Annotated in this window: 218 protein-coding genes, 1 tRNA gene and 1 pseudogene (2 of these 220 cut by a window edge); 100 read left to right on the plus strand and 120 right to left on the minus strand. The window is 57.3% G+C overall.

The annotated features are described in order from the left end of the window. Positions 1-718, minus strand: the 5' portion of a protein-coding gene (locus tag H1Y61_RS06140; protein WP_174111552.1) for a multidrug effflux MFS transporter. The gene continues 488 nt to the left of window position 1, outside the view; 718 of the gene's 1,206 nt are visible here — the first part of the coding sequence; the start codon lies at positions 716-718; the stop codon falls past the left edge of the window. Between the two features lie 324 nt (positions 719-1,042). Between H1Y61_RS06140 and H1Y61_RS06145 the strand changes: the two genes are divergently transcribed. After that, a complete protein-coding gene (locus H1Y61_RS06145) occupies positions 1,043-1,669 on the plus strand; it encodes a TetR/AcrR family transcriptional regulator (protein WP_174111551.1) in 627 nt (208 codons plus the stop codon). A gap of 27 nt (positions 1,670-1,696) precedes the next feature. On the opposite strand, the gene H1Y61_RS06150 is transcribed toward H1Y61_RS06145, so the two are convergent. Continuing rightward, complete coding sequence (locus H1Y61_RS06150) at positions 1,697-1,867, minus strand: hypothetical protein (protein ID WP_174111550.1); 171 nt, start codon at positions 1,865-1,867, stop codon at positions 1,697-1,699. Between the two features lie 64 nt (positions 1,868-1,931). Here H1Y61_RS06150 and H1Y61_RS06155 point away from each other — a divergent pair, with 64 nt between their 5' ends. From H1Y61_RS06155 to minE, 9 genes are all read left to right on the plus strand, one after another. Beyond that, the gene (locus H1Y61_RS06155) at positions 1,932-2,834 is read left to right on the plus strand and encodes a branched-chain amino acid ABC transporter permease (protein ID WP_015916937.1); all 903 of its coding nucleotides are present in this window, start codon (positions 1,932-1,934) and stop codon (positions 2,832-2,834) included. A gap of 4 nt (positions 2,835-2,838) precedes the next feature. Further along, positions 2,839-4,224, plus strand: a complete 1,386-nt coding sequence (gene livM, locus H1Y61_RS06160) for a high-affinity branched-chain amino acid ABC transporter permease LivM (RefSeq protein WP_180574029.1) — start codon at positions 2,839-2,841, stop codon at positions 4,222-4,224. Next, positions 4,224-5,099 (plus strand): ABC transporter ATP-binding protein, encoded by an 876-nt coding sequence (locus tag H1Y61_RS06165; protein WP_071207383.1) that lies wholly within the window; start codon positions 4,224-4,226, stop codon positions 5,097-5,099. Before livM ends, H1Y61_RS06165 begins: the two co-directional genes overlap by 1 nt. Further along, entirely contained in the window at positions 5,099-5,827 is a 729-nt protein-coding gene (locus H1Y61_RS06170) for an ABC transporter ATP-binding protein (RefSeq protein WP_041697011.1), read from the plus strand. The genes H1Y61_RS06165 and H1Y61_RS06170 overlap by 1 nt, the downstream gene beginning before the upstream one ends. A gap of 54 nt (positions 5,828-5,881) precedes the next feature. Continuing rightward, entirely contained in the window at positions 5,882-6,235 is a 354-nt protein-coding gene (locus H1Y61_RS06175) for a DUF6867 family protein (protein ID WP_015916933.1), read from the plus strand. A 134-nt stretch (positions 6,236-6,369) separates the two neighbouring features. Next, positions 6,370-7,485, plus strand: coding sequence for a branched-chain amino acid ABC transporter substrate-binding protein (locus tag H1Y61_RS06180; protein ID WP_180574030.1), 1,116 nt, complete (start codon positions 6,370-6,372; stop codon positions 7,483-7,485). A 228-nt stretch (positions 7,486-7,713) separates the two neighbouring features. Further along, a complete protein-coding gene (minC, locus tag H1Y61_RS06185) occupies positions 7,714-8,514 on the plus strand; it encodes a septum site-determining protein MinC (RefSeq protein ID WP_180574031.1) in 801 nt (266 codons plus the stop codon). Between the two features lie 132 nt (positions 8,515-8,646). Next, a complete protein-coding gene (minD, locus tag H1Y61_RS06190) occupies positions 8,647-9,462 on the plus strand; it encodes a septum site-determining protein MinD (protein ID WP_015916930.1) in 816 nt (271 codons plus the stop codon). Further along, positions 9,459-9,719 carry a cell division topological specificity factor MinE gene (gene minE, locus H1Y61_RS06195; RefSeq protein WP_060718144.1) on the plus strand — a complete coding sequence of 87 codons (261 nt, stop codon included), beginning with the start codon at positions 9,459-9,461 and terminating at the stop codon, positions 9,717-9,719. Before minD ends, minE begins: the two co-directional genes overlap by 4 nt. A 99-nt stretch (positions 9,720-9,818) precedes the next feature. On the opposite strand, the gene H1Y61_RS06200 is transcribed toward minE, so the two are convergent. Then, complete coding sequence (locus tag H1Y61_RS06200; RefSeq protein ID WP_180574032.1) at positions 9,819-10,307, minus strand: hypothetical protein; 489 nt, start codon at positions 10,305-10,307, stop codon at positions 9,819-9,821. Beyond that, entirely contained in the window at positions 10,291-11,406 is a 1,116-nt protein-coding gene (locus H1Y61_RS06205) for a DUF262 domain-containing protein (RefSeq protein ID WP_180574033.1), read from the minus strand. The genes H1Y61_RS06200 and H1Y61_RS06205 overlap by 17 nt, the downstream gene beginning before the upstream one ends. Before the next feature lie 198 nt (positions 11,407-11,604). Between H1Y61_RS06205 and H1Y61_RS06210 the strand changes: the two genes are divergently transcribed. The 3 genes from H1Y61_RS06210 to H1Y61_RS06220 all read left to right on the plus strand — a co-directional run bounded on the left by H1Y61_RS06210 (position 11,605) and on the right by H1Y61_RS06220 (position 13,085). After that, positions 11,605-11,862: an AbrB/MazE/SpoVT family DNA-binding domain-containing protein gene (locus H1Y61_RS06210; protein WP_180574034.1), complete on the plus strand. Its 258-nt coding sequence runs from the start codon at positions 11,605-11,607 to the stop codon at positions 11,860-11,862. Continuing rightward, positions 11,862-12,194 (plus strand): type II toxin-antitoxin system PemK/MazF family toxin, encoded by a 333-nt coding sequence (locus H1Y61_RS06215; RefSeq protein ID WP_180574035.1) that lies wholly within the window; start codon positions 11,862-11,864, stop codon positions 12,192-12,194. The genes H1Y61_RS06210 and H1Y61_RS06215 overlap by 1 nt, the downstream gene beginning before the upstream one ends. 405 nt (positions 12,195-12,599) lie before the next feature. Further along, complete coding sequence (locus tag H1Y61_RS06220) at positions 12,600-13,085, plus strand: protein kinase (protein ID WP_180574036.1); 486 nt, start codon at positions 12,600-12,602, stop codon at positions 13,083-13,085. Positions 13,086-13,394: 309 nt separating this feature from the next. On the opposite strand, the gene H1Y61_RS06225 is transcribed toward H1Y61_RS06220, so the two are convergent. The 5 genes from H1Y61_RS06225 to H1Y61_RS06245 all read right to left on the minus strand — a co-directional run bounded on the left by H1Y61_RS06225 (position 13,395) and on the right by H1Y61_RS06245 (position 19,461). Then, positions 13,395-13,928, minus strand: a complete 534-nt coding sequence (locus H1Y61_RS06225; RefSeq protein WP_180574037.1) for an AAA family ATPase — start codon at positions 13,926-13,928, stop codon at positions 13,395-13,397. Positions 13,929-14,018: 90 nt separating this feature from the next. Continuing rightward, the gene (locus H1Y61_RS06230) at positions 14,019-14,636 is read right to left on the minus strand and encodes a hypothetical protein (RefSeq protein ID WP_174111543.1); all 618 of its coding nucleotides are present in this window, start codon (positions 14,634-14,636) and stop codon (positions 14,019-14,021) included. Positions 14,637-14,648: 12 nt separating this feature from the next. After that, on the minus strand, positions 14,649-14,933 hold the full coding sequence (locus H1Y61_RS06235) for a hypothetical protein (protein ID WP_180574038.1): 285 nt from the start codon (positions 14,931-14,933) through the stop codon (positions 14,649-14,651). Positions 14,934-14,994: 61 nt separating this feature from the next. Then, a complete protein-coding gene (locus H1Y61_RS06240) occupies positions 14,995-15,933 on the minus strand; it encodes a response regulator (RefSeq protein ID WP_180574039.1) in 939 nt (312 codons plus the stop codon). A 150-nt stretch (positions 15,934-16,083) separates the two neighbouring features. Continuing rightward, positions 16,084-19,461 carry a hybrid sensor histidine kinase/response regulator gene (locus H1Y61_RS06245; protein WP_180574040.1) on the minus strand — a complete coding sequence of 1,126 codons (3,378 nt, stop codon included), beginning with the start codon at positions 19,459-19,461 and terminating at the stop codon, positions 16,084-16,086. A 297-nt stretch (positions 19,462-19,758) separates the two neighbouring features. Here H1Y61_RS06245 and H1Y61_RS06250 point away from each other — a divergent pair, with 297 nt between their 5' ends. Continuing rightward, positions 19,759-20,589, plus strand: coding sequence for an ornithine lipid ester-linked acyl 2-hydroxylase OlsC (locus H1Y61_RS06250; RefSeq protein ID WP_087728935.1), 831 nt, complete (start codon positions 19,759-19,761; stop codon positions 20,587-20,589). A 94-nt stretch (positions 20,590-20,683) separates the two neighbouring features. Here H1Y61_RS06250 and H1Y61_RS06255 read toward each other — a convergent pair whose 3' ends face one another. After that, a complete protein-coding gene (locus tag H1Y61_RS06255) occupies positions 20,684-23,242 on the minus strand; it encodes an HWE histidine kinase domain-containing protein (RefSeq protein ID WP_180574041.1) in 2,559 nt (852 codons plus the stop codon). Beyond that, positions 23,220-23,801 (minus strand): biliverdin-producing heme oxygenase, encoded by a 582-nt coding sequence (locus tag H1Y61_RS06260; RefSeq protein ID WP_180574042.1) that lies wholly within the window; start codon positions 23,799-23,801, stop codon positions 23,220-23,222. Before H1Y61_RS06260 ends, H1Y61_RS06255 begins: the two co-directional genes overlap by 23 nt. Before the next feature lie 283 nt (positions 23,802-24,084). Between H1Y61_RS06260 and urtA the strand changes: the two genes are divergently transcribed. The 15 genes from urtA (at position 24,085) to H1Y61_RS06335 (ending at position 37,687) form a co-directional block, all read left to right on the plus strand. Then, a complete protein-coding gene (urtA, locus tag H1Y61_RS06265) occupies positions 24,085-25,374 on the plus strand; it encodes an urea ABC transporter substrate-binding protein (RefSeq protein ID WP_180574043.1) in 1,290 nt (429 codons plus the stop codon). 86 nt (positions 25,375-25,460) lie between these two features. Next, positions 25,461-27,089 carry an urea ABC transporter permease subunit UrtB gene (gene urtB / locus H1Y61_RS06270; RefSeq protein WP_409363960.1) on the plus strand — a complete coding sequence of 543 codons (1,629 nt, stop codon included), beginning with the start codon at positions 25,461-25,463 and terminating at the stop codon, positions 27,087-27,089. Further along, positions 27,086-28,246: an urea ABC transporter permease subunit UrtC gene (urtC, locus tag H1Y61_RS06275; RefSeq protein WP_180574044.1), complete on the plus strand. Its 1,161-nt coding sequence runs from the start codon at positions 27,086-27,088 to the stop codon at positions 28,244-28,246. The genes urtB and urtC overlap by 4 nt, the downstream gene beginning before the upstream one ends. A 3-nt stretch (positions 28,247-28,249) precedes the next feature. Continuing rightward, positions 28,250-29,005, plus strand: a complete 756-nt coding sequence (gene urtD, locus H1Y61_RS06280; RefSeq protein WP_180574045.1) for an urea ABC transporter ATP-binding protein UrtD — start codon at positions 28,250-28,252, stop codon at positions 29,003-29,005. 10 nt (positions 29,006-29,015) lie between these two features. Beyond that, the gene (gene urtE, locus H1Y61_RS06285) at positions 29,016-29,711 is read left to right on the plus strand and encodes an urea ABC transporter ATP-binding subunit UrtE (RefSeq protein WP_015916914.1); all 696 of its coding nucleotides are present in this window, start codon (positions 29,016-29,018) and stop codon (positions 29,709-29,711) included. Positions 29,712-29,912: 201 nt separating this feature from the next. Then, the gene (locus H1Y61_RS06290; protein ID WP_180574046.1) at positions 29,913-31,274 is read left to right on the plus strand and encodes a CE1 family esterase; all 1,362 of its coding nucleotides are present in this window, start codon (positions 29,913-29,915) and stop codon (positions 31,272-31,274) included. 150 nt (positions 31,275-31,424) lie between these two features. Continuing rightward, positions 31,425-32,423, plus strand: a complete 999-nt coding sequence (locus H1Y61_RS06295; protein ID WP_180574047.1) for a CE1 family esterase — start codon at positions 31,425-31,427, stop codon at positions 32,421-32,423. Positions 32,424-32,427: 4 nt separating this feature from the next. Beyond that, positions 32,428-33,264 carry an urease accessory protein UreD gene (locus H1Y61_RS06300; protein WP_180574048.1) on the plus strand — a complete coding sequence of 279 codons (837 nt, stop codon included), beginning with the start codon at positions 32,428-32,430 and terminating at the stop codon, positions 33,262-33,264. Positions 33,265-33,287: 23 nt separating this feature from the next. Further along, positions 33,288-33,590: an urease subunit gamma gene (locus tag H1Y61_RS06305; protein ID WP_015916910.1), complete on the plus strand. Its 303-nt coding sequence runs from the start codon at positions 33,288-33,290 to the stop codon at positions 33,588-33,590. Between the two features lie 4 nt (positions 33,591-33,594). Beyond that, positions 33,595-33,849, plus strand: a complete 255-nt coding sequence (locus H1Y61_RS06310; protein WP_180574049.1) for a DUF1272 domain-containing protein — start codon at positions 33,595-33,597, stop codon at positions 33,847-33,849. A gap of 94 nt (positions 33,850-33,943) precedes the next feature. Next, positions 33,944-34,249 carry an urease subunit beta gene (locus H1Y61_RS06315; RefSeq protein ID WP_015916908.1) on the plus strand — a complete coding sequence of 102 codons (306 nt, stop codon included), beginning with the start codon at positions 33,944-33,946 and terminating at the stop codon, positions 34,247-34,249. Next, positions 34,246-34,656 carry a lysozyme inhibitor LprI family protein gene (locus H1Y61_RS06320; protein ID WP_180574050.1) on the plus strand — a complete coding sequence of 137 codons (411 nt, stop codon included), beginning with the start codon at positions 34,246-34,248 and terminating at the stop codon, positions 34,654-34,656. Before H1Y61_RS06315 ends, H1Y61_RS06320 begins: the two co-directional genes overlap by 4 nt. 15 nt (positions 34,657-34,671) lie before the next feature. After that, positions 34,672-35,316: a Urease operon accessory protein gene (locus tag H1Y61_RS06325; RefSeq protein ID WP_180574051.1), complete on the plus strand. Its 645-nt coding sequence runs from the start codon at positions 34,672-34,674 to the stop codon at positions 35,314-35,316. A 2-nt stretch (positions 35,317-35,318) separates the two neighbouring features. Continuing rightward, positions 35,319-37,031: an urease subunit alpha gene (gene ureC, locus H1Y61_RS06330; RefSeq protein WP_180574052.1), complete on the plus strand. Its 1,713-nt coding sequence runs from the start codon at positions 35,319-35,321 to the stop codon at positions 37,029-37,031. Positions 37,032-37,144: 113 nt separating this feature from the next. Next, positions 37,145-37,687 carry a hypothetical protein gene (locus H1Y61_RS06335; RefSeq protein ID WP_180574053.1) on the plus strand — a complete coding sequence of 181 codons (543 nt, stop codon included), beginning with the start codon at positions 37,145-37,147 and terminating at the stop codon, positions 37,685-37,687. Between the two features lie 113 nt (positions 37,688-37,800). Here the strand turns inward: H1Y61_RS06335 and H1Y61_RS06340 are convergent, their stop codons facing one another. Then, on the minus strand, positions 37,801-39,084 hold the full coding sequence (locus H1Y61_RS06340) for a glycosyltransferase family 4 protein (RefSeq protein ID WP_180574054.1): 1,284 nt from the start codon (positions 39,082-39,084) through the stop codon (positions 37,801-37,803). 594 nt (positions 39,085-39,678) lie between these two features. Here H1Y61_RS06340 and H1Y61_RS06345 point away from each other — a divergent pair. The 6 genes from H1Y61_RS06345 (at position 39,679) to aidB (ending at position 44,208) form a co-directional block, all read left to right on the plus strand. Next, the gene (locus H1Y61_RS06345) at positions 39,679-40,218 is read left to right on the plus strand and encodes a peroxiredoxin (RefSeq protein ID WP_174111525.1); all 540 of its coding nucleotides are present in this window, start codon (positions 39,679-39,681) and stop codon (positions 40,216-40,218) included. 338 nt (positions 40,219-40,556) lie between these two features. Further along, a complete protein-coding gene (locus H1Y61_RS06350; RefSeq protein WP_180574055.1) occupies positions 40,557-41,375 on the plus strand; it encodes a GGDEF domain-containing protein in 819 nt (272 codons plus the stop codon). 197 nt (positions 41,376-41,572) lie between these two features. Beyond that, a complete protein-coding gene (gene ureE, locus H1Y61_RS06355) occupies positions 41,573-42,034 on the plus strand; it encodes an urease accessory protein UreE (protein WP_180574056.1) in 462 nt (153 codons plus the stop codon). A gap of 6 nt (positions 42,035-42,040) precedes the next feature. Continuing rightward, positions 42,041-42,733: an urease accessory protein UreF gene (locus H1Y61_RS06360; protein WP_180574057.1), complete on the plus strand. Its 693-nt coding sequence runs from the start codon at positions 42,041-42,043 to the stop codon at positions 42,731-42,733. A gap of 43 nt (positions 42,734-42,776) precedes the next feature. Beyond that, positions 42,777-43,388, plus strand: a complete 612-nt coding sequence (ureG, locus tag H1Y61_RS06365) for an urease accessory protein UreG (RefSeq protein WP_180574058.1) — start codon at positions 42,777-42,779, stop codon at positions 43,386-43,388. A 1-nt stretch (position 43,389) separates the two neighbouring features. Beyond that, on the plus strand, positions 43,390-44,208 hold the full coding sequence (aidB, locus tag H1Y61_RS06370) for an AidB family quorum-quenching N-acyl homoserine lactonase (RefSeq protein WP_180574059.1): 819 nt from the start codon (positions 43,390-43,392) through the stop codon (positions 44,206-44,208). Between the two features lie 171 nt (positions 44,209-44,379). Here the strand turns inward: aidB and H1Y61_RS06375 are convergent, their stop codons facing one another. From H1Y61_RS06375 to H1Y61_RS06425, 11 genes are all read right to left on the minus strand, one after another. Then, complete coding sequence (locus H1Y61_RS06375; RefSeq protein ID WP_041696996.1) at positions 44,380-45,069, minus strand: Crp/Fnr family transcriptional regulator; 690 nt, start codon at positions 45,067-45,069, stop codon at positions 44,380-44,382. Between the two features lie 369 nt (positions 45,070-45,438). After that, positions 45,439-48,744: an efflux RND transporter permease subunit gene (locus tag H1Y61_RS06380; protein ID WP_180574060.1), complete on the minus strand. Its 3,306-nt coding sequence runs from the start codon at positions 48,742-48,744 to the stop codon at positions 45,439-45,441. 12 nt (positions 48,745-48,756) lie between these two features. After that, a complete protein-coding gene (locus H1Y61_RS06385) occupies positions 48,757-49,986 on the minus strand; it encodes an efflux RND transporter periplasmic adaptor subunit (protein WP_235680846.1) in 1,230 nt (409 codons plus the stop codon). Positions 49,987-50,539: 553 nt separating this feature from the next. Continuing rightward, entirely contained in the window at positions 50,540-51,532 is a 993-nt protein-coding gene (locus tag H1Y61_RS06390; protein WP_180574061.1) for an ABC transporter substrate-binding protein, read from the minus strand. Positions 51,533-51,561: 29 nt separating this feature from the next. Further along, positions 51,562-52,431, minus strand: coding sequence for an ABC transporter permease (locus H1Y61_RS06395; protein ID WP_180574062.1), 870 nt, complete (start codon positions 52,429-52,431; stop codon positions 51,562-51,564). Continuing rightward, on the minus strand, positions 52,428-53,294 hold the full coding sequence (locus tag H1Y61_RS06400; RefSeq protein ID WP_060718112.1) for an ABC transporter permease: 867 nt from the start codon (positions 53,292-53,294) through the stop codon (positions 52,428-52,430). The genes H1Y61_RS06395 and H1Y61_RS06400 overlap by 4 nt, the downstream gene beginning before the upstream one ends. After that, positions 53,284-54,075 carry an ABC transporter ATP-binding protein gene (locus tag H1Y61_RS06405; RefSeq protein WP_015916890.1) on the minus strand — a complete coding sequence of 264 codons (792 nt, stop codon included), beginning with the start codon at positions 54,073-54,075 and terminating at the stop codon, positions 53,284-53,286. Before H1Y61_RS06405 ends, H1Y61_RS06400 begins: the two co-directional genes overlap by 11 nt. Before the next feature lie 16 nt (positions 54,076-54,091). After that, positions 54,092-54,613: a hypothetical protein gene (locus H1Y61_RS06410; protein WP_180574063.1), complete on the minus strand. Its 522-nt coding sequence runs from the start codon at positions 54,611-54,613 to the stop codon at positions 54,092-54,094. A 2-nt stretch (positions 54,614-54,615) separates the two neighbouring features. Further along, complete coding sequence (gene hydA, locus H1Y61_RS06415; RefSeq protein ID WP_180574064.1) at positions 54,616-56,070, minus strand: dihydropyrimidinase; 1,455 nt, start codon at positions 56,068-56,070, stop codon at positions 54,616-54,618. 219 nt (positions 56,071-56,289) lie between these two features. Beyond that, entirely contained in the window at positions 56,290-56,781 is a 492-nt protein-coding gene (locus tag H1Y61_RS06420; protein WP_180574428.1) for an endonuclease domain-containing protein, read from the minus strand. Between the two features lie 44 nt (positions 56,782-56,825). Beyond that, the gene (locus H1Y61_RS06425) at positions 56,826-58,079 is read right to left on the minus strand and encodes a Zn-dependent hydrolase (protein WP_180574065.1); all 1,254 of its coding nucleotides are present in this window, start codon (positions 58,077-58,079) and stop codon (positions 56,826-56,828) included. Positions 58,080-58,378: 299 nt separating this feature from the next. Here H1Y61_RS06425 and H1Y61_RS06430 point away from each other — a divergent pair, with 299 nt between their 5' ends. Then, the gene (locus H1Y61_RS06430; protein ID WP_180574066.1) at positions 58,379-59,020 is read left to right on the plus strand and encodes a TetR family transcriptional regulator C-terminal domain-containing protein; all 642 of its coding nucleotides are present in this window, start codon (positions 58,379-58,381) and stop codon (positions 59,018-59,020) included. Positions 59,021-59,033: 13 nt separating this feature from the next. On the opposite strand, the gene H1Y61_RS06435 is transcribed toward H1Y61_RS06430, so the two are convergent. From H1Y61_RS06435 to H1Y61_RS06450, 4 genes are all read right to left on the minus strand, one after another. Continuing rightward, the gene (locus tag H1Y61_RS06435) at positions 59,034-59,987 is read right to left on the minus strand and encodes a DMT family transporter (RefSeq protein WP_180574067.1); all 954 of its coding nucleotides are present in this window, start codon (positions 59,985-59,987) and stop codon (positions 59,034-59,036) included. A 125-nt stretch (positions 59,988-60,112) separates the two neighbouring features. Beyond that, the gene (locus H1Y61_RS06440) at positions 60,113-62,845 is read right to left on the minus strand and encodes a putative bifunctional diguanylate cyclase/phosphodiesterase (RefSeq protein WP_180574068.1); all 2,733 of its coding nucleotides are present in this window, start codon (positions 62,843-62,845) and stop codon (positions 60,113-60,115) included. 953 nt (positions 62,846-63,798) lie between these two features. After that, entirely contained in the window at positions 63,799-65,112 is a 1,314-nt protein-coding gene (preA, locus tag H1Y61_RS06445) for an NAD-dependent dihydropyrimidine dehydrogenase subunit PreA (RefSeq protein WP_180574069.1), read from the minus strand. 17 nt (positions 65,113-65,129) lie between these two features. Then, positions 65,130-66,491, minus strand: a complete 1,362-nt coding sequence (locus tag H1Y61_RS06450; RefSeq protein WP_180574070.1) for an NAD(P)-dependent oxidoreductase — start codon at positions 66,489-66,491, stop codon at positions 65,130-65,132. 289 nt (positions 66,492-66,780) lie between these two features. On the opposite strand from H1Y61_RS06450, the gene H1Y61_RS06455 reads away from it, so the two are divergent. After that, entirely contained in the window at positions 66,781-67,185 is a 405-nt protein-coding gene (locus tag H1Y61_RS06455) for a DUF2325 domain-containing protein (RefSeq protein WP_015916881.1), read from the plus strand. 11 nt (positions 67,186-67,196) lie between these two features. Further along, a complete protein-coding gene (locus H1Y61_RS06460) occupies positions 67,197-67,475 on the plus strand; it encodes a hypothetical protein (RefSeq protein ID WP_180574071.1) in 279 nt (92 codons plus the stop codon). On the opposite strand, the gene H1Y61_RS06465 is transcribed toward H1Y61_RS06460, so the two are convergent. From H1Y61_RS06465 to H1Y61_RS06480, 4 genes are all read right to left on the minus strand, one after another. Next, entirely contained in the window at positions 67,476-67,841 is a 366-nt protein-coding gene (locus H1Y61_RS06465) for a DUF423 domain-containing protein (RefSeq protein ID WP_180574072.1), read from the minus strand. A gap of 4 nt (positions 67,842-67,845) precedes the next feature. Further along, positions 67,846-68,238: a group II truncated hemoglobin gene (locus tag H1Y61_RS06470; protein ID WP_174083252.1), complete on the minus strand. Its 393-nt coding sequence runs from the start codon at positions 68,236-68,238 to the stop codon at positions 67,846-67,848. Positions 68,239-68,634: 396 nt separating this feature from the next. Further along, the gene (locus H1Y61_RS06475; protein WP_180574073.1) at positions 68,635-68,877 is read right to left on the minus strand and encodes a hypothetical protein; all 243 of its coding nucleotides are present in this window, start codon (positions 68,875-68,877) and stop codon (positions 68,635-68,637) included. A gap of 199 nt (positions 68,878-69,076) precedes the next feature. Then, positions 69,077-69,718 (minus strand): hypothetical protein, encoded by a 642-nt coding sequence (locus tag H1Y61_RS06480; RefSeq protein ID WP_041696989.1) that lies wholly within the window; start codon positions 69,716-69,718, stop codon positions 69,077-69,079. 337 nt (positions 69,719-70,055) lie between these two features. Between H1Y61_RS06480 and H1Y61_RS06485 the strand changes: the two genes are divergently transcribed. Continuing rightward, on the plus strand, positions 70,056-70,622 hold the full coding sequence (locus tag H1Y61_RS06485) for a recombinase family protein (RefSeq protein WP_156537023.1): 567 nt from the start codon (positions 70,056-70,058) through the stop codon (positions 70,620-70,622). A 79-nt stretch (positions 70,623-70,701) separates the two neighbouring features. Here H1Y61_RS06485 and H1Y61_RS06490 read toward each other — a convergent pair whose 3' ends face one another. Then, positions 70,702-71,646 (minus strand): alpha/beta hydrolase family protein, encoded by a 945-nt coding sequence (locus tag H1Y61_RS06490; protein ID WP_235680882.1) that lies wholly within the window; start codon positions 71,644-71,646, stop codon positions 70,702-70,704. Positions 71,647-71,904: 258 nt separating this feature from the next. Here H1Y61_RS06490 and H1Y61_RS06495 point away from each other — a divergent pair, with 258 nt between their 5' ends. The 4 genes from H1Y61_RS06495 to H1Y61_RS06510 are packed head-to-tail and all read left to right on the plus strand — an operon-like array spanning position 71,905 to position 75,555. Next, positions 71,905-72,315 carry a hypothetical protein gene (locus tag H1Y61_RS06495; RefSeq protein WP_180574074.1) on the plus strand — a complete coding sequence of 137 codons (411 nt, stop codon included), beginning with the start codon at positions 71,905-71,907 and terminating at the stop codon, positions 72,313-72,315. Between the two features lie 44 nt (positions 72,316-72,359). Continuing rightward, positions 72,360-73,769: a circularly permuted type 2 ATP-grasp protein gene (locus H1Y61_RS06500; RefSeq protein WP_174111501.1), complete on the plus strand. Its 1,410-nt coding sequence runs from the start codon at positions 72,360-72,362 to the stop codon at positions 73,767-73,769. A gap of 5 nt (positions 73,770-73,774) precedes the next feature. Then, complete coding sequence (locus H1Y61_RS06505) at positions 73,775-74,716, plus strand: alpha-E domain-containing protein (protein WP_041698170.1); 942 nt, start codon at positions 73,775-73,777, stop codon at positions 74,714-74,716. 14 nt (positions 74,717-74,730) lie between these two features. Beyond that, entirely contained in the window at positions 74,731-75,555 is an 825-nt protein-coding gene (locus H1Y61_RS06510) for a transglutaminase family protein (RefSeq protein WP_180574075.1), read from the plus strand. Between the two features lie 120 nt (positions 75,556-75,675). Here H1Y61_RS06510 and H1Y61_RS06515 read toward each other — a convergent pair whose 3' ends face one another. Further along, positions 75,676-76,551 (minus strand): LysR family transcriptional regulator, encoded by an 876-nt coding sequence (locus tag H1Y61_RS06515; RefSeq protein WP_180574076.1) that lies wholly within the window; start codon positions 76,549-76,551, stop codon positions 75,676-75,678. A 182-nt stretch (positions 76,552-76,733) separates the two neighbouring features. Here H1Y61_RS06515 and H1Y61_RS06520 point away from each other — a divergent pair, with 182 nt between their 5' ends. Both H1Y61_RS06520 and H1Y61_RS06525 read left to right on the plus strand, forming a co-directional pair. Then, the gene (locus tag H1Y61_RS06520) at positions 76,734-77,696 is read left to right on the plus strand and encodes a quinone oxidoreductase family protein (RefSeq protein WP_180574077.1); all 963 of its coding nucleotides are present in this window, start codon (positions 76,734-76,736) and stop codon (positions 77,694-77,696) included. A gap of 90 nt (positions 77,697-77,786) precedes the next feature. After that, complete coding sequence (locus H1Y61_RS06525; protein WP_174111497.1) at positions 77,787-78,254, plus strand: hypothetical protein; 468 nt, start codon at positions 77,787-77,789, stop codon at positions 78,252-78,254. Between the two features lie 137 nt (positions 78,255-78,391). Here the strand turns inward: H1Y61_RS06525 and H1Y61_RS06530 are convergent, their stop codons facing one another. Then, the gene (locus tag H1Y61_RS06530) at positions 78,392-78,865 is read right to left on the minus strand and encodes a MarR family winged helix-turn-helix transcriptional regulator (RefSeq protein ID WP_174111496.1); all 474 of its coding nucleotides are present in this window, start codon (positions 78,863-78,865) and stop codon (positions 78,392-78,394) included. Positions 78,866-79,159: 294 nt separating this feature from the next. Here H1Y61_RS06530 and H1Y61_RS06535 point away from each other — a divergent pair. Both H1Y61_RS06535 and H1Y61_RS06540 read left to right on the plus strand, forming a co-directional pair. Further along, positions 79,160-79,236: transfer RNA gene (locus tag H1Y61_RS06535), tRNA-Arg, on the plus strand. Between the two features lie 143 nt (positions 79,237-79,379). Continuing rightward, on the plus strand, positions 79,380-80,702 hold the full coding sequence (locus H1Y61_RS06540) for a tyrosine-type recombinase/integrase (protein WP_180574078.1): 1,323 nt from the start codon (positions 79,380-79,382) through the stop codon (positions 80,700-80,702). Here H1Y61_RS06540 and H1Y61_RS06545 read toward each other — a convergent pair. The 5 genes from H1Y61_RS06545 to H1Y61_RS06565 form a co-directional block, all read right to left on the minus strand. After that, positions 80,666-80,890, minus strand: coding sequence for a hypothetical protein (locus H1Y61_RS06545; RefSeq protein ID WP_180574079.1), 225 nt, complete (start codon positions 80,888-80,890; stop codon positions 80,666-80,668). The two genes, H1Y61_RS06540 and H1Y61_RS06545, sit on opposite strands and share 37 nt — an antisense overlap. Before the next feature lie 71 nt (positions 80,891-80,961). After that, on the minus strand, positions 80,962-81,402 hold the full coding sequence (locus H1Y61_RS06550) for a hypothetical protein (protein WP_180574080.1): 441 nt from the start codon (positions 81,400-81,402) through the stop codon (positions 80,962-80,964). Next, positions 81,395-81,571, minus strand: coding sequence for a hypothetical protein (locus tag H1Y61_RS06555; RefSeq protein ID WP_156535453.1), 177 nt, complete (start codon positions 81,569-81,571; stop codon positions 81,395-81,397). The genes H1Y61_RS06550 and H1Y61_RS06555 overlap by 8 nt, the downstream gene beginning before the upstream one ends. Before the next feature lie 99 nt (positions 81,572-81,670). Further along, the gene (locus H1Y61_RS06560) at positions 81,671-81,853 is read right to left on the minus strand and encodes a hypothetical protein (protein WP_180574081.1); all 183 of its coding nucleotides are present in this window, start codon (positions 81,851-81,853) and stop codon (positions 81,671-81,673) included. Positions 81,854-82,334: 481 nt separating this feature from the next. Next, positions 82,335-82,682 (minus strand): helix-turn-helix domain-containing protein, encoded by a 348-nt coding sequence (locus H1Y61_RS06565; RefSeq protein WP_156534144.1) that lies wholly within the window; start codon positions 82,680-82,682, stop codon positions 82,335-82,337. Between the two features lie 94 nt (positions 82,683-82,776). On the opposite strand from H1Y61_RS06565, the gene H1Y61_RS27075 reads away from it, so the two are divergent. The 9 genes from H1Y61_RS27075 (at position 82,777) to H1Y61_RS06610 (ending at position 89,079) form a co-directional block, all read left to right on the plus strand. Beyond that, positions 82,777-83,007 (plus strand): helix-turn-helix domain-containing protein, encoded by a 231-nt coding sequence (locus tag H1Y61_RS27075; RefSeq protein ID WP_180574082.1) that lies wholly within the window; start codon positions 82,777-82,779, stop codon positions 83,005-83,007. Positions 83,008-83,222: 215 nt separating this feature from the next. Further along, positions 83,223-83,720, plus strand: coding sequence for a hypothetical protein (locus tag H1Y61_RS06575; protein ID WP_180574083.1), 498 nt, complete (start codon positions 83,223-83,225; stop codon positions 83,718-83,720). Next, the gene (locus H1Y61_RS06580) at positions 83,717-83,953 is read left to right on the plus strand and encodes a hypothetical protein (RefSeq protein WP_180574084.1); all 237 of its coding nucleotides are present in this window, start codon (positions 83,717-83,719) and stop codon (positions 83,951-83,953) included. Before H1Y61_RS06575 ends, H1Y61_RS06580 begins: the two co-directional genes overlap by 4 nt. Further along, positions 83,953-85,566, plus strand: a complete 1,614-nt coding sequence (locus H1Y61_RS06585; RefSeq protein ID WP_180574085.1) for an MT-A70 family methyltransferase — start codon at positions 83,953-83,955, stop codon at positions 85,564-85,566. Before H1Y61_RS06580 ends, H1Y61_RS06585 begins: the two co-directional genes overlap by 1 nt. Then, positions 85,563-86,129 carry a hypothetical protein gene (locus H1Y61_RS06590; RefSeq protein ID WP_180574086.1) on the plus strand — a complete coding sequence of 189 codons (567 nt, stop codon included), beginning with the start codon at positions 85,563-85,565 and terminating at the stop codon, positions 86,127-86,129. The genes H1Y61_RS06585 and H1Y61_RS06590 overlap by 4 nt, the downstream gene beginning before the upstream one ends. Next, entirely contained in the window at positions 86,126-86,767 is a 642-nt protein-coding gene (locus tag H1Y61_RS06595; RefSeq protein ID WP_180574087.1) for a hypothetical protein, read from the plus strand. Before H1Y61_RS06590 ends, H1Y61_RS06595 begins: the two co-directional genes overlap by 4 nt. Beyond that, a complete protein-coding gene (locus H1Y61_RS06600; RefSeq protein WP_180574088.1) occupies positions 86,764-87,057 on the plus strand; it encodes a hypothetical protein in 294 nt (97 codons plus the stop codon). Before H1Y61_RS06595 ends, H1Y61_RS06600 begins: the two co-directional genes overlap by 4 nt. Continuing rightward, positions 87,054-88,436, plus strand: coding sequence for a helix-turn-helix domain-containing protein (locus H1Y61_RS06605; protein WP_180574089.1), 1,383 nt, complete (start codon positions 87,054-87,056; stop codon positions 88,434-88,436). Before H1Y61_RS06600 ends, H1Y61_RS06605 begins: the two co-directional genes overlap by 4 nt. Then, on the plus strand, positions 88,423-89,079 hold the full coding sequence (locus H1Y61_RS06610; protein WP_180574090.1) for a transcription termination/antitermination NusG family protein: 657 nt from the start codon (positions 88,423-88,425) through the stop codon (positions 89,077-89,079). The genes H1Y61_RS06605 and H1Y61_RS06610 overlap by 14 nt, the downstream gene beginning before the upstream one ends. A gap of 235 nt (positions 89,080-89,314) precedes the next feature. Here H1Y61_RS06610 and H1Y61_RS06615 read toward each other — a convergent pair whose 3' ends face one another. The 9 genes from H1Y61_RS06615 to H1Y61_RS06655 all read right to left on the minus strand — a co-directional run bounded on the left by H1Y61_RS06615 (position 89,315) and on the right by H1Y61_RS06655 (position 101,490). Further along, on the minus strand, positions 89,315-90,226 hold the full coding sequence (locus H1Y61_RS06615) for a hypothetical protein (protein ID WP_235680847.1): 912 nt from the start codon (positions 90,224-90,226) through the stop codon (positions 89,315-89,317). A gap of 89 nt (positions 90,227-90,315) precedes the next feature. Continuing rightward, positions 90,316-90,762, minus strand: a complete 447-nt coding sequence (locus tag H1Y61_RS06620) for a hypothetical protein (RefSeq protein ID WP_180574091.1) — start codon at positions 90,760-90,762, stop codon at positions 90,316-90,318. Between the two features lie 356 nt (positions 90,763-91,118). Beyond that, positions 91,119-91,502, minus strand: a complete 384-nt coding sequence (locus H1Y61_RS06625; protein WP_180574092.1) for a hypothetical protein — start codon at positions 91,500-91,502, stop codon at positions 91,119-91,121. Beyond that, positions 91,503-96,059: an RHS repeat-associated core domain-containing protein gene (locus H1Y61_RS06630; RefSeq protein WP_180574093.1), complete on the minus strand. Its 4,557-nt coding sequence runs from the start codon at positions 96,057-96,059 to the stop codon at positions 91,503-91,505. It lies immediately after the preceding gene. 41 nt (positions 96,060-96,100) lie between these two features. Further along, the gene (locus tag H1Y61_RS06635; RefSeq protein ID WP_180574094.1) at positions 96,101-96,628 is read right to left on the minus strand and encodes a hypothetical protein; all 528 of its coding nucleotides are present in this window, start codon (positions 96,626-96,628) and stop codon (positions 96,101-96,103) included. Next, positions 96,601-97,185 carry a PAAR-like domain-containing protein gene (locus H1Y61_RS06640; protein WP_180574095.1) on the minus strand — a complete coding sequence of 195 codons (585 nt, stop codon included), beginning with the start codon at positions 97,183-97,185 and terminating at the stop codon, positions 96,601-96,603. Before H1Y61_RS06640 ends, H1Y61_RS06635 begins: the two co-directional genes overlap by 28 nt. Then, the gene (locus H1Y61_RS06645; protein ID WP_180574096.1) at positions 97,182-98,342 is read right to left on the minus strand and encodes a DUF2169 family type VI secretion system accessory protein; all 1,161 of its coding nucleotides are present in this window, start codon (positions 98,340-98,342) and stop codon (positions 97,182-97,184) included. Before H1Y61_RS06645 ends, H1Y61_RS06640 begins: the two co-directional genes overlap by 4 nt. Before the next feature lie 11 nt (positions 98,343-98,353). After that, positions 98,354-100,759 (minus strand): type VI secretion system tip protein TssI/VgrG, encoded by a 2,406-nt coding sequence (gene tssI, locus H1Y61_RS06650; RefSeq protein ID WP_180574097.1) that lies wholly within the window; start codon positions 100,757-100,759, stop codon positions 98,354-98,356. Between the two features lie 593 nt (positions 100,760-101,352). Then, complete coding sequence (locus H1Y61_RS06655) at positions 101,353-101,490, minus strand: hypothetical protein (RefSeq protein ID WP_235680848.1); 138 nt, start codon at positions 101,488-101,490, stop codon at positions 101,353-101,355. 230 nt (positions 101,491-101,720) lie between these two features. Between H1Y61_RS06655 and H1Y61_RS06660 the strand changes: the two genes are divergently transcribed. The 7 genes and pseudogenes from H1Y61_RS06660 (at position 101,721) to H1Y61_RS06690 (ending at position 109,895) form a co-directional block, all read left to right on the plus strand. Further along, positions 101,721-102,539: an IS5 family transposase gene (locus H1Y61_RS06660; protein WP_180574098.1), complete on the plus strand. Its 819-nt coding sequence runs from the start codon at positions 101,721-101,723 to the stop codon at positions 102,537-102,539. Positions 102,540-102,594: 55 nt separating this feature from the next. Next, positions 102,595-103,682: pseudogene (locus H1Y61_RS06665) on the plus strand (RHE_PE00001 family protein). An 89-nt stretch (positions 103,683-103,771) separates the two neighbouring features. Next, the gene (locus H1Y61_RS06670) at positions 103,772-104,752 is read left to right on the plus strand and encodes a DUF4365 domain-containing protein (protein ID WP_235680849.1); all 981 of its coding nucleotides are present in this window, start codon (positions 103,772-103,774) and stop codon (positions 104,750-104,752) included. A 260-nt stretch (positions 104,753-105,012) separates the two neighbouring features. Continuing rightward, positions 105,013-106,044 carry a DNA cytosine methyltransferase gene (locus H1Y61_RS06675; protein ID WP_235680850.1) on the plus strand — a complete coding sequence of 344 codons (1,032 nt, stop codon included), beginning with the start codon at positions 105,013-105,015 and terminating at the stop codon, positions 106,042-106,044. A gap of 1 nt (position 106,045) precedes the next feature. Beyond that, positions 106,046-107,116, plus strand: coding sequence for an HD domain-containing protein (locus H1Y61_RS06680; protein ID WP_180574101.1), 1,071 nt, complete (start codon positions 106,046-106,048; stop codon positions 107,114-107,116). After that, complete coding sequence (locus H1Y61_RS06685) at positions 107,113-108,954, plus strand: ORC-CDC6 family AAA ATPase (protein ID WP_180574102.1); 1,842 nt, start codon at positions 107,113-107,115, stop codon at positions 108,952-108,954. Before H1Y61_RS06680 ends, H1Y61_RS06685 begins: the two co-directional genes overlap by 4 nt. Then, positions 108,951-109,895: a hypothetical protein gene (locus H1Y61_RS06690; protein WP_180574103.1), complete on the plus strand. Its 945-nt coding sequence runs from the start codon at positions 108,951-108,953 to the stop codon at positions 109,893-109,895. Before H1Y61_RS06685 ends, H1Y61_RS06690 begins: the two co-directional genes overlap by 4 nt. An 8-nt stretch (positions 109,896-109,903) precedes the next feature. On the opposite strand, the gene thyX is transcribed toward H1Y61_RS06690, so the two are convergent. The 6 genes from thyX to H1Y61_RS06720 all read right to left on the minus strand — a co-directional run bounded on the left by thyX (position 109,904) and on the right by H1Y61_RS06720 (position 116,959). Continuing rightward, a complete protein-coding gene (gene thyX / locus H1Y61_RS06695) occupies positions 109,904-110,854 on the minus strand; it encodes an FAD-dependent thymidylate synthase (protein WP_180574104.1) in 951 nt (316 codons plus the stop codon). A gap of 300 nt (positions 110,855-111,154) precedes the next feature. Then, positions 111,155-111,685 carry a DUF3800 domain-containing protein gene (locus H1Y61_RS06700; protein WP_180574105.1) on the minus strand — a complete coding sequence of 177 codons (531 nt, stop codon included), beginning with the start codon at positions 111,683-111,685 and terminating at the stop codon, positions 111,155-111,157. A gap of 125 nt (positions 111,686-111,810) precedes the next feature. Continuing rightward, a protein-coding gene (locus tag H1Y61_RS06705; RefSeq protein WP_235680674.1) for an IS3 family transposase occupies positions 111,811-112,985 on the minus strand; the annotation gives its coding sequence in 2 pieces (ribosomal slippage) (positions 111,811-112,709 and positions 112,709-112,985; 1,176 coding nt in all). A gap of 21 nt (positions 112,986-113,006) precedes the next feature. Beyond that, positions 113,007-113,480 (minus strand): hypothetical protein, encoded by a 474-nt coding sequence (locus tag H1Y61_RS06710; RefSeq protein ID WP_180574106.1) that lies wholly within the window; start codon positions 113,478-113,480, stop codon positions 113,007-113,009. Positions 113,481-114,018: 538 nt separating this feature from the next. Further along, positions 114,019-114,579 (minus strand): GNAT family N-acetyltransferase, encoded by a 561-nt coding sequence (locus tag H1Y61_RS06715; RefSeq protein ID WP_180574431.1) that lies wholly within the window; start codon positions 114,577-114,579, stop codon positions 114,019-114,021. Between the two features lie 22 nt (positions 114,580-114,601). Next, positions 114,602-116,959, minus strand: a complete 2,358-nt coding sequence (locus tag H1Y61_RS06720) for an Orn/Lys/Arg family decarboxylase (RefSeq protein WP_015916838.1) — start codon at positions 116,957-116,959, stop codon at positions 114,602-114,604. 443 nt (positions 116,960-117,402) lie between these two features. On the opposite strand from H1Y61_RS06720, the gene H1Y61_RS06725 reads away from it, so the two are divergent. Together H1Y61_RS06725 and H1Y61_RS06730 are read left to right on the plus strand one after the other, a co-directional pair. Beyond that, complete coding sequence (locus H1Y61_RS06725; protein ID WP_409363972.1) at positions 117,403-118,281, plus strand: 3'-5' exonuclease; 879 nt, start codon at positions 117,403-117,405, stop codon at positions 118,279-118,281. Between the two features lie 171 nt (positions 118,282-118,452). After that, complete coding sequence (locus H1Y61_RS06730) at positions 118,453-118,599, plus strand: DUF1127 domain-containing protein (protein ID WP_180574108.1); 147 nt, start codon at positions 118,453-118,455, stop codon at positions 118,597-118,599. A gap of 323 nt (positions 118,600-118,922) precedes the next feature. On the opposite strand, the gene dinB is transcribed toward H1Y61_RS06730, so the two are convergent. From dinB to H1Y61_RS06745, 3 genes are all read right to left on the minus strand, one after another. Then, positions 118,923-120,017: a DNA polymerase IV gene (gene dinB, locus H1Y61_RS06735; protein WP_180574432.1), complete on the minus strand. Its 1,095-nt coding sequence runs from the start codon at positions 120,015-120,017 to the stop codon at positions 118,923-118,925. Between the two features lie 622 nt (positions 120,018-120,639). Continuing rightward, positions 120,640-121,041: an ester cyclase gene (locus tag H1Y61_RS06740; protein WP_174111483.1), complete on the minus strand. Its 402-nt coding sequence runs from the start codon at positions 121,039-121,041 to the stop codon at positions 120,640-120,642. 20 nt (positions 121,042-121,061) lie between these two features. Further along, a complete protein-coding gene (locus H1Y61_RS06745) occupies positions 121,062-121,661 on the minus strand; it encodes a nitroreductase family protein (protein WP_174111482.1) in 600 nt (199 codons plus the stop codon). Positions 121,662-121,784: 123 nt separating this feature from the next. Here H1Y61_RS06745 and H1Y61_RS06750 point away from each other — a divergent pair, with 123 nt between their 5' ends. The 3 genes from H1Y61_RS06750 to H1Y61_RS06760 all read left to right on the plus strand — a co-directional run bounded on the left by H1Y61_RS06750 (position 121,785) and on the right by H1Y61_RS06760 (position 126,164). Beyond that, on the plus strand, positions 121,785-122,165 hold the full coding sequence (locus H1Y61_RS06750) for a winged helix-turn-helix transcriptional regulator (RefSeq protein WP_180574433.1): 381 nt from the start codon (positions 121,785-121,787) through the stop codon (positions 122,163-122,165). Positions 122,166-122,648: 483 nt separating this feature from the next. Further along, complete coding sequence (locus H1Y61_RS06755; RefSeq protein WP_180574109.1) at positions 122,649-123,785, plus strand: aminotransferase class V-fold PLP-dependent enzyme; 1,137 nt, start codon at positions 122,649-122,651, stop codon at positions 123,783-123,785. A gap of 156 nt (positions 123,786-123,941) precedes the next feature. Continuing rightward, the gene (locus H1Y61_RS06760) at positions 123,942-126,164 is read left to right on the plus strand and encodes a GMC family oxidoreductase (protein WP_180574110.1); all 2,223 of its coding nucleotides are present in this window, start codon (positions 123,942-123,944) and stop codon (positions 126,162-126,164) included. A 169-nt stretch (positions 126,165-126,333) separates the two neighbouring features. Here the strand turns inward: H1Y61_RS06760 and H1Y61_RS06765 are convergent, their stop codons facing one another. Next, positions 126,334-127,743: a DEAD/DEAH box helicase gene (locus tag H1Y61_RS06765; protein WP_180574111.1), complete on the minus strand. Its 1,410-nt coding sequence runs from the start codon at positions 127,741-127,743 to the stop codon at positions 126,334-126,336. Positions 127,744-128,100: 357 nt separating this feature from the next. Beyond that, positions 128,101-128,424 (minus strand): hypothetical protein, encoded by a 324-nt coding sequence (locus H1Y61_RS06770; RefSeq protein ID WP_180574112.1) that lies wholly within the window; start codon positions 128,422-128,424, stop codon positions 128,101-128,103. Between the two features lie 407 nt (positions 128,425-128,831). Between H1Y61_RS06770 and H1Y61_RS06775 the strand changes: the two genes are divergently transcribed. Beyond that, a complete protein-coding gene (locus H1Y61_RS06775; RefSeq protein ID WP_180574113.1) occupies positions 128,832-132,662 on the plus strand; it encodes a PAS-domain containing protein in 3,831 nt (1,276 codons plus the stop codon). A gap of 38 nt (positions 132,663-132,700) precedes the next feature. Here H1Y61_RS06775 and mnmD read toward each other — a convergent pair whose 3' ends face one another. Next, on the minus strand, positions 132,701-133,444 hold the full coding sequence (gene mnmD, locus H1Y61_RS06780) for a tRNA (5-methylaminomethyl-2-thiouridine)(34)-methyltransferase MnmD (protein ID WP_180574114.1): 744 nt from the start codon (positions 133,442-133,444) through the stop codon (positions 132,701-132,703). On the opposite strand from mnmD, the gene H1Y61_RS06785 reads away from it, so the two are divergent. The 3 genes from H1Y61_RS06785 to puuE all read left to right on the plus strand — a co-directional run bounded on the left by H1Y61_RS06785 (position 133,443) and on the right by puuE (position 136,807). Continuing rightward, positions 133,443-134,696, plus strand: a complete 1,254-nt coding sequence (locus H1Y61_RS06785) for an NAD(P)/FAD-dependent oxidoreductase (protein WP_180574115.1) — start codon at positions 133,443-133,445, stop codon at positions 134,694-134,696. The genes mnmD and H1Y61_RS06785 overlap by 2 nt on opposite strands. Positions 134,697-135,097: 401 nt before the next feature. Beyond that, positions 135,098-135,805, plus strand: coding sequence for a DUF1045 domain-containing protein (locus H1Y61_RS06790; RefSeq protein ID WP_180574116.1), 708 nt, complete (start codon positions 135,098-135,100; stop codon positions 135,803-135,805). 81 nt (positions 135,806-135,886) lie between these two features. After that, positions 135,887-136,807 carry an allantoinase PuuE gene (gene puuE, locus H1Y61_RS06795; protein ID WP_180574117.1) on the plus strand — a complete coding sequence of 307 codons (921 nt, stop codon included), beginning with the start codon at positions 135,887-135,889 and terminating at the stop codon, positions 136,805-136,807. A gap of 105 nt (positions 136,808-136,912) precedes the next feature. Here puuE and H1Y61_RS06800 read toward each other — a convergent pair whose 3' ends face one another. After that, the gene (locus tag H1Y61_RS06800; protein ID WP_180574118.1) at positions 136,913-138,793 is read right to left on the minus strand and encodes a sensor domain-containing diguanylate cyclase; all 1,881 of its coding nucleotides are present in this window, start codon (positions 138,791-138,793) and stop codon (positions 136,913-136,915) included. A gap of 590 nt (positions 138,794-139,383) precedes the next feature. Between H1Y61_RS06800 and H1Y61_RS06805 the strand changes: the two genes are divergently transcribed. Then, a complete protein-coding gene (locus H1Y61_RS06805; protein ID WP_174111473.1) occupies positions 139,384-139,551 on the plus strand; it encodes a CsbD family protein in 168 nt (55 codons plus the stop codon). 183 nt (positions 139,552-139,734) lie between these two features. Then, positions 139,735-140,259 carry a DUF992 domain-containing protein gene (locus H1Y61_RS06810; protein ID WP_180574119.1) on the plus strand — a complete coding sequence of 175 codons (525 nt, stop codon included), beginning with the start codon at positions 139,735-139,737 and terminating at the stop codon, positions 140,257-140,259. Between the two features lie 133 nt (positions 140,260-140,392). Here the strand turns inward: H1Y61_RS06810 and H1Y61_RS06815 are convergent, their stop codons facing one another. Beyond that, the gene (locus H1Y61_RS06815; protein WP_071203741.1) at positions 140,393-141,439 is read right to left on the minus strand and encodes an NAD(P)-dependent alcohol dehydrogenase; all 1,047 of its coding nucleotides are present in this window, start codon (positions 141,437-141,439) and stop codon (positions 140,393-140,395) included. A 223-nt stretch (positions 141,440-141,662) separates the two neighbouring features. Here H1Y61_RS06815 and uraD point away from each other — a divergent pair, with 223 nt between their 5' ends. The 9 genes from uraD (at position 141,663) to H1Y61_RS06860 (ending at position 153,191) form a co-directional block, all read left to right on the plus strand. Next, the gene (gene uraD, locus H1Y61_RS06820; RefSeq protein ID WP_174111470.1) at positions 141,663-142,172 is read left to right on the plus strand and encodes a 2-oxo-4-hydroxy-4-carboxy-5-ureidoimidazoline decarboxylase; all 510 of its coding nucleotides are present in this window, start codon (positions 141,663-141,665) and stop codon (positions 142,170-142,172) included. A gap of 161 nt (positions 142,173-142,333) precedes the next feature. Next, on the plus strand, positions 142,334-142,768 hold the full coding sequence (locus tag H1Y61_RS27155; RefSeq protein WP_429923830.1) for a hypothetical protein: 435 nt from the start codon (positions 142,334-142,336) through the stop codon (positions 142,766-142,768). Positions 142,769-142,957: 189 nt separating this feature from the next. Further along, complete coding sequence (locus H1Y61_RS06830; RefSeq protein WP_174111469.1) at positions 142,958-143,992, plus strand: glutamine synthetase beta-grasp domain-containing protein; 1,035 nt, start codon at positions 142,958-142,960, stop codon at positions 143,990-143,992. A gap of 1,190 nt (positions 143,993-145,182) precedes the next feature. Further along, on the plus strand, positions 145,183-149,187 hold the full coding sequence (locus tag H1Y61_RS06835) for a non-ribosomal peptide synthetase (protein ID WP_180574121.1): 4,005 nt from the start codon (positions 145,183-145,185) through the stop codon (positions 149,185-149,187). A gap of 189 nt (positions 149,188-149,376) precedes the next feature. Next, positions 149,377-149,886 carry an ureidoglycolate lyase gene (locus tag H1Y61_RS06840; protein WP_180574122.1) on the plus strand — a complete coding sequence of 170 codons (510 nt, stop codon included), beginning with the start codon at positions 149,377-149,379 and terminating at the stop codon, positions 149,884-149,886. Beyond that, entirely contained in the window at positions 149,883-150,239 is a 357-nt protein-coding gene (gene uraH, locus H1Y61_RS06845) for a hydroxyisourate hydrolase (protein WP_180574123.1), read from the plus strand. The genes H1Y61_RS06840 and uraH overlap by 4 nt, the downstream gene beginning before the upstream one ends. Positions 150,240-150,242: 3 nt before the next feature. Next, the gene (locus H1Y61_RS06850) at positions 150,243-150,989 is read left to right on the plus strand and encodes a metallophosphoesterase family protein (RefSeq protein WP_180574124.1); all 747 of its coding nucleotides are present in this window, start codon (positions 150,243-150,245) and stop codon (positions 150,987-150,989) included. 99 nt (positions 150,990-151,088) lie between these two features. Further along, complete coding sequence (locus H1Y61_RS06855; RefSeq protein ID WP_060717790.1) at positions 151,089-151,754, plus strand: response regulator; 666 nt, start codon at positions 151,089-151,091, stop codon at positions 151,752-151,754. Positions 151,755-151,784: 30 nt separating this feature from the next. Then, positions 151,785-153,191, plus strand: a complete 1,407-nt coding sequence (locus H1Y61_RS06860; RefSeq protein ID WP_235680851.1) for a sensor histidine kinase — start codon at positions 151,785-151,787, stop codon at positions 153,189-153,191. Positions 153,192-153,211: 20 nt separating this feature from the next. Here H1Y61_RS06860 and H1Y61_RS06865 read toward each other — a convergent pair whose 3' ends face one another. The 3 genes from H1Y61_RS06865 to H1Y61_RS06875 form a co-directional block, all read right to left on the minus strand. Continuing rightward, the gene (locus H1Y61_RS06865) at positions 153,212-153,535 is read right to left on the minus strand and encodes a type II toxin-antitoxin system PemK/MazF family toxin (protein WP_180574126.1); all 324 of its coding nucleotides are present in this window, start codon (positions 153,533-153,535) and stop codon (positions 153,212-153,214) included. Beyond that, the gene (locus H1Y61_RS06870) at positions 153,532-153,756 is read right to left on the minus strand and encodes an antitoxin MazE family protein (protein WP_180574127.1); all 225 of its coding nucleotides are present in this window, start codon (positions 153,754-153,756) and stop codon (positions 153,532-153,534) included. Before H1Y61_RS06870 ends, H1Y61_RS06865 begins: the two co-directional genes overlap by 4 nt. 112 nt (positions 153,757-153,868) lie before the next feature. Beyond that, entirely contained in the window at positions 153,869-154,336 is a 468-nt protein-coding gene (locus H1Y61_RS06875) for an Lrp/AsnC family transcriptional regulator (RefSeq protein ID WP_174111462.1), read from the minus strand. A gap of 126 nt (positions 154,337-154,462) precedes the next feature. Between H1Y61_RS06875 and H1Y61_RS06880 the strand changes: the two genes are divergently transcribed. Then, on the plus strand, positions 154,463-155,692 hold the full coding sequence (locus H1Y61_RS06880; protein WP_180574128.1) for an argininosuccinate synthase: 1,230 nt from the start codon (positions 154,463-154,465) through the stop codon (positions 155,690-155,692). Positions 155,693-155,947: 255 nt separating this feature from the next. Here H1Y61_RS06880 and H1Y61_RS06885 read toward each other — a convergent pair whose 3' ends face one another. The 11 genes from H1Y61_RS06885 to H1Y61_RS06935 all read right to left on the minus strand — a co-directional run bounded on the left by H1Y61_RS06885 (position 155,948) and on the right by H1Y61_RS06935 (position 170,488). Beyond that, positions 155,948-156,835, minus strand: a complete 888-nt coding sequence (locus H1Y61_RS06885) for an ABC transporter permease (protein WP_180574129.1) — start codon at positions 156,833-156,835, stop codon at positions 155,948-155,950. A 13-nt stretch (positions 156,836-156,848) separates the two neighbouring features. After that, positions 156,849-157,667 carry an ABC transporter ATP-binding protein gene (locus H1Y61_RS06890; protein WP_015916803.1) on the minus strand — a complete coding sequence of 273 codons (819 nt, stop codon included), beginning with the start codon at positions 157,665-157,667 and terminating at the stop codon, positions 156,849-156,851. Positions 157,668-157,760: 93 nt separating this feature from the next. Beyond that, on the minus strand, positions 157,761-158,780 hold the full coding sequence (locus H1Y61_RS06895; protein ID WP_180574130.1) for an ABC transporter substrate-binding protein: 1,020 nt from the start codon (positions 158,778-158,780) through the stop codon (positions 157,761-157,763). 319 nt (positions 158,781-159,099) lie between these two features. Beyond that, positions 159,100-160,407, minus strand: a complete 1,308-nt coding sequence (gene guaD, locus H1Y61_RS06900) for a guanine deaminase (protein ID WP_180574131.1) — start codon at positions 160,405-160,407, stop codon at positions 159,100-159,102. Next, positions 160,407-161,639: a urate hydroxylase PuuD gene (gene puuD / locus H1Y61_RS06905; protein WP_156555023.1), complete on the minus strand. Its 1,233-nt coding sequence runs from the start codon at positions 161,637-161,639 to the stop codon at positions 160,407-160,409. Before puuD ends, guaD begins: the two co-directional genes overlap by 1 nt. 124 nt (positions 161,640-161,763) lie before the next feature. Continuing rightward, positions 161,764-162,681, minus strand: a complete 918-nt coding sequence (locus H1Y61_RS06910) for a LysR substrate-binding domain-containing protein (protein WP_180574132.1) — start codon at positions 162,679-162,681, stop codon at positions 161,764-161,766. A 344-nt stretch (positions 162,682-163,025) separates the two neighbouring features. Continuing rightward, on the minus strand, positions 163,026-164,762 hold the full coding sequence (locus tag H1Y61_RS06915; RefSeq protein ID WP_180574133.1) for a tetratricopeptide repeat-containing sulfotransferase family protein: 1,737 nt from the start codon (positions 164,760-164,762) through the stop codon (positions 163,026-163,028). Between the two features lie 63 nt (positions 164,763-164,825). Continuing rightward, positions 164,826-165,629 (minus strand): xanthine dehydrogenase accessory protein XdhC, encoded by an 804-nt coding sequence (gene xdhC / locus H1Y61_RS06920; protein WP_180574134.1) that lies wholly within the window; start codon positions 165,627-165,629, stop codon positions 164,826-164,828. Then, complete coding sequence (gene xdhB / locus H1Y61_RS06925) at positions 165,626-167,971, minus strand: xanthine dehydrogenase molybdopterin binding subunit (protein ID WP_180574135.1); 2,346 nt, start codon at positions 167,969-167,971, stop codon at positions 165,626-165,628. Before xdhB ends, xdhC begins: the two co-directional genes overlap by 4 nt. A gap of 243 nt (positions 167,972-168,214) precedes the next feature. Further along, a complete protein-coding gene (xdhA, locus tag H1Y61_RS06930) occupies positions 168,215-169,687 on the minus strand; it encodes a xanthine dehydrogenase small subunit (RefSeq protein WP_180574136.1) in 1,473 nt (490 codons plus the stop codon). 30 nt (positions 169,688-169,717) lie between these two features. Beyond that, complete coding sequence (locus H1Y61_RS06935) at positions 169,718-170,488, minus strand: 3-hydroxybutyrate dehydrogenase (protein ID WP_180574137.1); 771 nt, start codon at positions 170,486-170,488, stop codon at positions 169,718-169,720. A gap of 255 nt (positions 170,489-170,743) precedes the next feature. On the opposite strand from H1Y61_RS06935, the gene glpK reads away from it, so the two are divergent. The 3 genes from glpK (at position 170,744) to map (ending at position 174,256) form a co-directional block, all read left to right on the plus strand. Continuing rightward, a complete protein-coding gene (glpK, locus tag H1Y61_RS06940) occupies positions 170,744-172,237 on the plus strand; it encodes a glycerol kinase GlpK (RefSeq protein WP_174111450.1) in 1,494 nt (497 codons plus the stop codon). 171 nt (positions 172,238-172,408) lie between these two features. Then, the gene (locus H1Y61_RS06945) at positions 172,409-173,467 is read left to right on the plus strand and encodes an LLM class flavin-dependent oxidoreductase (protein ID WP_174111449.1); all 1,059 of its coding nucleotides are present in this window, start codon (positions 172,409-172,411) and stop codon (positions 173,465-173,467) included. Positions 173,468-173,506: 39 nt separating this feature from the next. Then, complete coding sequence (gene map, locus H1Y61_RS06950) at positions 173,507-174,256, plus strand: type I methionyl aminopeptidase (protein ID WP_156555036.1); 750 nt, start codon at positions 173,507-173,509, stop codon at positions 174,254-174,256. A gap of 48 nt (positions 174,257-174,304) precedes the next feature. Here the strand turns inward: map and H1Y61_RS06955 are convergent, their stop codons facing one another. After that, positions 174,305-174,535: a hypothetical protein gene (locus H1Y61_RS06955; protein ID WP_060719926.1), complete on the minus strand. Its 231-nt coding sequence runs from the start codon at positions 174,533-174,535 to the stop codon at positions 174,305-174,307. 198 nt (positions 174,536-174,733) lie between these two features. Between H1Y61_RS06955 and H1Y61_RS06960 the strand changes: the two genes are divergently transcribed. Further along, positions 174,734-175,945 carry a YbfB/YjiJ family MFS transporter gene (locus H1Y61_RS06960; protein ID WP_180574138.1) on the plus strand — a complete coding sequence of 404 codons (1,212 nt, stop codon included), beginning with the start codon at positions 174,734-174,736 and terminating at the stop codon, positions 175,943-175,945. Between the two features lie 169 nt (positions 175,946-176,114). Further along, on the plus strand, positions 176,115-177,392 hold the full coding sequence (gene sbmA / locus H1Y61_RS06965; RefSeq protein ID WP_180574434.1) for a peptide antibiotic transporter SbmA: 1,278 nt from the start codon (positions 176,115-176,117) through the stop codon (positions 177,390-177,392). Positions 177,393-177,424: 32 nt separating this feature from the next. Here sbmA and H1Y61_RS06970 read toward each other — a convergent pair whose 3' ends face one another. Then, complete coding sequence (locus H1Y61_RS06970; protein ID WP_180574435.1) at positions 177,425-178,396, minus strand: polysaccharide deacetylase family protein; 972 nt, start codon at positions 178,394-178,396, stop codon at positions 177,425-177,427. Between the two features lie 276 nt (positions 178,397-178,672). Between H1Y61_RS06970 and H1Y61_RS06975 the strand changes: the two genes are divergently transcribed. The 3 genes from H1Y61_RS06975 (at position 178,673) to der (ending at position 181,765) form a co-directional block, all read left to right on the plus strand. Continuing rightward, complete coding sequence (locus H1Y61_RS06975; protein ID WP_180574139.1) at positions 178,673-179,251, plus strand: NnrU family protein; 579 nt, start codon at positions 178,673-178,675, stop codon at positions 179,249-179,251. A 265-nt stretch (positions 179,252-179,516) separates the two neighbouring features. Further along, on the plus strand, positions 179,517-180,188 hold the full coding sequence (locus H1Y61_RS06980) for a tetratricopeptide repeat protein (RefSeq protein WP_070149034.1): 672 nt from the start codon (positions 179,517-179,519) through the stop codon (positions 180,186-180,188). A gap of 152 nt (positions 180,189-180,340) precedes the next feature. After that, positions 180,341-181,765, plus strand: coding sequence for a ribosome biogenesis GTPase Der (gene der / locus H1Y61_RS06985; RefSeq protein ID WP_180574140.1), 1,425 nt, complete (start codon positions 180,341-180,343; stop codon positions 181,763-181,765). 1 nt (position 181,766) lies between these two features. On the opposite strand, the gene H1Y61_RS06990 is transcribed toward der, so the two are convergent. Next, the gene (locus H1Y61_RS06990; RefSeq protein WP_180574141.1) at positions 181,767-182,834 is read right to left on the minus strand and encodes a glycosyltransferase family 4 protein; all 1,068 of its coding nucleotides are present in this window, start codon (positions 182,832-182,834) and stop codon (positions 181,767-181,769) included. Between the two features lie 276 nt (positions 182,835-183,110). Between H1Y61_RS06990 and bglA the strand changes: the two genes are divergently transcribed. Then, complete coding sequence (gene bglA, locus H1Y61_RS06995; protein ID WP_409363961.1) at positions 183,111-184,778, plus strand: beta-galactosidase BglA; 1,668 nt, start codon at positions 183,111-183,113, stop codon at positions 184,776-184,778. Positions 184,779-184,785: 7 nt separating this feature from the next. Here the strand turns inward: bglA and H1Y61_RS07000 are convergent, their stop codons facing one another. From H1Y61_RS07000 to choX, 15 genes are all read right to left on the minus strand, one after another. Further along, complete coding sequence (locus H1Y61_RS07000; RefSeq protein WP_015916781.1) at positions 184,786-185,052, minus strand: Txe/YoeB family addiction module toxin; 267 nt, start codon at positions 185,050-185,052, stop codon at positions 184,786-184,788. A 3-nt stretch (positions 185,053-185,055) separates the two neighbouring features. Beyond that, positions 185,056-185,319: a type II toxin-antitoxin system Phd/YefM family antitoxin gene (locus H1Y61_RS07005; protein ID WP_015916780.1), complete on the minus strand. Its 264-nt coding sequence runs from the start codon at positions 185,317-185,319 to the stop codon at positions 185,056-185,058. Between the two features lie 54 nt (positions 185,320-185,373). Further along, a complete protein-coding gene (ade, locus tag H1Y61_RS07010) occupies positions 185,374-187,068 on the minus strand; it encodes an adenine deaminase (RefSeq protein ID WP_180574142.1) in 1,695 nt (564 codons plus the stop codon). Between the two features lie 19 nt (positions 187,069-187,087). Beyond that, a complete protein-coding gene (locus H1Y61_RS07015; protein ID WP_180574143.1) occupies positions 187,088-187,750 on the minus strand; it encodes a chloramphenicol phosphotransferase CPT family protein in 663 nt (220 codons plus the stop codon). Continuing rightward, complete coding sequence (locus H1Y61_RS07020) at positions 187,747-188,616, minus strand: aldose 1-epimerase family protein (RefSeq protein ID WP_180574144.1); 870 nt, start codon at positions 188,614-188,616, stop codon at positions 187,747-187,749. Before H1Y61_RS07020 ends, H1Y61_RS07015 begins: the two co-directional genes overlap by 4 nt. A 179-nt stretch (positions 188,617-188,795) precedes the next feature. Continuing rightward, complete coding sequence (locus H1Y61_RS07025; RefSeq protein ID WP_180574145.1) at positions 188,796-189,902, minus strand: branched-chain amino acid ABC transporter substrate-binding protein; 1,107 nt, start codon at positions 189,900-189,902, stop codon at positions 188,796-188,798. Between the two features lie 227 nt (positions 189,903-190,129). Then, positions 190,130-190,297 (minus strand): hypothetical protein, encoded by a 168-nt coding sequence (locus H1Y61_RS07030; RefSeq protein WP_180574146.1) that lies wholly within the window; start codon positions 190,295-190,297, stop codon positions 190,130-190,132. Between the two features lie 88 nt (positions 190,298-190,385). Further along, entirely contained in the window at positions 190,386-191,081 is a 696-nt protein-coding gene (locus tag H1Y61_RS07035; protein WP_180574147.1) for a hypothetical protein, read from the minus strand. A gap of 108 nt (positions 191,082-191,189) precedes the next feature. Continuing rightward, entirely contained in the window at positions 191,190-191,354 is a 165-nt protein-coding gene (locus H1Y61_RS07040; RefSeq protein WP_180574148.1) for a hypothetical protein, read from the minus strand. Between the two features lie 284 nt (positions 191,355-191,638). Further along, positions 191,639-192,964 carry an omega-aminotransferase AptA gene (locus tag H1Y61_RS07045; RefSeq protein WP_180574149.1) on the minus strand — a complete coding sequence of 442 codons (1,326 nt, stop codon included), beginning with the start codon at positions 192,962-192,964 and terminating at the stop codon, positions 191,639-191,641. Positions 192,965-193,834: 870 nt separating this feature from the next. Next, positions 193,835-194,152, minus strand: coding sequence for an ArsR/SmtB family transcription factor (locus H1Y61_RS07050; protein WP_015916773.1), 318 nt, complete (start codon positions 194,150-194,152; stop codon positions 193,835-193,837). 137 nt (positions 194,153-194,289) lie between these two features. Further along, a complete protein-coding gene (locus H1Y61_RS07055; protein ID WP_180574150.1) occupies positions 194,290-195,021 on the minus strand; it encodes a HugZ family pyridoxamine 5'-phosphate oxidase in 732 nt (243 codons plus the stop codon). Positions 195,022-195,212: 191 nt separating this feature from the next. Further along, positions 195,213-196,256, minus strand: coding sequence for a choline ABC transporter ATP-binding protein (gene choV / locus H1Y61_RS07060; protein WP_180574151.1), 1,044 nt, complete (start codon positions 196,254-196,256; stop codon positions 195,213-195,215). Continuing rightward, positions 196,253-197,098 (minus strand): choline ABC transporter permease subunit, encoded by an 846-nt coding sequence (choW, locus tag H1Y61_RS07065; protein WP_180574152.1) that lies wholly within the window; start codon positions 197,096-197,098, stop codon positions 196,253-196,255. Before choW ends, choV begins: the two co-directional genes overlap by 4 nt. Positions 197,099-197,402: 304 nt before the next feature. Beyond that, positions 197,403-198,368, minus strand: a complete 966-nt coding sequence (gene choX / locus H1Y61_RS07070) for a choline ABC transporter substrate-binding protein (protein ID WP_409363974.1) — start codon at positions 198,366-198,368, stop codon at positions 197,403-197,405. Positions 198,369-198,724: 356 nt separating this feature from the next. On the opposite strand from choX, the gene H1Y61_RS07075 reads away from it, so the two are divergent. Then, entirely contained in the window at positions 198,725-199,321 is a 597-nt protein-coding gene (locus tag H1Y61_RS07075; RefSeq protein ID WP_180574154.1) for a thymidine kinase, read from the plus strand. A 172-nt stretch (positions 199,322-199,493) separates the two neighbouring features. Next, positions 199,494-200,603: a DUF2333 family protein gene (locus H1Y61_RS07080; protein ID WP_174111434.1), complete on the plus strand. Its 1,110-nt coding sequence runs from the start codon at positions 199,494-199,496 to the stop codon at positions 200,601-200,603. Positions 200,604-200,641: 38 nt separating this feature from the next. Here H1Y61_RS07080 and H1Y61_RS07085 read toward each other — a convergent pair whose 3' ends face one another. The 3 genes from H1Y61_RS07085 to H1Y61_RS07095 form a co-directional block, all read right to left on the minus strand. Further along, positions 200,642-201,091 carry a PAS domain-containing protein gene (locus H1Y61_RS07085; protein ID WP_174111433.1) on the minus strand — a complete coding sequence of 150 codons (450 nt, stop codon included), beginning with the start codon at positions 201,089-201,091 and terminating at the stop codon, positions 200,642-200,644. A gap of 39 nt (positions 201,092-201,130) precedes the next feature. Beyond that, positions 201,131-201,808 (minus strand): helix-turn-helix transcriptional regulator, encoded by a 678-nt coding sequence (locus H1Y61_RS07090; protein ID WP_174111432.1) that lies wholly within the window; start codon positions 201,806-201,808, stop codon positions 201,131-201,133. Between the two features lie 554 nt (positions 201,809-202,362). Beyond that, positions 202,363-202,620 carry a hypothetical protein gene (locus H1Y61_RS07095; protein WP_180574155.1) on the minus strand — a complete coding sequence of 86 codons (258 nt, stop codon included), beginning with the start codon at positions 202,618-202,620 and terminating at the stop codon, positions 202,363-202,365. A gap of 99 nt (positions 202,621-202,719) precedes the next feature. Here H1Y61_RS07095 and H1Y61_RS07100 point away from each other — a divergent pair, with 99 nt between their 5' ends. Both H1Y61_RS07100 and H1Y61_RS07105 read left to right on the plus strand, forming a co-directional pair. Then, the gene (locus tag H1Y61_RS07100) at positions 202,720-204,387 is read left to right on the plus strand and encodes a formate--tetrahydrofolate ligase (protein ID WP_180574156.1); all 1,668 of its coding nucleotides are present in this window, start codon (positions 202,720-202,722) and stop codon (positions 204,385-204,387) included. 223 nt (positions 204,388-204,610) lie between these two features. Next, positions 204,611-206,797, plus strand: a complete 2,187-nt coding sequence (locus H1Y61_RS07105) for a TonB-dependent hemoglobin/transferrin/lactoferrin family receptor (protein ID WP_180574157.1) — start codon at positions 204,611-204,613, stop codon at positions 206,795-206,797. A gap of 15 nt (positions 206,798-206,812) precedes the next feature. On the opposite strand, the gene H1Y61_RS07110 is transcribed toward H1Y61_RS07105, so the two are convergent. Both H1Y61_RS07110 and H1Y61_RS07115 read right to left on the minus strand, forming a co-directional pair. Next, positions 206,813-207,772 carry an extensin family protein gene (locus tag H1Y61_RS07110; RefSeq protein ID WP_180574158.1) on the minus strand — a complete coding sequence of 320 codons (960 nt, stop codon included), beginning with the start codon at positions 207,770-207,772 and terminating at the stop codon, positions 206,813-206,815. Positions 207,773-207,916: 144 nt separating this feature from the next. Further along, positions 207,917-209,368: a protein adenylyltransferase SelO gene (locus H1Y61_RS07115; protein WP_180574159.1), complete on the minus strand. Its 1,452-nt coding sequence runs from the start codon at positions 209,366-209,368 to the stop codon at positions 207,917-207,919. Between the two features lie 205 nt (positions 209,369-209,573). Here H1Y61_RS07115 and H1Y61_RS07120 point away from each other — a divergent pair, with 205 nt between their 5' ends. Together H1Y61_RS07120 and H1Y61_RS07125 are read left to right on the plus strand one after the other, a co-directional pair. Then, positions 209,574-210,146, plus strand: coding sequence for a HupE/UreJ family protein (locus H1Y61_RS07120; RefSeq protein ID WP_180574160.1), 573 nt, complete (start codon positions 209,574-209,576; stop codon positions 210,144-210,146). Between the two features lie 156 nt (positions 210,147-210,302). Continuing rightward, a complete protein-coding gene (locus tag H1Y61_RS07125; protein WP_174111425.1) occupies positions 210,303-211,133 on the plus strand; it encodes a DUF2076 domain-containing protein in 831 nt (276 codons plus the stop codon). Between the two features lie 150 nt (positions 211,134-211,283). Here the strand turns inward: H1Y61_RS07125 and H1Y61_RS07130 are convergent, their stop codons facing one another. From H1Y61_RS07130 to H1Y61_RS07195, 14 genes are all read right to left on the minus strand, one after another. After that, positions 211,284-212,336 (minus strand): hypothetical protein, encoded by a 1,053-nt coding sequence (locus H1Y61_RS07130; RefSeq protein ID WP_174111424.1) that lies wholly within the window; start codon positions 212,334-212,336, stop codon positions 211,284-211,286. A gap of 206 nt (positions 212,337-212,542) precedes the next feature. Beyond that, complete coding sequence (gene queF, locus H1Y61_RS07135; RefSeq protein WP_156615363.1) at positions 212,543-213,007, minus strand: preQ(1) synthase; 465 nt, start codon at positions 213,005-213,007, stop codon at positions 212,543-212,545. Beyond that, a complete protein-coding gene (locus H1Y61_RS07140; protein ID WP_180574161.1) occupies positions 213,004-213,921 on the minus strand; it encodes a cation diffusion facilitator family transporter in 918 nt (305 codons plus the stop codon). Before H1Y61_RS07140 ends, queF begins: the two co-directional genes overlap by 4 nt. A 199-nt stretch (positions 213,922-214,120) precedes the next feature. Beyond that, the gene (locus tag H1Y61_RS07145) at positions 214,121-214,627 is read right to left on the minus strand and encodes a GNAT family N-acetyltransferase (RefSeq protein WP_180574162.1); all 507 of its coding nucleotides are present in this window, start codon (positions 214,625-214,627) and stop codon (positions 214,121-214,123) included. After that, positions 214,624-216,813, minus strand: a complete 2,190-nt coding sequence (locus H1Y61_RS07150) for an anthranilate synthase (protein ID WP_180574163.1) — start codon at positions 216,811-216,813, stop codon at positions 214,624-214,626. The genes H1Y61_RS07145 and H1Y61_RS07150 overlap by 4 nt, the downstream gene beginning before the upstream one ends. A 301-nt stretch (positions 216,814-217,114) precedes the next feature. Further along, entirely contained in the window at positions 217,115-217,420 is a 306-nt protein-coding gene (locus H1Y61_RS07155) for a PAAR domain-containing protein (protein WP_156555082.1), read from the minus strand. 104 nt (positions 217,421-217,524) lie between these two features. Next, the gene (locus tag H1Y61_RS07160) at positions 217,525-217,977 is read right to left on the minus strand and encodes a hypothetical protein (protein WP_180574164.1); all 453 of its coding nucleotides are present in this window, start codon (positions 217,975-217,977) and stop codon (positions 217,525-217,527) included. 90 nt (positions 217,978-218,067) lie between these two features. Then, on the minus strand, positions 218,068-219,231 hold the full coding sequence (locus tag H1Y61_RS07165; RefSeq protein ID WP_180574165.1) for a hypothetical protein: 1,164 nt from the start codon (positions 219,229-219,231) through the stop codon (positions 218,068-218,070). A 10-nt stretch (positions 219,232-219,241) separates the two neighbouring features. Beyond that, a complete protein-coding gene (locus tag H1Y61_RS07170) occupies positions 219,242-219,892 on the minus strand; it encodes a hypothetical protein (protein WP_180574166.1) in 651 nt (216 codons plus the stop codon). A gap of 2 nt (positions 219,893-219,894) precedes the next feature. Next, the gene (gene tssI, locus H1Y61_RS07175) at positions 219,895-222,036 is read right to left on the minus strand and encodes a type VI secretion system tip protein TssI/VgrG (RefSeq protein ID WP_180574167.1); all 2,142 of its coding nucleotides are present in this window, start codon (positions 222,034-222,036) and stop codon (positions 219,895-219,897) included. Between the two features lie 218 nt (positions 222,037-222,254). Continuing rightward, positions 222,255-222,419, minus strand: coding sequence for a Stf0 family sulfotransferase (locus H1Y61_RS07180; RefSeq protein ID WP_180574168.1), 165 nt, complete (start codon positions 222,417-222,419; stop codon positions 222,255-222,257). Positions 222,420-222,513: 94 nt separating this feature from the next. Then, a complete protein-coding gene (locus H1Y61_RS07185) occupies positions 222,514-223,077 on the minus strand; it encodes a DUF1993 domain-containing protein (protein ID WP_180574169.1) in 564 nt (187 codons plus the stop codon). A gap of 131 nt (positions 223,078-223,208) precedes the next feature. Next, positions 223,209-223,643, minus strand: a complete 435-nt coding sequence (locus tag H1Y61_RS07190; protein WP_235680852.1) for a hypothetical protein — start codon at positions 223,641-223,643, stop codon at positions 223,209-223,211. 97 nt (positions 223,644-223,740) lie between these two features. Beyond that, positions 223,741-224,862, minus strand: coding sequence for a saccharopine dehydrogenase family protein (locus tag H1Y61_RS07195; protein WP_180574170.1), 1,122 nt, complete (start codon positions 224,860-224,862; stop codon positions 223,741-223,743). A 122-nt stretch (positions 224,863-224,984) separates the two neighbouring features. Between H1Y61_RS07195 and H1Y61_RS07200 the strand changes: the two genes are divergently transcribed. Further along, complete coding sequence (locus tag H1Y61_RS07200) at positions 224,985-225,416, plus strand: Lrp/AsnC family transcriptional regulator (RefSeq protein ID WP_041698142.1); 432 nt, start codon at positions 224,985-224,987, stop codon at positions 225,414-225,416. A 15-nt stretch (positions 225,417-225,431) separates the two neighbouring features. On the opposite strand, the gene H1Y61_RS07205 is transcribed toward H1Y61_RS07200, so the two are convergent. The 7 genes from H1Y61_RS07205 to H1Y61_RS07235 form a co-directional block, all read right to left on the minus strand. Then, complete coding sequence (locus tag H1Y61_RS07205) at positions 225,432-225,704, minus strand: Txe/YoeB family addiction module toxin (RefSeq protein WP_060719886.1); 273 nt, start codon at positions 225,702-225,704, stop codon at positions 225,432-225,434. 3 nt (positions 225,705-225,707) lie between these two features. Next, positions 225,708-225,980, minus strand: a complete 273-nt coding sequence (locus H1Y61_RS07210; protein WP_180574171.1) for a type II toxin-antitoxin system Phd/YefM family antitoxin — start codon at positions 225,978-225,980, stop codon at positions 225,708-225,710. A 140-nt stretch (positions 225,981-226,120) separates the two neighbouring features. Next, positions 226,121-227,827 carry a 2-isopropylmalate synthase gene (gene leuA, locus H1Y61_RS07215; protein WP_180574172.1) on the minus strand — a complete coding sequence of 569 codons (1,707 nt, stop codon included), beginning with the start codon at positions 227,825-227,827 and terminating at the stop codon, positions 226,121-226,123. Between the two features lie 348 nt (positions 227,828-228,175). Then, a complete protein-coding gene (locus tag H1Y61_RS07220; protein WP_180574173.1) occupies positions 228,176-229,360 on the minus strand; it encodes a benzoate/H(+) symporter BenE family transporter in 1,185 nt (394 codons plus the stop codon). 155 nt (positions 229,361-229,515) lie between these two features. Then, positions 229,516-229,965: a HEPN domain-containing protein gene (locus H1Y61_RS07225; protein WP_180574174.1), complete on the minus strand. Its 450-nt coding sequence runs from the start codon at positions 229,963-229,965 to the stop codon at positions 229,516-229,518. Continuing rightward, positions 229,955-230,314: a nucleotidyltransferase domain-containing protein gene (locus tag H1Y61_RS07230; protein WP_180574175.1), complete on the minus strand. Its 360-nt coding sequence runs from the start codon at positions 230,312-230,314 to the stop codon at positions 229,955-229,957. Before H1Y61_RS07230 ends, H1Y61_RS07225 begins: the two co-directional genes overlap by 11 nt. Before the next feature lie 204 nt (positions 230,315-230,518). Beyond that, positions 230,519-230,686, minus strand: the end of a protein-coding gene (locus H1Y61_RS07235) for an ATP-dependent Clp protease proteolytic subunit (protein ID WP_015916743.1). It continues 414 nt past the right edge of the window; only the last 168 of its 582 coding nucleotides appear in the window; its start codon lies beyond the right edge, outside the window; it ends in the stop codon at positions 230,519-230,521.

A 230,686-nucleotide genomic window follows, 5' to 3' on the forward strand; every position in this document is an offset into this window, starting at 1 on the left:
CCGTCATCAGCATGAATGACGACCCGGCGATATAGGCGAAGAACCCGCCCTGCACGAGCGCCATGGTGCCAGCATAGGGGATGAAATTGCGGCTGATCAGCAAGCCGCCATAGGTGATGAGGGCGCGGCTGGGCTTACTGGAAGCGCGGTCGGCCGGCAACCGGGTTTCGGGAAGCCAGAGCGCAACGACCACGAAGCACAGCGCCGCATAGCAGCCGAGCAATACAAAAATCATCTGCCAATTGGCTATTTTCAGAATGAGACTGCCGGCGAAGGGTGCGAGGATCGGGGCGACGCCGATGACCAGCATCACCATGGACATCAGCTTTGTGGCGGCAGGGCCGGTATGCGTGTCGCGGATGATGGCTGTTCCGATGACCATGCCAATCGAGCCGCCCACGCCCTGCATGAAGCGCCATACCAGCAATTGCTCGCCAGTCGTTGCGGTCAGGCAGCCGAACGAGGACAGGCAGAAGATCGCCAATGCCACATAAATTATCGGCTTACGGCCGGTTCTGTCGGAAATCGGTCCGTAGAACATTTGCCCGATGGTGAAGCCGGAAAAGAACGTCATGACGGACAACTGGATCGTCGCGGCTGTGGTCGATAAGCTCGTGGCCATCAGCGGCATGGCGCCCAGATACATATCTGTTGCAAGCGGCCCGATGGCACAGATCATGCCGATCGAGATGGCCAGGAAGAGGGTTTTTCGGTTCATTTTCAATTTCCTGAATCTGACCATGCCCGTCATACATCTTTGCCGCGCCGCACATGAACCACCATGCGCTTGCCTGACGCATTCGCGCATTTGAGATGCTGCATGATTTTTACCCTGAACCGCCGCGGTTCAGAAAATCATGCAGCAACTCGCCTTTGGTCTGTTGTTTGCGCAGTCGTCTAGACGTTTGAATCCCGCAGAATTGATCTTTTACCATTTCGGAAGGATAAATTATGCGGTAAGCATGGAAACGTTGTCGTTTCCTCCCGACGATCAGGAAACGCTTTCGTTTCCGTTTGTCAAGTCGAAAGTGTGAGAAGACCGATGTCCGAACAGCAGCGAGTGATCATGCGCCTGCCGGTCATGCCGGATGAGGAACGGCGTGAGCGTATTCTGAAAGCTGCCGAAGTGGTGTTTGACACTATGGGCTTTGGCGATGCGACCATGGAGGAGGTGGCGCGTCTGGCTGGCATGGCGAAAAAGACCGTCTACCGGTTCTTTCCCGATAAGCGCTGCTTGTTCACGGCGCTGATCCAGTCTCATGATCAGTTGCAGATCGAAATCGGCGGCCAGCGTGGGCAAACGGCGGACCCGCGTGAGAGAGTGCGGCTGGCGCTCGAGGCTTTGGCACGGTTCGTCCTGTCGCCACGCCAGATTCTGGTGACCCGGCTGATCATTGCCGAAGCGGGCAAGCATCCCGGCCTGACCCGGCAGTTTTACGAGGATTGTGTCGAGAATTTTCGAGCCTTTCTGGCGCAGGAACTGGATTTCCACGTTGCGGGCAGCGCATGCGAGGCGGTTGATCGCCGCGATATTGCCGACATCTTTGTCGGGGCGGTTCTGGGGCCGTTGCAGACGAAGGTTCTGATGTTCGGCAAGCAGGCAGAGGATCTTGACAGCGAGATCCGCATGCGTGTGGACCTGGCGCTGCGGCTGCTGATGCCTTCGTAAAAAACGACGAAACCATCCGCGTTTTTTTCATTCGGCAAGTTGGTCCGGAGTCATCTGCGCGCTTTTTGAGCGCAATTCCAGGTTTAATGCCGAATTTGTGCAAAAACTGCCGATATCTTGAGCAATTGACAGAAAAATACGCGCTGCAAAGCTTTTAGGCTTCACATTTTTGTCGAAACCGATATCAAATCCCTCCAACACGAAGAACCCGAATGGGACAACATATGGATGCTGCGCTTGATCGGCATCCGGGGGATAATGTATGGATTATTTCATCCAGCAGCTTATCAACGGGCTGACGCTTGGCTCGATTTATGGCCTGGTGGCGATTGGCTATACGATGGTCTACGGGATCGTCGGCATGATCAACTTTGCCCATGGCGATATCTTCATGCTCGGTGGTTTTGCGGCCTTGATTGTTTTTTTGCTTCTCACGACATTTTTTGCAGGCATTCCAGTGGCTTTGGCGCTGCTGATCATGTTGGTTGTATCAATGTTGATGACCGGTTTGTGGAACTGGACCATTGAGCGGGTCGCCTATCGACCCTTGCGCGGGTCCTTCCGGCTGGCGCCGCTGATTACGGCGATCGGCATGTCGATTGCGCTGTCCAACTTTATTCAGGTCGCGCAAGGCCCTCGCAACAAGCCAATTCCGGCGCTGGTCAATGACGTCTATCATTTCGGCGCCATCACGGTGTCGCTGAAGCAGATGATCATCGTTGCGGTAACGGCGGTGCTGCTGGCGGCCTTCTGGTATATTGTCAACAAGACGCCGCTTGGCCGGGCTCAGCGCGCCACCGAGCAGGACCGCAAGATGGCGGCCCTTTTGGGCGTCGATGTCGATAGAACCATTTCCGTCACCTTTGTGATGGGAGCGGCGCTGGCGGCGGTGGCTGGTACCATGTATCTGATGTATTACGGGGTTGCCTCTTTTACCGATGGCTTCATTCCCGGCGTCAAGGCCTTTACGGCGGCGGTTCTGGGCGGCATCGGCTCTTTGCCGGGCGCAGTCCTCGGCGGCTTGCTGATTGGTCTGATCGAATCCCTGTGGTCAGCCTATTTCACCATCGCCTACAAGGATGTCGCCACGTTCGGCATCCTGGCTTTTGTGCTGATTTTCAAACCGACCGGCATCCTGGGCCGTCCCGAAGTCGAGAAGGTCTGAGATCATGGCAAATGTGGACGTTTCTGTCGTCAAGGCGCAGCCCGGCCTGATGGCGCGGGCATTGAAAGAAGCCGTGTTCGCAGGCTTGCTGGCGCTCGGCCTGTTCGTGCTGTTCATCGGAATCAAGACCGACCAGGACATCAACAATGCCCTCGTCTGGTATACGCGCTGGGGTCTTCTATCTATTTTCGTGGCGATTGCCGCTGTTGGCCGGTTTGCCGTGGTCGCTGTCTTGCGCCCCTGGTCGACGGCGCGCAAGGCGCAGGCGTCTGCAAAGCCCGCCACTGACGCCCGCCCGTCTTTGTTCAAGACCCATTTCCTGAAGATCGCGCTTGTGGCGCTGATCCTCTATCCGCCGGTCATTCTCTTTCTGGTCGGCACGCAGGGTTCGCTGAAATATGTCGATAATTTCGGCATCCAGATCCTGATCTACGTCATGCTCGCCTGGGGATTGAACATCGTTGTCGGCCTGGCCGGGCTGCTCGATCTCGGCTATGTCGCCTTCTACGCGGTCGGGGCCTATTCCTACGCGCTGCTGTCGCAGCATTTTGGCCTGTCCTTCTGGCTGCTGCTGCCGATATCAGGCATTCTGGCCGCCTTCTGGGGCATCATACTCGGCTTTCCGGTGCTGCGTCTGCGGGGAGATTACCTCGCCATCGTCACGCTGGCCTTCGGGGAAATCATTCGGTTGGTGCTGATCAACTGGACGGATGTCACCCAGGGCACGTTCGGTGTATCGGGCATTCCCAAGGCGACGCTGTTCGGCATTCCCTTCGATGCCTCGGCACATGGCTTCGCCAAGACCTTCGGCCTGCCGATGTCGTCGGCCTATTACAAGATCTTCCTGTTCTATCTGGCGCTGGGGCTTTGCATGCTCACCGCCTATGTGACAATCCGGCTGCGGCGTATGCCGATTGGCCGGGCCTGGGAAGCGTTGCGCGAAGACGAGATCGCCTGCCGGTCGCTCGGTATCGACACGGTGAAGACCAAGCTGACGGCCTTTGCCATCGGTGCGATGTTTGGCGGTTTTGCCGGGTCGTTCTTTGCCGCCCGCCAAGGTTTTGTGTCGCCGGAAAGCTTCGTCTTCCTGGAATCGGCGGTTATTCTCGCCATCGTGGTTCTGGGTGGCATGGGGTCTCTGACCGGTATCGCAGTTGCGGCCATCGTCATGGTCGGTGGTACGGAGCTGCTGCGCGAGATGGAATTCCTGAAACATGTGTTCGGACCTGATTTTACCCCTGAACTGTATCGCATGCTGCTGTTCGGCATCGCCATGGTTGTCGTCATGCTGTTCAAGCCGCGCGGCTTTGTCGGCAGCAGAGAGCCGACGGCCTTCCTGAGGGAACGCAAGGCTGTCTCCGGCAGCTTTACCAAGGAGGGTCACGGCTGATGACCTCCGGGACGCAAATCATGAACAATGACCCAATTCTGACGGTCGAGCACCTGTCGATGAAATTCGGCGGCTTGATGGCCATCAACGACTTCTCTTTTGAAGCCCGGCGCGGTGAAATTACCGCGCTGATCGGCCCGAACGGAGCGGGCAAGACCACGGTGTTCAACTGCATTACCGGCTTCTACAAGCCGACAATGGGCATGGTCACCCTGCGCCAGAAGGCCGGCAAGGAATTCCTTTTGGAACGCCTGACGGATTTCGAGATCACCAAAAAGGCCAAGGTGGCCCGAACCTTCCAGAATATCCGGTTGTTTTCCGGCCTGACCGTGCTGGAAAACCTGCTGGTTGCCCAGCACAATGCGCTGATGAAGGCCTCCGGCTATACGGTGCTCGGTCTGCTTGGCTTGCCCGCCTACAAGAAGGCGGCGGCATTGTCGATCGACAAGGCGAGGTTCTGGTTGGAGCGCGCCGATTTGATCGAGCGGGCCGACGACCCGGCTGGCGATCTGCCTTATGGTGCGCAGCGGCGCCTCGAAATCGCCCGCGCAATGTGTACGGAACCGGAATTGCTTTGCCTGGATGAGCCAGCAGCCGGCCTCAATCCACGGGAATCCCTGGCGCTCAACACTTTGCTCAATGGTATCAGGGACGAAACCGGCACATCGATCATGCTGATCGAGCACGATATGTCGGTGGTCATGGAAATTTCCGACCATGTCGTGGTGCTGGAATATGGCCAGAAGATTTCCGATGGCACGCCTGACCACGTGAAAAACGATCCGAGGGTCATTGCGGCCTATCTCGGTGTCGAGGATGAAGAACTGGACGACGCGATTTCCGATGTGGAAGCCGTGGCCGGAGGCAAATTGTGATGACTGCTGAAGCTCTTTTGAAGGTTGAGGCCGTCGAGACCTATTACGGCAATATCCGCGCGCTTGGCGGTGTCAGCGTCGAGGTTAAAAAAGGCGAGATCGTCAGCCTGATCGGCGCCAATGGCGCCGGCAAATCGACGCTGATGATGACGATTTGCGGCAGCCCGCAGGCGCGGGCCGGCCGGGTGATTTTCGATGGCATGGACATTACCAAAATGCCTACCCATCTGATCGCGCGCCAGCGCATTGCCCAATCACCGGAAGGGCGGCGGATTTTTCCGCGCATGACAGTGATGGAAAACCTGCAAATGGGTGCCGGTCTCGACAATCTCAAATATTTCCAGGAGGACGTCGAGAAGATTTTCACGCTGTTTCCACGCCTGAAAGAGCGCCACGCCCAACGCGGCGGTACGCTTTCCGGCGGCGAGCAGCAGATGCTGTCCATTGGCCGGGCGCTGATGGCGCGGCCCAAACTGCTGTTGCTTGATGAACCATCGCTGGGGCTGGCACCCCTGATCGTCAAGGGGATTTTCGAGGCGATCAAGAAGCTCAACCAGGAAGAAGGGCTGACCGTGTTCCTCGTCGAGCAGAATGCGTTTGCAGCGCTGAAACTGTCCGACCGCGCCTATGTCATGGTCAACGGCCTGGTGACGATGAGCGGTTCCGGTCGGGAATTGCTGGCCGACCCTCAGGTGCGTGCTGCCTATCTCGAAGGCGGACGGCATTAATCGCCGTGCCGTGCTGATAAACTGCGGATAAAAAGACCCCGGAGGGGAAATGACATGCAGGGTTTGTTTTTCGATACGGATGACCAGGTGCGGATGGTGCTGCGTTTTCTCGTGGTGCTGCTCGGTTTTTGGACCGCGTGGCGCACCGGCAAGGCCGTTGCCGAAAACTGGGAAGGCTATGGCCGGGTGGTGATCTACACGCTGCTGCTGGCGCTGGTCATGCGTTTTCTCCATCATGCCCTGTTCGCAGGGCCGATGCTGGATCTCGGTCTTTACGCGATGGATTTTGTCGTTCTGCTGGTGTTTTCGATGGTTGGTTTCCGCCAGCGGCGCACCCGCCAGATGGCCGGTAACTACTACTGGCTGTATGAAAAAACTTCCCCACTTTCCTGGAAGAAGAAAGATTGACAGCACCGTCTTTCTCGCCTCTGATGGCCGGGGAAATTGCAATAATAAAGAGTGGAAAAGTTTTCCGGCGCAATCTAGGTGGGTGTTGCGCGGGGGATCGAAATAAGCCCGCCCTAAAAACTGGGAGTATCAGAATGAAGAAGTCGCTTCTTTCAGCCGTGGCGCTGACAGCCATGGTTGCCTTCAGCGGCACCGCCTGGGCTGACATCATCGTCGGTGTCGGCGGTCCCCTGACAGGCCCGAACGCTGCTTTCGGCGCACAGCTCCAGAAGGGTGCCGAACAGGCCGCTGCCGATATCAATGCAGCCGGCGGCATCAATGGCGAAAAGATCAAGATCGTGCTCGGCGACGACGTGTCGGATGCCAAGCAGGGCGTTTCCGTCGCCAACAAATTCGTTGCCGATGGCGTCAAATATGTGATCGGCCACTTCAACTCGGGCGTATCGATCCCGGCTTCGGACGTGTATGCCGAAAATGGCATTCTGCAGATCACGCCAGCCTCGACAAATCCCAAATTCACCGAGCGCGGCATGTGGAACACGTTCCGCACCTGCGGTCGTGATGACCAGCAGGGCGCGGTTGCCGGCAAGTACATTGCCGAAAAGTTCAAGGGCGTGAAGGTTGCCGTCATTCATGACAAGACCCCTTACGGTCAGGGCCTTGCCGACGAAACCAAGAAGGCCATGAATGGTCTGGGCGTCAAGGAAGTCATCTACGAAGGCATCACGCCCGGTGAGAAGGACTATTCGGCTCTGATCGCCAAGATGAAGGAAGCCGGCGTTGGCATCGTTTACTTTGGCGGCCTGCACACGGAAGCTGGCTTGATCCTGCGCCAGATGGCTGACCAGGGCGTCAAGGCGACACTGATGTCGGGCGACGGTATCACCTCCAACGAACTGGCCTCGATTGCTGGCGATGCCGTCAATGGCACGCTGATGACCTTCCCGCCGGATCCGCGTAACAACCCGAACGCCAAGGATGCGGTCAAAAAATTCCGCGACGCTGGCTTCGAGCCGGAAGCTTACACACTCTACTCCTACGCTGCCCTGCAGATCATTGCAGAGGCTGCCAAGGCTGCTGGTTCCACTGATTCCGAAAAGGTTGCTGAAACCATGAAGGCCAAGGGTCCGTTCACGACCGTTATCGGTTCGATCGGCTTTGACGCCAAGGGCGACATCACCCGTCCCGACTACGTGATGTACACTTGGAAGAAAGGCCCTGACGGCAAGTATTCCTACTTCGAAAACTGATTTCTGCTGACTTTGCCAGTGGAGACGAAAGCCCGGCCTTGCGCCGGGCTTTTTGCATTGCACGCTTCAGTGGTGTTTGCGCGCAACCGCAAAATTAATTTTCTAACGATTTGAATATTATAGCCAATTAGCATCATCAATATCGTTTGTCTTAACGGATTGAAGAGCCGCGTTAACCTTTTGTTAACCAAATCAGCCGTAAACCAAGTCAACGATTTGTTCATAAAGATGACTGAAGTGCTAACAGAACCCCGCTCAATCCGCATTAAAGGCCGTTCGTTTCTGGCGGTGGTACTGTCGCCGGACCTGCCAGTCGATAACTGGCTGGAAAGGCTGGACGATCTGGCCTCGCGCTCGGCTGGATTCTTCCTTGGCCGTCCAGTGGTTCTCGATGTGGCGGAACTGGCAATCAGCCGGGATGATCTGAAGGCCCTGATAGCCGAGCTGTCCAGCCGCAATGTCAGCATTATGGGCCTGGAAGGCGCGCGTCCTTCGATGGTGGAACGCGGCATGCCGCCGATCCTGAAGGGTGGCCGTCCGGTGTCCGATGTGGACGTGCCGAAGGCCGAGCCTGAATCACCACCAACCGACGAGAAGAAAAAGACTGGCAAAGCCGCCAAAGCCTCCGGCAAGAGTGACGAGATTGGGGAGACTGACTCTCCCCAGGCGGTGATTACCGCGCCGCAGGCCCGCTCCGTGGTGCAATCTTTGCTGCTGCGTGAACCGGTACGTTCCGGGCAATCGGTGATTTTCACCGAAGGCGATGTGACTGTGATCGGTTCGGTTGCCTCAGGCGCCGAAATCATTGCCGGTGGGTCGATTCATATCTACGGCGCCCTGCGGGGTCGGGCGATGGCAGGATCGGTTGGCAATGCATCGGCGCGGATTTTCTGTCGCAAGATGGAGGCCGAACTGCTGGCCATCGACGGGATCTACAAGATGGCCGAGGACATGCCGCCGGAATTGCTGGGCAAGCCCGTCCAGCTTTGGCTGGAAGACGATGTCATCAAGGCTGAAAAAATGGCCTGATGCTGGTTTGAACCGCGGGCAAGTCAGCTTGACGCCGACTCCGCTGGTTAAAGTTGACGTTTAATACGCTGGAAATTTGGTCCAGCGCGACCCGAAGCTTGTGCCGCGTGCGGCGAAAGACAGGAGAATGAAATGGGGAAGGTCATCGTTGTGACATCAGGCAAGGGCGGCGTCGGCAAGACGACGTCCACGGCTGCCCTTGGTGCGGCACTTGCCCAGCGCGGCGACAAGGTTGTCGTGATCGATTTTGATGTCGGTCTGCGCAATCTCGATCTGGTCATGGGCGCCGAGCGCCGGGTGGTCTACGATCTCGTCAATGTCATCCAGGGCGATGCCAAGCTGCCGCAGGCGCTGATCCGCGACAAGCGGGTCGATACGCTGTACCTGCTGCCGGCTTCGCAGACCCGCGACAAGGACAATCTGACGCCGGAAGGCGTGGAATGGGTGATTACCGAACTGAAAAAGCATTTTGACTGGGTGATCTGCGATAGCCCGGCCGGGATTGAACGCGGTGCGACGCTGGCCATGCGCCACGCCGATGTCGCTGTTGTCGTCACCAATCCAGAAGTGTCTTCGGTGCGCGATTCGGACCGGATCATCGGCCTGCTGGATTCAAAGACCCTGAAGGCCGAGCGCGGCGAGCGGATGGAAAAGCACCTGCTGCTGACCCGCTACGACGCCGTCCGCGCCCAGCGCGGCGATATGCTGAAGGTCGAGGACGTCTTGGAAATCCTCTCCATCCCGCTGCTCGGTATCATCCCGGAAAGCATGGACGTGCTGAAAGCCTCCAATATCGGTGCGCCGGTCACGCTGGCCGATGCCAAGAGCCTTCCCGCCCAGGCCTATTTCGAAGCCGCCCGCCGTCTGGCTGGTGAAGAAATTCCGGTCTCCATGCCCGAGGAAAAGCGCGGCCTGTTCGGCAAGATTTTCGCACGGAGGGCCGCATGAGCATCTTCAACCTGTTCCGCAAGCCAACCTCCGCGCCGATGGCGCGGGAACGGCTGCAAGTCCTGCTCGCCCACGAACGCGCCGCCCAAGGCTCCGACCTCGTCGCCATCCTGCGCGAGGAAATCCTGGCCGTGATTTCCAAACACGTCCAGGTCGATGCGGACAAGGTGCGCATCAAGGTGGACCGCGATGAGCATGTGTCGATCTTGGAGATCGACGTGGAAATTCCACGGGATGCCCAAGCGCTGGCGGCTTGATGGGGTAGGGCTGGCTGGGGTCGCTTGCCTGAAGCAGATATGAGATTTTTCAGCCGCAGAGTGAGAGCTTTGCGGCTGAAATATTATTCTTTATCATAATTAGTGTTTTAAAAAGTGATTACTAATGGCTGTAACCGCAGCCACATAAGTTGAATAAAAATTTTCTACCTTGGTGCGAGTTGCGGTTCTTGCGTTTGTGGTTTGGTGTGCGATCTTTTTCCTAATGCCTACCATATCTGATATTGTATGGCCCACAGAGCCTTCACTTTCCCACTCAGTTTCCAAGTGTTTTGAAAAATCCTTATCGAAATACGATACAAGTTCGATGATTTTTCCTCTGTCAGGATTTTGGAATGATTGACATAGCTTAGAAACGGCACCACTCATCGTTTTTTTGGATTGTTGATCTGAGTATGTAATCAGTATAGTTTTCAAGTTTTGCTCTAGACGGCCAGTTATCGCGACACATAAATACTCATATAACATGCTGGTGGCATCACCCGAGGCTGTTTCTGGTAGGTTTTTCACCGCTTTTATCTGGTTTTTTAGTCGGTCAAAATCAGCTCGAACATCAGGATGAATTGCCATTGTTAAATGCCTCAGATGCTATACGAAAGCGGGTTTTTATATTTTCATCGTCAGCAGTGCTGCTTGAGATTGATTTCAAGAACTCCTCATTTTTGACTAATAAGTCATAAGCCGATTTCAAAAGTTTAATGAAGTCAGATTCAGAATGTTGTTTCATTTCTTTAGCGGCTGCGACCATGAAGCAGTCCCAAAAAGCGGCGTTCAACGCCCGACCACCGGGACGGAATGGCTTCGGCCCCAAGCTAACAACAGTAAGCTTATTCAAGTTAACCCAGATATCTTTGAATATATCACTCCGTTCTGATGATATGTTTTTATTTTTACTCATAAAATTTGTTAAGAACGCCTTCATAGGGCGCTGATAATTTTCCCGATTCTCGTAGAACGATAAAAAGCGCAATACCATTTCGACATCTTTGAGTCTCATGCTTTTTACTCCAAATACGGAGCGCCAGTTTATATCTTCATTTAGTTCAAACAAAAGAGAATTGAATTGGCCGTGAGCCACGCACGTTCTTATCTCTTGAGGAGATAGCTTCATGCCTCCTGTATTTATGCGTTCGAAAACTTCGTAAACGCTATCCATGCTATCAGTTGGAGTATCTTGCTTAAATATAGTTGCATGAATGATCGCATCATCAAGTCGAAGCTTGTCATCTTCAGTCAGCTCTTCATATGAAAGATCATTCCACCTTGATTTCAATCCTGTAAGACGGAACTTCTTCTCGCCAAATGTTCCCGTATAAAATTTTTGAAGGGATTTTAGTCGCTGCTGCCCGTCAATGACTAAATGCTTGGGGCTTTCTTGCTCTTTGTAGAGAAATAGGCCGGGAACGGGGAGACCAAGAAGTAGAGACTCTATAAATCTTGATGCATCGTTCTGGCTCCAGACGTATTTACGTTGAAACGGCGGAATATAATATTGTTCGTTACTAATTCTTTTAACCAATCCCTCAACGTTGTGATCTACACCGTAGGAAGAAATTGAGTATAAGTTTCCAGACGAGCTTTCATCCTCTGGTTCAACTGTATCATCTACGTTTTGTATATCTTCAAGCTCTTCAATTATGCTCTGTTCTATTTCTTTATCAGTAGACATGCTAAAGCTCCTTCACATGGATTCCCTTTTAGCATTGCACGCGGAGCGCGCAAGGGCATTCCTACTTGTATCTTGACGGACGCGGTTATGTTCGTCCTCGCCTTACCAAGAGTGATGTGCTCAAAGTCCGCGTCGATCAACGTTGAAAAGTAATAATGGCCATGTTATATTAAAATATAACAAATTGGAGTTTCCCTCATGCATAAAGCTAATCTGCGCAAAGTCGGTGGTTCGGTGATGGTGGCTGTTCCGCCTGCGCTGTTGGATGTTTTGCATCTTAGTGCGGGGGCAACGGTGGCCATGGCGGTGGATAATGGTCGATTGGTGATCGAGCCGCAGGCGCGGCCTCGTTATACGCTGGAGGAATTGCTGTCTCAGTGCGATGGGTCGGCGGAAGTCTCTGCCGATGATCGGGAGTGGCTTGATGGCGGGCCTGTCGGTGGAGAGTTGATGTAATGGAGCGTGGCGATATCTGGTTGGTGTCGCTTGATCCCACATCCGGTCATGAACAACAGGGAACACGTCCGGTGCTGATTATCTCGCCCGGCGCGTTTAATCGATTGACCAAAACACCTGTGGTTCTGCCCATCTCCAGCGGCGGCAATTTTGCAAGGACGGCTGGTTTTGCTGTGTCGTTGAGCGGGGTTGGTTTACGCACCACGGGCGTCGTGCGCTGTGATCAGCCGCGTGCGCTTGATTTGGCCGCGCGAAGGGGCAAAAAGCTGGAATCGGTGCCAAGCGAGATTGTCGATGAGGTGTTGGCACGGCTGGCAACGATTCTTGGGTGAGGTGATGGCTGGCAAGCCAGGGGGGTAAACGCCACGCACAACGCCGCCAATTTCCCCTTTCAAAATCTCACCAATCCCCTCTTTTCCTCCCCACTCGTTATGCGCTAAGACAAGGGTGAGATCGGTTGTAACGAACCGGTCTTGGGGCGTCGTAACCCCGGTAAAAACGGTCAGTGTCGATCGTTAAAAAGACACCCCTCAGCCATAGGTTTGTGGCTGAGGCGGTGAACCGTGTCTATACGGTTCGCTCTCTACCATTCTCTATGGTCGGGGAGGCCTCGGCGCATGTCCAGAGCTTCGGCTTAAAGGTCGGGGCGGTCGTTTTTTTACCGGCTTACGAACTCCCCGATCACCAGAGACAGTTCTCTGGTGATCGCTCGTTTTCCAGCGTGGGAGGAGTGGACAATGGCGGATTATAATGTCTGGGCTGATCTTTTTGATACGTGGCAATCGACATCTGACTGGGTGAAAGCTCTTGTTATCGTTGTGCCGCCGGTTTTTGTGGCGACCGTGCTGGCGCTGATGCTGCGCTACAGGCAGAAGATCCGGGAAGATGGTCCAGTCCATTCCGGGGTCTACCATGTTTCGCCACCGCAGCAGTTCCAACCGAGACCGGAGGAGATGCCGGAGCCGGGCGACACGATGGACCATATGCTGCTCGACGCCGCCACCAATCTTCAACACCGGCTGGAGGATGCCCGCCGGGCGCTCAATCCCCAAGAGCGTTCCGCGGCCGACCTGGGCAAAGCCGAGATCCGGCAACAGATCACCCAGATCATCCTTGAGGAATATCACCGTGGGTCCGATCCGCAGGTTGCCCTTCGGCGCGGACGAGAGTTCCTCGCCAGCCAGCGAAATGTCCACAGCACCAATCCGGAGGCGAAAGAATAATACGAAGACTCATTGAACATGACTCTTCGTAGTTTGTTGACAGGCCCCGATCTCGGCATTTCGTCACCCTCGGGCCTGTCCCGAGGGTCTGCTGTTGTTGAATAAGGCGCTGACATTATTGGATTAAATTAACGTGGTTAGATGCCCGGCACAAGGCCGAGCATGACGTCGAGGAAAAATGCGGGGTTTGTCAGCATGTCAGAGACTTGGTATAAGTCCAGCTGGGAGAAAAGGATCTTGGTTGGCAGCGAAAACCGGTTCTAACCTTTCAGCCCAGTACTCTCGCGTTTGTCAGGTTCAGCGGCCCCATCAGCCTGCAAGCATTGCCAAGATAAATTCCACGCGCTCCACAACGCTCACCTTTGGCAACACAATCACCTCATATCCCAGCGCCGGATAGACTTCGAGCAGACGCTGATATTCTTCCTCTGCCGCAGCCAGATCATGCTGACGCTCCGCATCTTGCTGGTAAATGTCCGGCCAAGGCGGGGTGAGAAAAACGTGGGCGTGGTAGCGGTGCTGCTGCTTGAGCGCGTTCAATTGTGTCTCATCGGCCGTCGCAGCTTTCAGCGCGGCGGCGGCGTCGATCAGGCTGCGGTCGAAGAACACCCAGCCGGGGAGGGATGCCGCTCGTTCCCGGTCTTCCAGCGCCATGGCAATGGCACGGTGGGCGAAGGCGGCCAGGTCGATCCAGGGCAGGGCGGCGCCATCTCCAGCCTGTTCTGCCGCCACAATGCGTCGGCCGGGTTCTTCTATGGTGGCAAAGCCTTTTGCAGCCAAGGCTGAGAGCAAAGTGGACTTGCCGCCGCCAGAGCAGCCGGAGAGGATGACGAAACGGTTCATGGTGTGTCTTTTGGGTGTTGTTGGCGATAGAGGGGGTAAGCGACAAAAGCCGAGGCCTACCTCACTCCACCCGCAACACCGCCGCAGCCTTTACGCGGCAATGGTCGCAACCATACGGCGCAGTTCTGGCATAAGGTGCGGTTCGTCCGGCTCAATAATTTCAGACCGTATATCCATAACGATGGATTTTACCAACGCTGTTTTATTCAACGCGCTTCTTTTGATGAGTTCGTTAATCTCGTTGCTCGCACGCGGCGTTACTTTCATCGAAAGCCGTTTTCTTGGAGCATTGTGCCAGCTTTTCCATTCCGCACGATGAACATGCGCGTTTCTGCGAAGCTGCTCAATCCGTGAGTCATCACTGAGAGATCGGTGCACGAAGTAGGCGATCAGTTTTTTACGCAGCAGGACACCCGCATAAGGATCAATTCTATAGGCGGCAGCGTCGAGCATGTCGAGGAAGGGCGCATCAAGGATGAATTCCAGAGATACCGTTGTGCTGTCGCGCGCACTCTGGATAGCAGGTGTTGACTGCGGCGGGATTGCCACAACGGTGTGGCATTCGTCGCAGGTTGCCGCCATGATTTGTTTTGCCACTTCGCTGCCGCTTTCAAACGGCACGTCGTGATAGTTGAACGTGGTAGACACCAGCTTCCCGCACGTGTCACAGAGTGCCTTGCTCTTATCTCCTGCATACCAAAACTTCATGAGCACCTCCTCTTATTTATGGACACTGATGAATAGTGTGTCGGGGTCAAGAAAATAGAATTTTATATACCAGTCATCCCGCCTGAAAATATGGACTTCAACGGTGCTGACCCTGTGGTGTTGAGAACGTTGATGGTGGGTACCATTGCATCGCTCGATGATCTTGATCAGGTCTTCGCGCGAGATGTCGCCGGTCATCAAGGCATTCTTGACCTCAATGGTGCCACGGGCCTCGTGCTGATACGTACCCTCCTTCAGTGCTTTGATGACTGAATACTTGACATCCTTAAAATCCATCTCGTCTTCAATATACGAAAGTTCTCGTAAAAATCAATCAATATGGCTGGAAAATATCTTCTCACTCCACCCGCAACACCGCCGCCGCCTTTACCGCCGCTGACGCCCGGTTCTCCACGCCAAGCTTCACATAAATCTGCTCCAGATGCTTGTTCACCGTGCGAGCGGCGAGGCCGAGGATTTCGCCGATGTCGCGGTTGGGCTTGCCGCGGGCGATCCAGAGAAGGACTTCGGATTCGCGCTGGGTCAGGCCGAAGGCCTGGCGCAGGCGTTCGTCTTCGCGGTGCGGGTTGGCAGCGCTGAGGCGGAACAGGTATTCGTCGGCGGCCATGGCGCCGAGATAGGCGATTTGCAGGGCAGGATGGTTTTCGAGCGGCAAGGTCAGGGCGGCCTCGCGGGAGGCGGGGCTTGCGGCAGGTGTTGAGGCTGCACGGGCCTGCATCCAGTCGCCGATGGCCGTGATCACGGTATCCATCCCGTCTTCACGTCCGGTGGCGGTGGTAATCAGGCGGCTGGCCTGCGGAGTGGACCACAGCAGGCTGCCATCGGCGCGCAGGGCCAGCAGGTGGCGACCTGCGGCATCCAGCGCGACACGAGCGCTTTGGGCGGACCGGGCATTGGCGAGATGTACACGGATACGGGCGCGCAGCTCATCGATATTGATCGGCTTGGTCAGGTAATCGACGCCGCCGACCTCCAACGCATGCACCACATGTTCGGTTTCGCTAAGACCGGTCATGAAAATCACCGGCACCTGCGCCACCGCCGGATTGGCCTTGATTTGGCGGCAGGTCTCGAACCCATCCATGCCGGGCATCACAGCATCCAGCAGGATCAGGTCCGGGCTGATCCGCTCGACAATGCCCAGCGCCCCTTGGCCTGACGTGGCGATCAGCACGGAAAAGCCTGACTGTTCCAGCGCATCGGTTAGAAAACCCAGCGCTTCCGGGCTGTCATCGACAAGGAGGATGATGTCGCGGGGGGAGGTCGGTTCAGCCATGGTCTGTGATGTCCAAGGGGCGGAGAAAAAGAAAGCGGGCGGGAGGGCGGCGGCACTCCTCTTCTCCCCATCGGGTGGGGAGATCGGCTGGTGGATGTCTCGGCGCAAGACCGGCAATGGATTGGCGGTTGGGCGATGGCCTCTGCACGCTCATGCCGCGCCCTCCTGATAGCGATCAAGACAGGCGATCAGCCCGGCCATGTCGAAAGCCTGCACGAAGGGACGCAACTCCTCGGTGAAGGGCAGCATATCCGGTGTCTTGGCCAGTTCCTGCAATTTGTTTTCCAAGCCCCTGATATAGCCGATCTCGGCCAGTTTGCACAGGTCCTCGCGGTGGGCAAGGCCGGGATCGCGCGGCGTGCCTGCGGGCAAGGCGGGGGCGGGCGGGGCCATGTCTTCGGCATAGAGCCAACGCAGTTTCAGGTGGCGGGCCAGCTTGTCGCGCAGCATTTTCACGTCCACGGGCTTCGCGATAGCGTCGTTATGGCCGCCGGAGCCGGGTTCGCGCACCGCGCCATCGCCGATATTGGCCGACAGCATCAGGATCGGCGCGCTCTGGCCCGCATCGCGCAGCCGCTCGACCAATTGCCAGCCATTCATACCGGGCATGGAAATATCGACCAGAAACAGGTCGGGTTTGACACCTTCGATCAGCGCCAGACAATCTGGCCCGCCGGTGGCGGTCAGCACGATGAAGTCCAGGGGTGCCAGCGCCTCGCGCATCAGTTCGCGGTGGTCCTCATTGTCATCGACAACGACGATGGTGCGGCGCGGGCCGTCATAGGAAAGGATTTTGCGTTCCGCCTTGGGCGCGGTGCTGGGCCGGTCAACGGAAGACAGCATCAACCGTACCCGGAAGGTCGTGCCTTTGTCCGTTTCGCTCTCCACCGCAATTTCGCCGCCCAGCGTATTGGTCAGCAGCTTGGTGATGGTCAGGCCCAGCCCAAGCCCCGGCATCGGGCGGATCGTGTCGGCCTCGCCGCGCTGGAAGGGTTCATAGATCCGGCTCAGGTCTTTCTGCGCAATGCCGCGCCCGGTATCGGTCACGGTGAAGCTGGCGACCTGGCTGCGATAGGCGATATCGAATGTGACCGTGCCTTCATCGGTGAATTTGATGGCGTTGGACAGAAGGTTGACGAGAATCTGGCGCAGCCGTTTCTCGTCGGCGCGCACATATTGCGGCAGGTTCTTGGCGCGGGTGTGCGTGAAAGTCAGGCCCTTGGCCTCTGCCTGCGGGCGCAGCATATCTATAATCTGGTCGAGGAAATCATGGATATTCAGCTCGGCGGAAAACACTTGCAGCCGTCCGGCCTCGATCTTGGAAATGTCCAGCAGCCCGTCGATCAGCCCGGAGAGATGGTCGGCGGAGCGGCGGATCACCCGGATGGCGGATTGGCGCGGAGCCGGAATGGTATCGTCCTGCTCCAGCAATTGCGCATAGCCCATCACAGCGTTGAGCGGGGTGCGCAATTCATGGCTGAGGCCCACCACATAGCGGCTCTTGGCACGGTTGGCGGCTTCTGCCGTTTCCTTGGCGGTCTGAAGCGCGGCATCGGTTTTGCGATGCGCGGCGATTTCCTTCAACAGCAGGCTGTTCTGGCGGTAGGATTCTTCTTCCGCCACCAACCGGCTGTCATGGGCCAGCACGTAGAACCACGTGGCGATGCCGGCAATCACCGAAAACACGAAGAACACGATCAGCACCGTCGCATTGACCACCACTTCGGTCTCTGGCGAGGCGGCGGAGACCTGATGGGCAATCAGCGCTAAGATCGCGCCCACCAGCGAAATCGCCCCGATGCTGGTCATCGCATAGCGGCCAAGCCGGGTCGTCAGCTTTTCAATCACCGTGCTGGGCAGCACAGTGCGGGCAACGGTGCCCACTTGCGTGTTCAGCCGGGCCTTCGGTTTACACATGTCATGGCAGCGGCTATCCAGCGAGCAGCACAGCGAACAGATCGGCGCGGCATAGGCGGGACACCAGGCCATATCTTCAGGCTCGAACGGATGTTCGCAGATCGAACAGGTGATATGGCCAAGGGTTTTCCAGGCATGGCGCGGCTTGCGGGCCAGATAGAATTTGCCCTTGGTTCCCCAGGCGATCAGCGGCGAAATCAGAAAGGCGACCAGCGTCACGAAGGTCGAAAGCGAGGCCATTAACGGCCCGAACAGGCCGAAATGCGCCGCCAGCGCCAGGCCAGCCGAAATCAGCAGCGTGCCGCAGCCGACCGGGTTGATGTCATAGAGATGGGCACGCTTGAACTCAATGCCCGGTGGCGCAAGGCCCAGGCGTTTGTTAATGAACAGATCGGCGGAGATGGTGCACAGCCAGGCCATTGCGATGATTGAGAAGATCCCGAGGGTGGCTTCCAAAAGCCGGTAAATGCCAAGCTCCATCAACAGCAGCGCGATGCCGACATTGAACACCAGCCAGACCACCCTGCCTGGATGGCTGTGGGTGAGGCGGGAGAAGAAATTCGACCAGGCCAGCGACCCCGCATAGGCGTTCATCACGTTGATCTTCAACTGCGACACCACCACGAAGGCGACCATCAGCAGCATGGCCAGCGTCTGATTGGGCAGGATGTAGCCGAAGGCGGCCAGATACATATGGGCGGGATCGGCGGCCTCGCTCAGGCTGACACCGGTCGAGAGCGTCAGCACTGCGAGGAAGGAACCAGCCAAAAGCTTTGGCACGCCCAGCACCACCCAGCCGGCACCGGCCAGAAACACCATGAAACGGTGATGCAGCTTGCGCCCACCCTCCGGCGGCAAAAAGCGCAGAAAATCCACCTGCTCACCAATCTGTGGCATCAACGCCAGGATGACGGCGGAGGCGGCGCCAAAATCGGCGAGGTGAAACGGCGCAATGTTCTGCGTTCCGGCATTGGACTGGTGAATGCCTGCAAAGGCGCGCCAGAGGTCGAATTTTTCCCAGTCCTGAAAGGCGATGAACACGAAGGGCGCGATATTCAGCACGATCCAGATCGGCTGGGTGATGAGCTGGAATTTCGAGATCAGTTGGATGCCGTAGGTGACCAGCGGAATGACAACCACCGCTGAAATAATGTAGCCGATCGAGGGTGGAATGCCGAAGGCCAGCGCCAAGGCCCCGGTCATGATCGAGGCTTCGATGGCAAACAGCATGAAGGTGAAGCTGGCATAGATCAGCGAGGTCAGCGTCGAGCCGATATAGCCGAAGCCAGCACCTCTTGTCAGAAGATCGATATCGACGCCTTCGCGGATCGCATAACGGCTGATCGGCAGGCCAACCAGCAGCATCAGGACGGCGGCGACCAGAATGGCGAAAAACGCATTGGTGGTGCCGTAGGACAGCGTGATGGTGCCGCCAATCGCTTCCAGCGCCAGAAAGGAGATCGCGCCGATGGCAGTCTGGGAAATCCGGCTGGAGGAAAACCGGCGTGCACTTTTGGCGGTAAAGCGCAGCGCATAATCTTCCAGCGTCTGGTCGGCCACCCAGCGGTTATATTGGCGTCGGACGGGAATGATGCGTTGGCGTGCGGCCATGCCGGTATTCTGGCGCTTTCTGATGGGAAACAGGATGGATGGATACTGTCACGGCAAGCCGGGGGTTTTGCAAGGGCGCTTGACGATGTTCGCGCCGCTTCCTGCTGTTTTTCCATTGCGTAGGAAACTGGAATTGTGACAGTGCTTCGAGAAGATGCGGGGTGACAGGGTTGTGGCGGCTGGACGAAATCCGGTTTGCCTCTATTTTTCCATTTTTCGGGCGTTTGGGTTTTTTAACGCCTGCGCCGGTGTGATCGGCATCGCGATACGGAATTGTTGCATCAGAAAGTGATACCGATGGATATGCCAGCCTCTCAGCCTTCGACCGGTGTGGACAATGAACAGACCTTCGGCACATCAGGCATTCAGCCTATGGACCGGCCAAGCCGCATTACCCGGTTTTTTATGGGTATCGTCGCCTGGGCGGAAAAGCTGAATTTCAAATATGCCAAGCTTGGCAATCCGCCGGTCTATGACAATGCCACCTTTCCCTGGGTGGCGGAGGTGGAAAAGGCCTATCCGGCCATTCGCGCCGAGCTGGACCAGATCCTGCTGCGCCAGAGTGAACTGCCGAGCTTTCAGGATATTTCCACCGATGTGAAGACGATTTCCACGGATAATCGCTGGAAGACCTTCTTCCTGCTTGGTTTCGGCGTGAAGTCCGAGGCCAATATCAAGGCCTGCCCGCAAACCTGGAAAGCCATGCAGGCCATTCCCGGCCTGACCACGGTGATGTTTTCGATTTTCGAACCCGGCAAGCATCTGCCCGCCCATCGCGGCCCTTATAATGGCGTGCTGCGCCTGCATTTGGGGATGATCGTGCCGGAACCGCGCGACCAGATTGCCATCCGCGTCAAGGATCAGATCTGCCACTGGGAAGAGGGCAAGGTGCTGATCTTCGACGATGCCTACGAGCACGAAGCCTGGAACCACACCGACAAGACCCGCGTCGTGCTGTTCGTCGATTTCGCCAAACCGCTGAAATTCCCGGCCCGGCTGGTGAATTGGGCGCTGATGAACATGGCGATCTTCACGCCCTTCATCCGCGAGGGGCTCGACAACCACAATGAGTGGGAAAAGAAATTCTACGCCGAGGCGGAAAAGCTGCGCAACAGCACGGCTGGCTGACCGGCATCGTTTCGATACGCACGATATTTCGGGATATCCGCGAAAGCCTTTCAGGTTCTGATTGAACCAGACAGGCTTTCGCTTCTCTCTATTTTTAGCTGGTGGTGGCGTCCGGTTGGCGCAACAGGCTCAGCACCGCATCGGCCAGCGCCTCTCCATCATAGGGCTTGTTGATGATCGTGACGTCGCCGAAGGCTTCCGGAATGATCGACCGCTCGGCATAGCCGGTGGCAAACAGAAAGGGAATCCCCCGCTGGTGCAGCTCCTGGGCCACCGGCACGGAGGTATGATTACCAAGGTTGATGTCGAGCACGGCCACGGCAGGGGCTGTGACCTTGATTTGCGCCAGGGCTTCCGGCACGGAACCTGCTGTCATGACAGTGGTAAAGCCGGCATCGCCCAGCATCATTTCGGCATCCATCGCAATCAGCATCTGGTCTTCAACCAGCAGGATCGGCAGGGTTTTGTCGATATTGGCCATGGATCTGGTCTCTGTCTCCGGGGGCGGGGCGTGTGTGGTTTCCGGCTCGTGTCCGGAACCGGACAGGAAACGGGCAGGAAGCAAAAGATACGCGTTCAGGCCGTGTGGGTTATAATTCACGGTGCTCTTACCACCGAGATCATAGGGAATGCTACGGTCTATCAAGGCGGAGCCAAAGCCCCGGCGTGTCGGCGCGGTCACCGTTGGCCCGCCGCTTTCCGTCCACAGAATTTCACAATCTCCCTCTCCCGTCCAGCGCCAAGTCAAGTCAAGCGTGCCACCGGTGCGCGAAAGTGCTCCGTATTTCGCCGCATTGGTCGCAAGCTCGTGGACAACCAGGGCCGTGACGGCATAGGCGCGGCTGTCGAGGACCACCATCGGGCCACCAAGCGCGATGGCAGTACCCTCAGTGCGGTAGGGGCCAAGCTCGGCCTGTAGCAGTTCGCTCAACTGGCCGCTGCCGCTGCCGCGGATCACCTGGTCATGGGCATGGGACAGGGCGTGGACGCGGCCCTTCAGCGAGGTGACATAATCCCTCAGCTGATGTTCCGGCCGGGTCGGAACGCCGATCAGTGACTTGATCACCGCCAGAATATTCTTGACCCGGTGGTTCAATTCCTCATTCAGTACGCGTTGACGGATGTCGGCCTTGTTGCGCTCTTCCTGCATCAATTCGTTATGCCGGAGCACCACCTTGACGGTGACGGCGCGAATGGCTTCCGCGACCTCCCTGTCGTTTTCGCTCCAATGGTCCGATTGCTTTGTGACGGCTTCCTTCCAGATGGCGAAGCTTTTGCGGGGTGTCAGCCGGTCGCCCAGCGGCCCGATCTCATAAGATTTATCGGGATTGCCAGCCCAATTGAGGGTTTGCAGCCGTTCCTTGCGGAAAAACAACAGGTAATCTCGGGGAATTTCCGAGAGCGGCACGACCATAGCGCCGGACACCGTCTCATAATAGCTTTCGGCTCTGGGCAGAAATTGGGACAAGGCGTGACTGGCCCAGGTCTGTCCGTCTGCAATGCTGTTGACGAAGCGTATCAGCGGTTCGATTTCGGCAGGCGGCGGACAGGTGCCAATGGCCGTCCAGGTTCCGTTCATCCAAAGGCCCGCACCATCGCAGGGCACGAGGCTGCTGAATTCCGGCAGGCATTCGCCAAACAGCGCCTCAAGATTTTCGTGGTGGGAGGCAAGGTGCAGAAAGCGGTCCAGCGATTGGCGTGTGCCAGTGGCCAGGTCAAGCTTGTGTTTCTGCTTCAGGGCAAGCAGTGTCAGGGAGAAAAACTCGCCAAACAATTCGGCGGCGACCCGCTGCGCCATGGATAGGGTCTTTGCGCGGTAATGATGACAGGCGATCAGGCCCCAAAGTTCGCCATTCAACAGGATCGAGATCGACATCGACGCGCCGACCCCCATATTGCGCAGATATTCCAGATGAATGGGCGAAACGCTGCGCAAATGTGCAAAGGACAGGTCAAGCGGCTCACCGGAGGCATCCAGTTCCGGCTCGATTGCCACCTTGTGGCCGCTTGCATCGGAAATCACCCGGATGGAATTTTGCATATAGAGCTTGCGGGCCTGCTGTGGAATGTCGGATGCCGGGAAATATTGGCCAAGGAAGCTTTCCAGCTCCATCGACTTGGCCTCGCTCACCACCTTGCCGGAGCCATCATTGTCGAAGCGGTAGATCATCACCCGGTCATAGCCGAGCACCGCTCGCACCAGCCTGGCGGAGGTGCGGATCAGCTTGTCGATATGGTCGATGTCCTTGATCCGCCCGATCATTTCCCGCGCCAGCTGCAAAGGATCGCGTTCGCTCTTGGCTGGTTCCAGTTCAATGATCACAGTGGCGCGCTGGCGGTGGACACTCACGTTGAAAACCTGGCCGCAACTGAGGCGCAGATTGGGAAGCAGGGCGGGGCGTGAGGCTTCAGGTGCCGTCGCCAGAGCATTGCGCATGTCATGGGTGGCGTCGTCACCTAAAAGCACATGCACCTGTTCACCATTCACCGTGCCTTTGACGCCGAGCATCTCTCCGGCATTGGCGGAATGGCGCAGAACAACGGCCATTTCCGCATCGCAGGCCAGCAGGCAACCATGCGGCTGGATACTGCCGGGAATATGGATCGGTTCGCGGTCGCAATTGGTGAGATCAACGGTCTGCGTAGCAGGCATGCATGGGGCTTTCGAAGGCAGCGTAGGCATAAGCAAAGGTTGCATTGGCAAAGGCCACGAGCTTCCCTTCATCGAGATCCCGCAGTTCCTCCATAAGATGTAAAAACGTCGGCCAGCTCGAAAAGTTCCCAGCCTGGGCAAAAAGATGCGCCCCGCCATGAGTGGGACCGTAACCAAGCAGGGCGGCTCGTTTTGCCAGAAGCTTTGCGCCAAGCGCGGAGCCTTCCAGCACATAGAATAGGCCCAGCCAGTCTTCGGTCTTTTGTGGCTGGGGAACAGATGCCTGGCAACAGTCGTCTTCCAGATCAAGCGTCTTCAGGTCGGCCCGCAGCCCGTTGCCGATCATGACAGGCTTCCAGGTGCCCGGCCAACTGACAAAGGGTGCCCGCGGGGTCTGTTGGGCAATCATCTCTTCCAATGGCAGCCGAAAACGGGCCATTCCGAGCAAATAAGCGCGGTAGGCGGCAGGAGAGGAAAAATCGCCGATCACTGCATCGAGTTCGGCATGAGCATCGGCGGTCGCTTCCTTCAGAAGCCGTCGCCGGGGTGAAAAAGGCATGAATGACTTTCGAAACAGATTGCCGCCGCTCCACCATGCATCTGCTTATATGAGCGGTTTATGAGGATGCTCTCCATGAGATCCTTGTCAGGTAATAAGGTTCAAATTCTCTAGAAATCAAGTATCATAAACCCATGGCGGCAATTTTAGACGGCTAATCCCCTATTTTTGTGGGGGACAGCGCTGCCTTAGCCTGTGACCTACGTCAATTGACGTATACGATTTTGCAGCGCAGCAGCCGATAGTCCCCTCACTCCAGAATTCAAAAAGAGGGGAACCTGAAATGAACTTCAAGTCCAAACTGGCGAGCGCACTTGTCGGCGCCATGCTGTCCACTACCGCCTTCCACGGTGCGTTTGCCGCTGAAGATACGATCAAGGTCGGCATTCTGCACTCACTCTCCGGCACGATGGCGATTTCGGAAACGACGCTGAAGGACGCCATGTTGATGCTCATCGACGAGCAGAACAAGAAGGGTGGGGTTCTCGGCAAGAAGCTGGAGCCCGTTGTCGTCGATCCGGCCTCCAACTGGCCGCTGTTTGCCGAAAAGGCCCGCGAGCTGATTTCCAAGGACAAGGTTTCCGCCGTGTTCGGATGCTGGACCTCGGTGTCGCGTAAATCGGTTCTGCCGGTCTTCAAGGAACTGGATTCGGTGCTGTTCTACCCCGTGCAGTTCGAGGGTGAAGAAAGCGAACGCAACGTCTTCTACACCGGTGCCGCTCCCAACCAGCAGGCCATTCCCGCTGTCGATTACCTGATGGAGAACGAAGGCGTGCAGCGCTGGGTGCTTGAGGGCACCGACTATGTCTATCCGCGCACGACCAACAAGATCCTCGAAGCCTATCTTCTGTCCAAGGGCGTGAAGAGGGAAGACATCCTGGTCAACTACACGCCGTTCGGCTTCTCCGACTGGCAGACCGAAGTCGCCGCCATCAAGAAATTCGGCTCGGCCGGCAAGAAGGCTGCTGTTATCTCGACCGTCAATGGCGATGCCAACGTGCCGTTCTACAAGGAACTCGGCAACCAGGGCGTCAAGGCTGAAGACATTCCGGTCATGGCCTTCTCGGTCGGTGAAGAAGAACTGGCTGGTATCGACACCAAGCCGCTGGTTGGCCATCTCGCCGCCTGGAACTACTTCCAGTCCGTCGATACGCCGGTGAATGCCGAATTCATCAAGACCTGGCATGCCTTCACCAAGAACGACAAGCGCGTCACCAACGACCCGATGGAAGCCGCCTATATCGGCTTTAACATGTGGGTGAAGGCCGTCGAAAAGGCAGGCTCGGCTGAACCCGACAAGGTCATCGATGCGCTGGTTGGCGTTTCCGTGCCCAACCTCACCGGCGGCTACGCCACGATGATGCCGAGCCATTACATCACCAAGCCGGTGCTGATTGGCGAAGTCCAGGAAAATGGCCAGTTCGACATCGTCTCCCAGACACCGGAAGTGGTGGGCGACGAATGGTCGGATTTCCTCCCCGACAGCAAGGACCTGATCGCCGATTGGCGCCTGCCGATGAACTGCGGTAATTTCAACGTCAAGTCCGGCAAGTGCGGCGGCAAGGGCTCTTAATCTTCCCAGCCTGAAACTTGCTGCGGGTGCGCAAAGCATCCGCAGCTTTTTCTCCCTTGTCGGGAGCAATCGCAAGAGGGGCCGGTATGATACGATCCTGTTTGAACCATCTGTCGCATGTGCTGGCTGCCGGGCTGTTGCTGATGCTGGCCTTGACCCTTTCGGCCCGCGCCGAGGAAGACCCCGCTAGCCTGATCAAGGCGCTGGGGACTGCCAATTTCACCGATGCCGAAAAGATCGTCGGCGATCTCGGACGCACTGGCGATCTCAAAGTGGTTCCGACCCTGGAAGGCCTAAGCGGTGGCGATCTCTATCTGCGCAAGGCCGATGGCAATGTGTTCATCGCCAAGCCCGCCGGCAGCCAGCTGACGCTGATCGATCCGCTGACCGGTGCCGAGGTCGGCAAGGAAGCCAAGGGCGGGCTGGTGAAGATCAAGATCAATAACGGGTTGCGCCGCGCCATCCGCGCCGCACAAGGCGGGCTGACCCTGCTCAGTCCTGACCGCACGGTGCGGCTTGCCGCTGCCGATGCGCTGTTGAAGGCGCCCTCAGAAGACAATCTCGAATTGCTCGACACCGCCCTTGCCAAGGAGCAGGATGGCGCGGTGAAAACGCTGCTGGCCCAGGCCCGTGCTGTCTCGGTCATCACCTCCAATCATACGCTGGAGGAAAAACGCGCCGCCATTGCACTCATTCGCGCTGTGGGCGGCCAGGATGCGATTTCCATTCTCGGTAATGCTGCTGCGACCGTCGATCCGGCCCTGAAGGGTGATATCGATGCGGCCATCGCCAAGATCCAGAGCGATGTGGCGCTGTGGAATACCGCGCAGAACATCACCTATGGCATCTCGCTCGGCTCGGTGTTGCTGCTGGCGGCCATTGGCCTTGCCATCACCTTCGGGGTCATGGGCATTATCAATATGGCGCATGGCGAAATGGTCATGCTCGGTGCCTATTCAACTTTCATTGTCCAGCAGGCGATAAGGGCGAACGCGCCTGAGCTGTTTGACTGGTCGCTGGCCATTGCCCTGCCGGTCGCCTTCGCCGTCACCGGCATCTTCGGGTTGGTGATCGAACGCTGCGTCATCCGCTTTCTCTATGGCCGTCCACTGGAAACCCTGCTGGCCACCTGGGGCATTTCGCTGATGTTGCAGCAATTGGTGCGCACGCTGTTTGGCCCCACCAATCAGGAGGTTGCCAATCCATCCTGGATGTCCGGCTCGTTTGGGCTTGGTGGCTTGACCATCACCTGGAACCGGCTGTGGATATTGGTGTTTTCGCTGTCGGTCTTCTTCGCGCTGCTGATGCTGTTGAAGCGCTCCACCTTTGGCTTGCAGATGCGCGCCGTGACGCAAAACCGCCGGATGGCCTCTTCGATGGGTATTCGCACGCCCTGGGTGGATGCCTTCACGTTTGCCTTAGGGTCGGGCATTGCCGGCATGGCGGGCGTGGCGCTGTCCCAGATCGACAATGTGTCGCCCAATCTCGGCCAGACCTACATTATCGACAGTTTCATGGTCGTGGTGTTCGGCGGAGTCGGCAATCTCTGGGGGACGCTGGTGGGCGCGTTCTCTCTCGGCATTCTCAACAAGTTCCTTGAGCCCTATGCCGGTGCAGTGCTGGGCAAGATCCTGGTTCTGGTTCTCATCATCCTGTTCATCCAGAAGCGGCCTCGCGGTCTCTTCGCACTCAAGGGAAGGGCGGTGGAAGCATGATCACGGCATTTCTTCTGCGCTCGCTGGACGCCAAGATCCTCGTCGCCATCGCCATTCTCATCGCGCTCGCCATTCTGGTGCCGATCCTCAGTCTTGCCACCGCGCCCGACAGCGCGCTGCATATGCCGACCTATCTGGTGGCGCTGTTTGGCAAATACCTGACCTATGCCATGCTGGCCTTGGCGCTCGATCTGGTCTGGGGCTTTTGCGGCATTCTTTCGCTCGGTCACGGGGCGTTCTTCGCGCTCGGCGGCTATGCGATGGGCATGTATCTGATGCGCCAGATCGGCCCGCGTGGCACCTATGGTGATCCTATCCTGCCCGACTTCATGGTGTTTTTGAACTGGAAGGAACTGCCCTGGTTCTGGCACGGCTTCGACATGTTCTGGTTTGCCGCCCTGATGGTGCTGGTCGCGCCAGGCCTGCTTGCTTTCGTATTCGGCTGGTTTGCATTTCGTTCGCGGGTCAACGGCGTCTATCTGTCGATCATCACCCAAGCGATGACCTATGCGCTGCTGCTGGCCTTCTTCCGCAACGACATGGGTTTTGGCGGCAATAATGGCCTGACTGACTTCAAGGACATCCTCGGTTTCAACATCCAGGCGGATGGCACCCGTGCGGCGCTGTTTTCGCTCTCGGCACTGTTTCTGGCAGGCTCGCTGCTGCTGGTCTCGGCCATCGTTCGCTCCAAATACGGCAAGGTGCTGGTCGGCATCCGCGATGCCGAAAGCCGCACCCGCTTTCTGGGCTACCGGGTGGAAAACATGAAGCTGTTTGCCTTCGTGGTCTCGGCGATGATGGCGGGCGTGGCGGGCGCGCTCTATGTGCCGCAGGTCGGCATCATCAATCCCGGTGAGTTTTCACCGGCCAATTCCATCGAGGTGGTGATCTGGACCGCCGTCGGCGGGCGCGCCACGCTGATCGGCCCGATCATTGGCGCGGTGCTGGTCAATGGCGGCAAGACGATCTTTACCGGCCTGTTTCCCAATGCCTGGCTGTTTGCGCTGGGTGGGCTGTTTGTGGCCGTCACGCTGTTCCTGCCCAAGGGCATTGTCGGCACAGTCACCCAAAGCCTACTCCGGCGCAGGCAGGACAAGGCTGCGGCGGAAGCCGAAGCGTCCAGAACCTCTCATGGCAACCCTCAGGCGGCGGAGTAAGTTATGTCCGAAAAGACCACCAACAGCCTCCTCTATCTCAACGGGGTCAGCGTCTCCTTCGACGGGTTCCGGGCCTTGAACTCCCTGTCCTTCGTGGTCGAGCCGGGCGAGCTGCGCGCCATTATCGGCCCGAATGGCGCGGGCAAGACGACGATGATGGACATCATCACCGGCAAGACAAGGCCCGATAGCGGCGAGGTGTTTTTCGACGGCGGCAAGGTGGATCTCACCAAGCGTGACGAGGCCGACATCGCCCAGCTCGGCATTGGCCGCAAATTCCAAAAGCCGACGGTGTTTGAAAGCCATACGGTCTGGGACAATCTGGAACTGGCGCTGAACAAGCCGCGCGGGGTGTTTTCAACGCTGTTCTACCGGCTGACGCCCAAGGACCGCGAGCGGATCGACACCATTCTCGAAACCGTCCGGCTCACCGCCCGCAAAAACGATCTCGCTGCCAACCTGTCCCACGGCCAGAAGCAATGGTTGGAAATTGGTATGTTGCTGGCGCAGGAGCCGAAACTGCTGCTGGTCGATGAGCCGGTGGCGGGCATGACCGATGCCGAAACCGCCGAGACCGCCATTCTGCTGCGCGAAATTTCCAAGACCCGCTCGGTGGTGGTGGTGGAACACGATATGGGCTTCATCCGCGATCTCGGCGTCAAGGTGACATGCCTGGCCGAAGGCTCGGTGCTGGCCGAAGGCTCGATCGACTTCATCTCAAGCGATCCGCGGGTGATCGAAAATTATCTGGGGCGGTGAGGGTAAGAAGATGCTGACAGTTGAAAATCTCAATCTTCACTATGGTGCCGCCCAGGCGCTGCGCGGCGTGAATATCACCGCGCCGATGGGCAAGATTACCTGCGTGCTGGGTCGCAACGGGGTGGGTAAAAGCTCGCTTTTGCGCGCCGTGACCGGCCAGCATCCGGTGTCCGGCGGCACGATTGCCTTTGAAGGCACGGTGTTGAACGGCATGGCGCCATTCAATCGGGCGCGGCACGGGGTCGGCTATGTGCCGCAGGGGCGCGAGATCTTTCCGCTGTTATCGGTTAAGGAAAATCTGGAAACCGGCTTTGCGCCGCTGAAGCGCAAGGATCGGACGATCCCGGACGATATTTTCGCGCTGTTTCCTATTTTGCAGACCATGTTGTCGCGGCGCGGCGGTGATCTGTCCGGTGGCCAGCAGCAGCAATTGGCGATTGGCCGGGCCATGGTAACCCGCCCGAAAATCCTGGTGCTGGACGAGCCGACCGAGGGCATCCAGCCATCGATTATCAAGGATATCGGCCGGGCGATCCGCTACTTGCGGGATTCAACCGGTATGGCGATCCTGCTGGTCGAGCAATATCTCGACTTCTGCCGGGAGCTGGCCGACCATGTCTACATCATGGATCGGGGCGAAATCGTCCATGAAGGTGGCGCCGAAACGCTGGATACGGTCGAGGCCCGCCGGCATCTTACGGTCTAATGTCGCATTCAGGCATGGGATGCGGTGTCCGAGTTTGGAGCGTAATCTCTTGTTTTTAATGTGAAATTATCGGTTATATTCATAGTATATTCACGCTTTGTGTTTGACGCATGTCAGCCTTGATCATTTGTCATCAGGTTTCAGTTGAAGCCTGCGGAACATGTGGTATTTTCCGGCGAGTGCTAATAACAAGGCGACCTCATGACATTCGATGAACTGACTGGCCTGCGGCGGCCGGGTTTTTTCGCGCGCACATCTGCCCAGACTTTGTTGTGCCTGTTCACACTCGGCGTTGCCATGATGGTGCCGGGTGGTCTTGCTTACGCGGCGGGCGGCTGCGGCGTGACCGTCCGGGCCGGGTTACAGGACCTGACATTCACGTCCGGTGGCATTGAGCGTACGGCGGTCGCCTACATTCCCCAAGGCTATACCGGCAAGGCCAAGGTGCCTGTGGTGTTCGATCTGCACGGGTCCAACAGCTTTCCCCGCGATCAGCTGGGTCGTAGCCAATGGTCCGACGTGGCACGGGAAAACGGCTTCATCGTCATTGCTCCGCAGGGCGGGCTGAATGGCAAGGCGGAAGGCACCCATGCCTGGAATGTGCCGGGCGTGGTCCCCGTACCCGGCGTGACCGTACCGAATGCGACAGTTTCGCCAAATGCCACAGTTTCAAATGGGACTGTAACCAACGCGAGCCTGACAAGCCCGACCGCGGCAAGTGCATCTGTGTCGCCAGGCGCATCTGTCTCTACAGTAACCGAAGCCAAAGGGCCGGATGATGCCGCTTATCTCAGCGACACCGTGGCGCTGGTCAAGGCCAAGTTCTGTGTCGATCCCGACCGGATCTACGCATCCGGCTATTCGGGGGGCGGGCGGATGCTGTCGCAATATATCTGCAACGGTAATACCGATTTCTCGGCTGCCGGTTTCGTCATGAGCCTGCGGGCCGGGACGCCGCGCCAGGGCGTTGGCCCCGATCAGGGAAAATGGCTGCCCGATCCGCAAAGCTGCCGTCCGGGCCGTCCGGTGTCGATCATCGCCTTCTGGGGGCTGAAGGACAATACCAATCCCTATGCGGGCGGCGGCAGGCCCTATTGGCAATATGGTGGCGAAGCGGCACTCAATCGCTGGGCCGAGCTGGATGGCTGCCAGGGCGAACGCAAGATCGTCAAGGGGACGAAAATTTCCTCGGCGGAATTCGAGCGCTGCAAGGGCGGTGCCCGCATCCTGTCCTATACGATTGCCGACCAGACGCATGACTGGCCCGCGCAGACTATCGGCTTCTCACTGGCTGCTGCCAATTCCAAGGCAAAGGCCGTTGATGGCAAGAGCGTCGATGGCAAGAGCCAGGAAGACATGTATGCGGCCAAGCGGATGTGGGCTTTCTTCGACAGTGGCGATGGCCGTCTGATCGCCGACAATATCGCCAAAAATGCCTGTGCCGATGGCGCAAAACCGGCTGCTGGCGCAACGGCCTCTGTAAACCCTGCCTGCTCGGTGACAATGAAGGCCAAGGTCAAGCCGCAGGCGGTGGAAAGCCCGATGTCGGCGGACGCGCTGTAGTGCTCTGATCCAGACAGATGCCTTAGGTTCTGTCTGTCAGGTTCAATCTGACCCTGACAGACACTTGTCTGCGCATCCAGCATGTGCCAGATTTTTTCATTTTGCATCGTATCGGTCTTTTGCTACCGTGGCCCCGCTGCGGAGGACTATATGCAAAATATTGAAAATAAATGCGAAAAGCCCGTTCTGCGAAGAGTTGGCACTCTGTCCGGTGTGGCGATTGCGGCAGTCGTTTCCCTTCTGACGCTTTCGACCGGCTCCGCATCGGCAGCTGGTTGCGGTCAGCCCAGGGATGTGGGCCGTTATGATATGACACTGACCTCTGGCGGGCATGAGAGGGTGTTTTCCTATTTCATTCCCTCCAGCTATAGCGGCCAGGACAAGGTGCCTGTCGTGTTCGATTTCCACGGGTCCGACAGCAATGCCAATGAGCAACTGGACCGGAGCGAATGGGAGCGGGTGGCTGAGCGCGAAGGCTTTATCGCTGTCGCGCCGCAGGGGTCGATGCCCACCAAGCGGGCGGGCTATTTCGCCTGGAACGTGCCGGGCGTCGCCAAAGGCGAGGCCGATGAAGAGGCCTATATCCGCGATGTGATCAAGGCGGTCGAAGACAATTTCTGCGTCGATCCGGCGCGCTTTTATGCCACCGGCTATTCCGGCGGCGGGCGGATGGTGTCGCAATATCTTTGCGATGGAAACACCGATTTTGCCGCTGCCGGTCTGGTGGTCGGCCTGCGGGCCGGGCCGCCGAAGCGTGAAGGCGATGGTTTCGTGCCGGATACTGCGACCTGCAAACCTGCAAAACCGATGTCGCTGATTGCCTTTGCCGGGCTGGACGACAAGATCAACCCGATTGCCGGGCAGGGCCTGCCCTATTGGGGTTACGGCGCGGATGCCGCACTGCATCGCTGGGCGGAGCTGGACGGGTGCAAGGCTCCCACCGTGAAAACCGAGGGCCGGGTCGAAACCACCGATTATGCCCAATGTGCGGACGGCGCGCGCATCGCTTCCTACCGTTTGGCGGGAGCGGGCCATACATGGCCGGGCAGCACCGCATCGCTGAAGATCCAGAAGGTGATCGGCAAGGTTTCCTTCGATCTGAATGCCACTGATATGATGTGGGATTTCTTCTCGAAATCGAAGCGTTGAAGGCATGACCATACAGCCCGCCATACTGATCAAGCCGCAACGCGCCAAAGGAAGCGGACGGCTGGACACCAAGCTGTTTCAAGGCCGCAGCCGGTTGGAAACCTTCTTCCAGGAGGGCTGCGCCAAGATCCGTATTCCCGAAAGTTTCGATGGTCGGATGGAAGCGGTGCTGATCAATTCCTCCGGCGGGCTGACCGGCGGTGATCAACTCGATTGGGACTTTACCGTCGGTGATGGCACTCATCTGACCCTGACCACCCAGGCCTGCGAGAAAATCTACAAGGCTGCCGCCGATACGGCGTCGATCAGCAGCCGCATCACGGTCGGCGAGGGGGCGGCGGTCCATTGGCTGCCGCAGGAATCCATCCTGTTTGATCAGGCATCCCTGACCCGCAGGCTGGAGGTTGATCTGCATGAGACAGCGGAATTTCTCAGTGTCGAGGCCATTCTGCTGGGTCGCAAGGCGATGGGCGAGGCGATGCGTCAGGGTCTGGTGCGCGACCGCTGGCGCATCCGCCGCTCAGGGCGGCTCATTCATGCCGAAGATTTGGCGTTAACAGGCGATATTGCCGATCTCACCGCTGAAAAAGCGGTGCTGGGCGGCAGGGTCGCCTTTGCTACATTGCTGTATACGGGGCGAAACGCGGAGGCGCATATGGCGACGCTGCGCCGGTTGACGGACCGCCCATCTGATCTGGGCGATATCGGCATAAGCCTGTGGAATGACAAGCTGGTTGCCCGTTTTATCAGCAGCGATGGATTTTCCCTCAGAAAATTATTGGTTCCAGTGATTTCGGCCTTGCGCGATGGCGCGTCTGTGCCGAAAGTCTGGACCTTGTAACCGGCATTATCATCGGAGCACCCATGAATCTCAGCCCAAGAGAAAAAGACAAGCTTCTGATTTCCATGGCGGCCATGGTCGCCCGGCGCAGGCTGGAGCGCGGCGTCAAGCTGAACTATCCCGAGGCGATTGCGCTGATTTCCGATTTCGTCGTAGAAGGGGCTCGCGATGGCCGCGCCGTGTCCGAGTTAATGGAGGCGGGTGCGCATGTGATCACCCGCGACCAAGTGATGGACGGCATTGCCGAAATGATCCATGACGTGCAGGTCGAAGCGACCTTTCCCGATGGCACCAAGCTGGTGACCGTCCACGAACCGATCCGCTAACGCCATGCTGGAGCTTCGCCCCAACTGTGAATGCTGCGACCGCGATCTGCCGCCTGACAGCCGTGAGGCGATGATCTGTAGCTTCGAATGCACCTATTGCGCTGCCTGTGCTGAGGGCGTGCTGGCCGGAATCTGCCCCAATTGCGGCGGCGAACTGGTGCGCAGACCCATCCGCCCGGCGGGCAAGCTCGCCAACAATCCGCCATCCACCACGCGGGTTCTTAAGGCGGAAGGCTGCAAGCCCGGCCGAGCGGCTTGATCGGTGATCCATCCGGTCTTTCCGGATGTATTATTTCATGCATGGACAATGTGGTTTTCCGGCTCGCCGGGAACCGATGACGGGAGAGACAGTGATGAAACCGGGTGAAATCATTGCCGCGAGTGGCGAGATCGAGCTGAATGCCGGTCAGCCGACCGTGACGATTGAAGTGTCCAATACCGGCGACCGTCCGGTACAGGTGGGCAGTCATTATCATTTCTTCGAGACCAATGCGGGGCTGTCCTTCGACCGGGACAAGGTGCGCGGCATGCGGCTGGATATTCCGGCGGGGACTGCGGTGCGCTTTGAGCCGGGCCAGACGCGGGAAGTGACGCTGATCCCGCTGGCCGGTAAACGCGAGGTCTATGGCTTTCGCCAGAAGGTCATGGGGCCGCTATGACGCCTGTTTCGCGGCTGATCATGCTGGCAGGGTTTGGGGTAATGTCATCTATCCATGGTGTTCTGGCGCAAGCGCTGGATTGCAAGGACCCGAAAACCCAGAGCGATATGACGGCCTGCGCGATCAAGGATTTCGACGCGGCGGACAAGGCCATGAATGCCCAATGGAAAATCACCCGCAAGGTCTTCGTCGAGCAGGACGCAACGCTGGACGATGATCTCAAGGGGGCTGAAAAGGCCTTGCTGAAAGCCCAGCGCGCCTGGATCGATTACCGCGACGGTCAATGTGAGGCCCAGGGATTTTATGTCCGGGGTGGCACGATGGAGCCCATGGAGGTTGCCGCCTGCAAGGCGGAGGTGACGAAAACGCGAACCAAGGAATTGAAATCCTTGGCTGAAACTCGATAAGCGGATCGGACAGGCATGGATCGCAAGATCATGATCATTGGCAATGGCGAGGTTCCTCAGGAGGTTGCGGACGCCATTGATGCTGCCGATATGGTCATCCGCTTCAATGGTGCGCGCAATTTCGGCATGGCCGGACACCGAACCGACGTGATGGCGGTGTGCAATACCGGCCGTCCCGCCAAAGCCATGCTGGCCGATTGTGCCTGGCGCAACAGTCCGGCTGTCGATACCAGCGGTGCGATCTGGTCGGTGCGCGATCCCGCAAAATTCGAGGCGATGAAGCCGGATATTCTGGTGAATTTTCCCGAACTTGACGATCTGTTTGAGGATCAGACCGACAATTTTGCCGAATTTGCCCGCAGCAACGGCAAGGATCACGTCGTTTTGCCCGCCTTGGCCCATGAGGCTGCTGTCGCGGCATTGGACCCCTACGATCCCGGCCTCTATGTCACGCCGAGCAGCGGCCTGGTGGTGATGAGCCATGTTCTTCACGATCCGGCTTTTGCCGGAGATCGGATTTTCGTCGCTGGCTTTTCGCACACGGGTTGGGATGGCCATCCTTTTGCTGCGGAACGGCAAGTGATCGATGCACATATCGAGGCCGGGCGGCTGACGCGCCTCGGGCCTTCACCCTTATCTGTCCTGTCCCAAGGAGCCTGACCATGCCTTTCAAAATGTCCCGCGCCGCCTATGCCAGCATGTTCGGCCCCACGACCGGGGACAAAGTGCGGCTGGCTGATACTGAGCTGTTCATCGAGGTGGAAAAGGATTTCACCCATTACGGCGACGAAGTGAAATTCGGCGGCGGCAAGGTGATCCGCGATGGCATGGGGCAAAGCCAGGCGACGCGCGTGGACGGCGCGGTCGATACGGTCATCACCAATGCGCTGATCGTCGATCACTGGGGCATCGTCAAGGCGGATATCGGCTTGAAGGATGGCCGTATCGTGGCAATCGGCAAGGCGGGCAATCCCGATACTCAGCCGGGCGTCAATATCATTGTCGGCCCCGGCACGGAAGCGATTGCCGGGGAAGGCAAGATTGTCACGGCGGGCGGCATGGACAGCCATATCCATTTCATCTGCCCGCAGCAGATCGAGGAAGCGCTGATGAGCGGGCTGACCTGCATGTTGGGCGGCGGCACCGGCCCTGCGCATGGCACGCTTGCCACCACCTGCACACCCGGTCCCTGGCATATTGCCCGGATGATCGAGGCGGCGGATGCTTTCCCGATGAACCTGGCTTTTGCGGGCAAGGGCAACGCCTCGCTGCCCGGCGCGCTGGAGGAAATGGTGCTGGGCGGCGCCTGCGCCCTGAAACTGCATGAGGATTGGGGTACAACCCCCGGTGCCGTCGATTGCTGCCTCTCGGTGGCCGACGAATACGACGTGCAGGTTATGATCCATACCGATACGCTGAACGAAAGCGGTTTCGTCGAGGATTCCATCGGCGCTATCAAGGGCCGCACCATCCATGCCTTCCACACCGAAGGGGCAGGCGGCGGCCATGCGCCTGATATCATCAAGATCTGCGGCCAGCCGAATGTGATACCATCCTCTACCAATCCGACGCGGCCCTATACGATCAATACTCTGGCTGAGCATCTCGACATGCTGATGGTCTGCCATCACTTGAGCCCGTCGATCCCGGAAGACATCGCCTTTGCCGAAAGCCGTATCCGCAAGGAAACCATTGCGGCGGAAGACATTCTGCATGATATCGGCGCGTTTTCGATCATTTCGTCGGACAGCCAGGCCATGGGCCGGGTCGGCGAAGTGGCGATCCGTACCTGGCAGACGGCCGACAAGATGAAGCGCCAGCGCGGACGGCTGCCATCGGAAACCGGCGAAAACGACAATATGCGCGTCAAGCGCTACATCGCCAAATACACCATCAACCCGGCGATTGCCCATGGTCTCTCCCATGAAATCGGCTCGATTGAAATCGGCAAGCGCGCCGATCTGGTGATCTGGAACCCGGCGTTTTTCGGCGTCAAACCGGATATGGTGCTGCTTGGCGGATCGATTGCCGCCGCCCCGATGGGTGATCCCAACGCCTCAATCCCCACGCCGCAGCCGGTGCATTACCGGCATATGTTCGGCGCCTATGGCAAGGCCCGCACCAATTCCTCCGTCACCTTCGTGTCTCAGGCCTCGTTGGATGTAGGTCTGGCGGCGCGGCTCGGCGTTTCCAAGCAATTGCTGGCGGTAAAAAACACCCGCGGCGGCATTTCCAAGGCGTCGATGATCCACAACAGCCTGACACCGCATATCGAGGTCGATCCGGAAACCTACGAAGTGCGTGCCGACGGCGAATTGCTGACCTGCGAACCGGCCACTGTTTTGCCAATGGCACAGCGGTATTTCTTGTTTTGATGGGGGTTATACGATGGGTCATTGAAAATGACTCATCGTATTCCTTTTGCGATCTCTTTAAGGCGGGGACGCGTGAGCATGTCAGAGCCTTGGTATTATTGTGACTGGTGGTGATGTCTGAATCTGAAAATCAAGCCTTCTTGCGGGACAGTCTGCAAGTTCTTGTCGGTCTGTCTTTAAGCATTGCCCGCAATGCGGCAGATACGAAAGTTTTCCATTTTGGCTCCATTCGTCCAAGTCTATCAGCGCGGGGAAAGTCTGGAACTGTGGGATCACATGCGCTCCACATTCAATGTTCCTGGCGGATTGTCACGGAGAATGGGGTCGTGACAGGGTCCTCAGATCGTTTCATGGAGCCTGAGGAGGGTGCTCCTGTAAACGTCGAGGATCCTCAATTTGGTACGTTGCAATTCGTGCGGATTGCAGCCTTGCTGCAAGGTTACGACGAAGCCACAAAGTCCTTTGTAAATGCCACGGATCATCTCATTGTCCAGTCGGTAACATGCGACAGATATTGTGGAGCAGATCTTCAATTGTCAGGTGGTTATCGCCTGCAAATTTTCCCGGATGGTTCGCAGGCAGAGGACTGGCGTTTTATGGAGAATGAAGGACGGCACTTCGTTATCGAAGGCGGAAAAGCGAATGTGGTGGGCTGATAGCCCACCACTACTTTTCCTTAAATCTATTGGCATTGAAGAGGTGGCGACGCTTTAACGTCCACTCCCGTCGCCCTCTCTTAAAGGCAGGCAGCATCGCCGCTGAAACGGGTTCAGCCTGAAAACGGCTTTTGCATCAGCCCGGAGGAATTGTGGCCCGTCCGGTACTCATTCAAGGCTTCCACATAAAAATCGTCCCAGAATTCATTGGCATCCTTCGCCGAAAACATCGTCTTTGCAGTGCGATAGGCGGCTTGGCGCATGGCTTTGTAAGCATTCTGGTCGGCCATGGCGGCGACGACTTCGTTCAGGCTTTCTTCGGCCAGTCGCTCGATCTCGCGGGCATGAATCTCGGCAAATTCCGGCGTGCTGCGGTCGTCGGCAATATGCTTCCACTCACCGATATCGGTTGTCTCCATGTCGAGCAGAATGCCGTTTTGCCGGTGCTTGATGAATTCCGGCAGGGCGCCCTGTTTGGTGGCAATCACCGGCACGTAATTGGCCTCGGATTCAATCGCGCTGAAGCCGAATGTGTCGCAAAATGTTGTCAGCAGCGAGAAATGTGCGTTGCGCAGGATTTTGAGCACTTCGCTATTTGGAATGTTCTGGACATGGCGAACATTCGGCAGGCTCAACAATTTGCGGTAACGATCAAAGTAGCCGGGCACCAACGGGTCAGTCCAGGACATCGGTCCGACTTCCACGGTGGAGACGATATCGACTTCCAGCGGAATGCCGCGCTCCATGGCAAGTTCGGCCATGCGCACGCCAACGCAACCGCCCTTGCGGGCAAAGTGATTTCCGACGAAGACGACGCGGATCGGCCCCTGGTTTTCATCGTTGAACGTATCCGGTCGCTCTTCGATTTCCATATTTGGATAGCGCATGAACAGCTTCCTGTTCAGCGCCTCATAGGCAGGGTTATTTCTATGGGTCTTTTGAAAGATCCGCCGTGCATGTTCGGAAATCGCGCCGATCCCGAGACAGCGGTCGGAAATCAGACGCCGGGTCATGAAGGCATAAAGTGCTGAGGTCTCAATGCCGAAGCCGCGCGGCATATGGGATTCAAAAGAGATCATGAAAGGTGTCGCGCTCATCGGTATCCGGTTGAACGCATGGATGAGGTCGAACCGGCGCGGCGGAAATGGCGACAGGACCGTGATGCCTTCCAGCTTCGGCGATACGTAGTTCATCGGCACGAAATTGCGATTTTCGATCATGTGCCGGCTGTGGCGCGGTGAATTGAAGCGCCAGGGGTAACGGGTCGGTGCCAGCACCGACAAACGGATATTTCTGACGGATGGGTCCCGGTCAATGGCTTTGCCCACCGGACCATTGGTGTCTTCTACGACCGGCAATACGTGCCGGGTCATAGGCTGCTTTTTCGCATTCAACATCGTTTCCGTCTCCAACCCTACCCAATACCAAAAAAGATCTTCTGTCGGCGATTGGCATTCGAAAGCCTGTTTCGATGCCGAATTTTGTGCAAATTCTTAACAAATCGTTAAGGTCGAATATTTCCGGATTAAAATACGTAACAAAGTTTTTTGCAATGCTTCAAGATCTGTTTTGTCTGTTTTTTTATGTGATAATCGCCCTCTGTATCGACCATTGAATGTATAGATCTTAAATTAGGGCAATAATGTGCTATTATGAAGCTTTGTTAAAGTTGTGATCGGTTGCATACGTTGCTGTCGAGACAGCAGTGGCCAATGCATCGCGGTTGGTCTTCTATACAGCGCGCGCAATAGGCCGGTTTGCCCGGTTTGAGCTTTTTCCGCGTTAAAAGCGAAACTGGCTATCATTCTGCAATGCCGAATGGGTCCGCCATGCACTATGCGCATGTCAGGCATGCTTCGGCGTCCAGCATGCTGTTTTATGCTGCGCCGCACATGGTTATGCGGTAATCGAAGGGCTGATCCCGGTGGCCCGGTAAAAGGCCGCTTTTCATCATTTTTACGCTTCATCATGTCTATCAAAGGAGATCAGCGATGCTTATTGGCAGAAAAGTGCCCAGCGTCACGTTTCGTACCCGCGTTCGCGATGAAGAGGTCGGTGGCCCAAACCCCTTCCGTTGGCAAGATATGACCTCGGATGATTACTTCAAGGGCAAGAAAGTCGTGCTCTTTTCGCTTCCGGGTGCTTTCACTCCCACCTGCTCGACCTACCAACTGCCGGATTTCGAAAAGCTTTATAGCGAGTTCCAGTCTGCCGGCATTGACGACATCTACTGCATTTCGGTCAATGATGCTTTCGTTATGAATGCCTGGGGCAAGCAGCAGGGGCTGGCCAATGTCAAGCTCATTCCCGATGGCTCCGGTGAGTTCACCCGCAAGATGGGCATGCTGGTGTCCAAGGACAATCTCGGCTTCGGCATGCGCTCCTGGCGCTATGCGGCTATCATCAACGATGGCGTGGTGGAGCAGTGGTTCGAAGAAGAAGGCTATTCCGACAATTGCGATAGCGACCCTTATGGTGTGTCTTCGCCGCAGAATATCCTGGAAAAGCTGAAGGAAAAGCAGGCGGCTTAAGACGACGACTGCTTTTCAACACACCTTCGTAGGCGCGATTAAACACGTCTGCGAGACCAGAAAAACCCGGCTGTGTGCCGGGTTTTTTTGTTTCGGTGATGCGCGGGCCGCTGGTATTTCCGTTACAGCGCCGTCCATCCAACATGGCGCACTAAAGTTCGGTGTATCGCTTTATGCGGTAGCGCCCCTGCCTTTGCCCGGATGATCTGTTTTGGCTGTTCGTGTATTGAAATGATGCGGTGGCCCATACAATCAATCGTTAAAATTCTAGGTATTGATTTAGGAAACGACACACAAAACAGGCCTATCCCAGAGAAAAGCAGAGAAGGGGGCGGCAATTGATTCGAATATTGAACTGGCTTTCGCTGCGCCGAGGATTTGAAGATCTCTCGCAAAGGGGAAACATTTTCAGCTTTGTCATGCATCTGATGTTTTCGTCCGTTTCGCTTGCGCTTGGCTTTCAGATCGTTGCCCTGCCGTTCTGTTGGATGCTGGGTCTGATGCCGATGCCGATCATCGATGCGGTCAAGCTCAGCGTGGCGATGAGCTGGTTGTTGGGCAGTTTCGTGGCGACGATTACCGGTGTCTTCGTGGCGCGTGAAATCCGCAGTCTCGCCATCGCCAAGGCAAAATACGAGCATCTGAGCAGGATTGACGGTCTGTCCGGCCTGCTGAACCGGCGTGCCTTTTCGGAAGCGCTGGACCAGACGGAGGGGAACGCTTCGCTGGCCATCGCCGATCTCGATTGGTTCAAGTCTATCAACGATGCTTACGGCCACAGCGCCGGTGATTTCGTCATTCGGGCCGTGGCAGACATTCTGTGCCATTTCGCCAATGATCCGCATGTCACGGCCAGGCTTGGCGGCGAGGAATTCGGTTTGATCATCCAAGGCGACACGATCCAGCAGCGGTTTGAGCGGATCGACATGATCCGCCGCAGTATTTCCGACCTTCGGCTGCATTTCGACGGTCGGTTGATTTCGACATCCATATCGATCGGCGTTGCGGAAATTTCGCCGGAAAGGCGGCCGGAAGTGGTCTATGCGGCGGCCGACCGCGCGCTTTACCGTGCCAAGGCTAATGGCCGCAACTGTATCGTGCATGAAATGACCCATGGCCCGCAGCCGTTGAAGCAGGTTATCCAGGCCGTATCCTGAGCAGCTCGATCATTGCTTTGATATTTGCGATAACAACGGCACAGGCCCATTTGCCTGTTGCGCCCGGCCTTTGTTTTGCGCAAACTCGGCGTTCGCAATGGCTGGAGCCTCTCCCAAGGTTATCCGCCAAATCCGGTTTAGTGAATCGATATAAGCGTTGCGGAGCCATTGGCGATCCGCAGGGTCATGGAGTGCCGATGCTGCGTGTGATTTCTTATCTTCCGGCCTCAGATGCCCTTGATCCGGCGGTATCGACGGTTGTTCTGGCCCATGACATGCGCCACCTGCGTCGCAAACTGCTGCATCTAGCCGATGGCGAGATGGTGATGCTGGACCTGAAGGAAGCGGTACTTTTTGCCGATGGCGACCGTCTGGTGCTTGATAACGGCGACCAGATCGCGGTGAAGGCCGCCGATGAACGGCTCTACGCGATTGTGCCGCGCGACGGGCAGCATCTGCTGGAACTGGCCTGGCATCTTGGCAACCGTCATCTCCCTGCTCAGATCGAACTGGACCGCATCCTGATCGGCCGTGATCCGGTGATCCGCGCCATGCTGGAGGGCTTGGGCGCGACGGTCAGTGAGGTGGTGGAGCCGTTTCAGCCGGTGCGTGGCGCTTATCACAGCCATGGGTCACATGCCCATCACGCCCATTCCTGATCGACGATGACCATTGCTCTCGACACGCTCGGCCTGATCCGGCTGATGACATGGCTCTCGCCGGCCTTTCCTGTGGGCGGCTTTGCCTATTCGGGCGGGCTGGAAAAGGCGGTCGAGGATGGGTTGATCGATGGTGACGGCACCGCTATCGGGCGCCAAGAGGCGTTGCTGGCCTGGCTGACATCGCTGCTGGACCATGGCGCAGTTTGGAACGATGCGGTGCTTCTGGCTGAGGCCTGGCGGGTCTGGAATATGCCGCAGTTCCTAACCGAGGTGTCGGATCTGGCATTGGCGCTGGCCGGCTCTCGGGAGCGCTATCAGGAAACCACGGCACTTGGCGCGGCGTTTCGTGAAGCGGGCCGCGCCTGGGCGGACCCGCTTTCGGCTCTGTCGCCCGATCCAATCGCCTATCCGGTGGCGGTTGGGGCGGTCGGCGCCAGTCAGGGGATAGGTTGCGAAGCCGTGCTTGCCGCCTATTTGCACGCAGCCCTGTCGCAGCAGGTCTCGGCGGGTATTCGCCTCAGCCTGATCGGCCAGACCGGTGGCCTCGCCATTCTGTCGCGGCTCGAGGCGCCTGTGGCAAGCCTAGCTGCCCGGGCCGTCCAGTCGGGGTTGGACGATCTTGGCAGCGCCACGATTGCCGCAGACATCGTTTCGGCACGCCATGAAGGTCAATCTGTGCGACTGTTCCGGTCGTGATATCGCCAGCTTTAGAAGCTTGGATAAGAACAAGGGGAAAAGCATGAAATCGGCAAATGGTCCGTTGCGGGTCGGAATTGGTGGGCCGGTCGGCTCAGGCAAGACGGCACTGACGGAAAAGCTGTGCAAGGCGATGCGTGACCGCTATTCGGTGGCCGTCGTCACCAATGATATCTACACCCGTGAGGATGCCGACGCTTTGATCCGCATGCAAGCGCTGTCTTCTGACCGGGTGGTGGGCGTTGAGACCGGCGGCTGTCCGCATACGGCGATCCGGGAGGATGCGTCAATCAATCTCCAGGCGATTGCCTCACTGAATGAGCGCATTCCCGATCTCGACGTGATTTTCATCGAATCCGGTGGCGACAATCTGGCCGCGACCTTTTCGCCCGATCTGGCTGATGTGACGATCTATGTAATCTCGGTCTGTCAGGGCGAGGAAATTCCCCGCAAAGGCGGGCCAGGCATTACCCGCTCGGATCTACTGGTCATCAACAAGAAGGATCTGGCACCCTATGTCGAGGTGGATCTCGATGTGATGGATCGCGATGCGGCGCGTATGCGCGAGGCCCGTCCGCATGTGTTTTCCGACCTGAAGCGTGGCGAGGGCGTGGCCGACATCGTTCGCTTCCTTGAAAGCCATGGGGGCCTTTGACATGACGGAAATACGTCGTTTCGGGTGCTATGATGTGACGATCATGGTCGATGGTGTTTTTAGAGCGCCGATTGAACATCTGGATCACGCCAGCAGTGACGTGGTGCGAAATGCGGCGGTCGCGGCGTGGGAGGCACCCACCATTGATATGGACGTCAATTTCTTCGTGCTGTCGAGCGCTGACGGCATTACCCTGGTCGATGCGGGAACAGGCCCTTATTGGGGTCCTGAACTGGGGCTTGGAAGGGCTGCGCTGGAGAGGGCTGGAATAAGCCGCGCCGATGTGCGCCGGGTTCTCCTCACCCATTTGCATGGCGACCATGCGCTGGGCCTTTTTGACGACGCCGGACAATATTTTCCTCAAGCGGAAATCGTCGTCCCGCAAGCAGATCTGGCCTTTTTTACCAATGCCCCGCTGAAGGAGACCATCCCCGTCTATCGGCGTGGTGGCTTCGACATCGCTGCCCGCCTGCTGGAAATCTACCCCGATCGTGTGCGACCCGTCCTGGAAGGGCAAGTACGTCCTGGAATAGAGATGGTTTCCATGCACGGCCACACGCCTGGTCACTCCGGCTATCTGATTGGCGAGGGAGCGGAAAAGCTCGTGCTTTGGGGCGATCTTGTGCATGCGCCCAAACTTCAGCTTGATGACCCCGATTTCTGCTTCATCTACGACGCGGATGCCAGACAGGGCGCCGACAGCCGCCGGACCATCTTCACCCATGCAAGCGAAAAAGGCTGGACTGCCTCAGGCGGCCATGTTTCCGGTTTCGTGCGGGTGGAAAAAGCAGACAAGGGCTGGCATTTCGTCGCTGCCTGATCTTTGAGGAAGGTGGGAAAAGCGAAAGCGACAAAAGCGGATATATGCCCCGTTTTCCACTTGTCCCTTTCACCATTTTCGATCTTCAAAACCTGACATTATATCGGAAAGGCGACAGGAACAGATCTTTTGGAAAATCTCTCGCGACATCTTTCAGCGATACTATGCCTGTCAAATCTGTCGGAGTGTGTTGACATCGTTGATCTGGACCATCCGGCCGCGCACAGTGACGCCGCTGTGCCGCAGGGTGGAAAAGGCGCGTGACAGGGCTTCGGGTGCAAGGCCCAGCTTGCCGGCCAGCAGGCTTTTCTGGAAGGGCAGGCGGATCGACACGGCACCGCCGCTATTGGGGCAATTGTCGATCAGATATTGTGCTACGCGTTGCGGAGCGGTTTGCAGTCGGTCATTGGCGATGCAATCCATGGTGCTGCGCAGATAATTGGAAAGGCAGCGGATCACTGAACGGGCAATGTCGTTTTCCTGCTCTGCAAGCTGGCGTACTTTGGCGAGATCAAATCGCGCTACGGTCACATGCTCCGCCGCCTGGGCGTTATAGTGATAGGTATCGCCCATGGCCAACAGGCTTTCGGCAAAGGTATCACCACCGCCGCTGATGCGGATGTCGGCTTCGCGACCGTCCTTGTTCAGGCGATAGAGGCGGACATAGCCGGTCAGCACGCAATAGAAATAATCGGCAGGGTCGCCCTCGCGAAACAGAATATCGCGCGCCTCGAAGCTCAACACTGTCGCCAGTTCCAGCATCCGGTTTAAAGAACCCGGGCCGAGCGTGGCCATCAGGGGTGATTTTACCAGAATATTGCGATCGCGACTGTTCAAATTCAAAACCTTGTTCACGGCCAGACCGTCCTTTTCCTTCAGCCCTTGCGCAGCAGCGCCCGCCTGATAGCGGTATGGTTCATAAGGGGAATGGGTGGTCGCAACGGCTCGGTCTTGCGCGGGACATATAGCTGTTCCCATTGGTGCAAGACGGCGCCCTCTTTCCCACCATCGGCCCCCCGCCACTGGTCGATGGGGGTAATCTAATGGGAAAATCGCGCCAATGGTTTGATTTCGATCAATAGCCAATTACAATCACAGGTTTGCGTGATTGCAGCTCCGTTCAACGGATTAAGCAGGGGCGTCGGGTGGAAAACCGAACCCGGCACAAGGCCATACGCTATTGCTGCCGTATCGCCTTGTGGGATCTGTCATTTTCAATGGATTTTCGTATCAATCCCGTCCGAACGGTCCCGCTGAGAGGCGCCTTGGCGGATGGGCAGCACCTGCTTCCAGGCCATCCATGCGGGCTTCGAGCGTGGAGATCTGGGCCGAGGTCTGGTCGTGTAAATCGGTGAGGGTGGCGGTATCGAGCGGCTCTCGTTCCTGTTCCTTGGCGCCGACCAGCCTGCCGAAGACGACGCCCAGCAGGCGTGACAGATCGTCCATCACAAGGAAGAAGGAGGGGACGACGACAAGGCTCATCACCGTCGAGACGATGATGCCGCCGATCACGGCGATGGCCATGGGGGAGCGGAACGAGCCGCCTTCGCCAACGCCCAGCGCCGAGGGCAACATGCCCGCCGACATGGCTATCGACGTCATAATGATCGGTCTTGCACGCTTGCGGCCTGCCTCGACCATGGCTTCGACACGTTCCATGCCGTGGCGGCGCATTTCGATGGCAAAGTCGATCAGCAGGATGGCGTTTTTGGTGACGATCCCCATCAGCATCAGGATGCCGATCAGCACGGGCATGGACAGCGCGTTATGAGTAATGATCAACGCCACGGCCACGCCGCCGACGGCCAGCGGCAGCGACAGAAGGATGGTGAAAGGCTGGATGATGTCCTTGAACAGCAGGATCAGCACGATCAGCACCAGCAGCAGGCCCAGGATCATCGCGTTGACAAAGCTCGCCAGCATTTCTTTCTGGACCTTGGTGTCGCCGGTTTCCTTCAGATAGACGCTGGCGGGAATTTTGGCGGAGGCAACCGCCTGCTTGAAGGCTGCCGTCGCCGTATCGAGCGCCACGCCTTGCGGCAGGTCGGCGCCGATCGAGACCACGCGGTCGCGGTGATTGCGTTTGATCGAGCTGATGCCTTGGGTGTAATCGATATCGACCACGGTGGAGAGCGGCACCATGGAACCGGACGCAGACTTGATTTTCAGCGCCCTGATAGCACCAAGGTCGCGACGCTGGCCAAGCGCCGCTTGAACCCGGATCGGGATCAACCGGCCATCCAACGAGATTTTCGGCAATTGCGCGTCGATATCGCCGATGGTTGCGACGCGAAGGGTTTCGGAAACCTGCTGGGCGGTGATGCCCAATCTGGCCATTTCATCGGTTTTCGGACGGATCTGCAATTCCGGGCGCGGCAGCGAGCCATCGGCGCTAACATTGGCCAGCACTGGTACGGTGCGCAATTTCGCCTCCAGAATGCTGACTGCCTCGGTCAGATCCTCTTCGTTCTTGGAGAGGAAGTAGAATGCCATGTCGCGGGCACCGCGATCGTTCATCTTCTGGACGCGCATATCGGGAATGTCGTGCAGCTTGGCAAAGACCTGTTTTTCGATCTGCCATTGCGGGATCGTGCGGCCGACGACGGTCATTTTCGGCAGGTGAGGGCCGATCAGCGGCAGGCCGCCGATCAGTTTGTTGACCACGGTTTTGACCAGCGAATGCTCGATGCGGAAGAGTTGCAGGGTTACGGACGCCCGCCGCAGTTCCAGATCACCACTGGGCGAGGTGCCGCCCTGGACAAAGACCGATTGCACGCCGGCAAGCGGCTTCAAGGTCTCGGTGATCTGCCTGGCCCGGCTTTCGGTTTCATCCAGCGTGGCATTGGGCGGCAGTTCTATTGAAAGCGTGATACGCCCGGCATCTTCTGGCGGCAGGAAGCTGGTCGGAACCTGCATCAGCAGGCCGACAGATACCACCAGAAACACCAGTGCTGCCGCCAGTGTCAGATAGCGGCGATACCATGTGCTGGTGGTCGTCAGAACAAGCCGCGTATAGAGCCGCATGAAGCGGCCTTCCTGCCCTTCGTCCCCGTCATGGCCGTCTTCCGGCCGCATCAGATATGCGGCCATCATCGGGGTGATCAGTCGGGCGACCAGCAGCGAAAACAGCACGGAAAAGGCCACCGTCAGGCCGAACTGGATGAAATATTGACCGGGAATGCCGCCCATGAAGGACACGGGCACGAAGACGGCCACAATGGTGAAGGTGGTGGCGATGACGGCAAGGCCGATTTCGTCGGCTGCCTCGATGGCGGCCCGATAGGGCGTCTTGCCCATCTTGATATGGCGGGCGATGTTTTCGATTTCGACGATGGCGTCGTCCACCAGAATGCCGGTCGCCAGTGTCAGGGCGAGGAAGCTGACGAGATTGAGCGAAAAGCCCATCATCTCGAGGATCCAGAAGGTCGGTATGGCGGAAAGCGGTAGAGCAATGGCCGAAATAAGCGTTGCCCGCCAGTTTTTCAGGAACAGGAACACCACGATGACCGCCAGGATTGCCCCTTCCAGCAGGGTATCGATGGCGGCGGTGTAATTACCATAGGTAAAATAGACGAAATCGCTGATCAGGTTGATGCCGACATCAGGATTTTGGGCCCGCACCTCATCGAGGCTCTTGGCCACCAGTTCGGCGACGGCCACGTCGGAGGCCCCCTTGGAGCGGAACACCGAGAAGGACACCACCGGCTGGTTGTCGAACAGGGCGAAACTTTTCGGCTCCGTATAGCTGTCGATGATCCGGCCAAGATCGGCAAGCTTGACGAAGCGGTCCGAGGAAATGGCAATGGTGGTGGTGGCGAGCGCCTGGACATTACGGGTATCGCCCAGCACGCGGATCGCCTGTTCGGCGCCAGCCACCTGGCCCCGGCCCGAGCCGATATCGACATTGGTGCCGCGCAATTGCTTGTTGACGTCGGCGGCGGTAATGCCCAGTGCATTCAGCCGGTCCGGGTCCAGCTCGATACGGATCTCGCGGTCGGCACCGCCGATCCGGTCGATGCGGCCAATGCCTTTCTGGCCCTGGAGCGCGCGTTTGATTGTGTCATCGACGAACCAGGACAATTCTTCGAGCGTCATGTTCGGGGCGGAGACGGCAAAGGTCTGGATCGCCTGGCCCTCGACATCGACCTTGTTGACGATCGGCTCATCGACGCCAGCGGGCAGATCGTTGCGGATTCGATCCACCGCGTCCTTGACATCCTGAACGGCCTGCTGGGTGGGAATTTCAATGCGGAACACCACCGAGGTGACCGACACGCCGTCATTGACCTTGGACGAGATCTCATCGACGCCGTTGATCGAGGCGACCGCATCCTCGATTTCCTTGGTCACCTGCATTTCCAGTTCCGACGGCGACGCCCCGCTCTGGGTGACACTGATCGACACGACGGCCACATCGATATTCGGAAAGCGGGTAATGGGCAGGCTGTTAAAGGACTGGATGCCCAGCACCATCAGCAGGAAGAAGCCTAGCAGTGGTGCTATCGGATTGCGGATTGACCAGGCGGAGAAATTCATCGTCTTGCCTCGTCAGTTGGATATTGCGCCGGTCTGGCTCACGGTTTCAAGCACCGGCCTGACCTTGTCGCCATCACGCACGAAAGCGCCTGCTTTCAGCACCACCAAATCGCCCGGCTTGACGCCTGATGTCACCAGGATAAAGCCGTTTTCGATAATGCCGGTCTCGATTTTCACTTGGCGGACCACGCCGTTTTCCACGATGCGGGTAAAGCTCCCGGCCTTGCCGCTGTCGATGGCCGACAAGGGCAGGGCAATGCCTGAGGCGGATGTAATGGTAATCAAGGCGCTGGCATACATGCCTTGGCGGGCCGCATCGCTATCATCCAGCAAAATATGGACCTCGCCCAGCCTGGTCGTTGGGCTGATGGCGGGTGAGATCAGCCGCACATGGCCGCTGATCGGCGTTGCCTGTCCAGCAATGGCGATTTCGGCCGGTTGGCCTATTCGCATTTTTTGCATATCGCTTTCGGATACTTCGGCCACCAGCTCGATCTTGCTGTCGCGGATAATGGTGAACAGCGGCTGGCCGGAGCCGGCAGCAATGGCGCCGATGCGGGCATTGCGGGCGGTGATCAACCCGCCGAACGGCGCCTTGATATCGGTGCGGGCCAGTTTCAGGTTGAGATCGGCGACCTGGCTGATCACCACTTTCAATTCGGCCTCGGCAATGGCGATGGACTGGCGGGCGCTGTCCACCTTGTTGCGGGCATTGATGGCGGAGGTTTCGTATTGCTGGACCTGAGCGGTGGAAATCGTGCCGCCCGAGACCAGCGACTGGCCGCGCGCCAATTGCCGTTCCGCTTCGGCTGCGCTGGCCTGCGCATCGATCAACTGGATCTTGTACTGGGCAAGAGAGGCCTCGGCCTTGGCCTGGTTGGCGGCATACTGCGCCTTTTGCAGGATCAGGCTGTCGCCATCCAGCGTTGCCAGAACTTGACCGGCCTTCACCTTGTCGCCGACATCGGCCAGAAGATTGCGAATGGCTATTCCATCCACTTCAGGCTGGACGTAAATTTCCTCCACAGCCTTGACGCTTCCGGTGCCGATCACCTTGTCGGTCAGGCTCTGGGTGCTGGCTTTCGCAACGACGATGGCCGGGAGCTGGGCATCGGTGCTGGCTGCGGGCTCAGGAGATTGCGCGTTCGCAGACGGTATGAAACAGCCCTGGCTGACCGAAAGAAGCAGTGCCAGAACGAGGATGATTGGCCTGACGCCCGAAGTTCCAACCCGACTTTCCATCACCCCTGGTATCCTCCCAATGCCTGATTTATCACGCCGGATCGCGGCCTTGCGGACGAAGGCAGAGTGGGCGCGAGCCTTTTTCCCGGGGCGCGCTGTGACCAGGGACGATACGATTTCAAACATGTCTATTCAAATCCCTGGGGATCTATGGAAAACCCACAATACGCTAATATTATCGAAATGGCTTTAAATACAATGTCAGGTTTGCCGATCAACGGAAAACCCGGGTTTTTAATAGGGTTACGTTACGACAGGGGCCGTTGCAGCGCAATCCCGCCGCAGACAGAGCCGGTGCAGCGAAGAGGTTGCATTGTAATAATAGTTAAAGGAAAGCGCGTGGCTTCGACCTGATCGCGGATCGGCTTGTGTGGTAAACCCGGTTTTGCCCGCACGCGGTAGTCGGGCCTGTGCCAATATGAAAATCCCATGAAATGAAAGGGTTAGGGCAAGCTCAGCGCTGCCGCTCAGTCAGCCTCTGGGAACCCCGCCGCCAGGGAACGGGATGAGGACCCTGGCGGCGAATACACGATAAAATTGAAAGTTGGATCTGCTATTTCAGCGCGGCATCGGTAATTTCATGGGTATAGGCACCCACAGGTTCTTTGCTGATCACCGGATCAGAGCCGCCGCCGAGCAGGGTGGCCACGGTGCGCTTGTAATCGGCCTCGTCCAGTGCGCCCTTTGAGCCTTCGGTCAGCTTGGCCACTTCGCTCATCATCCGCTTCTGATGCTTTTCGGTCTGGGCTCCGGAGGCGTCGTTGTCCAGCACGATACCGGCTGCCTCGTCCGGGTTCTTTTCAGCCCATTTCCATCCCTTCATCGAGGCACGGACGAACTTGACCATCTTTTCCTTGAAGGCCGGATCTTTCAGCTTTGGCTCCAGCACATAAAGGCCGTCTTCCAGCGTGGCAACGCCTTCCTTCTCATAGGGGAAGGTGATCAGCTGATCTGGCTTGATGCCAGCATCGATGACCTGCCAATATTCATTATAGGTCATGGTGGAAATGCAAGCGGCCTGCTTTTGCAACAGCGGATCAACGTTAAAGCCCTGTTTCAGCACCTTCACGCCATCAGCACTGCCATCGGTTTTGATGCCCAGATGCGCCATCCATGACAGGAACGGGTATTCATTGCCGAAGAACCACACGCCCAGCGTCTTGCCCTTGAAATCGGCAGGCGTTTTGACACCGCTTTCCTTCAGACAGGTCAGCATCATGCCCGAATGCTTGAACGGCTGGGCGATATTGACCAGCGGCACGCCTTTTTCGCGGGTGGCAAGGGCTGATGGCAACCAATCGACAATCACATCGGCACCGCCACCGGCCAGCACTTGTGCGGGCGCAATGTCCGGGCCACCGGGCTTGATGTCGACGTCAAGGCCTTCTTCTTTGTAATAGCCCTTGTCTTTGGCCACGTAATATCCGGCAAACTGCGCCTGTGTGACCCATTTTAATTGCAGGGTCAGCTTGTCTGCCGCATGGGCCTGCACGGCCAGCATGGAAATGCCAGCAGTCATAAGCAGTGTGGTGATTTTGCTTTTCATGATCGTTCCCTCTCTTGTTATCTCATGTTTTATCGAGTCTGGCCACCACGGACAGACGGATGCCAGAAGGTGACGGCTTTTTCAGCCAGCGCCACCAAACCATAGAAAACCGAACCTGCCAGTGCCGCCACCGCAATTTCCGCCCAGACCATATCGACATTGCTGCGGCCCACCTCGGTGGAAATGCGAAAGCCCATGCCGACGATGGGGGTGCCGAAAAACTCGGCGACAATCGCCCCAATCAGCGCCAGCGTGGAATTGATTTTCAAGGCGTTGAAGATAAACGGCCATGCGGCGGGAAGCCGCAGCTTGATCAGCGTTTGCCACCAGCTGGCGGCATAGGTGCGCATCAAATCGCGCTCCATGGTGCTTGCCGCAGATAGGCCCTGCACGGTGTTTACCAGCATGGGGAAGAAGGTCATGATCACCACGACGGCGACTTTTGATGGCCAATCAAACCCGAACCACATCACCATGATCGGGGCCACGCCGACCACGGGCAGGGCCGAGACGAAATTGCCAATCGGCAACAGGCCTTGTTTCAGAAACGGTGAGCGATCAATCAGCACGGCCACGATAAAGCCAAGGCCGCAGCCTGCGACATAGCCTGTCAGCACCGATTTCAAAAACGTCTGCTGGAAATCGGCCCAGAGGATGGGCAGGGAGTGGATCAGCCGCGTCCAGATCATGCTGGGGGCGGGCAGCAGAATGGAGGGGATATCGAAGCCGCGCACCACGCATTCCCAGATCACCAGCAACGTGATGCCAAACAGCAGCGGAACAGTGATATTGGCGGCGCGCTGGGCGGGCAGGGCGGCAAAGCGCTGGCGCACCAGCCATTCATTCACACCCCATGTGACAAGCCAGAATATCAGCGCAAACAGCAGATACCCACTCATGCCCGCTCTCCCATACGTTTCAGAACCGCAGTGTGGGCAAGCCCGACGATAGCCACCAACAGCGCCGCCAACCCCGCCGCCATAAACAGCGCTGCCCAGATTTGCACCGTCTGACCATAGTAAGAGCCAGACAGCAGCCGTGCGCCAAGGCCCGCGACGGCTCCGGTTGGCAATTCCCCCACAATCGCACCCACCAGTGAGATGGCAATGGCCACTTTCAGCGAAGTGAACAGATAGGGCATGGCGGCGGGCATGCGCAGTTTCCAAAATGTCTGGGTGTTGCTGGCGTAATAGGTGCGCATCAGGTCGATCAGAATGGCGTCGGGACTGCGCAGGCCTTTGACCATGCCCACCACCACCGGAAAGAAGGACAGGTAGGTGGAAATCAGCGCTTTCGGCATCAGGCCTGAAATGCCGATGGCGTTCAGCACCACAATAATCATCGGGGCCACGGCAATGATGGGAATGGTCTGGCTGGCGATCACCCACGGCATCAGCGATTTATCGACGGCGCGATTATGCACAATGGCAATGGCCAGCAAAATGCCAAGGGCAGTGCCCATTCCAAAGCCCATGAGCGTGGCCGAAAGGGTGATCCATGCGTGATACACAAGGCTGCGCTTGGAGGTAATTGGCTTATCGATCACCGTATCCCACAGCTCGGCAATGATCTGGTGCGGGGCGGGAAGGACGGGGCGTTCCTGATTGAAGGTTTGCTCAATCACTTGCGCGGTGGTGATGGTTTCACCCGCTCTTGCTGCCTGATCGCGCACAAAGGGCGCGTTGAGAATGACCACGAAGACATGCCAGATGATCAATATGGCAAGGATGACGGTGAGGATGGGGAGAAGTCTATTCCTCATAACTATGCCCCGCCCGCAAACCTTCGCGCACACGATGGGCAATGGCCAGAAACTCCGGGCTTTCGCGAATATCCAGCGGTCGCTCCCGTGGCAGGGTCGATTCAATCACATCGGTCACGCGCCCGGGCCGGGGGCTCATCACCACGATTTTGGTGGAGAGATAAACCGCCTCTGGAATCGAGTGGGTGACAAAACAGATGGTCTTGTTGGTGCGATCCCAGAGTTTCAGCAATTGCTCGTTCAAATGATCGCGGACAATTTCATCCAGCGCGCCAAAGGGTTCATCCATCAACAACAGATCGGCATCAAAGGCCAGCGCGCGGGCAATAGAGGCGCGCTGCTGCATGCCGCCGGAGAGCTGCCAGGGGAATTTTTTGCCAAAGCCTGCGAGATTGACCAGTTCTAGTGTTTGCTCAATCCGCTTTTTCCTCTCATCCGGGCTATAGGCCATAATCTCCAGCGGCAGGGCAATGTTTTGCTCAATGGTGCGCCATGGATAGAGCGCTGCCGCCTGAAACACATAGCCGTAGGAACGTTCCTTGCGGGCATTCTCCGGCGTCATGCCATTGACGGTAATGGTGCCGGATGTGTGCTTTTCCAGATCAGCAATGACGCGCAAAAACGTGGTTTTGCCACAGCCGGATGGGCCGATGAAGGAAACGAAATCGCCCTTTTTTACCTCCAGATCCACGTTGGACAGCGCGTGTACTGGTCCATCATTGGTCTGGAAGGTGAGACAGAGGTCTTTGGCGGAGACGACGGAGTAGGGGGAGGCTGACATTACGATCTTCCATGTCTCATGATTTCACCTGAAGAGCGGGTTTGGATGGAGAGGCCTTCGGTCTCAGCCCCAGACGCCAGAAAACCGATCCGGCGACGGCACCGCTTGGGATCAATGCGGCACCTACGATCAGAGCCGGTAACATATAGTCGTTAAATCGGTTGCTTTCAGGATCAGGTGGTGACGTCGTCGGCATGATAAACAGCATGGTGAAAAATGCTGTCGATACTAGTGGGCACAACGCACCTAGAATAATAGAATTCCTATGCGTTGCGTTCCATGCAATTCCGATAAGGGAAATGCATATTAAAGTAAAAGGTGCGGCTATGATGAAGGATATTGGAAGACCATATCCAAGAAACATAAGAATTAATATAAATGAGCCGACTGATCCGTTTAAAAACGCATCGGTTGAGAATTTTGTTTCACTTGACGTCATCAAAGGTAAGAGAAATATTGGCAGCATGACGAGAGCGAAAACCATTAGCCCTGTGATTACAGCGCCCAGATAAGCCCTCACCATCCTGAGCTTGCTCATCCTCACACCCCGCTGGCCGGAATGCCCGTACGCTCGACTTTGCGCGGCGACACCAGTTCCTTCCACGTAGACAGCGCCTTGCTCACCGCCGGATAAGGCTCGCGCTTGACAAACTTGCCGTGGCCTTCCTGCGTTTTCACAGTGCTTTCCTCAATCGCCACCACACCACGGGTCAGGGTAAAGCGCGGCAGGCCAGTGACGGTTTTGCCCTCGAACACGTTGTAATCAATGGCCGATTGCTGGTTGTTGGCCGAGATTGTTTTGGAGCGTTTCGGGTCCCACACCACAATATCGGCATCGGCCCTCACAAGGATTGCGCCCTTCTTCGGATAGATATTGAGGATTTTGGCGATGTTGGTGGAAGTGACAGCCACGAATTCGTTCATGGTCAGGCGGCCCGTGGCCACGCCATAGGTCCACAGCATGGGCAGGCGATCTTCCAAGCCGCCGGTGCCATTGGGGATTTTGGTGAAATTGCCAACGCCAAACCGCTTTTGCTCGGTGGTAAAGGCGCAATGGTCGGTGGCAACGCAAGAGAGTGAGCCGGATTGCAGGCCAGCCCAGAGACTATCCTGATGCTGCTTGTTGCGGAACGGTGGCGACATCACCCGGCGGGCGGCGTGGTCCCAATCCTTGTCGAAATATTCGCTCTCATCCAGTGTCAGATGCTGAATCAGCGGCTCGCCATAGACGCGCATGCCCTTTTGCCGGGCGCGGCGGATGGCCTCATGGGCCTGCTCACAAGAGGTATGCACCACATAGAGCGGAACTCCCGCCATATCGGCCAGCATAATGGCGCGGTTGGTGGCTTCGCCCTCGACCTCGGCAGGGCGGGAATAGGCGTGCGCTTCCGGCCCATCATTGCCGTCAGCGAGTAGCTTGGCCGACATGGCTGCCACCACATCACCATTTTCGGCATGCACCAGCGGCAGCGCGCCCAGTTCGGCGCAGCGCGAGAAGGAGGCGAACATCTCATCATCATTCACCATCAAGGCCCCCTTATAGGCCATGAAGTGTTTGAATGTGTTGATGCCCTTGTCCTGCACAATGGTCTGCATCTCGTTGAAAATGCGCTCATCCCAGGAGGTGATGGCCATGTGGAAGGAATAATCGCAATTGGCGCGGGTGGATTTATTGTCCCAGCGGGTCAGCGCTTCCAGCAGCGATTGGCCGGGATCGGGCAGACAGAAATCCACCACCATGGTGGTGCCGCCAGCCAGACCCGCACGGGTGCCGCTTTCAAAATCATCGGCGGAATAGGTGCCCATGAACGGCATTTCCAGATGCACATGTGGATCAATGCCACCCGGCATGATGTAACAGCCGGAGGCATCCAGCACGGTATCGGCGGAAAGATCGGGGCCGATTTCGGTGATGATCCCGCCCTCGATTTTTACATCTGCCTTGTAGGTGAGATCGGCTGTGACGACGGTGCCGCCTTTGATGACTGTGCTCATGTGTGTTCACCCGTGTTTGTTCTCGTTGTCGTTTGGTGGCCTTCGGCCCCCCTCATCCGCCTGCCGACACCTTCTCCCCGCGGGGGAGAAGAGACCCGGACGCAGCCGCTTCGTCTATTGGAAAGCACAAAGGGCGCGGCACACTCCCTCTTCTCCCCAGCGGGGAGAAGGTGGCTCGAAGAGCCGGATGAGGGGGTGGCCGAAGGCCCCTAGGCTTGCTCATTCCTGTCCTCGTTTCCCCGGATAGAACCGTAATGTGCCACAACGCTCGGTGATCTTGCCTTCCAGAACGGCAAGGATTGTTTCAAGAACATCGCGTCTCTCCGAGAGAACCTCGCCGTTCCAAAACCGAAGCACATCATAACCCTGGTCATTCAGCCACGCTGTTCGCATCTCGTCTGAAGCGCTTTCGGCATGTTGGCATCCATCCAGTTCAACAATCAAGCAGCGTTCACGGCAAACGAAATCAGCAATATAGGCACCGAGAGGCACCTGACGTGAGAATTTATGACCGTTGAGCAACCTGTTGCGAAGATCGCCCCACAGTCGATATTCAGCATCGGTTTCATTCTGACGAAGCTGTCTTGCCTGTCCAGTTTTGCCGGGGCGGCGTTTGGTAATGTCCGTCATGCCTTCGGCCCCCTCATCCGCCTGCCGGCACCTTCTCCCCGCTGGGGAGAAGAGACCAAGACGCAGCCGACTCATCTTCATCTGATGTTGTTGTGTAGCGCAAAGGGTGCCGCACACTCCGTCTCTCACCCCACAACCTCCGCCGTTTCCAACACCGCATGCAACAACACGTCACACCCAGCACTCGCCCAATCCTTGGAAATCTCCTCGGCCTCATTATGCGAAAGCCCACCAACACACGGACACATAATCATCGTTGATGGAGCAACCCGTGCCGCCCAGCAGGCATCGTGGCCAGCGCCGGAAATGATGTTCATGTGGCTGTAACCCAACCGTTCAGCGGCATCGCGCACGCGGCCTACCAGCGTGGGATCGAAGGTAACGGGGTCGAAATGGCCGACGGCTTCCACCGAGCAGCCAACGCCCAGCGCTTCGCAAATCGTTGCGGCTTCGGCTTCAATCTTCGCCCGCATCCGGTCGAGTTTGTCTTGGGAGGGCGTGCGAATATCCACCGTGAACACCACCTTGCCCGGCAGCACATTGCGCGAGTTGGGTGAGAAGAACACTTGGCCGACGCCGCCAACAGCACCCGGCTGTTCGCTCATCGCCACATCCTGCACCATCTCGATAATCCGGCTCATGGCCAGACCAGCGTTGACGCGAAGGTTCATCGGGGTCGAGCCAGTATGAGCTTCACGGCCTGTCAGTGTAAATTCCAGCCACCACAGGCCCTGACAGTGGGTCACAACGCCAATCTGCTTGTTCTCGGCCTCCAGAATCGGCCCTTGCTCAATGTGATATTCGAAATAGGCGTGCATTTTGCGCGCACCCACCTCTTCCTCGCCCAGCCAGCCAATGCGCTTCAGCTCATCGCCATAGGTCTTGCCATCAGGGTCTTTGCGGGAATAGGCGTAATCCAGCGTATGCATGCCCGCAAATACGCCAGACGCCAGCATGGCCGGGGCAAAGCGCGCGCCTTCCTCATTGGCCCAGTTGGTCACAACAATCGGATGTTTGGTTTTAACGCCAAGGTCGTTCATCGAACGCACCACTTCCAGCGCGGCCAGCACGCCCAGCACGCCATCATATTTTCCGCCGGTGGGCTGGGTGTCGAGGTGGGAGCCGACATAGACGGGCAGGGCATCCGGGTCGGTGCCGGCGCGGGTGGCGAACATCGTGCCCATCTGGTCCACGCCCATGGTCATGCCTGCCGCTTCGCACCATGTCTGGAACAGGGCGCGGCCTTCGGCGTCTTCGTCGGTCAAGGTTTGGCGGTTGTTGCCGCCAGCAATGCCGGGGCCAATCTTGGCCATGTCCATCAGGCTGTCCCACAGCCGGTCAGCATTTACGCGCAGGTTCGCACCGGGGTGAGCCGTCATCTTATCAATCCTAATTTGTGCAGGGATTTCGATGCCCATCGAAAACCGCTGTTCCCATCATTTTTAGCTCTTGTTATTTTTGAGCCTTTGTTTCGGTCTCAACCATTGCCTTTCTCAGGGCAGTGATTGATATTTGACCGATTGGTAAACATTACAACTTCCGGCGTCGCACTCAAGCCGAAAAACGCGAAAAATTCGGTCAAAGCTTTCGCCCGGTTTTTGTGGCGCGTTTGCTGGCTTCCGGGGCAGGGTTGGAAGCAGCAAGGCGCAGGCAGGCATGGGGAAGACAGGGAGAGGGCATGGCAATAGCCAGGGCATCGAAGACGCAGAGGCGAACCCGGATACAGGAGGAAAAGGAGGAGGTCATCCTGCAAGCGGCGCTGGACGTGTTTTCCATGCGCGGCTTTCGCGGCTCGACCATCGACCAGATCGCCGAGGTGGCGGGCATGTCGAAACCCAATCTGCTCTATTATTTCCGCACTAAGGAGGCGATGCACCGGGTGCTGATGGACCGGCTGCTGGCCAATTGGCTTGAGCCGCTGCGCGCCTTTGATGCCGAGGGCGATCCGCAGGAGGAAATCCGCAGCTATATCCGCCGCAAGCTGGAAATGGCCCGTGATTTTCCGCGCGAAAGCCGGCTGTTTGCCAATGAAGTCCTCCAGGGCGCGCCCATTATCGAGGATGTGCTGAAAGGACCGCTGAAAGACCTGGTCGATGAGAAGGCCGAGGTGATCCGCAGTTGGATCATGGCGGGCAAACTTGCCGCCTGCGATCCCTATCACCTGATTTTTTCGATCTGGTCCACCACCCAGCATTACGCTGATTTCGACGTGCAGGTGCGTGCCGTGCTGGGTGCGGGGAGGGCGGAAGACGACCGGTTCGAAAATGCCGCGCGGTTTCTGGAAGGGCTTTTCCTGCGAGGTCTTCAGCCGGGAATGTGAAGGCGGGACGGGATCAGTCTGGCAGCATGGCCATAGCCAGAAGTCCGGCGGCGGTGATCAATGCTCCGGCAAACACTGCGATAGGCGCCCAGCCATGGCCCATGGCGCCTTCCAGCAGAATGATGAAGCTCGGCGTCAGGTAGCTATAGGCCAGCACCTTGGGGGCGGGCAGGCGCTGCGAGGCATATTGCAGCAGCAGGAAGGTGATCAGCGTCGTCACCACGGCCAGATAGAGCACCAGACCCCAGCCAAGCCAGGAGATCGAGGCGTAATCGAGGGCGATCAGCCGGGGCAGGCCTGGCACCAGAATGAAGGCCAGCGTCCCCACCGCCGACCACAGCATGAAGATCAGTGCCGGTTCGTTCTCGTTGAATTTGCGCAGCAGCGGTACGTAAATCGCATGGGCGGTGACCCCAACGAGGTAGATCAGTTCACCCTTACCGATGTCAAAATGGATCAGCGCCTGCACATCGCCGCGAAAAATCACCCAGATCGCGCCGATGGCGGCAATCACCAGGCTGACCATCACTCGGCCACGGGTTTTCTGGCGCATCAATAGCCAGGCGAAGCCTGCGCTCATCAGCGGCATCATCGTGAAGATCGCCCCGGTCGCCACAGGGGCGGTAAATTGCAGGGCGATGAACATGCTGATCATATAGGTCGCCATCAGCGCGCCGATAATCACGAAGCGGACCGGGCGACGCGGCGCTTTGAGCGGATAGCGCTTGACGCGGAAGCACAGGAACGCGGTCAGCGCGATGGTAACGATATAGCGCAGGGCCTGGACCGCAATCGGATCGATCATGTGGGTCGCCATGCCACCAAAGGAAAAGGAGGTGGCGAGCAATACGGCAAACAGCAGAACGGCCAGATGGGCTTTCAGTTTCTCGCGGCCACGGGCATGGCTGTTGTGCCTGTCTTTTATCTTGTCTTTTTCAGGCACAGGGGAAATCGTTGATGCTGTCACGGAATGATCTTTGTGCAATTATAGGTGGATGGCGGCCACGCATGTCACGCCAAGGCTTTCTATACGATGCAGGGCAAAGCGAGGCGACCCCTTTTCGTTCAAAAGTAAGGCATTTCAAAAAAGCATCAGAGCGCGATGGCATCCTGTTTGCGGTCGAGAGATCGGCGCTTCAAAAGCGCGAACAGGTCGTCGCCGTTCATGGGGCGGGCCAGGCCGTAGCCCTGCAAGGTATGACAGCCGAGATCCCGCAGAATGTCGGCGTGCTGCATGGTCTCCACACCTTCCGCGATGATTTCAATGCCAAGCGACCGACCGATTTCGACGATAGAGCCGATCAACCGTCGCTGTTGCTTGCTCTCGATGATCGGCTGGGTCAATTGCCTGTCGATTTTCAGCCGTCGGGGTGAGAGCTTCAAAAGGCTGAGGATCGAGGAATATCCGGTGCCGAAATCATCGATCTCGATATCGATGCCGAGGATTTTGATCTGGCTGATGGCGGTTGCCGCGGCTTCCGCCTTGTCGTCGAAAGAGATCGATTCCAGCAATTCGAAGGCAAGGCCGCCAGCGGGAAGCGGTGTATCGCGCAGATGGGCGACAAGCCCTTCGTCGAACAATCTCTGGGCAGAGATATTGACGGAGACATGCGGCGTATCCAGCCCATGCTCCTGCCAGCGCCGGGCCTCGGCAAGCGATTGTTCGAGAATGCTGTTGTCGATGGCGGCCACGACATTCAGGCTTTCGGCCACCGACAGGAAGGCAATCGGCGGCAACAGACCAAGCTGCGGATGTTGCCAGCGCGCGAGCGCCTCGACGCCAGTAATCTGCATGGTGTGCGCGTCAAATTGCGGCTGGAAATAGGGAATGAAATCGTGATCGGCCAGCGAGCGTAGAATGGCGTCGGCGGTGCGCTTGGTGGAAAGGGTCGCTTCCTTCAACGTGTCGGAAAAGAATTCCAGCCGGTTCTTGCCGCGCCGTTTTGCCTCGTAAAGCGCGATATCGGCATTGATCAATGCCTGTTCCAGATGCGGGTGGTGGTTGCAGGACTGGGCGATGCCGATGCTGGCGCTAACACGGCATTCCTGGCCCTCCCAATTGATCGGCTGGTTGATGGCATCAATCAGGGTTTCGCCAAGGATGCGGGCTGCGGCCTGGCTGCTCTCGTCGTGCTTGACCACCACGAATTCGTCGCCGCCGATGCGCGCGGCAAAATCGCCCGGCGACATATGGGCGTTGATCTGGCTGGCGGCATGGCGCAGCATGGCATCACCCGCCGCGTGGCCCAGCGTGTCATTGATCTCCTTGAACCGGTCGAGATCGATATGCAGCAGAGCGACAGATTTGCCGTTACCCCTGAGGCCTTCGATCTCTGCCAGATGCCGGTCGAGGAAGCGTCGGTTTGCAAGTCCGGTGAGGGGATCATGCAGGGACGTATGTTCCATGATCTGCCGGGCGTTTTCCAGTTCCTGGTTCTGGGCCTCGAGCGCGGTTTTGGCATCGTGCAGGGCTTCATGCAGTTTGACATCCGCGGTAATGTTCCAGTTCACGCCGACGATCTTCTTGCGAAAATCGGCATCGCGATAGATCGAGCCGAAGGAGCGGATATGGCGTATCTGGCCGCTGCGATCCAGAATACGGAACTCTGTCGAATAATTGGAGCCGGTGCGGATAGCTGAGGCCAGAGCGTGAGTGGCACTTTCCCGGTCCTCTGGATGGAGGCAGTTGCTCCAGTCTTCGCGAGTATCAATCGGACGGGCCGGATCACAGTCGTAAAGCTGGCGCATACGATTGTCCCAGGTCAGGGCCAGGCTACCGATATCCATTTCCCACACACCGATTTGCGAGGCGTCGAGCGCAATTTGCAATCTTTGCGACAGAGTGCGCAGTTCTCGCTCTTGCTCGTTAAGCTCGGCAATATTGGCCTGCCGTTCCATCAGCAGATGCGCGACCCACAGGAAAGGCGTGATGATCGTCAGCGCCAGGATGAACATTACCAGCTGGCGAAACCAGATTTCGTTGGCAGGTTGTTGCCAGCCACCCTTGGGCGCTGCCGCCAATATCCAGGTCTGTGCGCCGATACTGACCTCCATGCGCACTGCGCTGGCGCCGATCAATGCGGGATCGCCGAAAAACGCCGTGCTGACTGCGTTCTGCGTATCGGAACCGGCGTAAAGCGCGACATTCAGATCGAGGTCGTAGAGGCCACTTTCGCGAAACAGCCGCTCCACATCGACGGTGCCGCGCAGCAGGCCATGACTGAAGGGCTTATCCTGAGGGGACGTCTGGTCCGGCAAGTCCGGTGACGTGCTGGCCGGTTCGTTCAGGCTCGATGACGCGATGGGGTAAAAGATAACGAGACTATTGCCTGTTGTCGGCAGGTTCATCGGCTCTGTGATGACATAGATATTGCTGTTCTCGGCCTGGACGGCGGCTTTTTGCTCTTGCGGGTTGGTGGTAAAGTCATGCCCAACCTGGTTGAGAATGAACGGATAGGTCAGTCTTGTCCGCATGTCGTAGGAAAGACTGATTGAGCGCAACCGGACTGGCCTGGAGAAAAATCGCCGGCCAATGGCGGAAAACCGGGCCTGGCTCATGTCCGGCTCGGTTTCAAGTACGGCAAGCAGGCCCTGAAGCATCTTGATGTCAGCCTTGATATTGCCTTCCAGCCGGGCGCGGACGGGGCTGAGCTTGTCGGAAATCGCGGCCTTCCTGTCTTCCATATAGGCTTTGCGATTTTGACTTTCGATTGCAAAAATAGTGACGAAAACCGCAGTGCAAACAATCAAAGCGGGCCAGTAGAAGCTGGCAAGCTTCCTGACACGTCCCACAATGTTACCGGCCCAGGCAGAAATGATCATCATCAAACTCTTCAACGTGCAGATATATCGATGTTACGGTTCTGCTCTTTAGAGTCTGTCAGGCTCCTACGTCACCTGACGGACTTTCGATCTTGTTGTTTTCGCCTCGGATTTTTCCGAGAATCGATCTAAATTCCCGGTCAGATCCTGTCGCCCTTGGTAGAGCGTAAGATGCAGTATTCATTTCGAAGATTGAACCCAATCGCTTCACCCATTTTGGATGATCTGGATAGATCTCTCTTCTTATTCAAATATACTTATGCAGGCGTGATCATTTCAATGCAAAGTAATTCTCTAAAATTTCCTTTTTTGTGTAAAAAAAATTGATGCAGAAATTTATCCAATTCCCAATTGATCCCATTGATATTTATTGAATAAAAGAAAATTTCTAAAAAATTTAAATTTATGATTTTATTGAATTTCCTCTCAAATATTCTGGGTTTTTTGAGAGAAATTCTCCAATGATCCATAGATAAAAATAGGGTTGCATGCGATATAGTCGATGCATTGTATTGTCATGTTATCTGGATGAAGCGCGCTCCACGATAGGGGTGCAATGCGCTGCACGGATATTGTCGTCAAGCATGCGATAAAGTAACGACTGCATCAGTTCATGAAAAAATTGAGAATTCCTGAATTTTCTCACCAAGTTTCGCAGGTTTGTTTTTAGTTTTATATTTCTAATATTTAAAAAAAGAATGCAATTCACGCCGATCCCTATCATTTTTGTTCGTGACGCGTGGAATGCCCTTACGGTGAGGATGGGTAATCATCTTCGAGCTTTGGTATAAAATTTGCCAAGGGAAAGTGGTCACCGGGTTTCCCGAGATGACAAACAAAAAAACTGAGAATCTGTCTGGTTCAATCTGAACCCGAAAGACTCTCAGTTGCTGCCAATTTAAGGCTTTGAGATACTCACAAACGGAAATCCAACATCACGGCAATGACGGTTGGACTTATTCCGCTGCCTGCACCGCCATCGGATTATTGGGATGAGTTGTCCAGTTGGCATAGTTCGGATCAACCGGCTTGCCAGTGCGCTGGTCCAGCATGCCGGGCTCCAGCCCAACCATGGTGATGCAGTTTTCGACCGGACAGACATTGACGCAGAGATTGCAGCCGACGCATTCGTCTTCCATCACCTCGAACTTGCGCGCACCATCAACAATGCTGGTGATTGCCTGGTGGGACGTGTCCTCGCAGGCGATGTGACAGCGGCCACATTTGATGCAGGCATCCTGGTCGATCTGCGCCTTGGCGATATAGTTGAGGTTGAGATATTGCCAGTCGGTGACATTCGGTACGGCGCGGCCGCAGATGTCATCCAGCGATGCGTGGCCCTTGGCATCCATCCAGTCGGACAGGCCTGATATCATTTCCTCAACGATCTTGAAGCCGTAAGTCATGGCGGCGGTGCAGACCTGTACATTGCCAGCGCCGAGCGCCAGGAATTCCGCTGCATCGCGCCAGGTGGTGATGCCGCCAATGCCTGAGATCGGCAGGCCGTAGGTTTCCGGGGCGCGGGCGATTTCGGCCACCATGTTCAGCGCAATCGGCTTGACCGCCGGGCCGCAATAGCCGCCATGGCTGCCCTTGCCGCCAACGCTGGGGTTGGGGGCGAAGCTGTCGAGATCGACCGAGACGATGGAATTGATGGTGTTGATCAAGGAGACCGCATCGGTGCCGCCTGCCTTGGCGGCGCGGGCCGGTTTGCGGATGTCGGTGATATTCGGCGTCAGCTTGGTAATGACGGGCATGCGGCTATATTGCTTGCACCAGCGCACCACCATTTCGATATATTCCGGCACCTGACCGACGGCGGCCCCCATGCCGCGTTCCGACATGCCGTGCGGACAGCCGAAATTCAGCTCAATGCCGTCAGCCCCGGTTTCTTCAACCAGCGGCAGGATCGCCCTCCACTCTTCCTCCTCGCAGGGCACCATGATCGAGGCGATCAGGGCGCGGTCCGGCCAGTTCATCTTGACCATCTTCATTTCCTGAAGATTGACCTGCAAGGGCCGGTCGGTGATCAGCTCGATATTGTTGAGACCCAGCAGGCGGCGGTCCGCCCCCCAGATGGCCCCGTAGCGCGGACCATTGACATTGACGACCGGCGGCCCTTCCGAGCCGAGGGTTTTCCACACCACGCCGCCCCAGCCCGCCTTGAAGGCGCGCTCGACGTTGTAAGCCTTGTCGGTGGGTGGCGCAGAGGCCAGCCAAAAGGGGTTGGGTGATTTGATGCCGACGAAATTATTTCTGATATCAGCCATGGTTCAATCCCTCCGGCTCAGGCGACGGCGCTGACGCCGGAGGCGTTCGCAGCAAGCGTCAGGTTGATGCTTTCAGCCGCGTCGCGGCCCATGGCAACGGCAGAGACCGTCAGGTCCTGGCCGCCGAAGGCGCAGTCACCGCCCGCCCAGACACCGGCAAGCGAGGTGCGCCCTTCTGCATCCACGGCGATCTTGCCGCCCTGCATCGCTAGGCTTTCCTGGCCTTCCGGGTCGAGCTTCTGGCCGATGGCGACGAGGATCTGGTCGGCCTTGATCTCGGTGATGTGGCCGGTGCCCTTCATCAGCCCGTTTTCCAGATGGGTATATTCAAAGCTGATCGAGGCGACATGGCCGCCGTGATGGGCAACTTCTTTCGGCTGGAGCCAATGGCGGATCTGCACGCCCTTGGAGGCGGCAAGATCCTGCTCATAATCCGAGGCATTCATATGTTCCTTGCCCCGGCGGTAGCAGATGGTGACGTTTTCCGCACCCAGCAGCTTGGCCTGCACGCCCGCATCGATGGCGGTCATGCCGCCGCCAATGACGACGACATCGCGTCCAACCGGTACATCGCTTTTGGCGTCTGCCTGGCGAAGATGAGCAATGAACTCCACCGCATCCATCACGCCATTGCTGTCGGCGCCGGGAATGGTCAGCATGTTGACATTGCCAAGGCCGGTGCCGAGAAACACCGCATCGAACTTGGCCTTGAGGTCGGCGAGCGTGAAGTCGCGGCCCAGCATCTGGCCATGCAGCACGTCGATATTGCCGATGGACAGGATGTAATCCACTTCCGCCTGGGCAAAGCCCTCAGGGGTTTTGTAGGCGGCGATGCCATATTCGTTCAGCCCGCCTGCCTTGGGGCGGGTATCGTAGATGGTGACGGAATGGCCATGCATGGCCAGCCGATGCGCACAGGCCAGACCGGCTGGACCGGCACCGACCACGGCAATGGTCTTTCCGGTTGAGGCGGCGGCTGTGTAGAACTGGTGGCCATGTTCAATGGCCAGATCTGTCGCATAACGCTGCAAGCGACCGATTTCCACCGGGCGTTCTTCGGCTGTGTTGCGCACACAGGCCTCTTCGCAGAGCTGTTCGGTGGGACAGACGCGGGCGCACATGCCGCCAAGGATGTTCTGATCGAAAATCGTCTTGGCCGAGCCGGTCGGATTGCCCGTCGAGATCTGCCGGATGAACAGCGGAATGTCGATTGAGGTCGGACAGGCCGTCATGCAGGGCGCGTCATAACAGAAATAGCAGCGGTCAGAGGCGACAAGCGCTTCATGGTCGCCCAGGCGCGGATGCAGGTCGGAGAAGTTTTTCACATAATCGGCAGCGTCAAGCCGCCCGGCCTTCAGGCCCGGTTCCAGTTTTCGCATCGCAGTTCCCTCTTTTTTGTTCGAAGCGATTGGGAAAATCGTAACGCAGGATAAAAAATTTATCAAACGGTAAAAATTGGAATATGCCGCAATGCGGAAAATCGTTCAAATGACTGATATTCAAAGATTTTATCAAGTTTTTGATGCCGAACCTCGGCCGTCATGTCCTGCGATAAAACATGATGAAAATCCTCCACTATATACTTTACTCTTTTACTCATGTTTTGTAGGGTGGTTGCAACAGACACGAGGATGGCAAGACGCCGCCGCCATACACAGGAGACGGTCCATGGCAAAACACAATGCGCCGAAAAAGAAGAAGCAGACGGATAAGCGGGCTGTAACGGCTGCCCCGGTTGATGACAAAGGCGGCCAGGCAGATATCAAGAGCTTCCTCTATGTCGGCGGGCGCGATTGCCAGGTGGCGCATCTGCGCCAGATCGCCACGAATTTCGGCGCTGAACTGATCCATCACGATGGCGGATTGCGGGAAGCCGTTTCGCGCATCGACACTGTGCTGCCTTCAGTGGACTGCGTGTTCTGCCCGATCGACTGTATTAGCCATGATGCGTGTCTGCGGGTGAAGAGCGGCTGCAAGAAATTCGGCAAGACCTTCATCCCGCTGCGCAACGGCTCGAAATCCAGCCTGGAACGGGCGCTTCAGACGTTGAACGACCGCTCTGACAGCAATTAAGGGACAGATTTATGCATGACGGGAATGACGGCACCCTGATAATCGAGCTGCACAAGCTTGGCGATCAGGCGGGCGAGGGGCTGATTGGCGCGCTCTACGAGCGGCAGCAGGATGGCCGGGAACGGCAGGCGGCGATGGCTGACATTATCCGGCTGCCGGGCCTGCATGAGCGGCCCGTGTCGCGCACCCAGCATTTGGCTCATGGGTTGCGGCGGGAAGCCATTTCAGCCGAGGTCATCGATTTTCCGCCGCCGCAATGGCACCGCAACGCGGCGCGCCGCAGCAGCTGATCAGCTGCGCGGTAAAAACGCGCCGAGCGCCAGCAGCGCCCAACCCACCATCATCGCAATACCACCGGTCGGAGCCGCCATGGGAAACAGGCTCTGGCCAGTCCATTGCTTGACTGCCAGATCACCGGCAAACAGCAGCACGCCGAGGCCGATCACCAGGCCGGATAGCGTGGCGGTGCGAATCCTGTCACCAGCCAGATAAAGCCCCAGCAAGGCGGGGGCATGGGTGAGCGCAATCGAGGAGGCGGGGCCAAGCAGATTGCCAGCCCCCGTCACATGCGCCGCCGCTGCCGCCAGCCCGACGCCGCAGGCACCGAACAGGCCGGATAACACCAGCAGGAGAGGTCTCAATGCGCGCAGGCTCATGGCGCTATTCCTTGTTCTGCATATGATGGGCAAGCTTTTCGATGGGCGTCCAGATGATCTCGCGCAGCTTCTCGTGGGCAATGGTCTCGTCCATGGCGCGGCGAAAGCATAACAGCCATTCATCGCGCTCCTGTGGCCCGATCTCCGCCACAAAATGACGACGCCGCAACATGGGATGGCCGCGCTTTTGCATATAGACCGGCGGCCCGCCGAGATAGCCGGTGATATAATCGTAAAACTTCTCTTCGCTTTCGGTGAGATCAGCCGGATGAACAGCCCGGCAGCGCGCCGCTTCCGGCAGCGTGTCCATCAACTGGTAAAACCGGGCAACCAGCGCCTTCACCGTCGCATCGCCGCCGATCGCTTCATAAAGCGTGATGGTCTTCTCGTCACTCACATCCTGCCCTCGACTGTCATTGCCTCTTTTGCCGGGTTTGGCGGCGGGAGGCAACGGGTGAGGGGAGGATGTGGCGATGAGGCGCAGGGCTTGGCCGTTATCTGCTCGGGTGATAGAAATGGCGGCGTGTGTGCGTGGGTGACCGACGTTTGCAGAAAGCCGCCGCAAATATGGAGCGTCAGCACGGCGTTGGTCATAAAAAGGCATTTTCAGATTGGCATGATCCAATCTTTCTTCCGCATACCGGTGGTGGATGGCAAACGGTCGTTCTGTTACAGGCGGGGTTGTGTGATTCGGCGGCTATTACCGCCGAACCTTGCTCGGCCGGCACATCTACGAATGAGCGACTGGTTCGTCCGTACGCCTGTGGATCAGGCGCGGGCTGGTCCTCCTCGGCTATCCGACGATTGGGACATTGGTGATTTCCAAGATGTCCCCATTTCTCGAGACGATATACATGATATTGTCCTGCGGGTCGTCGATGATGATCGGCTCGAAGCCATTGGCTGTGATAGTGATGGATTCGGGAGAGATACCCGTTACGTAAGGGTCGAGGGCAACGGCTGCCGGTGCCGCAGCATTTGCAAAGGCATTGACGATGACATTGGCGAGACTGTCGTCTTTTTGGACATGGATCATAATGACTCCTGAGGAATAAGTGGCGGAGTGCGGACGCTTGCGTCCGGTGGGTTCCGGCATGAGTTGAAGCAGGGCAGTGAATATTTCGATCAACCGGCGGTCAGCACGCAGGGGTGGGGATGCTGACCGCCGAAGCTCAGCCGCAAAGGGTAACGCCTTGGTGGGAAGGCGTCGGCTCTGCGGCTCAACGTGTCTCAGATCACGCCTGGCCGAACAGGCCGTGGATCGGATCGTATTTCAGGGAGATTTCGGAGACGCTGCCGCCGAACTTGGCAATGCTGGGCGTGCCGGCGATCTCGGTGATGATCGTCTGGCTTTCGAATTCGGCCTGCAACCAGACGTAGACATAGGTGAAGGGCGTCATGCGGATCGACTGGGTGGCGAGCACGGTCTGGGCCGAGATCGGCTTACGCTCATGCAGCTTCCTGTTGACGAGAGCGTCCTGGGCAAGACCGAAGGTCAGGGCCGGATAGCGATCGAAATCCATGTTGTTGATTGCAGCATAGGTGCCGGTATTTACCGGCAGCGCGCTGCTGTTTTTTCGGAAGGGGGCGAAGATGTTGTTGTTGGTGAATTCGTAGTATCCGCCGTCGAGCGCTGGGTCTCTCGAGGCTTCGCTCAGCTTATTGATAGATACGCCATGTTCTACGCTGTCGGTCGAAGCATAGATCCAGTAATTCTCCTCCCATTCGATGGTCGTGACCTGAAAGGGGTCGATATCGACCCAAATCACGTTCGGAGCGCCATTGCCGACCGGCTTGGCAACCGCCACACGCTGGCCGGCTTCCTTGATGAGGCCCAAGACATCGGTGTCGAATTCGAGAGACAGGGAATATTTCATATTTTCCAGATCCTTAAGTTGGGGTCATGTGATGCTCTCGGACGTTTTCTCCGTCTCGAAAGCGTTCCCATTTGCAATCCGATACATAAAAAATACAACCCAGGGATATTTTAACATTATATACAACTAAATAGAGAATTGTTTGCGTTCTACTTGTAATGCTCAACTCTCCGCTGTTGCTTGCCAGAAAAAAAACACCAAAAATGAGCACTTTAAGGTCGTTTTTTAGGTTGAACGCGCTCTCTGGTTGTGATTAAAAGGGAACCATTATGATACACTTATTGTTGATCTCAACTTTGAGACTTTAAATTTCATCTATTATGAGTGTTTTTGACTGATGCGTATTGGTTATGCTCGCGTTTCCACCAGTGATCAGAATCTTGATCTTCAACTCTCGGCGTTGGCGCAGGTCGGATGTGAGAGGATTTTTTCGGATCAGGGGCTCTCCGGCGCCACGCGGCAAAGGCCGGGTTTGATGGAGGCGCTTGCTGCGCTCAAACCAGGCGATACGCTGGTGATCTGGCGCCTTGACCGATTGGGGCGCTCTTTGTCGCATCTGATCGAGATGGTCACGGAACTTGGAGAGCGGAAAATTGGCCTCTATTCCGTCAACGAATGTATCGATACGGCTTCAGCTGGCGGCGTTCTGATTTTCCACATCATGGGCGCCCTCGCACAGTTCGAGCGCAGTTTGATTTCCGAGCGAACGCGGGCGGGCATGTCAGCCGCGCGGCAGCGCGGCAGCGCCATAGGGCGGCCCGTCAAGCTGACGACGCAGGATGTGGAGGTGGCGCGTGGTGCCATTCATGGTGGATCTGTCACCGTCCAGGGAGCGGCGCGCGACATGGGCATCAGCCGCGCCACGCTCTATCGCGCACTTAGACGCAAGAGCGCCTTTCAGTGAAGGCGGATGTTGCGGGTTGAGCCCGCGGCACAATTTCCTCTTACACCGCTTCCGGTCTATAGACTTGCGCAACAGGCGCTCACGCCGCGACCTGATGGAAGAACTGCATGCTGGCTTCCACCGCATGGGGGATTTCGCTGGTGTGATTGCCTTCCACCTCTTGCGACGAGATGATGGCGTTGGCGGCCCTTGCACGCTTTATCAACAGGGCGGCATTATCCTCGAAGCTGGTTTCGGTTTCGGCATGCAGCAGTTTGACCGGGCATTTGAAGCTATGGGCATAGCAGACAGCACTGCGCACTTCGAATTCATGCGGGCGGCTGTCGTCGAAGCGAATGTCTTCTGGATAGCGATTGAAAAAACGGAAGGCATTCGGATTGCCTGATATCGGCACGCTGGCGCGGAAGCGGTGGGTGCTCATCGCGGCCAGCATGGCAAGCGTGCCACCAATGCTGTGACCGGCCAGAAATACCCGCTCGCGGTCAACGCCGGGCAGGTGGGAGAGCCGGTCGGCTGCCGCCAGCACGTCATCCACTTCGTCGTAAAAACCGGAAAAAATCCCCATCTGGCCGTTTTCACCGCGCATGGAGGGCATCATCACCACATAGCCAGCGTCCGCATAGCCTTTCAGCGGCTCCCACTGGCCAGCACCCATGGCATTGCCGCCATGCAAGAACAGCACGGCGGGCTTCAGTTTACGCTCGCGTTTATAGGTGGATACCCAGGCCGCCAGGGTCAGTTCACCGCCACGCCCTGAGCGGTAGAAAATCCGGTTGGCGCCCGCAGGTGCGGTCAAGGGCTCATATTTGTCGGGGGCGGGGCCTTTTTGCAGCAGCCGGGTGCGAAAGCGCTCGCGCATTTTCATATAGTCATGATGCAGTAGGCGCGGCTCAGCGGGAACGTCAAAAGCATGTGCGAAAGACGGTGCGGCCAGTGTGGCTGCAATGCCGCCAAGCAGTCCGCGCCGCGTCAGTATTGCTTGTTTGCCTAACGCGTCGTCATATCCCATGCCGAATTCCTTCATTACCATTTATGCCCCTGCCGTTTTCATCCATGCAATGCGCACCTGTCTTTTATATGTCGGACCTGTTACGCAAGTCTTCAAATTCCGCAGCGGCTATGACCTTAACAACCGTTTCTGAATGCATCCTGTCTGCGACATGCGCGGGATAGCGTATCGATGTTTCCAGAACACGATAGGTCGTGATTCGAATATTCCTGACGCTAGCGCATAAACGGTCAAACCGGAATCGGTTCAACACGACAATTATGTGCATCTACAATGGCAAATCAGCAATTCGGCTCTCTGGCTTGGTGGCGATGGCTTATCGTGTTTGTATACAGCTTTTTCGCCAAGACAACTTTTGTTGACCTGAAGATAGAGCAGCCGTTAGCCCGGAAAAGGGGCGGCATCACGGCATTCATCAAGCCTGATTTGAGGCGAGGGTGGCGCGCCAGCCCCTCTATCGTTTTCTCTGTTGCCGATGGTTTCAACATTCAGACATGGTGGTGGGGAAACCTGAAGGAGCTGCTTATAAATCTCGCAGTTGCATCGAATTTATGCGTGCTGTTGCCAGCGCCTAAAGCGAGGTTGGTCACAGCGCTGGCGAACGCCCAGTTTTTTGGCTGTTTTCGCGGGATTTTGGCGGATCGAAATATTTCATTCAAATTGAGCACGCTTCTTGCATTGTAAAAGGCACTGTATTCATATGGCTAAAACAAACGGGGATAGCGCCATTGGCATTTGATGAAATGATTACGGCGGACGGCAGCCCGCGCGGACCGTACCAGAAATATTTCGACTGGTATTCGAGCCAGGACCCCAAGCATCTGATCGCAAAATCGCGGGATGCGGAAACCATCTTCAGAAAGACCGGCATTACATTCGCCGTTTATGGTCACGAGGATTCCTCGGAAAAATTGATTCCCTTCGATCTCATTCCCCGGATCATTTCCGGCCAGGAATGGCGAAAGCTTGCCCAGGGTATCGAGCAGCGCGTGTTAGCGCTCAATGCCTTTCTGGACGACATCTATCATAAGCAGGAAATCATCAAGGCTGGCCGCATCCCCCGCGAGCTGATCGAGAACAATGTCGCCTTCCTGCCGGAAATGATCGGCTTCCGTCCGCCGGGTGGCGTTTATACCCATATCGTCGGCACCGACATCGTGCGCACCGGCGAGGGCGAATTCTATGTGCTGGAGGATAATGCCCGCACGCCGTCCGGTGTCAGCTATATGCTGGAAAACCGCGAAACCATGATGCAGATGTTTCCCGAACTGTTCCAGCTGAACAAGGTGCAACGGGTCGAGGACTATCCTTATCTGCTGCGCCAGTCGCTGGCTTCACTGGCACCCCCCGGCTGCAAAGGTAAGCCGCGCGTTGCGGTGCTGACGCCGGGCATCTACAATTCCGCCTATTACGAACATTCCTTCCTGGCCGACATGATGGGTGTGGAACTGGTGGAAGGCTCCGACCTGCGCGTCATCGACGGCAAGGTGAAGATGCGCACCACCCGTGGCTATGAAGCGATCGATGTGCTTTACCGCCGTGTCGATGACGATTTCCTCGATCCGCTGACCTTCCGCCCGGATTCGGCGCTGGGCGTGCCTGGCATTATGGATGTCTACCGCGCTGGCAATATCACCATCGCCAATGCGCCCGGCACCGGTATTTCCGACGATAAGGCGATCTATTCCTACATGCCTGAAATCGTCGAGTTTTATACGGGACGCAAGGCGATCCTGGAAAACGTGCCGACCTGGCGCTGTTCGGAAGCCGGTAGTCTGGCCTATGTGCTCGAACATCTGGAAGAACTGGTGGTCAAGGAAGTGCATGGCTCCGGCGGCTACGGCATGCTGGTCGGGCCGACCGCCAGCAAGAAGGAGCGGGCTCTGTTTGCCGAAAAGCTGAAGACCCGTCCCAGCAACTACATTGCCCAGCCGACCCTGTCGCTCTCGACCGTGCCGATTCTGGTCAACAAGGGCATCGCGCCCCGGCATGTCGATCTTCGTCCCTATGTGCTTGTCTCCGACAAGGTGCAGATCATTCCCGGCGGTTTGACCCGCGTGGCCCTGAAGCAGGGCTCGCTGGTGGTCAATTCCAGCCAGGGCGGCGGCACCAAGGATACATGGGTATTGGAGGACTGATGGTCATGCTGGGAAGAACTGCAAACGGCCTCTTCTGGATGTTCCGGTATATCGAGCGGGCTGAAAACATCGCACGTCTGGTGGATGCGGGGCTGCGCGTCTCGCTGACCCGGTCCGGTGCCACCGACGACGACTGGACTGGCGTGCTGCAAAGTGCCGACGTTCTGGATATTTTCCTGGAAGCGCATCCGAAAGTAACGGCGGCGGATGCCATCGACTTTCTGCTGCGCGACACGGCCAATCCGTCCAGCGTGATGTCCTGCATCGACAGCGCCCGCAACAATGCCCGCATGGTGCGCACCGCGCTGACCCGGGAAACCTGGGAAGCCACCAACGAATGCTGGATCGAGCTGAAACAGCTTCTGGCGCGCAAGCTGAAATCCGCCGACCTGCCGGAAACCATCGATACGGTGAAGCGGCGGGCCGGGCTGATCCGCGGTGCGTTCCACGGTTCCATGCTGCGCAATGAGATCTATAATTTTGCCCGGATCGGCACATTCATCGAGCGAGCAGATAATACCAGCCGCATCCTCGATGTGAAATATTATGTGCTGCTGCCCTCGATAAACCAGGTCGGTTCATCGCTGGACAATATCCAGTGGGAATCGATCCTGCGTTCGGTGTCGGCGCATCGGTCTTATCGCTGGGTCTATGACGGCGATTATCTTGCCGCCAATATTGCCGATTTCCTGATCCTCAATGGACAGATGCCACGGTCTCTGGCCTATTGCTATGAGAAGATCGTCAGTAATCTTGCCTATATCGGCAAGGAATATGGTGAGCGGCTGCCCGCCCATGAAACAGCCGACAGCATCCGTGCGTCGCTGCGCTCCAGCAATATTACCCGGATCATGGATCAGGGCCTGCACGAGTTTCTCGATAATTTCATTTCCCGCAACAACCGGTTGGGGCATGAGATTAACGAGGGCTACCGATTCTACAGTTGAGCGGGGCACAAGCGATGCGTCTGAAAATCAATCATGTGACGGAATATAGCTATGATGAGCCGGTGCAGTTCTCGCTCCAGCGGCTCAGGCTGACCCCGATCGAAAACCCTGGCCTGCACGTGCTGTCCTGGACGATCGTGGTGGATGGTGCCAATGTCGAGGCCGGGTTCAACGACCAGTTCGGCAATCATACTCATCTGGTGTCCTTTGAGGGGGATGCCAAATCCGTGCGGATCGTTGCATCGGGAGAGGTGAAGACCGAGGATCGCGCTGGTGTGTTCGGCGCCCATACCGGCTATGTGCCGCTTTGGCTTTATCTGCGCGATACGCCGCGCACCAAGGCCGGAAAGCTGGTGCGCGATCTGGTCAAAAGCCTGGCGGGCGACAACGAACTGGCCAGGATGCACGACCTGATGGCCCGTGTGCATGAACAGGTGCGCTATGAGACGGGGACGACCACCACCGAGACGAACGCCGAACAGGCGCTGGAGGCGGGGATCGGCGTGTGCCAGGATCATGCGCATATCATGATCTCGGCCGCCCGGCTGATGAACATGCCAGCCCGTTATATTTCCGGCTATCTGATGATGGAAGGGATCGAAGAGCAGACGGCAACCCATGCCTGGGCCGAAATACACCTTCCATCACTCGGCTGGGTCGGCTTCGATGCCGCCAATAATGTCTGCCCGGACGCCCGCTATGTGCGGCTTGCCTCTGGCCTGTCCTACGCCGACGCAGCACCAGTTTCCGGCATGCGCATCGGCCTGGCGGGGGAGGATATGTCCGTAACGGTCAGCGTCGCGGAAACCGGTCAAAGCCAGTCGCAGAGCCAGGGGTGAAGGCAGGAGTTGCCGCTGCTTGCGGTGGGAGACTTTCTTTGCAGCGCCGTCGTTTTATAAACGTGCGGCGCTGTAATACTTTAAGTCTGCTGGATAATTACCATTCCGTTTTCGAATGTCTCAAGCCTCTGATGCCTTTGGCAATTCGAGATCTTGCGTGGCGGTGAGTATGCCGATCAGGAAATCCAGCACGACCCGCACCCGTGGTGCGTGGCGAATATCGTCATGTACCACCATCCATAATTCGCGCCGTGGCGGCGTGAGCCGGCTCGGGCATTTCCTGAGACGGGTATCATTATATCCAAGATAGTCCGGCAACAGCGCCACGCCGAGGCCGGCGGCGGCCGCTTGAACCTGGCTCGCGGCATCACTGCATCGCAACGCAATGGTTCTCGACCCGATGTGCTGCATCAACCAGCTCTGTTGCGGCAAAATATCGTCCGCCTGAAGATAGGTGATAAATTCCCAGTCATCCTCCGCGATGTCATAGGTGTGGCTTGCGAAAAAGAAGAATGGGATATCGCGGAGTTTGCGGGTGACAAGTCCGTTCGAGAGTGGGCGCGACAATCGTAGTGCAATATCCGCTTCGCGCCGATTGAGATTTGCAAAATCCTTGTCACTCGACATCGTGATTTCGATTTCGGGGTACTGGCGATGCAGGGAAACTAGTTTCGGTGCCAGCAAGAGCGATGCCAGCCCGGGTGGCGCGGAAATATGCACAGCTCCCGCCAATGCTGCACCGCCGCCTGCTGCCGCCCGTTCCACGCTGGCCATTGCTTCTTCGACGGGTAGTCCCAGGGTCGCCAGTTCATGACCCTCTGCTGTCAGTCGGACTTCTCTCGCCAGCCGCTCCAGCAGCTTTATACCGAGTTCCACCTCCAATGCCGCAACCCTCCGGCCAACAGTGGTGTGATCGACGTGAAGCAGGCGTGCTGCCCGTGAGAAGCTACCCGTTTTGGCGAGGGTCAGGAAGCACCGATAATCATCCCAGTTCACTTGTGCGTTTCTCCACATGTACTGTGCGGAAATATGCACTATCACACATGAGCCTGCCAGATATACCAATGCACAAAGATGCAAATGCACCTCGCCTCGAGATGTCTGAAAATGGAATACCAAAATGCTTGGCAAGAAGCCTTGGTATGACAGCGAGGGTGCGACACACAGGGAGTGAGCCGATGACTTTGGTCATGGAATTTCAATATCCTGGCGCAGCGGATGTTTTGCAGCCGGTTTCGCGTGACATCGTCTCTCTCAAGTCAGGTGAAATTCGCCTGCGGCAGACGGTGGTCGGTGTCAATTATATCGACATCTATCACCGGAGCGGCGCCTATCCTTTGCCCTTGCCGGCGGTGCCGGGTGTGGAAGCCTTGGGCGTGGTTGAAGAGGTGGCCGATGACGTTACCGATTTCCAGGTTGGCGACCGGGTGGCCTATGCAGGATTGCCAGCTGGCAGCTATGCGGCCAGCAGGATCATTCCGGCCTTCATGGCGGTAAAGCCGCCTGCGGAGCTTGATGACGAGCTTCTCGGCGGATCGTTTCTGCGTGGATTGACCGCGCATATGCTGCTTGAAACCGTGGGCCATGTGTCGCCGGGGCAGGTGGTTCTGGTTCATGCTGCGGCCGGCGGGCTTGGCCTGATCCTGACGCAATGGGCGAAGAAGAAGGGCGCAAAAGTCATCGGCACCGTAGGATCGCAGGTAAAGGCCGATCTCGCGACACAACACGGCCTCGACCATGCTATCCTTTACAAACAAAGCGATTTTGTCGATGTGACGTTGGGACTGACGAAGGGCCGGGGCGTTGATCTGGTCATCGATGGTGTGGGTGGCGATACCCTTGCAGGAAGCCTGCGCGCCGTGCGTGTTTTCGGACTGGTGGCATCGATCGGGCAAACCGCAGGCGCCTTGCCACTCATCGATCCCATGAGCCTTGTCAATCGATCGCTCATTCGGGCGAGCATTATTTCTCTCCTTGCCGATCGGGATGCATACCGGCGAGCAGCTGAAGCGTGGTTCGAGGTGCTGAAAGCTGGCTTCAGCCTGCCGGAAGGCGCACGCTATTCCTTGGCGCAAGCGGCGCAGGCCCATGCCGACCTGGAGGAAGGACGAACCTCCGGCTCCGTCAGGCTGATTGTTTAGCTCATATCGCTGATGCCGTGCCGCTCTTGGAAACTAATTCCGGTTCTGTCCGTTGTGCTGTAGAGTTCTTGGCAAATCAGGACAGGCGCGATGTTGTTTGGACAATCGATCTTTCAATCCGTCGTCGAGCGGCTTTCCAACGAAGAGGCGGAAAAGGCCGAACGTGAGGGTGAGGTCAATCACTACCGCGTCTCTGGATTGAATACCGGCTTCGTTCAGGAAAACAGCCACGTGCCACAAGCCGCTGCGGCGTGGGCGCAAGAGCAATATCTCGAGCTGATGCCTGATGAAGAGCCTGTTTCCGAGGCAGAATTGGTCGAGGAGGAGGTGGCTCCCCCGGAAATGCCCGCTTACCTCGCGCGTCTTGCGCCGGAGGAAGTCGCGGAGGATCTGGGTATTGCTGATAATGACGAGACTTCAAGCTTGAAAGCGAAGCGGAGAGCGTTTGCGCAGCTCAATCACCCGGACCTGGTTCATCCGTTATTTGCGGATGCGGCTCATACCCGGATGACCATTGCCAATCAACTGATAGACCAGGCCCTGAAGACAAGATCTTGAAAACCCAACAGTCAGGGAAAAGCTCTTGTTTGTCGGGCCGGGTAGGCGATAGCTGAAATTTTCACGGAAAATGAAGCAGCCTTTCAATGCGATAACTCAGGTCCGGATATGAGTTCGGACCTGAGTCTGATTGACCATTACTCAGAAATCGACTTCAGCAATTCAATCAGTTGATCGCGTTTTTCCGATCCGCCAAGCCGGCCAATGAATTTTTCCTCATGCTCGCGCCACTTTGGCAAAAGCTCTTCGAGAAATGCCGAACCCTTGGACGTCAGGTGAAGAAAATAGACGCGGCGATCCGTATCCGAGCGACGGCGCTCAATAAGGCCCTTGTCTTCCAATCCATCGACGATTGCAACGAAATTGGCCCGCTGGATTGCCAGCGTCGAGGCGACGTCGCTTTGCTTCATTCCGGAATTACCGGCAATGATCGACAGAACGGAAAAATCAGCTGGCCGGATATCATGACCGCCGAGAACATCCTGAAAGTCCTGTAAAATGGCCAGTTGTGCGCGCCTGACGCGAAAGCCGAGTGAATAGGCTAGCCCGGAATAATCGACAACCCCTTGTCGAATGCCGGCGCCCTCACCAATAAAATGTTGATTGCTCATGCCCCTAGACTACAAACCTCCCGTGACCAATGCCCGATCCCACAATCCGGCATGTTCCGACTCTTAATAACGATCCATCTTTACCCTTCTTAACATAAGGGTACAAGATAATTCTTTAATTGAACGATTTCCCCCTGAAACAATATAGGGGTAAAACAGCTGTATCCGCAATTTCTTATTTTAGAGGTGCCTTTTTCGGCAGACAGGCTTCTGTGGATCGAACGCAAATTCACCATTGATGCGGCCACCAGACTAGGCTATGTACCGCTTCGCACCACAAGTGCTCATCTGAACGCACCCGTAGCTCAGCTGGATAGAGTGTTGGATTCCGATTCCAAAGGTCACAGGTTCGAATCCTGTCGGGTGCGCCACAAAATCTCATTTTAAATGATTGTCGTGGAAATTTTAATAAGTGAAATCAATTGCTTATGTGATGAGGCGCCGTTAGTCGTTGTCGATTGATCGGATTTTGCGTAACAAACTGCGCAACAATCTGGGAGACAATGGGTCTTGAATGGCGCGGAACAAATCAGCCTCTGATCGCATCACGCAGCGCGACGGAATTTTTTATTATGTTCGACGTGTGCCGATTGCTCTGGCTCACCTCGATGAAAGAGGCATTGTCCGGCTCAGTCTGCGCACGGATAGCTGGGTGGCGGCTGTGAATGCAGCGGTCGACGCGGAGCGGAACCTTGAGGCTCTTTGGGCGGCGCTGGCGAAGGGTGAAAGCCAGTCGGCCTGGGATCGATACAAGGCGGCGATCAGTCGAGCACAGCTTGAGGGTTTCGTTTATCGCTCGGCCGCAGAGCTGCACGACGGGCCGCTTGTGGATCTGGTAAAGCAATCAAAGGCGGTCGTCGGTCGCGGATCGGATAAGAGTGCGCGTCGAGCGCTGCTTGGGGCCGAGACGCCGCCGGCCGTAACGCTGTCTGATTTGTTCGCTGCCTATGAGCAGGTGACTGTGCCTGGTCAGGTGCAAAAGCGAGAAGATCAGAAGAGGCGGTGGAAGGTTGCGCGGGAACAGGCGTGGCGAGAGTTTGTCGATTGCGTGGGAGGGGAGATAGAATTTGCCGATCTAACTCGCATTCACTCTCGGAAATACAGGGATTGGCTCGCCGCTCGGGTCGTCGGTGGTCACATCACACCCGAAACCGCCAATAAGCACATGATGCTGGTGAGCAGCATCATTTCGACCATGGCGACGGAATACAGCCTGGATCTGCCATCACTTTTTTCCAAGCTGAAGTTGCAATCAATTCAGCGCCGCCGACCGTCGTTTACGCGCGAACATGTCGAAACGGTCCTGCTGGGGGCGGGGGCGCTGTCGGGACTGAATAAGACGGCGCGTATGGCTGTTTATCTTGCCGTGGAAACAGGCATGGGCGCGGAAGAGCTATGCGCCTTGCGGCAAGAAGATATCCGCCTGGATAGCCTTGTGCCGCATGTGCGTCTTACCCCGCGCACCGGGGCAACTTTGAAGACTGAATTTCGTGAGAGAACGATTCCGCTGGTTGGCGTGTCGCTACTGGCGGCAAAGCAGGTTCCGGCCGGGCTCGAACGGTACTTCGACAAAGCCGCCTCGATGTCGACCGCGATTAACAAATATCTGCGGAGCAAAGGGCTTTTGCCAACTGATAAGCACAGCTTGTATTCGCTGCGCCATAGCTTTCAGGACCGGTTAAATGAGGAGAAAGCGCCTGAGCGGATGCAGGCCGACTTGATGGGCCATGCGTTCAGCCGTGAGACCTATGGAGACGGGCATCCCGTCGCGCAGGTGCGCGATGTCCTCGCAGCCATGGCCTATCGTTTCGACCCGGCCGCGATTGACTTAGGCTGATTGGCGATCAATTGTCGCGCGCGGCTGATCGTGTCGCGGCGATTGACCCGCGCGGTGATTTCGTTGTCTAGGCGCTCGAAAAGCGGCGCGTAGATTGCCGCTTCTTCATGTTCGCCCTCGTTTTCGCAGGCGGCAATTGCCTCGGCAACGCCTTGGCGCGCGAGCAACAGATCCTCCATTGTGATCATGGAATAATCCCGCTCTGTGCGCGCTCGGTGATAGCTTGTTTGAACTTAGCGCGGCTCATTTTCCAAGCTCGCTAAATTCTTCGGCATCTTGCGAGGCTTGTGATCGTCTCATGCAGCCGCTCGTTTTCGGCTATGAGTGCGGCGATGCTTTCCCAGGCGGCAAAAGGGTCGCCCGGCTCGCCAACCTCGGCTGCGATTTTGAGCAGCTCGTCACGATAGCCGATGAGGCTGGCATATTTCCGAGAGAAATGCAGTACCATCCCGTTCAACCGCTCGATTTCGGCGTCACGGTCCTCGATGTCATCAAGGGCGATGGTCAATGCATTGGCTGTGGCGATGAACAGCATGGAGTTGTCGCATGCGCCTGCGAAGATCTTGGCGAGTGCCCGTTGTTTACCCGGAAGCCAGTTGGGCCAAATCTTCTCCTGGAGGATGGCGGCAATGGCGCGGGCCGGCTGGATTGCGTCTTCTCGGAGCGGGATTGCGCCCTTGATTGCTTCGGTCTCACGCATCCCGTTTTCCCTTGATAATGCGAATTGTCTCGATGAAGCCGGGCCGGGTGCGCAGAGCCTTTTGCTCTGCCTTAAGACTGTTGTCGGCTGTGGTGATTACGGTATGGCCATCGCGGAAGCGGACGCTGAAGAGCGGCTTGCGGGCTGTTTGTGGGGATTGGGTTGTCATGCCGGCACCTTCGGGTATTGGGCGGAATACGGCCTGGTCGCCTCATATGGAACGGGAGAAGGTGGCCGTCGGGCTACGTGGAAGAGCAAAATCAGATGTTCAGGCGACTTCGGTAAGACGGATACGCTCGGCGACGGCTGGCGCGTTGCGCAACTGGCTATCCTTGCAGATACCGGCGCTCAAAAGGTCATTCTCGGTCTGCGGGCCGCGCTCCTGATAGAGCTGAAACATCGTTTCGCGGTCACGCTTGTCTTCGGCGGTGACGGTGGACGTCTGCTGCATGATTTCCATCCTTGGCTTGAGGATGCGACGATCCTCTATTCGTTTGGTTGACGCCGCCGGATGGGTAGGGTTTGTGGGGGTGGGGGTGTCATCCGGCGGCGTCTTTCGGTATCCACCGGTGCGAGGTGGATGGTGGTAATGTTTCATATTATGCAACTTTCTGCAAGAGTAAAGTTTCATAAAGTGACACAATGGCGAGCTGAGCGAATGAAGCGCCTGTGTTGATGTAGGCGCGCAAAAGCCTTCTAGGTTGGATTTCGACCGAGAAGGCAATGAATAGATTGGGCTATTTGTTCACGCTGGTGAAAATTGCGAGATCATCAAAGATTATAGAGGACCACTTAAAAACTATCTATCCGAGATTTCTGGCGTGGACATTCTTCGGTCATCCGTGATGCATCTCGTTCTATCGGGAATGCCTAAGCCAAGCGAATTCGCAGCTACGCAAACTCCCTGTGCGGGAATTTATCCGCATGGTCACTTAAAATTTTGATTTACTTTGATTTTCCTGATCATCGAACATGATCTTGAGCATGGAAATAGCTTTTTCTTTCTGCTCTTCTGTCTTGTCTAAAAAGAACCTGGACAGCCAGTCATCATCAGGGTGACGAAACAGCCCGGAAACGTCAGTGCTGAAAAGCGCTGCGAGGCTCTCTAAGTATTCGGGGTTCGGCAATACGCCCTTAAACCATTTAGAAACGAGACCCTTATCAGCCCCAACCTCTCTCACGATGTCAACCTGCCTTAGATTACGCTTCTCCGCCCATTCCGGGATGAAGTGCAATCTGTGGGGCGTTTTGCCGCTGTGAATTTTTGAGATGTTGCTCATTGTGCAACAATATTCCTGTTGATGCAGCAAGGCGTTAGCTCCGTGTGACACAAATCTTCTTGCCTAAAGTGTCACTATGTGAAACTTTGGCGACATGGAGCACCCGATTGCAAAGTACCGACGTGAGAAAAACCTGACGCAAGATGCATTCGGGGAGCTCGTTGGCGCGACAAAAGGGATGGTTTCAAAATGGGAGGCGGGCAGAATTTTGCCTCGCCCTCATTCGATTGTTCGGATTGAAGACGTGACGGGCATGTCGGTGTCCGCAAGTGACATTGTCAGGACGTTCTACCATTTCTCTCAAGGGAACGAGGTCGCTCAATGATGATGCGCCCCTTTCTTCCATACGATTCGCGCTGGCTCTCCTCCCAGCTGCGCGCAGCCCGCACCAGGTTGTTTGGCGTCCGATCTGGTGCGGGCAAGTTTCGGTTTGCATGCGGTCCTCCCTGAGTATCTGACGGCCCATTTCTCACATTTTTGATCAATTCCCACCACGGGAAAAACGCCGGAGATTTCCCGGCGCGGGAAAGGTTTTGTCTTATGCACACAAGCGCTTGGTTTCATCGCATCAAAGCGGCGCAACGCGACCTGATTAGGCTGGTTGGCGGTATCGAACGGGCATCGGAGATCTCTTCGGTGTCTGCCAGCCATATCGGACGGATGAACAATCCGCGTGATACGGACCTGATGCCGATTTCGGTTGTCTATGCCCTGGAGAGCGAATGCGGGGTGCCGGTCGTGACCTCGGCCATGGCCGAGTTGAGCGGTCGCCGGTTGACCGATCCGGCGGGCGAACGCGCCGTAGAGCAGGGCGTTGTCGTTGCCTATTCGGAAATGGTGCGCCGGGCTGGCGATCTGATTTCCGGTGGCGCGGTGGCGATCTCCGACATGGTGGTGACACCTGCGGAAGCCACCAAGATGGACCGGGATGCGGCGGAATTGGAAGTCGGTCTTGCAGCACTTCGCAAGGCGCTGGCCGGTGTGAAGGCGAGGGGCGGCGATAAGCTTGGCCTGCGGATTGTGGGAGAGCAGCCATGATCGACGCAACCCTGACCCCACTGTTCGAGCGGCCCTTGAGTGCGCGGGCACGGGCCTTCCTGCGCAAGCTCAAAATCCATGGTGGTCAGCTGATTGTCCCTCATGGCCCTGACCGGCAGTTGGCGAATGACTGCCGTGCCTGCGGCTATGTGCTGATCCGCGAGGATCACAAGACGGTGCTGCTGACCGGTCTGGGTCAGGCCTATCTTGATCGTCTGATGAGGGCGAACTGATGGCCGGTTATGCGTCAGTCAAGTATCCCAAGCCCGGTTCCGCCGGGCTTTCCCTTATTCTCATAGCGATTCGCGACGGCGAGGTGGTCACCAAGGACGTGGCGCAAGTGATTGCCGCCAACAAGGTGGCAGCCGAAGGCTGCGGCTATCTGATCCGCGATCAGAAGGACGGCAATCGCTGGTATCCGACAGATCGGGCGCGTGAGATGCTGGTGGCGCTGAGCCTCAGTGACGTTGCACCGGTTATCCAGCCCAAAACCAAGGTGGCAACGGAACGGCGGATTGACAGCATCCGCGCCGAACACCGGCTGCGGACCCTGAATGAGACGACCGTTCTGGCGCTGATGGACAACATCCGCGACTACGGGCTGGAAACGCCGATCACCGTCTATGGCGATGTTGACGACGCTGAGGTGGATCTCGGCGCCGGCGGTCACCGCCTGGAGGCCTGCAAGCGGTTGGGGCTAGAGTTCATTCTGTGCTTCCACAAGCGGGGCGACGATCTCGACCGTCAGCTCTGCGAGATCGACGAGAACCTGATCAGGGCCGATCTGACGCCATCCGACCGGGCGCTGTTTCTGCATCGTCGCAAGGAAATCTATCTGGTCAAGTTTCCCGATACGGCGCGTGAGGCCAGTCTGAAGCGGGGCGATGTTTCCCCGTCTCGCCAAATTGGCGAAACGGGAAAGCGCTTCACCGCTGCCACGGCGCAAGCAACCGGGCAGAAAGAGCGCACCATTCAGCGCGATGTCGAGCGCGGAGAGAAGATTTCCCGCACGGCATTGCAGATGTTGCGCGGTACCCGGCACGACAAGGGTGTGACGCTCGATCAGTTGAAGCGGCTGGAAACAGCCGAGGCACAAGAGCGCTTTGCCCGCGATCTGATTGCCGCAGACAAGGCGGTGACGGCCGAATCCAAGGCGATCCGCACCACCAACCAAAAGCATAGCCGGGACATGCGGCTGCATCTGGTGAGCGCCATTGCCGAGCATGGCCGGCGCAAAGGTGGCGACGTGCCGCGTGGTGCCTATGCCATCGGCTATGCCGACCCACCGTGGCAGCAAGAGGCCTGGAGCGATGAGACCGGGCAAGACAAGGGCCTCAAATATCCCGCCATGCCGGTGGAGGAGATCAAGGCGCTTTGCGCAGGCGACAGATCGCCCTTCACCATGGATGCGCTGTTGTTCCTGTGGGTCACCGCCAACCGGTTGCCCGATGGGATCGACGTGCTGCGGGCCTGGGGTTTTGACTATGTCACCTGCATGGCCTGGGACAAGGTGCATATCGGCATGGGCCGCTGGGTGCGGGATCGCCATGAACTGCTGTTGATCGGCAAACGCGGCAAGGTCTCGCTGGCACCATTGCCCGGCACCCAGCCGGACAGCCTCTATGCCGAGGCAAAGACCGAGCATAGCCGCAAGCCTGTGTGGTTTGCCGAACAGATCGATCGGCTGTGGCCGCAACTGCCGAAACTAGAACTGTTTCAGCGCAAGGAAAGCCTTGCCGAGGGTGACGTGCGCCTTGCCGGCAAGTGGGACTTCTGGGGCTTTGAGGCCACGCAGTCCTCGGAGGCCACGCAGACCGCGCCGGTCTCGGAAGGGGGTGGCGCATGACGGCGGATGCCTTGCAAAGACGGCACAGGGAGGTCGCCACCGTAAACCGGCTTCGTGGATCGGCCGAGCGGCTGCAAAAGGACGCCTGGACGCTGGAAGCGACACGGGACGGCCTGCGCCTGATCGTCCAGCGGCCGGATGGTGAGCTGGCGCACATTGCCACCATCCACCGCAACGCCCTGCATGATGAGCGGGATTTGCTCTGCGGTGCCCTCGATCATCTGCGAATGTTTTTGCATCTGTTCGACCGCGCGGCGATTGCGGTGCGCGATTTGCGTCAAGAGCTGGAGGTGCAGAGCCATTCACCGGCGTTGGCCCGCAAGATGCCGAACCACTCGGCGCAAGCCTCCATTCTGCTGTCCCATGCTGCCTTCCACCGGTTTCTGAGCGAGACTGGCGGCGGGTGCGTGGTTGACGACAAAGACACTGCCGACGCGGCTCTGAAGGACCGCCTCGGCATCACCAGCAAAAAACAGATCAATGAGGATGACCGCGTCAGAGCGGCCTGGCTCTCGCTGTTTGGCGAGTACGAGGCGTGGCTGCGCAGCGGGGGTGAAGCATGACCAGTCGTGACTTTCCAGAGGTCTCTATTCCCTATGGCAAGCGCACCGCTAAGGCGATGCGGATCGCCTGCGGGTGCTGCGACGTCGTTTCCTATTTCCCGCATCACACCGGGATCATCGTCAAGCCGTCCCTCGCGGCAATCCAGCATTTCCAGACCAAAGGGTGGGTCGTTGGCAGCAGTCCGAAAGAGGACTTTTGCCCAAAACACGCCAACCCGTCCAAGCGCAAAGGAGCGATTATCATGGCCGAGAACACAGCACCGGTTGCGGACAAGCCGCGTGACATGAGCCGTGAGGATCGCGCCATCATCTTTGACAAGCTCAATGAGGTCTATGGCAAGGATGCCTATAAAGCGCCCTGGACAGACAGCATGGTTGCCAAGGATCTCGGTGTGCCGCGAGATTGGGTGTCGGTGACACGGGATGCGATGTTCGGCCCGGCCGGTTCCAATCCGCTGTTTGATGACTTTCTGCTCGAAAGCGCCCGGATGGAAAGCCAGTTCCGCACCTATGCCAGTGCTTGCGAAGCGGCAACACAGGCCGTGGACGCGCAGAAGGCGGCTCAGGCGGCGCTGTCCAAGCAGATGGACGCCTATCGCGCCCTGGCACGCAAGGTGGAGCGGGAGATTGGCCGATGACAGGGCTTCTTCCCATCGTTGAGCAGCTTTGCGATTGCCAGACGGACGCGGAGCGGGCCGACTGGCTGCTCAGGGTACCGCAGGGTGTCATTTACCGCGACAACGCCGCGATCCGCATGGTGTTGCGCACGGCGGGTTTCCTGATCGGCGTCGAATACATTGATGCCGAGTTGGCAGCGCTTAACTCCACCCGCACCGAGCAGGGCTGCTGGCGCGATAGCGTGTTGCTGTCCATCGGGGCGACCAGGGCGGCGCTGCTCGCTGTGGCGCGCAAAGGCGGTGGGCAGTGAGCGGCGAAGCGACAATCCGGCGCGGCGTACGCAATGCGCGCTATGCCGCCATTCCCAACCATGTGTTTGAAGATGCCAGGCTCTCCATGGAGGCCCGTTGGTTGCTGTCTTATCTGCTGTCGAAGCCCGACAATTGGACCGTGGTGATCGGGGACATCGTCCGCAAGGGCAATTGCGGGCGCGACAAGGCCCGCAAGATGATCGCGGAGCTGGTGGAGACAGGCTACGCGGAGCGGGAGCAGACCCGCGCCGATGGCAAGTTCGGCGCAACGGTTCTTGTCATCTTTGACGAGCCACGCCAGGCGGTCCCGGATGTCTCCGACGTCTCCGACGTCTCCGATAACACCGATGCCTCCGACAACGCCGACAACACTAATGCCTCTGGCATCGCCGATGCCTCTGGCGGCTCGGGCAACGCCGATGCCTCCGCCAAATCCGACGGTTCTGACGGTTCCGATGCGCCAACCAAAACTGTTGCATTTCTACCGCAGACTGAAACGCCGTCGCCGGCAAAACCGTCGCCGGTTTTACCGGCGCCGGTAAAATCGGCACCTAGTAATAACTTAGATCTAGCAAAGACTGACTCTTACCAAGGGGAGGGAGTTTGCGAACTGGTTTCGCAAGGCAATGCGGTTCTCGTTGTGGACGATAAGGCAGCCAAGCGCACTGAGCGAGCCCGGATCGGTCGGCAGTTTGACGCCTGGTACAAACTCTGGCCCAAGCCCGGCAGTCCCGAGTTTGCCCGCAATGCCTGGTTTGCGCTGTCGGCTGAGGAGCGGGACGCCTGCATTGAGCGAACACCAGCCTATCTCGCCTGGGCAAAGCGCGACGACCTGACAGCGCCCGCCGTTTACCTGAAAGCACGGGCTTGGACAGACCTGCCAGACCATCTGGCTGCCACCCAGGAGCCAGCACGCGTGGTCGCCAAGCCGTGCGGCAAGCTTTGGATGGGACGGCGACTGGAGGCTCTGCTGTCAGACCCGACCGGCCCGTTCTTCATCACGGCTTTCGATGAACGACGGATTGCCACCGGTGCGATCAGCCGGGAAGCGCTGATCTGGGAAAAGCGCCGGGAACACGGCTGGCCGTTGGTGGTCAAAATGCAAGACCGGGCCCTTCGTGGCGAACCGTTTGTGACCTCGGCGGATCTGTTGCCGCTGGTGGCCGACTTTGTCGGGGTCAAGCCGGACAGCGACCTGTTTGCCGCTTGGCACCGGCTCCATGAGCGGCGGGGATGGATGTTTATCGATGGTCGGTGCGAGTGGAATTACTTCCCGCCGGTGGACCCCGCAGAGCCCGATCTCGACGCGGCGGTCGAGGCCGCCCTTCAGCACTTCAAAATCAGCCTCAGCGAGGGACGCACCCATGATGCAGCATAACGGCAAACTTCTGAATAGCGTCTCGAACGATAGGCTTGCGAAGCTGACGGACGCCAAAGTCCTTGAGGTCAAGCGCCAACGCCAGATCGCCATGGCCAGGCGTGACCGCCCTGACTTCGACCAACTGGCCCGCTGGGTGGTGGCAAGCTGCAAGATCGGCATGGAACAGGTGATCCGCGATAGCCTTGGACAGCAGGAAATCGAATGCTGGTGCCCATGCGAGCGGCTGAGACTGCCACCCAGGCGCGGCAAGCCAGCGATCATCGTCCAGCGAGCATTATTCCGTGGCTACCTGTTCGTGCAGGTGATCCCGGACAATGAAGCCTATGTCGGTCTCATGCTGGCCTCCAAACTGCGGAGCCTGATGGGCAGGGATGGCAAGCCCTACCTGATGCCGGAACCCTTGATGCGACAGCTGCTCCTATCGGCCAAGACTGCGGAGAGGAAGCATATGGATGCGGGCGACGTTCCACCCATGCCGGATGTGCTGGGCAAGCAGGTGACGATCCGCTCAGGACCGTTTGCCGACTTCGTGGTGACGGTGCGCAAGGTGCTGTCCAAGCGTGGTCAGGTGGTGGTGGACGTGCCGCTGTTTGGCGGGATGAGTGAGATCACCATGGGCATTGATGCCATTGCGACCTGAGGTCATCGCTTGAGAGGTGAAGACCCCTCGGACGATGGTCAGATGGCCTCAATGTCCCCGGGGGGCAGGGGGGTGGGTTAGCCTTGAACCCGATCCGCCTCCCGCACCGGCGTCAGTCATTCGTGTGTAGCGAGTGGAAATTGGAGACAAAAAGCCACTCTTGGAGAGCAGGGAAACACAAGACCAAGGTGAATGTCGCAGTGCCAGGATGGGCAGCCTCGCTCAGAACCGGCGCTCATTCGCTGGCCGGTCTATCGCTCACGGTTTCTGGTTTTGCGATCTCTACAGGCACGAACAGTAGAACATTGAAACCGTCGTCCGGATCGTAGTGTGCCGGATCGAGCAGGATATGGCCATGGTTCTGCATGAACCAATGAGCGACATCGCGATTATAGAACGTCGTGATCAGCGCCATGATCCGGTCGCTCGCCATGGCAAGAGTTTCACCGGTCGACAGACGTTTTGTATTGAGTATGACCAATTTACGTTGGGCGGGAAAGCCGGCGTCGGAAACGTGGACTGAAAGTCTGCCCTCCTGGTAGCTTCTCACACGCACCCGGAGCCTAGGAGGGCGTAGGGCATCGAAATGAGCGTTTATTGCCTTCAGTCGTGCCTTAGCCTCGGTCTTGGTGATGCTGACTTCGGGCAAGACGTCGCTAACGGGCGCAAGCTGATCGCCGAAATGCTGCCGGGTCATCTCTTCCGAGTGTTCGGCATAAGCCAGGTGTTTGACCGGTAATTCCTCCAGCCATTTTCGGCGCAGTGCGATTGCCATGGCTTTTGCTTGCTCCTCACCATATTCGCGTACGGAGAACTTCTCGCGTTTGTGCTCTGTGCGGGTGAGGAGAGATGCTTCCCAAGCTTCGTCCTCTGCCAGTTCGACGTGGCGCACACCTGAAATGCCACTCTTGTTATTCTTGCGGAGCAGAACGGCCTGCTCATGATTGGTGGCAGGTGGCAGGACAGATATGGCCGCATCGCGATAGGCTTTCGCCTGATCGAAGCTTGCCTGCGGCGATCCGTAAATGCTGTCCTTGAACAGCCGCACGACCCGGATGCCGCGTCGCCTCAAATCCACCCACCAGCCGGCGCCGTGGTTCTCGTTATGCTCTTCGCGGAAGAGCGCGTAGGTATCAGCGTCGTCCAATGTGATTTGGCTACCTTGGTTGAGCTGGAAAGCCGTTTGCCGTTACAGCATATTCAACAAGGATGTCCAACAGTCAGTAACGCTTGCCTTCATCCTATGATTTCGCCGTCCATGTTGCTTCTATAGCTATCGCCTTGAGCTGAAATCTTTGTGCAGCGCATAAGTCCATCATTCGTCTTGCGCGCACCCTGAAACACATAAAAAGTTTCATCGTCCGCATCGAACCGCGTCACGAAAACCCCTGGTAGATTGTCGACAAAGGCCCAATCCGGTTCAAATCGCCACGACGGAGCAGGTCCCAAAGATTTGAACATAGGCATGATTTCCTGCTCAATCCAAGCGTCAATATCTGCGGGCTTCGTTTCGTTATAAGCCTCAAAAATCGTCGCCATGAACGAATCATCCAAATTCGAACAATATTTATCAAGAGTTGTGGAAAATTTAGACCGAAACCGCCCGTAGGGACTTTCCATTTCAGCTTTAATAGCCGCTCCCTTTGCTCTGAATTTCGCCCGAATTTCATCCGCTTTAGACATCACAGCCACCTACCAACTGTTTATACCACAGTTAATTTTGATTAGATCATACCTGGTATGTCGGAGTGGATCCATGGCTTCTTGACCCCAAGGTCTCGACGGGACGAGATTCCATTCGTTCAGCTGGCCGTAATCGTCTTTGGTGGGCTGGATCTTTTCACCTTTCGGGGCCCTGGCGACCTGCACCACACCGCCGGCGCTGCCAGCCGCTCGGCTTTGGCGCCGGCACAGTGGAACCGAAGGTCTCGTCAAAGGCCCGGCCATAGGGTGTCGGCTGATCGGCGATGCTAACGTAGGAAAAGGCGCCGGCTGATTGCGGGCTCCGTCATGTTTAAAATATTATAATTGTTATTTGCTCACCACCATTTCGGGAAGTTTAAAAAAAATTCTTTCAAATCCAATATTCCTGTTTCCGACATTTTATCAAAGTACCGAAATTCCTTCGGGGAAAAAAATCCTCCTTTTTTTATTTCTATTTTAATAAAAAAATCTCCATCTTTCTCGATTGAAATATCAAAATCATGATCCATAGATGACATAACAGCATTTTTATCATTTTTTAAATTAGCTATGAATTTATCTATATTTGTGTAGTCAAACCAAAAATTGAACTGGGAGGAAAAATTGAAATCCTTCCCATCAAAATGGAGCTTCACATTAAAACATAGTGATCCGAGATGGTCTTCGAATTCGAGAAGTTCAAAATTTAAATTTGAACAATCGTTTAATTGTATACCCATCTAGTACGCTCCATATGGTCTAGCATGCTTTAATACTGGTAGGTCCCCTGCCTGTCGTGCCGGAGAAAAAATGAGTTCCCAACCATCCACCTTGAGCATCTGATCCATTGGAATTCCGTTTTTCGCCGCATCGCTCACAGCCCCCCTTAGACTCCGTAGTTGCTGTTGCTGATACAGTTTTGAAGCTTCTTCACTCCAGCCAGAAGGTAACCTCTTTCGTTTCACCGCAATTGCGGCTGCATCGTCAACCATATGTTTAGTCGCATTTGGATGAACCCAAACTTTTTTTCCGTCCGGTAGAGACAATTCAAAGGATTTAGGGATGACTGATCCCTCAACTGGAGGCTGCGTTTCATTTATAAAGGACCAAACAGTCTGAGATAATCCCAACACATCGACCAGCGTATTCGGATTATTCACATACCCCTGCGGCCGATCTCCACCTGCAAGCCCGATCGGATCCGGTGAGGCATATTGCCCGGTCAACGGGTCATAATGCCGATGGCGGTTGTAGCAGAGGCCGGTCTCGGCATCCTCGTATTGCCCCGGAAACCGCCAGGGGCAGTGGAGTTCGTCCGGCGGGCGGTCGTGCTTGGGGAGGGCGGCAAGGGAGCCGAAGGTTTTGGTGGTGCGGACGGCACCCCAGACATGGTGGTCGGCGGCCCAGAGTAACGTCCCCTTGGCGTCGAACATTTCTTTTGGTGTGCCGAGGTGATCGCTGACGATCGCCAGCATCTCGCCGGAGGGGAGTTGCTTGGCCAGAAGCCGATGGCTGTCCTCCTCGAACTGCCAGTGGGTTGCCTCATTCCAGGCGATATGACCGTCAAGGAACAGCGGCGCTTCCGCCACCATATGATCGCCGTCCCAGAGATATGCCGTGCCCACATCGGGCAGATCGTGATCGCGCTCTTGGGCGTCAGATCCTGATCTTGATGGCCGCGGCACGCCATCGCCGCCGATAAGGCTTGGCCAGCGCAGGGCGGCTCTGTGGCGGTCTTTCTCGGCAAAGCGGTGGACTTTGGACACTCGACGGCCAAAGGGATCGTAGCGGAACAGCCACTCCTCGCCCTCCAGGGTGGTCACGCCCACCAGCCGGTCATGGGCATCCCAGCGATAGCGCCAGCGCTGTGGCCTGAAGCCGTCACGCTCGACCCGCCGCTCGATCAGGCGGCCGCAGTCGTCATGAGTGAGCTGAATCTTTTCGCCTTTGGGTCCCTTGGCGATCTGCACCACGCCGCCGGCGCTGCGCTGCCAGCCGCTTGGCTTGGGTGCAGGTACGGTGGAGCCGAAGGTCTCGTCAAAGGCCCGGCCATAGGGGGTAGGCTGTTCGGCAATCGTGACAGACGACGAGGCACCAGCCAGATTGCGGGCCTCGTCATAGTGATAGCGTTCCGAGCCAAAGGCGGCTTCAGAATCCGTCAGTTGGCCGTTGTCATCATAGGTGTATTGCCGTTTGCCCCACAGGCCATCGTCAATGCTGGTAGGGGCAAAGGCGCGGTCATATTCGTAGATGCGGTGGATATGTCCGGGCCTGGCGCGTGCCGAGCGTTCACCACCGCCGCCAGGGATGTTCCAGCCTAACCGCGAGACATCAAGGCCCCCCGCCACTGCGGGACCGGCTGCCTGGGCGGCAAGCTGGCCCGCCGCATCGAATCTCTGCAGCAGATGGAAGCCACCCATGCGGCGTTCGGTTTCACGGCCCAGCACATCGCGTTTGAAGGTGATCTCGGTGTCGCCTGCCACCATCTGCTCAACGGCGCCTAGCGGATCGCGGATATACTGGGCAAGAGAGCCGCCTGCGCCGGTGATCTCGCGCAGGATACGGTTGCCCATCGCATCGCGTCTGGATTTGATGCGCTTGCCGTTCAGGCTTTCGCCGATGATGCGGCCATTGCGGTCTCGCTCGAATTCCACAAGTGCGGCACTGTTCTCGGCACTGATCAGCAGGCCACGGGCATCGTACCAGAAGCGCGTGATATCTTCCGGCTCGCCTTTGGCGGTAAAGCCTTCGATCCGTTTGATCAGGCCGGATTTGTCATAGGCGTAGCGCAGCTTTGCGCCATCCGGCTTGACCGTTTCGGTAATCTGGCCTGCGGCATCGCGGGCGTAGCGCCAGACCCGGCCATCGAAATCCTCTTCGACCACGACCCGTCCGGCTGCATCCCGCTCAAAGCTATAGACACGGCCAACGGCATTGGTAACGGAGATGACCCGGCCTTCGATATCAGTGGCAAGTTTTAGCTCCCCACCCTTGGGATCGACGATGGCTTGCAACACACCGAAGGCACCGTAGCGATAGTGCCACATGCGCCCCTCGCCATCCGTTACTGTGGCAAGCTGGCCTGCACCATCAAACGAGCGCGTGACCTGCACACCATCGGCACGGATAACGGCGCTGACGGTACCAAAGCCACCCGCACCGGCCCGGTAGATGTGTTTGGTGACAGCACCCGTTGGGCCGATGGTTTCCACCAGACGGCCAAAGACATCGTAGACAAAGCGGCTGGTATTGCCTTTGACATCGGTAACCGAGGCCAGACGGTTATGCGCATCCCATGCCCGCCGCTCGATCGCGCCATTGGGGAAATGGGTTTCCACCACCCGGCCCCTGGCATCGCGCACCAATCGGGTCTCATGGCCTTCGGCGTCCTTCTCGCTGATGACATTGGCGTTGTCATCATGCTTGTAGGTCCGTTTGTTTCCGGCACCATCGATGGCAATCAGCAGTTCGCCATTGTCACCCCAGCCATAGACCGTAGAGCGGCCTTCCGGGTCGGTCAGTTCCTTGACATTGCCGTGGACGTCATAGCGCGTGCGGCTTTCATAGCCGTTCTGGTTCTTGGTCGAAATCCGAAAGCCGTGGCGATCATAGCCATGCGCCACCACGCCGCCCAGCGCATCGATTTCCGCAGTGACGTTTTCATGCTCGTCATAGCGGAAGGTCTGGGCTTGCGCCTCCACACCGCCGGGGAGATAATCGGTCTCGCCTTCGCGGTAATCAAACCGGTCATTGTTCCAGATGCCGTTGGTGCGGGTGTGCACCACCCGGCCATCGTCGTCATAGGTAAAATGGGTTTCGGACTGGCGTGTCAGGTTATTCCACGAGACAAGAAGGTCCCGGTCTCTTTCCCAGACGTAATGGACCGACATGCCGAAGGCGCAGGTGGCTTCCCGCATCCGTCCCTTGGCATCATAGGTGTAGCGCGCTAGTTCCAGCTCGGAGCCTTCAGTGCCGATCAGCGCGATGCGGGTGCGCTGGCCTTGCGCGTCATTGTCAAAAATCAGCGAAAGGCCATCCGGCCCCTCGATCTTTTCCAGCCAGCCAGCATCCGAGCGCAGGAAGGTCAGGCTGTTGCCATTGAGGTCATCGAGCTTTTCCAGCCGGTAGACATCGTCGTCATACTGCCTGAAGTGCTTGACGATGCCGCGATCCTTGAGCTCCAGCTGCTTCAGCCAAGGGGCTTTCAGCTCCAGATGCGGATAGGCGGCATTGATCGACGGGAGGAAATTGAAGGGTCGGTCGAAATCAATCGCTTTGCCATCGGCAGTGTGAAACAGCAGCTTGCCACGCGCCGGGTTGGAAAACACCTCGTCGACCATGGAAATCTGGCACGGCCCGAGCGGGGTGGTATAGCGAGCGGGCAGGGCGAGCTTGAGGCCCATATACCGTGCGCCGTCAAAGCCAAGCGTGCCGGGAATGAGGAAATCGCGCCAGGTCTCGAGGTACTCGCCGTTGGTGACAGACACGGGTTCGCCGACGACGGTTGCGCCAGAAGTCGCGGCATCGTCCGCTGCACGGACTGCCGGGGTGGTACCTTTTAAAGCGCCCGCACCGAATTCGAGCGCTTTACCAGCACCATAGCCGGCAACAGTGTCGCCGACCGGCTCTCCCCAATTTCCGTCACTAGCCTGCTTTGCCATATTGGGGAGGGCGAAGATAATAGCGTGGGCCGCGGATTTGCCGCGGTTTGCCAAATTATCGCCAGCCTCTTTTGCTAGCCGTTCACCCTCTTTTCGAAGCTCGGGATCATCCGATTGCATCAATTCCCCAGCAGCCCCTCCTTTTCCCAGATCGAGCAAAGTGTTTCCCAGACCCTTTGCAAGACCAACAGCACCATCGAAGAGACGCACTGGCGCAGTCGCAACGTTTTTTAGATTATCTTTGAAAGTGTATACCGGATAACCATTTTCGTATTTCTGGATGTCCGAATTCACCATGTTGAGACGGCCCTGCCGGGAAATAGTATTGCCCGTGTCGATGTATTCTGGGCCTGCCAGAGCCATAGCCATCCGCTCGGTTCGATCCGAGTATGCCTGATCAGTTTCGCTTTCGAGCTGTTTCTTCTCCTCATAAAGTCGCGCCAGGATTTCTTGTCTGAGCTTTTTATGAGCTTCGTCTTCGGCAGAGGTAGCACCAGCAACTACGCATGCCTTGCCATTGTCGTAATAAGTGCTCGTGTTTGTATGCGGAATGGCGCGCTCGTTCGTCTGCACGCCATTTTTATCGACATAGCTGCGTGTTGTCGGAACGTAATTTGTTTCACCGCCATCAGGCACGGCACACTCCAATCTTCAAAGATTGCATGCGTTTTGCAGTTTCAGGCACTCGGAAGCTCCGCTTCCCGACGAAGGAACTCTCCGCCCCATGGATAATCTTCCGGGTTGAGCAAGGCTTCGAATTCGATTCCGAAGGCTTCGCCACTCCGTGGAAAGACAGTTATGTTGTCCCGGTCGTCTTGAGGCAGGTTCCGCCACTCTTCACTGCCTTTCGGGATGCCAGGATGGAAGAACTCCTGCGATTGCGCGGTCCAGAACAGCAGCAATTGAGCACTGCCAAAATCAAGCCTCATATGGTCGGAATATTCAGCGATTGACTGAAGTCGATACGGTGCAAGAACTGCGAGATCATCGCTGCTGGAAATGTCGTAATCATAAAAAGTCAGGCGATCACCCGATGTAATGACCCATCGAGCCCTATCGATCATCATCGATGGCTTGTTACCCTCATGTTCGTGATAAAGGAGCAAACAGCTTCCATGCCCGCGCTCTATCGCCAGCCGGGCGGGCAAAGGTGCGCCCCAAAATTCCTGCAATATTTTCATTTGTTGAACATGTCCTTGGCGCATTCCAGTATCTCCTGGAATCCAAAGTTTTGACCGCCTATTTCCCGGTGAAGCATTTGCCTTTGGTCTTTTGTCAGTTTCAGCATCCTACAAACGGCATCAACCTGGGCATTCTGAGCTCGATTGTTCCCTGGTGTGCCGTCATTTGCGGCGAGTATGACCGGTGCCGGCTCTTGCGACTTCTCCGGCTCCACTGGCCCTGGATCAGGTCGGTTGATCCATGCCGGATCGCGATGGCTGACAGTCGCCCAACCCTCAGAAAATACGAAATGCGAGGCAACTTCGACATGGGCAGGACCAAGATAGCCCGGCACTTTGACGCCCTTCTTCGTGCCCGGCTCATGGCCCGTTGATTTGGCCGTGCGCGAATTCAGCTGAAAGTCAAACTTGCCATTGTTGCGTACTGTCGTCGAATGTCTGATTGCTGTGTCCAGAAAGGCGATTGAGGTATAGCCCACTTTCACCACATCCGATCCGACCGGTGTCCAGCAGACATCGGGTGTGGTCGAGACGATGACGTTGGACGCGCATTTGCGGGCAGAGATCTTTGCCATGGTCATAGAGCCATATCCTCCTTCGCTTCCATCTGTTGATCGATCGATGCGCGCGACAGCTTCCTGCGGTGGATGATTGCCTGTTCGAACAGGTCTGGCTCGAAATTCACCCGCCATGACAGGTAGATGCGCCAATCGCGCCGCCGGGGCGCGGCAATGTCGAGTAACACTGTATCAAGCACGAATTGTTCGCGCTCAATGGTTCCATCCTCCCGCACGAAATCAACCATCATCTGTTCACCGGGCAAGGCGAAGGCAAGCTCCTCAACTCCCGCTGTCAAACCCGTTACTACAATCTGCTCATGCCCTTGCAGATAAGGCTTGATGTGGAGATCCGGGTGAGCGGAATTATGATAGGCAAAGGAATAGTCTGCGGGCCATGCGGGCCAGACATTATCCTGCCAATCCTGATCATAGGTTCCGCCTAAGGGACGGCGTGGCAACCAGGCGGGCGGGATAGGCCCAAATCCTTGCGGACGGTAGTCTTTATAGGGTTCAGTTATCGGGTCATCCGGGGCTTCGATCTGGGGGGCGGCAACGGGCTTGGTGAGGTCGGTCCAGTCCTGGTTTATCTTGCCTCGCCCCAGCGGATTATAATGATCCGTGTCAAAAATCGGCGTGCCATCATCGTTGCTGCCCGTCGGAATTTCTCCGCCAAAGGCATATTCGTAGTGCAGAGGCACCGCCGCTATGGGGGCAGGCTCGGAAAGTTCCCAGCGATCAAACAGCTTGCGATGCTGCTGCCAATCGCTCGCTTCCCGATCCGTCAATCTGCGTTTCCATACGGGATTCCACTGACGCGGTCCGGTAACACGCAGTTGCTTTGAGAAAAGCTCTGTGGCCCCATCGCTGATCTTGATTCCGCAAAGCCACGCTGGCACGGGCTTGCCGACCGGAGCATGGGCAACGGCATTGACGATCAGATCTGTCGCTGGTTTGTTCGGAACGAGATCGGAGGGATGCCAGAGCGAGGTGACATTGACCTCGCCATGGCATTTGTCCGTAAACATCATCGGTGCCTGTTCTTCGGCTTCGACCAGATTGCCGGAGGCGTCGAATTCATAGGTGGCCTTAACAATCACGATACCGAATTCACGGTCCTGATTGTCGCGGCTATAATAGCGGAAATTCGGGAACGGGGTGAGGTTCGTCAGCTCCGGCATGACCCTTGACCTCAATTGTGGTCGATCATCGCCGAGGTCACCTGCACATGGCTATCCCCCTCGATATAGATCTTCACGCCCTTGAGCAGGATCGTGCCATCGTCCTTCATGATCAGGATGGACTTCGGCGGCTGTTCATTGCCGTCCTTGTCCTTGCCGCCACCGACCCCGATGAACAATTCCTTGCCGATCATCACATTCTTCGTATGGCCGACCGTCTCGTTGAACACCTGCCCAACGGTGACGACCTTGGCAACGCCGACCTGTTCGGTCTTGGCAACGCCAACGCTGGTATTCTGCATCCGGCTGACAAGCGTGTTGAAAATACCGCTGCCAAGCATGGAACTGACTTGCGCGCCAAGCTGGCTGCCGGAGGAGCGCATCGCATCCCCCGCATCCGTGCGCAATTCACTGACGGCGGCATTGTTGATGCCGGAGCGAACCGAATCCATCGACGATGCCATAGCGCCAAGCCCGCCAGCGCCCATCAGGCCGGCGTAGCTTGCGGCCGTGGAGAAGACGTCGGCGCCACTTCCGCTGGATGAAGAGGCTGCGGAACCCAGAGCAGCACCAGCCGCCTCGGCATTCTTATCAGCGGAGGAGGGGGTATCGGCTGCTGCAGAGGATGCCAGCGACATGGCCTGCTGCAGCAGGCCGGCACTCTTGCCTGCCAGTGTCGCCAGCAATCCGCCCGCAATCGCATTGACGGCATTGCCAACCCCGCCGACCACCATGTTCAACCCGCCGCCAACCTGCTGGCTCATGTTCGAGCCGACTTCCAGCGACTTGTTGGCGCCGACCGAATGAAGCGCATTGGCGTCGACACGGCTGGTCTGGTTGTTGAGAACCTTGAAGGTCTGATCCTTCTGGGCGTGGAGGAACATGTTCTCCTTGCCGTTTTCGTCCTCGAAGGTCATCTCGTTGAAGCCGCTGCCTTTGTGGGTGTTGGAGCGCAGCACCATGCGGGTCTTGTTGGCGGGCAGATCGTAGGGCACGGGATTGGCCGGATTGGGAACCACGCCGATCACCAGTGGCCGATCCGGATCGCCATCCACGAACGACACCATCACCTCCATGCCGATGCGGGGAATGACCTGCGCACCCCAACTGCCACCGCCCCAGGCCTGATTAACCCGCACCCAGCAGGTATCACTGCCATCCTTCTTTGCCTTGCGATCCCAGGGATACCAGAGCTTGATGCGCCCGTATTTGTCGGTGTGGATTTCTTCACCCGATGGCCCTGCGACGATCGCCACCTGCGCACCCTCGATGCGCGGACGCTTTGTGTCGCGATGCGGTGTCAGCGGAACGCGTGATGGAATGGCCTCAAACGCGTTGGCATATTCCATCTCATTGCTGGCCGTCTCATAGGAGCGGTCCACCACCCGATGCATGATGCGGGTAATCACATGCTCTTCGTATTTATGTTCGGGATGCGGCTCCTCATAGGGCGTGAACCGGCGTCCTGCTTCCAGAAAGCGCACATTGGACTGGCCCGTCACCCGCTCATGATCGGCTTCCGTCGCCTGCGTTCGAAAGGTCTCTGCCACTTCGGCTTCTTTGATATCGGAGATCCGAGCCGGATATTCGTAAAGCTCGCGCTGCTTGGCCCCCGGCATCTGGATCAGTGACGGCGTGACGTTCAGTGGCACAGTGCTCGGCGTCTCAAAATTCCAGTCCGCACCGGCACGCTGGCCGGGGACGTAGGAGAATTGCCGCATCCATTCGTTGATATGGTTGCGATCCGACGAGCCTTGGGCTAATCTGACTTTGTCGACACCTTCTGCCGCAGCCGATGGCTTGCTCCAGGCCACCTTGCTGTCGCTGACCTTCAGGCGGTGAACGCCGGTCTCATGTTCAAACCAGTAGAACAACCCGTCTTGCTCGAAGCGGCGCAGTAGGTAATCGAGATCCGTTTCATTCCATTGGACAGAAAACTCGCGCGACGGCGGCGTCTTGTGCAGAGGGGCGGATGCGGCGGCTGGAATGCCATGCTCGGAAAACAGTGTTTCCATCACCTGCATCGAGGTCATATTCTGCCAGATCCGGCAATCGGAGCGGCGCGACAACAGCCACAGTTGCGGACGGATGGTCAGGGTATAGGACCGCAATCCACGCGTCACCGGCGGTCCCTCGGACAGATTGGTCACCAGTCCATTGAACGGTCGGCGCACGCCATCCCCGTCCAGTTCGCCCTGACGGATTTCCAGGGAGATATCGACCAGTTTGCCGATCAGTTCTTCCGGCTTGACTGCCTCGCGCTTGGCGCGCACCGACAGGGTGATTTCGAACAGGCGATTGACGCCTTCATCCACCATCATGCTTTCCGGCAACAACTGGTCTTCGCCCAAGGACGACGAGACCTTCAGCACACGGCTTGCTTGAATGAAATCGGTGGATGACAGAACGTCGTCCATGGAATGCCCCCCATATAACGTCATCAAAAATCGTCAAAACAGCCCGGTGGCGCGAGCTCAATGTTTCAATCGCGCCATGCATGACGAGAATAGGCCAGCCTCCCAAAAGGTCAAGGTCTCGACGGTGGTTTTTGTTGATGCAGCGCGTATGGGTTGAATGTCTACCGATAGGTGTGGGTCAGACTGGAGACCGGATTGCGGATAATTTCCCAAGGATCAATCTGCCTCGGTCGATCTGTCGGCTCTGTAAGTGTTATTAATACGGTTCTCGAAATGGCAAGTGGCGCCGGCTTAGGCGCCCGAGGAGGCAGGGTGGTTTATGTTGCGTGTGTCAAATGCGAAGCGCCGGTTCCTGTCGGCGTTATATGCCCGCGTTGCGGGGCAAAGCAGCCGGAACCGCATGAGATACGCGTACAAAACAGGAGCATAGTCCTCGTCATAGCGCTATCGGTGGTGGTGGTCGTGCTTTACTCTGTACTGCATCAATATCTGCGCTAAGGGCTCCCGGCGGCTACAGGAAACTGGTGGCAGAGAGCCTAACCCGAAGCTGGATTTTCGACCAGGTTCTCCCAAGCAGCAGTCGTTCTCCGATCCTACCTTGCGAGAGGTGCAATCCGGATGGATGTCATGCTGTCCAAAATGATATGAAGATCGCGGATCATCGTGGTGGCGGTCAGGAAAGCATCGCGAACCTGATCATCGGCACGCCATCCTTTCTCAATGGAATTCACGCGGCCATTTCCAGTTTCTGTGCGGGCGTTATTGATCGGCTGGCAGCTAGCCCAAATTGTCCCCCTATGGAGATCGATAAGAGGTACTTATTGATGGTTAGAGGGCCAACCCGCAATCATACCATGTGAATAACCCTAAGTGTCTGTTCAAGAATGGCGGCCGTGTGCGGGGTTGAGTGAAGGGCGGCAATCAGATTCTTTGTATTTTGCGACAAATACGGAGAGATCGAATGGCCTGGACACCCTTCACCCGGCGTCACCATGACAGAAGCCGCATGCGCTACGCAAGCGATCTAACTGATCGTGAGTGGAGCCTGATCGAGCCCTTCATACCAAGGCAGCCTCGACTGGGCCGCAGACGCAAGACGTCGCTTCGGGCGGTGATGGATGCGATTTTCTATCTGCTTCAGTCGGGCTGCCAATGGGTATTGCTGCCGCATGATTTTCCGCCGAAGAGCACAGTCTATCATTATTTCAAGCGGTTCTGCCGGGATGGGACATGGCGTCGTATCCATGACGCGCTCTATTGCCGAACGCGACAGCTTGAGGGGCGCGAAGAGCAGCCATCATTTGCCATCATTGATAGCCAATCGGTGAAGACTGGCCCGGACGCACGTCTTGATATCGGTTATGACGCGGGCAAAAAAATTAAGGGCCGCAAGCGGCACATTCGGATCCATACCCTGGGCATGCTCCTGAAAGCCGAAGTCCATTCGGCGGGTATTCAAGATCGCGACGGAGCGGCACTCATTTTCGACAAGCTCGCCAACCGTTTTCCCTTTATCGAGAAAATCTGCGGCGATGGCGGCTATCAGGGTCCGAAGGTCGAAGAGGCAAGCCCAAGACCGATGGAAATCGTCAAGCGAAATCAGGCGGGGTTCCAGGTATTGCCGAAGCGCTGGATCGTTGAACGAACCCTCGCATGGCTTGACATCAACCGCCAGCTCGCCAAGGATTTTGAGCGCTTTTCAGCAACAAGCCTCGCCTTCATCCAGACCGCAATGATCAAGCTCATGGCCAGAAGGCTTGCTCGATATCCGCTTTATTGAACAGAATCTAATATTTATAAAAAGTTCTTATAAGAATTGGTTTGCTATAAAATCAATGGCTTACGATGTTTCGAAAATCAGCATGACGGCCCTGATAGAGCCTGTTTCGAGCGGGTGTCGAGCTGGCCCGGCTCGACGAGCGTATCGCCCACTCGCCGGTCGGCGCGGGCTGGATCGACGGCAAACTTGTTCACCTCGAAGACCTGATCCTCAACGACCACACCTGCGATATTCGCACACTCACCCACGAGCTGACGATCGCCCGCGACGTCTTGCGCACCCGCAGGCGGATCGCAGCCCAACTTCCGGGCTGGGCGTTGCTGGCCGATGGCATTCTGACGCTGCGAAAGACCTCGGAGATCTCGCCGGCTGACACGGACGAGGCGACGACCGCCGATGCCATCCGGTGCGGGGTCCCCGATTGATACGGAAGGCGAAGGGGAAGACGCGGACGTTGGCGAACTTTTCCCCGGCATCAACTATGCCGCCATCGATGCGGTGAACGCCCGATCAGAGGCGGCGATCGAGAATGCAACACGGTCCAGTCGTGCCAGCGGCCAAGAGAAAGATCCGATGATCTACGTCCTAGACTGGGACGGTGATGCACGGCTCGACGAATGGCGCGACGTGGTACGTCAGTTCGAAAATCTGCCGGCGGTGTTGCAGGCGATCGTCGCGGTTGACGCCTGGAACGAGCTTTCCGTTCTTCAGCACGCGCCATGGCTCGGCAGACTGTTGGCCGCGTCGATCGTACGCCGAGCCGGCATCACCACCGGCGCCCATCTGACCGCCATCAACCTTGGCTTGAAAACCATCCCCGTCGATCGCCGCCGGCATCGCGATCGGGAATCGCGGCTGCTTGCCATCGTTCATGGCCTGATCGCAGCCGCCGAGATCTGCATGAAGGAACATGTCAGGCTGGCTCTGGCGCGAAAAATGATGGAGCGGAGGCTAGAGGGGCGCCGGACGTCTTCGAAATTGCCGGAACTGGTCGAACTGGTGATGGCTAAGCCGTTGGTGTCTGCCGGGATGGTGGCGAAGATGCTCGAGGTGACCCAGCAGGCGGCGCGGTGGATCACTTTGGAACTCGGCCTCTGGGAGATGACGGGGAGTGGGAGGTTTCGGGCATGGGGAGTTGCTTAAAAGTAAGGATGCAACGGGACGTCGTAGTAACTCACCCAGAACCATTGAGAGAAAAGAAGATGGAACTACCTAAGGCCGGAAATACATATATGCAGGAGCGGCGCGGAATCGCAGCGGTCCAGTCCTATGCCGCCAGGGCCGGCCAGATTTGGCGTGAAACCGGGACAGGCGACGTCGGTATCGACGGGCAGATCGAGTTCGTCTCGCCGGAGGGACTGGTAAATGGAAGGACCGTCGCGGTCCAGGTAAAGGCCGGGCCCTCTTTCTTCAAGCATAGAAGTGAGCTTGGCTGGAAGTTTTATCCGGAGGGCAAGCACAAAACCTACTGGGAACAGTTCCCTTTGCCCGTTGTTCTGGTCCTTCACGACACCGATGTCGGCGCTAGCTACTGGATAGACGTGCGGCAATTCTTGCGGGTTCCGCGGCGTGAAGAACGCGCCTTCATTGAGGTTCCGGAAAAGAACCTCCTTGAGAAAACCGACCCGACCTTACTTTTCGAGAGCACCGGTGTGTTCAACGAGCCCTTCATCCCTGCGCTGGAAGACGTGCTCGACAAGCTCGTCACGACCACATCGGCAGAAGGCACATTCCCCCTCAGCTATTTCGATCTTTTCGTCCATGGACTGACGAAGATCTGCCGGAGCATCTATTACGGCATGGACGTCGTCTGCAACGCTGTCGAATACAATCTCGAAGCGCAAGGATCCGAGTTCGGCATGGGAATGGGATCGACGGAACACGAGTTCGCCTTCGGCTTCGTCAGATTCCTGCTGGCACAGAACCTCGCCGAGGTTGATTATTCTGATTGCCTCATCGACTGGGTGGACCGAGAAATGCAGCCGCATTTCGTCGCGCCTCTCACCTCCCGGGGACGGGCCCTTGTCGCACTAATCCACCGGGAAGAGAAGCGGCTGATCGCGAATGGCTCGGTGGTGCACGGTGGCGAGCTTCGTGTCGCTCAGGAAGCATTTTTCAAAATCGAAATACGGTCCTGCTTCGCGAGATTTCCAAGGATACGGGAGTTTCAAATCGCATCACGCCACGAGAAGACTGCCGACCGCGGTTCTTGAGCAGAACCCCCGGACAAGGGCAGGGGGATCGCTTTGGCCTTGAAAATTACATTTGTCGATCACCCAAGGCCGGTGCTGCTTTAATGCAACTTTGAGCATTCGCTGTTGTGTCGGAACCACATCTCCGATTGACGGGAGCGGTGCTCGCAAACTAGAACTGGACACGGGGGAATTCACAAGAATTCATTGTCGAAGCGGCCAGCGATAGAAACGTTTAGCGGGAAATGATTGGAATAGATTTATTCGCTGGCGGGGGCGGCATGACCATGGGCGCCAGGCTCTCGGGCATCGACGTCCGGGCGGCGGTGGAAAACCATCCTTCGGCCTGCCTGACATACGCGGCCAACCATCCCGGAGCGACAATGCTCGGAACAGACATCGCGAAGGTGGCCACGATCGATGTCGGTCCCCGGGATCAGCCCGTGGTACTGTTCGGCGGCCCGCCGTGCCAGGGATTTTCGACGTCGAACCAGCGGACCCGTCATGCCGACAATCCGAAGAACTGGCTCTTCCGGGAATTTCTGCGCATGGTCGAGACCCTCAAGCCTGAATGGGTGGTGTTCGAGAACGTCGCTGGCATACTCCAGACCGATGGCGGCCGTTTTGCCGAATCCTTCCGGGAGCAGCTCAAGGCGATGGGATACAGGATCGCGTTCGGCATCCTGAATGCAGCCGATTTCGGATGTCCGCAGCGACGCTCGCGCTACATCGTGATCGCCGCCCTGAATTCGGATCCCGAGCTTCCGACGCCTAGCCCCGATGTCGCGGTGCCCACCCTCTGGCAGGCGATCGGGGATCTTCCCCAGCTGGTCAACGGCGCCACCGTCGACGAGCTGGAGTACGGTGGCGCGCCGCTCTCGGAATACGCTCGACGCATGCGGTGGGACCTTGCGAAGTGCACCGGCCATCTTGTCAGCAGGAACGCGGACTCGATCGTGGCGCGATATGCCCATATTCCGCAGGGCGGAAACTGGCGGGACGTTCCCGGCCTGATGCGGGACCCTGTCACCGATCGGCGCCGTTACCACTCAGGAATCTACAAGCGGTTGGTGCAGGACGCACCATCCGTCGTCATTGGAAACTTTCGAAAGAACATGCTGATCCATCCCACTCAGGACCGAGGCCTCTCGGTCCGCGAAGCCGCTCGCCTCCAAAGCTTCCCGGATAGCTACGTCTTCCATGGATCGATAGGATTCCAACAGCAGCAGGTTGGCAATGCCGTGCCCCCAATCCTGGCGAAGGCCGTGTTCGACAAGGTGATGGAAATGTCCAGTCAAGCGGGAGGCCAATAACGTGCCCGAGCTGATTTCCGTAGATTCTGCTTTGGAACAATGGTTCAAGAAATCCTTGAAACGCGGCGCCAAGCTCCCCCGCCGCGGGGGCAAGTACTTCGAGCACTACACTTCCATCAAGCAGCGTCTAGCCGACAAGTACTACTCCGTCACCGGTGCCGCCCTGGCGCAGGAAGGCGATCGATATACGAGGCACGACATCGGGCATGTGGACGATGTCATCGAGACCGCGGGGCTGATGCTCGGCTTGGACTCCGACAGCTCAACGCCAGCCACCAAAAATCTGCAGGCCTACGAGGGCTTCGTCCTGCTTGTGGCCATCCTGCTGCACGATGCTGGAAACGCGATGCGCCGCCAGGGCCACGAGAGGAAGGCTGCCGAAATCTTGCGCGAGGTGGGCGAGGCAGTGGGATTGAGTGACATCGAACGCAGGATAATTTCTTCCATCGCACAGGCGCATGGCGGGGAAATGGAGGACGGCAGTAAGGACACGATCACAGGCCTCATGAGCGAGCCGATCCCAAACATCCAAGGCATCGAGGTTCATGCCTGGCGCCTTGCCGCCTTGCTCCGTTTTGCGGACGAACTGAGTGAAAATCACACCCGCGCCGACGAGGTCGCGATCGGGAACGCAGCGACGCCGCCTCTGTCGCTCCTAGCGAACTTGTATTGTCTCGTTATCAACAGAAGAGTCGATTTCAAAGGCAAGTCGGTGCATCTTTCGTTTACGATCGACAAACAGCTTCTTCCTCGCACGTTCAGCATCCCCGATGGAAATGGCGGAACGCGGGAGATTATGTTTATCGACTACATCGCCGAGCGATTGGAAAAATGCGAACGCGAGCGGCGCTATTGCAACCGCTTCCTGGCAGGGTTTGCAAGCTACGACCGTATCCGCGCAAAGCTGGTTATCATGGATGGCGATCGCGAGATCGACACTGTCGCGGTCGATCTCGAAGAGGTAGGCTATCCAGGGCTGTTGAAGAAGGTCAAGGATCTCCAGCCCAGATTTGATGCTTTCAAACTGCGCGATGAGCATTGCTTGACACCGCACCAGGAGCCAATCTCGTGAGCACAAACCCGTTCGGCGTGCAGAATCCGGAGCATGTGGATGCCGCATATATCGCTCGAAACTTCGTCGAGGTTCAGACCGACTTTCCTCGTCTTAAAGAGCACGGAAACACGTTTATCCATGGCGCGCGCGGGACCGGGAAGAGCATGCTGCTCCGCAGCCTTGAACCGCGGGTCATGATTCTTCAGGAGAAGGCCGATAAACTGAAAGATCTTCCCTTCGTTGCGGTTCACGTTCCTCTGCGAACCGCCGACTTCGGCGCTCCCGAGTTCAACCGATACAAGGGATATGCCGTCCACGCGATCGGCGAGCACCTTCTTGCCATGCACGTCGTACTGAGGGTGACACAGCTTCTCGACAGCTTCCACAATGAGATTTCACAAGCCTCAGCAGAGCGTTTTCGCGAAAGGTTCGAGGAGCTCTTTAGTGTAGCCGGAGGTTCTGTGGCCGAGGACGCGTCGTCGGAGCCGTTGCAAGGGGAAACTCCCTTCCAGCGCGTCGCGAACACATGCGAGAAGAACATCTTTGAGGTGCGCCAATTCCTCGTGAGGCAGTGGTTTCGTAATTCGGAGCCGGACTATGTCGGCGCTTTGGCAGGATTTCTAGATTTTCTTGTTCCTCTCTCACGCGAGGTCAAGCGCCTCGACGGGGTTCCAAGCGTTCCACTGTTCGTGATGTTGGACGACGCCGACAATCTCCCGATTCCGTTGCAGCGGGTGCTGAATTCCTGGGTGTCGACCAGAAGCACTGGCGACATATGCCTCAAGGTCACCACGCAGCTTGCCTACGCAACGATGCGCACGCTCGATAACCGCATTATTGAAAGCCCGCACGACTATGCGGAAGTGAACTTGACCGCGGTCTACACGGCGTCCTCAGACATATACAGCCGCCGCCTCCACGAGATAGTGACCAAGCGTCTTCAGAATTCGGGCATCCTTTCGACCGTCGACCAATTCTTCCCGCTGGACAAGGCGCAGGACGAGCGGCTGAGGGTCATCGCAGCCGAGATCACTGCGGAGCATATTGAGATGAATTTGTCGTCCGAGGTTCCGGTCGGCTCGGCTCGTAGTCGCGACGAGGTGAGGCGCTACACGGTGCCCCAATTCATGCGGGAAATTGCGGGATCTTCGAAATCGGCCCACACATATAGCTATGCAGGGTTCCGTTCTCTGGTCGACCTGTCGTCCGGCGTCGTACGCTGGTTTCTAGAACCGGCGAGCCGAATGTACGATAGGATGATAAGCGAGGGACTGGGGGACGGAACAGTCACCGAGATTCCAGTCAGCGTCCAGGACGCTGTCATCAAGGACTGGTCTGCTGAGTTCCTTGAGCCGCTGACTCGCCAAACGACGGAAATCTCCGATGCTCTGACTGATCTGAGCGAAGGAATCGAGAGTCTTCATGCCGACGGTCATGAAACCATACTCTACGAACAGCTTGGGAACCTGATAGAAGGACTGGGAAGATTGTTCCGAGGCAAGCTTCTCGATCAGAATGCGAGCGAGCAGCGGGTGTTCTCGGTCGTGCTGAGAGACCGGCCGAAGCCAGAGCTGGAGCGCGTCCTGAATCTTGGCGTCAGGCTGGGCTATCTGCAGAGATCCGACTATGCCGCAAAGGAGGCGCTGGGGGGAAGGCGACCGCGATATATTCTGGCGAGACGTCTTGGGCCGCACTACAAGCTCGACATTTCAGGATATGCCGCTCATCTGTCGATCATGTCGAAGGATCTGGAGCTGGCCATGCGAAGCCCGGGAGACTTTGTGAAGACCCGTCTGAAGCAGGACGGATCGGCTGACAGCCAGTTTTCGTTGGACCTTGATGGAGCCAGGTTTTGAGCATTCCGCTGACTGATCTTCCCGCGCGGCTTTGGACTAAATCCAGGCCGATTGTCGCACGAATGAGTTTTGAAGAACGGTCGGCTGTCGTAGCGCGCACCGCCCCGCCCGGTATGCTCCGCAAGGGCATTCTCTTCGCGTCTGAAGGCCGGAGCGATCTCGCAGAGGCGAGGTTGAGCGAGGTTAGGAGGCTGCATCCCAACCTCCGCGTCGTCGAGATTCGAACGAGCGACCCGCTCGGGACCGCTGAGGGGATCCACAAAGCGCTGAGCTCGATTAGCTTAGTGGATTCCGTGATCGACGTGACCGCGTTTCGCCGCGAGGAGCTTCTAATGCTCCTCGAAGCTCTCCGGGGCATCGACAGCTCGAAACGCCGGAACTGCGAACTGGTTTACGTGAGCGCGGGCGAGATGGCGGATCCGTTGTCAGGAAAGGTAACGCAGTGCCGATCGGTCGTCGGCTACGCTGGCGCCATGTGGCCATCACGTCCGACCCGGCTCGTGGTGCTTATGGGTTTCGAGATTCCGCGCGCACGCGCGATCATCGAGGCATTCGAGCCCAAATATTTGGTGCTGGGGCGAGGTAGGCGGTCGGAATCAATCAGTCATTCCCTTTCGGATAAGAACGACAGGTTCTTTAAGGAACTTGCCTCCAACTACGCCAACGTAGAGTCGACCTTTGAGTTCTCAGCCCGAGATCCGCTGGCCGTGGTGAAGGAGTTGGAGCGCTCGATCTCACAATCCGAGAAATCGAATGTCGTTCTCGCGCCTTTGCACACTAAACTGTCAACGATTGGAGTAGGCCTCTACGCCCAGGGTCACCGCGACGTCCAGGTGTGCTATGCTCAGGTAGGTGCATACAACGAAGAAACCTATTCGACCGTAGGAAGCTCCGCATATGTGCTATCGCTAACGCAGCTGTTCTCGCAGCGGGCCCCGTGATTGAAACCTCACAGTACCTTCAGCGAAGGTAGATTAAGGGCCCCACTTAGTTCCTGCCACTCCCGTGCACTCAGCCCGCTGTTCTCCTGATTGACCGTGTCTCCGGCTATCATCCGGCGGACCGCCTTCACGGCCGTGCCCGATAATTGAACTGCTTCCATCCGGTATTCCTTGAATGCGGAATGGGCGATCGGAACCCAGGCCTGCATGATTTCCAGCATGATGTCTGCATAAGCGCGTATTTCATACTGCGCGTGCGCATCGGCCCTCAGACGCAGGAAGTTCATAAGGTTGTGAAGATCGGTCTTCCAGTACCATTGGGTATAGAAGTTAAGCGAAAGATTCATGCGGGCAAGTTCGCGGGCAAGCCCGGAGTGGTCTTCGCGGTGGTCAGGGTTGCTAGGGTCGTTCAGCATCGTTGAGTAGTCGTCGTACGCCTGCTTTGCGTCGCGGCGCAGCAGCGACAGAACTTCCGCCGCCTCATCTCCCTCCAGAACGGCCCCACGCCCCTGGCGGTTGGACGTCGATTGCGCGGCAAGGTGTTCAGGCTGGGGGATGTAGAACTCGTTATCGAGTACTGAATACCGGGCCGAATATTCATTCACACTTGCCGTGCGGTGGCGGATCCATTGCCTCGCGACGAAAATCGGCAGCTTTACATGGAATTTAATCTCGGCCATCTCAAAAGGAGTCGTGTGGTGATGGCGGAGAAGGTACCGGATGAGCCCGCTGTCTTCCTGTGTCCGTTTCGTGCCTCGGCCGTAGGATACTCGCGCGGCCTGGACGATCGCGCTGTCGTCGCCCATGTAATCGACCACCCTGACGATGCCGTGGTCCAAAACTGGGAACGACTTGTGTAGGATATCTTCAAGGCCGGGCGACACCGGTCGCAGGGTACTCGACGGCGCTGACCTGATGGATTCGATTTCGGCGGCTTGCTCGGTCGTTAATCCAGTCAACGGTGTAACCTCCAGAGTTCGTACGTCAGATTCCTCCGGTATAGATCGGGACTGTTAAAACATCTATGGACTTGGCGCGAACGAGCGCAATAAAAGCTCGAATGATTGCAGCGTTTGACGCTGGTCCCGTGTTAACGGGGTCGGTGCAACAGTTGCCCCGTCCGCGGCAGCCTCTGCATCTCTCGCTGATGCCAGCGGCGCAGCACGAGACATAAACCTCAGATTCAGTCTAGCGTCTTCTTTATCGGAGATCTAGCAAGTGTCGAGCGGAAGCTGACGTTCATCATTCCGTCGACGTCATCAGCGCTTCGGCTTCGGACCAATGCGCTCCCGCTCATGCCGCAGAAGATGAGCATGGACGATCAACTCGGACATGCGCCGGCATAGCTGGAAGTCATCCGTCTTGGATTTGATCCTGGCTTTTAGGACAGCCAACTCTTTTGACTTGGGCTTCCGCTGCGCCACCCAGAGTAGCATGTCTGTCGCCTGAAGTCCGGCATTGTCTTTTGATGACAGCATTTCGAATTTCGCGAGATCATACTCCGCAATTTTTGCCTCAGGGAAACGGCTATCATCGAAGTCTTGGAAAATAATGCGGCCAAAATGCTGGTAGCTTTCCGCCAAGGCTTTTCGAAATTCATCCTGTTGGTCGTGAATTAACCTTTCTGGCAGGCTCTCTTCCTTCTGAGCGAAATCGTGAATCGCTTGGAACAATTGGGTAAAGGCAACCACGTTCGGCGAACTCGCCTGATAGCCCTTTTTCTTTGATGTATCGCTGAGCGTGAATGCCCTGGGATTTTCCCGAGTGAAGTCGAATGCCGCCGCGATCACTTCACGGATCTGGGGCGCGCAATCCACTCTTTTGAGGGCTCTATCGACCTCTTCAAGTGCTGCAACTACCCCCTCGATATCGTCAACCTGGACTTGCCCGAAAAAAGTGGAGAGCGAAGGCTTCTTCAGGGTGTCAGCTTGAGAGGGATGCTCTCGAACTGAATTGGGCTTTTGTAGCCCAAGGAGGAATGTCTTCTTTTTGGATTATAGAAGGCGTCGATGTATTGTCCAATGGCGATTTCAGCTTGGGTCCTTGTTTTGAATACAGTTCGCCAAACCAGTTCTGACTTGATTGTCTTGAACACGGTTTCCACCATGGAATTGTCATAGCAATTGCCCTTGCCGCTCATCGACAGGATGAACCCGTGAGCTTTCAGAAGCTTTTGGTAGTCGGTCGCGCAATATTGACTACCACGGTCGGAGTGGTGAATGACATCCTTCGGCGGTCTGCGGATGGCTATGGCCCGTCGTAATGCCGTCAATGCCAGGTCCTGCTTCATTCGATCACTGGTGGCCCAGCCGATAATACGTCGAGAATAGAGATCGACAACAATGGCCAGATAGAGCCAGCCTTGCGTCGTCCAAACGTAGGTGATGTCAACACCCCACTTCTGATTTGGACCTGTGGCGGCAAAGTCCTGATCCAGAATATTGGGGGCAACAGGCCCTTTGTGATCGCTGTCAGTTGTTCTCTTGAATCGGCGTTTCTGCAATGCCTTCAAACCATTGTCATGCATGATGCGAGCAACCCTGTGGCGACCGACGCAAACCCCGTCTTCCTTCAGTTCCACCGTCATGCGTGGGCTTCCATAGGTTTCATGTGAGGTGGTGAACTGAGCCCGGATATGAGCCAAAAGAACCATGTCCGTCCTTTGCCGCAGGCTTGGTTTGCGTATGTCCCAAGCGTAATATCCGCTTTCACTGACACCCAGAAGCGTGCAGGCACGCTGAACAGGAACATTGGCCTTCTCTGCCGCAATGACCTTGAATTTCATTTCATGGTTTCCTTTGCAAAGAAGGCGGCTGCTTTTTTTAATAAATCGCGCTCCTGACGCAGAATTTCATTTTCCTTGCGAAGACGCGCCAGTTCCTTGGCAGTATCTTCGTGTGGTCCAGAAAGCAGGTCGGCTTCCTTGTGGGCGCTCACCCATTTCCCAAGCGTCGAGAGCCCAACGCCAAGATCATCGGATATTGCACGCAACGGCCTGCCGCTGGTGCGCGCAAGTCGGACAGCCTCAGCTTTGAAAGCATCTGTGAACTTGGCGTGGCGGCCGGGTGAATTCTTCTTCGTGTTCGTCATAGGGCGAAATCCTATCAAAGGTTAGGGATTCGCTCTCCACTTCTTCCGGGCAAGTCCAACCAGATACGAGGCCCAGAACTGCCTTGCTGTTTCCAGCGACATAGCCTGGTCAATCGTGAGGCACAGGACGTGGCGATTGAGTTCGTCCCAGTACCAGTGACCTGGAACCTCTTTGTTTTCCCCCGCGTCGAAGATGACATCGACGAATTTTGTGGGGGCCATGTACGGTTTGTGGATCTCAGTAAGGTTGAAAGTCCACACCGCCGATCCTTCGATTGCATCAATGACCTGATGGGCTAGAGCTATGATCTGTCCCTCCGGCCATTCATGGGCATGGACCCGATCCGCTCCCTTCTCTTTGAGAAAGGGACGCAAGACCTCATCTACCAGAGGCGTAATATCAGAGGTCGCAAGGATCGCGCCAAGCCGAAAATATTCGTTATGATCAAAAATGTTGCGCCCCGAGTTGCCAGTTTCATCAGCGTAGATGATCATACTTACTCCGGGAGAAATGGCCCTCTTAGGCGGCTACACATTTGGATGGTGCAGTAAATGCAGGGTGCTTTCTGTAATTTAAGCGTTCAGGGGTGAAACGCAACACCTTCAATTTTGATGTGAATCCAGCACGGTTGGTTCCGCGGCCGCTATTAAATATTGTTTCCACTGTGCCCTCCTGTGCAAGCATTTACCCGAATTCAGTGACAGGTCGGCGGTTCAAATCTCTTCAAGGCGGGCGTTGTGAGGAGCACTCTTCGTCAAGGTGCACTTATCAAGGTGCTTGGAAACCTTGAAACTGCACACTTGAGCTGCAAACGCTGCATCTCTGCTCCTTCGAATAATAGGAAGCCAGGCCGATGATCTGAAAAAATGCCCGACCCCGTAAGCCCAGGATCTACCATTGGTGTTCCAACAGGCTGCATGACGGTGTCGAGCTCCACCATGCAGCCGATTGCAGTGGTCGCGCTGCTCTTAGGATGCGTGCGGAGCCCAGCAGGTCTGTGGTCCTACCACCGCATAAAGCCGCGGTGGAACGTCAGCGTGTGGATAACGGCGGCGGGGGAGGTGGCGTGGTTGCACCTGTCCCCAGCGAACGTTGCACCATGACGCTGTCCGCCCAGCGGCCGTAGCGATATGCGACGGCCGGCAACAGGCCGACTCGCACGAAGTTGAAACGATCGTGCAGGGCAAGCGAAGCCACATTGTCGGCGTCGATGTAGCCGATGATCTGCCGGAATCCCGCTGCAGCACAGGCGTCAATCAGACCGCGCAGCAACTGGCTTCCGACCCGCTTGCCGATATGGTCGTGATGCACATAGATCGAGTGTTTGACCGTATAGCGATAGGCCGGTCGCTTGCGAAACAGAACCACATAGGCGTAGCCCACGACCGTGCCGTCGATGGTTGCGACAATATGGGGAAAGCGTTTGCTCTTGAGGTTCTTGCGCCGCTCCCGCAGGTCGTCCGGTTCGGGGGTGTCGCTGTCGTCCACGCCCTCATCGAGGCCGCGGCGGATATGCCGTCGATAAATCGCTAGCATCGCTTCCACGTCTGCGTCGCGCGACGGCCGGATGACCATCCGGTTGTCCTGGTCCATAATTTGTTCCGACATGGCCAGACTACTCCGCAACGACGTAGGTATAGAGCCGCACGCGCCCGGCGGCATCCGTTTCGCGATAGACGCCCTGGATTTCCACTTCGAACCCGGGGAAGGTGTTGAAGCAGGATTCGAACATCTTGAGATAGTCGATCATCGGCTGCGCCAGATCGGTGAGCCGCTCACCCGGAACGATGGTGGCGATGCCCGGCGGATAGACCACGAAGGGGGTTGTCGCGATGCGTCCAGTAATCTCGTCGATCGGCAGGTAATCGACGTCGTTGCGCACCAAGCTGCGTGCCGCGTCATGCGGAGACATCGCCATTGGTGGTAGGTGCGCAGCAGAAAACTGCTTTGCCTGCAACGCGCTGACGTTGGCATCCCGAAAGAAGCGGTGCAGATCGCCGCAGAGATCGCGCAGGCGCACGCCGGCATAGCGGCCCGGGCGCCGACGGTAGAATTCCGGGATCACTTCTTCCAGCAATGCATTGTCGTCATGCAGCTTCTTGAAGGCCACGAGGCCGCTTATCAGGGTGCCGGCCTTGCTTGCCTCGACCCCAGGCGTCAGCAGGAAGAGCAAGGAGTTGAGGTCGTTCTTCTCGGCAACAATGCGGTTTTCGCGAAGATATTGCGCTACGATCGGGGCAGGAATGCCATGTTCGGCATAGAGACCGGTCTTGCGGTCGAAGCCCGGCGTCAGCACCGTCAACTTGTTGGGATCCGTCATGGCGAACCCCTGTTCCATGCCGCTGAACCCATGCCAGGATGCATCGGGGGTGAGGTGCCAGAAAGCCGGGTTTGTCGCCAGCTGGTCGGTGGCAATGCTCTCCCATGGCACGTCGTGCGAGGCGCCGGGGCTTGCAACATCAGGGATCAAGACGCGATCCGGCACGAAGGGCTCGAAGAACCAACGGCGCTCTGCACGCGGCTCCTTGTCCTCGAATTCCCTGCGCACGGCGCGCATCTTTTTTCTGAGTTCGATCCCGAGGCGGATCGTATCGTCCCACAGCACCTCGCCGGAACGACCCTTCATCATCTGCGCGCCGACATCGAGCGAGGCGAACAGGGGATAGAAGGGCGAAGTGGAGGCATGCTGCATGAAGCTCTCATTGAAGCGCCGGTGCTCTACGCGCCGCTTCTGGCCGGTAATATGGCGATCCTTCATGTGGATCTGCGACGCCTGCGAAAAGCTGGCGAGCTGCTTGTGCGTGGACTGGGTGGCGATGATGCCGGGGGAATCCGGGCCGAGATTAGCGAGCCCCATGGCGAATCGCCCCGCATAAAGCGGGTGAAACTTCATGAAGCCGGCCCAGGCCTCGTCGAAGAGGATATAGTCACAGAGATGACCGATCGATTTCAGGATCATCTCGGCATTGTGGATCGTGCCGTCATAGGTGCACTGCTCGACGACGGCAACACGGAATGGCCGCGGCTTCTGCCAGGCGTCAGGATCCTTCACCAGGGGATTGGCGCGAATGCGCGCGCGCAGCGCGGTCTCGTCCAGCGACGCGTAGTCGATCGGGCCGATGAGACCATGCGCGTTGCGGGTGGTCGGGAGGTAGATGGGAATGCCACCCGATATCATCAGGGCCCCATGGTGCGCGGCCTTGTGATTGTTGCGGTCGAACAGCACGAGGTCGCCATCTGTGACAAGGGCGGAAAGCGCGACCTTGTTGGAGGTAGATGTTCCGTTCAACACGAAATAGGTCTTCTCGGCGCCGAAGATCTTTGCCGCTTCCTTCTGTGCCGCAAGCGCCGGCCCCTCATGAGTGAGGAGGTCGCCGAGGTCGAGCACGGAATTGTCGAGGTCGTCGCGGAAGACCGCTTCGCCGAGATGCTCCATGAACACGCGACCGATCGGGCTGCGGCTGTAGAACACGCCGCCATTGTGCCCGGGACAAGTCCAGAGATGGTTGCCTTCCTCTGCGTAATCCACGAGCGCGCCGAAGAACGGCGTTTTCAGCGTTTCCGCATATTGCTTCAGACGGCTGATGAGGTTCTTCGCGATGAAAGCGGGCGTTTCCTCCGACAGGAAAACGTAACCATCAATGAAGTCGAGCACCTCGACCGGCACGTCCTCGAAACGCTTTCCACGGATCAGGAGGATGATGGGGAAATCCAGCCCGCGGCGGCGCATCAAGTTTATGAGGTGAGAGGTCTTGCCTTCAAGCCCCTTTTTTCCCCAATCGACCATCATACAGCCGATGGCGGCATCAGTCTGAACAACGATCTCTGCGTCGTCCAGATTGCGGGCACGCACCACTTCAAAACCGGAACGCTCGATCTCTTGAATGATCTGTTTGTAACGAACGCCCTCCAAATCCTCGCTGTCGAACGAGGGTGTGGCGAACAAGAAGTTGAAGCGTCTGAAATAATCCATGCCAGCATCCAAAGTTGATCGAACGAAAGCTGTCGCCTTATTTTATGACGGGGCTGTGACAACGGCGATGCGCTACCACTGGCGTTCGTTCAAAAGGTCAATGGAGAGCAAAGCCTGAACACGGGAATGCGTGAATAGTCTGCCGAGAGGGCTACTGGATCTCACGAAGACCGGAGACTGATCAGGCCGTCGCGGCAGGAAAGGGAGGACTCTGTCGCGATCGGCATGCAGTTGCACGTTAGGCGTTCTTAACTTAGACCCAAAATGCTCCATTATGATTGAACTGCCGGTCCCACCGTGTTTGAACGGCGGCAACCGGCGACGAAGTGATGGCGATAGAAATGGCAGAACAGTTTGACATGTTTTCGGGAGAGGTTTCGCGCGATCGGCTCGTTGTTCGTGCCAAATCAAGACCCGTGAAGCCTGAGCAACCGGTCGCTTCCATGAGTGAAGAGGAGATGGTTCGCCATTTGTCGGAGACGGGCCGCTACCGCATCCTCACAAAACTTATGCCGCGGGAGGTCGTACCGTTCCCACGCCCGGAATTCCCGCTCAAAGGCATCATCCTCGACACCGAGACCACGGGCTTGAATTGGCGCAAGGATGAGATCATCGAGATCGGGCTGATCGTGTTCACTTTCGATTCCAATGGAAACATCGGTGACGTGACCGAGGTCTATGGCGGGCTTCAGCAGCCAAGCATGTCTATTCCCGCTGACATCACGACGCTCACCGGCATCACCGACGAGGTGGTCGCCGGTCAATCGATCGATATGGAGGTCGTCCAGGCCCTGATCGAACCCGCGGATTTGGTGATCGCCCACAATGCCGGTTTTGACCGTCCATTCTGCGAGATGTTGTCTCCGATGTTTGCGGGCAAGGCCTGGGCCTGCTCGAATGCTGAGATCGATTGGTCGTCACGGGGATATGAAGGCACCAAGCTTGGCTATCTCATCGGGCAGGCGGGTTTCTTCCACGAGGGCCATCGTGCGGTTGACGATTGTTTCGCGCTCCTGGAGGTTCTCGCAAGGGACAATGATGGAACGGCCTCCACCGCTTTTGCTGAACTTTATCAAGCAAGCCAGCGATCGCGTGTCCGGATCCTTGCCGAGAATAGCCCCTTTGACATGAAGGACCACCTGAAAGCGAGAGGCTATCGTTGGTCTGACGGAAGCGACGGCCGTCCGAAATCCTGGTGGGTCGAAGTCGATGAACAGGCGCTAGACGAGGAACTCTCATATCTGCGAACCGAAATCTACTGCTATCCCGAGGCAGATCCACCGATCAAACGCCTGACTGCCTTCGACCGTTTTAGGGCTTGATGCCATCGCTTTGATCAGTTTCCGAGAAGACCAATGCTTTGAGTGCATGGCTGACCTCAGACCTTGTGTCTTATCGACGGGCGGGCAAGGGCCTATATTCCAATTATCGAAACGACGTTGGAACCAAGGCAAGGTTGCTGGCGTCAAGAGACCTCACGAAAGGGGATCATCATGAACGTAGCACGCACTTTCAACAATTGGCGCAAGTATCGTCAGACCGTTACCGAACTGGGTCGCATGAGCACACGTGAGCTGCAGGATCTGGGCATCAATCGCGCTGACATCAACAGCGTTGCCCGCCAGTCGGTTGCTCGCTAAGCGGCTTTTTCCCAAGCTATTGAATTGATACTACGCCCGCTGATGACGCGGGCGTTTTTGTATGTGGCCCACCACGGAACCTCAGCTCGATACTTCTGACGCCGCAAAAGGGCATTGCGCTTCTCGCATAGCTGCACTGCAGCAATGTCTGTTTCGTGTGCGGCGGAAACTGGTATCTGATTTTCATCGAAGCGATGCACCTCCTCCCGCAGAGCTTCGAATTCAGACGGCCCACTCCTCCTCCCAGCCGTTGTTCGGTTCTTTTCGGAAAGCCTGCCGCACCTCCTCCCGCGGCAGGCTTTTTCGTTTTTAGGGCCGTCGCATCAGAGTTCGAGCGCGAGCTGCGGTGTCTGCTCGCTTTCTTCGGTGTTCAGCGATGACAGGGTGATCCCAAGCAGCCGCACCGGATGTTTGAACGGGAATACTGAAGTGAGCAGGGGCTCCGCTATCCCGAGGATCATGTCGATGTCCGACACGTATCCTGCCACGGTCCTGCTGCGTGTCGCCTGGCTGAAATCTGAATATTTGATTTTGACGGTTACCGTCTTTCCTTTGATGTCGTGCGCCTCGCAATAGCGCCAGACTTTTTCGGCCAGGGGCCGCAGCTCCGCCCTGGCCGGATCGAGATCATCGATGTCCTCGACAAACGTATCCTCAGCACCAACAGATTTGCGGATGCGATCTGCTCTGACCTGCCGGTCGTCGATGCCCCGCGCGATGCCATAGAAGTAAGATCCGGACTTGCCGAAATGCGTCTGAAGAAACTGAAGCGACTTCGATTTCAGATCGAGCCCGGTTTCGATCCCATGGCGTTGCATGCGCTCGGCCGTGGCGGGCCCCACGCCATGGAATTTCTTGACGGGGAGGGCCTCGACAAACCCTGGCCCGTTTTTTGGCGTGATGACAGCCTGGCCATTCGGCTTATTCAGGTCGCTCGCCATCTTTGCCAGAAACTTGTTGTAGGAAATGCCGGCTGAGGCGTTGAGACCTGTGGCTGCCTTGATCTTTGCCCGGATTTCCAGCGCGATCTCGGTGGCGATCTCCATGCCCTTCAGATTTTCTGTGACATCGAGATAGGCTTCGTCCAATGACAGCGGCTCGATCAACGCCGTGTATTCGGCGAAGATCTCGCGTATCTGGTGAGAGACCTGCCGGTAGACGTCAAAGCGGGGTGGTACGAAGATCAAATCCGGGCACTTGCGCTTGGCGGTCATGGAGGGCATCGCCGAGTGGACGCCAAAGGCGCGTGCCTCATAACTTGCGGCCGCCACCACGCCACGGGCCGCGGACCCGCCAACGGCGACGGGCTTGCCGCGCAGCTGCGGATTGTCGCGCTGTTCAACAGAGGCATAAAAGGCGTCCATATCGACATGGATGATCTTGCGCACAGAGACGCCGTTCGAACGATCTGGGCTCATGGCCGTCTCAGGCCCTACCGAACTCGTCATGGCGTGATCCCTCGGATGTGTTTTATCGCGCATGAATAAAACTGCCTGACATCCCGACTGCCGCATAAAAGCATTTGGAACAAATAATGAACATAGCATCGGCAAAGAGAGCTGCAAAGCCCTGAAAGAGCAGTTCATGAACCGCCCCAGACTGCTGTAAATCCCGTCATCCGGGAAAGTTAGTTGTCGTCGGCCAACACCATGAGAGAAACAAGGAAGAACGCCGCATTTTGTTCTCTACATATGGCTTCTGGAAACGCCTCAGGCGCAGGCATGCCCGGCGGCGTGCGGCTAATATTTACCCCTGCTGTTCAATAAAATTCAGTCGTAAGTAGTCCATTTCGTGCGATACAAAATGAGATATAAACTGCGATACAAATGAGAATTTTTACGAGCAAAAAAAGAAGTTTAATAATATAAATCATATGTTTATTGTTTTATGATTCTTCGTGTCGAATCCTGTCGGGTGCGCCATTTTCATTAAATCTTCAAATTCTAACCGCGCTGTAAATGCTTCGGACCTTTTCCTCTGCCTCCTCGCTCCGCCAGACGCAGACGCGGAGATGATCCTACGCGCCGGCTATTTCAAGGGTCAGCTTATTTGCGCGACGATTTTCATGAGGTTTAGAATGCCCCAATGCGCGGTAATGAACTCGCCTTCGACCTTCAGCACATCGATAACGTCGAATGTTATGCGCCGTCCGGTTGGTGGAATGCCGTTAAAGGCGCCAGTGTGGGTAACGGAATAGATCTTGCGGGTGGTGACGAGGTCGCCTTCGGCGGTCTGAAAATCGATCTCGCAGACCGGTTCGGAGAAGGAGGCGTGGAAGGCGCGGTAGAATGCCCGCACGCTGTCCCGATCCGATGCGAAGCCGGGCGTGGGCGTGTGGTCGATGAAATCAGGATGCATCAGGGCATCGAAGACGGCGTAATTGCCGCCGACTTGAACCTCTTCAATGAGTTTTCTGACAATCGCCTTTTTATGGTCGTTCATGACTTTCGTCTCCATTCAGTTCAAAGGGGAAATGTGCCGTGGAAAGCGGAGGTGTTGACAGGGCGGCGCGGGCTTGGTGTCTCGCGTCCGCGCAGCGCCTCGGGAAGCTGGTCGGAACTTGCGCGTCGTCCAATCGCGATGACCACCTGCATGGCATATCCCTCGGGCATATTTACCGCTTCGGCGGTCTTTATCGGGTCAATGCCGCCCATGGCATGGGTGGACCAGCCCTTCAGATGGGCCTGGAGCGCGAGATAGCCCCAAGCTGTTCCCGCGTCGAAAGTGTGGCCGGGATTGGGAACCTCCGCATCGCTGCCCGGTGGAATGAGAGTTGTCTTTGTGGTGATGACGATCAGCGCCGCCGCATGTTGCGCCCAGACCCGGTTTCCTTCCCAGAGCGCCGCGATGACCCCATCAAATTGGGTTTCTCCACGAAAGCTGTAAATAAAGCGCCAGGGTTGGGCGTTCAGGCCGGAGGGTGCCCAGCGCGCCGCCTCCAACACGCCGAGAAGCTCCTGTTCGGAAATTGTCTCTTCGGTGAAGGCGCGCGGAGACCAACGATCCAGGAAGAAATCTTCGATCGGGTGGTCCGCTGTACGGGAGATTGTCTTTACATCCATTATTGAACCTGCTCTCTTCTCGTTACCAGTCGCGCCAGGCTATGGCGCGGCGGTCAGCGGCGCAAGAAAGGGAGCGAGAAATTACCTGGTAACCCCGAGGTAACCGGGCTATCGTTTAACGTGATGGAAACTCTGGAAAACAACCTGGAAAATTGCCCCATACGCGATGTGCTTCACCGCGTATCCGACCGCTGGAGCATGCTGATCGCTCTGCACCTCGAAGGGGGGACGCTGCGGTTTTCAGAGCTCAAGCGATGCATTCCCGATATTTCTCAGCGGATGCTGTCGCAGACGCTTCGGCGACTGGAACTGGATGGCCTTGTCGAACGCCGGGTCTATCCGGTTGTCCCGCAGCGGGTGGAATATGACCTCACACCACTTGGGCGTTCCTTGTTGGTGCCGTTTCATCTGATGAAAAATTGGGCCGAGGCCAATCATGCAACGATCCGTAAATCCAGATCATCGGGACGTGATCGCCAAAAAAAATCGGCTTTTGGTGAATAGATCGATTAAGCGATGGGTTGCCGTTCTCTAGGTTTCATGCGCCGTATGACCTGTTGAATGCGCCGCTAAAAGCTTGGGACCATCGCTCATCAAGGGCTGCTCGGTATGGGCGCGGTGGATCTGAAGCCGATTGCGAAAACGGTCGATTGCGGTGCGGAGCCTCGCGCTGCCTTGCCGCCTGCTGTTGCAGCTTCTTCTAAGAAATCACATAACATATTGTTCTTGCTTATGTATCACCAAGGCTAGCTCTTGGAGATCATGAAGCTCGCGCCATGTGCCGTCGGCAACATCCTAACGTCTCTGTCCTTACGGCGCCGAATGACTTTTTTTGGGTTGAAAAAAACAATCAAAAATTACAGTTACAATTTAGGGTAGTTTTAGAATTTACTGACTGCTAATTCTCGCGCGCAGTCCTTAAACCTCCCAGGATTAACGAGGCGAATTATGAATGAAATTGTAAAACTTATTAGCAAGCATAATGATGTGAGAACGGGTGCTATTAACCTGATCGTCAGTGAAAACCGTATGTCTCCGGCCGCGTTGGCGGCCCTGAGTTCCGACCTTGCGTCCCGCTATGCGGCGCCATTTTATGCCGGCACCGATATTTCCCAGGAAATCGTCGCGATTACCGAGCAGAAGGCCAAAAAACTTTTTAACGCCGAGTATGTGAATATTTCCCCGATTTCCGGTAGTGCGAGCCTGATGGCCGTTGTATTCGCGCTGACCTCACCGGGCGACAAGGTCGGGCGTGTCCCGCCTTTCTTTCCAGGTGGCGGATATCCCTTCAATTACGAAGTGTTTGACCGGGTTTCCTTGCCGCTTCCGTTCGATGACGAAGAGTGGCAGCTCGATCTCGAAGCCACTCTGGAGCTGCTTGAGCGGGAAAAGCCGAAGCTGGTCATTCTTGGCGCGTCGATCTTCACCGTTCCCATGCCGGTGCGCGAAGTGGCCGATCTGGTGCATAGCTATGGCGGCATCGTCGCCTATGATGGCTCCCATAGTCTGGGCCTGATCGTTGGCAAGCAGTATCAGGACCCGCTCAACGAGGGCGCCGATATTCTGTTTGGCTCGACCCACAAGACATTCCCCGGTCCGCAGGGGGGCATTATCGTTACCAACAGCAAAGAATTGAACGATCGCATCGACATCGTCTCCAATTTCACGCCGTTGAATGGACCGACGATGATTTGCAATCCGCATCTGGCGCGCATTGCCTCGCTGGGCATCGTCATCGATGAAGTGCCGTGGGAGCGTTATGCCGAGCAGGTGGTGAAGAATTCCCGCGCCTTCGCCAACACGCTGCAAGCCAAGGGCTATGAGATGCGGGGCCAGTCCACCAAGAAATTCTCGGAATTATCCTATTGCCATCAGGTGCTGCCCAAGCTCGACCGGCAGATGGGTCAGGGATATCGCGACAAGCTGAAGCAGCATAACATTCATGTGGATGGCTTTATGCGGGTCGGCACGGCGGAAATTACCCGTCTTGGTTATGTCGAAGCCGATTGCACCCGCATTTCTGAAATCATGGCCGAGATCGTCTCCAGTAATCAGGATGTCATTCCCTCGCTTCGCCATGAAGTCGTCGAGATGAATGCCAACCACCAGCACATTGTCATGTGAGTTTGATTTTCCCTTCCTGTCGAACGGGGGGAAACAAGTTTTCCCGAAAAACAACCATGAAACGTAACAGGTCTGTCCGGTGCGATCCGGACCGGACAGGCCTGCTCTGAACCTCATATTTCTTCCGAACCCAATATTTTCTAGGGGGTCTTTATCGTGTCTTCGAAAAAAGTTTCGGCGTCAGCCAAAGAAATTGTCATTCCCGAAAATGGCGGTCCGCCGGTTTATGAAACGATCATTATCGGCTCCGGCTTCGGCGGCAGCGTCGCCGCGCTCAGGCTGTGCGAAGCCTTCCAGAAAGCCAATTATTCGGCTACCGCGGGCAAGCCCGTGCTGCTTTTGGAGCGCGGCAAGGACTGGTGGGGCAATCTGACAGGCCAGCCCACTACCGCGCCGCCGTTCTGCAACTATCGCCAGCCGGATGGCCGCGCTGGTTGGATGGTGGATGTCGAGCCGTTCGGCACGCCGCAATCCCCACCGGATACCTATGGCCAAGCCGAGGATTTGGGTGACGAGACTGCCAACTTCAATACGATGACCACCTATGCGCAGCGTCCTATCCCGGTCTATCCCGGGCTGGTCGAGACGCTCACCGCTTTCCAGGGTCCGGTGCCGACCATGACCGCCATTGTCGGCGCGGCGCTTGGCGGTACCTCGCAGGTCTATAACTCGTTCTTCCAGAAGCCGTCGCAACTGGCCTTCACTCTGGCCTTCCGCGATCCAGAGCATCTGGATTCCTACAAGGATGTACTGCTATCCTACGACAAACTGGCGCAGCATTACGACACCGTTGAGCAGATGATGGGGCCGAAAACCATCGATGCCAAGGAAAACAAGGTGTCGGTGACGGTGCCGGTCAGCAGCGATGCGGACCTGACGGTCTCCTATCCGCTCAAGGACAGCCCGCCCTATCTTTCTACCCGTAGCTTCAGGGCGCAGGTCGCGAAGATCGATGAGGTCGTCAAGTCGGGCGCCGTCGAAACGCCGATCCAGTCAGTCACGCTGGAATATACCAAGCTGGCGCTCGACTGGGGCGTGGTCTGCAAGGAAGTCAACGCCGAAATGCTGCCGTCCGCCATCATCGGCGAAATGTGGTATGGCATGAACAGCTATTCGATCTCGACCAAGCCATTGGGGAAAAAGGAATTGCTGGGCGTCAAGAAGGCGCTGGACCAGAACTACCTGAAACAGGCCAAGGAAACCGGCCTGCTTGACATTCAATGCCTGAGCAATGTCACCAATGTCTACCAGGATCTGAGCTCCAACAGTGTGAGCCCGGTCTATGTCGTCACTGTCGAGGAGATCTCGCCAACCGATGTCGCCAACCCGACATCGGTGACCTATCGGGCGAAGAACGTGATCTTCTCGGCTGGCTCCATGCATACGGCACCGATGCTGCTGGAATATTCCAACAATCCCAATCCGCAAGCGCCTGACACCAATGGCCTGCCAGCGCTGAGCAAATATGTTGGCCAGTTCTGGGGCCAGAATGGCGATGTCACCGGCACCCAGGACATGAGCTGCAAGACGCGTCCTTCGGATGGCGGTCCCGGCTCGACAGATGCCTCCTTCTACTTCGTCAAGGACGAAAGCGTGGATGGCACCGTCCTTTCGGACGACAAGCTGGAGGCGGCCTTCAATCAGTCGATCGACTACATGAAAAGCAATAATTCGGCGTCTTTCATTCGCCTCATGCTTTATCCTGCCTGGTTTGACGAAGCCGACAATCTGCAAAACACCTATAATATGTCGGTTTGCTACGACCCGGCGCCGGGCTATTTTGACGTGAATTCGGCAGCGACCAACACTTCGGGCCGCAAAACCTATAGCCTGTATTATCCCAATACGCCTGTGGCGGGTTCGAAGCCTTCCCAGTTTGGTGCCAGCAGTTCCGGCGTGCTGGATTCGGTCAATGCGCTTACCACGGTGCTGACCGAATGGGGTGAGATCAATGCCAGCACGGAGGGTGAAAGCCTGATCCGGCGCAACGGCCCTCTCTCCTATCGCGGTGCACTGCCGGCACTGGCATCGACCGAGCAGTATCACGCCCGAAGCTTGGAAAGCTGGGACCCCAACCGCGTGCCGGAGGAGTTCGTGGTGGCCTATGGCGTCACGGCCCATCCGCTCGGCGGCTGCGTGCTGGGTAAGGCCTGCAACGAATTCGGGCAGGTCTTGGCAGTTGAGGACGCGAAGGAGGAACCAGACGTCAAGAAGGATGAACCAGAGGTCAAGAAGGTGGTACCAGGCCTCTATGTGGTTGATGGTTCTCTGATTCCCGGCTCCACCGGTGCCGCTACCCCGGCCTGGACCATTGCCGCCGTGGCCGAATATTGCATGACGAAAATCGCCGAGAAGATCGTTGGCACCAAGCAGCAGTGAGCCGCTCCGTCAACACTGAAAGCTGACGGGTAAGCAATCTCAATGAGATATAAGGGCCGTGTGTTTGATGAAACACACGGCCCTTTTGCCATTTTCAGCCTTGTTTCATCTGTTCTGGTCAAAGAAAAAGGCCGGAAAAACCGGCCTTTCGTAAATTCACAGAGGACGCTTAACGCTCGCGGCGCTGGCCGCCTGCGCCGGCGCGGGCCGGGCCGTCCTGGCGTGGACGGTCGGGGCGGCGGGCCGGGCGACCGTTGGCTGGCTTGTTGCGGTTGGCCGGGCGTGCCGAACGCTGTTCGCCACCATCACCTTCTTCGCGTGGGCCACGGCCTTGCGGACGGCCATCCTTGCGGGCCGGGTTGCCATGGTTGCGGTTGCCGGCACCAGCGCCTGCACCGCCACCACCACCTGCGCGGCGGGTCGGACGGGCAGGGCGGCCACGGTCAGCCGGAGCCTCGCCGCTGGCAACCGCGATTTCGATACCCATCAGCCGCTCGATGTCGCGCAACAGGCGGGCTTCGTCTGGACCACAGAAGGCAATGGCGATGCCGTCGCGGCCAGCACGGGCGGTACGGCCAATGCGGTGGACATAGGCGTCAGGCACTTCCGGCAGGTCATAGTTGAACACATGGCTGACAGCCGGAATGTCGATGCCGCGGGCGGCAACGTCGGTGGCGATCAGCGTGCGGATCGACCCATCGCGGAAACCCTTCAGGGCGCGCTCGCGCTGGCCCTGGCTCTTGTTGCCGTGAATGGAGGCAACCGAGAAACCGGTGATTTCCAGATGCTTCATCAGCTTTTCCGCACCATGCTTGGTGCGCAGGAAAACGATGGAGCGGCCATCGGGATGATCGGCAAGGGTCTTCTTTAGCAGTTCGGTCTTGTGGTTCTGGCCATTGACGAAGTGAACATACTGTTCGACCTTGTCGGCTGCCTTGCCCGGAGGCGAGACTTCAACGGTGACCGGATTGTTGAGGAAGCTACCGGCCAGATCGGCAATCGCCTTCGGCATGGTGGCCGAAAACAGCAGGGTCTGGCGCTTGGCCGGAACCATCTTGGCAATCTTGCGCAGGTCGTGGATGAAGCCCAGATCCAGCATCTGGTCGGCTTCGTCCAGCACCAGATGGGTGACGGCGCGCAGCGAAATCGCATTGCGGGAAATCAGGTCCAGCAACCGGCCCGGAGTAGCGACGAGAATGTCGGTGCCGCGTTCCAGCTGAAGTTGCTGCTTGTTGATCGATGCGCCACCAACCACCTGGTTGATCTTGATCGGGGTCTTGCGAATGAAGGACCGCAGATTGTCGCCGATCTGGTTGACGAGTTCGCGGGTCGGGGCAAGAATCAGCGTGCGGGTGGTGCGATTGTCGGGACGGCGTTCGTCCTTCATCAGCAACTCGATGATCGGCAGGCCAAAGGCAGCGGTCTTGCCGGTGCCGGTCTGGGCAAGGCCAATCAGGTCGCGACCGGCCATCACCACCGGAATGCCCTGCGCCTGGATGGGGGTCGGGGTCTCGAAGCCAAGCTGGGTCAGCGTGGCGACAACAGTCGGCGAGAGGCCAAGTTCGTTAAAACTGGTCAATTCATAAACCTTTCGGGGCGCCAAGACGAGAGAGCCACGATCGCCTCATTGCGATTATAGCGGTCTTTGGCGTCAAGAACCCCGCGTGAATTGGGAACTTGTAAGTTGGAAACGACTTTCGGTGCGTTTGACCGCTGATGCGGCCATATATGAAGCACCCATACCTTTTTTGCATGACAGTGCCGAAATAGGCAAAGCCGGAATGCAGTGGCGCGCTCACGCGGCGGCCGGAAGGCTGAAAGCTTGCGCCGCTTTTGCGCGTTTTGCGGCCAAATGTCAAGCGCCCGCCCATCATGGACGGGCGGGCGCTGAATATTTCTACTATAATCCCCGTCTGGGTGACGGGCGGCAGATCATTTACCGGGGGCAGACCTGAACGCGGTAGCTGTCGCCCCATTCATCGTAGCGCCGCTCGAAGTGGCAAGGTGCCGCATAAACCGGTCGATAATAGGTCCGATAAACCGGTGGGGGTGGTGGTGGTGGGTCGTAGGACCGGTAATAGCGCGGCCCCCCATCTATTCCGTTGACGATGGCGCTACCGACGATGCCACCGACGGCACCGGCTGCGACGCCACCCCAGAAACGGTCGTCGGCCTTTGCGGCAGGTGCCGTCGCCATCAGCGATGCACCTACGAGAGTGGCGACAAGGCCCGCAGACATACTCATGCGAAATACGGACATGGCTTGATCCTTTCAGAACTTTTTCTCCGAGGAGAATGGTATGAAGATGATCCTGAAAACGGGCATATTGATGATGGAATTGTGGAGCCAAGATTAAATTATCGTCATTTAAAACGATCAACGCCATAAGAGTAAATGCCATAAGATATTAAACTTAAAAGATATTTTATAAGATTTCCGGTTGGTGTGCCGCGTCTCCGCCACAAAGACTGGGCGCTCGGTCCTGCCTTGCGCACGGTGCTGCCCCTGCCGGTAAAAAGCTTTGTGAAACAGGAGATTGACAGGATTTTTTCAGTCAGGCGCTTTGTTTTGTGTTTTGCCTGGTGATAGGGTTGTTTCCACGGCGGAAAAGGGCACAGAGAGGTTCATCCGTGATGCAGGCGGCTCGGGCAACAAAGGGGATACCATTGCCGATAGAAGGCGGATTGCTCACCATAGCGTGCGAGAAAATCGCCAGGCTTGATGTGCCCGCTTTCATCAAGGATAGCGAGCTTCGTTTCGTTGCCGTCAATCCCGCCTTTGTCGCATTTTTTGGAGCGGATCTCGAAGACCTTCTCGGACGCAGGGCAGGGGAACTGACGGACCGTCCGGAAGATCTGGCCTGGGAGGATGTCGAGCGCCGGGCGCTTGTGTTTGCGGAAGAACATTTGGCCCTGTGTTTCGATCATAGCGGTCGCCAGCATTGCCGGGTGCAGATCGAGCGCTTCATCACCGAAGACGAGATGCCCTATGTGTTCGGGGTGTTTCGCGAGCGGCCTGGCCGGATCAAGAGCCGGGGCTGGAAGAAAGAGCCGCCGCTGTCAGGCGCCCAGATGCCTTCTGCCATGGCTGAAATCTCCAGAGATGCCGCGTCTCAAGTTAGGAGCGCTGGTATTGGAAATGGGGCGCCTGGTGCCTGCCTGCCAGCCGATTATGCGATGCTTCTCGATCTCATTCCGCTTGGTGTGCTGCTTCTCGATCCGCAGCTCGATATTGTCTATTTCAATACCAGTTTTTCCAGGATGTTGGGTGAGACAACGGTCGAACTGAAGTTCGGCATGAATTTTCAGGCGGTTCTCGACGTTATCGGACGTGCGGGGCGGGATGGGAGTGATGAGGATATATCCGGCCAATTGCTTGCCGCGTCGATAGACGAACCAGAGCCATGCCAGATCGCCATGCCGAACGGCCGGGTGATTTCGGCCCGGGGCAACCGATTGGAAAACGGTCAGTTTCTGCTGCTTTATACCGATGTTACCGAGGCGCAGACCTATGAGCGCGAAAGCACTCTTTACCGTGCAGCGTTGGAAAATGTACCGGAGCCGGTTTTTCTGCGCGATGGCGACCGGCGACTGGTGTTTGCCAATGCCGCTTATGAACAAATGCTGGGTGGCGACCGGACCCGCTTTTATGGCTTGCGGGAAGACGAGATGTTTCCTGCCGAAGGCGAGGCCCTGCGCCAGGAGAATATCGAGGTCCTGGAAACTGGATGCGCGACGGAGCGCGAACAGCTGATCATCATGCCCAATGGCGACACCGTGCCCTTGCTGACCAGCCTGAAGCGGATCGAGACCAAGGATGGCGCGCCTTATATCGTCGGGACTTTGGCGGATGTTTCGCTGCTGAAGATCGGCGAACGACAATTGCGCGAAGCCAAGGCGCATGCCGAAAAGCTCTACGACGATATAGAGGCCATCCTGCGCACCATGCCGGTCGGAGTAATCATCCTCGATGCGGATCAGAGTTTAAGTTTTTCCAACCTCATGGCGCGCAATATGGTGAATTGGCCTGAGGACCAGGCCATGACGGGCACAAGTTTCGCGGATTATCTGCGCCATGCCCATGCCAATGGCTGGCCACTCAAGACTGGCGATGACGCCAGCCCCACCCCTGATAGCCCCAATCCTGATAGCATCGGCCCTGAAAGCCGGATCGCCGCCTATAGTCTTGAATTGCGGACGTTGACGGCGGCGCGGCAAACCGAGGTGACGCTTTCGGATCGCCGGCATATCGTGGTGACGGCATCGCCGCTGGACGATGGCCAGATCATGCTGACTTTCTCTGACTATACCGAGCAGCGGTTGCGCGAGCGTGAGATAGACGAGGCCCGTGCCCGGCTGCAGGATGTCGGCAAACTGTTGGAGGAGGCCACCCAACACATGGCCCAGGGGCTCTGTGTCATCCAGACGGACCGTATCCTTTACCGCAACGATAAATTGGCGGAAATATTGAACGTGTCGCCGCATCTGGTGCGCACAGGGGCGGATTGGCGCCAGCTTTTCGATTACTGCGCCGAGCGAGGCGATTTCGGCGACAATCCAACGGCGTTTCTTGACCGGATGCGATCAAGGTTGTCCGTTGACACCTCTGCCAGCGTCGTGGTGCAACGGCGCGATGGCGCCTGGCGCAGTATCGAGGCGATTGTCAGCGCCGAGGACCGCTGGCTGTTCGTGATCAGCGATGCCAGCGAGGCAAAGCAGCGTGAGGTGGAACTGACCACGCTTGCGGCGCAGGCCGAAGCGGCCGACAAAGCCAAATCGCGGTTCCTGGCCAATATGAGCCATGAAATCCGCACGCCGATGAGCGGCGTGCTGGGCATGACGGAATTGCTGCTGTCTTCCAATCTCGATGCCCGGCAAAAGACCTTTGTCGATGTGATCGTCAAATCCGGGCGCTCGCTGCTGACCATCATCAATGACATCATCGATTTCTCGAAGATCGATGATGGTAGCCTGTCCTTGCGGTCGGCCCCTTTCGATCCGCTGGCGGCGGTGGAGGATGTGGTGACCTTGATGGCCGGGCGTGCCGCGGAAAAGGATGTGGACATTCTGGTGCGCGGTCAGGGCGCGCTGACCCATATGCTGGCGGGCGATGCGGGTCGGTTCCGCCAGATTCTCACCAATCTTTTGGGGGAGGCAATCCGGGCCACCGACAGAGGTCATGTGCTGGTCGATCTCGGTTTGCGCCAGGAAGAGCCGGACCTGGACGTCACGCTCCAAAGCCACGGAGATCCTATTTCGGAAACGAATGCCGAGGAGAGTGACCGCGCCCGTGCATGGCTGGTCCTGCGGATCGAGGATACCGGCCACGGCATGACGCCGGAGCAATGCCTGATGGCCTTTACCAAGTTTTCCCAAATGAATGACGGGGCTTTGCATCACCGGGATGGGGCGGGTCTGGGGTTTTCGATCGCCGGTGGGCTTGTTCATCTGTTCGGCGGGACGATCGGGGTGGAAAGCGCGCCCGGTCGAGGTGCCACCGTGACGGTCAATCTGCCCTTTGCAATGGCGGCTGAAAAACTGCCGAGCCTTGCCGGCTTTCAGCTGCGCGGCGCCCGGGTTCTGGGTTTCGAAAGCAATGATATCAGCTGCGGCATTCTCAATGACCAGCTTTGCCGTTGGGGCTTCGATGGCGTGGCGGTTAACGATCCGGCGCTGGCGCTGGCTGTGCTGGAACAGGCAGAGAGCCAGAGAAGCCCGATTGAGGTGGTTGTGATCGATTGCTGCCGGCGTAGTGGCGGCGGGCTGGATCTGGTCCGTAAGATCCGAGGTGATCAAAGGTTCGATCCGCTGTCGATCATCCTGTTGGCGGCGGATGCCCCCTTCAATCTCGACAGAATGGCCGATGGACTGAATATTCAGGCGCAGCTTACCAAGCCTGTGGGTGAAAACCTGCTGCGCAATGTTGTGATCGACGTGTTGCGCGGCGCGCGGCGCGGCGCTGTCTCATCACCCAGGGCAGAACCGGAGGCCGAGGCGCCTCTGATCTCGGACGCAGAGCAAGCGGATCTGATGCCGTCGAGCGTGATGCGGCAAGAGCAGATCGATCTGCTGGTGCTGGATGCTGGTGAAGCGGAGCGTCATTTTTTCCATCAGGCCTTGCAGGTGCTGGGGGTTGGCCATGCCTGCGTGGAGGGCGAAAGCGAGGCACTTGACCTCTGGCGCCAATGGCAGCCGGGCATGATGCTGATCGATCTCGTTGAAGATCGGGCGCGGGTGCTCGATATGGTCAGGCAGATCCGCGCCGAGGAAAGCCAGCGGCCACAGGCCGCGCCGACCGTGCTGATCGGTCTTGCGGGCGATCTTTCCACCTATGACAAGGCGGCCTGCCATAAAGCCGGTCTTGATGATCTCGTCCTCAAGCCTGTCAGTCCCGATCGTCTGCAGGACTGCATTGCCTATTGGTTAGGGGGCGCCGCAGCGCAGACGCAGCCACAGACCCTGGCAGAGGACCTCGGTGCGAGGCTGACGGCACTGTAACCGTGGGGCCGATCCCGCCGATGACAGCGTATCCGACATCACGACGGCTCCGTCTTCGTCCCGCATAGCATCTCTCGTTTGCCGGCAAAGCCCGGGCGTCGCTCAACGGTGAAACCTGCGGCGATCAGATTGCGGCGTACGAAACCGGCGGCGGCATAGGTGGCGAAGCGGCCGCCGGGCGTTGTCAGCTGGTAGAGCCGGGTCATCAGCTCCAGCGACCACATGGCGCTGTTGCGGGATGGGGCAAAACCATCGAGATACCAGGCGTCGAATGGTTCGGCCCAGGCTTGCAGAGAGGCCAGCGCATCGCCGCAAACCACGATCAGCCGGGTCTGGGCGTCGAGATCGAGCTGGACTTGACCTTGCGGATCATCCGGCCAGAGTGCCAGCAAGCCTTGCCGCTCTGCATCGATTTGCGGCCAGCGCGACAGGGCGCGGTCGATATCGGCGCGCGCCATCGGATAAAGCTCAAAGGATATGAAGGTCATATGCCCGCTGGGAGGGCGCGTTGCCTGCCATTGACGCCAGGTTTCCATGGCGTTCAGCCCGGTGCCGAAACCCAGTTCGCCGATGCGGAAAGAAGATGCGTCGATCCAGCGCTGCGGCAATTCATTGCCTGCAAGGAAAACATGGCCGCATTCCAGGCGTCCATCGGTCTGGCAGTAAAAATGGTCGCCAAAGGCGGTGGAATAGGGCATATCGCCGTCCTGCCAGCTCAGCGGCTGGGTATCCGCCGTTTCGGCGTCAGGCATCGGATCGGGATTGGAAGTGGAGTGGGTCATGAAGACAGGCGATAGGACGGCTTCGGTCTCCGGTCAACTCTTGTCCCCAAAAGGCGCGTCCCATAGCCTCGCGGCAGATCTGCTGGTGGTCGGCGGCGGCATCATGGGCCTGTGGGCGGCGCGCTTTGCAACTCTGGCTGGGCTGAATGTGGTTCTGGTGGATGGCGGTCGGGTGGCGGGTGGCGCCAGTGGCGGGCTGCTGGGCGCACTCATGCCCTATATGCCGGACAAATGGGATCGCAAGAAACAGTTTCAATTCGATGCGCTGCTGGCGCTGGAAACGGAAGCAGCGTTGCTTGAGGCGGAGACCGGCATTGGCGTAGGGTATCGCCGGTCTGGGCGGCTGATGCCCTTGCCCAAACCGCATTTGCGGGTGATTGCCAAGCGGCATGAAAAAGACGCCGAAACCGCCTGGAAAACCGGTGACCGGCAATTTGCCTGGAAGGTTATCGATCACTCCCCCGCTGGCGATGGCTGGCCGGATATGGCTGTCACGCAAGCGGGTCTGGTGCATGATACGCTGGCGGCGCGGGTGTCGCCGCGTGGTTTGACGGCGGCGCTGAAGGCGGGCCTTGTCGCATCACCGCACTGCCGGATCATTGAGGGGGTGGCAGTCAGGGCCATCGATCCGGTCCAGCAATGGGCAGACTTGGCGGATGCAAACCGGATTGCCTTCGGCCATGTGATCGTTTCAGCCGGTGTGGGGAGTTTTCCACTGCTGGACGGGTTTAGCCCGACCGGAGTGCTGCCGCTTGGCATGGCGGTCAAAGGGCAGGCGGCATTGCTGAAGGCCGATGTCGATCCTGCGCTGCCGCTGGTCTATCTGGACGGCATTTATGCGGTGCCGCATGAAGGTGGGCATGTGGCGATTGGCAGCACCAGCGAAAACCGCTGGGATGCGCCCCTGACCACCGACGACCAGCTTGAAACCCTGATTGCCAAGGCCCGCCGACTGGTGCCGATGCTGGGCGACGCCGCGGTGGTGGAGCGCTGGGCCGGGTTGCGGCCCAAGTCGATAGACCGCGATCCCATGGTGGGGCCACATCCCGATCATCCCAGGTTGATTGCGCTGACCGGCGGCTTCAAGATCAGCTTCGGGCTGGCGCATAGCCTGGCGCAGCAGGCATTACGGCCGATTTTTGGTGGAGAGCTTGATATGCCTGATGGTTTTACGCTTGCCCATCATCTGCAGATCGCCTCCCGTATTGCTGATAAAGCCGTGGAACCGCCGTTGGAAAACCCGGTCGGTTGATAAACCGGTCTTGATATTGCTTTTAAAAATATTTCAAGCGTCGAGCCTTGCGTAATCCGAGGTCGCTTCTCATCACCCTCCTGTGATCTCGCGTAAAAAGTGAACCTGATGCTCGGTCACTTTCGTCATAGTGTCATGCAAATCCCCTATCTGACTGCGCATGCGGGCTGTCGGTCATGGTCGATTCGATTGTTTTGCATGACAGCGCCATGCGTTTGGCAGAATGCAGGCAAGGCGTTGTATCGATTTGAATGCGTTGCATAAATCTACAAATCCATCGGGTTTAAGGATGCGTGTGACAGGATCAGTTTGGTCGAGCATGCCGTAATGCAGTCATTATAAGATTTGCAGCGTTCCTGGCGCGTCTTTGCAGACGCTCGTCGCTGCCGGAGGTCACCCGCATGCGATATTCAATTTGCTATACACCCTCTGCGCGTGACCCGCTGTCGCTTGCAGCCGCCAGCTGGCTGGGACGCAATGTCTATTCCGATGAGCCGGTCGAACATCCGGGGCTGGCAGGGCTTGGCCTGCACGAGATTGCCTTTCATACGGCCTTGCCGCGTCGAAATGGGTTCCATGGCTGCCTGAAAGCGCCGTTTGCCCTACATTCTGAGGTCAGCGAAGCCCAGTTGCTGCGTGAACTGATGCATTTCGCCGGCATTGTCGAACCTTTCACGCTGCCGGGACTGGAAGTAGCGAAGCTCGGTGATTTCTGCGGTCTGACTTTGACACATCCGTCCAACCAGCTGGACCGGGTGGCCGCGCTGGTGGTACAGAATTTCGACCGGTTCCGCGCGCCACTCAGCGATGCCGAAATTGAACGCATGGCGCCCGAACGGCTCAGCGCGCCGCAATTTGCCAATCTTTACCGCTGGGGCGATCCGCATGTGCTGGACGAATACCGTTTCTACATGCCCTTGACCGGGCCTTTGCCGCTCAGCCACCGCGATCGCCTGCATCAGGCGGCGGCTCACTATTTTGCGCCGCTGCTGCAAAACCCTGTCGTGTTTGCCAATCTGGCGCTGTTTATCGAGCGTGAGCCGGGTGCGCCACTGGTGGTGCATTCACTGCATCCGATGGGGCGGGTCTCGGCGCGCAAGATCGCCTGATCTCACGATGCTGCATGCCCTCTCGACAAAAAGGGCAGGGTTGCTTACCGTTTCTTGTCACAAGACGAGAAGGTAGCAGCTATGAAGACTGAAACTTACCCCCGCGATCTCATCGGCTATGGTCGCCGTACCCCCGATCCACGCTGGCCGGGAGAGGCGCGTGTGGCGGTGCAGTTCGTCATCAATTATGAGGAAGGTGGGGAGAGTTGCATTCTCGACGGCGACCCGGCCTCCGAAAATCTGCTGTCGGAAATTGTCGGTGCGGCGGCATGGCCCGGCCAGCGCAACCTGAACATGGAATCCATCTATGAATATGGGTCGCGTGCTGGCTTCTGGCGTCTGCTCCGGATGTTTACGGCCCTCAATATACCGGTGACGGTGTATGGCGTTACGCTGGCCATGGCCCGCAACCCGGACGCGGTGGCGGCGATGAAGGAGGCGGGGTGGGAAATCGCCAGCCACGGCTATCGCTGGCTGGAATATAAGGATTTCCCTGAGGAGATTGAACGCCAGCACATTCTGGAAGCGGTGCGCCTGCATACCGAGGTGGCGGGGGAGCGCCCCTATGGCATGTATCAGGGCAAGCCTTCCGACAACACGCTGCGGCTGGTGATGGAGGAGGGCGGTTTTCTCTATTCCTCCGACAATTATTCCGATGACCTGCCTTTCTGGGTGCCGGATCTGAATGGCAAACCGTTTCTGATCATTCCCTATACGCTGGAAACCAATGATATGCGGTTTGCCACGCCGCAGGGCTTCAATTCCGGCGACCAGTTTTTCACCTATCTGAAGGATGCCTTCGACACGCTCTATCAGGAAGGCGCGGAGGGCGCGCCGAAAATGATGTCCGTCGGTCTGCATTGCCGGCTGGTTGGCCGTCCGGGCCGGGCGGCGGCGCTGAAGCGTTTTCTGGATTACGTGCTGTCCCATGACAAGGTCTGGACGCCGACCCGCCTTGATATTGCCAAGCACTGGCACGCCCATCACAAGCCTGAATGGTAGCAGGGACAATAACAGAACAAGTTATGGAAGATGCCCATGCATCCTCGACTTGAATGCCCCGCATGCATCAAAGGCCCAAGATATCCAAAATGAGTCGCGACGGTCTCAGGCCGCCGCGGCTGACAAATTCTCATCGAAAGAGACGACTTTATTGCGACCGGAGTTTTTGGCCGTGTAGAGGCATTGATCGGCTTTCACAAACAGAGCTTCATCTGTCTCATCATGCACAGGTGATTGTTCTGCAACGCCGATGCTGACGGTCACATGACCCCAGGGCAGGTTTTTCTGGTGGATTATCTCCAGGGCGGCGATCCGTTGGCGGATCTCCTCGCCCACTTGGTGTGCCTGGCTTGCGGTTTTTCCCGGCAGCAGGATGACGATTTCCTCTCCACCGTAGCGCGCGGCAAGATCCGTTCCGGGACGGATTGCAGCGGCGATTTCGGTCGAAATTTTCCGCAGGCAATTATCACCCGGCAGATGACCATAGGTATCGTTGAACAGCTTGAATTTATCGACATCGACGACAAGCAGTGACAGGGGCGTACCCACTGTCCGTGCCTCGGCGGATAGACTTTTCAGCTGTCTGTTGAAGTGACGTTTGTTGGAAAGCTGTGTCAATTCATCCGTATTGGCAAGCCGATCCAGCTCTTCCTGCAAAAGTCTTTGACTTGTAACGTCCCTGGTTACGGCAACCATGCCGCTGCTGATATCGAAGCTGCGAACCCGGGTTATCACGGTTTCCAGCCAGGCGATCTCACCGGTTTTTTTAATCCTCGGGAATACAAGCCGTTCGATTGATGAACCGGCGGCAATGTTGGCGAGCGCCTCTGACCAGTATTGCCGGGCCTCGGCATCGTATTCGTCCAACACGCTGCGTCCGACAATCGTATCGGCCTCCACGCCGAGAACAGATTTGGCGGCTGCGGAAACATATTCGCGGATACCGTTGTCATCCAGTTTTTCGATCAAGTCGGATGAGGCATTGGCAATCAGGCGAAACTCCGCTTCCCGTGCGGCAATAATCATCTCGTCGCGGCGCTTCAACGCCCATTGCCGTCTCAAGCGGATGCCCAACGCGCATGCGACCATCAATGCAACGATAAAACAGATCCATCGGGGTTTGCTGATGTCTATCCAATACCACAGAATAGCTTTTTTGGAGACAGCGACAAGTACGGTGATCTGTGTATTGCTGCTTCTATAATAGCCAGAGGTTCTCAATATGCCGTCAAATCGCGATGTATATTGAAAATTTCCAATGTTGCTTGTCGAAATAGCGTTTCGGTACAAAGCTGAATCGGCGATGCTGGTGCCCATGGCCGTCGCATCCAGGGGCGCACGGACCAGAACCCGCCCGGCGCCATCCATCATCGCGAAAGCGCTGTTGTCCAGCATGTTGAAGCTGCGGAAAAACCGGATGAAGCTTTCGACATCAATGGTCGCCACCATGATGCCGGCAAATTGTCCCCGATCATCATTCATCCGCTGGGACAAGGTGATGAACCAGTCTTTGGCCAATGGACTTTGATAGGGTCCATCGACAAGCGGTTGCAGTTCCGTGGATGTTTGATGGGTCTTGAAATAACTGCGGCTGGAAAGATCGAGACCCGATGAAAACGGATCGGAGGTCGACTCAATCAGCCGACCATCCGGGCCGATATAGGCCAAACTGCGCAAATAGGGTGACGTCTTGATAAGCTCACGCATCCTGCGAACCAGGTCCAGGCTCTGCAAAACGCTTTTGCTGTTGTTTTCCTGCACTTCGAAGACCAGCCCAGCCAGAGGTTGCTTGGCCACTTCGATCACATCGTCCGTATGCTGGGCAATCGCTCTTGCTGTTTGCGCAAGATAAGAATTCATCCGCGACACCTGGGCCGTCCAGTTGGCAACCTCGGACCAGATCGTCAATGCCAGAAATATTGCAAGTCCACCCGCGATAACCAGATGTTGGGCGGGATTTTTCGATGCGATATGCATGACATTCATGGTCTAGTTTTCTCTTGCAGTAGATCAATATTATATTAAGAGAGCAATTATTAAAAAAATATTTCGCATTCTTTTAAACGTATAAAATGATAAAAATTTGAAATTTACACTTGGAAAATCATTTAAAAGCCAAAAATGTTAAAACAAGTTCAAGCAATTTCTGCGGGGAGAACCGTCCTGCGCTTACGGCATCATGCATTTTGCAAGCCGCATATGACGCTTTTAATATTTTGAAAATAATAGATAATTTCCTCCTTAAACCGCAATTGGTTCCGGGAATTATCCGGTGTTCTGCATGTGGCCGCGATCATAGCTTTCAAGTTTTGGATTTGATCCACAATCCTTCCTTCTTCATTCAAGATATAGTCTGTAAGAGATCGCCGCTTTCCCTATGGTTATGTTCAAACTCAACTTGTACATCGAACAGATGTGTCTGCATCCAACGGTAGGATCTGTACTATTTTACCCGCCTATAGCGAGCCAAACAATCTCAATTTCTTTTAATGACTGGTGAACAATTTTTCCGGCCGCACGTTTCACTGCCGGAACACCAACAACGGTCTTCCTTAATCAAGAGAAGGACGAAAACTATGGACAAGAATCGCATCGAAGGTGCCGCCAAGGAAGCCAAGGGCAGCGTCAAGGAAGCCGTCGGCAAGGTAACGGGCAGCAAGAAGCTCGAAACCGAAGGCAAGATGGACAAGGCCGCTGGCAAGATTCAGTCCACCGTTGGCAAGGCCAAGGATGCCTTCAAGTAAACGAATTATCATGCTCGAAGTCTCACGGGTTTGAAGATGCGCAGCATCATCGCCCGCAGGCGTTGTACGATAATAACGGTAGCCACGCCGCGTGGCTGCCGGTGAAACACATTCGGTCAAGGTGGATTAACACCTTGCGAAAGGGGACCGGAAACGGTCCGCAACAGCGGAAAGGAATGTTCGATGAGAACAGTTTTTGCTCTGGTCGCGGTGGCGGCGATGGGGGCGGCTTCGGTCGCCAATGCAGCAAATACCCATCACAATAGCACGCGTCACCCTGCCTCCCAGATGACGGCGACCCAGCCGAAGGAACGTTTGGGCACATTGTCTTGTGAGGTTGCAGGCGGCATCGGCATGTTGATCGGCTCGAGCCGAACAGTGACCTGCGATTTCCAGCAGCGTTCTGGCAAAGTCGAGCGCTACAGCGGTTCTATCGGCAAGCTGGGCCTGGATGTCGGTATTACCGGCAAGAGCTACATCCGCTGGATCGTTTATAACATTAATCCGACCACGACGCGCCAGGGCGCTCTGGCTGGTACTTATGTCGGCGCATCGGCACGGGCATCGGTGGGCGTCGGCCTTGGCGCCAATGCTTTGGTTGGCGGTAGCAACAAGAATTTTGGCTTGCAGCCGCTCAGCGCGGAGGCCGGAACGGGTCTGAACGTCGCAGCCGGGATTTCACGCCTGCAACTGAAGCCTGCTCGCTGATCTGATATTCATTTGATGCGAGGTTTTGTGCATCCCCCGGTCTTGGCCGGGGGATGTTTTTGTTCGCCGTTAGAGTTTGTCAGGGAAAAGTGGCCAGTTGGTTTCCCGAAAAGACAAACTGCAACAAGGGCGCCTAGGCGGCCAGCGTCGCCATATCGATGACGAAACGATAACGCACGTCGCTTTTCAACACCCGCTCATAGGCCGTGTTGATATCCTTGATGTCGATCAGTTCGATATCGGAGGTGATGCCGTGCTTGCCGCAGAAATCCAGCATATCCTGGGTTTCCTTGATCGACCCGATCATCGAGCCGGCCAGATTGCGGCGGGCGGGGATGAGCGAGAAGGCATGCACCGGAACCGGCTTTTCCGGCACGCCAAGCAGAACCATGGTGCCATCGACCTTCAGCAGGTTGAGATAGGCATTCCAATCGATATCGGCGCTGACGGTGCAGATGATCAGGTCGAAGGATCCGGCCAGCGTCTCGAAAGTCTTGGCGTCGCTGGTCGCATAGTAATGGCTGGCGCCGAGACGCAGGCCATCCTCTTTCTTCGACAGGGTCTGGCTGAGCACGGTGATTTCCGCGCCCATGGCCGCGCCGATCTTGACGCCCATATGGCCGAGACCGCCCATGCCGACGATGGCAACCTTCTTGCCCGGGCCAGCCTTCCAGTGGGCCAGCGGCGAATAGAGCGTGATACCGGCGCAAAGCAATGGGGCAGCCTTGTCGAGTGGCAGATTGTCCGGGATCGACAGGACATAGCCTTCCTTGACGACGATCGTGTCGGAATAGCCGCCCTGAGTTGCCGTCTTGCCGTCGCGGTCTACGCCGTTATAGGTCTGGACGAGGCCGGGCAGATATTGCTCGATATCCACATCGCGTTCCTGGCAATGAACGCAGGAATCGACGAAACAGCCGACGCCGACATGATCGCCGACCTTGAATTTCGACACGTTTGCGCCAACGGCGGTGACGACACCGGCAATTTCGTGACCGGGCACCATGGGGAATGCGGAATTGCCCCATTCATTGCGGGCCTGGTGGATGTCGGAATGGCAGACACCACAATATTTGATAGAAATCACCACGTCGTCATCATTGGGTTCGCGACGCTCAAAAGTGAAGGGTTCCAGCGGCTTGCTGGCGTCGGTTGCGGCATAACCTCTTGCGATTGGCATGCGGCGCTCCTTTTTTGTCATGGGGAGGAATGTGTAGAGAACAGTTTTGTAATTGGGAAGGGCACGAAAAAGCCGTTGGGAACGGCAGCCCGCTCCTTAGATAGGTGTCCGGCGGGTGTGTTCAACATCTACCGCGAATATTCGGCGGGCCTTGCGAAAATCCGGCTCTTTCCAACCCGTTGCATATTGGCTATCGATTGCAGATCAAAACAGGGGTGAGCCGATGCAGCGACAGGATTTCATTGAGCAATTCGGCGGAATATTCGAACATTCACCGTTCATTGCCGAGCGCGCTTTCGATGCCGGTTTTATTGACGAGCCCCTGACCGCCCTTGGCGTTCATGATGGAATGAGCGCGATATTTCGCACAGCAACTCAAGCCGAGCGGCTCGATGTGCTGCGGGCGCATCCGGATCTGGCTGGAAAATTGGCCATTGCAGGTGAATTGACAGAGGAAAGCCGCAGCGAACAGGCTGGCGCCGGGCTCGATCGCCTGTCCGAGGCTGAACATCAACGTTTTACAGCGCTCAATAGTGCTTATATGGAAAAATTCGGCTTTCCATTCATCATCGCCGTGAAGGGCCTGACGAAAGACGACATTCTGGCCGCATTTGAGGCCCGTATCGACAACAGCGTCGAAACGGAGTTCTCAACCGCCTGCCTTCAAGTCGAAAAAATCGCCCTCCTTCGGCTCGAAGCAATGCTGCCAGCCGAAAGTGTCGGTCAAGAGTGAGTGCCGGGCAGGAATGAGTGGGCCGCGCGTTTAAAGTTTGTCAGCGAAAAGTGGAACCCGGTTTTCCCGAAAAGACAAACGAAAACAAGACAGCTGAAGTATGTCTGGTTCACTGTGAACCTGACATACTCTGGCGCGCAGCCGAAACAGGGTCATGCAGCATGATCCTGCTGATTGTGGTGTTGCCAAACGTCACTGCCCAAGCGTCACTGCTTGAGCGCGTCTTCCGCCTCGCGGATCGCTGCCTCGTGATACCAGCTGGCGGCTCCGCTTTCGAGGATCACCTGCTTATGGAGAGTGCGCTCACGCATTTCACGCAGTCTTTGCGTATTATGTACTGGGAATTCGTAGATTTTTGCCGATTCCCGACCAAGGCCCGTTGTCATCGCTACTGCCCTTCGTTGTTCCTCGAGCTCCTCCGCCCGGATGAATCTCATAGCATTTTTTCAGCTAAAATGCACATAGAAAGTGCAGTTTGCCCAAAAATAAATCATCTTGGGCTGCTTTTTCACGCCATCGCTGCTATCCACCGGGCATTGCTGCCTTTTATTTTGCAAATGCGCATTGAGAAGGCGGTGGCATGTCGGTCAATCTGACACAAAACCGTTAAAAACCCGTGGCTTTTAAGGTGTTTTGAATATGCCTGGCGTTTTTTCTTCGGGTCGCAAGGTGGTTTTTGCGGGTTTGGCATGGTTCCTGCTTGTTATTTATCGACTCCCGGACCGCCGGAGAATCACCCCCAGGGTGCGCCCGATGCGAGGCGCTGGACTTATGAGAGATCGACAATGACCAAGTACAAGCTCGAGTATATCTGGTTGGACGGCTATACGCCGGTCCCGAACCTGCGCGGCAAGACGCAGATCAAGGAATTCGCTGAATTTCCGACCCTCGAACAGCTCCCCCTCTGGGGCTTCGACGGCAGCTCCACCCAGCAGGCCGAAGGCCATAGCTCGGATTGCGTGCTGAAGCCTGTTGCTGTTTACCCCGACCCGGCCCGCACTAATGGTGCACTGGTCATGTGCGAAGTGATGATGCCCGATGGCGTCACCCCGCATAGCTCCAACAGCCGCGCCACCATTCTGGAAGACGAAGGCACATGGTTCGGCTTTGAGCAGGAATATTTCCTCTATCAGGACGGCCGTCCGCTGGGCTTCCCGGAAAATGGCTATCCTGCGCCGCAGGGTCCTTATTACACCGGCGTCGGCTTCAAGAACGTCGGCGATGTCGCGCGCGAAATCGTCGAAGAGCATCTGGATCTTTGCCTGGCTGCTGGCATCAACCATGAAGGCATCAATGCCGAAGTGGCCAAGGGTCAGTGGGAATTCCAGGTTTTCGGCAAGGGCTCCAAAAAGGCCGCTGACGAAATCTGGCTGGCCCGCTACCTGCTGCTGCGTCTGTGTGAAAAATACGGCGTCGATGTCGAGTTTCATTGCAAGCCGCTTGGCGATACCGACTGGAACGGTTCCGGCATGCACTGCAACTTCTCGACCAAGTTCATGCGCGAAGTGGGCGGCAAGGACTATTTCGAAGCGCTTATGGCGGCTTTCGCCAAGAACTGGAAAGAGCATATCGACGTTTACGGTCCCGACAACCACCTGCGTCTGACCGGCAAGCACGAAACCGCTCCGTGGAACAAGTTCTCCTACGGCGTTGCTGACCGTGGTGCATCGATCCGCGTTCCGCACTCCTTCGTCAACAATGGCTATCGTGGCTACCTGGAAGATCGCCGCCCCAACTCGCAGGGCTGCCCTTACCAGATCGCTTCCCAGGTCTTGAAGACGATTGCAGAAGTTCCGGTTGCAAAGTCTGAAGCCGCCTGATCCTCTCTGCTTGCGCCCAGATTTGATCCATCGGATCTGGGCGCAAGCGCTCTTGATATCGTGTACCAGGACACTGTAGGCGCCGATGGTTCCTTGTCTTGAAGATGGTGTGAATATCTCAAGCCATTGATGTATTTGATTTTTCCTGAAGGGGAAGATGTGGGAGCATCTTCGGGCCTTCGTATAGGTGAATATCGGTGTGGTCTTCTGTGACCCTCGATTATTCGGTCAAAGCGCCGTTACGTGCTGTAATCAGTATTCAACGCTCAAGTGAATACGGTCGGGCGATTTTAAAATGAAGACTGCATCATTCCCCGATCCAGTACAGATTTAGCTCAATCTGTATCCACTTTAGATTATAGTGTTGTCTTGGAATCCCGGATTAACCCTAGAATTTTTAAGGCTTTGGCCTCTGTTGATGCATTAATAATATCAATCCTGTCTATATTGCTCGTGTATCGATCGAATATCGTGCTTGGTTTTTATTTTAAAATATCGTAATTTGATATATGCTAATAACGCATGAATTAGCTTTTGTGAAAATTGGCGAAAGAAATTGTTTTACTATTTAATATGAGGGGTTTTTACGTATAATAATTATCTTATGTCAAAAAAGTGATATTCTAACGCATTTAATTCCTGTCTATGTTTGTTTATGTAGATTTTGTGTTATTTATCTCTTTTTGAAGCACTATATCTGTCCGTTAGAGTGTCAAAATTGTTTCATCTTCGGTCTGTATACTTAATTGGATAGAAATAGAAATTTAAACGCGCATTTGTTGAATTTTCTACTTTTTGGCGATTAATTCGGCATTAAGTGCAAAGTCCATCCCCGTTCTGTTTCGTTGATTTTTACGGGTTATTGCAAGTCGGACACTTTACAAACGTGCCGTGTGCTGTTTTCATTGTCTCACGTTTTCAGGCTTGGGTGCCTGATTTGTATATAGTTTGTGAATTTTATAGCAAAATCTGTGTTCTTTTTATTCGTGATTGTATCGTTTTGCGACAATTTGGTTTTATTGCTTTGTATTTAAGTATTTCTAATTTGTGTTGAGCAGTTGAATTCATGACATGCTGATGTGCTTTATTTTGAGTGGCAGTTTTTGCGTTTCCTAGCATCGTAATCGTTTGATTGTGCTTGCTTTTTGATTGTTTTCTGGTTTTGGCCGATATTTCAGTGAGGTTTTTCAATGTCTTTTGTAGGCAGACATGAGCAGGTTTTTCCGGTTTCTCTTGCGCAGGCAGGCTTGTGGGTCAAACAAAAGGTAGCTCCCGCCGATCTGAGCTTTGTCCTTGCTGAATCCATCGAAATTCACGGTCCCGTTCATCCAGGACTGTTCTGCCAGGCGTTGCGCCGCTTGTCAGATGATGTTGCTGTCACACGGTCTCGCATCAAGGAAATCGAAGGGCAGCCGCATCAGGTTGTCATGGCGGCCTATTGCGGCGTCTTTGACGTGATCGATTTCAGCGGTGCTGACAATCCTGGCGCAAGCGCCATGGACTGGATGCGCAAGCAGATGTCTAAGCCGCTCGACCTTGCCAATGACAATCTCTGGGGGTCTTCACTTTTGAAGCTCGGGGCCACAGAATGGGTCTGGTATCATTGGGCACATCATATCATCATGGACGGGTTCTCTGGCGGCTTGCTGGCCCGGCGGCTGGCCGATATTTATTCGGCGCTGGCCCAGGGCAACCAGCCTGAGCCCTATGATTGCGGTTCTCCGCAGGAATTGCTGGAGCTTGAGCGCACCTACCGCGATTCGGTGCATTTCCAGCGCGACAAGGCCTATTGGTCGGAGCAGATGAAGGGTCTGCCGGAGCCGGTGACCTTGATGAAGAAGAAAGGCGAGCCATCCGGTGGCCTGTTGCGCCATACGACGGTCATCGATCGCCAGACGGTCAAGGCGCTTGCTGAGATCAGCCGTGGCTTTGGCGCCAGCGTGCCACAGGCCTTGATTGCCCTTGTCGCGGCCTATTACGCCAAGGCGACCGACTGCGAAGAGCTGACCATGGTCACCATGGTGACGGCCCGGATCAGCCAGACGATGCGCCGCATTCCGGGCATGACCGCCAATGCGGTTCCTCTGCGGTTTTCGATCACGCCGGACCTGTCCTGGCGCGAATTGACCGGTCAGGTTTCCCAGCAGATGAGCCGGGCGCTGCGCTATCAGCGCTATCGCTATGAGGATATTCGCCGCGATCTCGGCATGGTCCGCCAGGATGCGCAGATTGCCTGGCTGGGCGTCAATATCGAGCCTTTCGACTACGATCTACGCTTTGATGGACAGCCAACCACCGTGCACAACCTTTCGAATGGCACGATGACGGATTTCACCATCTTCGCCTATGACCGTGGTGACAATGGCGACCTGCGCATCGATTTTGATGCCAATCCGGCGCTCTATACGCTGGAAGAGCTGGCCGATCACGAGGCGCGGTTCACCCGCATGTTGAGAGAGATCCTCGCGACGCCTGAACAGCCCCTGCGCGATTTCAGCCTGCTGTCGAAGTGGGAGCGGCAGGAAATTCTCACCGACTGGAACGATACGTCCCATAAACTGCCGGATCAGACCTGGCCGGAATTGTTCCGAGCGCAGGCAGCCCGCACGCCGGATGCGGTAGCGCTATCCTTTGGCGGACGCCAGATGACCTATGGCGAACTGGATGCGGCCTCCGATCATCTGGCTGGCTATCTGATGGAAAAGGGCGCGGTACCCGGTTCTCTGGTGGCTGTGGCTGTGCCGCGGTCTGAAAACATGGTTGTGGCGCTGCTGGCAGTGCTCAAAAGCGGTGCCGCCTATCTGCCGCTCGATCCGGCTGATCCAGCCTCGCGGGTGGCGATGATCCTTGAGGATGCGCAGCCAGCCTGCGTTATCACGACAGAGGAAGTGGCGGGTAACCTGCCTGAGGCCACCGACAATCTGATCTTCCTCGACAAGCCCCTCGAGCGACAGGGACGCGATCTGCCGAAGGGGCCGTCGCTGACCGACACGGCCTATATCATCTTCACATCCGGCTCGACCGGTCGGCCCAAGGGTGTGGAAATTCCGCATCGCGGCCTGATGAACTTCCTGTTGTCGATGCAGGATCTGTTGAAACTGGACAGTGAAGACCGTTTGCTGGCCGTGACGACGATCTCCTTCGATATTGCAGCCCTTGAGCTTTATCTACCGTTGCTGGCAGGCGCGCGCACGGTGATCGCGCTGCGCTCGGAAGTGCGCGATCCGGCAGTGCTGCATGGGTTGATCCGCAGTGCGGGTATCACCATCATGCAGGCGACGCCGTCTTTGTGGCGGGCCTTGCTGGCCGATCATCATGAGGGTCTGACGGGATTGCGCAGTCTTGTCGGTGGCGAGGCGCTTCCTGCAGACCTCGCGCATAAAATGGCGCGGCTCGGCCATCCCGTTCTGAATGTCTATGGACCGACGGAAACCACGATCTGGTCCACCAACATGCCGCTTTTGGGCAGCGATCTCGACAGCGCGCCGATTGGCCGGCCAATCTGGAACACCCGCGTCTATGTCCTCGATCGGCATTGCCAGCCAGTGCCGCCCGGCTTTATCGGGGAGCTGTATATCGGTGGTGCGGGCGTGGCGAAGGGCTACCTGAACCGCCCGGACCTGACGGCGGAAAAATTCATGGCTGATCCTTTCGCAGGCGAAGGCGAGCGGATTTACCGGACCGGCGATCTGGTGCGCTGGCGGCGCGATGGCGTGCTGGATTATCTCGGTCGCAACGACCACCAGATCAAGATTCGCGGCTTCCGGGTGGAGCCGGGCGAAATCGAGGCGGCGCTTTCCGCCCTGCCGCAGGTGCGTGAAGCGGTGGTTATTCTGCGCGATGATCCGGGCCGCGAAAAGCGACTGGTTGCCTATGTTGTTCCCAGAGAGGGTGCGATAGGCGAGGGTGTATCGTTGGATGCTGCTGATCTTTCGGAGCGACTGGGCAAGGTGCTGCCCGTTCACATGATCCCGGCGGCCTATGTGGTGCTGGACGCTATTCCGTTGAATTCCAATGGCAAGACCGACCGTCACGCGCTGCCGGTACCGCAATGGACGGTGACGGAAGGCATTGCCCTGCCAGGGACCGATGCTGAAAAGCGGCTTGCTGCCTTGTGGTGTGAGATCCTCGGTCTGGAGCAGATCGGCATTCACGACAGTTTCTTCGTGCTGGGTGGTGACTCGCTGGCTGCCGCTGGAATGATTTCCGCCGTTCGCAGCCGATTGAAGGGCGAAATTCCCCTCGGTGCCGTGTTCGAAACGCCAACCATTGCCGCCTTGGCCGTGCATCTGGATGAGGCAAGCTCGGGTTCACCACTGATCGAGCCGGTGCTGGCCATCCGCGCCAAGGGCGAGCGCCCGCCGCTGTTCTGCATCCATCCGGTGCTGGGCCTGGGCTGGAGCTTCTTCTCGCTCGCACAACATTTGAGCGAGGATGTCCCGGTTTACGCCCTGCAATCGGATGGGTTGCATGATCTCACTGCCCTGCCTCGCTCTATCGAGGATATGGCTGCGCTCTATGTGCAGCGGATTCGCAAGATCCAGCCCCAGGGGCCATATCATCTGCTGGGCTGGTCATTGGGTGGGTTGATTGCCCATGAAATGACCCGGCAATTGCAGGCGGAAGGCCAGGCTGTGGCGTTCCTGGGCATGATGGACAGCTACCATTTCAAGCCTGCTGCCCAATTGCAGGACGATGCGACACTGGCGCGGGCAGCCCTCGGCTTCCTCGGATTTGATGAAAAGGCAGCGGGCGACAAGCCATCGCTGGCCGAGCTTGGCGATTTCGTGCTGAAAATGTTCGATACGGATAACCATGTTCTGCTGGAGCAGGTTCACCAGTTCGATCCGGATTTCGTCGAACGTGCCAAGGCGACCATCTTGCACAATCTGGAAATTGCCCAGCGCTTTACACCGGGCAAGATCGATGCCGATGTGCATTTCTTCCGTGCCGAACCAAGCGCGGGCAGCGATGCGCTGAACACCATCCTCAACTACGATGCGGAAACCTGGTTGCCGCATGTGGAGGGCAGGGTTTACCTGCGCGACATGACCTGCAACCACCACGACATGCTGAATATCGAACCGGCATCCCATATCAGCGCGGTTGTTCAGGCAGAGCTGCTGCGTGAATTCCTGGTCCTGCGTCGGCCCCAGACTGAGGTCAAGATTGAGCGTGTGTCGCGGTTTGCCTAATCCGACAAATTTTAGCATCGACAATTGAATTATCCCGCCCCGCGCTATCGCGGGGCGGGATAAAATATGGAAATCAGGTTTGCTGATTTGCTCCAATGGGTTACTGCTATCGAGATGAGCGGCATATGTCCGGGGCTCTAATGCTCATTATGACAATACCGCTGGCCCACCTCGTTTGCGGATCTTGCCATGACCCAGCCATTCCTTCCCCTTGCCATCCGCCCGTTAACCCCTGAAGCCTTCGCTCCCTTCGGCGATGTTATCGAGGCCGACCCCGCCCGGATGCGACTGATCAATGGCGGCACGACCGAGCGGTTTCATGCTCTGGCCAGCCCCGATGTGCTGGGTGAGGGCGCCCGTGTGGTTCTCAATATCTTTCGCGGTCAGCCACGCCGTTTTCCCTATGAAATTGGCATGATGGAACGGCATCCGCTTGGCAGCCAGAGCTTTACGCCGCTGTCCGGCCGCTCGTTCCTGCTGGCGGTTTCGCTGGACGAGGGTGGCCGTCCGGGCGTGCCGCAGGTATTTCTGGCCGAGCCGCAGCAGGGGGTGAATTATCACCGCAATGTCTGGCACCATCCTTTGATGGCAATCGGTGAGGTCAGCGATTTTCTGGTTGCGGATCGCGATGGTCCGGGAAACAATCTGGAGGAGTTCTTCTTCGACCAGCCTTACCTGATTCTGGAGCCACGCCCATGACCGGCCTGACCACCCATGTTCTCGATACCGCCCTGGGCCGCCCGGCGTCCGGCCTGCGCATCCAGCTGATGCGGATGAACGGTGAGGAGGCGGACCTGATCAAGACCGTGTTCACCAATGCCGATGGCCGGGTGGATGGCGGTCCGATCCTGGCGGGCGAAGAATTTCGTGTCGGCCAATATGAATTGCTGTTTCATGCCGGTGACTATCTCAAGAGCCAAGGGGCGGAACTGACCGATCCGCCATTTCTGGATGTCATTCCCATTCGCTTCGGCATTGCCGATCCGCAGGCGCATTATCATGTTCCGCTGCTGCTTTCGCCTTACGGCTATTCCACCTATCGCGGGAGTTGACCGATGCGATTTGCCGCCATAGCCGATATTCACGGCAATTGTCTGGCTCTGGAAGCGGTGCTGGTCGATATTGCCGCTCAGGGCATTGGCTATGACCATGTGGTCAATCTCGGTGATTGTTTTTCCGGGCCGCTGGAGGCGGGGCGCACCGGCGATCTGCTGCTGTTGCTGGATCTCGTTACCGTCAGAGGCAATCATGACCGCTACCTGATCGAGCAGGACAGGGCAGCGATGCATTCTTCCGATGCGCAAGCCCATGACCAGCTTTCGCCTCGGCATTTGCAATGGCTGCAACGCCTGCCCGTCACCACGGTCTGGCGCGAGGAGGTGTTTCTCTGCCATGCCACGCCAAAAATCGACGATCTCTACTGGCTGGAAAGCGTCAGCCCCGAAGGCCTGGTGCATTTGAAAGCCCGCGCCGAAATTGAGGCACTGGCCGAGGGCGTCGGGCAGGAGCTGATCCTCTGCGCCCATTCGCATCTGCCGCGTGCGGTGCGGCTTACCGATGGGCGGCTGATCGTCAATCCCGGTAGCGTCGGTTGCCCGGCCTATGATGATGACGTGCCGTTTTATCACCGGGTGGAAGCCGGAACACCGCTCGCCTCCTACGCCATTCTGGAAAAGGGTGAGGCAGGCTGGACGGTGACGTTCCGGCAGGTGCCTTACCGTCATCTCGAAATGGCCCGACTGGCGGCGGACAGGGGCCGGGACGATTGGGCAAGCGGGCTGGAAAGCGGCTGGCTCGCCTGACGATCAATGCCAAAAATAATCTGTTGCAACACTCTTTCCGCGACCTTTTTGATCGGCGGCGCTGTATGATAGGTACGGGAAGAGGATGAATGAACCATCATGCGATTGCTGATCGTTGAAGACAATCATGAATTGGCCGATTGGCTGGCCAAGGCGCTGACCCAGGCGCATTACACCGTGGATGCCGCCCATGATGGCGAGGAGGCCGAGGATTTTTTAAACCTCGCCGATTATGCCGCCGTGATCCTCGATCTGTCCCTGCCGAAGATTGATGGAATGACCCTGCTGAAGCGCATTCGCCGCAGTGGCCGTAAAGTGCCGGTGATTATTCTGACTGCCAATGCCTCGCTGGACGGACGGGTTGCGGGGCTGGATTCCGGTGCTGACGACTATCTCGCCAAGCCCTTCGAAATGGCCGAGCTGGAAGCCCGGCTGCGAGCGCTGATCCGGCGCGGGCATGATCTGGCCAGCCCGGAAATTGCCGTGGCTGATCTGGTGCTCAATAGCGCGACACGGCAGTTTTCCCTGAAGGGCGAGGTCTTGTCGCTGACGCCACGCGAACATTCGGTGCTGGAATATCTCATACTGAAGGCGGGCAGCACCGTGACCAAGGCGGCGCTGTCGCAAAGCGTGTTTGGCTTCGACGCCGAGACCGATCCGAGCGCCATTGAGATTTACGTGCACCGGGTGCGCAAAAAGCTGGAAGGCGGGGCGGTGCAGATCGCCACCCTGCGTGGCCTCGGCTATATGCTGCGGGCCGCGTGAGATGGGGAGCGTGATATGGGCGGGCGCGGCATGAATTTTGGTCGTGTCCGGCCCTTGCTGCGGCTGCGCCACAGCCTGAGGGCGCAGCTTCTGGCCTGGGTGATGGTGACGCTGGTCGGCGTAATCGGCTTTAATCTCTATTTCGGGCTGGTCATGGCCCGCAGCACCGCCAATCTTGTAACGGATAATATGCTGCTCGGCTCAGCACGAATGATTGCCGAGGCGGTGCGGGTTGATCAGGGCGGCAATGTCGAGGTGGATATTCCACCCGCGGCACTGGAAATCTTCGATACCGGCTTTGGCGACCGGGTCTATTACCGGGTCACGACCGCCTGGGGCAATCTGGTGTCCGGCTATGCCGACCTGCAAGCACCGGCCCATGAGCGCCAGGGCGAGGACATGGTGTTTCGCAATCTCAATGTCCGCGCCTTGATGCTGAACCACCCGGTGGTTGGGGTTGATTCCAGTGTAGGCACGGAGGGCGCTGGCGTTACGGTGACCGTGGCGGTGACGCGCTATAGCCAGCAGGCGATGCGCACCCATCTATGGTTTTCGAATTTTAACGGTCAGGTCCTGCTGGTTCTGGTTGCCGGGGTGGTCACGGTGCTGGGGCTCCAGCGCGGGCTTGGCCCCGTCTTGCGGCTGCGGGATGCGGTGCGCGCCCGCCGTCGTGATCAGCTGGAACCTTTTGATGAGACAATTGTCCATACCGAGCTTCGTCCGCTGGTACGGGCGCTGAATGATTATATGAACCGCGTGCAGCGCCAGATGGCAGCGCAAAAACGCTTCGTTGCCAATGCCGCCCATCAATTGCGCACGCCGCTGACGCTGATTTCGACGCAGGCCAGCTTTGCCGCCCGCGAAACCGACCCGGCCCGGCGCGACGAAGCGCTGCACGCGCTGATCCGCAGTACACGGCAAGTCACCCGGCTGGCCGAACAGCTGCTGACCCTGACCCGCGCCGAACCCGGCAGCCGCGCACCCCGCGCCGACCGCGTCGATATGGCCGACATCGCCCGTCAGGTGTTGGAAGCCCAGGCCGAAGACGCATTGCGGCGCGGCATCGATCTCGGCCTGGAGGCGGAAGGGGCGGCCCCCGTCACCGGCGACGCCACCATGCTACGCGAAATGGTCGTCAACCTGGTCGATAACGCCCTGCGCTACACGCCTTCCCCCGGTGTGGTGACGGTGACAGTGGAGACGCTTGCCGACACCGTACAACTCACCGTCGAAGACAGCGGCCCCGGCATCGCCCCCGCAGAACACGAACAGGTCTTCGAACGCTTCTACCGGATCATCGGCACCCAACCCGAAGGCAGCGGCCTCGGCCTCGCCATCGTCCGCGAAGTGGTAGAAGGCGCAGGCGGCAAGGTCACGTTGGGGAGTGCTGCGGAGGGTGGTCTGAAGGTGGTGGTGCGGCTGCCGAGGGCGGGGTGAAGTTCAAGGGGGTGGGCGGTTCAGCCAAAGCCGAAAAACACAGCCAGCGAACGGGTCACGGACAGCATTGTGTCATCATCCAACCGACCGAATGCGGGGCCAAGCCGCTCTCGCCTGATCGACATCGCTTTGTTCACCATGATCTGTGACGGTTTTTTCAAGTCATTGGCGGGCGACGGTTGCACGGTCACCCGCAGCAGCGGCGCATCGACGAGCGTGGAGGAGATCAGCAACACGGTTGCGGTGCCGGTTTCAGAGAAAAAGTCCGATTGAATGATGATGGCAGGGCGTGGCTTACCAAAGTCGCCGGGCACGGCGACTGTCACCAGATCGCCCCGCTTCACTCGGGATACTCGTTATCGAGATCGACCAGAGCATCATCCATGAAAGCCAGAACATCACCATCAGCCCCATCGACAGCCGCGACCGCCATGGATTGACGATGGCATTCCTCGATAAAACCAGGCCGCCGCGTATCCGGCACCCAGATTTGCACAGGTCGCAACCCCGCAGCACGCAAGGCATCGCGCCGTTTTTGCACACGATGATTGTCGGGTGTCGGCATGAGGTCTCCTTTCGTTACATGTAACCTAGGGATTATGGGTGTTTATCAGGTTTGTGAAGTGGAGCGACTTAAACAAACCAGCCGCGATCATTCGCCATGCGTTCGACCCTTCTCATCCTAATGGCAATTCGAAGCTCTGTTTCAGTGTCTCCATCGGCACGTCCGTTTTCACGCTGAGGACGCTTGGTATTCGGGTGAGGTGGTCGGCCTGGAAGCGCCAATAGCTATGCAGATCGGCGGTGGCGATGCGCAGAATAGCGTCGCATTCGCCTGTCGTCAGATAGCATTCGATAACTTCTGGAAATTTCCTGATTGCCTCGGCAAATTGCAGAGTGAGCTGCGCGTCCTGTGTCTTGAACCACACCCGCGCAAACACAGTCAGCCCGGCGCCAACCTTTGCCGGGTTCAGCACCGCAACATAGCGGTCGATAATGCCTGCCTCTTCCAGCAATCGCACGCGCCGCAGACAGGGAGAAGGAGACAGCCCGACCTGCTGGGCCAGATCGACATTGGAAATACGTCCGTTTTTTTGAAGTGCCCGCAAAATGCGGCGATCTATATCGTCCAAAGTGTGAGGCATTTTCCATCTTCCAGTCGGATAATATTGAAATTATATGCCAATATATCGGATTTTTGTAGCCTTTTCGCAACCATATTGCGCGGGGATTGACCTATTCTTTCAGTTATCAATCTGGAGACTGGAACGATGGCAAGGGAAATCAAAAAACTGGTACTGGCTTATTCCGGCGGCCTGGATACGTCCGTGGTCCTGAAGTGGTTGCAGGTGACCTATAGCTGCGAGATCATCACCTTTACCGCTGATCTTGGGCAGGGCGAAGAGCTTGAACCGGCGCGCCTCAATGCGCAAAGGCTGGGCATTGAGGATATTCGCATTGTTGATCTTCGAGAAGAATTCGTTCGCGATTTCGTCTTCCCGATGATGCGTGCCAATGCGCTCTACGAAGGCCAGTATCTTCTGGGCAGTTCGATTGCCCGACCCTTGATCGCCAAACACCTTATCAGCATTGCTCAGGACGTCGGGGCCGATGCCATTGCCCATGGTGCGACTGGCAAGGGCAATGATCAGGTCCGCTTCGAACTGGCCGCCAATGCGCTTGATCCGTCAATCAGTGTCATCGCTCCTTGGCGCATTTGGAGTATCCAGTCACGCACGCAGTTGATTGAATACGCGCAGACGCATCAGATCACGATCCCTCACGACAAGCTCGGAGAGGCGCCTTTCTCCACCGATGCGAACCTGCTGCACACCTCTACCGAAGGCAAGGCTTTGGAAGATCCGTCCGTGGTTGCTCCAGCTCATGTCTATCAGCGGACGGTTGATCCTCTACATGCTCCCGATGTGCCCGACATCATCACAATCGGCTTTGAAAAGGGTGATGCCATCTCTCTAAACGGCGAGCATTTATCTCCAGCCGCCTTACTGACAAAATTAAACAGTTTGGGTGGGCGGCATGGAATTGGCAGGCTCGATCTTGTTGAAAATCGCTTCATCGGCATGAAATCCCGTGGGATCTACGAGACGCCGGGCGGTACCATCTTGCTTGCTGCGTATCGCGGTATCGAGTCCATTACCCTCGACCGGGCAGCAGCGCATTTGAAGGATGAGATCATGCCCCGGTATGCCGAACTGGTTTACAATGGTTTCTGGTTTGCGCCGGAACGGGAGATGTTGCAGGCCTTGATCGACCGAAGCCAGGATTATGTTGCCGGGGAGGTGACAGTGAGCCTCTACAAAGGTCAGGCGCGCGTCATTGCCCACAAGTCACCCTATTCCCTCTATTCGATGGATCTGGTGACGTTCGAAGAAGGATCGAGCGGCTACGATCACCACGATGCCGAAGGCTTTATCCGGTTGAACGGACTACGTTTGAAAAGCTGGGGCGCTCGAAACAGAAGCGTTATGCGGTCGAAATGAGATTTGCGCCAATCGCAGGTGTATCCTGTTGTGAAAGATCGCGTCCTCTTCCGTCATCTTTGGGCTTGTCCCAAGGGTCTGCTGCCGCCCGCCCATGGTTGACTCTACAGGATATCCCACTGTGGTTAGATGTCCGGCACAGGGCCGAGCATGACAAAGAGGCGCAATGACGCGTTATTAAAATATCAAAAGCCGCCCGCACCATCAGTTGCGAGCGGCTTGCCGGGAGGAGCATTTACCTTCCGTCAACGCGCCTCAATGCGTGTCGAGGCTCTGCTGCGGGCGCCATTTGGCTAGGCGGTTTTCGACCAGTGTCATCACATATTCGGCGGCCAGCGTGATGATCATGACGAGGACGATGGCGGCGAACATGCCGGCGGCGTCGAAGGTGCCTTTGGCAATCGAGATCAACTGACCGATGCCGTAGCGGGCGCCGACGAATTCGCCGACGATGGCACCGATGATCGCAAAGCCGAAGGAGACGTGCAGGCTGGCGAAGATCCAGCTCATCGCCGATGGCACGATCACCGCCTTGGTCACTTGCCAGTCGCTGGCGCCGAGAATGCGGGCATTGGCAATCATGTCCTGGTCGGCTTCACGCACGCCCTGGAAGGCATTGGCGAATACGACGAAGAACACCATGATGAAGGCCAGCGCCACCTTGGAGGCAAGGCCGAGGCCCATGATCATGATGAAGATTGGCGCCAGAACCACGCGGGGGATAGAGTTGATCGCCTTGATATAGACGGAGAAAATGTCGGACAGCAGCTTGTTGCGGCCAAGGCCGATGCCGACCACCACACCGGCAATCGAGCCGGAGAAGAAGCCGATCAGCGCCTCTTCCATGGTAATGCCGAGATTGTACCAGAGCGAGCCTTCCGTGGTGCCATTGACGGCCCAGTCATAGATCCGCTCCACCACCGCATAGGGGCTGGCATAGAAGAACGGGTCGATCCAGGTCTGGTCGGAAGCCACCTGCCAGAGCGTCAGCACGCCTACCAGAATGGCGATCTGCCAGAACAGCACGATCTGCTTGCGGCGCTTGACGGATTTCAGCGCTGCGGCCTCTATTTCCTTGTCGGATGTGCCGGCGCGAAAGGTGGCCGCAGGGGTGGCCGGGCTTTGCATACTAATGTCTGCCATAATTCTATCCTCCTCAGGCGGCTTCGCTGGCGCGGCGGTAGCTGGTTTCCACTTCCTGGCGCATGTCTTCCCAGATCGTCTTGCAATATTCGACGAATTCCGGCTCGTAGCGGATCTCGGAGACAACACGCGGGCGCGGCAGCGCGATGGGGTAGACGGATTTCACTGTGGCCGGACCGGCGGTCAGCACATAGACCTTGTCGGCCAGCGCCACGGCTTCTTCCAGATCGTGGGTGACGAAAATTACCGAGGCCTTGCGCTCGGCCCAAAGCTTCAGCAATTCCTCATGCATCACGGTACGGGTCTGCACGTCTAGCGCCGAGAAGGGCTCGTCCATCAGCAGGATTTCCGGCTCGTTGATGAAGGTTTGGGCCAAGGCCACCCGCTTCCTCATGCCGCCTGAGAGCTGGTGGGGATAGTGATGCAGGAACTTGCCAAGGCCGACGCGGGCCAGCCAGTCTTTCGCCAGCTTTTCTGCTTCGGTTTTGGATTTGCCGCGAAACAGCGGGCCAGCCATGACATTGTCGATGACATTCTTCCACGGAAACAGCGCATCCTTCTGGAAGGCGAAGCCGACGCGCGGGTCGATGCCGTTGACCGGGCCGCCCATCAGCCGCACTTCGCCAGCGCTGGGCTTTGCAAGGCCGGTGACAAGGTTAAGCGTGGTGGATTTGCCGCAGCCGGTCGGGCCGACGACGGCAACGAATTCGCCGCGCTCCACCGCCATGTTGAAATCTTTCAGCGCGGTCAGCGTCTTGCCGGTGGGGGAGACGAAACGGCGCGTCACATTGATGAGTTCAATAGCCGGGGTCCGGCTCTGATCTTTGGCCATGGGACATCCTTCCGGCGAGCGTCAGGCCCGCAGAGTGTGATCGTTAAAGGAGAGGAAAGGGCCGCCCGGCCAAGTGACTGGCGGCCCTGAAAATCAGAACTTGGCGTTCTTGACGAATTCGGTCGTATAGGTCTTGGACAGGTCGATCTTCTTGCCCTTGACGTTCTTGGAAAATTCCGAGAGCACGGCCAGAACCGTCGGCGGGCCATCTTCCGGCATCACGCCATCGGGGGTGAACATACCCTTGCCAGCGTCTAGAGCCTTGATATAGCCCTCCTTATCGCCAACGTAGAAATCCTTCGGCATTTTTTCAGCGATTTCAGCCGCCGAATGGGTGTTGATGAATTTCAGCGTCTTGACGAAGGCGTTGGCAAGCTTCTGTACCTCTTCCTTATGCTCCTTGACCCAGGCGGTTTCCATATAGAGAGAGGCGGCCGGATAGGTGCCGCCCAGTGCTTCGCGGGTCTTGTCCACAGTGCGCAGATCGACCAGAACCGAGGCTTCACCGGTCTTGACCATGCGCGAAATCGTCGGCTCGGTGGTCATGCCGCCCTGGATGCTGGCCTGCTGCATGGCGGCAATGAACGTGCCGCCCGCGCCGACCGGAATAGTAACGATCTCGCCCGGCTTCAAGCCTGCCTTGGAGGCCATGTAAAGGGTGAGGAAATTGGTGGAGGAGCCAAGCCCGGTCACACCCAGCGTCTTGCCCTTGAAATCGGCAAAGCTCTTGATTTCCGGGTTCTTGGTCGAGACCAGCTCGACTTCGCCCGGCGCCTGGCTGAACTGTACGACCGATTCGACGAACTTGCCCTTGGCTTGCAGATCGACGCAATGGTCATAGAAACCGACCACGCCGTGCACGGCGCCAGCCAGAAGCTGGTTTTCGGCATCGACGCCAGCCGCTTCGTTCAGCAGCTCGACATCAAGGCCTTCTTCCTTGAAATAGCCAAGGCTCTCGGTCAGTTTGGCGGGCAGATAGATCTGCTTTTCAAAACCGCCGACCATAATGGTGATCTTTTCGGCAGCCTGCGACAACGCGGTGCTGGCCGTCAGGCTGGCAGCAGCGACAGCGCAAAGCGAAATGGCGCGGAACAATTGGCGTGTGGAACGCATGGATATTATCCTCCTCTGGGTCAATCTCCGTGGCGCGCTCCCCGGCGCGTCTCCTCCACGGGATGGTGGAGCGTTTGTAGCAGTGCTAGCTTTCAGTCAGCTTTCAGAGGGCGAAAAAATCAATGGATTGTTAAATCTGCCAGTTGATTGACAAACCCCGATCTCGGCATTTCGTCATCCTCGGGCTTGTCCCGAGAATCTGCTGTCGCTGAATAAACCATTGACGTTGTTGGTTAAATTAACGTGCTTAGATGCTCGGCACGAGGCCGAGCATGACGTCGAGGATAAATACAGGGTTTGTCAGCAGTCTGCTGTATTGTTAAATCCGCGGCTTCGAAGCCGCGCCCGCCACATAGGTTTCCACCACCACCCGGTCGTCGCCGAGCGTCTGCATCAGGAACAGTTCCTCGGTCAGCGAGGTTACAGCTTCCATTTTCAGTGCCATGGCCGGGGTGGCATGGGCGTTCAGCACCACCAGATCGGCCTCGGTGCCGGGTTCTAGCGTGCCGATCCTGTCGGAGAGTGACAGGGCCTCAGCATTGCCCAGCGTCATATGGTAGAAACTGTCGAGCGGGTTCAGCCGTTCGCCCAGCAATTGCTGGATCTTGTAGGCCTCATCAAGGGTGCGCAGCATCGAATAGCTGGTGCCGCCGCCGATATCGGTGGCAAGGGCAACGCGCACCGGCTTGTTCCGCCGCTGGATGGCTTTCAGCGGAAACAGGCCGGAGCCGAGGAACAGGTTTGACGTTGGGCAATGCACTGCGACCGAACCTGACTCTGCGAGAGCATCGGCTTCACGCTCCGAAAGGTGGATCGCGTGACCGAACAGAGTTTTACGCCCAAGCAGGCCGTAGCGGGCGTAGATATCCGTATAGTCGGTTGACTCAGGGTAAAGACTGGCGGTGAAGTCAATTTCCTCGCGGTTCTCAGAGAGATGCGTCTGGATATGGAGATCAGGGAATTCATGGGCCAGCGCCTGGGTCCGCTCCATCTGCTCGGGCGTCGAGGTGATAGCAAAGCGCGGGGTGATGGCGACGAGGTTGCGTCCGCGTCCTTGCCAGCTTTCGATCAGCTCCTTGGTCTCGTCATAGCCGCTTTGCGGCGTGTCCAGCAGGCCCTGCGGCGCATTGCGGTCCATCATCACCTTGCCGGCGATCATCCGTGTGCCGCGCCGGGCGCTCTCGGCAAAGAAGGCATCCGCCGAGGTCTTGTGGACCGAGCAATAGGCCACCGCCGTCGTCGTGCCTTGGCGCAGGAATTCATCGAAGAAATGGGTGGCGATCCGCGCCGCGTGGGCGGTTTCAACGAAGCGGCACTCCTCCGGGAAGGTATAGGTGTTCAGCCATTCCAGCAGATTGGCGGCATAGGAGCCGATCACCTGCATTTGCGGAAAATGCACATGGCAGTCGATAAATCCGGGCAGAATCAGATGCGGGCGATGGTCAATCTCCACGGTCTGCGCGTCGGCCTCTGCCTTGACACTGTCATAGGCACCGGATGCGAGGATCAGGCCGTTTTCCACCAAGACTGCGCCATCGCTTTCATAGATGTAGCTGGCGGTATCGGTGATGTCGCGGGGCTGGCTGCGGAAGGAGAGCAGGCGTCCACGGATCAGGGTCTTTGTCATTACGGGCTTTTGCCTTTCACAGCACTTTCATACCAGGCAACCAACAGGGCGCGTTCCTGAGGCGTGACCTCCGAAACATTGCCGGGCGGCATGGCGTGGCTTCGTCCGGCCTGGATATAGATCTCCCGGGCATGCGCCGCAATCTCGGCATCGGTTTCGAATTTGACGTTCTTGGGCGCAAATGTCAGCCCGTCCCAGACTGGCTCCGCCGCATGGCACATGGAACAGCGCGCCTGGACGATATCGCGGGCGCTGCCAAAATGTGCATCCGCCATGAATTGCTGCTGCATGGGAGACAGGGCGGCATGCTCGCCAGTATCAGGTTTCTGCACGGTGGAAAGCCACATGATGATGATGAAAATCACCGTGGTCAGCATCCAGGTCCAGATCGGGCGGCCTTTGCGGGCATGGGTGGTGTTGAACCAGTGGCGGATGGTGACGCCCATCAGGAACACAAGCGCGGCGATAATCCAATTATAGGCGGTGGCGAAGGCCAGCGGATAATGGTTGGACAGCATGAAAAACACGACGGGAAGCGTCAGGTAGTTGTTGTGCAGCGAGCGCTGCTTGGCAATCATGCCGTATTTCGGGTCGGGTTTACGCCCCGCAATCAGGTCGGCCACCACGACGCGCTGGTTGGGCATGATGATGAAGAACACATTGGCGGTCATGATCGTCGCGGTAAACGCGCCCAGATGCAGGAAGGCGGCACGCCCGGTAAACACCTGCGTATAGCCCCAGGCCATCGCGACCAGCAGGATATAGAGCAGGACCATCAGCCCCCAGGTATTCTTGCCGATCGGGGATTTGCACAGCAGGTCGTAGCAGATCCAGCCGATGGCAAGCGAAGCCATCGACAGGCCGATGGCCTGCGGTTGGGTAAGGTCGAGCACGCTACGGTCGATCAAAAACAGATCGGCCCCGCCGTAATAGACCACGCAGAGCATGGCAAAGCCGGAGAGCCATGTGGCGTAGCTTTCCCATTTGAACCAGGTCAGATGCTGCGGCATCGAGGCAGGTGCCACCAGATATTTCTGCACATGGTAAAAGCCGCCGCCATGCACCTGCCATTCCTCGCCATAGACACCTTCCGGCATGCCTGGGCGTTTGACGAGCCCCAGATCCAGCGCGATGAAATAGAAGGAAGAACCGATCCAGGCGATGGCGGTGACGACATGCAGCCAGCGGACCGCAAAAGCCAGCCATTCCCAGGCGATGGCGAATTCATACATGGTTGACCTCTTTGACTCTCCCGACCAGAAACATTGCAAAATACTGGCGGCCAAGGGAAGGGCACATTTTCGCAGATGTGCAAAAATATGTGCATGCGTATGTTTTAGGCAGATTGGGCGGGGATCAGGACGTATGGACACCGTTCCGTTCGAAGGGCGGCAGGCTTGCAATCAGCCATTGGTGAAAGGCTTTGACCTTCGGCATGGTCCGGCGCGATGCCGGGTAAACCAGCCAATAGATCTGGTCATCACCCAGCAGCAGGTCGAAGGGCTGGATTAGGCGGCCGGATGCGAGTTCTTCCTCGACATAGAAGGGGCTGAGAATGGCGACGCCATGTCCGGCCATAGCCGCACCGGCTTGAAGGTCGAGGGCGCCCTGCGCGTCGAGGCCGATAGAGGCTGGCAGGGGAGAGGCAATGCCAGCGCTGTGAAACCAGTCCGCCCACCAATCCTCGCAACTGCTCACGCGCGGCAGTTTGAGTAGATCTGCGGGTTCGCGGATGCCGCCAATGCTGTCGGCCAGCGCCGGACTGAGCATGGGCGCATAATCCAGCTTCAAAATCGGATGACAGATCAATCCGGGCACCGGCTCCTTGCCGATATGAATGCCGACATCGCCACCGTCACGGGCAAAATCCCGCTGCTTCCCATCGCTTCGCAGCAACCGCACGGCAATACCCGGATGCAGGAGTTGAAAGCTGCCGAGATGGCGCGCCAGCCAGTGGGAGGCGAAGGTCGGCGTGGAATGGATTTCCAGAACTTCGCTTGCCTCATGCCGTGCCAGTGCCACGGCCTCGCGCAGCAACTCAAAGCCTTCCCGCGTTTTCGGCAGCAGCCGCTCCCCGGCCTCGGTCAGGCTAATCTGCCTTGATGTCCGCAGAAACAGTAGCGCACCGAGATTATCCTCCAGCAACTTGATCTGGTAGCTCACCGCCGTCTGCGTCATGCCTAGCTCTTCAGCGGCGCGGGTAAAGCCATTGTGGCGGGCGACGGCCTCGAACACCCGCAGCGCATTGACGGGAAACTGTTTCGACAATTTCATCGGATAAGCTCTCTTTATGGATGAGCATCGTAATCCGATTGGATTGTTGAGGCAATTGCCGCCAATATTCACATATCAAGCCGGGTGTGGCTGCTGAATTTATGCCTCTTCCCGCCCGGTCTCATACATCAATAGATTTTAGGGAGCGCGGAGCATTATGCCATCTGCGAAAGCATTGTCATGCCTCGTTGCGAGGCTTTTTAGCACGATGATGAGCGGTCTTTCTGGTCCGAAACACCATCGTCGAAGCCAAGATTTGCCAGAGGATCTGAGGCGGGATGTCGGCCTTGACGATAGGGTGCCGGAGCAGGTTGCCGATGGCGTCTGGTTGCCCGCCAGCAGGCTCAGGCATTTGCTGCAAGGCGCTCTTCGTTGATCAATCCTGCCTGAGTCAACCCCGCGATCATCTCGCCTAGCCTATGGCGGTAATGGGCGGTCTTTTTATCGACGCCGCTATAGAGGCCCTGGCGGACCTGGGCGCTGCTGAGTGTCATCACCGCTCGTTCAGCCTTATGGAAGTCGAGGCAGTTTGCGTCCCAGGGCAGACCGCAAAAGGCAAGCAGACGGCGGGTTTCGGCTTCCTGGTCGAGCGTTAGCTGCTCATAGCCAAGCTCCAGTACATCATCAGGAAATAGCGTTTGCCAATGGGCGCAGAGCCGCCGCTGGGCGGCGATATAGCGGGCGGTCTCGGCCTGATCGTAGCTATATTGCATGCCGTCGCTGGGAAAATAGCTGGAATAAAGCGCAAAGCCGCTGGCCAGCGGATCGCGCTTCATGATGACGATTCTTGCGTCAGGAAACATCAGTTTGATAAAGCCGACCCAGAGGAAATTAACCGGCATCTTATCAACGACATGGGCGTCTCCAGCCTTTTCCCGGACCGGGACGATATAGCGCCGGGCCGCATCGGCCAGGGCTTTGGGCGTCACGCTATCGAGGCCGCGCAATGTCTGGCGGTCTGGCTCGAAGAAGGCGTCGGTAATCGCATAGCTCAGCGTTTCCAGCTCACCGGCACCGTAGACATCTGCGTGGCTGGCAAGGATCTGCTCCGTCAGGCTGGTGCCGGAGCGGGGCAGGCCAACCACGAAGATCGGCCGGTCTGGTTGGACATATCCCCCCTTGGTGATGCTGTCTTGCGTTGAGCGGATGAAGTCGGGGGTGAACCGAGCTTCCAATGCCTGCATCAGGTCAAGATCCTGATCGATGGTATAGGCCGTGAATTGCCGCCGCCGTTCACGGTTGGCGTCTTCGAGATAGCTGAAGGCGTCGTCGTATCGGCTGACATCGTTCAGCGCCTTGTAAAGCGCAAAGCCGACTTTCAGCCGTCGGGCAGGTTCCTCTGCCAGCGTTGCATGCAGGGCCTGCATGGCGGCGATATCTGGATCATCCGGTCGGGCGCGGCTCAACATGCCCAGCAGCAGATAGCTATCGACATGGGTGGGATCGAGGTTCAGTACCTTGCGATAGGCGGCTTTTGCCTCATCCATCCTCCCGACGCCCTGCAACGCCTGTCCCAGGTAAAAATGCGCCGTGAGATCACCGGGATGAGCGCTCACCGCCCGTTCCGCCAGCGCCAGACCCTGCTTGAAATCGCCAGCAATCAGGCTGCGGAAACTTTTGTCACTCAGCGCGACCAAATGGTTCGGGTCGTGGTTGAGGGTTAGATCGTAGGCCTCATTGGCCTCCAGATGGCGGCCCGCCTGTTTGAAGCAATGGGCAAGGGCGCTGTAGAGCGTGGCATTCGGGCCGCCTGCTGCTATCGCGGCCTGATAATGGGCGATTGCGTCCGGCCAGCGCCCGTTGATCTGGGTCAGATCGGCAAGCCGGCTATGGGCGGATGGGTCGGCGTGGATCAATAGGACCGCTTGTAGAAGCTCTGCTGCCCCGGCATGGTCATGAAGATGGATCGAAATTTCGGCCAGATCGCGTGCGGCCTTGCAGGCCATCTGTTGCAGATCCTCGGCCTTGCGGCGGGCTTCTGGCGGCAATTTGGCCAGATCGGCTGGCTTATACTGGCGCGCCATAGCCAGCAGCGGTTCCAGTTTCTGGCGCTGGGCCTGTAGCTTTTCCAGGGCGCTCATCGTGTCCGTTCTTTCATGTCCATTCCGGACCTGAATGGCAGATCAGCCCTGCGTGAGGCTGGCTTACAGCAGGCGGTTGACCAGTTCGGCGGCGACCAGCGCGGCGATGACAGGCGGGCGCTTGTCCTTGATGGCGCTTGCGCCGATTGGCAGGATCAGACGCGACAGGCTGGCCGGATCGCCGCCTTCTCGCGCCAGCCAATGGGCAAACGTGGCGCGTTTGGTGGCAGAGCCGATCATGCCGATATAGGCGAGATCGTCGCGGGCCAAGGCTTCGCGGGCAATCAGGAAATCCAGCGCATGGTCATGGGTGACGATGACAACAGCACCGCCGGGGGCGATTTGCGCCACATGGCTTTCCGGCATGGCCGTGCGGTCAAGCGGAATACCGGTCGGCACCTCGCCATCGATTGCGTCGCGTGCATCGATCAGCCTAGTGCGAAACGGCAGCGGCGCCAAGGCGGCGGCCAGCGCCAGCCCGACATGGCCTGCGCCAAAAATGAAGACCTGCGGCCAGGTCCGGCGTGCCTGATCCTCGCCAGCCAGCAGAGCCTGCCGGCGGTCCGGTGTCATCAGGGCAAGCGTCAGCGTCACCCGTCCACCACAGCATTGGCCGATTTCCGGACCCAGTGGCACGGTCATTAACACGTGGTCTTCGCCTGCTGCCAGCATGGCGCGGGCTTTTTCAATCGCCAGATATTCCAGCTGTCCGCCGCCGATGGTGCCGAATACGCTGTCGCGCGCCACCACCATCAGCGCACCCGCGTCGCGTGGGGTTGAGCCTTTGGCTTCAGTGACAGTCACTGCCACACAGTCAGCGTGGTGCGATAGGAAGGCGGCAAGCACTGCGCCGGGAAGATCGGTCACGCGCGCTGTGCCTCCTTCAAACGCTCTACTGCCATCAATACCCGTTCTGGTGTGGCGGGCGTATCGAGGCGCGGGCAGTGGCGGTAATCGGCCACGCTTGCCACCGCCATGGAGATTGCCTCCAGCACCGAATTGGCCAGCATGAAGGGCGGCTCGCCAACCGCCTTGGAACGGCCAATGGTGAGTTCGGTATTTTCCGCCCAGTCCGCCAACTTGACGTTGAAAATCTTCGGCCGGTCGGAGGCAAGCGGGATCTTGTAGGTGGAGGGTGCGTGGGTGCGCAGCCGGCCCTTGCCGTCCCACCACAACTCCTCCGTGGTCAGCCAGCCCATGCCCTGCACGAAGCCGCCTTCGATCTGGCCGATATCGATGGCCGGATTGAGCGATTTGCCGACATCGTGGAGAATATCGGTACGGTCAACAATATATTCACCGGTCAGCGTGTCGATGGACACTTCGGTGCAGGACGCGCCATAGGCATAGTAATAGAACGGCGTGCCGCGCCCGGTTTCTCGGTTCCAATGGATTTTCGGCGTCTTGTAGAAACCGGCAGCCGACAGCTGGACGCGGGCGAAATAGGCCTGACGGATGAAATCGGGGAAGGCAATCTCTTCTCCGCCAACCCTGACACGATTGGGCAGGAACACCACGTCTGCCTGCGACACGCCCCATTTTTCCGCGGCAAATGCCACCAGCCGCTCCTTGATCTGGCGCACGGCATCATAAGCCGCCATGCCGTTCAGGTCCGAGCCGGAGGAGGCGGCGGTGGCCGAGGTATTCGGCACCTTGCCCGTCGTGGTGGCGGTGATCTTTACCTTGTCGATATCCACCTGGAAGCCATCGGCAATCACCTGGGCGACCTTGGTATAAAGGCCCTGGCCCATTTCGGTGCCGCCATGGTTGAGATGGATGGAGCCGTCCTGATAGACATGCACCAGCGCGCCCGCCTGGTTGAAGGCGGTCATGGTGAAGGAAATGCCGAACTTGATCGGGGTCAGCGCAATGCCTTTTTTGATCACCGGGCTGGTCTTGTTGAAGCCGATGATCGCGGCGCGCCGTGCCTGATAATCGCAGGAGGTTTCCAGCTCCTCGACCACACGGGCGATGATATTGTCGGTGACCTGCTGGTGATAGGGCGTTAGGTCGCGGCCAGAGCCGGTCTCGCCGTAGAAATTGGCCTTGCGAACCTCCAGCGGGTCTTTACCCAAGGCGTAGGATATTTCCTCGATCACCCGTTCGGCCCCCAGCATGCCCTGCGGTCCGCCGAAACCGCGATAGGCGGTGTTGGAAACCGTATGGGTTTTCAGCGGTTGTGAGGTCAGCTTCACATGCGGGTAGAAATAGCTGCTATCGGCGTGAAACAGTGCCCGGTCGGTGACGGGGCCGGAAAGATCTGAGGAATAGCCGCAGCGGGCGGCGAAGTTTGCTTCTATCGCATGGATACGGCCATCGCCATCGAAGGCAACGTCGAAATCCATTTTAAAATCATGGCGTTTGCCGGTAACGCTCATGTCCTCGTCGCGGTCCGGGCGAAACTTCACAGCCCGGTTGAGCTTCTTGGCGGCCAAGGCCGCGAGCGCCGCAAACTGATTGCCCTGGGTTTCCTTGCCGCCGAAACCGCCGCCCATGCGCCGCACATTGACGGTGATCGCATGCGAGGAAATATCCAGCACATGGCCGACGATATGCTGGATTTCCGACGGGTGCTGGGTCGATGACCAGACGGTGACATCGTCGTCTTCGCCGGGAATGGCGAGCGCGATATGGCTTTCCAGATAGAAATGCTCCTGTCCGCCGATCCGCATCGAACCTTGCAGCCGGTGCTCGGCCTTGTCCAATTCGGTTTCCGGCGTGCCGCGTTTCAGCACCATGCCCGGGGTGACGAGCGGCGCGCCGTTTTCCAGTGCGGCATCGATATCGGTCCAGAAGGGCAGGTCGCGGTATTCGATTTTGGCCAGCCTTGCCGCCTTGCGGGCTGCGTCGCGGGTCTCGGCAATCACCGCAAAAACGGTCTGGCCGTGAAACTCCACTCGGTCGGTGGCGATCAGTGGTTCGTCATGCCGCCCACCGGAGGAGACGTCGTTGATGCCGGGAATGTCGCTGGCGGTCAGCACTGCGACGACGCCGGGATAGGTCTGGACACGGGACAAATCCATGGAGAGAATTTCAGCATGGGCGCGATCCGCCATGCCGAGCGCGCCGTGCAGCAGGCCAGCGGGTTCGGGAATATCATCGATATATTCGGCACTTCCAGCCACATGCTTATGCGCTGAATCATGGCGCAGCGATTGATGCATTGGACCTTGTATGGCGGCGGCGGTGGTGAAAAGGGCCTTATCCATGGGGTTGGCTCCTTGCATCAACGGCAACATAATATGGCTTCGCCCCCCTCATCCCCCTGCCGGGACCTTCTCCCCGCAGGGGAGAAGAGACGAGTGGTGATGCCTTGCTCCAAGTGAAATGCCGTATTCCAAACGGTTGCCATACGAACGAGACACTTGCAGCCTGCTTCTTCTCCCCAGCGGGGAGAAGGTGGCGGCAGCCGGATGAGGGGGGCGAAGCCAATTGCCAGATGTTCATACCTGTCAAACCCTCTCCATCGCAAAGCGTTCCAGTTCTTGTCTCTCGCCGGATGTTTCCAAAAAGAACCGCGTCAGCAGGTTTTTCGCCGTCAATTGCCGGTAATCGGCGCTGGCCCGCCAGTCGGAGAGCGGCTGATAATCGGCATCAAAGGCGGCGCGGGCGGAATCGATACTCTCTTGGCTCCAGACTTTCCCGATAATAGCCGCCTCCACGGCCCGCGCCCGTTTTGGCGTTCCGGCCATGCCGCCAAAGGCGATGCAGATGCTGGCGACGCGGTCGCTCGCATCCTTTTCGAGATAAAAGGCCCCGCAAAGCGCTGAAATATCCTCATCGCGGCGCTTTGAGATCTTGTAGATGGCGAAGTCGCTTCCGGCCTTGGGGCGGGGCAGGAAAACACGCTCGACAAATTCGCCCGACTGCCGATCTTGCTTGCCGTATTCGATGAAGAAATCTTCCAGCAGCAAGGTCCGCGTTCCCGAAGCCGAGTGCAACGTCACCGTCGCGCCAAGCGCGATCAGCGCAGGAGGCGTATCGCCAATCGGCGAACCATTGGCGATATTGCCGCCAATCGTACCCATATTGCGCACCTGCTGGCCGCCGATCCGCTCGATCAACCGGCCAAAGGTGGGGATTTCCGCCCGCAGACAGTCGAAGGCGGCGCTGTAGCTCACCCCAGCACCAAGGGTGATGCCGCTCTCATCGATGGTGATGGTCTGCAAGGCTTCCAGATGGTTGATGAACACCACGGGGCTTAACGTCCGCATCTGCTTCGTCACCCATAGACCGACATCGGTCGCGCCTGCAACAATTGTCGCCTTGGGATGGGCCGCCAGCACATTGGCCAGCGCCTCGATGCTGTTGGGGACGATCAGGCTGCGGCCATCATCTCCTTCAAGGGTAATGGTATCGGTGCTGGTCATGGCGTCCAGCGTGGCGATGATCTGCTCCCGTTCCCGTGCCAGCGGATCGAACAGCGCTGAGGGCCTTGTCCGGCCCATCTGTTCGGCGGCTTTGACGATGGGCTCATAGCCGGTGCAACGACAGAGATTGCCTTGCAAGGCCCGCTCGATTTCGGCCCGACTGGGCGCTTCGCTGGTCAGCCATAGGCCGTAGAGCGACATGACGAAGCCAGGGGTGCAGAAACCGCATTGCGAGCCATGGCAATCCACCATGGCCTGCTGCACCGGATGCAAGGTGCCATCCTTGGCGGCCAGATGCTCGACCGTCACCACATGGGTGGCGTTGAGCGAGCCGATGAAACGGATGCAGGCATTGACCGCCTCATAGCGCAACACGCCCTTCACCAGCCGACCGACCAATACCGTACAGGCCCCGCAATCGCCTTCCGCGCAGCCTTCCTTGCTCCCAGTCAGCCGCTTTGCCAGACGCAGATAGTCCAGCAGCGTGCCGGTTGGGTCGGCGCTATCAAGCGTCACGGGCTGGTCGTTGAGCAGAAAGCGGATGCGGTTGGTCATGATGGCCCTTTGAGCGATGCGTTGGAAAGATTACTGCGCCGTCCAGCCGCCGTCGATGGATAGGCTGGTGCCGGTGATCTGCTTTGCCGCATCGCTGGCAAGATAGAGTGTCATGGCGGCAATGTCCTCGACGGTGACGAATTCCTTGGTGGCCTGGAGATGCAGCATCACATCCTTGACCTCGCTTTCGGCAATGCCGCGTGCCTTGGCGGTGTCGGGAATCTGCTTTTCCACCAGCGGCGTCAGCACATAGCCGGGGCAGATGGCGTTGACGGTAATGCCGCTTTGCGCCACTTCCAGCGCCACCGACTTGGTCATGCCGAGAATGCCGTGCTTGGCGGTGACATAGGCGGATTTGAACGGCGAGGCGACAAGGCCATGGGCCGAGGCGATATTGATGATCCGCCCATATTTTTTCACCTTCATCGCCGGGATGGCGGCGCGCATGGTGTGGAAGGCGCTGGACATGTTGATGGCGATGATCTGGTCCCATTTGTCGATGGGAAATTCCTCGACGGGAGCGACATACTGAATGCCGGCATTGTTGACGAGAACATCGATGCCGCCGAATTCGGCGATGGCGGTTTCCACCAGTTCGGCGATTTCCTTGGGCTTGGTCATGTCGGCGGGGTGGTAGAGCGCCTTGCCGCCGCCCGCTTCCAATTCCTTGCGGATCGATTCGATTTCACCAAGCGGGCCGAAACCGTTGATCAGCACATTGGCGCCTTCAGCCGCAAAGGCGCGGGCAATGCCAAGCCCGATGCCGCTGGTGGAACCGGTGATAACGACAGTCCTGGTCATGGCGTAACTCCCTGTGCGATGAATTCTTTTGGCGAAGCGGGCGGTTGCGTCGCAGCAAGGTTAAACCTATGCCCAAACCCCTGTCCTATGCAATTGTCCTGTGTCATCACAGAGAGATGAAAGCCGACAACGGATGGGGATGAAGAAACACAGCCCTTATACCTTCGTTTGTTTTTCATTTTCGGTTTTGACTTGGCGTAAAACTTTCGTATCTTGAGATAAGCGAAAGAAAGCGAAAACTCTGGGAGGAGTATCATGGGCGGTTTTGTACTGGCGATTGACCAGGGAACGACGTCGAGCCGTGCCATCGTATTTGATGGGGCGATGCGGATCGTTGGGACCGGCCAAAAGGAATTTCCGCAGATCTTCCCGCAATCGGGTTGGGTGGAGCATGAACCGGACGCCATCTGGGACAGTGTTGTGAGCTCCATTCACGACGCGTTGGCCCGCGCCCGGATCACGGCAGGCGATCTCGCCGCCATCGGTATTACCAACCAGCGGGAAACCGTTGTGGTCTGGGACAAAGACACCGGCAAGCCGATCCACAATGCCATCGTCTGGCAGGATCGCCGCACATCGGCGTTTTGCGAAACGCTGAAGCGCGACGGGCTGGAAGCGACATTTACCAATAAGACCGGCCTGCTGCTCGACCCCTATTTCTCCGGCACCAAACTGTCCTGGTTGCTCGACCATGTCGAGGGTGCTCGCGCCAGGGCAGAGCAAGGTGGCCTGTGCTTCGGCACTGTCGATACCTACCTGATCTGGCGGCTGACGGGCGGTAAAAGCTTCGTCACCGATGCCACCAATGCCTCGCGCACGCTGATTTTCAACATTGCCGAGCATGGCTGGGACGAGGAATTGCTGGCGCTGTTGAACATCCCCGCCGCGATGCTGCCGGACGTGAAGGATTGCGCTGCCGATTTCGGCGTGACCGACACGGCGATATTCGGCGCAGCGGTGCCGATCCTTGGCGTAGCGGGCGACCAGCAGGCCGCCACCATCGGACAGGCCTGCTTTGCGCCAGGCATGGTCAAATCCACCTATGGCACCGGCTGTTTCGCGCTACTCAATACAGGTAGCGACCGGGTGGTTTCGAAAAGCCGTTTGCTGACCACCATCGCCTACCGGATGGACGGCAAGACCACCTATGCGCTGGAAGGCTCGATCTTCATTGCCGGTGCCGCCGTGCAATGGTTGCGCGATGGATTGAAGGTGATTGGTGATGCGGCAGAAACCGGACGGCTGGCGGCTGAAGCTGATCCCGGCCAGCCGGTTTATCTGGTGCCGGCCTTCACGGGTCTCGGCGCGCCTTGGTGGGACCCGGATGCACGCGGCGCGCTGTTTGGCCTGACCCGCAATACCGGACCGGCGGAACTGGCCCGCGCCGCGCTGGAAGCGGTGTGTTACCAGACCCGCGACCTCCTGGATGCCATGCACAAGGATTGGCAAAATGGCGAGGACGATATGGTGCTGCGCGTCGATGGCGGCATGGCAGCCTCGGACTGGACGATGCAGCGGCTGGCCGATTTGCTGGACGCACCGGTTGACCGTCCGTCTGTTATTGAGACGACAGCACTTGGTGCTGCCTTCCTTGCGGCCAGCCGTGTCGGTCTGTGGCCCGGTATGGATGCGTTTGCCCGCGCCTGGGCGCGCGACCATCGGTTTGAGCCGGTCATGGATGCCGAGACTCGCACGGAAAAGCTCAGAGGCTGGCGGGATGCGGTCAGGCGGACGCTGACGGCGGTTTGATGTCTCTCTTAAGCTGAATCCAGCGCGCCTTATATATCCTTGATTTTAAGAGTTAAAACATCGCTCTTCAGATTTTGATTCACATTCGTTGAACGCTGCGTTTTCGTCCCAGGGTTTGCCAAGGTCGGACTTTGCACTTATCTGCGTGACGAACAACTGAGGATGTGACCCATGGAACTTGGCCTTTACACCTTCGCGGATGTGGACCCTGCGGCACCCAACAAAGGGCTGGAGGCCAAGCGGCGGGTGGATAATCTGCTGGAGGAAATCCGGCTGGCGGACGAAGTGGGGCTGGATGTCTTCGGCCTTGGCGAACACCACCGGCCCGATTACATGGCGTCATCGCCTGCGACCATTCTGGCGGCGGCGGCTGTGCAGACCAAAAATATTCGCCTGACCAGTGCGGTATCGGTTCTCAGCTCCGATGATCCGGTGCGGGTGTTCCAGCAATTTGCCACCGTCGATCTGCTGTCGAACGGGCGGGTGGAGATGATGGCCGGGCGCGGCTCCTTCATCGAAAGCTTTCCATTGTTCGGCTATGATCTTGATGATTATGATCTTTTGTTTGCCGAAAAGCTGCAATTGCTGATGGAGATCCGCGACAACGAAATCGTCACCTGGGAAGGTGAGACCCGCAAGCCGATCCAAGGTCGTGGCGTCTATCCGCGCCCCTTGCAGGACCCGCTACCGCTGTGGATCGCGGTCGGTGGTACGCCGCAATCGGTGGCGCGGGCCGGCTATCTCGGCCTGCCGCTGGCCATTGCCATCATCGGCGGTGAACCGCGCCGCTTTGCACCGCTGGTCGATCTCTACCGGCAGAGCGGGGCGAAGGCCGGGGTCGATCCTTCCGCCTTGAAAACCTCGATCAATGTGCATGGCTTCATCCACGACACGACGCAATCGGCGGCCGATATCTTCTACGCACCGCAGGCCGAAGTCATGGACCGGATTGGCCGGGAGCGCGGCTGGGGGCCGGGCAATCGTGCCCAGTATGACGCAATGCGCGGGCCGCATGGGGCACTGTTCGTCGGGGACCCGGAGGCGGTGGCCGAAAAGATCGTCGCCCATCACGCCCTGTTCAAAAACGACCGCTTCCTGCTGCAAATGGCCATCGGTCCTATGCCGCACAAGGATATCATGCGCGGTATCGAGCTTTATGGCACCAAGGTTGCGCCATTGGTGCGGCAAGAGCTTGGCCATGACTTGACGCCGGTCGGGGCGGGGGCGTAAGCAGCGGCAAAATCCGCAAACGCTCATGAAAGTCCCAGAATGATCATCTCCAGCGACGAGGAACTCCAGCACTTGAAGGAGATCGGCCATCTCTGCGCGCTGGCGGTGAAAACCATGGGTGCGGCGCTGGAGCCGGGCATTACCACCCGCGAACTAGACCTGATTGGCCGCAAGATACTGGAAGACAATGGCGCGCAGTCAGCCCCGGAATTCTGCTATCAGTTTCCCGGTGCCACCTGCATCAGTGTCAACGAGGAAGTGGCCCATGGCATTCCCGGCGACCGGGTGATTGCCCGCGGCGATCTTGTCAATATTGATGTCTCCGGCGTCAAGAACGGGTTTTTCGGTGATACCGGCTCATCCTTCATCGTGCCGCCGGGCAAGCCGAAGATCGAAAAGCTGCTGCGTGACGGCAAGCGGGCGCTGTTTCTCGGCGTCACCCAGGTCAAGACCGGCGCGCCCTTTGCCAGTATCGGCCAGGCCATCGGTGCTTTTGCCGCCAAGAACCGCTATACCCTGATTGCCAACCTTGCCAGCCACGGCATTGGCCGCGAGCTGCATGAGGAACCGCGCGAGCTGTCCACCTGGGCCGACCCGGATGAAACAAGAATCATGCAGGAAGGCCAGGTCTTCACCATCGAGCCTTTCCTGTCGCTGGGCGGTCAATGGGCCGAGGATGGCGATGACCCCTGGACGCTCTACAGCGACCCGAAAGCGCCGACCGTGCAGTTCGAGCATACGGTGGTGGCAACTCGCAATGGGCCGCTGATTTTGACGATGGTGGAGTGAGACCAAAAGTCATTTCAATGACTTTTCGTCGTCCATTCAGATATGGCGTCAGCTCGCAAAGCTGACAGCAACGCCCTTTTTCTTGAAATAGGCCTGCATGATCTTGCGGCCCTGACGATTCGGCTGTGCCAGCTTTGCCGCCTCAAACACGGCTTCTTTCGCACCTTCGCGGGCCATGGCGGCCTTGAGAGCGGCGATATGCACATCGATCTCCTCGTTATCATTGTTGATCGAGGTGTAGATATTGTCGATGGCTTGTTGCAGGCTGAGGTCGCTCATAATGCACTCCTTGGAATTTTCTCCCTCCACTAGCGATTTTTGCGATTTCAGCAAGCTTTAGCGATCAGAAACTGTCGGCTTGAAGCACGACCGAGCGTTTTTTAGGATGGTGGGGAACCCGGGTGTCCCTATTTCCTTTGATGGCTCAATCAGTATTTTTGGTTTGTGGGGCCAAAGCGGCGGTGCGATAAGCAGGCCATGACGATCACGCCCTCCCGACATGCCAATCTTCCCTTCACCGCCCTTGCCGGTGCGCTGGCGCTGGCTGCGGCCATGGGCTTTGGCCGGTTTTCCTTCACCCCCATTCTGCCGGGGATGATGACAGATCTCCATCTCGTCCCCGCCGATGCGGGCCTGATCGCGGCGGCGAATTTCCTCGGCTATCTCTTGGGAGCCGTGCTGGCCGGTCAGGGTTGGGCGGCAGGGCGCGAAAGGTTGATTGCGCTGTCTTCGCTTTTGGCCACCAGCCTGCTTCTGGCCGCCATGGCGCTGACGCAGCATGTGGGAATGTTCATGGTCATCCGCTTTCTGTCAGGCGTGGCAAGTGCCTTCGCGATGATCTTCACGAGTTCGATTGTGCTTGCCCATATCGGTGCCCATGCCAGCGTCCATGGTCGAGAATATGCGCAATCCACGCATTTTGGCGGGGTGGGCCTGGGGATCGCCGCGTCGTCCCTGATGGTCTATGCATTGCCGCACCTATTTGGGCCGCACCTGTTTGGCACCTCCGCCTCCGCAGGGTGGCGGCTGGACTGGCTGGCCGGGGCGGGACTGACCTTTGTTGTCTTCCTTGTCGTCAGCCTGCTTTTGCCACGGGTGCGCAAAACTGAGGTGAGGGCCGAGCAGGAGCCGCCGCTTTCCTGGGGCAGGCCATTTCTTTTGTTGTTTGCTTCCTACGGCCTGTTCGGCTTCGGCTATGTGGTGACGGCCACGTTCATCGTCACCATGGCCCGCATGGCCAATGCGGGGCCGGTGGCGGAATTTCTGGCGTGGTTTCTGGCGGGCATCATGGCGGCGGCCTCGCTGTTTGTCTGGCGTCCAGTGCTGGACAGGCTTGGACTGGCGGGCGCCTACAGCCTTGCCCTGCTTCTGGCAGCCATAGGGGTTTTTGCCTCGGTTGGATTGCCGGGCATGGCCGCTCCGCTGGTAGGAGCGGCTCTTCTCGGCTTTACCTTCATGACGATCACCGCCTATGGCCTGCGCCTGGCCAGAACCCTTGCGCCAGCCAGTCCCCGCAAGGCGCTGTCGATCATGACGGCGGCTTTCGGCGTCGGGCAGACGATTGGACCTCTGGTCGCCGGTTGGCTTGCCGCCATCAGCGGCAGCTTCGCGCTGCCAAGCCTCGTTGCCGGCGCTGTATTGCTTGTCAGCCTCATTCTGGCCGCAAGCCTGTGGAGAAAGACGGTCTGATGACCTTTGCAGCGATTACAAATCGTTAAGGTGGTATTCCGCCCATTGCTGCACTGCGGCTTCTGGCATAGTTTGCCGCGCTACAGCATCGGACCGAAAGTTAAGAACCGGTTTTTTGCACGATGCTATAAAGACGGCCACGACCATATCTTCAGGAAAGCGAGACCCCGTGTTTCACTCATTCTTCCCCAAGCCGAAATTGTTATTTAGCAGTGCGATCGTATGGACGCTTGTCTGTATCTTCGGCTGGTATCTTTATGCGGCAGGTTTGGGTGATCGTCTTGGGTTTGCGGGACCTGCTGACGGTCAGGAGCCGTTCGATCTCACCTATTTCCTGATGCCGAGTAATCTCTGGTTCTACGGCTATTTCGCCCTGTGTTTGGCGATCTTCGGCGGTTTCTGGCATATCAAGGAAAATGACCATCCTTGGAAGATCTGGTCGATATGGGGATCGATCCTGATTATCTGCGTGACCTATTTCGGGGTGCAGATTTCGGTGGTTATCAACAACTTCAGGCGTCCGTTCGGTGATCTGCTTCAGAATGCGCTTGCGCAGAAGCCTGGCATCACCGTCTGGAATTTTTACGATCTTCAGATTGTTTTCGTGAAGATCGCCTTTCTCAGCATGTTTGTCTCTATCCTGACGGACTTCTTCACCAGCCATTATATTTTCCGCTGGCGCACGGCGATGAACAATTTCTACATGTCGAAGTGGGAAAAGCTGCGCCATATCGAGGGTGCTTCGCAGCGTGTTCAGGAAGACACGATGCGCTTCTCCAGTACACTTGAAGGACTTGGAATAACACTCATCAACTCCGTGATGACATTGGTGGTATTTCTACCAATCCTGTTTTCTCTATCATCCTATGTCAGTGAGTTGCCGATAATTGGCGAAATTCCTCATGCACTGTTCTGGCTCGCTTTGTTCTGGTCGGCCTTCGGTACTGTTCTCTTGGCTGTTGTCGGCATCAAATTGCCGGGTCTGAATTTCCGCAATCAGCGTGTTGAAGCGGCCTATCGCAAAGAACTCGTTTACGGAGAAGATCACGCTGACCGGGCCCAACCACTTACGGTAAAAGAGTTGTTTGGCAACGTTCGGAAAAACTATTTCCGGATGTATTTTCACTACCTCTATTTTAACGTCGCGCGTTATTTTTATATTCAGGCCGACGCGGTTTTTTTGCTGACCATGCTAGTGCCAACGATTGTTGCCGGTAAAATTACCTATGGTATCTACCAGCAGATTGCCACAGCCTTTGGCCAGGTCAGCAACTCTTTCCAATATCTTGTGACCTCTTGGACAACGATCATCGAACTGCTGTCCATCCACAAGCGCCTGAAAGCCTTTGAGGCGGCCATCGACGATCAGCCGTTGCCTGACATCGATCAGCGTTATTTGGCGCGGGAAGAGACGGATGGCGAGATTGCGGCTGATAAGCCCTACTGATCAGGCCCTCCTGATCAGGGGTGACTTTCCCCCTAAAACGAAGACCCGGCCGGATTTTTCCGGCCGTTCTGTTTTTGCAATATCGCCACAGCTTGCGAATAGCTGACGCAAGCGACATCCTCGCGGTGGCAGACATCCGTGACCAGCCGCTCCATCGCCCGCCAATAGGCGCCGCCGTTCATCAACACGAAGTGGAAGCCGAACTGTACAGGTTTGCGGTCGCCACTATATTGCGCCTCAAAGGCGGTTTTGAAGGCCTGATAGGTGCGTTCCTCAAATTCGGCGCTTTTCGACGGGTTATCGAAGCCCGCAGAATGGCGCACGAACATATTGTAATCCATGCCGATGATCGGGCGGTTGCCCGGTCCTTCCGCAATCAGCGGCAGGCCGAAACGGGTGAGAGTGCCGTCCTGTTCGGGCTCTTGCGGACCTTTGGTGACAAGGCTGGCGTCATAGAGAAAACCAGCCTGCTTTTCAGCCTCGGCCATGCCTTTGCTGGTCGAGAGATAGGCTGCGCGAAAGCCCTTGATGCCGGTCTTGACGAACGCCTGCCAGCCCTCCGGCTCCTTGTCAGCCACGCCATTCTTTTTCCAGGCCCCGGCCAAGACGGTTTTGAAGGTCGAAAATTCGGTTAGCCAGTCCGCTTTGCTCCAGTCCTTGCCGTCGAAATGACCGCAGGCATGGCTGGAAATGTCGTGACCGGCGAGGTGGGCGCCCCAGATATGCTCTAGCCTTGCCGCAGCATCGGCCTCGTCAGGGGCAAAGCCGACATTGGACTTGCCGGGCTTTTGGCCTGGCGCTTGATAGGCTTTCGAGGCGGGGCCTCTGGCAATCAGCGTGGTGCAGGACAGAAAATAGGTGAAATGCGCATTGGCCCGGCTGGCGATCTCGCCGCTGCGCTCCCACAGCCGGTTATCGGCGGCACCATCGAAGGAAATCAGCAGCAATTGCTTGGGCTTTTGCGGCGCGTCAGCCGCGTTCTGGGCAATGGCGATGCCCGGCATGCAGAGCGCGGCCAGCAGGGTTCGAAGCGATGAGGAGAAAAGCGGGCGAAACGGTGCCAAACGAACAACCTTGTTGTGAATATTTGCCGCTTCCTGGCGGGCAAATGCGGCGAAGCTTTGATCGAGCTTGTGGCTTATCGCGTTCGGTTCTTTGCCATTTGGCCGCTGCGTCCCCGGCATTTTTGGGAGTTTATCGCTATCCCCCCAGATTATGCAGGCTGGTAAAGACGAAGCCGAGCGGCTATCTCTATGCTCTCTCATTCGCGGGGATTTTTTATGCTTATTCTTGTTCTCGGTCTGTTGTTTTTTACATTGGTGCATCTCACCCGGACGATTGCGCCGGGCTTTCGCGATTCCATGGTGGCCCGCCTCAGCCTGAACGGCTGGAAGTCGCTGTTTTCAGTCCTGTCTCTGCTGGGCATAGCCATTATTGCCTATGGCTACAGTATCGCGCCAATCGTCAATGTCTGGTTTCCACCGGCTGGCATGACCCATCTGACCTTGACCCTGATGGTCATCGCGATGATCTGTCTGGTGGCCAGCCTGCTCCCGGCTGGCCGTATCGCTGCAAAAACCAAGCATCCCATGGTTCTCTCTGTGAAAATCTGGGCGCTGGCGCATCTGCTGTCGAATGGCGACCTGCGCTCAATCCTGCTGTTCGGCTGGTTGCTGGCCTGGGGCGTCATCCTGCGGATTTCGCTGAAGCGCCGGGAGCGGGCAGGCCTGCTGGTGCGCGCACCGTTCGTGTCGGCCAAATACGATATCTATGCCGTGGTCATCGGTCTGGTCGCTTACGTCGCTATCCTCCTCAAGCTGCATGAAGTGCTGATTGGCGTCTCGCCGCTGCCGATGTAATCGCGCTTTTTGATGGGGAGATGGGTGTTTTGCCCTTCTCCCCCTTACATCGGCGCAAAAATCGGGTAGAAGGCCACATCGTCCATCCCAGAATAGTCACTGGCGGGCTGCAAATGGCAATTTCTGTGTTTACCTAGGCTCACGTACGTTGAGTACGCTCCGCTCCGGTTCTCGAAATCACCATTTTCGCCACGCCATCGCCAATTCTGGACCGGACGATGGCAAGCGTAAACGATGATACAGGCCCAGATATCCGGACAATGTAATGGCAAATCAGAACGACAGCTTTATCCGCGAAGTCAATGACGAGCTTCGCTCCGAACAGATGCGCCGTTTCTGGCGGCGTCTGGGGCCAGTGTTCATTGGCATTGCCGTGTTGATCGTGGTGGGCACCGCCGGATACCGGCTTTATGATTATTACACGGACGACCGTGCCTCCAAGTCCGGCGACCGCTTTCTGGCAGCGACCAAGCTGGCGACAGATGGCAAGAATGATCAGGCGCTGAGTGATCTGCAAGCCCTCGAAAAAGACGGGTTCGGTGCCTATCCGGTGCTGGCGAAGCTTCGGGCGGCCTCCCTCATGGCGGAGAAGGGCGATGCCAAAGCGGCCATCGACGCCTTCACTGCCATCGGTAAGGATAACAGCGTTCCGCAGGTGATCCGCGATGTCGCCCATATCCGTGCCGCCTGGTTGCTGATCGATAACGGCACCTATGAACAGGTGTCCGCCGAGGTTGAAGCGCTGGCGGTTCCGGGCCAGGGCCTGCGCCATTCCGCCCGTGAAGCGCTCGGTCTTGCCGCCTATAAGGCTGGCCAGATGGAACGCGCCCGTGAATGGTTCCAGCAGATCACCGAGGACAGCGAGGCACCGCGCAACGTGGCCAATCGCGCCCAGATCATGCTGGACAATATCGCTGCCGCCGGAAAGGCGTCCTAATACTTTCAAGGGTTTTTGGCGGGATTTTTCGCCGCCGCCCGACATGCCATCACGCATCGGATCGAAAACCGCTTCACAGGTTTCGCTCCGATGCGCTACTGTTTTAAAGTCCGCTTGAAGACGGGCTGGATATAACCGGATACCAGATTATCATGAGCTTTACCGTCGCCATCGTCGGACGTCCCAATGTCGGCAAGTCCACCTTGTTCAACCGCCTGGTTGGCAAAAAGCTGGCGCTTGTCGATGACACGCCGGGCGTGACCCGCGACCGGCGGCCCGGTGAGGCCAAGCTGGTGGACCTGCGCTTCCACATCGTCGATACCGCCGGTCTTGAAGAAGCAGGCGCAGACACGCTGGAAGGCCGGATGCGCGCCCAGACCGAAATCGCCATCGACGAGGCCGATCTGTCGCTGTTCGTGGTCGATGCGAAAATGGGCCTGACCCATGTGGACAAGGCGCTGGCCGATATGCTGCGCAAGCGCGGCAAGCCGGTGGTGCTGGTGGCCAACAAGTCCGAAGCCCGTGGTTCGGATGGCGGTTTTTACGACGCCTTCACGCTTGGGCTTGGCGAGCCGGTGCCGATTTCCGCCGAACACGGTCAGGGGATGATCGACCTGCGCGACGCCATTGTTGAGGCTATCGGCGTGGATCGCGCCTTTCCCGAAGACGATGACGATGTGGCCGAGACCGATATCGTCCTCAGGCCCACCGTCGAGGGTGAGGATGACGAAGAAGATCTGGCCTATGACGACACCAAGCCGCTGCGCGTTGCCATTGTCGGACGCCCGAATGCCGGAAAATCAACGCTGATCAATCGCTTCCTGGGCGAGGACCGGTTGCTGACCGGCCCGGAAGCCGGGATTACTCGCGATTCGATTTCGGTCGAATGGGACTGGCGTGGCCGCACCATCAAGATGTTCGACACGGCAGGCATGCGCCGCAAGGCGCGGGTGATCGAGAAGCTGGAAAAGCTGTCGGTGGCCGATACATTGCGCGCCATCCGCTTTGCCGAAACCGTGGTCATCGTGTTTGACGCCACCATTCCTTTTGAAAAGCAGGATATCCAGATTGTCGATCTGGTACTGCGCGAAGGGCGCGCCGCGGTGCTGGCCTTCAACAAATGGGATCTGGTGGAAGATCCCCAGGCGGTGCTGGCCGAGCTGCGGGAAAAGACCGAACGGCTCCTGCCGCAGGCGCGCGGCATTCGCGCCGTGCCGATGGCTGGCCAGACCGGTTATGGCCTTGAAAAGCTGATGCAATCGATCATCGACACCGACATGGTGTGGAACAAACGGATCTCGACCGCCAAGCTCAATCGTTGGCTGGACAGTGTCCAGACCCAGCATCCGCCACCGGCGGTTTCCGGTCGCCGGTTGAAGCTGAAATACATGACCCAGGTCAAGGCCCGCCCGCCAGCCTTCATGATTTCCTGCACCAGGCCCGATTCCGTGCCGGAAAGCTATATCCGCTACCTCACCAACGGCTTGCGCGCCGATTTCAACATGCCGGGCGTGCCGATCCGTATCCATCTGAAGGCGGCGGAAAACCCGTTCGAGAATAAGCGGAAAAGACGCTGATTCAACTTTCCAAGGCCTGGTTGATTGCTTTCTTCCGCCGCATCAACATCCGCCAGCGCCCCTGCGTTTTGGCCTCGATGACATTGTCGAGGAACTGACGGGTGGCGGAGGCCCAGGAATAGGTTTCCGCCAAGGCTCTGGCATGGCTGCGAGAGCAGTTCAGTGCTTCAAGGCAGGCGGTTTTCAAGTCGTCATTGAGCGCGCCAGCCTTTGGATCAGAGATGATGTCGATCGGTCCGGTGACGGGAAAGCCCGCCACGGGTACGCCGCAGGCCAGTGCTTCCAAGATCGTATTGCCGAATGTGTCGGTTTTCGAGGGAAACACGAAAACATCGGCCTGCGCATAGGCACTCGCCAGCTCGGCGCCGAATTTGACGCCGGTAAACAGCACATCAGGATAGCGTTCCGCCAATTCGGCGCGGGCAGGGCCATCGCCCACCACCACTTTCGAACCCGGCAGGTCGAGATCGAGAAAGGCCGGCAGGTTTTTCTCCACCGCGACCCGGCCAACCGTCATGAAGATCGGGCGGGGCAGGCCGAAGGGATCTGCCTCAAGCGGCTGCGGGTGGAATAGTTCGGTATCGATTCCCCGGCTCCAGAGCCGCAGATTGCCGATCTTGCGGCCTTCCAGCTCTCGTTTCAGGCTTTCGGTCGCTACCATGCACGCGCCACCGGCGCGGTGAAACCAGCGCACATAGGCATAGAGCAGCGAAAGCGGCAATGGCAGCCGGGCCGCGACATATTCGGGAAACCGGGTGTGATAGCTGGTGGAAAAGGCGAGGCCCTGGCTCAGGCACCAGCGCCGCGCCAACAGACCCAGCGGCCCTTCGGTGGCGATATGGATCAGGTCCGGGCGGCTTTGCTTGATCGCGGCGGCAATGCGCCACGGGCTGGCCAGCGACAGGCGGATTTCCGGGTAGGTCGGCATGGGCAGGCTGCGATAGTCCGCAGGCGTCACCATGGTGACGGTAACGCCCATCCTGGTCAGTTCGGCATTGGTGTTTTCAATGGAGCGCACCACGCCATTCACCTGCGGATGCCAGGCATCGGTCACGATTGTCAATCTCATCGCGCGTGCTCCTCGATCCGATGCGGTGCTCAACGCACAGGTAGCGTTATCCCGCTTGAAATGCTCCCCCGGCGAAACGGGAGCCTGCTATCGGGTGCCATTTCGCCGGGGAATCACGCAGAAGCCCCCGCCACTGTCCTTGGGCTTATGGGCCAGCATTGTAACAAAGGAATGAAGGTGGATTGATCGCTGGACTTGACCATTGCCACTGGTCATCACGGCATCGAACCCTATAGTCTTGAAGATGCCGAATTTTTTGAGCAGAGGATGGGCCAGATGCCGACCAAAACTGATCGAGCCAGCAAAACCGCAGTGAAAGCAGGGGGTGATTGGTGGCGCGGCGCGGTTATTTATCAGGTCTATCCACGCTCGTTTCAGGACACGACAGGCGATGGCATCGGCGACATCAAGGGCATAACCCAGCGCTTGCCCTATATCGCCTCGCTGGGTGTCGATGCCATCTGGCTGTCGCCGTTCTTCACCTCGCCCATGGCCGACATGGGCTATGACGTCTCGGACTATTGCGATGTCGATCCGATGTTCGGCACACTTGCCGATTTCGACGCGATGATGACCAAGGCGCATGATCTCGGCCTGAAAGTGATTATCGACCAGGTAATTTCTCATACATCCGACCAGCACCCCTGGTTCATTGAGAGCCGCGCCAGCCGCAACAATCCCAAAGCCGACTGGTATGTCTGGGCCAATGCCAAGCCGGATGGCACCGCGCCGAGCAATTGGCTATCGGTGTTCGGCGGCCCGGCCTGGGAATGGGATGGGGTGCGCAAGCAATATTACATGCATAATTTCCTTGGCTCGCAGCCGGATCTGAATTTCCACAATCCGCAGGTGCAGCAGGCGGTGCTGGACGCCACCCGTTTCTGGCTGGAGCGCGGCGTGGATGGTTTCCGGCTGGATACCGTGAATTATTATTTTCATGACAAGGAATTGCGCAACAACCCGCCACATGCGCCAGACAGCGGCGATGCCGGGCTCGATGCGCCGGATGTCAATCCCTACGGCATGCAGGAGCATCTGCACGACAAGACCCAGCCGGAAAATATTGGCTTCCTGCAAAAACTGCGGGCGCTGCTGGATGAATATCCAGACCGTACCACGGTCGGCGAGGTGGGCGATGGCGCGCGGTCTTTGAAAACCGTGGCCGCCTATACCAGCGGCGGCGACAAGCTGCATATGTGCTACACATTCGATCTGCTGGGGCCGCATTTCACGCCCACGCATATTCGCGATTGCGTCACCTCCTTCCAATCCATGGTTAGGGATGGCTGGGTGTGCTGGGCCTTTTCCAACCATGACGTGGTGCGCCATGTGTCGCGCTTTGCCCAGGGGCCGGAAGAGATGCCGCAGGTGGCCAAGCTCGCCATCAGCATTCTTGCCAGTTTGCGCGGCTCGATCTGCCTTTATCAGGGCGAGGAACTCGGCCTGCCGGAGGCGGATCTTGCCTTTGAAGACCTGCGTGATCCCTATGGCATCCGCTTCTGGCCGGCCTTCAAGGGCCGCGACGGATGCCGCACGCCGATGGTCTGGGAAAAAGCCAAGGCGCAGGCCGGTTTTACCAGCGGCAAACCATGGCTGCCGGTTCCGCCGGAGCAGCAGGCCTTGTCGGTGGACGGTCAGGACAAGGACAAGAACTCGGTGCTCAATCACTACCGGAGAATGCTGGCCTTCCGCAAAGACCACCCGGCTTTGCGCGATGGGACGATGTCCTTCCTTGAGATCAACGAGGATGTGCTGGCTTTTCTGCGCGAGCAGAACGGCGACAAACTGCTGTTCGTCTTCAACATGCGGCGCGGACCGCAGGAAGTTCGCCTGCCGGAGCACATGACGGTGAAGGATGTCATCGCTTTTCCAGATGCCCGCAGCACCTATGAAAAGGGCGTGATTACGCTTGATGCGCTGGACGGTTTTTGCGCGCGGGTGTGACAGTTTTTCAATAATGATAGCGGCATTGCGCTACGATCAGCACCTGATCGCTATCCTGACCTTTCACCGCATAAACCAGGCGGTGTTCCTGGCTGATGCGGCGTGACCAGAAGCCTTTAAACTGGCCTTTCAGTGGCTCTGGCTTGCCAATGCCGGAAAAGGGATGGCGTTTGGTGTCCTTTAGCAGGGCATTGATCCGCTGCGCCGTTTTGGGATCGGTTTCCTGCCAGAAGCAGTAATCTTCCCAGCCTTCATCTGTAAAGGCGACCAGCATGGATCAGGCGTCATCCAGATCAGGGAGGTGGCGCGGGGAAAAGCGGCCTGCTTCTATCGCCTGTTTCGCCTTCAGCAGACGGCTGGCATTGGCTGGCGAGGAGAGGAGATGCAGAGTTTCCACCATGCTCTCATATTCTTCCTTGCTCATCAGCACGGCAGAGGGCTTGTCCCGGCGCACGATCTCCACCGCCGAGGCATCCTCGTTCACCTTGTCGAGCAGCCCGGCCAGTTCGGCCCGGGCTTTGGAAAAAAACACCGTATCCATCAGGATCTCCCACTTGTACTGAATATAGTACAAGTCGAAGGTCGGTGCAATCACTCACCCAATCAGCATGAACTTATCGACATCCACCATGCCCTTGTCGGAAATTTTCAAATGCGGGATGACCGGCAGCGGCAGGAAGGCGACCTGCAAAAACGGTTCCTGCAAGGTGGTGCCAAGCGCGTAAGCCGCTTTTCGCAGTTCATGGAGAGTGTCGCGCACGCTCTCGAACGGCTCAAGGCTCATCAGGCCCGCGACGGGCAGGGGGATTTCGCCTGTCACCTTGCCGTCTTCCACCACCACGAAGCCGCCCTTGATGTCGGAGAGGCGGTTGGCGGCCATGGTCATGTCGTCTTCGGAGACGCCGACCACGCAGATATTGTGGCTGTCATGGCCGACGGTGGAGGCGATGGCACCCTTTTTCAGCCCGAAGCCCTGCACGAAGCCATTGGCATGGTTGCCATTCTTGCCATGACGCTCGATGACGGCGACCTTGATGATGTCGCGGTCGAGATCGACGCTGGTCTGGTTGCCGGAGGCGGGCAGGCGGTAGCGGCGGTATTCGGTGATGATCTTGCCCGGCAACACGCCCATGACAGGCACTTCTCCGTCACTGACCGGCACGGCAAAATCGGCTGACTTGACGATCCGGGCCTTGACGCTGTTGAGGCCCACCGGGGCAACCGGCTCGCGGGTGGCAAACAGCGCATCGGTGACACGGCGGCCAGCAGAGAAGACGGTCTCGGCCTTGCAGTTTTCCAGACTGTCCACCACCACCAGATCGGCCCGCCAGCCGGGGGCGACCAGGCCGCGATCCCGCAGGCCAAAGGCGCGGGCAGCAGAAATCGAGGCGGCGCGGTAGATTGCCAGCGGCTCGACACCATGGGCAATTGCCGTGCGGATCATGTAATCCAGATGGCCTTGTTCAGCGATATCCAGCGGGTTGCGGTCATCGGTACAGAGCGCCAGAAATGGCGAGAGCCGCTCGGTTATGATTGGCATCAGGGCGTGCAAATCCTTGGAAACCGAGCCTTCGCGCACCAGAATATGCATGCCCTTGCGGATCTTCTCCAGCGCTTCTTCCGCCGTGGTGCATTCGTGCTCGGTGCGAATACCCGCCGACAGATAGCCATTCAGGTCATTGCCACGCAGCAGCGGCGCATGACCATCGATATGGCCGCCCTGAAAGGCCTCCAGCTTGGCCATGCAGATCGGGTCTTTATGGATCACGCCGGGAAAATTCATGAATTCGGCAAGGCCGATCACCTTCGGGTGGTCGCGGAACGGCAAAAGCCGCTCGATGGGCAGGTCCGCGCCCGAGGTTTCCAGATGGGTGGCGGGCACGCAGGAGGACAGCTGCACACGGATATCCATGATGGTTGCCAGCGCCGATTCCAGGAAGAACTCGATGCCTTCGGTGCCCAGTACATTGGCGATTTCATGGGGATCGCAGATCACTGTGGTGACGCCGTAAGGCAGCACGCAGCGGTCGAATTCATGCGGCGTGACCAGAGAGCTTTCAATATGCAGATGCGTGTCGATAAAGCCCGGCACGACGATCTTGCCAGAAATGTCCATTTCCTCGCGGCCCTGGTAGGTTCCGCAGGTGCCGACAATGGTATCGCCACAGATGGCGATATCGCTTTCCACCAGATCACCGGTGACGAGATCAAAAAACCGGCCGCCTTTCAGCACGATATCTGCGGTTTCGCGGCCGACGCCCTGGTCGATACGGCGTTCCAATGGGCTCATGGATGTGGCTCCTTCGGTCTCAGGTCTGGATGAGCGACAAACGCCGCTCGAAAAAGCTGGGGCTTGGGCGATCTTTACCCAGCACCGTCAGAATCTCTCTAGCACAATCTTCCGGTGTCTTGTCTGTGGTATCGACGTCCAGATCATAGGGGCCATGCTCATGCACAGCCATTTGCCAGCGTTGCACGGGTTCCGGCACTGGATCGTTTGTTGAGCCCTGTAAATAGCTGACTGCGCTATTGGTTGGTGAGGCGGCCCGGCGGACCATGATTGTCGTGAGCGCGCAATGAACACCGATGAACAGCACCGGCAGGCCAGCCAGTCGCCGCGCACAATCATCCAGGATATGCAGAGGCCGCGAATAGGCCTGGTGATAGCCCGCATCGACCACCACATTGATCCCGAGCCGGCTATGGGCGGCAATCGTTTCATGCAGGGCAGCATATAGCTGCTGCACGACCGCTTCTTTTTCCGGGTGCTCGCCGCCGGGCCGCAAGCCGATGCCGGGCCTGTGCCTCTCGCTGATCGTGGCCATCTGTACGTCAACGCCGAGATTGACCCAAAGGCCCGGAAAGCTGTCCAGCACCACCTTTGCAATGCTGGACTTACCGGACCGCGGGGCGCCGTTCAGGATCAGGATCTGTCCCGCAGGCTCCACCTCTCCGTTTGTGTTCAGCCTCACGCCTCGACGGTCACGGTAAAGCCGTGGCGGGCGCTGTCGCCGGGAGCGAGTATGACGGTATAGGGCCGTTCAACCAGCTCTCCACTTTTGCCGTGGCGGGCGGCCATGCCGTGCCAGGGCTCGATGCAAATGAAGGGCGCGCCGGGCTTTTGCCAGAGTGCCAGATTGGGCAGGTTTTCAAAGTGGAAATGCAGGCTGGCCGCATCCTCGGCGCGATAGGTCAACTTCGTTCCAGCACCCTCGGGAAAGATCATCGCATCTTCCTCGAACTGGCTCTTGTCCAGCACCAGCCGTCCGGCGTGGAAAGGCGAGGGGCGGGCTTCCTCGGCCAGCAAGCCGCCGCCCAGCCGTAGCAGGGGTGGTTCTGCGCCATTGTCCAGCGTGATCGTATGCGGCTTGCCATCCGCCCCCGGCAAGGGCCAGAGAAAAGCCGGGTGGAAACCGAGGCCATAGGGCATGGGCGTGTCGCTACGATTGCTGACCGTCGCGGCAACCGTCAGCGCCGCACCGTGCAGCCGGTGTTCCAGCACCAGCGAAAAATTGAAAGGATAAGCGGCTTTCGTTTCATCATCGGCGGTCAGTTCGTGGCGACAGACATCGGCTCCGGCCTCCAGCAGCGTAAACTCGCGGCGTCGGGCAATACCATGCTGTGCCATGGCATAGGGCTTGCCATCGATCAGCAGCGTATCGTCCGCGGCCTTGCCAACAATCGGAAACAGAATGGGCGAACGCCCGCCCCAATAGGCCGCATCGCCATGCCAGAGCAGCGATTGGCCGTCTTTTGTGCGAAGGGACTGCATCTCCGCGCCAAGCGAGGAGATCTGCACGGTAAGCTGGTCATTGCCGATCTCGGTCAGTGTGGGCATGGGCATGTCTCTCGTGGGCTGGACGTGGGCTGGAATAGTCATGCGTGGTGATGTCGGGAAAATTTATGCAATGCAGAAACGTATACGAAGAGGTATGGCGAGAACTTTACCCGCTCTTCATGGCACATAAACGGCATTAGACGCGGATGATGACACCCGCGTCTAATGTTACAACTGAATTACTCAGCCGCGACGGTCTTGCCGCCTTCCCATTTGTACATGGAGAAGCTCTGCGAGGTGAGGTCGCCGGTTTCGCCATAGGTCAGCTTGCCGATGGCGGTCGGGATCGGTTCGCCGGATTTGATTGCATTTGCGACGGCTTCGGCATCTTCGGCGCTGCCGACCTTTTCGATACCAGCGGCAATAACCTGCACGGCGGCGTAGGCGTTGAGCGTGAAGGCCTCCGCCGGGATACCCTTGGCGGTCAGCGCATCAGCGGCAACCTTGGAATCCGGGTTTTTCAGCGCGTCGGCGGCATTGGTGAACAGCGTGCCATTGGCTGCGTCACCGCCAACGGTGGTATATTCGCTGTTGGACAGGCCATCGCCCGCTACCAGCACGGCTTTCAGCCCGGCATCCTGCATCTGGCGCACCAGCAGGCCTGCTTCCGGATGATAGCCGCCAAAATACAGCACTTCGACATTGGCCGATTTCAACCGGGTGACGAGCGCGCTGAAATCCTTTTCGCCTGCCGTCAGTGAATCGTTGAACACTTCCTTGACGCCATCGGCGTTCAGCGCGGCCTTGAAGGCATCCGCCAGACCCTTGCCATACTGGCCCTTGTCATTGAGAATGGCGATCTTCTTGTCCTTGAAATGGGCCAGCACATATTTGGCCGCCACATCGGCCTGCTGGTCGTCACGACCGCAGGTGCGCAGCACGGTTGGCAACCCGCGCTCGGTCAGGCTTGGGGCGGTGGCGGTCGGCGTGACCATCAGAGCGCCGTTTTCCGCCAGCACGTCGGAGGCCGGAACGGCGACGCCTGACGTCACCGGGCCGACGACGAAACGCACGCCTTCGCCAACCAACTGGTTGGCGGCGGACACGCCTTGCTTCGGCTCGCCCGCATCGTCAGCGGTCTTCAGCACCAGCTTTTCGCCCTTAATGCCACCCTTGGCATTGATATCGGCTATCGCGGTTTCGGTACCGTTCTTGATCTGCGCGCCAATGGCCGCCAACGGGCCGGTCAGCGGCGCCATCAGGCCGATGGTGATGTCGGCATGGGCTGCGGGGGCTGCGGCGAGAAGCGCGGCAAGAGCAGCGCTTGCTAAAAGATGAAGTTTCATTGTTGTCTCCTTGGGTCAGCGTTCCGATCTATGCCGGTTTGCACGCCTTTCGGGTTGTTCTGTTTCGTTCCCCGCATTGACTGTGGATGTAACGGAAAACCCTGAAGACCGGAAGGCCGTCTATCTAAGGCCATCGATCAATATGTCTCGTTGAACGGGGCCAGATACTGGAAAATTTCATTTATCCGAGGGGGTGAAGAGGCGCAATCAAATCAAGCTGAAATTCTTTACTTGAAGATCGTGCGCCCACGCTCGGTTTCAAAGCCAAACACCGTTCCCGTGGCGGCATCGACAAAATAAAGCGTCGGCTGAACGAGAAAATACATCCAGTCTTGGTCTTCGGGGGAACCTTCGAACATGCCACTGATCACCCAGGCGTCTCGGTTCTCGATCATTCCTCGCTCTGCCGTCGTCAGGCTTTCCCGCAAGGGCGTGTGACGCGTTTGCACAAGGAAATCGCGGAGCGCCTTTCGTGCCTCTTCCTCAGCGAGCATCTTCGATCAAGCCATAGTATGCGTTCATTGTCGCTCCTCCTACGGTTACCGGACCGAGCAGGATACCTTGCGCTTCACGTTTCATATCCAGAACGGTGATGCCGTATTTACCGTTCAGCGGGAATTGGATTCCCGCATAGTCACTGTTCCGAAGCCCTTGTGTTTTGGCCAAGCCGTAGGACTCAGCAGCTGCCTCTTCAATGTAGCGCAATATGTATGATCTCTTATAGGCACTCATCCTGCTATAAAGAGCGGGCCGGCCCAACAGGGACAAAGCTTGGGTGAGGCGCTGATGAACTCGCTCATGATAGACGGTTTTGCGCAGATCGGTAATGGCTCCCGCCAATGGCTTCGATTCGGGATAGAAATTGCGACCGATCGTAGCCCGGTTGTCTCCCAACCGCGTTCCGCCTTGGCCAGCGTAAAGTTTGCGGGTGAATATCAACCTCGCTTCATACATACGGGTTGGTCCGGCCTTTCGCATAACACGTGCATACTCGCCGTAGCTCGGCACTTTGCTTCCCTCTAGGAAAGTGGTCTTAAAAGTTCCTTTTGGCTTGCCCTTGAGCAGCAGGCCCAGCACGACATCAACGCCGAGAATGGTGACGGCATCCGCCAGATCTTTGGCTGCTTTGTCGAGGTCGGCATCGTTGCGCGCACTGTTGGTGCCGACCGCGAAGGCCAACAATTTTTTCCACCCTCAAGCCCAGCGCCACCGATCGTGATCCAGCCAGCCGTCAGCAGAATCACGTCAGCGATTTCCCAACGCCAAAGAAATGCGATCCTGCCCAGATCAGCACAACGCCTGCCATGATGGCAATCGATGTGGGGTTATAAGCGCCAGCAGGCGGTTGCCGATATCAGCTGGTAGCAGGGCGGCTGCCTTGCGTAGGACAATTTCAAGCTTTGCTTGCAGCGACAAGCTGGAGATGGATGCGGCATGTGTGGCGATATCCATGCGCGTTTCCCTCATCTTCGCATGCCTCTGCGTGGGGAATACTCAATCCCCGGCGGAGTGCAACAAAGTGTCAACAATGGCGCAATTAGATCATCTTCAGGAGGGGTGAGTAATTGGTTTTTATCTGTAAGCAATTGAAAAATAAGGGATGGTATACTGTATCGACGTGTGTGGATGTTCCGATGGCGACATACGGAAAAGCGCTTTCAACACGTTATTCCGGCGAGCATGAAAAAAGGCGGCAAAAAACTGCCGCCTTCAAACGATGCAAAGTGCAGATAACACTAAATATTGCTCATCAGCACCTTGCGCAGCTTGTCGAACAATTGGTCGATTTCGGCTTTGGAAATGATCAGCGGCGGCGACAGGGCGATGATGTCGCCGGTGGTGCGGATCAGCAAACCGTCTTCATAGGCTTTGAGGAAGGCGTTGAAGGCGCGTTTGGTGGGTTCGCCGTCGATGGGTTTCAGCTCGATGGCGCCGATCAGGCCGATATTTCTGATGTCGATGACATTGGGGCAATCGGCCAGGCTGTGCAGCTGTTCTTCCCAATAAGGGGCAAGCTCGCTGGCGCGGGTTAGCAGGCCTTCGTCCCGGTAGGTATCGAGCGTGCCGAGCGCTGCGGCTGATGCAATCGGGTTGCCGGAATAGGTATAGCCGTGGAAAAACTCGATCATATGTTCCGGGCCGGACATGAAGGCATCGTGGATTTCGGCGGTAACGAACACCGCGCCCATCGGGATGACGCCATTGGTCAGGCCCTTGGCGGTGACGATAATGTCAGGCGTCACATCGAAATACTGGGCGGCGAACGGTGCGCCAAGACGGCCATAGCCGGTGATGACTTCATCGAAAATCAGCAGAATGCCGTGCTTGGTGCAGATATCGCGCAGCTTTTGCAGATAGCCCTTCGGCGGGATCAGCACGCCGGTCGAGCCTGCGACCGGCTCGACGATGACGGCAGCGACCGTGGAGGCGTCATGCAGGGTGACGATGCGCTCCAGTTCAGCGGCGAGATCGCCGCCATGCTCGGGCTGTCCCTTGGTGAAAGCGTTCTTTTCTGGCAAATGGGTATGGGGCATGTGGTCTACGCCGGTCAAAAGCGTGCCGAACATCTTGCGGTTGGAGACGATGCCACCCACCGAAATGCCGCCGAAATTGACGCCGTGATAGCCGCGCTCGCGGCCGATCAGGCGGAAGCGCGAGCCATTGCCTTTGACCCGGTGATAGGCCAGCGCCACCTTCAGCGCGGTCTCGACCGATTCAGAGCCGGAATTGGTATAAAGCACATGCTCCATGCCGGCAGGAGCGATATCCACCAAGCGGTTGGCCAGCTCGAAGGCCTTGGGATGGCCGAGCTGGAAGGCGGGGGCATAATCCAGTTCGCCCGCCTGCTGACGGATCGCCTCGGTGATCAGCGGGCGGCAATGGCCAGCATTGACGCACCACAGACCCGCCGTGCCATCCAGAACCTGACGGCCATCATGGGTGGTGTAATACATGTCCTTGGCGCCAACGAACAGGCGCGGCTCCTGCTTGTACTGACGGTTGGCGGTAAACGGCATCCAGAAGGCGCGCAGGTCGTTGGGAATAGTGGTGCGATTGGACATGATACTCTCCATGGCCCTTTCCGCGGGCCCTGTCAGTGGTTTCGGGGCCATATCCGGTCGTTCAATCGGCTGCGGGCTCGCGTCTCACACATTGACGGTCATGCCGCAGTGACATGGACATATGGCGCTGTAACTGGCAAATCAGCCGTCCTTCTAGGCCAGCCGCTCCGCATAAATTTACCGCGCGGTCAAAGTAGCAGCCGGCCTTGTGCCGTCAAGCGGCCAGAGGGCGGCTATCCTGAATAATCAGCAAAACCAGTGTTTATCCTGATGCATAATGTCCTCCTCAAACCAGAATGGGAAAAAGAAGGAAATGGAGTTGAAGCGCGCGGACGGCGCAGCGTTTTTCTGCATTTGATAAAACGCAAAACACGGAAGCATCGCGGATTGCACGTTCAGCGGGCAAGGTCGGCGCAAGCTCGCCATGGGTATATGCCAGCATGATCAGATGCAGGATCGAAGGGCAGTTCGACAGCATCGATCGACCGGCGGCCACTGCTGCATGACTCTCTCAATCCCACGGGATTTGAAGTATGCAGGAGCAGGAACAGACGCTTTTTTGAAGAGAGCGGGCTCCGAACTGCATTGGTGGTTCGGGGTCTGTCATCTGCTGGCCGGACAGGCCTGTTTGCGTCATCAGACGAGCGCCAGAATATAGGTCGCCAACGGATTTTGAAAATCTGAAGTTTTATGAAGCAGATTGCCTGTTCAGCTTACTGTCAGGAATAGCCATTAATGCAGATGCGCGCTGGCTGATGTCCTGCTGATCTGTTTCCCGCGGTTCAGTCAGGAAAAGTCTAGGCGGCCGATGTATTTTTAACATCAAGCCGCCTTTTGTTTTAGATTAAGCTGTTATGTCAGCGTTATCATTCAAGCAGCGTTTCTGCTGCTTTCCTGATGGCAGAATATATCCTCGAGCGTGCCGAGCACTTTCATGACGGCATCCGACGTGCTGGAATAATAGATGGTCTGGGCATCGCGGCGGGTCTTGACCAGCTTCTGGGCGCGAAGCTTGGACAGGTGCTGGGACAGCGCTGACTGGCTCAAGCCAACCTGCGAGGCCAAGACGCCAACCGGCACCTCACCTTGAACCAGGCTGCATAGAATCATCAGTCGCTTAGGATTGGCCATAGCCGTGAGGAGGCCGGCAGCCGCATTCGAGTGATCAGACAAGTCATTGGCTTTCATCTCTCAATCTTCCTTTGAAGCGATTGGCCTGCACACATGGCAGGCCCTGGTTGTTGCATCCCACAAGAAACCCTACGCCTTGAGTCTAGCAATATGAGGAGGATTGTATATGCCTAAATTTAAGGTATCGTTTCATCTTAATTAGTTTGGAGTGAAGGGTGTGTGTCCAAAGACACAATTTCACGCTCAAATTCGCAGCGAAACAGCCTTTTACCCCAAAAAAAGTCGATTCCCGACGCATCCAGACCGCAGATTGTGACTTTTCCCTTCGGCTTTTGCCCCTTATGATAAGGGGGATTTTTTATGATTTGCAGAAGTCCATACCCTAAATCTTGTATGGTTTGAGCCTCGGTTTTACCGTCGGCGAACGTAAGCTCTGTTCGAATCAACAAATCCTCTCCATCTAGCAGGAAGGCTTTTCCGAACCCGCCGTTCAATGCGGCGCGCTGCGGTGCCAGCTGAAAAAACAAAAAATCCGGAAAATCGCTATAGAGCTTTGCCTTGGGATGACGGGCCAGAAAGCGGCGGCGCATCGCCTGATGCATGTCGTTATCGGGTTCCACCGGGCTTGCAAGGCATTGAACGGTGAGACGCGGATAGGCGAGGGGATCACCCTTGCCGGGTTCGCCGGCCAGCAGCGATACACGCGGATCGGCCAGCATCGCCCGGGTATGAGCTGAGAGGCGTGAGACCAGAACGGTCAGCGTTCCATCCGGCATGGTACCCATCAGCACGCGGCTGACGAAAGGCCCTCCGGTTTGCGGATCGAGAACGCCCAAGGGAACATGGGTGGCGCTGCGCAACAGGGTCCGCGCCTGGCGCCGCGCCTCGTCATCAGTTGGACGGATGGGAGAGGGGCTGTCGATCATCGGGCTGTCTCATGGTTTGCGGCTGGGTGAGGGCTGGTTGTGGAGAAGTGCTGAGCTTCAACCATATCCCAGCGTTCCTTCCCTAGAAAGCACCAAGGGCCGCGGCTCATGGCATCACGGGTTTTATAAACGCATGATGCCTTAAGCAGCGGCCCTTGGCTAAATGGCGTCGTTCTGCGCCTCTTTCTACGTCAGGTCTGGCGGTGCCGGGTCAGGGCCGAGACCACATCCTGGGCGCCGATCGCGCCGATCACCGTGCCGTTCTCCACCACGCCGACCAGGCCGGGCTGGCGGGCCATGGCGTCAAGAATATCGATCAGCGGCGTTTCCGGCGCGGCGGTGGCGGTGACGCCGAGACCCGGCGTGTGACTGGTACCGGCAGTCATGACATCTCTCGCCGTCAACATGCTGATCGGGTTCATGTTGCGCACGAAATCGGCGACATATTGATCCGCCGGGTTCTGGACGATCTGCTGCGGCGTGCCGCATTGGATGATCCTGCCGCTTTCCATGATGGCGATGCGGTTGCCAATCCGGAAGGCCTCATCCAGATCGTGGCTGACGAACAGGATGGTCTTTTTCAGCCGGTGCTGGAATTCCAGCAATTCATCCTGCAATCGTGTGCGGATCAGCGGATCGAGCGCCGAGAACGGTTCATCCATCAACAGGATCGGCGCGCCGGTGGCAAAGGCGCGGGCCAGACCCACCCGCTGCTGCATGCCGCCGGACAATTCGTCCACCTTGCGGTCGGCCCATTGCGTCAGGTTAACCAGTTCCAATTGCTCGGCAACGATTTTCCGCCGTTCCTTTTCGCCAACGCCCGCCAATTCCAGCCCGAAGCCGATATTATCGGCAACGCTGCGCCAGGGCAGCAGGCCAAATTGCTGGAACACCATCGAGACGCTGTGCATGCGCAAGTCACGCAACGCCTTGCGGCTGGCCTGGTAGGGATCGACAAAGCCATTGCGCGACTTGACTGACACCGAGCCGCGCACCACGGGCGCCAACCCGTTGACGGCCCGCAGCAGTGTCGATTTGCCGGAGCCGGAGAGACCCATCAACACCAGGATTTCGCCTTCCTTCAAGGTCAGCGAGGCATTGGCCACGCCAAGGATCAGGCCGGTTTCCGTGTTGATCTCGTCGCGTGTCCGGCCCTGATCCAACAGGGCAAGTGCCTTTTGTGGCCGATCGCCGAAGATGATGTCGACATTTCCGAAGATGACTGCATCGCTCATTGGTCATCTCCCGCCGATGGAATGCGGAACATCCGATCCAGAATGATCGCTAGAATGACGATACAAAGGCCTGCTTCGAAACCTCTGGCGATATTGACGGTATTCAGCGCCCGCACCACCGGAACGCCAAGACCGGCAGCGCCGACCAGGGCGGCAATCACCACCATGGACAGCGACAGCATGATGGTTTGGGTCAGCCCTGCCATGATCTGTGGCAGCGCATAGGGCAACTCCACCTTGCGCAAGACCTGGGTGGGCGTGGCGCCGAAGGCAACGGCAGCTTCCACCAGGGAGGAAGGGGTGGAGACGATGCCGAGCCGGGTCAGGCGAATGGGCGAGGGGACGGCAAAGATCACCGTGGCGATCAGGCCCGGCACCATGCCGAGACCGAACAGGATCAGGGCTGGAATGAGATAGACGAAGGTCGGGATGGTCTGCATCAGGTCCAGGACTGGGCGCATCAGCGCGTAGATCCATGCGCGGCGAGCGGCCAGGATGCCGAGCGGCACGCCGATCACCATGCAGACGGCGGTGGAGGCCAGAACCAGCGCCAGCGTCTCGGTGGTTTCCTTGAAATAGCCCTGGTTGATGATCAGCGCCAGGCCGAGAAAGGTGAAGATCGCCACCAGAAGGGAGCGGCGCAACAGCCAGGCGATAATGCTGATGGCCAGTGCTGTCACCAGCGGGTGGGGATATTGCAGCACGAACAGCACGCCATCGATACTGCTTGAAATGAGGTGGGAGAGCCAGTCGAAAAACCAGGCTCCGTTGGCCGTCAGCCAGTCAACAACGACTTTGGCGGTGGGGCCGATGGGAATTTTGAAATCAGTCAGCCAATCCACTGAAACGCATCCTTTCGAGCATTTGCAGGAAATGCGTAAAAAAGAGAATAAGGAATAGCGGTGCCAGGGCGCAATGTTTCGCCCCGGCGCTATCGTTCACAGTCTGTTCAAGAATTGCTGCTGGCCTGGCGAAAATGGTGATTTCGAGAACCGGAACGGAGCGTACTTAACGTACGTGAGTACAAGCATTCCAGGAAAAGTGCGAAGCGGTTTTCCGTTTGGAAATGCGATTGCATCATTCAAGCGCAGAAATTGCCATTTGCAGACGGCCAGCGGCGATTATTGGATAGACTGCCAGTGGTGCTTACAAGCCAAGCTTGGCCTTAACAGCCGCCAGTCCGTCCTTGCCATCCTTGGTGGTGACGCCAGCCAGCCAGGGCTCGATCACAGCCGGGTTGGCCTTCAGCCAGGTCTTGGCAGCCTTGTCGGCATCCTCGCCGTCATCAAGGATCTTGCCCATGATGGCATTTTCCATGTCGAGCGAGAACTTCATATTGGTCAGCAGCTTGCCGACATTTGGACATTCCTTGGCATAGCCACCGCGCGCCACCGTATAGACCGTCGCGCCACCGTAATTGGGGCCGAACACCGTGTCGTCGCCATCGGCGAGATAGGTGATCTGGTGGGCGGTGTTCATCGGATGCGGCGCCCAGGCCAGGAAGATCACCGGCTTGTTTTCCTTGTCGGCACGGGTCACCTGGCTCAACATGCCCTGTTCCGAGCTTTCAACGACATTGAAGCCCTTGAGGCCGAATTTGTCGCCGTCGATCAGCGACACAATCATGCCATTGCCTTCATTGCCCGGCTCGATCCCGTAGATCTTACCGTCCAGATCGGCCTTGTGGGCGGCAATGTCCTTGAAGCTCTTGATGCCGAGCTTGGCGCCGGCGGCATTGGTGGCCAGCGTGTATTTGGCGCCTTCAAGGTTGACGGCGACGCTGTCGATCGACTTGTCATCGAGATATTGCTGGATGGCTTCCTTCTGGGCTGGCATCCAGTTGCCGAGGAAAACATCGATATCCTTGTTCTTCATCGAGGAATAGGTCACGGGCACGCCGAGCGTCTTGACGTCGGCCTTGTAACCCAGGGCCTCCAGAACGGTGACGAAGGAGGCATTGGTGGATGCCAAATCCGTCCAGCCGACATCCGAGATGCGAACGGTGCCGCAACTGGCGGCTTCCGCCGCAAAGGCAGCCGGGCTGAATGCTGCGACGCATCCGGCCAAGGCCAGAGCGTATTTCGGCAGTGCAAATTTCAGTGTCTTGGCAATCGGCATATTCTGCTCCTTTTTTAGTTCCCGGCATTATGAATACATAAACAGCTGAGGCAAGCCTGCGTGTTCGCGCCGGTCCATAGGGGTTATTTGCGACATTTTGTCATCCCGACCTGAAAATGTGCTCTATCGCCGCAAATCCGGGCTGCTCGGGTGCAGAGGGGGAAGGCATCCGTGTGGTTGATTTTTTTTATGACGATGCCTTCCGGGGTAGGATTTTGTGGCACGGTCCTGTCTAAACTCTTGTCGAAAAACTGGCAGAAATCGTGGGATTTTCGATTTTGCGGGTTAAAAGCGCCTCGTTTTTGTGCTGCATGGCGGCGCAAAGAGACCAAACGCAGGAAATCGTGCCAATGGCCAAGCTGTATTTCAATTATGCCGCCATGAATGCCGGTAAATCCACCATGCTGTTGCAGGCCTCCTACAATTATCAGGAGCGCGGCATGCGCACGGTGATTTTTGTCGCCGCACTGGATGATAGGGCCGGGCGTGGCCGGGTCGCCTCGCGCATCGGGCTATCCAGCCCGGCCGAAACCTTCGAGCCGGGCACCGATCTGTTTGCCGTGGTCGAGGCCATGCATGCAAGCGAGCCGATTGCCTGCGTTTTTGTCGACGAGGCCAATTTTTTGAGCGAGCACCACGTCTGGCAATTGGCGCGGATTGCCGACCGCCTGCATATTCCGGTCATGGCCTATGGCCTGCGCACGGATTTCCAGGGCCAGCTGTTTCCCGCCTCCCGGCTGCTGCTGGGGATTGCCGATGAATTGCGCGAAATCCGCACGATCTGTCATTGCGGCCGTAAGGCGACGATGAATGCGCGCTTCGATGCGAGCGGCCAGGTGATGCGCGAAGGTGCGCAGATTGAGGTTGGCGGCAACGAGAAATATGTGTCCTTCTGCCGCCTGCATTGGGATGAACTGTTCAATGGTGAAGCGTGCGCTGATATTTGACAGTCGACAAGTCCAACCGGTTGTTTTTCAAAAATATCGCCACCTGAAAACCTTGTGTCGTTAAAAACGCGGTTTGTCGTTGTTATTGTTGATGGGCAGACATATCTGTTGAGCAGTGACCGGACGCCGGGCGTCCGCCGTTGCCATGACCACAGGACGGGAGACAGGGCAGATGCTGAATGCGCTAACGGGGTTTTTCCGAGGGCTCTGGGGAGCGCTTCGGCGCAGCGGTAATCTTCTCTATACGGCGGTGGCCTGGCCCTTCCGCGCCCGCCATAGCGAAGCGGGACGCAGGGCCTATATTTTCCGTGGCTCCGTCGCGCTGATCGTCTTGGTGCTGATTGCGGCTTACGGTCAGTTTTTGTGGCGCACCCAGGTCTGGTATGGCTTTGATCCGGCCTTCGCCAAGGCCTATGGCTTTGCTGACCGCAAGGTCGCCGCCGGACAGCAGATCGCCGACAAGCCCGGCACCTGCCAGAATTCCGCTATCGTCACCACGGTTGCCGACCTGACGGACTACAATGTTAACCAGAATGTCTGGGTATCCTCGACGCTGCTCTACAAGCTTGGCCTGTTCGGGATGAGCTGGGATGACACGCCGTTCTTTGACAACAAGGCCTCGTTCCAGCGCGGTATCAATCAGGTGGCGCGCCGGGTTGGCATCGTATTGGCTGACGATCTTGGCCGGGTGAGGGGTACTTCCGGTATCAACACCGATCTGCAGGATGCGCGTGGCAATATCCAGTTCAACGAAGGCACCTGGTATTTCGGCTCCAATCCTTTCGGGTTCAAGACGCCGACGCCCAGCTATTATCGTGCGGCGATTACCAGCTGGCGCGGGTTTAATTCCGATCTGGAAACCTGCAAGGCGGTGTTCGATGCCCGGGCTGACAATCTCGTCAAACTGCTCGACGGGCTGGCCAGCGACCTCGGCAACACATCCGACATTTTGCGCCGCCGCTCCGAAGAGCATAATGGCGGCTGGTTCGACACGCGGGCCGACGACCGTTTCTGGTTCGCTTATGGTCAGCTCTATGGACAATACGCCTTGTTTCAGGCGGCAAAGGCCGATTTCATCGACGTGGTGCGCGAGCGTAACCTGACAGCGATCTGGGCGGAGTTGGAAAAGCAGTTCGAAGCTGCGCTGAAGGTTCAGCCGATGATTGTCTCCAACGGCAGCGAGGACGGCCTGCTCATGCCGAACCACCTCTCGACCATGGGCTTCTACACGCTGCGTGTGCGCGCCAATATGGTGGAATTGCGAGCCGTTCTGCAACGTTGACGGTCAATGGCCCGGCGGGCAGACCGCCGGGCCATGTCTTATAATTCGATGAAGCTTGCCGTGGGTTCCAGTGGAAACAACTCATGCAGCATGCCGCGATATTCGCCGGATACGCCCTCGACGGGATAATAGAGACCGACGGTACGAATATATTTCAAGGTGCCGCCTGTGGTGATGATCCGGTGGATATTGTGGAAAACACCGCGACTGGTGGCGGCGCGATAATAGCTGTCCATCACCTGGTCCACGTCCTGCGGGTGCATGCGATCGCAAAGATCCTTTACGTTCAGCGGACCTTCCGAATGGTCTATCTCATAGAGCTTAGAAAAATGCGGCGAGCCATATAAATGGCCCTGATCTATATCCAGTCGCCAAAAGCCGCAGACATTTAGGGTCTGGGTGAGATTGGCGACGTCACATTCCTGCAATCCGATTGAATGAAAATCCTGAAGCGGACGGTGCCGCGTTTCGTCAAAGCGCCAAGCCAATTGAAAAGCCTCCCTTTTGGCTTGGCTGAAGCAAATGAATTATTGAATGAGCTTCAGCCTAATGGCCTTTGCTACCAATTGCGTCCGGTTGACGCAATCCAGCTTTTTCATAGCTGTTGTCATATACGCGTTTATGGTGTGGTCGGAGAGGCTGAGGATCTGGCCAATTTCTACCGAGGTTTTGCCCTGCGCCGTCCAGCGAAGCACTTCCAGTTCGCGCACGGAGAGAACATCGACATTCATCAACTCGGTGCGGCGAAGACGGTCGTATTGGTCGAAAACCGCCATTGCCAGCATGCCCAGTTCATTGACCTCGCATTGGGAGAGAGGTGAGCGATCCCCATCGAACCGCATGAAATACAGCCGGGAATCAAGGGAGGGGAAAATGAAGACAACGCCGACGATCAGCTTGAAGCGCACCATCAGGTCGCGCATGGCAGGCGGCCATTCCTCCGCCATGTCATTCGGTTCCCTGAATTTCATGTCCCAGGTTCGCGGCAGGATCGAGCCGGCGAATTTCTTGACCACCGGGCAAAATTTAACGAACTGGTGACGGTCGAATTCATGGCCGAATTCCATCGGCAAAGTCGTCTCCATGACCAGCGGCATGAGGTGCACATCGGTGGCACAAGGTGCGATCAGGATACTGCCATGCGACAGGCCAAATGCCTGGGCAACAGTGCGCAGGATATCCGCACAATGCTCACGGCTTTCCATAGCGGTTATTTCTGTACTGAGCAGTGTCTGGCGCTCGGCGATCAACATGTGGGGCGACTGAATTTGAGGTAAGGGCGGTGTGTTTGGCGACGAAGCGGATATAGGGAGATTTTATATATTAAATCCTAGAGCTTTCGAAAGTTCTTATCGATTAATTTCAAAAAATGTCTTTCAAAACCCTGTGAACTCATTAGCGAAAAAATATATATTTTTCGCTTTAGTTGATCTGGTTGTGTCGATGCTTGCCTTCGGTTGTATTTCTTCCGCTGTGGCGCTTCCGCGTCCATGCGGTCGGAAATGCATTGAAGTGAGTGTCAAATGAGCGCCAGTCCCCCTAAAAGTCAAGGTAATAACGTGTCTTGCGAAAATAAGCGCCTTCTGTTGAGCTTGCCGCGCCTAGTGCACTGACGCATTCACTTCGTTCATGCTTTCGTGCACTCATTTTTTGTTTATGCATCGATTTTTCCAAACTCGGCTGAAGCCTCCGTTTGGATCGATGCACTAGTGCCTGCATAATTCCTTATCCGTAAAATCCTACCTTAAAATGGGATGGATCATGCAGGGCTTTCATGATGATTTAGCCTGTTATTTTGCCCTGCCGATGAGTTGGTCGGGGTGGGCTGTTTCATGGATTGACCGAGATTTTCCGCAAGCACGAGAATTTTTGTGTCGCGCTCTACCGGGCGCGCTGAATTATGCGGTAATACGATGCGCCATGGAAGATGGACAATCGTATTGCCTTTGCAAATATCCCAAGCAGCTGATGCCTTTGCGATATTTTCAATGCTTTCGCGGCAGGGATGCGTGAGCATCTTGAAGACTTGATATAAAGGGTCAATGCGCGGCGCTGTAGTGCGAGCGACCTGAAGGAAAAGTGCCGGAAACGGTGGAGAGACAGGGTTAAGAGGCTGATGTCGGATATTGAAATTGCACGTGCAGCATCCAAGCTTGCGATCACGCAGATTGGCGAGCGTTTGGGAATCAGCCCCGGTGATTTGCAGCCCTATGGCCATGACAAGGCTAAGATCAGCGCTTCATTCCTGCATTCGCTTGAAGATCGCCAGGATGGCAAGCTCATCCTGGTGACGGCAATCAATCCGACACCAGCAGGCGAGGGCAAGACCACGACCACGGTCGGCCTGGTGGATGGGCTGAACCGTATCGGCGCCAAGGCCATGGTCTGCGTGCGCGAGCCGTCGCTTGGTCCCTGTTTCGGGGTCAAGGGTGGCGCTGCCGGTGGCGGGCGGGCGCAGGTCGTGCCGATGGAAGACATTAACCTGCATTTCACCGGCGATTTCCATGCCATCACCTCCGCGCATAATCTGCTGGCGGCGATGATCGATAACCACATTTACTGGGGTAATGAGCAGGATCTCGACACGCGCCGTATCGCCTGGCGGCGGGTGGTGGACATGAACGACCGGGCGTTGCGCGAGATGGTCGGGGCGCTGGGCGGCGTTCGCAACGGCTTTCCGCGCGAAACCGGCTTCGATATCACGGTTGCTTCCGAAGTGATGGCCATCCTCTGTCTGGCCCGCGATCTGGCTGATCTGGAAGAGCGGTTGGGGCAGATCGTCATCGGCTACCGGCGTGACAAGACGCCCGTGCATGCCCGTGATATCAAGGCCCATCAAGCCATGACGGTGCTGCTGAAAGAGGCGATGCAGCCCAATCTGGTGCAGACGCTGGAAAACAATCCGGCGCTGGTGCATGGCGGCCCGTTTGCCAATATCGCCCACGGCTGCAATTCGGTGGTGGCGACCAGGGCAGCCCTGAAGCTTGCCGATTATGTGGTGACGGAAGCGGGCTTTGGTGCCGATCTGGGTGCTGAGAAATTCTTCGATATCAAATGCCGTAAGGCCGGTCTTCGCCCGGCAGCTGCCGTGATCGTCGCCACGGTGCGGGCGCTGAAGATGAACGGTGGTGTTGCCAAAACGGAGCTTGGCCACGAGGATGTGGCCGCCCTGGTCCGGGGTGCTGTCAACCTTGGGCGGCATGTGGAAAATGTCCGGGGCTTTGGTGTGCCTGTCATTGTCGCCATCAACCATTTCCTGTCGGATACGCCGGCGGAAATCGCAGCCTTGCAGGACTATGCCGCCCGTATCGGCGTCGAAGCCGTGCTCTGCCGTCATTGGGCCGAGGGTGGCGCGGGCATTGAGGAACTGGCGAGGAAAGTGGCGGCCATGGCTGATAGTGGCATTGCCGATTTCCAGCCTCTGTACCCAGACGACATGCCGCTGTTTGCCAAGATCGAGACGGTCGCCAAGCGGATCTATCGGGCGGGAAGCGTGACGGCGGACCGTGCTGTCATCGATCAGCTCGCCCAGTTCGAGGCTATGGGCTATGGCGACCTGCCGGTCTGCATCGCCAAAACCCAGTATTCCTTCTCTACCGATCCCTCACTGCTCGGTGCTCCCGAGGGCCATAAAGTGCATGTACGCGACGTCCGTCTGTCCGCCGGTGCTGGTTTCATTGTGGCGATCACTGGCGATATCATGACCATGCCCGGCCTGCCGAGAAAGCCGGCAGCCGAAACCATCCGGCTTGATGATGATGGGCTGGTCGAAGGCCTGTTTTAAAGAATAGTGCTGCGTTGCTTTACATCACTAAAGTGCAAAATATAACATGATTTATTTAATCATGTTTTTAATCTTGACATAAAAAATCATGTTTAATAAGTGTCCGAATTAAGGCGCGTCTTTTCTGACGGCGGCTTGTTTCGGGGACGACCAATTGCGTGCGAAGCCGGCTGCACTGCCCTGCGGCCGAGGGGTTTCGTGCGCCGTATTGAAAGTTTGCACCATGTCTTTTCGGGGAATTCGACCTGTTCTGCTTGCCTGCACGGCACTTTGCTCCTTCTATGCGGCCGTGCCTGTCATCGCGCAGGAAGCGGCAAAAACGGCGGAAAACAGCGGCTCTAATGGCCAGACCGAACTTTCGACCATTACCGTCAAGGGCCAGAAGGTTGTAAAGGGTTCCGTGGAAGACACGCCGGTGGCGACCCATACCTCGGCCGAGCAATTGCAGAAGAAGCAGATCGACGATGTCGATGACCTCGGCAATACGGTCGAGCCGAGTGTGACCTATGTGAAGAATTCCAAGAGCGTCAACATTCGCGGCCTGGAGGCCGACCGGGTGCTGACGACCATCGACGGCATTCCGGTGCCCTATTTCTTCGACACGGTTTATAGCTATGGCGGCGGTGCCGACACCTATGATTTCAATTCGCTGTCGTCGGTGGACGTGCTGCACAGCGCCGATTCCAGCCGCGCCGGGTCCGGTGCGCTCGGGGGCGCGTTGCTCCTGCATACCTATGAGCCGGAGGACCTGATTGGCGATGGCAAGAGCTTTGGCGGTATCGCCAAGCTTGGCTATGATGGCTCGGACCGGTCGCTGACGGCCTCAGGCGCGATTGCCAAGAAATTCGACAATACCTCGGTGCTGTTCCAGTCCTCCTACAAATACGGCCATGAGACCGAAACAACAGGCGATGTCGGCGGCACCAGGGGAACGCGGACGGAAGCCGATCCGATGAGCTATAACGACCGCAATTTCCTGTTCAAGATTCGCCAGGAGCTGGAGGGCGGCCATACGATTGGCCTGACAGCGGAGCATTACGACTATAATTCCAAGAAGGATTATAAGTCCAATACCAGCTACGGCACGACCTATCGCGCCGGTGATTACGATTATATCCAGGACAAGGGCCGCGACCGGGTTTCGCTTGACTACGTCTATGACAGCACCTCTGCCGACAGCCTGATCGACAGCGCCTTCGCCACCCTCTATTGGCAGCGCGCGACCCGCGTGGAAGGCACATCCAGCTACCGCCTGACGGCTCCAATCGGCATTTACGAGCGGTCCATGGAAAGCGAACAGCGTGATTACGGGTTCAATGGCTATGCCAATTCCGATTTCAGCACTGGTGCTCTGAACCACAAGCTGATCTTTGGCACCGATATTCGCTTCAGCCAGAGCAGCTATTATCTCGCCGGTCAGGACACCTGCTCAGTCACCTACGTATCCGGTTGCGCCTATTACCACACCAACCAATCCTATTCGCCTGATGTCAATTCCTACAAGCTCGGCGCTTTTGTCGAGGACAAGATTTCGCTGGGCAACGGCCCCGTTTCGCTGACGCCTGGCCTGCGTGTCGATTGGTACAAGGAAGACCCGCAGGAGACCGACACCTATAAGGGAACCATGCCTGAGGGGCAGGATGGTGCCCACCTGTCGCCCAAGCTGCGTGCCGCCTGGCAGGCAACGCCGGATGCGGAGCTTTATGCCCAGTTCTCCACGGCGTTTAAATCACCCAACGCCTATCAACTCTATGTCGATTACGACAATTCGCCCCTTTACCGCTCCATTGGTAATCCCGATCTGAAGCCGGAAACCAGCTGGGGCTTCGATGTCGGTGCCAATCTTGGCAACGAGGATTTCGGTGGCCGGATCAGCGCCTTTACCACCCGCTACAAGAATTTCATCGACACCTCGGACATCATCCGCACCACCGGCTATGTGCTTGGGACCTATGAATATATCAACCGCGCCAATGTCCGCATCAGCGGCGTCGAGATCGAGGGCCACAAGACCTTCACCAACGGCATCAACCTGCATGGCTCGATGTTCTATGCGCGTGGCGTGGATCTGGATACCGACGAGCTGTTGAGCACGGTAGCGCCGCTGAAAGCCATTGTCGGTGTCGGCTATGAACGGCAGACCTGGGGCGCGGATGTCAGCCTGGTGGCCGCTGCTGCCGTCTCCGACGACTCCAGCGCGTCCACCAAGCCAGCCGGATACGGCGTCGTCAATCTGACGGGCTGGTGGGAGCCGGAACAGGCCCAGGGCCTGCGCCTTCAGGCTGGTGTCTACAATCTGTTCGACAAGCAATATTACGACGCGCTTGAAGTAAAGGACGTCGCTAACGCCAATGCGCTTTACTCCGAGGCCGGTCGTTATTTCAAAATCGCCATCTCTCAGAAGTTCTGAGAGAGCCGGGTTCGATCAATTCGGCTCCTGACAGACGCGGTAATCGTTGCGGCGTTTGATCAGGTCGAGATGCATATGGTCCTTATGGGTCTCATCGGCTCCGGGTGCCAGAACGGTGGTGAAATACAGGCAGGCTGAGGAATTGATGGTGCGCTGGAACGCGCCGGGCAGGGTTGGTTCGCTGTCCGGCACGATCTTCATCGGAACATCGCCTTTTTCAAATTCGAAACCGGCAATATCCAGCGCATTGCCCTTGGCATGTTCGGACATCTTGCCATCGCTGCGGCTATTGCGGTTACGGCAGATATAGGAGGAGGCCTGGTCCACGGCCTTCAGCCTACCTTTGTCGGGAAGGGCCTGATCGGCGGCGGGAATAACCAGCGTGCGCATCCATTCCGACAATTCCAACGCCGCCGCGCAGCGGAGAGTTGCCTTCGGCTTCAGGCTGACGCCCGGCAGGATATCCGTCACCTCCAGCGGCTTGTCGATGCCACAACCATCGCCGTCATCGATCCGGGGCCGTTCGGTAAATTGCGCGCCCGCCGCCTTCAGATCCTTAAGGCACTGCCCATAGGCCTCCGGGTCCTCCGTCATGATTGGGGGAGGCGGTGCGGGTGCCGGAGCTGGTGTGGGGGCCGGTGCCGGTTCTGCCGATGCTGGCGGAGGCGGAGCAGGTGAGGCCGGAGCAGGGGAAGGGGTAGGGCTTGGCGCGGCGGGTGAGGGCGTCGGCACGGGAACAGTGTCCGGTGCCGGAACCAGGGCGGATTTATCGCCGGGCTTGCCGACGTCATCTTTTGTGTCTGGATCTTTTGTATCTGGGCCTTTAACGCCAGAGGAAGCATCTGGCGTATCGGTTGCGGTTTTCGGTTTGCTATCGGGCACGGGTCCCTGCTCGGGAAGGGCGTCTTTTGGAGGGAGAGATGCGCCGCTCAGGCATATCAGGCTTAAGGCCAGCAGCAGCGTTTTGCATCTCATCGAGTCGTCCCCCAAGGTTTGTCGCTGGAGGGAACGTTTGAGCCTGCATTTGGTTTCAGTGACTTACGCCCGCTGCTGCATATGGTTTATTGCTACTGGACGATAGACTGCCTTGAATAGAGGTTTGGGTATAGCGTTGGAGTGTCACGTCCCGCAAAAGGTTCGCGCCACTCTCTCTTCCGCTTTCGGCGGCACTCTGAGATCCGCGGTGTCTTCCAATTCTTCAAATGGCCGTTCCAGTGCTTGTGTCAGCCGTTCAAAGAACGAATAATCCTCATAGACCGCCGCCGAAATTGCCTCCTCAATGCGGTGGTTGCGGGGGATGAGGGCAGGGTTGATGGTTTGCATCTCGGCTTCGATCATCTCTGCCGGGCGCTCCGTGCCAAGCCTTGCGCGCCAACGGATCAGCCAGGCGATCAGCGCGTCGGTTTCCGGGAAGAGATCCTGTGCCACGCCGCCTCCGGCAATCCTGCCGAGCTGGCGGAAGGTCAAGGTGAAATCGGCCTCATGGGTCTGCATCAGGCCAAGGAAATCGTTGATCAGCGCCAGATCGGCTTCATCAGTACCGGTCACGCCCAGCTTGGCGCGGAAGGCGGCCAGCCAATAGGTCTGGAACACTTCGCCGAAGCGGGCCAGCGCCGCATTGGCGTCTTCCACGGCCTTGTCCTCGCCGCCGTCAAACAGCGGCAGCAGGCATTCGGCCAGCCGCGCCATGTTCCATTGGCCAATGCCGGGCTGGTTGGCATAGGCATAGCGGCCGCGCTGGTCGATGGAGGAAAACACCTTTTTCGGATTATACTCATCCAGAAAAGCGCAGGGGCCAAAATCGATGGTTTCGCCTGACACCGCGACATTGTCGGTATTCATCACCCCATGGATGAAGCCGATCGAGAGCCAGCGGGCAATCAGCGCGGCCTGCCGGTCGGCAATGGCGTTCAGCAGTGCCAGATAGCGGTTGTCGGCGTCTTTGAGGATGGGATAGTGCCGGTCGATGACATGATCGGCCAATGCCTTCAGGCTGTCATTATCCTGCCGTGCAGCGAAGAACTGGAACGTGCCGACACGAATATGGCTGGCAGCAACCCGCGTCAGCACGGCACCCGGCAGCGCGACTTCGCGTCTTACCGGCTGGCCGGTGGCAACGGCGGCGAGCGCCCGTGTGGTGGGAAGGCCAAGCGCATGCATGGCCTCCGAGACGATATATTCGCGGATGACAGGGCCAAGCGCTGCGCGCCCGTCGCCATTGCGGGAAAAGGGCGTGGGGCCTGCGCCTTTCAGCTGGATATCACGCCGCCGTCCGTGACGATCCAGCACTTCGCCAAGCAGAATGGCGCGGCCATCCCCCAATTGCGGCACGAAATTGCCGAATTGGTGCCCGGCATAGGCCATGGCCAGCGGGCTGGCACCCTGGACGATACGGTTGCCGGAAAAGATCTCCGCCAGCGCAGCGTCATCCTTGCCCTGCATGTCCAGGCCTAATTCCTGCGCAAGCGCATGGTTGAACCGGATCAACTTCGGCTGTGCCACGGGTTGCGGCAGAACGGCGGCGTGAAACGGCTCCGGCAGACGGGCGTAGCTATTGTCAAAGGCAAACATCTGAGTTTCTCCGGGCAACGTTCATTCGTTTATATGTGGCGCAGCGACATGGGAGTGCAAGGCAAGACCTGTGACGAAGCCGCATCCCCGGCAAATTGCGCATGGACAATTGAAAATTGCTTACGTTACAGTCACGGCTGACATAAAGAGAAAACCGGCGGGACCGAATCCCGGACGCCAGGTTGACCAAAAAGAGGGACTGTTGATGTTCAAGCGCATTTCATTCACCGCTGCCATTTTCGCCAGCGCGGCCGCTCCGGCCTTCGCCCATCTTAATCCTGTCGAACACGGCTCGGTTCTGGCCGGGATTTCCCATCCGCTAACCGGACCTGATCATATCATGGCGATGGTTGCCGTCGGTCTTTGGGCGTCTCAGCAGGGTGGCAAGGCGCTCTATGCTGTGCCTGCTGCTTTCATCGGTACCATGGCCATCGGCTTTCTTCTGGCGCTGGCAGGGGTCCATCTTCCCTTCGTTGAGCCGGCCATTCTGGCGTCCGTCATGGCTCTCGGCCTGCTGGTGGCAACTGCCGTGCGCCTGCCTGCTGTTGGTGCTTCTGCTGTTGTCGCTCTTTTCGCGCTGTTCCATGGCTATGCGCATGGCACCGAACTGGCTGGCGCTGGTGCGCTGGAATTCGGCCTCGGCTTCCTGATCGCTACCGCCGCCCTGCATGCAGTCGGTATTGGCCTTGGCGTCGGTCTCAACCGTTTTGGTCCGCGCATCACCCGGCTGCTCGGCGTGGCCACGGCTCTCGGTGGCGCGGCCCTGATGCTGGGCTGATAGTTCATTCAAGCTAAAACCAGCAACGGCGGGAGAAATCCCGCCGTTTTTCGTCGTGGACCAGAACAGGTTACATATTTGTAATTCACAAGGGCTTGGAACAGCCATGATTGCCACCCTAGATCATGGTCAGTTATATCATCGGAGATGAGATCCATGTCACCGGAAGAGCGCCAGTTACTGACCCAATTGTTTGACCGTGTGCGCCAGGCGTCTTCAACGCCGCGCGACCGTGAGGCGGAAAGCCTGATCGAAGGCGAATTGCGCAGCCAGCCCTATGCCACCTATTATCTGGCCCAGGCCGTGATTATTCAGGAAAAAGGCCTGGAGGCCGCGACGGCCAAGATCCGCGATCTCGAAGACCAGATTGCCCGTTTGCAGGATGAACTGTCCCGCAGTCAGGCCCAACCGCCCGCTCAGCAACAAAGCGGTGGTTTCCTCGGTGGCATCAGTTCTATTTTTGGAGGCGGCAGCCAAGCGCCTGCTCCATCCCGCAATGCCGGGCCTTGGGGTGCCGCGCCAGCGCAGAACCGTGGCTATGACGATTACAGCCGCAGCGCCCCGCCACAATCCGGCCCTTGGGGTGGACAAGCCCCAGCAGGGAACTCATGGCAGCAAATGGGGCAACAACCAGCCGCAGCCCCAGCCGGTGGTGGCTTTCTGCGCGGCGCCTTGACCACGGCAGCGGGCGTTGCCGGTGGCGTGCTGGTGGCCGATGCGGTGCGCGATATCTTCACCACCCACGGCGGCGGTTTCGGCAATATGCTGGGAGCTGGCGGCATGGGGGGAATGGCTCAAGCGCCGGTCGAGGAAACCATCATCAACAACAATACCTATAATATCACCGAAAACGGCCGCGACGATACGCCCGCTCAAAATGATGACAGCGGCGTCCAGCAGGCCAGCCTGGACACTGATAATGACAGCTATGACAATAGCAGCTTTGATGACAGTGATTTCGGTGGCGATGACAGCATGAATGCGTGAGTGCGCCTTAATCGTCTATGAAACAAGGGCGCGTAGAAAGGCAGCTATACGGCTTTTCTACGCGCTTTGCGCAGGCGCTGGGACTCAATCAGCGCGATTGATCTGAAATCAAAAAAACATCTTCTCCATTGGCCCCGAACGATACCACTGTTAGCGGGGCCGAATAAACTGGGGAAGCGGCGTACCGTCTTTGATGACGTCGCCATACGAGAAAGACTGCTCGGGCATATACAGCTCAACGCGGCGATTGATTTCGGCTAGAAAGTCGAGATCGAGATAAACTTGCGGATCAATTGCTGAAAAGGTCAGACCCATGGCCGGGCCAAGATACAGCAATGCATCCGCTGTTGCGCCATTGAGCGTGTGCGTGAGGCACCTTTGCACCTCGGCAAGCTTCTCATTCCCAGGCGGTTCCTGATCGAAAGTCTTGAATTCAGGATCAACGAGCATGTCATGTAGCAGCGTCCCTTTGACCGGCCCGACCAGAGCTGGCGTTGGCCAGTCGCCACATAACGCTTCGAATTTCTCAATGCAGGCCTTATTTGTGAAACCAGTATAGGGCACGACAAGAAACAGAGATTCTGGATAGTCCTGTTCAATCAGGCCAAGCAAAGTCGGCACATACGTGTCATTTTGCGGAACGTAAAATCCCGCGCGCTGGAAGTGAGCGTATCCGTAGATCACCACAGCTTTTTCACCCTTGTTCAGGATCTGCTGCTTGATCAATTCCGCCGGATGACTGTCGCGGGTTTCCGCCAGCGGATATAGATCCTCGCGCGTATGGATCGCCGACCAGTCAATAGGAGGCTCACCCAGCCAAACGCGGATTTGCTGCTCTGGAGGTAACTTAAGATTGGCAGCCCGAACCGCCGCATAAAACCACATGAAACTCAGAGACCAAACGGTGGGGAGCCAGCCGACAACGTCGGTCCACACTCGACGCAATTCGGGATAAGGGACCGCTTCTCCAGCGACAAAGCGGTCAACGATCGGCTGGGCGGCGGCTCCGCCAAATTCGACAACGACGTTGCGCACATCGCGAGCGAACCTGGGATCGCTTACGAGATCAGCATAGAATGCGGCCTGCTGCGCCAATCCGTGGTAATCGCCAATGCCGACCAGTGCATGTGTTTCGAATGCTGACAATATCGCGTCAATCGCTGGCTCTGCTGTAGGTGACGACCTCGGATTGCCGGAGCTCATGTGTAACCCTGTGTTCTCTCTTGGCGGGTACGATCACGGCATCAGCGGTAGATCAATCCGCAGTTAACATCCAGTTCTTGTATCGGTCGCGATCCAGCTTAACTGGCCGATTTTTTGTTATGATGTATTACTGAACGGAATTCAACCAATCGTACTCACTTCAGGGCAGATTGCAGATCAACGAAAGTCCGATCCGCTTGAAAATCTCACCCCCGGCCACGATAGGTCGGCACACCTTGATCCGGCAACCAGACACCCTTCGGCACTTCTCCGGTCTGCCAGAACACATCAATGGGAATACCGCCGCGTGGATACCAATAGGCGCCGATCCGCAGCCATTTCGGGTCGAGAAGCTCCACCAGCCGCTTGGCGATGTAGATCGAGCAATCCTCGTGGAAGGAGCCGTGATTGCGGAATGAGGTCATGAACAGTTTCAGCGACTTGGATTCCACCAGGAAATCGCCGGGAATATAATCGATGACGATATGGGCGAAATCCGGCTGGCCGGTCATCGGGCAGAGCGAGGTGAATTCCGGCGCGGTGAAGCGCACGACGTAATCGGTTCCGGCATTGGTATTGGGAACCCGTTCCAGCACCGCGGTCTCAGGGCTGGTCGGCGCATCCACCTGGCGGCCCAATTGCGACAGGCCGGAAACATCGGTCTTGCTCATGCATGTTCTCCTTCAATAACTTTGACACGGACGCCATGCGCCTCTTCGCTTTCCGGCTCCACATGAATCGTCACCCGCGCGCCCGGCTGCACGGCTTGCACCGCCGCTTCCAGCCTGTCGCAAATCTCATGCGCCTCGCCCACCGGCATCACGGCTGGCACGACGAGATCGAAACCAACAAAGGTCGCTGCCCCAGCCCGGCGGGTGCGCAGGTAATGCACCCCGAGCGAGCCACTGGCGTGATCGGCAATCGCCTTCTTGATCGCGTCTTCTTCTGCTGGTTCAACCGCCTTGTCCATCAAGCCATCGACCGAATGGCTGATCACTTTCCAGCCCTGATAGATGATGTTGCAGGCCACTAAAATAGCCAATAGCGGATCGAGAATGGCATAACCGGTGATCACCACCAGAACAAGACCGATCAGCACGCCAACCGATGTCACCACATCCGACATGATATGCTGCCCATCCGCCGTCAGGGCAGGAGACCGGTTGGCCTTGCCGACCCGGATCAGGATCGTCGCCCAGACCGCATTGACGACACCGGCGGTAAAATTGATTGCCAGGCCAAGCGCCGGTGCATCCAGCATGGTTGGCGCTTCAAGGGCGGCCACCGCCTCCTTCATGATCAGCAGCGCGGCAATGACGATCAGCACGCCCTCGATAACAGCCGAAATATATTCGGCCTTGTGATGCCCATAGGGATGGTCATGGTCGGCAGGCTTCTGGGCATAGCCGATCACGAAATAGGCGATGAAAGCCGCCACCACATTGACGGTGGATTCCAACCCATCCGACAGCAGCGCCACCGACCCCGTGACCCACCAGGCCAGGAGCTTCAGGCCCAGCACGCCGAAAGATAGCGGAATGCCCCAGAAGGCCAGACGCTTGACGATAGGATTATGCTCGGACATCACGCCCACTCCTGCATTTGCGAACCAGTTGCAAAATTCATGCCCTTAAGACGGCAAAACCGCCCAAGCCTGCAAAGGCTGGACGGTTTATGATGGGTCTCATATCCTTGATATCTGCTAATCTGTCAAACCCGAAGGATGGATAATCCAAAGCGGCGTTAACAAATAGTAGATATTGCTAATTAATGTGCGATGAAGATCATGCTGTGTTTGCGCGAATGATCGCCATATGGATCACATCGACAAATCGCCCATCGATCCGCACCGCATCACGGGCAACCCCTTCGCGGACAAAGCCGACGCTTTCGTAAAGACGAATGGCGCGGTCGTTATCGGCGTGGGCATCCAGTTCCACCCGGTGCAGGCCGATTGCCCATGATGCCGCAAGGGTGGTTTCGATCAGCCGTTTTCCGAGGCCAGCGCCTCGGTAGCCATCGATAATGCCCATGCCCAGCACACCGCGATGGGCGTGGAGTTCGCGGTCGTGGCGGCGAATGTCGCACCAGCCGACGACACGCGCACCATCAAGTGCCACGAATTGCGGATTGCCGCCGTGCTTGAGGCCGGTGACGAAATCCCGCACATGGTCCAGTGGCGGGGCTTCCAGCATGCTCAGATAGCGGCGCTCGCGCGAAACCGCGTCGAGAGCCTGATGAAAGCTCTCGATATTGCTCGCTTCTATTGGCTGAATGACAAGCGTATTCACGCCGCCTTCACCTTCGCCCGTTTGGCCAGTTTTTCCACGACATTTTCGATCATTCGCATCCCGGCATCATTGCCGAGCGTCATGATCGATTCCGGGTGGAACTGCACGGCGGCCACCGGCTCTTTTGTATGCTCGATACCCATGATCGTCCCATCCTCGCTTTCGGCGGTGATGATGAAATCCTTGGGCAAGCTGGCTGGATCTGCATGGATCGAGTGGTAGCGCCCGACCGTGACTTCCTTGTTCAGGCCGGAAAACACGATGCCGGGCTCCAGCACGCGGATGCGCGATGGCTTGCCATGCATCGGCACATCCAACTGCCGCAGCACGCCGCCATAGGCTTCCGTCAGCGCCTGGAGGCCAAGGCAGACGCCGAAGATCGGCAAGTTGCGGTCCCGCGCCTTTTTGATCGTCGCCTTGCAATCAAAATCCGACGGAGAACCCGGTCCGGGCGACAAGACGACGAGATCGGGGTTCAGGCGATCAAACACCTCTTCCGGCACCGGGCTACGCACCGTGCTGACGGTGGCTCCGGTCTGGCGGAAGTAATTGGCCAGCGTGTGGACGAATGAGTCCTCATGATCGACCAGGAGGATTTTCACGCCATGGCCAACAGCCGCTACACCGCGCTGGGCCTTGGAATTATGGCCGGTCTTGGCGTCGCGGATTGCAGCAATCATGGCCGATGCCTTCAATTCGGTTTCAGCTTCTTCTTCCTGCGGATCGCTGTCATTCAGCAGTGTCGCACCGGCCCGTACTTCGGCAATACCGTCCTTGATGCGCACGGTGCGCAGCGTCAGCCCGGTATTCATATCGCCATTGAAGCCAACCATGCCGACCGCGCCGCCATACCAGGCGCGCGCGCTCTTCTCATGGGCTTCGACAAAACGCATCGCCCAGAGTTTTGGCGCGCCGGTAACAGTTACCGCCCAGGCATGGGAGAGGAAGCCGTCGAACGCATCCATGTCGTCGCGCAAACGGCCCTCAATATGGTCCACCGTGTGGATCAGCCGGGAATACATTTCAATCTGGCGACGGCCGATCACCTTGACCGAGCCCGGCTCGCAGACCCGGCTCTTGTCGTTGCGATCGACATCCGAACACATGGTCAGTTCGGATTCGTCCTTCTTGGAATTCAACAGCTTGAGGATCTGTTCGCTATCGGCAATCGGGTCGTCGCCGCGTTTGATCGTGCCAGAAATCGGGCAGGTCTCGATGCGCCGTCCGTTGACCCGCACGAACATTTCCGGTGAAGCGCCGACCAGATATTCCTGATTGCCGAGATTGATGAAGAAGGAATAGGGCGACGGATTGATGTCCTTCAGCCGCTTGGAAATATCCGAGGGCTTGCTGTCGCAACGCTCCATGAATTTCTGGCCGGGAACTACCTCGAACAGGTCGCCCTTGCGGAAGCTTTCCTTGGCCTTCACCACCAGTTCGGCAAATTCGCCGGGCCGGTGATCGCCGCGCGGCGGAATGGTATCGGTATGGCGGAAAGGCTCCGGCGCAATTGTCTCGGCCTTGCCCGCCGTGGTTACGCCGTCCTTTTCGAAATCATAGCGGTCAATCCAGGCCTTGGCGGAATAGTGGTCAACGACCAGAATTTCATCGGGCAGAAACAGCACCATGTCGCGCTGGTCGTCCGGCCGTGTCAGTTTCAGATCGATGGCATCGAACTGGAAGGCCAGATCATAGCCGAAAGCCCCGAACAGGCCGATGCTGCTATCGGCAGACGAATAGAACAGGTCGGTAATGGCGCGCAGCACGGTAAATACCGTGGGTGCCTTGGAGCGCTCCTCCTCGGTAAACACCCGGTCTGGGGTCTTCACCGTCAAGTCCAGCCGCTGCGTGGTCAGCGCGCCCAGCACCAGTTCCGGCACAGTCTTCAGCTTTTCAGCGATCAGCGACAGCAGCACTTCGCCCCGGCCATTATAGGCTTCGATCCACACGGCGCGGCCAAAGCTGGAAATGCCCAGCGGCGGATCGACAATGGCCGTATCCCAGCGGGTATAGCGGCCCGGATATTCGTAGTTGGAGGAAAACACCGCGCCGCGCCGCTCATCCAGCTTTTCGACATAGCTGGACACTGCATCGGCATAGGGTGTGGCACGACGCTGGCGCGTTACCGTAATCCCGCCCCGGGTCTGGTAGACATCGCTATTGTCGTCGCGAATAATGGTTGCCATGGCGCTTCTTCCTCATCGTAAAGCCCGTCAGTGAGGGGCCATGAACACAAAAAAGCCGCCTCAGGAAATCCGGGCGGCTTTGGGTCAATCGTCTTCAGACATGACTGGTCAAGGCCGCGTTAGCGAACCCACCACCAAGCATTCATGGACAAAACGATCTTCATGGCGGAATTCATAACCCGGTCCGCGACGCCGCGCAAGAGTGATTTTCAGCCCCCGATCATAGGGGATTGTTAGGCAAATGCTCAGCGCGGAACCGTGTCTCCCAGCGTTGGTTGATCCCGTCTGCCAGCTTGGCGGCTCAAGCGCCATCATCCAAGAACACGTCGCCTGATCCTTCGGCAGCCGCCCCGCCGCAATCAATCGCATCGCCAATCCGCCCCGCAGGCTGACCATTGATGAAAACCGTTGGCGACCCTGCGGCCAAAGCCCGGCCATGGCTTGGTTCCGGGCAGGAGGAGCAAGCATGCGCCCCATAGGCATCCCCAACCCGAACGGCCCCGCGACCGTTGATGAACACATTAGCGCTGGCCTCGATAGAGGGTGTCGGCGGGAAATGGCAGGCATGGCCGGAACCGATATCGCCGAGGCGGGTGATGGCGGGCATGGGGTTCTCCTTCGTCTGTACGTGCCTTGTTATGTGGTTTCAAAACCCATGAAAATTAGAAGCTAACTGACTCTAAAAGAAAAATGCTCTTATCGCCATCAACGTCATAAACTTTTATATTCTCGGTTTGCGCGACATTTTCTCTTGTGAGATAAATTATATTTTTTTGTATCGGTGGGTTTATGCCACCATTCGTCATCGTCTCCAGTTATGAAATACATATCATTATTGCGTGAAAATCCATTCATCATGATTATTTTTATTAATTCATTTCTATTTTTTGTTTGAAAAAATCCCCTTAATCTCAAAATTTGATCTTTTCCGTCCCATTTTTCTTGGTCTTCTATGTGAATTATGCTTTCTATTGCGGTTAATTTTGTTAAGCCAAGGACAGTGTGTTTTCCTAGAATATAACCATCTTTTGCTGAAGAAGGGGTGTTTGTGAACTCAAATATATAAGAGAGATAAATACACATACATAAAAATATCAGAATCAAAATTTTTGCAGAAAGAATAAAGAATCCAAATAAAAAATTCACTTTATTTGTTTTTGGCACAATATTAAGCCTTAATCTGATTCATCGGTGAATTTTTTTGAAATGGAATTAATATTCGAGACAACATCCAGGCCGACCTGATTTTCGAGGTCAGTCCTCTCCAGCCCACCATTCCGAAGCATCGTCCAGCCAGTTGCCGACTGCCGCACGCCCCTTTCGTGCATAGTTAACGATTTCGGGATTATTATTGATCTTGTCATCGACCCATTGATTCTGTGGCAATGGAATGTGGTCGCGCACACGCTGACTGTAAGAGCCGTAAGGGCTGCGCTTGGTATGTGAAGCATTCCAGTCTTCGCGGGTTTTGGAGCCTGTGCCTAGATCATGGGCAGCGCCCGCACCGGTGAAATCGACAGCGACCCGCACGTTTACCTGTGCGCCGAAACTGTCATCTGGTTGCCAGTCGGCATCCAATGAGGTGTTGTTCATCGGGATCTGGCGATTGCCCGGCAATTGGGCGACGGCGGTTCCTGTTCGGACATGGCTTGCCAGAAAGAGGACCTTGCTGGAGCCATCAATGATGAAGCTTTCGCAATTGGGGAAGCCGTCACCTGTGATGGTGCAGGACACATCGACCCGTTTTAGGTCTCGATTGATCCGCAGCGACACATTGTTCATAACGTCGAGGTCAGGAACCATTCCGCTCCAGCGTTCGTCGGTGTGCTTTAATATAGCCGACCTTGCTCCAATGCCATTCTCCTTGTCGTATGTCACTGGCGACTGAAATTCGTAGGGGAATAGACTGCTTGGCCCTGTATAATTGCTTTTCCCATCGGAAACCTCTCCGCCGAGAATGTTATGGGGTGTCTGGCTGGAAAAATCGCGTTGCATTCCAACTGCCTCCTGGACATCTCCGATCTCCTGCGTCACGACACCGGCCTCGTCCGTGGGAAAAGCGAAATTCTTACCAGCATAGACAATGCGGATATTGACGCTCTGATTTCCATCTGGGCGGTAAGGCGTGATGTTTTTCGGTGTCTCGCTATACCGCGGCTGTGTTTCTGGTCGCTTATAATCGTTACTGAAGTTCAAGCCGGTTGCTTTTATCAGTCTGGGATTCGAGCTGGGATCGGAGCGGCATACCGCTACTCCGAATTCCGCAGTTTTCAGATCTACCTGAATCCAGTGGTAAATACGGGCAGTCGCGGCAGTCGAAGCACTGAAACCCCGGTTATCGCCGTGGAAGAATAGCCCCCCAGTTCTAAAATCTTCTCTGGGATGGAATGAACGTGTGTATATTTTCAATATGCTCATGCTATTCCTCTCACTCCGGGACCTTTACAATCACCTGCTCTAGCTGCTCATCAGTCGGTGCAGAGACGGTTACCCCCTCGTATGTCGTTTTAGGCGGCGGTAGGTTCATGATCTCAGCTTCCGCTACACTGGCGCTGCGGCTGTCGCCTTCGGATGCCTCTGGTCCGGCAACATAAATTGTTGAAACGCTTTCCCAGAGATATTCTTTTCCTGTTTTCCAATCCCTGTAGCCGCCGCCGCCAACCATGACGCGCTTCGTCATGAGCGTCGGCCCCACCGCATCGCCGCCGTTCGCTTTTCGCAAGGGTACGAGATTGAAGCCGAAGGTCCCTCCTTCGGGGTAAACGAACTCGATGATCGACACTTTTGTCGAAGCAACAGCGCCGAACAGGCGATCCCCCGGGCCAATTTCCTTCTTCTTCTCGTTCTGTGGATCATCACGAGCGGGGTTGTCGCCCTGCGGAAGATCACGCCATTTGTCGAGTGGCACCGAATTCGTTACCACAATCACTGTTCCGCCTTTCTCAAGGAGAGGTGGAGCTACGTAGATCGTCAGCTGCGAACGCATTTGTTTCTCCTGCTGGTTTTCGGCGGCAGAATCGCAGCCAGTGAGAGCGGTGGACAAAAATACAGAAAAAACTACCGAATAGAGCGTCTTCATGATTAATTTAGCTCAATCTTGGCAGCGGTCGCCTTCATGGTTTCTTCTTGCTCAATGATCAATTTCACTCCCTTTACTGTAATCGTTCCGTCAGCTTCCAATCGTAATTCGGATTTCCCGCTGCGAAAATATATTGCCTCATGGGCTTCGACCGTTTTCTTTCCATGGATCACCTCATCGGAATCCTGCCCAGCCGCGAGGCGCACATTGCCGCCGACATTTTGAACGTGATCCATGCCGACGGTCATCAGGCTGGTTCCGCCAGTCGTATGAACGGAGTTTAAAGCCGCATTCAGCATGATGGTCGATGCGGCATTGACCGAATAGGTTCCGCTTCCGGACATGGAAGAAAACATGCTCTTGAGAAAATAGCCTGCGCCGCGAATGCCGAATATATCTTGTGTCAACGATCCCCGAACCATATCTCCAGCTGGCCCGGTTCCGACGTTAATGCTCATGCTCTGTCCGATATTCTGGATATCCATGCGTTGTATCTCCCGCACGGACGCTCCGCCGACCGATTGGACATAATTGACGTCCACTCTCTCGGTTTTGTGATTCAGAACCTTGAGCGTATAGTCCTTCTGAGCATGAATATAAATCTCCTCCCGCCCAGCCTCATCTTCAAACGTCAATTCATTAAACTTCTGCGCTGACTTCCCCTTATGAGTATTCGTCCGAAACACGCTCTTGGTCTTATTCGCCGGCAAATCATAAGGCACCGGGTTATTCGTATTCGGCACCACGCCTGTTACCAGCGGTCTGTCCGGGTCGCCGTCGATATAGGCGATCATCACTTCCATGCCGATGCGGGGGATGACCTGGGAGCCCCAGAGACCGCCGGCCCAGCTTTGGGAGACGCGGATCCAGCAGGTGTCGGAGCCGTCCTTTTTGGCGCGTCTGTCCCAGGGGAACCAGGCTTTGATCCGGCCGTATTTGTCCGGATGAATTTCCTCGCCCGAGGGGCCTGCGACAATGGCCACCTGAGCGCCTTCGATGCGCGGGCGTTTGGTGGTGCGATGCGGAGTTAAGGGGATACGCGACGGGATGGCCTCGAATTCGTTGATATATTCCGGTTGGTTTTCCGTGGTTTCATAGGAGCGATCCACCACCCAATGGGTGATCCGGGTAATCACATGCTCTTCGTATTTGTGTTCCGGGTGGGGTTCTTCATAGGGTTTGAAGCGTCGTCCTGGCTCCAGCACACGCACGGTCGATTGGCCTTTGACCCGCTCGTGATCCGCCTGGGTCGCCTGAGCGCGCAATTTGCCGACACGCTCCATTTCGAGGTAGTCGGCGGCGCGGGCGGGGTAGTTGTAAAGCTCGCGCTTGGTATTGCCCGGCAACTCCACGAGAGAAGGGGTCTGCGAGCGTGGAATGAAGTTCGGCGTTTCAAAATTCCAGTCGGCATCGACGCGCTGGCCAGGGACATAACTGAAGCGCCGCATCCATTCGGTGATGTGGTTGCGGTCGGAAGAGCCTTGGGCGATCCGGACGGTGTCATCGCCTTCCGCGCTGGCCGAGGCCTTTGACCAGGCAATCTGGTGGTCGGTGACTTTCAGGCGATGAATGCCCTTATCATGTTGAAACCAATAGAAAATCCCATCTTCTTCCAACCGGCGAAGCAGGTAGTCGAGGTCCGATTCCTGCCATTGGACAGAATAGCCTTGCGCTGGGGGCTTGTTTTGTAAAAAGCCGATATCCGGCTGCGGCAGGCCATGTTCGGAAAACAACGTTTCCAGCACCTGGAGCGATGTCATATCCAGCCAGATCCGGCAATCGGAGCGGCGTGACAGCAGCCACATCTGCGGACGGATGGTGAGCCTGTAGGAGCGTAACCCACGTGTGACCGGCGGCCCTTCCTCAAGTTCGGTCACCAAGCCATTAAACGGGCGGCGCAGGCCATCCTCGCCCAACTCGCCCTGGCGTATTTCCAGGGAAATATCGACCAGCTTGCCGATAAGCTCTTCCGGTTTGACCGCTTCACGCTTGGCGCGGACATGCAGAGTGATTTCAAACAGACGATTGACGCCCTCATCCACCTTCATCCGCTCCGGGAGCAATTGATCCTCACCCAGTGGGGAAGAGACTTTCAAAACGCGGCTGGCCTGAATGAAATCGGTTGCCAGAAGTTCGTCATACATACTGCGTCAGCCCCCAAAAGCATGTCATGAAATATCGAATGCAATATCGAAAGCGCAGGTATGTTGTTCCAATCGCGCCATTCTTGGCGAATTTAGACTAGCTCTCCAAAAGGTCAAGGTTTGGTTGTGGCTGATCGTAAATTGACATTTAGGTTGTTCGTGTCATCTGCTCAGGAAGAGGGGGCATCCTTACCGGACATCATGAGAGACAGGGCTACTTAAACCTTATCGAGGTCCAGATAGGCGAGCCAATCGCTGATCGGCTTGCGATGGAGATAGGATTTCGGATTGCCAGCAATGCCCGTTTGCGCGAGAAGCTTGCACAGCAAGGTGCTGCTGCTGCGAGAAGATGTGCGGATCAGGTATGAAATGAATCTCGTCATGAAACACCGAAGCTCACTCCATCACGGACCCGCTAGCCTTATACTGGCTGTCCGTTACGGCGCGATGATCGCTCCCATGACGACGGATCGCGCCTCAGCTTTGCGGCACCGTTCCGGGTCGGAGATATCCAAACATATGCGGCACGAAGTCGGCCTTGCCGATTTCGATTTTCTGGTTGCGCAGAATTCCATAGGCGGTCACGATGTGAAAATAGAATTGCGGCAGCGCCCAGTCCCGCACAAAGTCCGCACCGGTCATGTCGAAGATAATTCCACTTGGCATATCAAGCGCGATTGCCTGCTCCGTTTGCTGATCGAGTTCGTCCGGCGCAAGGCCTCTCAGAAACGTCAATGCCTCGTCGATCCTGGTTTGCGCATCCGCGATAGATGCCGCTTTGCCGTCTCCGGTTCGTCCTTCCGTGGCCATCTGCTGCAACCTCTCTGGAATGGGTTGGCCTTTCAGCCGCAATACGGCCTCCTGCGCCTGGAAACAGACGAAGCAGACCTGCGACCATAGAGGAAACATGTCGGGCGTGAGACGGGCCGATAGCAGCGTATCCGCCTGTTGCGGGAGCTGCTTTTGCGCCTTCGCGAGCAAGCCGGAGAGTGTTTCCAGCATATGGATGTAGGTGGGAACGAGCAAGGTTGTCAAAGACATTCAACTACTCCGGAAAAGTGAAAATCAACGTGCGGGCAATATATGAGGAGAGTGTCATCGAGGCGGAACAGACCTGCCCAGGCTTGCGCGTATCTGCGCCTGATCACCCTATCCATATCATAAAAACATTCCTATTCGACCGCATCGATTTTCATCACGTCATCACCGATAAAAATGATGACATAGCCGCCGTGTGCCTCGGCGTCCCTTGCCCATTGCCGCAACTGGCCAGCATAGGGTTGCTCTTGCCAGGCTGTTGGAAAGTCAGGATCGACAAGCACGGTGATCTGACGGCCCTGATTATAGACCATCATATGGGCCTGCTCGGGTTGCCATTCCGCCCCGATCCGGCTTTGCATCCATGAACAGAGAAAGTCACGACACAATGTCGGCCTGTCGGCATAGATCGCGCATCCCTGACCGGCGCTGCAATGGCGGCACCATTGGTTTGCGGGCTTTTCCAGCGCCTCGATATCCGGCAGGCGGCAACAGAGCGTGCAGGCGCCGCAGGTTCGCATCGTCGCTGGTGCCGTGTCAGGTACGGTTTGGTTGGGGGCAAGATGCATGGCGGCGGCTCTGTTGGAATAGCAGCCGTCGCCATATCATGGGCGGTATCGTCTTGCTACGGCATGGTGCTTCTATTGGGCCGTAGCGTGCGCATCGTCAGGCTGCGGCAGGCTCGGCTATTCTGCGGGCAATCGGGGCCGAGTTCCGCTCATATAGCTGGCCAAAACGGTTGGCGAGAAAGGCATCGAGGCTGATTTCCTCCTGGCGCACGAAGCCGGATTGGGGCAGCGCGCCCTCAGCCAGCAGGTCCAGCACGGCACAGATGCCAGCGGCGGTGGTGATCTGGATGGCGCTCATCTTCTTGCCCGCCACGGTCCCGGCATAGACCTTGTTGGCATAGGTTTCCTGCATGTAGCGGCCTTCGCGCCAGCCGCAGACGGTCACGAAAATCACTACCACATCCTGCATGGTGGCGGGCAGGGCGTTTTCAAACAGATCCTTCAGCACATCGCGGCGGTTCTTCAGGTTGAAATCGTTGAGCAGCGCCTTGATGATCGCCTGGTGGCCAGGATAGCGGATGGTACGGTAATTCATCGTCCGCACCCGGCCTTCCAGGGTTTTCGCCAGCGTGCCGAGGCCGCCTGACGTGTTGAAGGCTTCATAGGTCACGCCATCCAGTGAAAACTCTTCGCGTTCTTCCATGGCAGGCACGCTAATCATCCGTCCCTCGACAATGGCTTCGCAGGGCTCGATATATTCGTTGATCAGCCCGTCCGTGCTCCAGGTGAGGTTGTAGTTCAGCGCATTGGACGGGTACTGCGGCAGCGCGCCGACCCGCATCCGCACGCTGTCCAGTGTCTCGAAGCGCTGCGCCAGATCATGGGCGACGATGGAAATGAAGCCGGGAGCAAGTCCGCATTGCGGGATAAAGGCGGTGTGTGCACCCTCCGCCAGCGCCTCTACCTTTTTTGTGGTCGCTACGTCCTCGGTTAGGTCGAGGTAATGGCAGCTGCTGCGCGCCGCACTTTCGGCAATGGCGCCGGTCAGGTGAAAAGGGGCGGCGGAAAGAACGGCGAACTGACCGTGAAGATGGGCATCTAGGGCTTTGCTATCGGTAATATCAACCAAAGCGGTGGCAATGCCAGGGTGGAGGGCCAGTTTGCCCAATTGTTCGGCGCTACGGTCGGCAACCGTCACTCGGTAATCGCCCGTCTCGGCCAGAAGATGGGCAATTGCCCCGCCGATCTTTCCCGCGCCAATGATGGAAATGTTTTTCATTGATCGTTCCCCTGATGCTTTTGACGAGCCTTCAGTGTGGAGCCGATCCCTGTCGATTCACAGTGGCAAATTGAACGTTTTCGCTTATATTAATGGACGATTTGCCGAAAGGATTGAGCATAATGCAGGTCTCCGATAAGGACCGTGAATTGCTGGCGCTGCTGGGTGAAAATGCCCGCATGCCGGTGGCCACGCTGGCGCGACGGCTTGGCCTGTCGCGCACCACAGTGCAGGCGCGGCTGGAACGGCTGGAGCGGGAAGGGGTGATTGCCGGTTACGGGCTTCGGCTCTCAGACGCCTATCAGAGCGGGCTGATCCGCGCCCATGTGATGATCACCATGGCACCCAAGGCATTGACCAACGTCACGGCAGAGCTGGCCGCCATCCCACAGGTGACGGCGCTGCATTCCGTCAACGGCCCCTATGACCTGATCGCCATGTTGGCCGCGCCATCAATCCAGGAGCTGGACCGGCTGATTGACCGGATTGGGGAACTGTCGGGGGTGGAGCGGACGCTGTCTTCGATCATCCTATCGACGCGGATCGCTCGGTAAGCGTCTTTGTTGTGATCATTTTCTATAATGGTAGCGGCATTGCACGATATCCAACCGCTGTTCCTGGCCTGACCCCGAAACGCAATAGACCAGCCGATGATCGCCAGCGATACGCCGAGACCAGAAGCCAGCGAGATCGCCTTTCAGCGGTTCGGGCTTTCCAAGGCCGGTAAACGGAGTTCTTTTGGCATTGCGGATCAGGTCGTTGATTTTCGAGACCATTTTCAGGTCGGTTTGGAGCCAAAATTCGTAATCGTCCCAGGCATTCTCGGTCCAGCCCAGCTTCATCGTTCAAGCGTCCTGGTGGTCATCCGGCTCAGTTGGATCGCGATCAGTGACTTTGCCTTGGCGCAATTGTTCGATGCTGTCGCGCAGGCGTTCGGCGTTGGCCGGCTTGGACAGGAGATGCAAGGTTTCCTGCATGCTCTCATATTCTCCCTCGGCAATCACCACCACGGCTTCCTTGCCTTGGCGTGTCACCAGCAAGGGCGCGCGTGACTCCAGCACGCTGTCAAAATGATGAGCGAAATTCTGGCGAAATTCAGTGAAGCGAACATTGGTCATGGTCTATGCCTCAATAATCTGTACGTATTTCTGTACATTAATTGCCGCATCGAAGTCAACAGGATTGCCGACATGCAAATCCACCCGCAAGAGTTTTGCGGGTGGCTTTGGTTCTTTCGGGTTGCTGTGAAGCCGTCCCCTTACTTCGCCCTTGCGTCCAGCACCCGGTTGGCGGCCGAGACGATGGCTTCCAGCGAGGCGGTGACGATGTTCTGGTTGATACCGGCACCGAACAGCCGCCCGCCGGGATGGTCCATTTCCACATAGGCGATGGCCGCAGCGTTGGAGCCGTGTTGCAGGGAGTGCTCGGAATAATCGCGCACCGAAATCTCTATGCCCAGATAGGTGGAGAGCGCGTTGACGAAACCGTCGATCGGGCCATTGCCCTTGCCCTCGATGCGCTTGACCTCGCCGCCATCGGTGATTTCGGCAGCGACAATCCGCACGCCCTTGGTGGCCGTGTCGGGATAGGTGTGGTGATCGACGAATTTCAGCCGGGCGGCGGGCTGGTCGATATAGCGGCTGATAAAGCTGTCATAGATCCGCTTGGAGGGCAGTTCCACGCCTTCTTCATCGGTAATGCGCTGGATTTCCTCGCGGAATTCGACTTGCAGGTTGCGCGGCAGGTTGATGCCGTAATCCTGTTGCAGGATATAGGCGATGCCGCCCTTGCCCGATTGGGAATTGATGCGGATGATTGCCTCATAGGAGCGGCCGACATCCTGCGGATCGATGGGCAGATAGGGGACTTCCCAGACTGGGGAATTGGCCTTTTTTACCGCCTTCATGCCCTTGTTGATCGCATCCTGGTGTGAGCCGGAAAAGGCGGTATAGACCAGTTCGCCAACATAGGGATGGCGTTCCGGAATGGTCATTTCATTGGCATATTCATAGACATCCTTGATGCGCTCGATCTGCGAGCAGTCCAGCTCGGGATCGATGCCCTGGGTGTACATGTTCAGCGCCAGCGTCACCACATCGACATTGCCGGTGCGCTCGCCATTGCCAAACAGCGTGCCTTCCACCCGGTCGGCACCTGCCATCAGCGCCAGTTCGGTGGCGGCGATGCCGGTGCCGCGGTCGTTGTGCGGATGCAGCGAGATGATGACGTTTTCGCGGTTGTCGATATTGCGGCACATCCACTCGATCTGGTCGGCATAGATGTTCGGCGTAGCCATTTCCACCGTCGAGGGCAGGTTGAGGATCAGTTTGTTGTCAGCGGTCGGCTTGATTTCGGCAATCACAGCGTTGCAGATCTCCAGCGCCACCTCCAGTTCGGTGCCGGTAAAGCTTTCCGGCGAATATTCAAACCGGTAGCCGCCACCGGCCTTGGTGGCCATGTCGATGATCATTTTCGCCGCATCGACGGCGATCTGCTTGATGCCAGGTACGTCCTTGGCAAACACCACGCGGCGCTGCAATTCCGAGGTTGAATTGTAGAAATGGATGATCGGCTTATGCGCGCCTTCCAGGGCCTCGAAGGTGCGGCTGATCAGTTCCGGGCGGCATTGCACCAGCACTTGCAGGGAGACGTCATCGGGCACATTGCCTTGCTCGACGCACCAGCGGGCAAAGTCGAAATCGGTCTGTGAGGCCGAGGGGAAGCCGATCTCGATTTCCTTGAAGCCCATTTCCAGCAGCAACTGGAACATCCGGGCCTTACGGTCGTGGCCCATCGGATTGACCAGCGACTGGTTGCCGTCGCGCAGATCGACCGAACACCAGATCGGCGCTTGGGTGATGGTTTTGCCCGGCCAGGTGCGGTCGGAAATGTCGATCTGCGGATAGGCCTGGTATTTCTTTGCCGCGTCGGGCATGCCCTTTTTGATGGAATTGGTCTTCAACATGTTCGCTCTCTTCTCATCCCGAATATGCCCGGCTTATAGCGGTTCGAGTGCCGCATGCGAATGACAAATCCGGCCCCTTCAGGGGTCAATAGTCAAAATTGTGGAGTGGTGAGGAGCAATCGCCTGCGACGGCTAACCCGGCCGCCGGGCGCTCCTCAATGGACCCGGCAACCGCGGATAAGGTCGAGAAGAAGAAGCGAGGATAGGGCGCGCAAAGCTGCGGCGCGGCTAAAATTGCCTCGCTGTGCAGTCTTCGTCATGGAATGGCCCGATGTCTTCATGCTTCAATCTATAATCAGCGGTTTCCGGGCTGGCAAGGGCAATTTTCATCAAGGCTGCGGATCACGGTCAGCGCCGTAGCCGGACGGCGAGCCGCGTCAACCCCAGCATGGCCAGGCCGCCGATCAATCCCCAGAAGGCGGCGGAAATGCCGAGAAGCGAGATACCCGACGCGGTGACCAGGAAGGTGACGGCGGCGGCCTCGCGGGTCGTGGGTTCCCGGAAAGCCGAAACGATCGACCCGGAAAAGGCACCGATCAGCGCAAGACCCGCGACCGATTCGATCAGGATTGCGGGTGCCAGCCCGACGAAGGAGGTGACGACGCCGGCCAAAAGGCCGAGGACCAGATAGCCCACGCTGCCGATCATCGCCGCCCAGTAGCGCCGCTGCGGATCGGCATGGGCATCATGGCCCGCCGCCATGGCGGCTGTGACAGCGGCGAGATTGATGGCATGGGCACCGAAGGGCGCGGCAAGGGCGGTGAACAGGCCGGTAATGGTGAAAAGCGGACCCGGTTTCGGGTGGTAATCATGCACTTTCAGCACGGCGATGCCTGGAATGTTCTGTGAAGCCATGGTGACGATAAACAGGGGCAATGCGATGGAAACCATCGACGCGAATGTGAACGTCGGCATCACGAATGCCACCGGCGGCACCAAGGACGCACCCAATGCCGAGAATGCACCGTCGGGTAGGGGAACGGCGAACACCAGGACCAGAACGAAGGCAGCAAGAGCGGCGGGAACGGCAAAGAGCCTGTTGATGGTGCCGACAATCGCCCAGGCGAGCAGGATTGGCAGGCCGAGCAGCGGGCTTTCTTCGATAGCTTTGAACGGGGCAAAGCAAAGGCCGACGATCACCCCTGATAGCATGGCATTGGCAAGCGGGGCGGGAATGGCGCCAATGGCCCGGCCAAGCGGCTTGAATAGCCCGGCAATGACGATCAGCGCGGCGCACACCAGAAACGCCCCGACTGCTGCTGAAAAACCGCCTTGCGGCACACCCGCTGTGACCAGCAGGGCGGCACCGGGCGTAGACCATGCAATGGAAATCGGCATCCGCGTCTTGAGACAGACGATAAGGCCGCAAATCCCCATGGAGACCGACAGCGCCATCAGGCCGGAGGCCGCCTGCAGATCGCTGGCCCCAACCCCTTTCAGCCCTTGCAGGATAACAGCAAAGGAACTGGCAAAGCCGACGAAGGCAACCAGCAGCCCCATGAACAGGCTTTGCGGAGAAAATTGTTTCAGCATGCGGATGGTCCCGGCACCAGTATCGATCTGGCTGGAACATCAGGTTTTGATGAAACACGCAAGGCTGAGAAGAGGCAAATGGGTACATTTGCTATGGCGTCGTGGGCTCTATCAAGCGAATTATGCAGTAAATATATAGAGTGTTACAGCAAGCCTCAAAGCCGGGGAGCAGCAGAGGATGTCGCAGGTATTCGATCTGAAGCAGTCAGGCTGACGCCAAAATGTGCTGCGGCGTCGTCCAGTATGTTTGAAAGCGCCTGGATTGCGGCGTCCAGCTCATCTTTCTCGGCTTTAGCAGGAAGACGTCCTGCATCCTTGGGATAACGGTACGTCGTGGCGTAAATGCTCAAAAACGTTAAAGGTGAAAATCTGTCCTTGAAGCTGTTTGCTGATGGCAGCATGTCTTGCAACACATCAAGCCGATGTGAATCTTTTCGCTCTGCCTTGATACCTTCGCATGTGAGTAGGGCTAAAAGTATTTTTTCGGCAGCTTGCTGGGCATGATAGGCATCGTTTCTATTTTCCTTAGCGGCAAGCAATCGTGCCGCTTCGAGGTCTTCATGCGCCAATCGCAGAGTATTCGCGATATGAAGCTCAATCGACATTGAGAACTATACCGTCATGGACCATATGACTGACTGCCGAGTTTGCAACGCCAAGATCCGCCCTGAAGTCAGATAGACGAGTGCAGGACACATCGGCATAGACACCTGAACCTTGCTGTAGACGCCACCCGAACATGGGCGAAAATACACATTCAGGTGTCTCGTCTGGAACAATAACCTTCAGGTCCCAATCACTTTGAGCGTTGGCTTCTCCCCGAGCCCGGCTGCCGTAGAGAATGACATTGATCGGATTATACGCAGCTTTGATACGAGCGAGCAGCGTTGCAAGTTCCGGAAACATCCCCGGATAGGCGATACGTCCACCGAAACTCTCTACGACAATGCTCATTGGCACTCCATGTGATTGCACCTCAATATAGCCTGTCCGGTGACTATTTTCTATAGGCCGGTGCGCTCGAAGTGTTTTCCATGTCCTGCGAAAATCGCTGTACTTCGTGTCGGTTGAAAACGATTGCATTCTGGTTTGCATTTGCGGAAATATAAAAACCCGCCGGATCACTCCGGCGGGTGGTGCCTCTTCAATGTTGTAAAATCAGATTTCCGACTGGCTTTCGACGATCTTTGAAACCAGACCATAGGTCTTGGCTTCTTCAGCCGACAGCCAATAGTCGCGGTCGATGTCCTTGGCGATCTTTTCTTCTGTCTGGCCGGTGGCCTTGGAGAAGATCTTGATCAGGCGCTGGTTCATCTTGATGATTTC

The sequence above is a fragment of the Agrobacterium vitis genome (genome assembly GCF_013426735.1).
Classification (GTDB): Bacteria; Pseudomonadota; Alphaproteobacteria; order Rhizobiales; family Rhizobiaceae; genus Allorhizobium; species Allorhizobium vitis_D.

Coding starts and splice junctions, on each gene's coding strand:
- H1Y61_RS06145 (WP_174111551.1), top strand. CDS start 1,043: ATGTCCGAACAGCAGCGAGTGATCATGCGCCTGCCGGTCATGCCGGAT.
- H1Y61_RS06155 (WP_015916937.1), top strand. CDS start 1,932: ATGGATTATTTCATCCAGCAGCTTATCAACGGGCTGACGCTTGGCTCG.
- livM (WP_180574029.1), top strand. CDS start 2,839: ATGGCAAATGTGGACGTTTCTGTCGTCAAGGCGCAGCCCGGCCTGATG.
- H1Y61_RS06165 (WP_071207383.1), top strand. CDS start 4,224: ATGACCTCCGGGACGCAAATCATGAACAATGACCCAATTCTGACGGTC.
- H1Y61_RS06170 (WP_041697011.1), top strand. CDS start 5,099: ATGACTGCTGAAGCTCTTTTGAAGGTTGAGGCCGTCGAGACCTATTAC.
- H1Y61_RS06175 (WP_015916933.1), top strand. CDS start 5,882: ATGCAGGGTTTGTTTTTCGATACGGATGACCAGGTGCGGATGGTGCTG.
- H1Y61_RS06180 (WP_180574030.1), top strand. CDS start 6,370: ATGAAGAAGTCGCTTCTTTCAGCCGTGGCGCTGACAGCCATGGTTGCC.
- minC (WP_180574031.1), top strand. CDS start 7,714: ATGACTGAAGTGCTAACAGAACCCCGCTCAATCCGCATTAAAGGCCGT.
- minD (WP_015916930.1), top strand. CDS start 8,647: ATGGGGAAGGTCATCGTTGTGACATCAGGCAAGGGCGGCGTCGGCAAG.
- minE (WP_060718144.1), top strand. CDS start 9,459: ATGAGCATCTTCAACCTGTTCCGCAAGCCAACCTCCGCGCCGATGGCG.
- H1Y61_RS06200 (WP_180574032.1), bottom strand. CDS start 10,307: ATGGCAATTCATCCTGATGTTCGAGCTGATTTTGACCGACTAAAAAAC.
- H1Y61_RS06205 (WP_180574033.1), bottom strand. CDS start 11,406: ATGTCTACTGATAAAGAAATAGAACAGAGCATAATTGAAGAGCTTGAA.
- H1Y61_RS06210 (WP_180574034.1), top strand. CDS start 11,605: ATGCATAAAGCTAATCTGCGCAAAGTCGGTGGTTCGGTGATGGTGGCT.
- H1Y61_RS06215 (WP_180574035.1), top strand. CDS start 11,862: ATGGAGCGTGGCGATATCTGGTTGGTGTCGCTTGATCCCACATCCGGT.
- H1Y61_RS06220 (WP_180574036.1), top strand. CDS start 12,600: ATGGCGGATTATAATGTCTGGGCTGATCTTTTTGATACGTGGCAATCG.
- H1Y61_RS06225 (WP_180574037.1), bottom strand. CDS start 13,928: ATGAACCGTTTCGTCATCCTCTCCGGCTGCTCTGGCGGCGGCAAGTCC.
- H1Y61_RS06230 (WP_174111543.1), bottom strand. CDS start 14,636: ATGAAGTTTTGGTATGCAGGAGATAAGAGCAAGGCACTCTGTGACACG.
- H1Y61_RS06235 (WP_180574038.1), bottom strand. CDS start 14,933: ATGGATTTTAAGGATGTCAAGTATTCAGTCATCAAAGCACTGAAGGAG.
- H1Y61_RS06240 (WP_180574039.1), bottom strand. CDS start 15,933: ATGGCTGAACCGACCTCCCCCCGCGACATCATCCTCCTTGTCGATGAC.
- H1Y61_RS06245 (WP_180574040.1), bottom strand. CDS start 19,461: ATGGCCGCACGCCAACGCATCATTCCCGTCCGACGCCAATATAACCGC.
- H1Y61_RS06250 (WP_087728935.1), top strand. CDS start 19,759: ATGGATATGCCAGCCTCTCAGCCTTCGACCGGTGTGGACAATGAACAG.
- H1Y61_RS06255 (WP_180574041.1), bottom strand. CDS start 23,242: ATGCCTGCTACGCAGACCGTTGATCTCACCAATTGCGACCGCGAACCG.
- H1Y61_RS06260 (WP_180574042.1), bottom strand. CDS start 23,801: ATGCCTTTTTCACCCCGGCGACGGCTTCTGAAGGAAGCGACCGCCGAT.
- urtA (WP_180574043.1), top strand. CDS start 24,085: ATGAACTTCAAGTCCAAACTGGCGAGCGCACTTGTCGGCGCCATGCTG.
- urtB (WP_409363960.1), top strand. CDS start 25,461: ATGATACGATCCTGTTTGAACCATCTGTCGCATGTGCTGGCTGCCGGG.
- urtC (WP_180574044.1), top strand. CDS start 27,086: ATGATCACGGCATTTCTTCTGCGCTCGCTGGACGCCAAGATCCTCGTC.
- urtD (WP_180574045.1), top strand. CDS start 28,250: ATGTCCGAAAAGACCACCAACAGCCTCCTCTATCTCAACGGGGTCAGC.
- urtE (WP_015916914.1), top strand. CDS start 29,016: ATGCTGACAGTTGAAAATCTCAATCTTCACTATGGTGCCGCCCAGGCG.
- H1Y61_RS06290 (WP_180574046.1), top strand. CDS start 29,913: ATGACATTCGATGAACTGACTGGCCTGCGGCGGCCGGGTTTTTTCGCG.
- H1Y61_RS06295 (WP_180574047.1), top strand. CDS start 31,425: ATGCAAAATATTGAAAATAAATGCGAAAAGCCCGTTCTGCGAAGAGTT.
- H1Y61_RS06300 (WP_180574048.1), top strand. CDS start 32,428: ATGACCATACAGCCCGCCATACTGATCAAGCCGCAACGCGCCAAAGGA.
- H1Y61_RS06305 (WP_015916910.1), top strand. CDS start 33,288: ATGAATCTCAGCCCAAGAGAAAAAGACAAGCTTCTGATTTCCATGGCG.
- H1Y61_RS06310 (WP_180574049.1), top strand. CDS start 33,595: ATGCTGGAGCTTCGCCCCAACTGTGAATGCTGCGACCGCGATCTGCCG.
- H1Y61_RS06315 (WP_015916908.1), top strand. CDS start 33,944: ATGAAACCGGGTGAAATCATTGCCGCGAGTGGCGAGATCGAGCTGAAT.
- H1Y61_RS06320 (WP_180574050.1), top strand. CDS start 34,246: ATGACGCCTGTTTCGCGGCTGATCATGCTGGCAGGGTTTGGGGTAATG.
- H1Y61_RS06325 (WP_180574051.1), top strand. CDS start 34,672: ATGGATCGCAAGATCATGATCATTGGCAATGGCGAGGTTCCTCAGGAG.
- ureC (WP_180574052.1), top strand. CDS start 35,319: ATGCCTTTCAAAATGTCCCGCGCCGCCTATGCCAGCATGTTCGGCCCC.
- H1Y61_RS06335 (WP_180574053.1), top strand. CDS start 37,145: ATGTCTGAATCTGAAAATCAAGCCTTCTTGCGGGACAGTCTGCAAGTT.
- H1Y61_RS06340 (WP_180574054.1), bottom strand. CDS start 39,084: ATGTTGAATGCGAAAAAGCAGCCTATGACCCGGCACGTATTGCCGGTC.
- H1Y61_RS06345 (WP_174111525.1), top strand. CDS start 39,679: ATGCTTATTGGCAGAAAAGTGCCCAGCGTCACGTTTCGTACCCGCGTT.
- ureE (WP_180574056.1), top strand. CDS start 41,573: ATGCTGCGTGTGATTTCTTATCTTCCGGCCTCAGATGCCCTTGATCCG.
- H1Y61_RS06360 (WP_180574057.1), top strand. CDS start 42,041: ATGACCATTGCTCTCGACACGCTCGGCCTGATCCGGCTGATGACATGG.
- ureG (WP_180574058.1), top strand. CDS start 42,777: ATGAAATCGGCAAATGGTCCGTTGCGGGTCGGAATTGGTGGGCCGGTC.
- aidB (WP_180574059.1), top strand. CDS start 43,390: ATGACGGAAATACGTCGTTTCGGGTGCTATGATGTGACGATCATGGTC.
- H1Y61_RS06380 (WP_180574060.1), bottom strand. CDS start 48,744: ATGAATTTCTCCGCCTGGTCAATCCGCAATCCGATAGCACCACTGCTA.
- H1Y61_RS06385 (WP_235680846.1), bottom strand. CDS start 49,986: ATGGAAAGTCGGGTTGGAACTTCGGGCGTCAGGCCAATCATCCTCGTT.
- H1Y61_RS06390 (WP_180574061.1), bottom strand. CDS start 51,532: ATGAAAAGCAAAATCACCACACTGCTTATGACTGCTGGCATTTCCATG.
- H1Y61_RS06395 (WP_180574062.1), bottom strand. CDS start 52,431: ATGAGTGGGTATCTGCTGTTTGCGCTGATATTCTGGCTTGTCACATGG.
- H1Y61_RS06400 (WP_060718112.1), bottom strand. CDS start 53,294: ATGAGGAATAGACTTCTCCCCATCCTCACCGTCATCCTTGCCATATTG.
- H1Y61_RS06405 (WP_015916890.1), bottom strand. CDS start 54,075: ATGTCAGCCTCCCCCTACTCCGTCGTCTCCGCCAAAGACCTCTGTCTC.
- H1Y61_RS06410 (WP_180574063.1), bottom strand. CDS start 54,613: ATGAGCAAGCTCAGGATGGTGAGGGCTTATCTGGGCGCTGTAATCACA.
- hydA (WP_180574064.1), bottom strand. CDS start 56,070: ATGAGCACAGTCATCAAAGGCGGCACCGTCGTCACAGCCGATCTCACC.
- H1Y61_RS06420 (WP_180574428.1), bottom strand. CDS start 56,781: ATGAAGATGAGTCGGCTGCGTCTTGGTCTCTTCTCCCCAGCGGGGAGA.
- H1Y61_RS06425 (WP_180574065.1), bottom strand. CDS start 58,079: ATGACGGCTCACCCCGGTGCGAACCTGCGCGTAAATGCTGACCGGCTG.
- H1Y61_RS06430 (WP_180574066.1), top strand. CDS start 58,379: ATGGCAATAGCCAGGGCATCGAAGACGCAGAGGCGAACCCGGATACAG.
- H1Y61_RS06440 (WP_180574068.1), bottom strand. CDS start 62,845: ATGATGATCATTTCTGCCTGGGCCGGTAACATTGTGGGACGTGTCAGG.
- preA (WP_180574069.1), bottom strand. CDS start 65,112: ATGGCTGATATCAGAAATAATTTCGTCGGCATCAAATCACCCAACCCC.
- H1Y61_RS06450 (WP_180574070.1), bottom strand. CDS start 66,491: ATGCGAAAACTGGAACCGGGCCTGAAGGCCGGGCGGCTTGACGCTGCC.
- H1Y61_RS06455 (WP_015916881.1), top strand. CDS start 66,781: ATGGCAAAACACAATGCGCCGAAAAAGAAGAAGCAGACGGATAAGCGG.
- H1Y61_RS06460 (WP_180574071.1), top strand. CDS start 67,197: ATGCATGACGGGAATGACGGCACCCTGATAATCGAGCTGCACAAGCTT.
- H1Y61_RS06465 (WP_180574072.1), bottom strand. CDS start 67,841: ATGAGCCTGCGCGCATTGAGACCTCTCCTGCTGGTGTTATCCGGCCTG.
- H1Y61_RS06475 (WP_180574073.1), bottom strand. CDS start 68,877: ATGATCCATGTCCAAAAAGACGACAGTCTCGCCAATGTCATCGTCAAT.
- H1Y61_RS06480 (WP_041696989.1), bottom strand. CDS start 69,718: ATGAAATATTCCCTGTCTCTCGAATTCGACACCGATGTCTTGGGCCTC.
- H1Y61_RS06485 (WP_156537023.1), top strand. CDS start 70,056: ATGCGTATTGGTTATGCTCGCGTTTCCACCAGTGATCAGAATCTTGAT.
- H1Y61_RS06490 (WP_235680882.1), bottom strand. CDS start 71,646: ATGAAGGAATTCGGCATGGGATATGACGACGCGTTAGGCAAACAAGCA.
- H1Y61_RS06495 (WP_180574074.1), top strand. CDS start 71,905: ATGGCAAATCAGCAATTCGGCTCTCTGGCTTGGTGGCGATGGCTTATC.
- H1Y61_RS06505 (WP_041698170.1), top strand. CDS start 73,775: ATGCTGGGAAGAACTGCAAACGGCCTCTTCTGGATGTTCCGGTATATC.
- H1Y61_RS06510 (WP_180574075.1), top strand. CDS start 74,731: ATGCGTCTGAAAATCAATCATGTGACGGAATATAGCTATGATGAGCCG.
- H1Y61_RS06520 (WP_180574077.1), top strand. CDS start 76,734: ATGACTTTGGTCATGGAATTTCAATATCCTGGCGCAGCGGATGTTTTG.
- H1Y61_RS06525 (WP_174111497.1), top strand. CDS start 77,787: ATGTTGTTTGGACAATCGATCTTTCAATCCGTCGTCGAGCGGCTTTCC.
- H1Y61_RS06530 (WP_174111496.1), bottom strand. CDS start 78,865: ATGAGCAATCAACATTTTATTGGTGAGGGCGCCGGCATTCGACAAGGG.
- H1Y61_RS06540 (WP_180574078.1), top strand. CDS start 79,380: ATGGCGCGGAACAAATCAGCCTCTGATCGCATCACGCAGCGCGACGGA.
- H1Y61_RS06545 (WP_180574079.1), bottom strand. CDS start 80,890: ATGATCACAATGGAGGATCTGTTGCTCGCGCGCCAAGGCGTTGCCGAG.
- H1Y61_RS06550 (WP_180574080.1), bottom strand. CDS start 81,402: ATGCGTGAGACCGAAGCAATCAAGGGCGCAATCCCGCTCCGAGAAGAC.
- H1Y61_RS06555 (WP_156535453.1), bottom strand. CDS start 81,571: ATGACAACCCAATCCCCACAAACAGCCCGCAAGCCGCTCTTCAGCGTC.
- H1Y61_RS06560 (WP_180574081.1), bottom strand. CDS start 81,853: ATGCAGCAGACGTCCACCGTCACCGCCGAAGACAAGCGTGACCGCGAA.
- H1Y61_RS06565 (WP_156534144.1), bottom strand. CDS start 82,682: ATGAGCAACATCTCAAAAATTCACAGCGGCAAAACGCCCCACAGATTG.
- H1Y61_RS27075 (WP_180574082.1), top strand. CDS start 82,777: ATGGAGCACCCGATTGCAAAGTACCGACGTGAGAAAAACCTGACGCAA.
- H1Y61_RS06575 (WP_180574083.1), top strand. CDS start 83,223: ATGCACACAAGCGCTTGGTTTCATCGCATCAAAGCGGCGCAACGCGAC.
- H1Y61_RS06580 (WP_180574084.1), top strand. CDS start 83,717: ATGATCGACGCAACCCTGACCCCACTGTTCGAGCGGCCCTTGAGTGCG.
- H1Y61_RS06585 (WP_180574085.1), top strand. CDS start 83,953: ATGGCCGGTTATGCGTCAGTCAAGTATCCCAAGCCCGGTTCCGCCGGG.
- H1Y61_RS06590 (WP_180574086.1), top strand. CDS start 85,563: ATGACGGCGGATGCCTTGCAAAGACGGCACAGGGAGGTCGCCACCGTA.
- H1Y61_RS06595 (WP_180574087.1), top strand. CDS start 86,126: ATGACCAGTCGTGACTTTCCAGAGGTCTCTATTCCCTATGGCAAGCGC.
- H1Y61_RS06600 (WP_180574088.1), top strand. CDS start 86,764: ATGACAGGGCTTCTTCCCATCGTTGAGCAGCTTTGCGATTGCCAGACG.
- H1Y61_RS06610 (WP_180574090.1), top strand. CDS start 88,423: ATGATGCAGCATAACGGCAAACTTCTGAATAGCGTCTCGAACGATAGG.
- H1Y61_RS06620 (WP_180574091.1), bottom strand. CDS start 90,762: ATGTCTAAAGCGGATGAAATTCGGGCGAAATTCAGAGCAAAGGGAGCG.
- H1Y61_RS06625 (WP_180574092.1), bottom strand. CDS start 91,502: ATGGGTATACAATTAAACGATTGTTCAAATTTAAATTTTGAACTTCTC.
- H1Y61_RS06635 (WP_180574094.1), bottom strand. CDS start 96,628: ATGCGCCAAGGACATGTTCAACAAATGAAAATATTGCAGGAATTTTGG.
- H1Y61_RS06640 (WP_180574095.1), bottom strand. CDS start 97,185: ATGACCATGGCAAAGATCTCTGCCCGCAAATGCGCGTCCAACGTCATC.
- H1Y61_RS06645 (WP_180574096.1), bottom strand. CDS start 98,342: ATGCCGGAGCTGACGAACCTCACCCCGTTCCCGAATTTCCGCTATTAT.
- tssI (WP_180574097.1), bottom strand. CDS start 100,759: ATGGACGACGTTCTGTCATCCACCGATTTCATTCAAGCAAGCCGTGTG.
- H1Y61_RS06660 (WP_180574098.1), top strand. CDS start 101,721: ATGGCCTGGACACCCTTCACCCGGCGTCACCATGACAGAAGCCGCATG.
- H1Y61_RS06670 (WP_235680849.1), top strand. CDS start 103,772: ATGCAGGAGCGGCGCGGAATCGCAGCGGTCCAGTCCTATGCCGCCAGG.
- H1Y61_RS06675 (WP_235680850.1), top strand. CDS start 105,013: ATGACCATGGGCGCCAGGCTCTCGGGCATCGACGTCCGGGCGGCGGTG.
- H1Y61_RS06710 (WP_180574106.1), bottom strand. CDS start 113,480: ATGATCATCTACGCTGATGAAACTGGCAACTCGGGGCGCAACATTTTT.
- H1Y61_RS06715 (WP_180574431.1), bottom strand. CDS start 114,579: ATGGACCAGGACAACCGGATGGTCATCCGGCCGTCGCGCGACGCAGAC.
- H1Y61_RS06720 (WP_015916838.1), bottom strand. CDS start 116,959: ATGGATTATTTCAGACGCTTCAACTTCTTGTTCGCCACACCCTCGTTC.
- H1Y61_RS06725 (WP_409363972.1), top strand. CDS start 117,403: ATGAGTGAAGAGGAGATGGTTCGCCATTTGTCGGAGACGGGCCGCTAC.
- H1Y61_RS06730 (WP_180574108.1), top strand. CDS start 118,453: ATGAACGTAGCACGCACTTTCAACAATTGGCGCAAGTATCGTCAGACC.
- dinB (WP_180574432.1), bottom strand. CDS start 120,017: ATGAGCCCAGATCGTTCGAACGGCGTCTCTGTGCGCAAGATCATCCAT.
- H1Y61_RS06740 (WP_174111483.1), bottom strand. CDS start 121,041: ATGAACGACCATAAAAAGGCGATTGTCAGAAAACTCATTGAAGAGGTT.
- H1Y61_RS06745 (WP_174111482.1), bottom strand. CDS start 121,661: ATGGATGTAAAGACAATCTCCCGTACAGCGGACCACCCGATCGAAGAT.
- H1Y61_RS06750 (WP_180574433.1), top strand. CDS start 121,785: ATGGAAACTCTGGAAAACAACCTGGAAAATTGCCCCATACGCGATGTG.
- H1Y61_RS06770 (WP_180574112.1), bottom strand. CDS start 128,424: ATGTCCGTATTTCGCATGAGTATGTCTGCGGGCCTTGTCGCCACTCTC.
- H1Y61_RS06785 (WP_180574115.1), top strand. CDS start 133,443: ATGAAGACAGGCGATAGGACGGCTTCGGTCTCCGGTCAACTCTTGTCC.
- mnmD (WP_180574114.1), bottom strand. CDS start 133,444: ATGACCCACTCCACTTCCAATCCCGATCCGATGCCTGACGCCGAAACG.
- H1Y61_RS06790 (WP_180574116.1), top strand. CDS start 135,098: ATGCGATATTCAATTTGCTATACACCCTCTGCGCGTGACCCGCTGTCG.
- puuE (WP_180574117.1), top strand. CDS start 135,887: ATGAAGACTGAAACTTACCCCCGCGATCTCATCGGCTATGGTCGCCGT.
- H1Y61_RS06800 (WP_180574118.1), bottom strand. CDS start 138,793: ATGAATGTCATGCATATCGCATCGAAAAATCCCGCCCAACATCTGGTT.
- H1Y61_RS06805 (WP_174111473.1), top strand. CDS start 139,384: ATGGACAAGAATCGCATCGAAGGTGCCGCCAAGGAAGCCAAGGGCAGC.
- H1Y61_RS06810 (WP_180574119.1), top strand. CDS start 139,735: ATGAGAACAGTTTTTGCTCTGGTCGCGGTGGCGGCGATGGGGGCGGCT.
- H1Y61_RS06815 (WP_071203741.1), bottom strand. CDS start 141,439: ATGCCAATCGCAAGAGGTTATGCCGCAACCGACGCCAGCAAGCCGCTG.
- uraD (WP_174111470.1), top strand. CDS start 141,663: ATGCAGCGACAGGATTTCATTGAGCAATTCGGCGGAATATTCGAACAT.
- H1Y61_RS27155 (WP_429923830.1), top strand. CDS start 142,334: ATGATCCTGCTGATTGTGGTGTTGCCAAACGTCACTGCCCAAGCGTCA.
- H1Y61_RS06830 (WP_174111469.1), top strand. CDS start 142,958: ATGACCAAGTACAAGCTCGAGTATATCTGGTTGGACGGCTATACGCCG.
- H1Y61_RS06835 (WP_180574121.1), top strand. CDS start 145,183: ATGTCTTTTGTAGGCAGACATGAGCAGGTTTTTCCGGTTTCTCTTGCG.
- H1Y61_RS06840 (WP_180574122.1), top strand. CDS start 149,377: ATGACCCAGCCATTCCTTCCCCTTGCCATCCGCCCGTTAACCCCTGAA.
- uraH (WP_180574123.1), top strand. CDS start 149,883: ATGACCGGCCTGACCACCCATGTTCTCGATACCGCCCTGGGCCGCCCG.
- H1Y61_RS06850 (WP_180574124.1), top strand. CDS start 150,243: ATGCGATTTGCCGCCATAGCCGATATTCACGGCAATTGTCTGGCTCTG.
- H1Y61_RS06855 (WP_060717790.1), top strand. CDS start 151,089: ATGCGATTGCTGATCGTTGAAGACAATCATGAATTGGCCGATTGGCTG.
- H1Y61_RS06860 (WP_235680851.1), top strand. CDS start 151,785: ATGAATTTTGGTCGTGTCCGGCCCTTGCTGCGGCTGCGCCACAGCCTG.
- H1Y61_RS06870 (WP_180574127.1), bottom strand. CDS start 153,756: ATGCCGACACCCGACAATCATCGTGTGCAAAAACGGCGCGATGCCTTG.
- H1Y61_RS06875 (WP_174111462.1), bottom strand. CDS start 154,336: ATGCCTCACACTTTGGACGATATAGATCGCCGCATTTTGCGGGCACTT.
- H1Y61_RS06880 (WP_180574128.1), top strand. CDS start 154,463: ATGGCAAGGGAAATCAAAAAACTGGTACTGGCTTATTCCGGCGGCCTG.
- H1Y61_RS06885 (WP_180574129.1), bottom strand. CDS start 156,835: ATGGCAGACATTAGTATGCAAAGCCCGGCCACCCCTGCGGCCACCTTT.
- H1Y61_RS06890 (WP_015916803.1), bottom strand. CDS start 157,667: ATGGCCAAAGATCAGAGCCGGACCCCGGCTATTGAACTCATCAATGTG.
- H1Y61_RS06895 (WP_180574130.1), bottom strand. CDS start 158,780: ATGCGTTCCACACGCCAATTGTTCCGCGCCATTTCGCTTTGCGCTGTC.
- guaD (WP_180574131.1), bottom strand. CDS start 160,407: ATGACAAAGACCCTGATCCGTGGACGCCTGCTCTCCTTCCGCAGCCAG.
- puuD (WP_156555023.1), bottom strand. CDS start 161,639: ATGTATGAATTCGCCATCGCCTGGGAATGGCTGGCTTTTGCGGTCCGC.
- H1Y61_RS06910 (WP_180574132.1), bottom strand. CDS start 162,681: ATGAAATTGTCGAAACAGTTTCCCGTCAATGCGCTGCGGGTGTTCGAG.
- H1Y61_RS06915 (WP_180574133.1), bottom strand. CDS start 164,762: ATGAGCGCCCTGGAAAAGCTACAGGCCCAGCGCCAGAAACTGGAACCG.
- xdhB (WP_180574135.1), bottom strand. CDS start 167,971: ATGGATAAGGCCCTTTTCACCACCGCCGCCGCCATACAAGGTCCAATG.
- xdhA (WP_180574136.1), bottom strand. CDS start 169,687: ATGACCAACCGCATCCGCTTTCTGCTCAACGACCAGCCCGTGACGCTT.
- H1Y61_RS06935 (WP_180574137.1), bottom strand. CDS start 170,488: ATGACCAGGACTGTCGTTATCACCGGTTCCACCAGCGGCATCGGGCTT.
- glpK (WP_174111450.1), top strand. CDS start 170,744: ATGGGCGGTTTTGTACTGGCGATTGACCAGGGAACGACGTCGAGCCGT.
- H1Y61_RS06945 (WP_174111449.1), top strand. CDS start 172,409: ATGGAACTTGGCCTTTACACCTTCGCGGATGTGGACCCTGCGGCACCC.
- map (WP_156555036.1), top strand. CDS start 173,507: ATGATCATCTCCAGCGACGAGGAACTCCAGCACTTGAAGGAGATCGGC.
- H1Y61_RS06955 (WP_060719926.1), bottom strand. CDS start 174,535: ATGAGCGACCTCAGCCTGCAACAAGCCATCGACAATATCTACACCTCG.
- H1Y61_RS06960 (WP_180574138.1), top strand. CDS start 174,734: ATGACGATCACGCCCTCCCGACATGCCAATCTTCCCTTCACCGCCCTT.
- H1Y61_RS06970 (WP_180574435.1), bottom strand. CDS start 178,396: ATGCCGGGCATCGCCATTGCCCAGAACGCGGCTGACGCGCCGCAAAAG.
- H1Y61_RS06975 (WP_180574139.1), top strand. CDS start 178,673: ATGCTTATTCTTGTTCTCGGTCTGTTGTTTTTTACATTGGTGCATCTC.
- H1Y61_RS06980 (WP_070149034.1), top strand. CDS start 179,517: ATGGCAAATCAGAACGACAGCTTTATCCGCGAAGTCAATGACGAGCTT.
- der (WP_180574140.1), top strand. CDS start 180,341: ATGAGCTTTACCGTCGCCATCGTCGGACGTCCCAATGTCGGCAAGTCC.
- H1Y61_RS06990 (WP_180574141.1), bottom strand. CDS start 182,834: ATGAGATTGACAATCGTGACCGATGCCTGGCATCCGCAGGTGAATGGC.
- bglA (WP_409363961.1), top strand. CDS start 183,111: ATGCCGACCAAAACTGATCGAGCCAGCAAAACCGCAGTGAAAGCAGGG.
- H1Y61_RS07000 (WP_015916781.1), bottom strand. CDS start 185,052: ATGCTGGTCGCCTTTACAGATGAAGGCTGGGAAGATTACTGCTTCTGG.
- H1Y61_RS07005 (WP_015916780.1), bottom strand. CDS start 185,319: ATGGATACGGTGTTTTTTTCCAAAGCCCGGGCCGAACTGGCCGGGCTG.
- ade (WP_180574142.1), bottom strand. CDS start 187,068: ATGAGCCCATTGGAACGCCGTATCGACCAGGGCGTCGGCCGCGAAACC.
- H1Y61_RS07020 (WP_180574144.1), bottom strand. CDS start 188,616: ATGCCCACACTGACCGAGATCGGCAATGACCAGCTTACCGTGCAGATC.
- H1Y61_RS07025 (WP_180574145.1), bottom strand. CDS start 189,902: ATGAAACTTCATCTTTTAGCAAGCGCTGCTCTTGCCGCGCTTCTCGCC.
- H1Y61_RS07030 (WP_180574146.1), bottom strand. CDS start 190,297: ATGATCGAGAACCGAGACGCCTGGGTGATCAGTGGCATGTTCGAAGGT.
- H1Y61_RS07040 (WP_180574148.1), bottom strand. CDS start 191,354: ATGGATATCGCCACACATGCCGCATCCATCTCCAGCTTGTCGCTGCAA.
- H1Y61_RS07045 (WP_180574149.1), bottom strand. CDS start 192,964: ATGTCCAATCGCACCACTATTCCCAACGACCTGCGCGCCTTCTGGATG.
- H1Y61_RS07050 (WP_015916773.1), bottom strand. CDS start 194,152: ATGAAAGCCAATGACTTGTCTGATCACTCGAATGCGGCTGCCGGCCTC.
- H1Y61_RS07055 (WP_180574150.1), bottom strand. CDS start 195,021: ATGATCGACAGCCCCTCTCCCATCCGTCCAACTGATGACGAGGCGCGG.
- choV (WP_180574151.1), bottom strand. CDS start 196,256: ATGAGCGATGCAGTCATCTTCGGAAATGTCGACATCATCTTCGGCGAT.
- H1Y61_RS07075 (WP_180574154.1), top strand. CDS start 198,725: ATGGCCAAGCTGTATTTCAATTATGCCGCCATGAATGCCGGTAAATCC.
- H1Y61_RS07080 (WP_174111434.1), top strand. CDS start 199,494: ATGCTGAATGCGCTAACGGGGTTTTTCCGAGGGCTCTGGGGAGCGCTT.
- H1Y61_RS07090 (WP_174111432.1), bottom strand. CDS start 201,808: ATGGAAAGCCGTGAGCATTGTGCGGATATCCTGCGCACTGTTGCCCAG.
- H1Y61_RS07095 (WP_180574155.1), bottom strand. CDS start 202,620: ATGCTCACGCATCCCTGCCGCGAAAGCATTGAAAATATCGCAAAGGCA.
- H1Y61_RS07100 (WP_180574156.1), top strand. CDS start 202,720: ATGTCGGATATTGAAATTGCACGTGCAGCATCCAAGCTTGCGATCACG.
- H1Y61_RS07105 (WP_180574157.1), top strand. CDS start 204,611: ATGTCTTTTCGGGGAATTCGACCTGTTCTGCTTGCCTGCACGGCACTT.
- H1Y61_RS07110 (WP_180574158.1), bottom strand. CDS start 207,772: ATGAGATGCAAAACGCTGCTGCTGGCCTTAAGCCTGATATGCCTGAGC.
- H1Y61_RS07115 (WP_180574159.1), bottom strand. CDS start 209,368: ATGTTTGCCTTTGACAATAGCTACGCCCGTCTGCCGGAGCCGTTTCAC.
- H1Y61_RS07120 (WP_180574160.1), top strand. CDS start 209,574: ATGTTCAAGCGCATTTCATTCACCGCTGCCATTTTCGCCAGCGCGGCC.
- H1Y61_RS07125 (WP_174111425.1), top strand. CDS start 210,303: ATGTCACCGGAAGAGCGCCAGTTACTGACCCAATTGTTTGACCGTGTG.
- H1Y61_RS07130 (WP_174111424.1), bottom strand. CDS start 212,336: ATGAGCTCCGGCAATCCGAGGTCGTCACCTACAGCAGAGCCAGCGATT.
- queF (WP_156615363.1), bottom strand. CDS start 213,007: ATGAGCAAGACCGATGTTTCCGGCCTGTCGCAATTGGGCCGCCAGGTG.
- H1Y61_RS07140 (WP_180574161.1), bottom strand. CDS start 213,921: ATGTCCGAGCATAATCCTATCGTCAAGCGTCTGGCCTTCTGGGGCATT.
- H1Y61_RS07150 (WP_180574163.1), bottom strand. CDS start 216,813: ATGGCAACCATTATTCGCGACGACAATAGCGATGTCTACCAGACCCGG.
- H1Y61_RS07155 (WP_156555082.1), bottom strand. CDS start 217,420: ATGCCCGCCATCACCCGCCTCGGCGATATCGGTTCCGGCCATGCCTGC.
- H1Y61_RS07165 (WP_180574165.1), bottom strand. CDS start 219,231: ATGAGCATATTGAAAATATACACACGTTCATTCCATCCCAGAGAAGAT.
- H1Y61_RS07170 (WP_180574166.1), bottom strand. CDS start 219,892: ATGAAGACGCTCTATTCGGTAGTTTTTTCTGTATTTTTGTCCACCGCT.
- tssI (WP_180574167.1), bottom strand. CDS start 222,036: ATGTATGACGAACTTCTGGCAACCGATTTCATTCAGGCCAGCCGCGTT.
- H1Y61_RS07180 (WP_180574168.1), bottom strand. CDS start 222,419: ATGACGAGATTCATTTCATACCTGATCCGCACATCTTCTCGCAGCAGC.
- H1Y61_RS07185 (WP_180574169.1), bottom strand. CDS start 223,077: ATGTCTTTGACAACCTTGCTCGTTCCCACCTACATCCATATGCTGGAA.
- H1Y61_RS07190 (WP_235680852.1), bottom strand. CDS start 223,643: ATGCATCTTGCCCCCAACCAAACCGTACCTGACACGGCACCAGCGACG.
- H1Y61_RS07195 (WP_180574170.1), bottom strand. CDS start 224,862: ATGAAAAACATTTCCATCATTGGCGCGGGAAAGATCGGCGGGGCAATT.
- H1Y61_RS07200 (WP_041698142.1), top strand. CDS start 224,985: ATGCAGGTCTCCGATAAGGACCGTGAATTGCTGGCGCTGCTGGGTGAA.
- H1Y61_RS07205 (WP_060719886.1), bottom strand. CDS start 225,704: ATGAAGCTGGGCTGGACCGAGAATGCCTGGGACGATTACGAATTTTGG.
- H1Y61_RS07210 (WP_180574171.1), bottom strand. CDS start 225,980: ATGACCAATGTTCGCTTCACTGAATTTCGCCAGAATTTCGCTCATCAT.
- leuA (WP_180574172.1), bottom strand. CDS start 227,827: ATGTTGAAGACCAATTCCATCAAAAAGGGCATGCCCGACGCGGCAAAG.
- H1Y61_RS07220 (WP_180574173.1), bottom strand. CDS start 229,360: ATGCTGAAACAATTTTCTCCGCAAAGCCTGTTCATGGGGCTGCTGGTT.
- H1Y61_RS07225 (WP_180574174.1), bottom strand. CDS start 229,965: ATGTCGATTGAGCTTCATATCGCGAATACTCTGCGATTGGCGCATGAA.
- H1Y61_RS07230 (WP_180574175.1), bottom strand. CDS start 230,314: ATGAGCATTGTCGTAGAGAGTTTCGGTGGACGTATCGCCTATCCGGGG.